This is a genomic window from Pseudomonas sp. WOUb67 (assembly GCF_050058005.1).
GTDB lineage: Bacteria > Pseudomonadota > Gammaproteobacteria > Pseudomonadales > Pseudomonadaceae > Aquipseudomonas > Aquipseudomonas putida_R.
Genome location: NZ_CP170112.1, coordinates 5540497 through 5770438, shown reverse-complemented (window position 1 = coordinate 5770438; position 229942 = coordinate 5540497). Strand labels below are relative to the sequence as shown.

At 61.0% G+C, this 229942-nt stretch carries 186 protein-coding genes, 13 tRNA genes and 2 pseudogenes (1 of these 201 cut by a window edge); 123 read left to right on the top strand and 78 right to left on the bottom strand.

Translation table 11 applies throughout. The features are described from left to right. From ABOC32_RS25475 to ABOC32_RS25465, 3 genes are all read left to right on the top strand, one after another. Positions 1–1010, top strand: the 3' portion of a protein-coding gene (locus ABOC32_RS25475) for an ABC transporter ATP-binding protein (RefSeq protein ID WP_426809340.1). 823 nt of this gene lie to the left of the window's left edge; 1010 of the gene's 1833 nt are visible here — the last part of the coding sequence; its start codon lies beyond the left edge, outside the window; it ends in the stop codon at positions 1008–1010. A gap of 237 nt (positions 1011–1247) precedes the next feature. Next, positions 1248–3704 carry an EAL domain-containing protein gene (locus ABOC32_RS25470; RefSeq protein WP_426809339.1) on the top strand — a complete coding sequence of 819 codons (2457 nt, stop codon included), beginning with the start codon at positions 1248–1250 and terminating at the stop codon, positions 3702–3704. A 30-nt stretch (positions 3705–3734) separates the two neighbouring features. Then, a complete protein-coding gene (locus tag ABOC32_RS25465; protein ID WP_426809338.1) occupies positions 3735–4520 on the top strand; it encodes a TenA family transcriptional regulator in 786 nt (261 codons plus the stop codon). Positions 4521–4639: 119 nt separating this feature from the next. Here the strand turns inward: ABOC32_RS25465 and ABOC32_RS25460 are convergent, their stop codons facing one another. The 3 genes from ABOC32_RS25460 to ubiG form a co-directional block, all read right to left on the bottom strand. Continuing rightward, entirely contained in the window at positions 4640–5380 is a 741-nt protein-coding gene (locus ABOC32_RS25460) for a YciK family oxidoreductase (protein WP_012271032.1), read from the bottom strand. 155 nt (positions 5381–5535) lie between these two features. Next, a complete protein-coding gene (gene mupP / locus ABOC32_RS25455) occupies positions 5536–6207 on the bottom strand; it encodes an N-acetylmuramic acid 6-phosphate phosphatase MupP (protein WP_426809337.1) in 672 nt (223 codons plus the stop codon). Between the two features lie 2 nt (positions 6208–6209). Beyond that, positions 6210–6908, bottom strand: a complete 699-nt coding sequence (gene ubiG / locus ABOC32_RS25450; protein WP_016501016.1) for a bifunctional 2-polyprenyl-6-hydroxyphenol methylase/3-demethylubiquinol 3-O-methyltransferase UbiG — start codon at positions 6906–6908, stop codon at positions 6210–6212. 110 nt (positions 6909–7018) lie between these two features. On the opposite strand from ubiG, the gene mtnA reads away from it, so the two are divergent. From mtnA to rpsA, 7 genes are all read left to right on the top strand, one after another. Next, a complete protein-coding gene (mtnA, locus tag ABOC32_RS25445) occupies positions 7019–8095 on the top strand; it encodes an S-methyl-5-thioribose-1-phosphate isomerase (RefSeq protein ID WP_426809336.1) in 1077 nt (358 codons plus the stop codon). 364 nt (positions 8096–8459) lie between these two features. Beyond that, on the top strand, positions 8460–11225 hold the full coding sequence (gene gyrA, locus ABOC32_RS25440; RefSeq protein WP_426809335.1) for a DNA gyrase subunit A: 2766 nt from the start codon (positions 8460–8462) through the stop codon (positions 11223–11225). Positions 11226–11452: 227 nt separating this feature from the next. Next, positions 11453–12538 (top strand): 3-phosphoserine/phosphohydroxythreonine transaminase, encoded by a 1086-nt coding sequence (gene serC, locus ABOC32_RS25435; RefSeq protein ID WP_059395297.1) that lies wholly within the window; start codon positions 11453–11455, stop codon positions 12536–12538. After that, entirely contained in the window at positions 12538–13632 is a 1095-nt protein-coding gene (gene pheA / locus ABOC32_RS25430; RefSeq protein WP_426809334.1) for a prephenate dehydratase, read from the top strand. Before serC ends, pheA begins: the two co-directional genes overlap by 1 nt. 160 nt (positions 13633–13792) lie before the next feature. Then, positions 13793–16045: a bifunctional prephenate dehydrogenase/3-phosphoshikimate 1-carboxyvinyltransferase gene (locus ABOC32_RS25425; protein WP_049273378.1), complete on the top strand. Its 2253-nt coding sequence runs from the start codon at positions 13793–13795 to the stop codon at positions 16043–16045. Beyond that, positions 16042–16728, top strand: coding sequence for a (d)CMP kinase (cmk, locus tag ABOC32_RS25420; RefSeq protein ID WP_063423003.1), 687 nt, complete (start codon positions 16042–16044; stop codon positions 16726–16728). Before ABOC32_RS25425 ends, cmk begins: the two co-directional genes overlap by 4 nt. 124 nt (positions 16729–16852) lie before the next feature. Next, on the top strand, positions 16853–18529 hold the full coding sequence (gene rpsA / locus ABOC32_RS25415) for a 30S ribosomal protein S1 (protein WP_003252673.1): 1677 nt from the start codon (positions 16853–16855) through the stop codon (positions 18527–18529). Positions 18530–18889: 360 nt separating this feature from the next. On the opposite strand, the gene ABOC32_RS25410 is transcribed toward rpsA, so the two are convergent. Continuing rightward, positions 18890–19345 carry an REP-associated tyrosine transposase gene (locus ABOC32_RS25410; protein WP_426809333.1) on the bottom strand — a complete coding sequence of 152 codons (456 nt, stop codon included), beginning with the start codon at positions 19343–19345 and terminating at the stop codon, positions 18890–18892. A gap of 518 nt (positions 19346–19863) precedes the next feature. Here ABOC32_RS25410 and ihfB point away from each other — a divergent pair. The 12 genes from ihfB (at position 19864) to ABOC32_RS25350 (ending at position 34179) form a co-directional block, all read left to right on the top strand. Beyond that, complete coding sequence (ihfB, locus tag ABOC32_RS25405; RefSeq protein ID WP_003252675.1) at positions 19864–20160, top strand: integration host factor subunit beta; 297 nt, start codon at positions 19864–19866, stop codon at positions 20158–20160. Between the two features lie 19 nt (positions 20161–20179). Beyond that, positions 20180–20443, top strand: coding sequence for a lipopolysaccharide assembly protein LapA domain-containing protein (locus ABOC32_RS25400; protein WP_426809332.1), 264 nt, complete (start codon positions 20180–20182; stop codon positions 20441–20443). Between the two features lie 103 nt (positions 20444–20546). Next, on the top strand, positions 20547–21980 hold the full coding sequence (locus tag ABOC32_RS25395; protein WP_426809331.1) for an MBL fold metallo-hydrolase RNA specificity domain-containing protein: 1434 nt from the start codon (positions 20547–20549) through the stop codon (positions 21978–21980). 318 nt (positions 21981–22298) lie between these two features. Further along, positions 22299–23741 (top strand): mannose-1-phosphate guanylyltransferase/mannose-6-phosphate isomerase, encoded by a 1443-nt coding sequence (locus ABOC32_RS25390; protein ID WP_426809330.1) that lies wholly within the window; start codon positions 22299–22301, stop codon positions 23739–23741. 126 nt (positions 23742–23867) lie between these two features. After that, positions 23868–25229, top strand: a complete 1362-nt coding sequence (locus ABOC32_RS25385) for a phosphomannomutase (RefSeq protein ID WP_426809329.1) — start codon at positions 23868–23870, stop codon at positions 25227–25229. A gap of 2 nt (positions 25230–25231) precedes the next feature. After that, positions 25232–26026 carry an ABC transporter permease gene (locus ABOC32_RS25380; protein WP_426809328.1) on the top strand — a complete coding sequence of 265 codons (795 nt, stop codon included), beginning with the start codon at positions 25232–25234 and terminating at the stop codon, positions 26024–26026. Further along, complete coding sequence (locus ABOC32_RS25375; protein WP_426809327.1) at positions 26023–27237, top strand: ABC transporter ATP-binding protein; 1215 nt, start codon at positions 26023–26025, stop codon at positions 27235–27237. The genes ABOC32_RS25380 and ABOC32_RS25375 overlap by 4 nt, the downstream gene beginning before the upstream one ends. Continuing rightward, the gene (locus tag ABOC32_RS25370; protein WP_426809326.1) at positions 27237–28628 is read left to right on the top strand and encodes a class I SAM-dependent methyltransferase; all 1392 of its coding nucleotides are present in this window, start codon (positions 27237–27239) and stop codon (positions 28626–28628) included. Before ABOC32_RS25375 ends, ABOC32_RS25370 begins: the two co-directional genes overlap by 1 nt. Before the next feature lie 6 nt (positions 28629–28634). Beyond that, on the top strand, positions 28635–31166 hold the full coding sequence (locus ABOC32_RS25365) for a glycosyltransferase family 4 protein (protein ID WP_426809325.1): 2532 nt from the start codon (positions 28635–28637) through the stop codon (positions 31164–31166). A 102-nt stretch (positions 31167–31268) separates the two neighbouring features. Further along, positions 31269–32849 (top strand): DUF6311 domain-containing protein, encoded by a 1581-nt coding sequence (locus ABOC32_RS25360; protein ID WP_426809324.1) that lies wholly within the window; start codon positions 31269–31271, stop codon positions 32847–32849. Continuing rightward, positions 32846–33790 carry a glycosyltransferase family 2 protein gene (locus tag ABOC32_RS25355; protein ID WP_426809323.1) on the top strand — a complete coding sequence of 315 codons (945 nt, stop codon included), beginning with the start codon at positions 32846–32848 and terminating at the stop codon, positions 33788–33790. The genes ABOC32_RS25360 and ABOC32_RS25355 overlap by 4 nt, the downstream gene beginning before the upstream one ends. Then, positions 33787–34179 (top strand): GtrA family protein, encoded by a 393-nt coding sequence (locus ABOC32_RS25350; RefSeq protein WP_426809322.1) that lies wholly within the window; start codon positions 33787–33789, stop codon positions 34177–34179. The genes ABOC32_RS25355 and ABOC32_RS25350 overlap by 4 nt, the downstream gene beginning before the upstream one ends. 52 nt (positions 34180–34231) lie before the next feature. Here the strand turns inward: ABOC32_RS25350 and ABOC32_RS25345 are convergent, their stop codons facing one another. Further along, positions 34232–35377: an acyltransferase family protein gene (locus ABOC32_RS25345; protein ID WP_426809321.1), complete on the bottom strand. Its 1146-nt coding sequence runs from the start codon at positions 35375–35377 to the stop codon at positions 34232–34234. Positions 35378–35551: 174 nt separating this feature from the next. Here ABOC32_RS25345 and ABOC32_RS25340 point away from each other — a divergent pair, with 174 nt between their 5' ends. After that, positions 35552–35650, top strand: a complete 99-nt coding sequence (locus tag ABOC32_RS25340; RefSeq protein WP_426811660.1) for a hypothetical protein — start codon at positions 35552–35554, stop codon at positions 35648–35650. A gap of 76 nt (positions 35651–35726) precedes the next feature. Here ABOC32_RS25340 and ABOC32_RS25335 read toward each other — a convergent pair whose 3' ends face one another. Continuing rightward, positions 35727–36821, bottom strand: coding sequence for an acyltransferase (locus ABOC32_RS25335; RefSeq protein WP_426809320.1), 1095 nt, complete (start codon positions 36819–36821; stop codon positions 35727–35729). A gap of 1038 nt (positions 36822–37859) precedes the next feature. Between ABOC32_RS25335 and ABOC32_RS25330 the strand changes: the two genes are divergently transcribed. Then, positions 37860–38930: a DUF6270 domain-containing protein gene (locus ABOC32_RS25330; protein WP_426809319.1), complete on the top strand. Its 1071-nt coding sequence runs from the start codon at positions 37860–37862 to the stop codon at positions 38928–38930. Between the two features lie 138 nt (positions 38931–39068). Here ABOC32_RS25330 and ABOC32_RS25325 read toward each other — a convergent pair. From ABOC32_RS25325 to ABOC32_RS25225, 21 genes and pseudogenes are all read right to left on the bottom strand, one after another. Then, positions 39069–39901: pseudogene (locus ABOC32_RS25325) on the bottom strand (IS5 family transposase). Between the two features lie 94 nt (positions 39902–39995). Beyond that, a complete protein-coding gene (locus ABOC32_RS25320) occupies positions 39996–41108 on the bottom strand; it encodes an acyltransferase family protein (protein ID WP_426809318.1) in 1113 nt (370 codons plus the stop codon). Positions 41109–41266: 158 nt separating this feature from the next. After that, a complete protein-coding gene (gene rfbC, locus ABOC32_RS25315; protein ID WP_426809317.1) occupies positions 41267–41815 on the bottom strand; it encodes a dTDP-4-dehydrorhamnose 3,5-epimerase in 549 nt (182 codons plus the stop codon). Beyond that, complete coding sequence (gene rfbA, locus ABOC32_RS25310; RefSeq protein WP_426809316.1) at positions 41815–42696, bottom strand: glucose-1-phosphate thymidylyltransferase RfbA; 882 nt, start codon at positions 42694–42696, stop codon at positions 41815–41817. Before rfbA ends, rfbC begins: the two co-directional genes overlap by 1 nt. Before the next feature lie 9 nt (positions 42697–42705). Next, positions 42706–43611: a dTDP-4-dehydrorhamnose reductase gene (gene rfbD, locus ABOC32_RS25305; RefSeq protein ID WP_426809315.1), complete on the bottom strand. Its 906-nt coding sequence runs from the start codon at positions 43609–43611 to the stop codon at positions 42706–42708. Continuing rightward, entirely contained in the window at positions 43608–44708 is a 1101-nt protein-coding gene (rfbB, locus tag ABOC32_RS25300; protein ID WP_426809314.1) for a dTDP-glucose 4,6-dehydratase, read from the bottom strand. Before rfbB ends, rfbD begins: the two co-directional genes overlap by 4 nt. Continuing rightward, entirely contained in the window at positions 44705–48046 is a 3342-nt protein-coding gene (locus ABOC32_RS25295; RefSeq protein WP_426809313.1) for a glycosyltransferase, read from the bottom strand. The genes rfbB and ABOC32_RS25295 overlap by 4 nt, the downstream gene beginning before the upstream one ends. Further along, positions 48039–49418 carry a hypothetical protein gene (locus ABOC32_RS25290; protein WP_426809312.1) on the bottom strand — a complete coding sequence of 460 codons (1380 nt, stop codon included), beginning with the start codon at positions 49416–49418 and terminating at the stop codon, positions 48039–48041. Before ABOC32_RS25290 ends, ABOC32_RS25295 begins: the two co-directional genes overlap by 8 nt. 40 nt (positions 49419–49458) lie before the next feature. Beyond that, positions 49459–50625 (bottom strand): nucleotide sugar dehydrogenase, encoded by a 1167-nt coding sequence (locus ABOC32_RS25285; RefSeq protein ID WP_426809311.1) that lies wholly within the window; start codon positions 50623–50625, stop codon positions 49459–49461. Between the two features lie 163 nt (positions 50626–50788). Then, positions 50789–54841: a glycosyltransferase gene (locus tag ABOC32_RS25280; protein ID WP_426809310.1), complete on the bottom strand. Its 4053-nt coding sequence runs from the start codon at positions 54839–54841 to the stop codon at positions 50789–50791. A gap of 117 nt (positions 54842–54958) precedes the next feature. After that, positions 54959–56944, bottom strand: a complete 1986-nt coding sequence (locus tag ABOC32_RS25275) for a hypothetical protein (RefSeq protein WP_426809309.1) — start codon at positions 56942–56944, stop codon at positions 54959–54961. Positions 56945–57138: 194 nt separating this feature from the next. Next, complete coding sequence (locus ABOC32_RS25270; RefSeq protein WP_426809308.1) at positions 57139–59151, bottom strand: glycosyltransferase family protein; 2013 nt, start codon at positions 59149–59151, stop codon at positions 57139–57141. After that, positions 59148–60428, bottom strand: coding sequence for a UDP-N-acetyl-D-mannosamine dehydrogenase (gene wecC, locus ABOC32_RS25265; RefSeq protein WP_426809307.1), 1281 nt, complete (start codon positions 60426–60428; stop codon positions 59148–59150). The genes ABOC32_RS25270 and wecC overlap by 4 nt, the downstream gene beginning before the upstream one ends. 67 nt (positions 60429–60495) lie before the next feature. Further along, entirely contained in the window at positions 60496–61617 is a 1122-nt protein-coding gene (wecB, locus tag ABOC32_RS25260; protein ID WP_426809306.1) for a non-hydrolyzing UDP-N-acetylglucosamine 2-epimerase, read from the bottom strand. A 15-nt stretch (positions 61618–61632) separates the two neighbouring features. After that, a complete protein-coding gene (locus tag ABOC32_RS25255; protein WP_426809305.1) occupies positions 61633–63042 on the bottom strand; it encodes a methyltransferase FkbM in 1410 nt (469 codons plus the stop codon). Between the two features lie 2 nt (positions 63043–63044). After that, entirely contained in the window at positions 63045–64565 is a 1521-nt protein-coding gene (locus ABOC32_RS25250) for a hypothetical protein (protein ID WP_426809304.1), read from the bottom strand. Beyond that, a complete protein-coding gene (locus ABOC32_RS25245; protein ID WP_426809303.1) occupies positions 64566–65606 on the bottom strand; it encodes a tetratricopeptide repeat protein in 1041 nt (346 codons plus the stop codon). A 326-nt stretch (positions 65607–65932) separates the two neighbouring features. Continuing rightward, complete coding sequence (locus ABOC32_RS25240) at positions 65933–68353, bottom strand: glycosyltransferase family 2 protein (protein ID WP_426809302.1); 2421 nt, start codon at positions 68351–68353, stop codon at positions 65933–65935. A gap of 10 nt (positions 68354–68363) precedes the next feature. Continuing rightward, positions 68364–70811, bottom strand: a complete 2448-nt coding sequence (locus tag ABOC32_RS25235) for a glycosyltransferase family 2 protein (RefSeq protein ID WP_426809301.1) — start codon at positions 70809–70811, stop codon at positions 68364–68366. Between the two features lie 145 nt (positions 70812–70956). Next, a complete protein-coding gene (locus tag ABOC32_RS25230) occupies positions 70957–72414 on the bottom strand; it encodes a DUF4214 domain-containing protein (RefSeq protein WP_426809300.1) in 1458 nt (485 codons plus the stop codon). 17 nt (positions 72415–72431) lie between these two features. Then, positions 72432–73313, bottom strand: coding sequence for a hypothetical protein (locus tag ABOC32_RS25225; RefSeq protein WP_426811659.1), 882 nt, complete (start codon positions 73311–73313; stop codon positions 72432–72434). A gap of 560 nt (positions 73314–73873) precedes the next feature. Between ABOC32_RS25225 and ABOC32_RS25220 the strand changes: the two genes are divergently transcribed. From ABOC32_RS25220 to ABOC32_RS25175, 10 genes are all read left to right on the top strand, one after another. Next, positions 73874–75682, top strand: a complete 1809-nt coding sequence (locus ABOC32_RS25220) for a type I secretion system permease/ATPase (RefSeq protein ID WP_426809299.1) — start codon at positions 73874–73876, stop codon at positions 75680–75682. Between the two features lie 12 nt (positions 75683–75694). After that, positions 75695–77020 carry an HlyD family type I secretion periplasmic adaptor subunit gene (locus ABOC32_RS25215; protein WP_426809298.1) on the top strand — a complete coding sequence of 442 codons (1326 nt, stop codon included), beginning with the start codon at positions 75695–75697 and terminating at the stop codon, positions 77018–77020. Continuing rightward, positions 77017–78432, top strand: coding sequence for a TolC family outer membrane protein (locus tag ABOC32_RS25210; protein WP_426809297.1), 1416 nt, complete (start codon positions 77017–77019; stop codon positions 78430–78432). The genes ABOC32_RS25215 and ABOC32_RS25210 overlap by 4 nt, the downstream gene beginning before the upstream one ends. A 588-nt stretch (positions 78433–79020) precedes the next feature. Continuing rightward, positions 79021–80052 (top strand): GDP-mannose 4,6-dehydratase, encoded by a 1032-nt coding sequence (gene gmd / locus ABOC32_RS25205; RefSeq protein ID WP_426809296.1) that lies wholly within the window; start codon positions 79021–79023, stop codon positions 80050–80052. After that, the gene (locus ABOC32_RS25200) at positions 80052–80948 is read left to right on the top strand and encodes a GDP-mannose 4,6-dehydratase (RefSeq protein WP_426809295.1); all 897 of its coding nucleotides are present in this window, start codon (positions 80052–80054) and stop codon (positions 80946–80948) included. Before gmd ends, ABOC32_RS25200 begins: the two co-directional genes overlap by 1 nt. Continuing rightward, positions 80945–82087, top strand: a complete 1143-nt coding sequence (locus ABOC32_RS25195) for a glycosyltransferase family 4 protein (RefSeq protein ID WP_426809294.1) — start codon at positions 80945–80947, stop codon at positions 82085–82087. Before ABOC32_RS25200 ends, ABOC32_RS25195 begins: the two co-directional genes overlap by 4 nt. Beyond that, complete coding sequence (locus ABOC32_RS25190) at positions 82084–83193, top strand: glycosyltransferase family 4 protein (RefSeq protein WP_426809293.1); 1110 nt, start codon at positions 82084–82086, stop codon at positions 83191–83193. The genes ABOC32_RS25195 and ABOC32_RS25190 overlap by 4 nt, the downstream gene beginning before the upstream one ends. Positions 83194–83294: 101 nt before the next feature. Continuing rightward, positions 83295–84266, top strand: coding sequence for a UDP-glucose 4-epimerase family protein (locus ABOC32_RS25185; protein WP_426809292.1), 972 nt, complete (start codon positions 83295–83297; stop codon positions 84264–84266). Further along, the gene (locus tag ABOC32_RS25180; protein WP_426809291.1) at positions 84263–85267 is read left to right on the top strand and encodes an MraY family glycosyltransferase; all 1005 of its coding nucleotides are present in this window, start codon (positions 84263–84265) and stop codon (positions 85265–85267) included. Before ABOC32_RS25185 ends, ABOC32_RS25180 begins: the two co-directional genes overlap by 4 nt. 105 nt (positions 85268–85372) lie before the next feature. After that, positions 85373–87391 (top strand): polysaccharide biosynthesis protein, encoded by a 2019-nt coding sequence (locus ABOC32_RS25175; RefSeq protein ID WP_426809290.1) that lies wholly within the window; start codon positions 85373–85375, stop codon positions 87389–87391. A gap of 81 nt (positions 87392–87472) precedes the next feature. Here ABOC32_RS25175 and ABOC32_RS25170 read toward each other — a convergent pair whose 3' ends face one another. Then, entirely contained in the window at positions 87473–88312 is an 840-nt protein-coding gene (locus ABOC32_RS25170; protein WP_426809289.1) for a lipopolysaccharide kinase InaA family protein, read from the bottom strand. A 425-nt stretch (positions 88313–88737) separates the two neighbouring features. Between ABOC32_RS25170 and ABOC32_RS25165 the strand changes: the two genes are divergently transcribed. Then, on the top strand, positions 88738–89073 hold the full coding sequence (locus ABOC32_RS25165; protein WP_426809288.1) for a ComEA family DNA-binding protein: 336 nt from the start codon (positions 88738–88740) through the stop codon (positions 89071–89073). Between the two features lie 148 nt (positions 89074–89221). Here the strand turns inward: ABOC32_RS25165 and ABOC32_RS25160 are convergent, their stop codons facing one another. Next, positions 89222–89389, bottom strand: a complete 168-nt coding sequence (locus ABOC32_RS25160) for a DUF2897 family protein (protein ID WP_016500979.1) — start codon at positions 89387–89389, stop codon at positions 89222–89224. 182 nt (positions 89390–89571) lie between these two features. Here ABOC32_RS25160 and pyrF point away from each other — a divergent pair, with 182 nt between their 5' ends. Continuing rightward, positions 89572–90273, top strand: a complete 702-nt coding sequence (pyrF, locus tag ABOC32_RS25155) for an orotidine-5'-phosphate decarboxylase (RefSeq protein WP_043201107.1) — start codon at positions 89572–89574, stop codon at positions 90271–90273. Between the two features lie 122 nt (positions 90274–90395). Here the strand turns inward: pyrF and ABOC32_RS25150 are convergent, their stop codons facing one another. Then, the gene (locus ABOC32_RS25150; protein ID WP_426809287.1) at positions 90396–91397 is read right to left on the bottom strand and encodes an NADP-dependent oxidoreductase; all 1002 of its coding nucleotides are present in this window, start codon (positions 91395–91397) and stop codon (positions 90396–90398) included. 175 nt (positions 91398–91572) lie between these two features. On the opposite strand from ABOC32_RS25150, the gene ABOC32_RS25145 reads away from it, so the two are divergent. From ABOC32_RS25145 to ABOC32_RS25135, 3 genes and pseudogenes are all read left to right on the top strand, one after another. After that, positions 91573–92334 carry an SDR family oxidoreductase gene (locus tag ABOC32_RS25145; protein ID WP_426809286.1) on the top strand — a complete coding sequence of 254 codons (762 nt, stop codon included), beginning with the start codon at positions 91573–91575 and terminating at the stop codon, positions 92332–92334. Between the two features lie 266 nt (positions 92335–92600). After that, a pseudogene (locus ABOC32_RS25140) lies at positions 92601–93632 on the top strand (methyl-accepting chemotaxis protein); the annotation flags it as partial. 27 nt (positions 93633–93659) lie between these two features. Further along, positions 93660–94541 (top strand): methyl-accepting chemotaxis protein, encoded by an 882-nt coding sequence (locus ABOC32_RS25135; protein WP_426811658.1) that lies wholly within the window; start codon positions 93660–93662, stop codon positions 94539–94541. Between the two features lie 145 nt (positions 94542–94686). Here ABOC32_RS25135 and ABOC32_RS25130 read toward each other — a convergent pair whose 3' ends face one another. Next, entirely contained in the window at positions 94687–95877 is a 1191-nt protein-coding gene (locus ABOC32_RS25130) for a benzoate/H(+) symporter BenE family transporter (protein WP_426809285.1), read from the bottom strand. Positions 95878–96162: 285 nt separating this feature from the next. On the opposite strand from ABOC32_RS25130, the gene ABOC32_RS25125 reads away from it, so the two are divergent. Continuing rightward, positions 96163–96765, top strand: a complete 603-nt coding sequence (locus tag ABOC32_RS25125; RefSeq protein WP_426809284.1) for a glutathione S-transferase family protein — start codon at positions 96163–96165, stop codon at positions 96763–96765. A 131-nt stretch (positions 96766–96896) separates the two neighbouring features. Here the strand turns inward: ABOC32_RS25125 and ABOC32_RS25120 are convergent, their stop codons facing one another. The 5 genes from ABOC32_RS25120 to ABOC32_RS25100 all read right to left on the bottom strand — a co-directional run bounded on the left by ABOC32_RS25120 (position 96897) and on the right by ABOC32_RS25100 (position 99663). Beyond that, complete coding sequence (locus ABOC32_RS25120; protein WP_043201132.1) at positions 96897–97268, bottom strand: glutaredoxin family protein; 372 nt, start codon at positions 97266–97268, stop codon at positions 96897–96899. A gap of 59 nt (positions 97269–97327) precedes the next feature. Then, positions 97328–97873: a GTP cyclohydrolase I FolE gene (gene folE / locus ABOC32_RS25115; protein WP_012271077.1), complete on the bottom strand. Its 546-nt coding sequence runs from the start codon at positions 97871–97873 to the stop codon at positions 97328–97330. A gap of 70 nt (positions 97874–97943) precedes the next feature. Continuing rightward, positions 97944–98504 (bottom strand): Smr/MutS family protein, encoded by a 561-nt coding sequence (locus ABOC32_RS25110; protein ID WP_043201135.1) that lies wholly within the window; start codon positions 98502–98504, stop codon positions 97944–97946. A 162-nt stretch (positions 98505–98666) separates the two neighbouring features. Continuing rightward, positions 98667–98987 (bottom strand): hypothetical protein, encoded by a 321-nt coding sequence (locus tag ABOC32_RS25105; protein ID WP_016500967.1) that lies wholly within the window; start codon positions 98985–98987, stop codon positions 98667–98669. A gap of 85 nt (positions 98988–99072) precedes the next feature. Continuing rightward, entirely contained in the window at positions 99073–99663 is a 591-nt protein-coding gene (locus ABOC32_RS25100; RefSeq protein ID WP_426809283.1) for a cysteine hydrolase family protein, read from the bottom strand. Positions 99664–99842: 179 nt separating this feature from the next. Between ABOC32_RS25100 and prmB the strand changes: the two genes are divergently transcribed. After that, on the top strand, positions 99843–100751 hold the full coding sequence (gene prmB, locus ABOC32_RS25095; RefSeq protein WP_426809282.1) for a 50S ribosomal protein L3 N(5)-glutamine methyltransferase: 909 nt from the start codon (positions 99843–99845) through the stop codon (positions 100749–100751). A 110-nt stretch (positions 100752–100861) separates the two neighbouring features. Here prmB and ABOC32_RS25090 read toward each other — a convergent pair whose 3' ends face one another. Both ABOC32_RS25090 and ABOC32_RS25085 read right to left on the bottom strand, forming a co-directional pair. Continuing rightward, positions 100862–101644 carry a hypothetical protein gene (locus ABOC32_RS25090; RefSeq protein ID WP_426809281.1) on the bottom strand — a complete coding sequence of 261 codons (783 nt, stop codon included), beginning with the start codon at positions 101642–101644 and terminating at the stop codon, positions 100862–100864. A gap of 64 nt (positions 101645–101708) precedes the next feature. Then, positions 101709–102671, bottom strand: a complete 963-nt coding sequence (locus tag ABOC32_RS25085) for an alpha/beta hydrolase (RefSeq protein ID WP_426809280.1) — start codon at positions 102669–102671, stop codon at positions 101709–101711. Between the two features lie 237 nt (positions 102672–102908). On the opposite strand from ABOC32_RS25085, the gene aroC reads away from it, so the two are divergent. The 3 genes from aroC (at position 102909) to ABOC32_RS25070 (ending at position 105799) form a co-directional block, all read left to right on the top strand. After that, positions 102909–104000: a chorismate synthase gene (gene aroC / locus ABOC32_RS25080; protein ID WP_426809279.1), complete on the top strand. Its 1092-nt coding sequence runs from the start codon at positions 102909–102911 to the stop codon at positions 103998–104000. Between the two features lie 108 nt (positions 104001–104108). After that, positions 104109–105263, top strand: coding sequence for an MFS transporter (locus tag ABOC32_RS25075; RefSeq protein ID WP_426809278.1), 1155 nt, complete (start codon positions 104109–104111; stop codon positions 105261–105263). Further along, positions 105263–105799 carry an oxidase gene (locus ABOC32_RS25070; RefSeq protein ID WP_426809277.1) on the top strand — a complete coding sequence of 179 codons (537 nt, stop codon included), beginning with the start codon at positions 105263–105265 and terminating at the stop codon, positions 105797–105799. Before ABOC32_RS25075 ends, ABOC32_RS25070 begins: the two co-directional genes overlap by 1 nt. Before the next feature lie 124 nt (positions 105800–105923). Here ABOC32_RS25070 and ABOC32_RS25065 read toward each other — a convergent pair whose 3' ends face one another. After that, on the bottom strand, positions 105924–106196 hold the full coding sequence (locus tag ABOC32_RS25065; protein ID WP_258655675.1) for a DUF3509 domain-containing protein: 273 nt from the start codon (positions 106194–106196) through the stop codon (positions 105924–105926). A gap of 266 nt (positions 106197–106462) precedes the next feature. Between ABOC32_RS25065 and ABOC32_RS25060 the strand changes: the two genes are divergently transcribed. From ABOC32_RS25060 to ABOC32_RS25050, 3 genes are all read left to right on the top strand, one after another. After that, on the top strand, positions 106463–106987 hold the full coding sequence (locus tag ABOC32_RS25060) for an ankyrin repeat domain-containing protein (RefSeq protein ID WP_426809276.1): 525 nt from the start codon (positions 106463–106465) through the stop codon (positions 106985–106987). Positions 106988–107046: 59 nt separating this feature from the next. After that, on the top strand, positions 107047–107577 hold the full coding sequence (locus tag ABOC32_RS25055; RefSeq protein ID WP_426809275.1) for a hypothetical protein: 531 nt from the start codon (positions 107047–107049) through the stop codon (positions 107575–107577). A 244-nt stretch (positions 107578–107821) separates the two neighbouring features. Beyond that, entirely contained in the window at positions 107822–108772 is a 951-nt protein-coding gene (locus ABOC32_RS25050; protein ID WP_426809274.1) for an IS110 family transposase, read from the top strand. Between the two features lie 209 nt (positions 108773–108981). Here the strand turns inward: ABOC32_RS25050 and ABOC32_RS25045 are convergent, their stop codons facing one another. After that, the gene (locus ABOC32_RS25045) at positions 108982–109920 is read right to left on the bottom strand and encodes a ZIP family metal transporter (protein ID WP_426809273.1); all 939 of its coding nucleotides are present in this window, start codon (positions 109918–109920) and stop codon (positions 108982–108984) included. 126 nt (positions 109921–110046) lie between these two features. Here ABOC32_RS25045 and ABOC32_RS25040 point away from each other — a divergent pair, with 126 nt between their 5' ends. The 4 genes from ABOC32_RS25040 (at position 110047) to ABOC32_RS25025 (ending at position 113467) form a co-directional block, all read left to right on the top strand. After that, positions 110047–110238 (top strand): PLDc N-terminal domain-containing protein, encoded by a 192-nt coding sequence (locus tag ABOC32_RS25040; RefSeq protein WP_012271091.1) that lies wholly within the window; start codon positions 110047–110049, stop codon positions 110236–110238. Positions 110239–110478: 240 nt separating this feature from the next. Then, complete coding sequence (locus ABOC32_RS25035) at positions 110479–112536, top strand: LTA synthase family protein (RefSeq protein WP_426809272.1); 2058 nt, start codon at positions 110479–110481, stop codon at positions 112534–112536. A gap of 181 nt (positions 112537–112717) precedes the next feature. After that, positions 112718–112954: a hypothetical protein gene (locus ABOC32_RS25030; RefSeq protein WP_016500955.1), complete on the top strand. Its 237-nt coding sequence runs from the start codon at positions 112718–112720 to the stop codon at positions 112952–112954. Between the two features lie 180 nt (positions 112955–113134). Further along, a complete protein-coding gene (locus ABOC32_RS25025) occupies positions 113135–113467 on the top strand; it encodes a ribonuclease E inhibitor RraB (RefSeq protein WP_426809271.1) in 333 nt (110 codons plus the stop codon). Positions 113468–113554: 87 nt separating this feature from the next. Here ABOC32_RS25025 and ABOC32_RS25020 read toward each other — a convergent pair whose 3' ends face one another. Continuing rightward, on the bottom strand, positions 113555–114355 hold the full coding sequence (locus tag ABOC32_RS25020; protein ID WP_426809270.1) for a c-type cytochrome: 801 nt from the start codon (positions 114353–114355) through the stop codon (positions 113555–113557). Positions 114356–114883: 528 nt separating this feature from the next. On the opposite strand from ABOC32_RS25020, the gene ABOC32_RS25015 reads away from it, so the two are divergent. Continuing rightward, positions 114884–115615 (top strand): amidotransferase, encoded by a 732-nt coding sequence (locus ABOC32_RS25015; RefSeq protein WP_426809269.1) that lies wholly within the window; start codon positions 114884–114886, stop codon positions 115613–115615. Between the two features lie 136 nt (positions 115616–115751). Here ABOC32_RS25015 and ABOC32_RS25010 read toward each other — a convergent pair whose 3' ends face one another. The 3 genes from ABOC32_RS25010 to ABOC32_RS25000 form a co-directional block, all read right to left on the bottom strand. Beyond that, positions 115752–116723, bottom strand: coding sequence for a magnesium and cobalt transport protein CorA (locus tag ABOC32_RS25010; RefSeq protein WP_024717731.1), 972 nt, complete (start codon positions 116721–116723; stop codon positions 115752–115754). A 69-nt stretch (positions 116724–116792) separates the two neighbouring features. After that, the gene (locus ABOC32_RS25005) at positions 116793–117506 is read right to left on the bottom strand and encodes a lysophospholipid acyltransferase family protein (RefSeq protein WP_426809268.1); all 714 of its coding nucleotides are present in this window, start codon (positions 117504–117506) and stop codon (positions 116793–116795) included. A 162-nt stretch (positions 117507–117668) separates the two neighbouring features. Beyond that, on the bottom strand, positions 117669–118358 hold the full coding sequence (locus tag ABOC32_RS25000) for a crotonase/enoyl-CoA hydratase family protein (RefSeq protein WP_426809267.1): 690 nt from the start codon (positions 118356–118358) through the stop codon (positions 117669–117671). A 198-nt stretch (positions 118359–118556) separates the two neighbouring features. Between ABOC32_RS25000 and ABOC32_RS24995 the strand changes: the two genes are divergently transcribed. Continuing rightward, a tRNA-Ser gene (locus tag ABOC32_RS24995) sits at positions 118557–118646 on the top strand. A 188-nt stretch (positions 118647–118834) separates the two neighbouring features. Here the strand turns inward: ABOC32_RS24995 and ABOC32_RS24990 are convergent. The 3 genes from ABOC32_RS24990 to ABOC32_RS24980 all read right to left on the bottom strand — a co-directional run bounded on the left by ABOC32_RS24990 (position 118835) and on the right by ABOC32_RS24980 (position 122935). Continuing rightward, the gene (locus ABOC32_RS24990; protein ID WP_426809266.1) at positions 118835–120967 is read right to left on the bottom strand and encodes a TonB-dependent siderophore receptor; all 2133 of its coding nucleotides are present in this window, start codon (positions 120965–120967) and stop codon (positions 118835–118837) included. A gap of 179 nt (positions 120968–121146) precedes the next feature. Further along, the gene (locus ABOC32_RS24985) at positions 121147–121527 is read right to left on the bottom strand and encodes a hypothetical protein (protein ID WP_426809265.1); all 381 of its coding nucleotides are present in this window, start codon (positions 121525–121527) and stop codon (positions 121147–121149) included. A 220-nt stretch (positions 121528–121747) separates the two neighbouring features. Continuing rightward, positions 121748–122935, bottom strand: coding sequence for an MFS transporter (locus ABOC32_RS24980; protein ID WP_426809264.1), 1188 nt, complete (start codon positions 122933–122935; stop codon positions 121748–121750). 107 nt (positions 122936–123042) lie between these two features. Between ABOC32_RS24980 and ABOC32_RS24975 the strand changes: the two genes are divergently transcribed. Beyond that, the gene (locus tag ABOC32_RS24975; protein ID WP_426809263.1) at positions 123043–123927 is read left to right on the top strand and encodes a LysR family transcriptional regulator; all 885 of its coding nucleotides are present in this window, start codon (positions 123043–123045) and stop codon (positions 123925–123927) included. 122 nt (positions 123928–124049) lie between these two features. On the opposite strand, the gene ABOC32_RS24970 is transcribed toward ABOC32_RS24975, so the two are convergent. Then, positions 124050–124799: a 3-oxoacyl-ACP reductase family protein gene (locus tag ABOC32_RS24970; protein WP_426809262.1), complete on the bottom strand. Its 750-nt coding sequence runs from the start codon at positions 124797–124799 to the stop codon at positions 124050–124052. Between the two features lie 118 nt (positions 124800–124917). Here ABOC32_RS24970 and ABOC32_RS24965 point away from each other — a divergent pair, with 118 nt between their 5' ends. Next, on the top strand, positions 124918–125856 hold the full coding sequence (locus tag ABOC32_RS24965; protein WP_426809261.1) for a LysR family transcriptional regulator: 939 nt from the start codon (positions 124918–124920) through the stop codon (positions 125854–125856). A 113-nt stretch (positions 125857–125969) separates the two neighbouring features. On the opposite strand, the gene ABOC32_RS24960 is transcribed toward ABOC32_RS24965, so the two are convergent. Further along, positions 125970–126440: a GreA/GreB family elongation factor gene (locus tag ABOC32_RS24960; protein ID WP_426809260.1), complete on the bottom strand. Its 471-nt coding sequence runs from the start codon at positions 126438–126440 to the stop codon at positions 125970–125972. Between the two features lie 2 nt (positions 126441–126442). Next, the gene (locus ABOC32_RS24955; protein WP_426809259.1) at positions 126443–126841 is read right to left on the bottom strand and encodes a hypothetical protein; all 399 of its coding nucleotides are present in this window, start codon (positions 126839–126841) and stop codon (positions 126443–126445) included. 129 nt (positions 126842–126970) lie between these two features. On the opposite strand from ABOC32_RS24955, the gene earP reads away from it, so the two are divergent. Next, positions 126971–128104: an elongation factor P maturation arginine rhamnosyltransferase EarP gene (gene earP / locus ABOC32_RS24950; RefSeq protein WP_426809258.1), complete on the top strand. Its 1134-nt coding sequence runs from the start codon at positions 126971–126973 to the stop codon at positions 128102–128104. A gap of 48 nt (positions 128105–128152) precedes the next feature. After that, complete coding sequence (locus ABOC32_RS24945) at positions 128153–128725, top strand: elongation factor P (protein WP_028634770.1); 573 nt, start codon at positions 128153–128155, stop codon at positions 128723–128725. 256 nt (positions 128726–128981) lie between these two features. On the opposite strand, the gene ABOC32_RS24940 is transcribed toward ABOC32_RS24945, so the two are convergent. From ABOC32_RS24940 to ABOC32_RS24930, 3 genes are all read right to left on the bottom strand, one after another. After that, a complete protein-coding gene (locus ABOC32_RS24940) occupies positions 128982–129410 on the bottom strand; it encodes an organic hydroperoxide resistance protein (RefSeq protein ID WP_426809257.1) in 429 nt (142 codons plus the stop codon). A gap of 139 nt (positions 129411–129549) precedes the next feature. Beyond that, a complete protein-coding gene (locus tag ABOC32_RS24935) occupies positions 129550–130005 on the bottom strand; it encodes a MarR family winged helix-turn-helix transcriptional regulator (RefSeq protein WP_086978066.1) in 456 nt (151 codons plus the stop codon). 58 nt (positions 130006–130063) lie between these two features. After that, complete coding sequence (locus tag ABOC32_RS24930) at positions 130064–131017, bottom strand: LysR family transcriptional regulator (RefSeq protein ID WP_426809256.1); 954 nt, start codon at positions 131015–131017, stop codon at positions 130064–130066. A 113-nt stretch (positions 131018–131130) separates the two neighbouring features. Between ABOC32_RS24930 and ABOC32_RS24925 the strand changes: the two genes are divergently transcribed. Beyond that, positions 131131–131880 carry a sulfite exporter TauE/SafE family protein gene (locus ABOC32_RS24925; protein WP_426809255.1) on the top strand — a complete coding sequence of 250 codons (750 nt, stop codon included), beginning with the start codon at positions 131131–131133 and terminating at the stop codon, positions 131878–131880. A 129-nt stretch (positions 131881–132009) separates the two neighbouring features. On the opposite strand, the gene ABOC32_RS24920 is transcribed toward ABOC32_RS24925, so the two are convergent. After that, positions 132010–132861, bottom strand: a complete 852-nt coding sequence (locus ABOC32_RS24920; protein WP_043203797.1) for a LysR substrate-binding domain-containing protein — start codon at positions 132859–132861, stop codon at positions 132010–132012. A gap of 97 nt (positions 132862–132958) precedes the next feature. Here ABOC32_RS24920 and ABOC32_RS24915 point away from each other — a divergent pair, with 97 nt between their 5' ends. After that, positions 132959–133177, top strand: a complete 219-nt coding sequence (locus ABOC32_RS24915; protein WP_426809254.1) for a DUF1127 domain-containing protein — start codon at positions 132959–132961, stop codon at positions 133175–133177. 127 nt (positions 133178–133304) lie between these two features. Beyond that, positions 133305–134525, top strand: a complete 1221-nt coding sequence (locus tag ABOC32_RS24910) for a winged helix-turn-helix domain-containing protein (RefSeq protein ID WP_426809253.1) — start codon at positions 133305–133307, stop codon at positions 134523–134525. Here the strand turns inward: ABOC32_RS24910 and ABOC32_RS24905 are convergent. Continuing rightward, positions 134506–135852: a class II 3-deoxy-7-phosphoheptulonate synthase gene (locus ABOC32_RS24905; RefSeq protein ID WP_063425509.1), complete on the bottom strand. Its 1347-nt coding sequence runs from the start codon at positions 135850–135852 to the stop codon at positions 134506–134508. The two genes, ABOC32_RS24910 and ABOC32_RS24905, sit on opposite strands and share 20 nt — an antisense overlap. Positions 135853–135968: 116 nt before the next feature. Between ABOC32_RS24905 and ABOC32_RS24900 the strand changes: the two genes are divergently transcribed. From ABOC32_RS24900 to ABOC32_RS24890, 3 genes are all read left to right on the top strand, one after another. Continuing rightward, positions 135969–136724: a spermidine synthase gene (locus tag ABOC32_RS24900; RefSeq protein ID WP_426809252.1), complete on the top strand. Its 756-nt coding sequence runs from the start codon at positions 135969–135971 to the stop codon at positions 136722–136724. 143 nt (positions 136725–136867) lie between these two features. Further along, the gene (locus ABOC32_RS24895) at positions 136868–137926 is read left to right on the top strand and encodes an IS110 family transposase (protein ID WP_426811631.1); all 1059 of its coding nucleotides are present in this window, start codon (positions 136868–136870) and stop codon (positions 137924–137926) included. A gap of 698 nt (positions 137927–138624) precedes the next feature. Continuing rightward, positions 138625–140307 carry a DEAD/DEAH box helicase gene (locus tag ABOC32_RS24890; protein ID WP_016500932.1) on the top strand — a complete coding sequence of 561 codons (1683 nt, stop codon included), beginning with the start codon at positions 138625–138627 and terminating at the stop codon, positions 140305–140307. 151 nt (positions 140308–140458) lie between these two features. On the opposite strand, the gene ABOC32_RS24885 is transcribed toward ABOC32_RS24890, so the two are convergent. Next, positions 140459–141226, bottom strand: a complete 768-nt coding sequence (locus ABOC32_RS24885) for a DODA-type extradiol aromatic ring-opening family dioxygenase (protein ID WP_426809251.1) — start codon at positions 141224–141226, stop codon at positions 140459–140461. Between the two features lie 110 nt (positions 141227–141336). Here ABOC32_RS24885 and ABOC32_RS24880 point away from each other — a divergent pair, with 110 nt between their 5' ends. Further along, positions 141337–141987, top strand: coding sequence for a thiopurine S-methyltransferase (locus ABOC32_RS24880; protein ID WP_426809250.1), 651 nt, complete (start codon positions 141337–141339; stop codon positions 141985–141987). A gap of 200 nt (positions 141988–142187) precedes the next feature. Here ABOC32_RS24880 and htpX read toward each other — a convergent pair whose 3' ends face one another. Continuing rightward, entirely contained in the window at positions 142188–143075 is an 888-nt protein-coding gene (htpX, locus tag ABOC32_RS24875; RefSeq protein WP_012271122.1) for a protease HtpX, read from the bottom strand. Between the two features lie 276 nt (positions 143076–143351). Then, on the bottom strand, positions 143352–144563 hold the full coding sequence (locus ABOC32_RS24870; RefSeq protein ID WP_043203781.1) for a pyridoxal phosphate-dependent aminotransferase: 1212 nt from the start codon (positions 144561–144563) through the stop codon (positions 143352–143354). A gap of 167 nt (positions 144564–144730) precedes the next feature. Here ABOC32_RS24870 and msrB point away from each other — a divergent pair, with 167 nt between their 5' ends. Both msrB and ABOC32_RS24860 read left to right on the top strand, forming a co-directional pair. Continuing rightward, positions 144731–145126 (top strand): peptide-methionine (R)-S-oxide reductase MsrB, encoded by a 396-nt coding sequence (gene msrB / locus ABOC32_RS24865; protein ID WP_063425501.1) that lies wholly within the window; start codon positions 144731–144733, stop codon positions 145124–145126. A gap of 13 nt (positions 145127–145139) precedes the next feature. Further along, positions 145140–145628: a glutathione peroxidase gene (locus ABOC32_RS24860; RefSeq protein WP_016500927.1), complete on the top strand. Its 489-nt coding sequence runs from the start codon at positions 145140–145142 to the stop codon at positions 145626–145628. Here the strand turns inward: ABOC32_RS24860 and ABOC32_RS24855 are convergent. Beyond that, positions 145618–147975, bottom strand: coding sequence for a response regulator (locus tag ABOC32_RS24855; protein ID WP_426809249.1), 2358 nt, complete (start codon positions 147973–147975; stop codon positions 145618–145620). The genes ABOC32_RS24860 and ABOC32_RS24855 overlap by 11 nt on opposite strands. Before the next feature lie 200 nt (positions 147976–148175). Here ABOC32_RS24855 and ABOC32_RS24850 point away from each other — a divergent pair, with 200 nt between their 5' ends. Beyond that, the gene (locus ABOC32_RS24850; protein ID WP_426809248.1) at positions 148176–149063 is read left to right on the top strand and encodes an ATP-binding protein; all 888 of its coding nucleotides are present in this window, start codon (positions 148176–148178) and stop codon (positions 149061–149063) included. Beyond that, a complete protein-coding gene (locus ABOC32_RS24845; protein ID WP_426809247.1) occupies positions 149064–149546 on the top strand; it encodes a GAF domain-containing protein in 483 nt (160 codons plus the stop codon). It begins immediately after the preceding gene. A 129-nt stretch (positions 149547–149675) separates the two neighbouring features. On the opposite strand, the gene ABOC32_RS24840 is transcribed toward ABOC32_RS24845, so the two are convergent. Beyond that, positions 149676–150443, bottom strand: a complete 768-nt coding sequence (locus ABOC32_RS24840) for a hypothetical protein (RefSeq protein ID WP_426809246.1) — start codon at positions 150441–150443, stop codon at positions 149676–149678. A gap of 376 nt (positions 150444–150819) precedes the next feature. On the opposite strand from ABOC32_RS24840, the gene ABOC32_RS24835 reads away from it, so the two are divergent. From ABOC32_RS24835 to ABOC32_RS24815, 5 genes are all read left to right on the top strand, one after another. After that, a tRNA-Glu gene (locus tag ABOC32_RS24835) sits at positions 150820–150895 on the top strand. A gap of 4 nt (positions 150896–150899) precedes the next feature. Continuing rightward, a tRNA-Gly gene (locus ABOC32_RS24830) sits at positions 150900–150975 on the top strand. 91 nt (positions 150976–151066) lie between these two features. Further along, positions 151067–151142: transfer RNA gene (locus ABOC32_RS24825), tRNA-Glu, on the top strand. A gap of 3 nt (positions 151143–151145) precedes the next feature. Beyond that, a tRNA-Gly gene (locus ABOC32_RS24820) sits at positions 151146–151221 on the top strand. Positions 151222–151275: 54 nt separating this feature from the next. After that, positions 151276–151351: transfer RNA gene (locus ABOC32_RS24815), tRNA-Gly, on the top strand. Between the two features lie 96 nt (positions 151352–151447). Here ABOC32_RS24815 and ABOC32_RS24810 read toward each other — a convergent pair. The 4 genes from ABOC32_RS24810 to ABOC32_RS24795 form a co-directional block, all read right to left on the bottom strand. Beyond that, complete coding sequence (locus ABOC32_RS24810; RefSeq protein WP_426809245.1) at positions 151448–152527, bottom strand: fimbrial protein; 1080 nt, start codon at positions 152525–152527, stop codon at positions 151448–151450. A gap of 45 nt (positions 152528–152572) precedes the next feature. Continuing rightward, positions 152573–155053 (bottom strand): fimbria/pilus outer membrane usher protein, encoded by a 2481-nt coding sequence (locus ABOC32_RS24805; RefSeq protein ID WP_426811657.1) that lies wholly within the window; start codon positions 155051–155053, stop codon positions 152573–152575. A gap of 260 nt (positions 155054–155313) precedes the next feature. Then, entirely contained in the window at positions 155314–160404 is a 5091-nt protein-coding gene (locus ABOC32_RS24800; protein ID WP_426809244.1) for an RHS repeat domain-containing protein, read from the bottom strand. A gap of 2 nt (positions 160405–160406) precedes the next feature. Continuing rightward, entirely contained in the window at positions 160407–160985 is a 579-nt protein-coding gene (locus ABOC32_RS24795) for a hypothetical protein (protein ID WP_426809243.1), read from the bottom strand. A 319-nt stretch (positions 160986–161304) separates the two neighbouring features. On the opposite strand from ABOC32_RS24795, the gene ABOC32_RS24790 reads away from it, so the two are divergent. From ABOC32_RS24790 to ABOC32_RS24775, 4 genes are all read left to right on the top strand, one after another. Further along, entirely contained in the window at positions 161305–163131 is a 1827-nt protein-coding gene (locus ABOC32_RS24790; protein WP_426809242.1) for a hypothetical protein, read from the top strand. A gap of 85 nt (positions 163132–163216) precedes the next feature. After that, positions 163217–165682, top strand: coding sequence for a hypothetical protein (locus tag ABOC32_RS24785; protein ID WP_426809241.1), 2466 nt, complete (start codon positions 163217–163219; stop codon positions 165680–165682). Between the two features lies 1 nt (position 165683). Then, positions 165684–168575 (top strand): hypothetical protein, encoded by a 2892-nt coding sequence (locus tag ABOC32_RS24780; protein ID WP_426809240.1) that lies wholly within the window; start codon positions 165684–165686, stop codon positions 168573–168575. 72 nt (positions 168576–168647) lie between these two features. Next, a complete protein-coding gene (locus tag ABOC32_RS24775) occupies positions 168648–172520 on the top strand; it encodes a hypothetical protein (protein WP_426809239.1) in 3873 nt (1290 codons plus the stop codon). A 50-nt stretch (positions 172521–172570) separates the two neighbouring features. Here the strand turns inward: ABOC32_RS24775 and ABOC32_RS24770 are convergent, their stop codons facing one another. The 3 genes from ABOC32_RS24770 to ABOC32_RS24760 form a co-directional block, all read right to left on the bottom strand. Continuing rightward, entirely contained in the window at positions 172571–173110 is a 540-nt protein-coding gene (locus ABOC32_RS24770) for a fimbrial protein (RefSeq protein WP_426809238.1), read from the bottom strand. Between the two features lie 77 nt (positions 173111–173187). Beyond that, complete coding sequence (locus ABOC32_RS24765; protein WP_426809237.1) at positions 173188–173913, bottom strand: fimbrial biogenesis chaperone; 726 nt, start codon at positions 173911–173913, stop codon at positions 173188–173190. 65 nt (positions 173914–173978) lie between these two features. Beyond that, complete coding sequence (locus ABOC32_RS24760) at positions 173979–174524, bottom strand: fimbrial protein (RefSeq protein WP_426809236.1); 546 nt, start codon at positions 174522–174524, stop codon at positions 173979–173981. 271 nt (positions 174525–174795) lie between these two features. Here ABOC32_RS24760 and ABOC32_RS24755 point away from each other — a divergent pair, with 271 nt between their 5' ends. Continuing rightward, on the top strand, positions 174796–176331 hold the full coding sequence (locus tag ABOC32_RS24755) for a hypothetical protein (RefSeq protein ID WP_426809235.1): 1536 nt from the start codon (positions 174796–174798) through the stop codon (positions 176329–176331). A 12-nt stretch (positions 176332–176343) separates the two neighbouring features. Here ABOC32_RS24755 and ABOC32_RS24750 read toward each other — a convergent pair whose 3' ends face one another. Together ABOC32_RS24750 and ABOC32_RS24745 are read right to left on the bottom strand one after the other, a co-directional pair. Continuing rightward, complete coding sequence (locus ABOC32_RS24750) at positions 176344–176754, bottom strand: PA2817 family protein (RefSeq protein ID WP_426809234.1); 411 nt, start codon at positions 176752–176754, stop codon at positions 176344–176346. A 79-nt stretch (positions 176755–176833) separates the two neighbouring features. Then, complete coding sequence (locus ABOC32_RS24745; protein ID WP_426809233.1) at positions 176834–179281, bottom strand: acyl-CoA dehydrogenase; 2448 nt, start codon at positions 179279–179281, stop codon at positions 176834–176836. Positions 179282–179565: 284 nt separating this feature from the next. Here ABOC32_RS24745 and ABOC32_RS24740 point away from each other — a divergent pair, with 284 nt between their 5' ends. The 3 genes from ABOC32_RS24740 (at position 179566) to ABOC32_RS24730 (ending at position 182032) form a co-directional block, all read left to right on the top strand. Then, a complete protein-coding gene (locus ABOC32_RS24740; protein ID WP_426809232.1) occupies positions 179566–180189 on the top strand; it encodes a glutathione S-transferase in 624 nt (207 codons plus the stop codon). A gap of 134 nt (positions 180190–180323) precedes the next feature. Further along, positions 180324–181256, top strand: a complete 933-nt coding sequence (locus tag ABOC32_RS24735; RefSeq protein ID WP_019473812.1) for an ABC transporter ATP-binding protein — start codon at positions 180324–180326, stop codon at positions 181254–181256. Continuing rightward, positions 181253–182032, top strand: a complete 780-nt coding sequence (locus ABOC32_RS24730) for an ABC transporter permease (RefSeq protein ID WP_016500910.1) — start codon at positions 181253–181255, stop codon at positions 182030–182032. Before ABOC32_RS24735 ends, ABOC32_RS24730 begins: the two co-directional genes overlap by 4 nt. Here ABOC32_RS24730 and ABOC32_RS24725 read toward each other — a convergent pair. Beyond that, positions 181916–182554, bottom strand: coding sequence for a DUF2062 domain-containing protein (locus tag ABOC32_RS24725; RefSeq protein ID WP_426809231.1), 639 nt, complete (start codon positions 182552–182554; stop codon positions 181916–181918). The two genes, ABOC32_RS24730 and ABOC32_RS24725, sit on opposite strands and share 117 nt — an antisense overlap. Before the next feature lie 142 nt (positions 182555–182696). On the opposite strand from ABOC32_RS24725, the gene ABOC32_RS24720 reads away from it, so the two are divergent. The 8 genes from ABOC32_RS24720 to murB all read left to right on the top strand — a co-directional run bounded on the left by ABOC32_RS24720 (position 182697) and on the right by murB (position 189839). Next, entirely contained in the window at positions 182697–184910 is a 2214-nt protein-coding gene (locus ABOC32_RS24720; RefSeq protein ID WP_426809230.1) for a DNA internalization-related competence protein ComEC/Rec2, read from the top strand. 390 nt (positions 184911–185300) lie between these two features. Further along, on the top strand, positions 185301–185936 hold the full coding sequence (locus ABOC32_RS24715) for a MotA/TolQ/ExbB proton channel family protein (RefSeq protein ID WP_028614013.1): 636 nt from the start codon (positions 185301–185303) through the stop codon (positions 185934–185936). Further along, positions 185933–186367, top strand: coding sequence for an ExbD/TolR family protein (locus ABOC32_RS24710; RefSeq protein ID WP_086978036.1), 435 nt, complete (start codon positions 185933–185935; stop codon positions 186365–186367). The genes ABOC32_RS24715 and ABOC32_RS24710 overlap by 4 nt, the downstream gene beginning before the upstream one ends. Continuing rightward, the gene (gene lpxK / locus ABOC32_RS24705) at positions 186367–187368 is read left to right on the top strand and encodes a tetraacyldisaccharide 4'-kinase (RefSeq protein ID WP_426809229.1); all 1002 of its coding nucleotides are present in this window, start codon (positions 186367–186369) and stop codon (positions 187366–187368) included. The genes ABOC32_RS24710 and lpxK overlap by 1 nt, the downstream gene beginning before the upstream one ends. Positions 187369–187412: 44 nt before the next feature. Further along, positions 187413–187598 (top strand): Trm112 family protein, encoded by a 186-nt coding sequence (locus ABOC32_RS24700; protein ID WP_003247142.1) that lies wholly within the window; start codon positions 187413–187415, stop codon positions 187596–187598. Beyond that, positions 187595–188359 carry a 3-deoxy-manno-octulosonate cytidylyltransferase gene (kdsB, locus tag ABOC32_RS24695; protein ID WP_086978034.1) on the top strand — a complete coding sequence of 255 codons (765 nt, stop codon included), beginning with the start codon at positions 187595–187597 and terminating at the stop codon, positions 188357–188359. Before ABOC32_RS24700 ends, kdsB begins: the two co-directional genes overlap by 4 nt. Next, positions 188359–188823: a low molecular weight protein-tyrosine-phosphatase gene (locus tag ABOC32_RS24690; RefSeq protein ID WP_258911452.1), complete on the top strand. Its 465-nt coding sequence runs from the start codon at positions 188359–188361 to the stop codon at positions 188821–188823. Before kdsB ends, ABOC32_RS24690 begins: the two co-directional genes overlap by 1 nt. Further along, the gene (murB, locus tag ABOC32_RS24685) at positions 188820–189839 is read left to right on the top strand and encodes a UDP-N-acetylmuramate dehydrogenase (protein WP_426809228.1); all 1020 of its coding nucleotides are present in this window, start codon (positions 188820–188822) and stop codon (positions 189837–189839) included. Before ABOC32_RS24690 ends, murB begins: the two co-directional genes overlap by 4 nt. A 320-nt stretch (positions 189840–190159) precedes the next feature. On the opposite strand, the gene rne is transcribed toward murB, so the two are convergent. After that, positions 190160–193429 carry a ribonuclease E gene (gene rne / locus ABOC32_RS24680; protein ID WP_426809227.1) on the bottom strand — a complete coding sequence of 1090 codons (3270 nt, stop codon included), beginning with the start codon at positions 193427–193429 and terminating at the stop codon, positions 190160–190162. 793 nt (positions 193430–194222) lie between these two features. Here rne and rluC point away from each other — a divergent pair. Genes rluC through ABOC32_RS24665 form a run of 3 tightly spaced genes read left to right on the top strand, consistent with a single transcriptional unit; the run spans position 194223 to position 196853 of the window. Then, positions 194223–195179 carry a 23S rRNA pseudouridine(955/2504/2580) synthase RluC gene (gene rluC, locus ABOC32_RS24675; protein WP_016500900.1) on the top strand — a complete coding sequence of 319 codons (957 nt, stop codon included), beginning with the start codon at positions 194223–194225 and terminating at the stop codon, positions 195177–195179. A gap of 3 nt (positions 195180–195182) precedes the next feature. Beyond that, positions 195183–195857 (top strand): HAD family hydrolase, encoded by a 675-nt coding sequence (locus tag ABOC32_RS24670; protein ID WP_426809226.1) that lies wholly within the window; start codon positions 195183–195185, stop codon positions 195855–195857. 6 nt (positions 195858–195863) lie between these two features. Then, positions 195864–196853 carry a S49 family peptidase gene (locus ABOC32_RS24665; RefSeq protein ID WP_043200395.1) on the top strand — a complete coding sequence of 330 codons (990 nt, stop codon included), beginning with the start codon at positions 195864–195866 and terminating at the stop codon, positions 196851–196853. 74 nt (positions 196854–196927) lie between these two features. Here ABOC32_RS24665 and ABOC32_RS24660 read toward each other — a convergent pair whose 3' ends face one another. Further along, entirely contained in the window at positions 196928–197506 is a 579-nt protein-coding gene (locus ABOC32_RS24660) for a Maf family protein (protein ID WP_426809225.1), read from the bottom strand. Positions 197507–197601: 95 nt separating this feature from the next. On the opposite strand from ABOC32_RS24660, the gene ABOC32_RS24655 reads away from it, so the two are divergent. From ABOC32_RS24655 to ABOC32_RS24570, 18 genes are all read left to right on the top strand, one after another. After that, the gene (locus ABOC32_RS24655) at positions 197602–198129 is read left to right on the top strand and encodes a YceD family protein (protein ID WP_234229774.1); all 528 of its coding nucleotides are present in this window, start codon (positions 197602–197604) and stop codon (positions 198127–198129) included. A gap of 13 nt (positions 198130–198142) precedes the next feature. Further along, entirely contained in the window at positions 198143–198325 is a 183-nt protein-coding gene (gene rpmF / locus ABOC32_RS24650) for a 50S ribosomal protein L32 (RefSeq protein ID WP_016485486.1), read from the top strand. A 3-nt stretch (positions 198326–198328) separates the two neighbouring features. Beyond that, positions 198329–199339 (top strand): phosphate acyltransferase PlsX, encoded by a 1011-nt coding sequence (gene plsX / locus ABOC32_RS24645; protein ID WP_426809224.1) that lies wholly within the window; start codon positions 198329–198331, stop codon positions 199337–199339. A 251-nt stretch (positions 199340–199590) separates the two neighbouring features. Further along, on the top strand, positions 199591–200529 hold the full coding sequence (fabD, locus tag ABOC32_RS24640; protein ID WP_426809223.1) for an ACP S-malonyltransferase: 939 nt from the start codon (positions 199591–199593) through the stop codon (positions 200527–200529). Between the two features lie 15 nt (positions 200530–200544). Continuing rightward, positions 200545–201285, top strand: a complete 741-nt coding sequence (gene fabG, locus ABOC32_RS24635) for a 3-oxoacyl-ACP reductase FabG (protein ID WP_012271162.1) — start codon at positions 200545–200547, stop codon at positions 201283–201285. A gap of 203 nt (positions 201286–201488) precedes the next feature. Beyond that, positions 201489–201725: an acyl carrier protein gene (acpP, locus tag ABOC32_RS24630; RefSeq protein WP_008096410.1), complete on the top strand. Its 237-nt coding sequence runs from the start codon at positions 201489–201491 to the stop codon at positions 201723–201725. Positions 201726–201914: 189 nt separating this feature from the next. Beyond that, the gene (gene fabF, locus ABOC32_RS24625) at positions 201915–203159 is read left to right on the top strand and encodes a beta-ketoacyl-ACP synthase II (RefSeq protein WP_012271164.1); all 1245 of its coding nucleotides are present in this window, start codon (positions 201915–201917) and stop codon (positions 203157–203159) included. Further along, positions 203159–203974 carry an aminodeoxychorismate lyase gene (pabC, locus tag ABOC32_RS24620; protein WP_426809222.1) on the top strand — a complete coding sequence of 272 codons (816 nt, stop codon included), beginning with the start codon at positions 203159–203161 and terminating at the stop codon, positions 203972–203974. The genes fabF and pabC overlap by 1 nt, the downstream gene beginning before the upstream one ends. A gap of 4 nt (positions 203975–203978) precedes the next feature. Then, on the top strand, positions 203979–205169 hold the full coding sequence (gene mltG / locus ABOC32_RS24615; RefSeq protein WP_426809221.1) for an endolytic transglycosylase MltG: 1191 nt from the start codon (positions 203979–203981) through the stop codon (positions 205167–205169). A 9-nt stretch (positions 205170–205178) separates the two neighbouring features. Then, entirely contained in the window at positions 205179–205811 is a 633-nt protein-coding gene (gene tmk / locus ABOC32_RS24610; protein ID WP_063424991.1) for a dTMP kinase, read from the top strand. Beyond that, positions 205804–206790, top strand: a complete 987-nt coding sequence (locus ABOC32_RS24605; protein ID WP_426809220.1) for a DNA polymerase III subunit delta' — start codon at positions 205804–205806, stop codon at positions 206788–206790. The genes tmk and ABOC32_RS24605 overlap by 8 nt, the downstream gene beginning before the upstream one ends. Positions 206791–206819: 29 nt before the next feature. Beyond that, entirely contained in the window at positions 206820–207602 is a 783-nt protein-coding gene (locus ABOC32_RS24600) for a TatD family hydrolase (RefSeq protein ID WP_043200403.1), read from the top strand. A gap of 625 nt (positions 207603–208227) precedes the next feature. Beyond that, a complete protein-coding gene (locus ABOC32_RS24595) occupies positions 208228–208443 on the top strand; it encodes a hypothetical protein (RefSeq protein WP_426809219.1) in 216 nt (71 codons plus the stop codon). Between the two features lie 282 nt (positions 208444–208725). After that, positions 208726–209361, top strand: coding sequence for a TetR/AcrR family transcriptional regulator (locus ABOC32_RS24590; RefSeq protein WP_016485495.1), 636 nt, complete (start codon positions 208726–208728; stop codon positions 209359–209361). Positions 209362–209468: 107 nt separating this feature from the next. Beyond that, complete coding sequence (locus tag ABOC32_RS24585) at positions 209469–210437, top strand: GTP 3',8-cyclase MoaA (RefSeq protein WP_426809218.1); 969 nt, start codon at positions 209469–209471, stop codon at positions 210435–210437. A gap of 66 nt (positions 210438–210503) precedes the next feature. After that, positions 210504–211109 carry a DUF4823 domain-containing protein gene (locus ABOC32_RS24580; protein ID WP_426809217.1) on the top strand — a complete coding sequence of 202 codons (606 nt, stop codon included), beginning with the start codon at positions 210504–210506 and terminating at the stop codon, positions 211107–211109. A gap of 10 nt (positions 211110–211119) precedes the next feature. Then, on the top strand, positions 211120–211680 hold the full coding sequence (locus tag ABOC32_RS24575) for a DUF1285 domain-containing protein (protein ID WP_426809216.1): 561 nt from the start codon (positions 211120–211122) through the stop codon (positions 211678–211680). A 156-nt stretch (positions 211681–211836) separates the two neighbouring features. Beyond that, the gene (locus ABOC32_RS24570) at positions 211837–212238 is read left to right on the top strand and encodes a cupin domain-containing protein (RefSeq protein ID WP_426809215.1); all 402 of its coding nucleotides are present in this window, start codon (positions 211837–211839) and stop codon (positions 212236–212238) included. 57 nt (positions 212239–212295) lie between these two features. Here ABOC32_RS24570 and ABOC32_RS24565 read toward each other — a convergent pair. Next, positions 212296–212371 (bottom strand) — tRNA-Asn (locus ABOC32_RS24565). 62 nt (positions 212372–212433) lie between these two features. After that, positions 212434–213630, bottom strand: coding sequence for an amino acid aminotransferase (locus tag ABOC32_RS24560; protein ID WP_426809214.1), 1197 nt, complete (start codon positions 213628–213630; stop codon positions 212434–212436). A gap of 287 nt (positions 213631–213917) precedes the next feature. On the opposite strand from ABOC32_RS24560, the gene uvrB reads away from it, so the two are divergent. Next, positions 213918–215933 carry an excinuclease ABC subunit UvrB gene (gene uvrB, locus ABOC32_RS24555; RefSeq protein WP_063425003.1) on the top strand — a complete coding sequence of 672 codons (2016 nt, stop codon included), beginning with the start codon at positions 213918–213920 and terminating at the stop codon, positions 215931–215933. Positions 215934–216280: 347 nt separating this feature from the next. On the opposite strand, the gene ABOC32_RS24550 is transcribed toward uvrB, so the two are convergent. Beyond that, positions 216281–217771 (bottom strand): MDR family MFS transporter, encoded by a 1491-nt coding sequence (locus ABOC32_RS24550; RefSeq protein WP_426811656.1) that lies wholly within the window; start codon positions 217769–217771, stop codon positions 216281–216283. Positions 217772–217820: 49 nt separating this feature from the next. After that, complete coding sequence (locus ABOC32_RS24545) at positions 217821–218876, bottom strand: HlyD family secretion protein (RefSeq protein WP_016500879.1); 1056 nt, start codon at positions 218874–218876, stop codon at positions 217821–217823. 143 nt (positions 218877–219019) lie between these two features. Between ABOC32_RS24545 and gltX the strand changes: the two genes are divergently transcribed. From gltX to ABOC32_RS24485, 12 genes are all read left to right on the top strand, one after another. Then, entirely contained in the window at positions 219020–220501 is a 1482-nt protein-coding gene (gene gltX / locus ABOC32_RS24540) for a glutamate--tRNA ligase (protein ID WP_426809213.1), read from the top strand. 280 nt (positions 220502–220781) lie between these two features. Then, positions 220782–220857 (top strand) — tRNA-Ala (locus ABOC32_RS24535). A 72-nt stretch (positions 220858–220929) separates the two neighbouring features. Then, positions 220930–221005 (top strand) — tRNA-Glu (locus tag ABOC32_RS24530). Between the two features lie 53 nt (positions 221006–221058). Further along, a tRNA-Ala gene (locus ABOC32_RS24525) sits at positions 221059–221134 on the top strand. Positions 221135–221176: 42 nt separating this feature from the next. After that, positions 221177–221252: transfer RNA gene (locus ABOC32_RS24520), tRNA-Glu, on the top strand. 62 nt (positions 221253–221314) lie between these two features. Continuing rightward, positions 221315–221390: transfer RNA gene (locus ABOC32_RS24515), tRNA-Ala, on the top strand. A gap of 42 nt (positions 221391–221432) precedes the next feature. Continuing rightward, positions 221433–221508 (top strand) — tRNA-Glu (locus ABOC32_RS24510). A 172-nt stretch (positions 221509–221680) separates the two neighbouring features. Further along, on the top strand, positions 221681–222220 hold the full coding sequence (locus ABOC32_RS24505; protein ID WP_426809212.1) for a TetR/AcrR family transcriptional regulator: 540 nt from the start codon (positions 221681–221683) through the stop codon (positions 222218–222220). Between the two features lie 15 nt (positions 222221–222235). Next, positions 222236–223069: an alpha/beta fold hydrolase gene (locus tag ABOC32_RS24500; protein WP_043200414.1), complete on the top strand. Its 834-nt coding sequence runs from the start codon at positions 222236–222238 to the stop codon at positions 223067–223069. Positions 223070–223255: 186 nt separating this feature from the next. Next, complete coding sequence (locus tag ABOC32_RS24495; protein ID WP_016500875.1) at positions 223256–223690, top strand: acyl-CoA thioesterase; 435 nt, start codon at positions 223256–223258, stop codon at positions 223688–223690. Positions 223691–223741: 51 nt separating this feature from the next. Beyond that, entirely contained in the window at positions 223742–224713 is a 972-nt protein-coding gene (locus tag ABOC32_RS24490; RefSeq protein WP_426809211.1) for a tRNA dihydrouridine synthase, read from the top strand. 235 nt (positions 224714–224948) lie between these two features. After that, on the top strand, positions 224949–225392 hold the full coding sequence (locus ABOC32_RS24485) for an Hsp20 family protein (RefSeq protein WP_019473804.1): 444 nt from the start codon (positions 224949–224951) through the stop codon (positions 225390–225392). Positions 225393–225590: 198 nt separating this feature from the next. Here ABOC32_RS24485 and ABOC32_RS24480 read toward each other — a convergent pair whose 3' ends face one another. Further along, a complete protein-coding gene (locus ABOC32_RS24480; RefSeq protein WP_426809210.1) occupies positions 225591–228887 on the bottom strand; it encodes a PAS domain S-box protein in 3297 nt (1098 codons plus the stop codon). Positions 228888–228948: 61 nt separating this feature from the next. Continuing rightward, positions 228949–229827, bottom strand: a complete 879-nt coding sequence (locus tag ABOC32_RS24475) for a LysR family transcriptional regulator (RefSeq protein ID WP_426809209.1) — start codon at positions 229825–229827, stop codon at positions 228949–228951. Positions 229828–229942: the final 115 nt, after the last annotated feature.

The window sequence follows — 229942 nt, the reverse complement described above, 5'->3', positions numbered from 1 at the left end:
GGAAGAGCGATGCCAGTGGCCGTGCCAGTGGCCTGTTGTTCCAGTTCGGTATCGACATCTTCCGCGCCGCAGCCATGCTGACCGTGCTGTTCTCCGACCTGTCGATCGGCCAGATGCTGGCGGTGTTCAGCTACCTGTGGTTCATGATCGGCCCGGTGGAGCAGCTGCTCAACCTGCAATATGCCTACTACGCCGCCGGCGGCGCGCTGAGCCGCCTCAACGAACTGCTGGCGCGTGATGACGAACCGCAGTACCCGGCCGCCAGCGACCCGTTCGCCGGCCGCGAGACGGTGGGCATCGAAGTGCGCGACTTGCGCTTTGCCTATGCCGACGAGCCGGTGCTGGAAAACCTCGACCTGTCTATCGCCCCGGGCGAGAAGGTGGCGATTGTCGGCGCCAGTGGCGGCGGCAAGAGCACCTTGGTGCAACTGCTGTTGGGCCTTTATAGCGCCCAGGCCGGGACCATCCGCTTCGGCGGTGCCAGCCTGCAGGAAATCGGCCTGGAAACCCTGCGCGAAAACGTCGCGGTGGTGTTGCAGCACCCGTCGCTGTTCAATGACACCGTACGCGCCAACCTCACCATGGGCCGCGACAGCAGCGACGAGGCCTGCTGGCAGGCGCTGCGCATCGCCCAGCTGGACGCCACCATCGCCGCCTTGCCGCAAGGCCTGGACAGCGTAGTGGGGCGCTCCGGTGTGCGCTTGTCTGGCGGGCAGCGGCAGCGCCTGGCCATTGCCCGCATGGTGCTGGCCGAGCCCAAGGTGGTCATCCTCGACGAAGCCACCTCGGCGCTGGACGCCGCCACCGAGTACAACCTGCACCAGGCCCTGGCGCGCTTCCTCAGCGGCCGCACCACGCTGATCATCGCCCACCGGCTGTCGGCGGTGAAGCAGGCCGACCGGGTGCTGGTGTTCGATGGCGGGCATGTGGCCGAAGATGGCGACCACCAGCAGCTGATCGCCGAGGGTGGTTTGTACGCCAAGCTTTATGGGCACCTGCAGCAAAGCTGATCCTTGCGCTGGCTGTACTGGCCTCTTCGCGGGTAAACCCGCTCCCACAGGTACTGCACAGGTTTCTGGCCGTGTGAAGTCCCTGTGGGAGCGGGTTTACCCGCGAAGAGGCCAGCACAGGCTATACATATCCCGCGATTCCCTGTCATAAAAAACCCCGTCACGTTGATGGCAGATGGCCTACGCTGTGCTTGTCTGGGTCGATTTGCGCCTTATCTGCTCTGTGACAGGGACTCCATGAAGGGACATCGCACACTCGAAGCGCCGAAGTTGCTCGGCATCACCTGGCCCTTCATCGCCGTTGTGGTCTTTCAGGTGGCGCTGGGCAGCCTCAGCCTTTATACGCTCTCGGCCGTGCGCGCCTATGTTGCGGGCGAAAGCCTGTGGTCGAAGGCGCAAAAAGACGCGATCTACTACCTCAACCTGTACGCTGACACCCGTGACGAGAGCACCTACCAGCGCTATCGCCAGGCCATTACCGTGCCCCAGGGCGACCACCAGTTGCGCGAGGTACTCGACCAGCCCATCCCCGACCTGGAAGCTGCGCGCCAGGCCGTCCTGCAAGGCGGCAACCACCCCGACGATGTCGAGCGGATCATCTGGTTCTACCGTAACTTCCGCAACGTCAGCTACATGCAGACAGCCATCGACTACTGGGACATCGGCGACGACTACCTGGCCAAGCTGGATGTGCTGGCCGGCGAGATGCGCCAGAGCTTTGCCAGCGGTTCGGTCGAGCCCCAGGCCGTCAATGCCTGGAAGGCCCGCATCGTCACCATCAACGAAGGGGTCACACCTGCTGCCAAAGCGTTCAGCGATGCCTTGGGCGAAGGCTCGCGCATGTTGCTGCGGGTGCTGCTGATCACCAACCTGCTGACAGCGATGTTCCTCATTACCATTGCCTGGCGCCGCTCCAGCAAGCTGCTGGCCCAGCGTCAGGCCTTCGCCACCGCCCTGCAGGCAGAAAAAGAGCGGGCGCAGACCACCTTGCAGGCCATTGGCGATGCGGTGATTACTGCCGACGTGGATGGCTGCATCGGCTACATGAACCCGGCCGCCGAGCAACTGACCCATTGGCAGTCTGGCCAGGCCCAGGGCCTGCCGCTGTCGGCACTGTTCAGCCTGGTGGACGAGCAGGCCGAGGAAGATGGCCGCAGCCTGGTCGAGCAGGTGCTGAGCGGCAGCCTCAAGGGCGGCGCCGAGCATGCCCGGCTGATCCAGCGGCTGGACGGCAGCACCGTGTCGATCAACCTGGTGGGCTCGCCGATCGTCAGTGACGGCCAGCTCAGTGGCATCGTGCTGGTGCTGCATGACATGACCCAGGAGCGCCAGTACATCGCCAACCTGTCCTGGCAGGCCACCCATGACGCCCTGACCGGCCTGGCCAACCGGCGGGAGTTCGAATACCGCCTGGAGCAGGCACTGAACGGCCTTGCGCGCCAGGCTGGGCGGCATTCGCTGATGTTCCTGGACCTCGACCAGTTCAAACTGGTGAACGACACTTGCGGCCATGCTGCGGGCGACGAATTGCTGCGGCACATCTGCGCCGTGCTGCAATCCGGCCTGCGCGAAGGTGACACGCTGGCCCGGCTGGGCGGCGACGAGTTTGGCGTGCTGCTGGAAAGCTGCCCGCCAGACCAGGCCGAACGCATTGCCGAGCAGCTGCGCCAGATGGTGCAAAGCCTGCACTTCGTGTGGAAGGGGCGGCCGTTCGTCACCACGGTCAGTATCGGCCTGGTGCACATGGCCCAAACCCCCGGCACCCTGGAGACCTCGTTACGCGCCGCCGACATGGCCTGCTACATGGCCAAGGAGAAGGGGCGCAACCGCGTGCAGGTGTACCACGCCGACGACAGCGAGCTGTCCATGCGGTTTGGCGAAATGGCCTGGATCCAGCGCTTGCATGTGGCCCTGGAAGAAAACCGCTTCTGCCTGTACGCACAGGAAATCGCCCCGCTGAAAACCTTCGAAGGCCCAGGCCACATCGAAATCCTGTTGCGCCTGTACGACGAAAGTGGCCGCACCATCCTGCCCAGCAGCTTTATCCCTGCGGCCGAGCGCTACGGGCTGATGACTGCGCTGGACCGCTGGGTGGTGCGCAATGTGTTCCAGGTGGTGCGCCAATGCCTGGACGAAGGCCGTGAAGGGCCGCTGTCGATCTGCGCGATCAACCTGTCGGGTTCGAGCATCGGCGATGACAAGTTCCTCGATTACCTGCAGCGGTTGTTTGTCGAGTACGCCATTCCGCCGCGGATGATCTGTTTCGAAATTACCGAAACCAGCGCGATTGCCAACCTGGGCAGTGCCATTCGCTTCATCAACGAGTTGAAGGGGCTGGGGTGCCGCTTCTCGCTCGATGACTTCTGCGCCGGCATGTCGTCGTTCGCCTACCTCAAGCATTTGCCCGTGGATTACCTGAAGATCGACGGCAGCTTCGTCAAGGACATGCTTGACGACCCGGTCAACCGGGCCATGGTCGAGGTCATCAACCACATCGGCCATGTCATGGGCAAACGCACCATCGCCGAGTTCGTCGAAACACCCTTGATCGAGCAGGCCCTGCAGGAAATCGGCGTGGATTACGCCCAGGGTTACCTGATCGAACGCCCCCAGGTGTTCACCTGTGACAGTCTGCAGCGCCAACGGATCGCCGCCCGGCCTCTGTTGCAGCGGGCGCCTGGCACGTTTCGCTAGCGAGAAATCACAAGGATCAAGGAGCTGAAAGTGATTGATGCATTCGTTCGTATCGGGCCTTTGATGGACCCCGCCAGCTATCCCCAATGGGCCCAGCAACTGATTGAAGACTGCCGCGAGAGCAAGCGCCGGGTGGTGGAACATGAGTTCTACGCGCGCCTGCGCGACGGCCAGCTCAAGCAGTCGACCATTCGTCAGTACCTGATCGGTGGCTGGCCGGTGGTGGAGCAGTTCTCGCTGTACATGGCCCATAACCTGACCAAGACCCGCTACGGCCGCCATCAGGGCGAAGACATGGCGCGGCGCTGGCTGATGCGCAATATCCGGGTTGAGCTCAACCATGCCGACTATTGGGTGAACTGGTGCCAGGCCCATGGTGTGCACCTGCATGAGCTACAGGCCCAGGAAGTGCCCCCCGAGCTGAACGGCCTGAACGACTGGTGCTGGCGCGTGTGTGCCACCGAGAACCTGGCCATTTCCATGGCGGCGACCAACTACGCCATCGAAGGGGCGACCGGGGAATGGTCGGCGGTGGTGTGCTCGACCGATACCTATGCGCAGGGCTTCCCGGAAGACCAGCGCAAGCGGGCGATGAAATGGCTGAAGATGCATGCCCAGTATGACGATGCACACCCGTGGGAGGCGCTGGAAATCATCTGCACGCTGGCCGGCGAGAACCCGAGCCTGGGGTTGCGTACCGAGTTGCGCAGGGCGATTTGCAAGAGTTACGACTGCATGTTCCTGTTCCTGGAGCGGTGCATGCAGCTGGAAGGGCGCCAGCAGGGGCGCCTGCGTCCAGCGTTGGCGGCGGGCTGATCTGCTCTTCTGTACCGGCCTCTTCGCGGGTGAACCCGCTCCCACAGAGATAGCACAATGCCTGAGGGCGGTGATGTACCTGTGGGAGCGGGTTTACCCGCGAAGAGGCCAGTGCAGGTTTATTGGGCGTTGAGCGCCTGCCCGTTCACTGCTTTGCTGTCCGGCCCCATCAGGTACAGGTACACCGGCATGATCTCTTCAGGCAGCGGGTTGTTCTGCGGGTTTTCGCTGGGGTAGGCCTGGGCCCGCATCGCCGTGCGCGTGGCGCCCGGGTTGATGCTGTTGGAGCGCACGGGTGCCACGCCTTCCAGTTCGTCGGCCAGGGTCTGCATCAGGCCCTCGGTGGCGAACTTCGACACGCCATAGGCGCCCCAGTAGGCCCGGCCCTTGCGCCCGACGCTGCTGCTGGTGAACACCACCGAGGCGTCTTCCGACAGCTTCAGCAGTGGCAGCAGGGTGCTGGTGAGCATGAAGGTGGCATCGACGTTGATGTGCATCACGCGCATGAAGTTGTCGCCCGACAACTGCTCCAGCGGCGTGCGCGGGCCAATGATCGAGGCATTGTTCAGCAGGCCGTCCAGGCGGCCGAACTGGTCTTCGATCATCACGGCCAGCTCGTCGTACTGGTGGGGCAGGGCGGTTTCCAGGTTGAACGGGATGACCACCGGTTGCGGGTGACCGGCGGCTTCGATCTGGTCGTAGACCTCGTTCAGGTTGGCTTCGGTCTTGCCCAGCAGCAGCACGGTGGCGCCCAGCGCCGCGTAGGCCTTGGCAGCAGCGGCACCGATGCCGCGGCCGGCGCCGGTAACCAGGATGACCCGGCCTTGCAGCAGGTCGGGACGGGCGGTGTAGTCGAACATGGTTCTGTCCTTCGAGTTCGTGAGGGCGACTCCGTCCCCCTGTGGGAGCGGGTTCACCCGCGAATGCGTACGGTCAGGCACCGATGCTGTGTGGGCTGGCGCATTCGCGGGTAAACCCGCTCCCACAGTGACGGTGCCCGGGCATCAGGCGGTGTTCAGCAGCCGCACAGCGCGCTGTCGATCACTTTGCGCAGCTCCAGCGGGTGGTCCACCACCACGTCGGCACCCCAGTTGTTGGGGTTGTCCTCTGGATGAATATAGCCGTAGCGCACAGCTGCCGTGCGGGTGCCGGCGTCGCGGCCGGACTCGATGTCGCGCAGGTCGTCGCCGACGAACAGCACCGTGGCAGGGTCCAGGCCCAGCGTCGTGCAGGCCAGGGTCAGCGGCTCGGGGTCAGGCTTGCTGTTTTTCACGTGGTCCGGGCAGATCAGCAGTGCCGAGCGCTCGGCCAGGCCCAGCTGCTGCATGATCGGCTCGGCGAAGCGCAGCGGCTTGTTGGTGACCACGCCCCACAGCAGGTTGCCTTTCTCGATGTCGGCCAGCAGCTCGGCCATGCCGTCGAACAGCTTGCTGTGCACCGCGCAGTCGCGCTGGTAGCGCTCCAGAAACTCCAGGCGCAGGGCCTCGAAGCCTTCGGCTTCCGGGTCCATGGCAAAGGTAGTGGCAACCATGGCGCGGGCGCCGCCAGAGATCACGCCACGGATCAGGTCGTCGTCGATGGCCGGCAGGCCGCGCTCGGCGAGCATGGCCTGGCAGATGGCGATGAAGTCCGGCGCCGTGTCGAGCAAGGTGCCGTCCATGTCGAAAAGTACTGCTCGCAAACGCATGCTCATTCCTCGCGCAGGGTCTGGATCATGTAGTTGACGTCGACGTCGCTGTTGAGCTTGTAGTGCTTGGTCAGCGGGTTGTAGGTGAGGCCGATGATGTCCTTCACCTGCAGGCCGGCATCGCGGCTCCAGGCGCCCAGCTCGGACGGGCGGATGAACTTCTTGAAGTCATGGGTGCCGCGCGGCAGCATCTTCAGGATGTACTCGGCGCCGACAATGGCCAGCAGGTAGGCCTTGGGGTTGCGGTTGATGGTGGAGAAGAACACCTGGCCGCCTGGCTTGACCATGCGGTAGCAGGCGCGAATGACCGAGGACGGGTCGGGCACGTGTTCGAGCATTTCCAGGCAAGTGACCACGTCGAACTGCTCAGGCATCTCTTCGGCCAGGGCTTCGGCGGTGATCTGCCGGTATTCCACCTGCACGCCGGATTCCAGCTGGTGCAGTTGGGCCACGGCCAGGGGGGCTTCGCCCATGTCGATACCGGTCACCGTGGCGCCACGCAGGGCCATGGCTTCGCTGAGGATGCCGCCGCCGCAGCCTACGTCCAGCACTTTCTTGCCGGCCAGGTTGGCGCGCTCGTCGATCCAGTTGACGCGCAGCGGGTTGATTTCGTGCAGCGGCTTGAACTCGCTTTCGCGGTCCCACCAGCGGTGGGCCAGCGCTTCGAACTTGGCGATTTCGGCGCGGTCGACGTTGCTCATTGAACAGTCCTCTGAAACTTCGCAAAATTGCGCCGGAGTATACCCGAGCGCTCGGCCCCCAGGGTCGCTATAATCGCCGGCTTTTGACATGCGAACGACGGGGAGAGGCGATGCGCGAGCGACTTTTGGCGGCGGAGAAGGTGACCGGGATCCGCTGGCAGGGCGGCATCTTGCACCTGCTCGACCAGCGCCTGCTGCCGTCGGAAGAACGCTGGCTGGCCTGCGACAATGTCGCGCAGGTGGCGGCGGCAATCCGCGACATGGCAGTGCGCGGCGCCTCGGCCATCGGCATTGCCGCCGCCTACGGCCTGGTGCTGGCCCTGGAAGAGCGGCTGGCAGAGGGTGGCGACTGGGAAATGGACCTGGAAGAGGACTTTCTCACTCTGGCCGAAGCGCGCCCCACGGCGGCCAACCTGTTCTGGGCGCTGAACCGCATGCGTGAGCGCCTGCTGCGCCTGCGCCCGGATGAAGACGTGCTGGCAGCGCTGGAGGCGGAAGCGGTGGCCATCCACGAAAGCGACCGTGAAGCCAACCTGACCATGGCCCAGCAAGGCATCGAGCTGATTCGCCGTCACCAGGGCAATGCCCAGACCCTGCTTACCTACGGCAATGCCGGTGCCCTGGCCAGTGGCGGTTTCGGTACCGCGCTGGGGGTGATTCGCGCCGGCTACCTGGAGGGCATGGTCGAGCGGGTGTATGCCGGCGAGACCCGCCCGTGGCTGCAAGGCTCGCGCCTGACGGCCTGGGAGCTGGCCAACGAAGGCATCCCGGTGACCCTGTGCGCCGACTCGGCGCTGGCGCACCTGATGAAGACCAAGGGCATCACCTGGGTGGTGGTGGGCGCGGACTGCATCGCTGCCAACGGCGACGTGGCCAGCAAGATCGGCACCTACCAGCTGGCGGTCAGCGCCATGCACCACGGCGTGCGCTTCATGGTGGTGGCACCGAGCACCAGCATCGACCTGAACCTGGCCACCGGCGAGGATATCCCGCTGGAAGAGCGTGACGCCGACGAGTGGCTGGACTTTGGCGGTGCCCCGGCGGTAGCGGATGTCGAGGTGTTCAACCCGGTGTTCGATGTGACCCCGGCCGACCTGATCGACGTGATCGTGACCGAGCGTGGCATCGTCGAGCGCCCGGATGCTGCCAAGCTGGCTCAGTTGGTCTGCCGCAAGCGCCTGCACTGATTATGTGCTGCCTGTGCCCGCCTCTTCGCGGGTAAACCCGCTCCCACAGGGATATCACAGGCCCTAAGGGTAGTGATAGCCCTGTGGGAGCGGGTTTACCCGCGAAGAGGCCAGCACAGGCAATAAAAATCAAGATTCAAACCCGTCTGAGACCACCTGCCACATCTCCCCACCGCCCCCGCCTTTGTGATAACATCCGGCAGTTTCCAAGACCGCCCATCACGGCGGCCTTCATTGCGCAGATCCATGGCACAACTCATTGATTTGTCGTAAGTCGTCGCACGCTTATACGCTGCGGCGGCGAGCTTCGTTCGGCCCTTGATGGAGCTGCGAAGTTTCACCAGAAAAAGGAATCAGGCTTCTCATGGGCGAACTGGCCAAAGAAATCCTCCCGGTCAATATCGAAGACGAACTGAGACAGTCTTACCTCGACTACGCGATGAGCGTGATTGTCGGGCGAGCGCTGCCCGATGCGCGTGACGGCTTGAAGCCCGTGCATCGTCGCGTTCTCTATGCGATGAGCGAACTGGGCAACGACTGGAACAAGCCGTACAAGAAATCCGCCCGTGTGGTCGGTGACGTGATCGGTAAGTACCACCCGCACGGCGACACTGCGGTCTACGACACCATCGTGCGTATGGCCCAGCCGTTCTCGCTGCGCTACCTGCTGGTCGACGGCCAGGGCAACTTCGGTTCGGTGGACGGCGACAACGCTGCGGCCATGCGATACACCGAAGTGCGCATGACCAAGCTGGCGCACGAGCTGCTGGCCGACCTGCACAAGGAAACCGTCGACTGGGTGCCCAACTACGACGGCACCGAGCAGATCCCGGCGGTCATGCCGACCCGTATTCCCAACCTGCTGGTCAACGGTTCCAGCGGTATCGCCGTGGGCATGGCGACCAACATCCCGCCACACAACCTCGGTGAAGTCATCGACGGCTGCCTGGCGCTGATCGACAACCCGGAAGTCACCATCGATGAACTGATGCAGTTCATCCCTGGGCCAGACTTCCCGACTGCCGGCATCATCAACGGTCGCCAAGGCATCATCGAGGCCTATCGCACCGGCCGTGGCCGCATCTACATGCGCGCCCGCTCCGAAATCGAAGACATCGACAAGGTTGGCGGCCGTCAGCAGATCGTCGTCACCGAGCTGCCGTACCAGCTGAACAAGGCGCGCCTGATCGAAAAGATCGCCGAGCTGGTTAAAGAGAAGAAGATCGAAGGCATCACCGAGCTGCGCGACGAGTCCGACAAGGACGGCATGCGCATCGTCATCGAGCTGCGTCGCGGCGAGGTGCCGGAGGTGGTGCTCAACAACCTCTACCAGCAAACCCAGCTGCAGAGCGTGTTTGGCATCAACGTGGTCGCCCTGATCGACGGTCGTCCGCGCCTGCTCAACCTCAAGGACCTGCTCGAAGCGTTCGTCCGTCACCGCCGTGAAGTGGTGACCCGCCGTACCGTATTCGAGCTGCGCAAGGCCCGTGAGCGTGGCCACATCCTTGAAGGCCAGGCGGTTGCGCTGTCCAACATCGACCCGGTCATCGCCCTGATCAAGGCTTCGCCGACCCCGTCCGAGGCCAAGGAAGCCCTGGTTTCCACGCCGTGGGAATCCAGTGCCGTGCAGGTCATGGTCGAGCGCGCCGGCGCCGATTCCTGCCGCCCTGAGGACCTGCCTGAGCAGTACGGCCTGCATGACGGCAAGTACTTCCTGTCGCCGGAACAGGCCCAGGCCATTCTCGACCTGCGCCTGCACCGCCTGACCGGCCTGGAGCACGAGAAGCTGCTGGCCGAGTACCAGGAAATCCTCGAGCAGATCGGCGAGCTGATCCGCATCCTCAGCAGCGCCGAGCGCCTGATGGAAGTGATCCGCGAAGAGCTGGAAGCCATCCGTGCCGAATACGGCGATGTGCGCCGCACCGAAATCCTCAATGCAAGCCACGACCTCAACTACGGCGACATGATCCCGGAAGAAGAGCGCGTGGTTACCATCTCTCACGGTGGTTATGCCAAGACCCAGCCATTGTCCGCTTACCAGGCCCAGCGCCGTGGCGGCAAAGGCAAGTCGGCGACCGGCGTGAAGGACGAGGACTACATCGAGCACCTGTTGGTCGCCAACAGCCATGCCACCCTGTTGCTGTTCTCCAGCAAGGGCAAGGTGTACTGGAAGAAGACCTACGAAATCCCTGAAGCGTCCCGCGCTGCCCGTGGTCGCCCGCTGGTCAACCTGCTGCCGCTGGAGGAGGGTGAGCGCATCACCGCCATGCTGCAGATCGACCTCGAAGCGCTGCAGCAGAACGCCGACCTCGACGAAGAGCTGGAAGACGCTGATGACACCGTGCTCGAGGGTGAGCTGGTAGAGGCCGAGGAAGTCGACGAAGAAGACGGCGACACCGCAGAATGGGTGGCAGAGCCGACTGGCGCCTACATCTTCATGGCCACTGCCTCCGGTACCGTCAAGAAGACCCCGCTGGTGCAGTTCGCCCGTCCGCGCTCCAACGGCCTGATCGCCTTGAAGCTGAAGGAAGGCGACACCCTGATTGCGGCGGCCATCACCGACGGCGCCAAAGAAGTCATGATGTTCTCCGACGCTGGTAAGGTCATTCGCTTCGCCGAAAGCGTCGTGCGTGAAATGGGCCGTACGGCCCGTGGTGTGCGCGGCATGAAACTGGGCAAAGGCCAGCAGATCATTTCGATGCTGATCCCGGAGTCCGGTTCGCAGATCCTTACCGCCTCCGAGCGTGGCTTCGGCAAGCGTACCCCGCTGTCCAAGTTCCCGCGTCGCGGCCGTGGTGGCCAGGGCGTTATCGCCATGGGTACCAAAGGGCGCAATGGCCTGCTGATCGGTGCTATCCAGGTGCAGGAAGGCGAGGAGATCATGCTGATTTCCGACCAGGGCACGCTGGTGCGCACCCGGGTTGGCGAGGTGTCCAGCCTGAGCCGAAACACCCAGGGCGTTACGCTGATCAAGCTGGCGGCTGACGAGACACTGGTTGGCCTGGAGCGTATCCAGGAGCCGTCCGAGGACGAACTCGATGATGTGATCGAGCCGGACGAGGAGGGCGCCGAGGCTGAAGCGCCAGACAATGAAGAAGCTGCGGGTGCCGAAGAGGCCCCGCAGGAGTAAGCAAGCGTAGACCCGAACGGGGCGACCAAGGTCGCCCCGTTTGACTGATTACAGCAGGCAACGTCCTCAAGGGCGGTGCCTTACCCTGTGGGAGCGGGTTCACCCGCGAATCATGCGACGCGGTGCATGGCACCGGCAACGCCGGTGTTCGCGGGTGAACCCGCTCCCACAGGGTCCCGGCAGCACCGAATTACGATTTTGTTCTATTTGGCAGAGCGAGAGTGGATGTGAGCAAACGAGCCTTTAACTTCTGCGCAGGCCCTGCCGCGCTTCCTGATGCTGTGTTGCAGCGCGCCCAGGCCGAGATGCTGGACTGGCGCGGCAAGGGCTTGTCGGTGATGGAAATGAGCCATCGCAGCGACGACTACGTGGCCATCGCCGAAAAGGCCGAGCAGGACCTGCGTGACCTGCTGTCCGTCCCCTCCAACTACAAGGTGCTGTTCCTGCAGGGCGGCGCCAGCCAGCAGTTCGCCGAAATTCCGCTGAACCTGCTGCCGGAGAGCGGCACGGCCGACTACATCGAAACCGGCATCTGGTCGAAAAAGGCCATCGAGGAAGCGCGCCGCTTCGGCAACATCAACGTCGCCGCCAGCGCCAAGCCCTACGACTATCTGAATATCCCGGGCCAGAACGACTGGAACCTGACCAAGAACGCTGCCTACGTGCACTATGCGTCCAACGAGACCATCGGTGGCCTGCAGTTTGACTGGGTGCCGCAGACTGGCGATGTGCCGCTGGTGGTCGACATGTCCTCCGACATTCTCTCGCGCCCCATCGATGTGTCGCAGTTCGGCCTGATCTACGCCGGTGCGCAGAAGAACATCGGCCCAAGCGGCCTGGTGGTGGTAATCGTGCGCGAAGACCTGCTGGGCCATGCCCGTAGCAGCTGCCCGACCATGCTCGACTACAAGGTTTCGGCTGACAACGGCTCGATGTACAACACCCCGGCCACTTACTCCTGGTACCTCTCGGGCCTGGTCTTCGAGTGGCTGAAAGAGCAGGGTGGTGTCGACGCCATGGAGCAGCGCAACCGCGCCAAGAAAGAGCGCCTGTACGGCTTCATCGACAACAGCGATTTCTACACCAACCCGATCAGCGTCAACGCCCGTTCGTGGATGAACGTGCCGTTCCGCCTGGCTGACGAGCGCCTGGACAAGGCCTTCCTCGCCGGCGCCGATGCCCGCGGCCTGCTCAACCTCAAGGGCCACCGTTCGGTGGGCGGCATGCGCGCTTCCATCTACAACGCCCTGGGCCTTGAGGCTGTTGAAGCCCTGGTGGGCTACATGGCCGAATTCGAGAAGGAGCACGGCTGATGTCCGAACAGGAACTCAAGGCGCTGCGCGTACGCATCGACAGCCTCGACGAGAAGATTCTCGAGCTGATCAGCGACCGCGCCCGTTGCGCCGAAGAAGTCGCCCGGGTCAAGACCGCCTCGCTGAAAGAAGGCGAGAAGCCGGTGTTCTACCGCCCTGAGCGCGAAGCTGCTGTGCTCAAGCGCGTCATGGAGCGCAACAAGGGCCCGCTGGGCAACGAAGAGATGGCGCGGTTGTTCCGCGAAATCATGTCGTCGTGCCTGGCCCTTGAAGAGCCGCTGAAAATCGCCTACCTCGGCCCTGAGGGTACCTTCACCCAGGCCGCGGCCATGAAGCACTTCGGCCATGCGGTGATCAGCCGGCCGATGGCGGCCATCGACGAAGTGTTCCGCGAAGTGGCGGCCGGTGCCGTCAACTTCGGCGTGGTGCCGGTGGAAAACTCCACCGAAGGCGCTGTCAGCCACACCCTGGACAGCTTCCTTGAGCACGACATGGTCATTTGCGGCGAAGTCGAGCTGCGCATCCACCATCACCTGCTGGTAGGTGAGAGCACCAAGACCGACAGCATCACGCGCATCTACTCCCACGCCCAGTCGCTGGCCCAGTGCCGCAAGTGGCTGGACGCGCACTACCCGAACGTGGAGCGCGTGGCGGTTTCGAGCAATGCCGAGGCGGCCAAGCGGGTCAAGGGCGAGTGGAACTCGGCGGCGATTGCCGGCGACATGGCGGCCAACCTGTATGGTTTGACCCGCCTGGCGGAAAAGATCGAAGACCGCCCGGACAACTCCACGCGCTTCCTGATGATCGGCAGTCAGGAAGTGCCGCCGACCGGCGACGACAAGACCTCGATCATTGTCTCGATGAGCAACAAGCCAGGTGCCTTGCACGAGCTGCTGGTGCCGTTCCACGAGAACGGCATCGACCTGACCCGCATCGAGACCCGCCCGTCGCGCAGTGGCAAATGGACCTACGTGTTCTTCATCGACTTCGTCGGCCACCACCGCGACCCGCTGATCAAGGCGGTGCTCGAGCAAATCAGCCAAGAGGCTGTGGCGCTGAAGGTGCTGGGGTCTTATCCGAAGGCAGTGCTTTGATTTGAGGTTGCAGAGGGCGCTTTGCGCCCAATCGCGACCTTCGGTCGCTCCTACAGGGCGCGCGTAGACAGGTAGGAGCGACCAAAGGTCGCGATTGGGCTGCAAAGCAGCCCCCTGCGGTCTCACAGACTGTCCAGATTTCAGAACAGGGTTCGCACCAGTGGTAAATGCAGCAAAAACCAAACCCGCGCCAATCATCAACCGCCTGGTGGTGGTCGGCCTTGGCCTGATCGGTGGCTCGTTCGCCAAGGGCCTGCGTGAAAGCGGCCTGTGCCGCGAAGTGGTCGGTGTCGACCTGGACGCCCCCTCGCGCAAGCAGGCTGTGGCCCTGGGCGTGGTCGACCGCTGCGAAGAAGACCTCGCTGCAGCCTGTGTCGGTGCCGATGTCATCCAGCTGGCCGTGCCGATCCTGGCCATGGAAAAAGTCCTGGCCCTCCTGGCCCGGCTCGACCTGGGTGATGCGATCATTACCGATGTCGGCAGTGCCAAGGGTAACGTCGTCCGCGAGGCGCGATCTGTTTTTGTAAACGAGAGCGGTCAGCGCCTGCCGCGCTTCGTCCCTGGCCACCCCATCGCCGGTTCCGAACAGAGCGGGGTAGAGGCCTCCAACGCCACCCTGTTCCGCCGGCACAAGGTGATCCTCACGCCGCTGGCCGAAACCGACCCGGCCGCGCTGGCCCTGGTCGACCGCCTGTGGCGTGCGCTGGGTGCTGACGTTGAGCACATGTCGGTCGAGCGCCATGACGAAGTGCTGGCAGCCACCAGCCACTTGCCGCACCTGCTGGCCTTTGGCTTGGTCGATTCGCTGGCCAAGCGCAATGAAAACCTCGAGATCTTCCGGTACGCTGCGGGAGGCTTCCGCGATTTCACAAGAATCGCCGGCAGCGACCCGACCATGTGGCACGACATCTTCCTCGCCAACCGCGACGCTGTCCTGCGCACACTCGATACATATCGCAGCGATCTCGACGCCTTGCGCGACGCGATCGCAGAAGGGGACGGGCACCAGTTGCTGGGTGTATTCACCCGTGCGCGTGTTGCCCGCGAGCATTTCAGTAAAATCCTGGCCCGCCGGGCCTATGTGGACGCTATGAACGCCAACGATCTGATTTTCCTGGCCCAACCGGGTGGCCGCCTGTCCGGGCGAATCCGCGTACCGGGCGACAAGTCGATTTCCCACCGCTCGATCATGCTCGGCTCGCTGGCCGAAGGCACCACCGAAGTCGAAGGCTTCCTCGAAGGTGAAGACGCGCTGGCGACCCTGCAGGCATTCCGCGACATGGGTGTGGTCATCGAAGGCCCCAACCACGGTCGCGTGACCATTCACGGTGTTGGCCTGCACGGCCTGAAGCCGCCGCCCGGGCCGCTGTACGTGGGCAACTCGGGTACCTCGATGCGCCTGCTGTCGGGCCTGCTGGCCGGCCAGTCGTTCGACGTGACCATGACGGGCGACGCTTCGCTGTCCAAGCGCCCGATGAACCGTGTGGCCAACCCGCTGCGCGAAATGGGTGCTGTGGTCGAGACCGGCCCGGAAGGCCGCCCGCCGTTGACCATTCGTGGTGGCAGCAAGCTCAAGGCATTGACCTACACGCTGCCGATGGCCAGCGCCCAGGTCAAATCCTGCCTGTTGCTGGCCGGCCTGTACGCCGAAGGCAAAACCACCGTTACCGAGCCTGCGCCTACCCGTGACCACACTGAACGCATGCTGCGCGGCTTTGGCTATGCGGTCGAGTCGAACGGCCCGGTCGCCTCGTTGCAGTCTGGCGGCAAGCTGACCGCTACCCGCATCGAAGTGCCGGCCGACATTTCCTCGGCAGCCTTCTTCCTGGTGGCAGCCTCCATCGCCGAAGGTTCCGAGCTGGTGCTGGAGCATGTTGGCATTAACCCGACCCGCACCGGTGTCATCGACATCCTGCGCTTGATGGGCGGCGACATCACCCTGGAAAACCAGCGTGAAGTCGGCGGCGAGCCAGTCGCTGACCTGCGCGTGCGCGGCGCCAGGCTGAAAGGTATCGACATCCCGGAAGAACTGGTGCCGCTGGCCATCGACGAATTCCCGGTACTGTTCGTCGCCGCTGCCTGCGCCGAAGGGCGTACCGTGCTGCGTGGCGCTGAAGAGCTGCGGGTGAAGGAGTCCGACCGTATCCAGGTGATGGCCGACGGCCTGATCACCCTGGGCATCAAGTGCGAGCCGACCCCGGACGGCATCATCATCGACGGCGGGCAGCTGGGCGGTGGCGAAGTGCATGGCCACGGTGACCACCGTATTGCCATGGCCTTCAGCGTTGCCTCGCTGCGCGCCAGTGCGCCAATCCGCATCCATGACTGCGCCAACGTCGCCACCTCGTTCCCCAACTTCCTGGCGCTGTGCGCCGAAGTGGGTATCCGCGTGGCGGAAGAGGGCAAGTCGTGAGTTCGCTGGCACCGGTCATCACCATCGACGGGCCAAGCGGTTCGGGCAAGGGCACGGTCGCCGGCCTGCTGGCCCGTGAGCTGGGCTGGAAGCTGCTGGACTCCGGCGCGCTGTACCGCTTGCTGGCGTTCAACGCCAGCAACCACGGCGTCGACCTGACCAACGAGGAGCTGCTGACCAAACTTGCCGCCCATCTGGACGTGCAGTTCATCGCCGCCGAGCCCGGTAAGCTGCAACAGATCATCCTTGAGGGTGAGGACGTCAGCAACGTCATCCGCACCGAAACCGTCGGCGCAGGCGCGTCGATGGTTGCCTCGCTGCCGGCAGTGCGTGATGCGCTGCTGGTGCGTCAGCGCGAGTTTCGCGAGGCCCCGGGCCTGATCGCCGATGGTCGCGACATGGGCACCGTGGTGTTCCCGGACGCGCCGTTGAAGGTTTTCCTCACCGCCAGTGCGGAGGAACGTGCACGCCGCCGTTACCTGCAGTTGAAGGGCAAGGGTGAAGATGTTAGTCTGTCGAGTCTGCTGGATGAGATACGTGCGCGTGATGAGCGCGACACCCAACGCGCAGTGGCCCCGCTGAAACCAGCGGCCGATGCCATTCAGTTGGACTCTACCGAGTTGTCCATCGAGCAGGTGCTGCAACGTATCAGGAGCGAGATCGCACTACGCGATTTCCACTGATAACCAGGAAAGCAGGCAGGTGCACCAGTCAACGTCCTGCCGGCTTTCCTTTACTTAAAACAAACCCACATTGTCTGGAATGTGGCTATGGGCGTCTGTCTCGCCCGAATCTACAGGAATTAAAATGAGCGAAAGCTTTGCAGAACTCTTTGAAGAAAGCCTGAAAACCCTCAATCTTCAGCCGGGTGCGATCATCACCGGTATCGTTGTCGACATCGACGGCGACTGGGTTACCGTACACGCTGGCCTGAAGTCCGAGGGTGTCATCCCGCTCGAGCAGTTCTACAACGAAGCTGGCGAACTGACCATCAAGGTCGGTGACGAAGTTCACGTTGCGCTGGACGCGGTCGAAGACGGCTTTGGCGAAACCAAACTGTCCCGTGAAAAAGCCAAGCGCGCCGAGTGCTGGATTGTTCTGGAAGCAGCTTTCGCCGCCGAAGAAGTGGTCAAGGGCGTTATCAACGGTAAGGTTAAAGGCGGCTTCACTGTCGACGTTAACGGCATCCGTGCGTTCCTGCCGGGCTCCCTGGTTGATGTCCGCCCAGTGCGCGACACCACCCACCTCGAAGGCAAAGAGCTGGAATTCAAGGTCATCAAGCTGGACCAGAAGCGCAACAACGTTGTTGTTTCGCGTCGCAGCGTGCTGGAAGCCGAGAACTCCGCCGAGCGCGAAGCCCTGCTGGAAACCCTGCAGGAAGGCCAACAAGTCAAAGGTATCGTCAAGAACCTCACCGACTACGGCGCATTCGTGGACCTGGGCGGTATCGACGGCCTGCTGCACATCACCGACATGGCCTGGAAGCGCATCAAGCACCCTTCGGAAATCGTTAACGTTGGCGACGAAGTCGACGTACGCGTTCTGAAGTTCGACCGCGAGCGCAACCGCGTTTCGCTGGGTCTGAAGCAGATGGGCGAAGATCCGTGGGTAGCTATCACTGCCCGTTACCCAGAAGGTACTCGCGTACAAGCGCGCGTTACCAACCTGACCGACTACGGCTGCTTCGCTGAGCTGGAAGAAGGCGTTGAAGGTCTGGTACACGTTTCCGAAATGGACTGGACCAACAAGAACATCCACCCGTCGAAAGTCGTTCAGGTTGGCGACGAAGTGGAAGTCATGGTTCTGGACATCGACGAAGAGCGTCGTCGTATCTCCCTGGGCATCAAGCAGTGCAAGTCCAACCCATGGGAAGACTTCTCCGGCCAGTTCAACAAGGGTGACAAGATCACCGGTACCATCAAGTCGATCACCGACTTCGGTATCTTCATCGGCCTGGACGGCGGCATCGACGGCCTGGTTCACCTGTCCGACATCTCCTGGAACGAAACCGGCGAAGAAGCCGTACGTCGTTTCAAGAAGGGCGACGAGCTGGAAACCGTCATCCTGTCGGTCGACCCAGAGCGCGAGCGCATCTCCCTGGGCATCAAGCAGCTGGAAGACGATCCGTTCTCCAACTTCGTTGCTGTCAATGACAAGGGCGCTATCGTCAAGGGCATCGTGAAAGAAGTTGACGCCAAAGGCGCCATCGTCACCCTGGCCGACGACATCGAAGCCACTCTGAAAGCTTCCGAAATCAGCCGTGACCGCGTTGAAGACGCGCGTAACGTTCTGAAGGAAGGCGAAGAGATCGAAGCCAAGATCATCAGCGTTGACCGCAAGTCCCGCGTTATCAGCCTGTCGATCAAATCGAAAGACGACGCTGAAGAGCGTGAAGCCATCCAGAGCCTGAAAAACGCTCCGGAAGCGGCTGCCGACACCACCATGGCTGCGCTGCTGCGCGAAGCAATGGCCAAGCAGAACTGAGTTCTGTTTGATCGGTAAAAAGGGCGACCCTCGGGTCGCCCTTTTTTTTGAGTTGAAAATGCGTTTGGGCGGAGAGGGTTTGCCGTGGCATTTTCACCGCCTGTGAGATCGAGCGCCGCCCGCGCGGCGCATCGCGAGCTGCGCTCGCTCCTACGTTTGTTTCGGGCCAATTATTCCTGGGGTATTTGCGCGCGGACGCCTTGGCGCATGGCGCGATATCACGTCGTACCAACAAGGCGGTCGCGCGCCTCTGCCGCAGGCGTAACTGGCCCGAAACAAACGTAGGAGCGAGCGCAGCTCGCGATGCGCCGCGCGGGCGGCGCTCGATCTCTGGGGCGACGCACCTCTGTCGCCATACCCTCAAAGCCAAACCGCATCCCAGTGCGGGTAATCACCGACCTTGGTGACCAATCCCGCCCTGATCGGGTTGGCCACGATATACCTTGCCGCCTTGATAATATCTTGGTCTCGGCGTAAGGCGCGGTCGTAATAGCCTGCCTGCCATATCGGCGACATCATCAAGCCGGCTTTGCGCAATGCATTGCTGGATTGGCACTTGAATCGTTGCATTAGTTTGCTAAGTGTCGCGTCTTTCAACTCTATCAACCAGTGCAAGTGGTCTGGCATCAGTACCCAGGCTAGCGAGCGGCAGTGCTGTTGCTGATCTGCGTGGCGTAGGTTCTGGATTGTTAAGCGGGCATGGTGAATGTTGTGGAACAGGGGCTGGCGCCGGTGGGTAACAGTGGTCAACATGTAAAGCCTGCCAGGCACTGAGCATCGGGCATGGCGAAGCCGGCAGCCGTGGGGTTTGGTCATTGTGTTCATCCTTGAGAATGTGAGTGCCGGGACAGCCTAGCCGCGGTGATGGGGTGCCGGCGGTAATCAGGGTTGCAGAATGTAAATGGATGGCGTGGGATTGGTGGTGGGGCGGAGATCGAGCGCCGCCCGTGCGGCGCATCGCGAGCTGCGCTCGCTCCTACGTTTGTTTCGGGCCAGTAACGCCTGTGGCAGGCGCGCGCGACCGCCTAGTGTGTACGACGCGATACCACGTCATGCGCCAAGGCGTCCGCGCACAAATCCCATAGGAATAATTGGCCCGAAACAAACGTAGGAGCGAGCGCAGCTCGCGATGCGCCGCGCGGGCGGCGCTCGATTTCCGCGCCAGCGCAAATCCGCCGCCGGACACCAACAAGACCCCGCCAACTAGACCATTCTTGTAAAACTTCAATCTTGAATTTTTTTATTAAGTCAAGAACCACCCTGTTCAAATCCCTCCCGGCGTGCTACAAACTGGTTAAGCAATGATCTAGCTGCTTGATAACGAAGGGAAAAATATGACGAAGTCGGAGCTGATCGAACGTATTGTCACCCATCAGGGGCTGCTCTCGTCCAAGGACGTGGAGCTGGCCATCAAGACCATGCTTGAGCAGATGTCACAATGCCTTGCCACAGGCGATCGCATCGAGATTCGCGGTTTTGGCAGCTTCTCGCTGCATTATCGCGCCCCGCGCGTGGGCCGTAACCCGAAGACCGGCCAGTCGGTCAGCCTCGAGGGCAAGTTTGTGCCGCACTTCAAACCCGGCAAAGAGCTGCGTGACCGGGTCAACGAAGAAGACGAGGCTGAAGCCTGATCAATCAAGGAGCATTCTGATGCGTAACCTCAAGCGCGCCCTGGCGGCGGTGTTCGTGCTGCTGTTGGCGGCTGTGGTGCTGTTCTTCGTGCTGGAGAACCAGCAAGCCGTGTCGTTGGTCCTGTTCGGCTGGGCCGCGCCGGAAATGCCGGTTGCTGTACTGGTATTGGCAGCCCTGGTCATTGGTCTGGCAGTCGGGCCGTTGCTGGGTGCCTATGGTGTGCAGCGCAGCAAGCGCAAGATCAGGGCTTCCGCTCGCCAGGCGGCGCTGAGCGGTAACTAAAAGGAAATTTCCTACGCTTGCCTGGGAATTCACACCTATGCCTGCACGGGTGGTCATGAAGTAATAGCGCACTTTGATTTTGGCCCAGGCGAATGTGCGTAGCATGGAATATCCCGTCCTTTCCCATCATGGTGGTACCCGCGGCGTCACGGGGTCGTGCCACCAGTTGCACCTCGATCCGGCCACCAGCCTTCTGGTCGACTGTGGTCTGGAGCAGGGCGCCGACGCAGCGCCAGGCGCACACACCGCATCGCTCGGTTTCGATGTGCAGGGCATCGAAGCCCTGGTCGTCACCCATGTGCACCTCGATCATGTTGGCCGCATACCTGCGCTGCTGGCCGCCGGCTACCGCGGCCCCATCCTGTGTAGCGAGCCTTCCGCGCAGCTGCTGCCGTTAGTGCTGGAAGATGCCTACACACTGAGCGTCAGCAGCGAGCCCGTGCAGGTGGCGCGCTACCTCGACTTTGTCCGCGACCTTATCGTGCCGCTGCCGTTCGAGCAGTGGTACGCGCTGGTCGATCGCCCCGGCCTTGCTTGTCGTATCCGCTTGCAGCGCGCCGGCCATTTGCTGGGTTCGGCTTACGTCGAGTGCGACATACAGCATGCGCAAGCCAATAGCCGCTATGTGTTCTCTGGCGACCTGGGTGCGTGTGGCAACCCATTGTTGCGCCCGCTGCAGCCCCCTGAGCGGGCTGATGTGCTGGTGCTGGAAAGCACTTATGGCGACCGGCTGCATGTGCATGCTGGCGACCGCAGGCAGCGTCTTGAAGCGGCAATCGATCGCGCCCTGGCTGACAAGGGCACCATCCTCATCCCGGCTTTCAGCCTGGGGCGCACCCAGGAATTGCTGTACGAGCTTGAAGACATTCTTCATCGCAAGGCTTTGCTGGGTAGCGCTGGTCCCGGGCCCGATGGCGACCCGCTCGACTGGTCGCAGTTGCCCATTATCCTCGACTCGCCCCTGGCTCAGCGCATCACCGGTGTGTACCGGGAGCTGCACGGTTACTGGGGCGCCGAGGCCAGGGGGCGGCTTGCAGAAGGGCGCGACCCGCTCGGTTTCAGCCAGCTGATCAGCGTGGATAGCCATGCGCGGCACCAGCAGGTGGTGAACTACCTCAAGAGCACCGGCCGACCGGCGATCGTGATTGCCGGCAATGGCATGTGCTCGGGTGGGCGCATCGTCAATTACCTCAAGGCCATGCTGGGGGATGCGCGGCATGAGGTAATGTTTGTGGGGTACCAGGCCAAAGGCACGCCAGGGGCGGTGATACAGGCCAGCGAAAGGGCGGAAGGGGTTGTGCAGGTTGATCTGGGCGGGCGCCTGTACGGCATCAATGCAAAGGTGCTGACGCTGAGTGGTTATTCCGGGCATGCCGACCAGGCGGGGCTGGTGGCCTTTGCAACCGGTGTGGCCAAAGCCCCTGCGATGGTGCTTCTGGTGCATGGAGAGCCACATGCCAAAGTGGCGCTGGCAGGTGCATTGAAACGTCATATGCGCAGTCTTCGGTGGCCAACGCAAGTGCGGGTTGCAACCTAAATTTCACGATGTATTGAACGATGGTCCAGCGTGTTGTCTGATGCTCATCACGGTTTTTCTCATGCCCCGAAAGCATGTGGAGCGGCTCGGATTACGGGGCTGCAGGCCACGCCGCCTGCCGTCAGCCTGCAAGCTTCAATCAAGAATCTCTGGTATTCTTGCCGATGAAGCTTGCGTCTTGAGCCTATGGATAGCCAAGGATTTACACACGCTGGGCGCGTAACTAAGCGTTGTCGCAGATTATAGCGGCGGCGATCAGAAATAAGACTCATGCCGGTCTCATGAAACTGTGTTTCACGAGGCCTTAAGGATCCGAATATGGAATTGATCCCGGTAATTCTATCCGGTGGCGTTGGCAGCCGTTTGTGGCCAGTATCTCGTGAGGCTCATCCGAAGCCGTTCATGTCTTTGCCTGATGGGCAGAACCTCATCCAGAAAACCTTCCTGCGTGCTGCACGGTTGGAGGGCGTTGTCGAGGTGCTCACTGTTACCAATCGCGAGTTGCTGTTCAAGACCGAGGACGAATACCGCACCATCAATACCCAAGGCCATCCCCAGGGCTACATTCTTGAACCGTTTGGCCGCAATACCGCCGCCGCGGTGGCTGCTGCGGCCCTGCAGTTGCAGCAGTCCCACGGCCCGAAGGCTTACATGCTCGTGCTCGCGGCTGATCACCTGATCCAGAACGAAACGGCATTTTCCGAAGCGGTTGCCAAGGCTGTCCAACTTGCCGAGCAAGGCTGGCTGGTAACATTTGGTATCAAGCCACAATATCCGGAAACCGGTTTTGGCTACATCGAAGCAGCGGCGGGTGGCGAGCTTGATGGCGGGTTGAAAGTCGAGCGTTTTGTCGAAAAACCCGATGTCAAAACTGCCGAGTCCTATGTGGCTGCGGGTAACTACTTCTGGAACGCCGGTATGTTCTGCTTCCAGGTGGGCACGGTGATCGAGGAGTTCAAAGCGCACGCGCCAGATGTGCTGGAAGCCGTTCAGCAAACGCTTGAGTCATCGCGCTCCTCTACGTCAAAAGGCTATTGCTGCCTGGCGTTGGACCCTGAACGTTTCGCCAGCGTGCCCGATATTTCCATTGACTATGCCTTGATGGAGCGCTCGCGAAAAGTCGCAACCATTCCATGCGACATTGGCTGGAGCGATATCGGGTCGTGGAATGCCGTCAGCGAACTGACCCCGCCGGACGAATGTGGCAACCGCTTCGAAGGCGAAGTGATGGCCTATGAGTCGCGCAATAACTATGTGAGTACCGAGGATCGTCTTGCCGCGCTGGTAGGTGTGCAGGATTTGCTGGTGGTGGATACGCCTGATGCGTTGCTGATTGCCCACAAGGACCATGCCCAGGACGTCAAGCACATCGTCAAGCGTCTGAAGAACGATGGCCATGCGGCGCACTTGTTGCACCAGACGGTACACCGCCCATGGGGTACGTACACCACGCTGGAAGATGGCGATCGCTTCAAGATCAAGCGCATTGTGGTCAAACCCAAGGCTTCCCTGTCGCTGCAAATGCATCACCATCGCAGTGAACACTGGATCGTGGTGAGCGGTATGGCCGTAGTGGTCAACGATGACCAGGAACTGATGCTCAATACCAATGAATCCACGTTCATTCGTGCTGGCCACAAGCATCGCTTGCAAAACCCGGGTGTCATCGACCTGGTGCTCATCGAAGTACAAAGTGGCGACTATCTCGGCGAAGACGACATCGTCCGCTTCGAAGACAATTACGGTCGTTGCGACGCCTGAGTCCAGGCTTTCCCTGCTGGCCCGCTGCCGCGTTCCGATGCGCCGGGCCGGTCTTTGTCGCAGGCCGCTTCGGCTATCCCTGTTCTGATCGGTGACGCTCAGGCGTCACCGCACCAAGTGAGATGTATGTACCCACCAATCCAAACCCGTTGTTTCAAAGCCTATGACATTCGCGGGCAGGTACCTGCCGACCTGAATGACGATGTGGCCTATCGCATAGGCCGCGCCCTGGTCGCCGAATTAGGCGGGCGCACCTATGTGGTTGGGCGTGATATGCGCCTTGAAAGCCCGGGCTTGTCCCTTGCACTGAAGAAGGGCCTGACCGAGGGTGGGGCCGATGTGATCGACATCGGCTTGTGCGGTACTGAAGAAGTCTACTTTGCCACCAGCCACTACCAGGCCGATGGCGGCATCATGATCACTGCCAGCCATAACCCCAAGGGTTACAACGGCATGAAGCTGGTGCGCGAACAGTCTCGCCCCATCAGCGGCGACACAGGCCTGAACGATATTCGCCAGCGTGTCGAAGCGGGCAACCTCGGCGAGCAGGCAGCAACCCCAGGCCAAGTGACCGAAGCCTTCGACAAGGGCGCCTACATTGACCACCTGCTGACCTATATCGACCTGGCTTCCCTCAAACCACTCAAGGTGTTGGCTGACCCAGGCAACGGTGCCGTGGGGCCAGTGCTCGAGCTGCTCAAGGCCCGCTTGCCGCTGGACATCACCATCATCAACGGCCAGCCGGATGGCAACTTCCCCAATGGCATCCCCAACCCGCTGCTGCCAGAGAATCGCGACCTGACCCGGCAGGCGGTTATTGATACCAATGCCGACATGGGGATTGCGTTTGACGGTGACTTTGATCGCTGTTTCTTCTTCGACGGTCAGGGCCGTTTCATCGAAGGTTATTATGTAGTTGGCCTGCTGGCTGAAATGCTGCTGGCCAAGCACCCAGGCAGCAAGATCATCCACGATCCGCGCCTGACCTGGAACACCATCGAGCAGGTTGAAGCTGCCGGCGGGGTGGCAATCCAGAGCAAGACCGGGCACGCGTTCATCAAGGAACGCATGCGTGCCGAGGACGCCGTGTACGGCGGCGAAATGAGTGCCCACCACTATTTCCGCGATTTTGCCTACTGCGACAGCGGCAATATTCCGTGGTTGCTGGTAGCGGCCCTGATGAGCATCACTGGCAAGACGTTGGCCCAACTGGTGGACGAACGCATCGCCAAGTTCCCGTGCAGCGGCGAGATCAACTACGAGGTGGCCGATGTGAAGGCTACCATCGAAAAAATCCTGGCTTTCTATTTGCCACAAGCGCCCAGCGTCGACCGCACCGATGGCATCAGTGTGGCGTTTGCCGACTGGCGTTTCAGCCTGCGCGGTTCCAATACAGAACCGCTGCTGCGCCTGAATGTGGAGAGCCGCGGTGATGAAGCCCTGGTCGCTCAACGTGTCGCAGAAATCGCCTGTCTGATTCAAGGATAATTATGTTCGGCATGTTTCGGGGCGTCTGGGACTACAGAGGCTTCATCCTTACGTCCATCAAGAACGAGTTCATCTCACGGTTCGCGCGCAGCAAGCTGGGCGGCTTGTGGATGATCATCCACCCTCTGGCACAGGTTGCAATCTATGCGCTGATCCTGTCCAACGTTCTGGGGGCGCGTCTTCCGGGCATCGACAACAAGTACGCCTATGCGTTGTACCTGATCGCCGGCATCCTGGCCTGGAACCTGTTTGCCGAAATCGTCCAGCGTTGCCTCTCGGTGTTCATCGATCAAGGCAACCTGATGAAAAAAATGCGCTTTCCGCGCATTGCGCTACCGGTGATCGTGGTCGGTTCCTGCTTGCTCAACAATCTGTTGCTGTTCGTTGCGGTCATGATTGTTTTCGCGGTGCTTGGCCATGCGCCCAATGTGCAGATGCTGTGGTTGTTGCCCCTGACTTTGGCGGTGGTGGCGCTGGCGGTTGGCATCGGCCTGGTACTGGGTGTACTGAACGTGTTCCTGCGGGACATCGGCCAAGTCGTGCCGATCGTGATGCAGGTATGGTTCTGGTTCACGCCCATCGTGTATTCGGTGAATATTGTGCCGGACTACCTGAAAGGGACCCTGGACGCCAACCCGATGTACCCCATCGTCACGGCCTATCACAACGTGCTGGTGTACAAACAGGCACCTGAAATTGCGCAGGTGGGGGTTGTGTTCGCCATCGCCATGGGCTTGATGGTTCTGGGCCTGTTCCTGTTCCGCCGTGCTTCTGCTGAAATGGTGGACTCGCTATGACCCTGTTGGCCGTCAACAACGTAGGCAAGGCCTACCGCAGCTACCGTTCGGAATGGCAGCGCATCGCGCGCTGGTTCTATCTGCCGGTCAAGGCCAGCAGCGAACACTGGGTGTTGAAGCACATAAGCTTCAATATTCAGGCCGGCGAAGCCATTGGCCTGGTGGGCCAGAACGGTGCCGGCAAATCGACTTTGTTGAAGATGATCACGGGTACCTTGCAGCCCACCGAAGGCAAGGTGCATGTCAATGGCCGAATTGCCGCCATCCTGGAACTGGGCATGGGTTTCAACGGTGAGCTTACGGGCCGCCAGAACGCCTACCATGCGGCTGGGCTCATGGGGTTTACCACCCAGCAAATCGACGGTGTGATTGATGACATCGAAGCCTTCGCTGAAATTGGCGAGTACTTCGACCAAGCTGTGCGCACCTACTCCAGCGGCATGCAGATGCGTGTGGCGTTTGCCGTGGCCACTGCTTTCCGTCCTGAAATCCTGATTATCGACGAAGCCCTCTCCGTGGGAGACAGTTACTTCCAGCACAAGAGCTTTGGTCGCATCAAGGAGTTCCAGAAAGCCGGCACCACGCTGCTGATTGTTTCCCATGACCGCGGTTCGATCCAGGCCCTGTGCAACCGGGCGATCCTGCTGGATGGCGGTACCGTCATCAAGGACGGCCCACCTGAAGAAGTGATGGACTACTACAACGCCATCATTGCCCAGAAGGAAAACGCCACCGTCGAAGTCCAGACGTTGTCCGATGGTACCCGGCAGACGCGTTCGGGTAGCGGCAAGGCCAGCATCGAAACGGTTGCCCTGCACGATCGTGAAGGCGCCCCGGTGGAATACATCTCGGTAGGCGATGACGTTTGCCTGCGTATCCAGGTCAAGGTCAATGCACCCATACCGGAGCTGGTGGTGGGTTATGTGATCAAGGACCGCCTTGGTCAGGATGTGTTTGGCACCAATACCCATCACCTGAACTGCATCCGCACGGATTTGGCAGCAGGCGAACTGCTGACGTACAGTTTCCGTTTTCCTGCAAACCTTGGCGTTGGGTCGTATTCGGTGGCCGTAGCCCTGCATGCGAGTGAAACCCATATTGCCGATAATTATGAGTGGCGTGACCTGGCGTTGGTATTCAACGTTGTGAACATGTCCGAACAAACCTTCGTAGGCCTGGCGTGGATCCCGCCGACCGTGGAGTGCAATTGATGAATGCTGGTTTCTACAGGGCTTTCGAAGACCGCTACCGTGGCTCGAGGGAGCTCATCACCCAGCGGCTCGAAGCTTACTTGCCGTTTCTGCAACCCCTGAAAACGCTCTATGCCGACTGCCCGGTGTTCGATATCGGCTGCGGCCGTGGCGAATGGCTTGAGTTGATGAAGCGCGAAGGCTTCTCGCCAATGGGTGTCGACCTGGACGACGGCATGCTGGAAGCCTGCCAGGCCGCCGGCCTGCCTGCGCAGAAAGGCGATGCCCTGGAGGCCCTGCGAGCGCTGCCGGATGGCAGCCAGGTCGTGGTGAGCGGCTTTCATATCGCAGAGCATGTGCCGTTCTCGGTACTTGAAGAGCTGGTCAGCGAAGCGCTGCGCGTATTGCGCCCGGCCGGCCTGTTGATTCTGGAAACCCCCAACGCTGAAAACGTGATGGTGGGTACCAACAATTTCTACCTCGACCCTACTCACGATCAGCCGATCCCCAATTTGCTGATGTCGTTCCTTACCGAGCACACCGGCTTCGTTCGCTCCAAGGTGGTTCGCCTGCAGGAAGCCGCTGCCTTGCACGATGAGCAGGCCAGGGTAGGGGTGCGCGAAGTGCTGTCTGGCGCCAGCCCCGACTACGCCGTGGTTGCCCAGAAGCAAGCCGACGCCGAGCAACTGGACAATTTCGAGGCAGTGTTCGAAGCCTCCTACGGCTTGTCGCTTGACGATATCGCCCTGCGCTACGACCAGGGCATCGAAAGCCGTTTGGGCAAGTTGGAGAGCAGCGTAGAGGCAGTGCGTGCCACCTTTTTCGAGCCCGCCGAGTTCCAGAGGCTGATGGCCGAAGTGAGCCAGCAGCAAACCCAGCAACTGCTGGTGATGAAGGAAGGTTATGAGGCCACCACAGAGGCCTTGAACCGCCAATGCGGAGCCATGCAGGAAGCGCTCAGCCAGGCCCAGGCGCATGCCGAAGCCATGACCCAGGAGCGTAATGCTGCCCTGGAGAACTGCCATTGGCAGCACATGCGTGCCCAAGGTGCCGAGCAGCAGATTGAAGCCATGCGTACCAGCACATCCTGGCGTATTACAGGCCCCCTGCGCGTTACCGGGCGGGCAGTGCTGTGGCCGTCCCGCCACGGTAAAGTGTGGTTGCGCCTGAAGCTGCGTCACGCCGCGCCACACGCCCGGTTGTGGGTGGCACGCCGACCGGCTGTGCGGCGCCTGGCCCTGGCAGTGCTGAACCGCAGCCCCTGGCTGAGCGCCAAGTTGCGGAACCTGCTGGCGCCCGACCCTGCCAGCGTCGCCGTCGACCACCAGCACGGCGTGATCGATCACGCCCCTTTGACACCGCGAGGCCGCGCTATCGAAAACGCCCTCCAAGCAGCAATGAAAAAAGGCTGACACTGAATGCGTATTGTAATTGACATGCAAGGCGCGCAAACCGAAAGCCGTTTCCGTGGCATCGGCCGATACAGCGTATCCTTGGCTCAAGGTATTGTTCGCAATCGCGGCGACCATGAGGTTTACCTGCTGCTCAATGGCATGCTCAGCGAAGGGATTGAAGCCATTCGTGGCGCTTTTGACGGCTTGCTGCCGCAAAGCCATATTCGCGTCTGGTATGCACAAGGCCCGGTGGCAGGCATCAACCCGGCCAACCATAGCCGCCATGAAGTGGCCAAGCTCATTCGCCAGGCTGCTATCGATGAATTGCAGCCGGATGTGGTGCACATCACCAGCGCGGTCGAGGGCTTCATCGATGACGCAGTCATCGGCCGCCCGCCCGAGAACAAACGGGCGATTGTCAGCGTTACCCTGTATGACCTGATCCCGCTGACCAACCCGCAGCAATACCTGGATCATGCCCAGTACAAGCAGTACTACATGGACATCGTTGGTTCTTTCAAGGACCACGGCGTGTTGCTGGCGATCTCGGAATGTGCCCGTCAGGAAGCGCTGTCGTTACTGCCACTGGAGCAGCACAAGGTGTTCAATGTGTCGGGCGCCGCAGATGAAGTGTTCCGGCCCGTCACCCTCAGCGATGAGGCGCGCAGCGCGCTCAAGGCCAAATTCGGGCTGCGCGATGCGTTTGTGCTGTACTCCGGTGGGGCAGACGAGCGTAAGAACCTGTCTCGGCTGATTGTCGCGTTTGCCGACGTCAAACGCGAAGTGAAGGATGTACAGCTGGTGTTCGCCGGCAAGATGTCCCAGCACATTGTCGAGCGATACCGTGGCGAAGCATTGGCGCAAGGGCTGAGTGAGGATGACCTGGTGTTTACCGGTTTCATCACGGACGATGAGCTGGTAGCGCTGTACAACACCTGCCGCCTCTACGTCTTCCCGTCCTGGCATGAGGGCTTTGGCCTTCCGCCGTTGGAGGCCATGAAGTGCGGCGCTCCGGTGATCGGTGCCAATACCTCCAGCGTGCCTGAAGTGATCGGTTGGGACGAAGCCACGTTTGACCCGCTCGACACAGCCTCGATTGCCCAGAAAATGAACCAGGCGCTGGTGGACGACACCTTCCGCGAGGCCATGATCAGCCACGGCCTGGAGCGCGCCAAGCTGTTCTCCTGGGACCTCACAGGCAAGGCTGCCGTTGCCGCGTTCGAACAATGCTTGCAAGACCAAGCGGTTGTCAGCCACCCCGTGGATGAAGACTTGCCTACCGAGCAACGTATCCAGCAGTTGGCCGAGGCGCTGGTTGCCTCAGGTGAGCTGGCCAAGGGTGAAGTTGATGTGCAGCGCCTGGCTAAGGCCATAGATTATTCGCTGCAGGGGCCGGCTGCAAAACCGAATCTGTTGGTGGATATTTCACAGCTCTGCCGGCACGATGCCAAAAGCGGTATCCAGCGTGTGGTGCGCAGCATTCTCCTGGAATGGTTGACCAACCCGCCCGAAGGCTACACCGTCACGCCGATCTACACCAAGGTCGAGGAATCGTTCTACCGCTACGCCAGGCAGTTCACGGCCCGGTTCCTCGGCAATGCGCCCGGCGATGACGACGTGGACGAGGCCATCAGCTACAAGGCCGGTGACGCCTACATCTGCCTGGACCTGCTGCTGGATATGCTGCCGCAGCGCCAACCGTATCTCGATACCATGCGTGCCCACGGCGTAAGCCTGTTCTTCGTGGTGTACGACCTGCTGATCCTGCAGATGCGCCACTTCTTCTCGGACCACCTGCACCCGTTCTACGTTGACTGGATCAACACCATCGCTCGCTACGACGGTGCGATGTGCATTTCCCGTGCGGTAGGGGACGAACTGCAGGCGTGGATGGACGAGAACGCACCCAAGCGTAGCCGGCCATTCCGCATCGGTGTGTTCCACCTCGGTGCCGACATTGACCAGTCGGTACCCACTACCGGCATACCGGAAGACCCGGCCATGCGCCTCGAAGCCTTGCAAGCCAACCCTGCCTTCCTCATGGTCGGTACGCTTGAGCCGCGCAAAGGGCACCTGCAAACGCTGGAGGCCTTCGAGCTGTTATGGCAACAGGGTGTGCAGGCGAACCTGGTCATTGTTGGCAAGCACGGCTGGCTGGTGGAAGAGCTGGCGGACAGGCTCGCCAACCACCCGGAGCGCGGCAAGCGCCTGCTGTGGCTGGAAGGGGCAAGCGACGAATACCTGGAGCACCTGTACCAGCACTGTGACTGCCTGCTGGCTGCATCGTATGGCGAAGGCTTTGGCCTGCCGCTGATCGAAGCGGCACAACACGGGCTGCCGATCATCGCCCGCGACCTGCCGGTGTTCCGTGAAGTAGCGGGCGAGCATGCCTGGTTCTTCGCCGGCAACGACGCGCGCAACATGGCTGACAGCATCGCTGCCTGGCTGGAGCTGCACGCTCAAGGCCAGCACCCCAAGTCGGTCGACATGCCATGGCTTACCTGGCAAGGCAGTGCGCAACAGCTAATTGGCGAAATCAGCAAAAATGCGTTCTGACCGCATCGCCTTGAAAAACTGCATGGACGGGAAAATAGAATAATGGGTTTGAAGCTTGACTCAACAGGGAGAGCCGGCTTTGCGTTCGCATTGGCTTTCGGGTTGTTCTTTGTACTGCGGCACTTCCCGCTGGACTTCATTCTTGGCACCAATTCGTATTGGCAGACTGAAGTCGAGGACGTAACCCAGTATTTTGCGGGTTTCAATGCGTTCTTCAACGCTCCGTTCAGCTACCCGCTGCTGGCTTTTGACAGCATAAACTACCCGCAGGGGACCAGGGCTACGTTTGTAGATGCCATACCCTTGTATGCCTTCCTGCTGAAAGTGTTGGTGCCGAAGAGCTTCGCGCCGTTCAACCCGTTCGGCCTGTGGATTGCGGGCTGCTTCCTCGCCCAGGCCATCTGTGCGTGGTGGATCCTGCGCGAACTGCGGGTGCGCTCGTGGCTGGCGCTTGCCGCCGCGGTGGTTTGCCTGGTGAGCATGCCCGAGTTCACCTCGCGCATTGCACACGTGTCGTTGATGTCGCAATGGATCGTGCTGTGCGCCTTGGCGATGTACCTGCGCTGCCGCAACACCGGGCAGCCCCATGGCTGGGCCTGGGGCGTGCTGCTGGTTGCTGGCTTCTACGTCAACATCTACCTGTTCGCCATGGCCAGCGCCATCTACCTGGCCAGCTACCTGGGCCGCGCTGATCGCTTCAATCCTGCGTCGATTGCCCGCGCCCTGGTGCCATTCGTGGTGATCGGGGCCAGCCTGTTCCTGACCATCTTCCCGATGGGTGAGGCGGCGGTGTCAAAGGAAGGCGGTTTCGGCGTGTTCTCGATGAACCTGCTGTCTCCGCTGCATGGCGGCAAATACCTGCACTTCCCCAACCCGGAGATGCCAGGGCAAGGTGAAGGCTTCAACTACCTCGGCATGGGCGTGCTGCTGGCGTTTGTATTGAGCCTGGTGTTGAACCGCAAGAACAACGACGGCACGTTCGCCCGCCACAAGGCGCTTACCTGGCTGATGGCGCTGTTCACCGTCTATGCGCTGTCCAACGAGATCTATCTGGGCACCAGCCACCTGGTGTCGATCGACTACCCGTCAATCCTGAGCCCGATCACCTCTCAGTTCCGTGCCTCGGGCCGGTTCTTCTGGCCGGTTGGCTTTTGCGTGGTGATCTTCTCCATCACCTACCTGTACCGCCGGCTGGACACCAAGGTGTTCGCAGCGTGCATGCTGGTAATGCTGGTGGTGCAAATCAGCGACTTGTCTGCATTCCGGCGCTTGCTGGTGGCTGTGGCCAATCGGCCGGCTGAGTCTGTGATGACCCAGGCCGCGTGGGCCGAGCAGGCAACAAAAGATACCAAGTACCTGTATTTCTTCCCGAAATTCAAATGTGGCCGTGGCGAACTGGTGTTGCACTCCTTGATGCCGACCATGCGTTACGCTGCCGTGAACAATATCAAGATCAACACCGGGTACGTTGCCCGCTCCAATGCCAACTGCAGTACCGAAAGTACCCAGGCGGAAATTGCAGGTTCGCAATTTGCACAGTCCATGTACGTGTTCAATGCGGGTGACTTCCCGCAACTTGATCAGGTCAAGCAGCTCTTCCCATCAAACCGTCAGCCTGAGTGCAAAGTGATCGACTTTGCCTATGTCTGCCGCGTCGGCCAAGCAGGGCAGGTAAACCCATGACCGAACCGAACAAGCGCACAATCTCGCTGGTATCGCCTTTCTACAATGAGGAAAAAGGCGTAGATGCGTTCTTTCAGCGCATCAACGAAGTATTTGCCGGCTTGGCTGACCGCTACGAACTCGAAGTGATCGCCGTCAATGACGGTAGCCGCGACCGCACCTATGACCAGCTGGTACAGGCCAAGGCGAAGAATGCCTACCTGACCGTAGTGGACCTGTCGCGCAACTTTGGCAAGGAGGCGGCGATTTCAGCCGGCCTCGACTTCGCGACTGGCGACGCCATTGTGCCGATCGACTCCGATCTGCAGCACCCGCCAGAGGTTATTCTGGAGTTGGTCGAAAAGTGGGAGCAGGGCGCGGAAGTGGTGTTGGCCAAGCGCGTTGACCGCGAAACCGACCGGCCGATCCAGAAGCTGACGGCCAACTACTTCTACAAAGTGCACAACCGCATCTCGGACATCGACATTCCCGCCGATGTGGGCGATTTCCGCTTGATGGACCGCAAGGTCGTCGACGCGTTGAAGACATTGCCGGAAAGCCGTCGCTTCATGAAGGGGCTGTTTGCCTGGGTGGGCTTCCGTACCACTACGGTGGAATACAAGGTTGCCGCCCGGGAGCACGGTACTTCCAGCTTCAACACCTGGAAGCTGTGGAACTTTGCCATCGAAGGCATTACCAGTTTCAGCTCGGTGCCGTTGCGTATCTGGACGTACCTGGGCTGCGCGGTATCGGCGCTGTCGTTCGTCTACGCGGCCTTCCTGCTGGTGAAAACCCTGTTCTTTGGCGTGGATTTGCCCGGTTACGCGTCGATCATGATCACGGTACTGTTCGCCAGTGGTGTGCAACTGATCGGTATTGGTGTGCTGGGGGAATACGTGGGGCGGATTTTCACCGAGTCGAAGAACCGGCCTGTGTATATCGTGCGTGACGTGATCAAGTGAAACACATCATCCCTGCGCGTTATCACGAGTTCATTCGGTTTGGCCTGGTCGGCGTTGCCAATACCGCTGTGCATGCCGGTATCGTGGTGGCGCTGATGGAGTTGCTTGCGCCCCCGGCCTTCGTGGCCAATGGCGTGGCGTTCTGTTTTGCCAACGTGATGTCCTACCTGCTCAACAGCCGGTTTACGTTCAGAATGCCGGCGAGCCTGCTCGGTTATCGGCGCTTCCTGGCGGTGTCGCTGGTATCGTTGGGGCTGACATTGCTGATCACCTCTGTGGTGGAGTATCTCGGCCTGCATTACGCGGTGGGCCTGGTGATGGTGATCTTCGTGGTGCCGGTATTGAATTACCTGGTAATGAAGCTCTGGGCGTTCAAACCGGCAGCCTAGCTAAAGGGCGCATTACGCACCCTCATTACTGCCAAAAGGCCGACCCCGGGACCTATTTGGTCGCCTGCTCCAGCTCTACCGGTGCTGCTGGAGCGGGCCTTGCCTTGTGCTTGAAGATAGCTTTGCCCAGCTTCATTGTAGGCACCTCTACCAGTCGATGGAGGGCATAGGCCAGGGTCAAAACGAAGCCAAGGGTCAATAGCCCTGAGACGGGGAAGGAAAGCCCTTGATCCATCAAAATCCGGATGGACAGATAGCCAATGATCGAGTGCGTTACGTAAATTGAATAACTGATATTGGCGATGAAGTCCAACGGCGCAAACGGCCGGAAGTATCCCTTCATGCTGTAACTCAGCGCAAATACCAACAAGCCATACACATAGTTTTGCGGAACAGATGGCATCTGCACGATCCAGTCGGTATGGGGCCAGCAGATCAGGAATACGGTCATCAAGATGGTGATATAGGCCAGTAATTTACGCAGCGTGTAGGTGCCTGTGTAGTGATGGTAAAAACCTGTGCCGATAAACATGAAGATGACGCACATCAGTTCGGTTTTCAGCGAGTCTACCAAACCCGGGCGCAAGTCCCAGCCCGCCAGCAGTCCCGGCAATGCCTCGCACGCTGCCAGCACCGCAACCGCGAACAGGATGATCGGTAGGGTATTACCCGCCTTGATCGAGCGGTACAGCAAAGCGGCCATGATATAAAACTTTATCTCGATGGCCAGGGTCCAGTTCACCATGTCTATCGAAGGGTAGTGTGCATTACCTTGCAGCAAAAGCAGGTTGGCAAACAGCCTGTCCCAGGGCATGGTAAATGCCTGGCCCCAGTAACGGCTGGAAAGATAAACCAGCCCCAGCATGATCAGCGACGCGACGATATAGGTCGGGTAGATGCGCAGAAAACGGGCAACCAGAAACTTGGCCGGTTCCAGGCGATTCAGCGAAAACGGGATGACGAAGCCGCTGATCAGGAAGAAAATGGAAACGCCAAACGGGCCGTAATTGAACGTGGGGATAGTGAGCCAGTAAATCATGCTCGACGACGGCCCCTCCACGACGGGGGCATGGATGTAGGACGCCACCACATCCCGTGAAAACCAATACACCCCGCACCAGTGGACGATAAGCACGGCGATAACCGCTACGCCTCTTAACTGGTTGGCGAAAAGCGCTCTGTCTGAAGCGTGTTGCATGCCGGTTCTCCTTGAGATGGTGGCATTGTAGTTACCACCCAGACTGAGGAGAAGCTCGTCGTCATCATTCTGTAACATTTTTATGGAAGCGGCTAAGCTATGGCGAGACCAGGGCAACCTGAACGGCCCACCTAGAACCGGCGCCCATTGGGCACCGTTCCTATCCTGATCGACATGGCTGCGTCGGGTATTGCCGATACGGTCATTCTTCCCTATACCGGCTACCGGCAATACAAGCGCGGCAATGTGCCCCTTCGCCGGCTGGAATATTGAATGCCTGACAACACCGCTGATCTGCCAGATCAGCCGGTGCCCAGCCTGCGAGGCAGCTGACGCAGCCAGGCTTTCTTTAGCCAGGAATAATCATTCGAAGAACCGGGATTTTCCTGATGATATAGGTGATAACCCCGCACACGACGAACACTACCGCCATGACGGTCGGGATAGCCAGCCACGGGTTGGTGAAGTTCCAGGGCAGGCCATTGTGGTGCAGTTCCCAGATAACCATGGGGTGCATCAGGTAGATGCCAAAGGTGAGGCTGCCGAGAAAGATCATCGCTTGGCGGGCCCCCGGATATCGGTGGAGCAAAAGCTGGGCGAGGTACCTGACAACGCAGAACAGGGAAAGAGCAGCAACGACCACGAACGGAGCAAAGTACTCATAAAAAAGTTCGGTATTGGTCGCAGCGTTTCTGGAGTAGTACCACGTCAACACGGCAGTTCCTGCACTGCATAGCAGGTAGAAGAGCACGCCTGCGTACAACCCTTTCAGGCTCATCTTGAAATGGTGATACAACAGTGCGCCTGCCAATATATAACCGGGGTAGATATAGAAAAAGCGCGTATCAATGTACGCCCGTGCTTCACCGAAGGCGCGTTCGGCAAACGGTACGATACTGGCCGCTATCAACCACACCCCAAGCACCAGGCACTGCAGCCCCAACGGGCTGCTGCGGAAAAAACCCGCCAGCACCGGAATGAAGAAGTAAGCCGCCATCAGTGTGTACAGGTACCACAGGTGGCCCGCCACCGGCCAGCGCACGATCGCGACCAACCAGTGTTTGAGTTCCGAGAGGTCTGGCAGTATCAGCCCGGTGACCTTGTACTTGTTGTAGGCAAGGTATACCAAAGACCAGGCAAGCAGTGCGAAGCCCATGCGCCACACCCGGCGCAATACGCCGCTGATGTTGTGCGAACGCGGCAGCAGCAATGCACCCGTGATCATGAAGAAAATCGGCACACTGGCCCGGGACAAACTCTCGTAGGTATTGACCCCCCACCAGTGTGGTGCCAACTGGGCAAACCCAGTGGCCGAAACATGGATCACGATCACCATCAGTGTGGCGACCAGCCGTAACGCATCAAGTGAAACGTCATGGGTTATGGCGGCCGGGTACTGCACCGCGACCTGGGGCGGCGCGGTTGTTGCGGTCAAAGTATTCACGTGGCGTCCCATTGTATTTATTGGAGGGCGGCGTAAACGGAAAAGGGGTAGTTTGGCGCGACAGCTACTTCATCATAAAGCACGCGCTGGATAAACCCCACCCGCTCCGGGATCTAGCGGTACGGCTAGGGGCAGTGCTAAGGCGCGAGGTCTTGAAACGAAGGTCAGGCAAGGCAAAACAGCCGAGTAATGGCCGTTGTCGCACCCGACTCTACGGGTTTCAAACTAACGTTCCCGAGCTGTTCTCAATGCAGCATCACAGAGTTTCACGGCTTTGGCAACGCTGGGAAACGAGAACTATGAGCGGCGCTTACACGTTTGTTTTAGCAATGGAAGCGCGTACACGATAATGCTTCGCGTTTTGCTCCGATCATCAGCGGTGGTAAAGGCCATGGCTGAGCAAGTCAGCTGGGGACTGTCCTGTAGACATCTTCAAGCAAGATTAATACCTCAGTTGAAGAATTAAAAGATGATATTTCAGTCGATAATGATACAGCCATTCGAACTTGGTCTGAGTTTGAAATCATGTAATAAAAATTCTAGAGTTCGATTTGAATCAAGGTGAGGCAGCTCGTCGGAACTTTGTAGTTGTTGTTCGCGCGAATATGGGCGCAATCGCATCGGAGGGTTTGAATACATTTAGTTGCGGATTAATATGCCATGATAGCTGGGGGCGGCAGACGCAATTCATTCTAAGAAGCGCTATGGAAATTTAGTCATCGATGGGGAAAACGGTCCGTGCGATTTGGTGCTGCAAGTGGGTGTGCCAGAGCATGAGCTGAACCATCGCAGATCGGCTGTTCACCCATCAAGAAAGCTAGTTGATTCAAGAAGCTGTCCCAAGGAGCAGCCGATAGGGTGCTCGTTATGAGGAGGTGCTTGCGCTTGAGTATGCCCATCTCCACAGCCTCTTGGAGTGTTAAGAGGCCGGCGCGCCCAGGTAGGTGGCTGAACGTGGGGTTTTGAGTTAGGATACTAATCTTAATTCCTCGCTGCTTATGCTTAAGCGAGAGGATGGCTTATCGATGGAATGACGCAATGACAAATGTATTCATCTATGGCAGCTGTGTTACGAGAGATATTTTCAACCTCTCTGAAAGTCGTGGTTTTAAAGTCCATGAATATTATGCTAGATCGTCCATGGCATCATTGTGTAGCCGTCCATTCTCAGATGAGACAATGCTGGAAAAAATCACGTCGCCTTTCCAGAGGCGAATGGTTGAAAGAGACTTCAAAAAAGATCTGATCTTGGCTGCAGAGGCACTTCAAGGATCTGATCTTGTAATTATTGATCTTATTGATGAGCGATTTGATCTGATTGAGCTGCCTGATGGTAGAGTGTTCACCAATTCTGGAATAATTGGTGAGCATAAGCTGTTAGAGGATTCTTCATTTTCGGGTTATAGGGTTATCAAGAATGGTTCGCCCGAGCACAAAGATATGTGGCTGCAAGGGATGTATGCTTTTATTAAATTTGTTCGTGAAAATGGAAAGATTGACTGTACCTATGTAAACAAAGCTTACTGGGCTGCCAAGTTCGATGGCGATACATCTACAAAATACCCCTATGGCTCTGGCTTGGTGTCTGAAGCTAATAAAAGTTTAGATTGGATGTATGAGCATCTTCAGAAGTTTATCGATAAATCCAGATTTTTTGAACTGTCTAGTGCTTTGTTTGTGGCTGACGAAAAGCATCGGTGGGGCATATCGCCTTTTCATTTCTCTGAGAGGTATTATAGGGTAGCTCTTTCTCAGATGATAAAGGCTAGATTTGAGTGGTTCAGCAGAAATATTAATTCAATGGCGAGCGTACGCGTTCAGTCTCCACTTGTTTCATTTGGGTTGACTCTTTCTGTATCGGCCAAGTTTGTCGGCAATGAAGTAGTGTCGGTTTGCTCCCTAATGCTTGGGCCTAGCGAGTGCGACGAGACAAGCTTCGCCTTTTATTTGATGGTTGATGGCGTGCGGCAGGCAATGCGTTGGTATGAGCCTGCATGCAGAGCAGTCTTTCCTGTTTCTGCGGAGGTTGAGATAGTCGAAGTTGTTGTGTTTTATAGAGATGTTCTTGGTGAGGTGATTCGTTCTACCGCTGTTGTAGAACGAGCTTGATTCGCTTGGCCGGTCCGGGCTTCGAATGAAATGTAGCTGTTTGATGTCGAACTTAGAATCCTGATAGATCCCGCCAAGTGCGGGATTTTTTCGCCTATAGAAAACATGGCAAGATTTATTGAAGCCAAGTCCCGCGCGCTATGCTCTGTACGAAAAAGCTGTCGCATAAAATCGCATGGAACAGGCTAGTGAAGCCATGGCGGCGTAGTTTTTGCGAGCTTATCAAAGCGTGTCACGGTCCACCGGTTCTCTTTCAGCCAGCCAAATTGCACTCGATGGTGCTGCGCTGTCGGTACATGGGCCGATCAAACATTCCGGGTAAGCCAGGATTGGGTTTGCGCTTCATCGAGCGCAGCGGGATGACGTATTGCATTCGATACTGACGCAGTAACGGCGCAGCGCTATGGCGTCGTAGCCTTAGTCGGAAAGCCAGCATTCACAGCGTTAGCGCGGACGGCCAGGTTGGCTGAATGGAGTGCTAACGTCGTTCATTATGGGTTATGCGTAGCTGATGTGACTGGCTTGTCCACTAGGGAGAAGGCAGCTCAACGGTGTTCCGCTGACGTCGCATAGCATGTGTATTTTGGTAGTCAGGCCACCACGACTACGGGCTAGAGCGTGATCGACAGGCTCCCTTTTTTCGGCGCAAGAAGAGCGTCGGGTTGCGCGGCTGAGTCGATCATCCAGCTTTGCAAATCTATCCGGCCTTGCTTTTTCTTCTTAGGTACAAGCGCTTGAGCATATGATCGATTGTCCCGTGGTTTCGCCAGCCCGAAATCTTTGGTAGACCCTAGACCACGGGCCAAAAAGGTCCGGCATATCTCGCCACGCAGACCCCGAGTAGAGCACTCAGAGGACCCCACCGAGCATCAACTGGTCGCTCAGGCGGGGCCGCCCCCGGGATGGGTTTCGGTAAAGAAATCAGCAGCCACAGTCCCGGCCTCATCCGAGAGCTCGTAACGCTTTGCCATCACAGAATTTCTTACCGTAGCTGTCTGGAGACTCTGCAAAGATTCAGGTTGAGGGGGCGCGATTGGTTTCTTGGGATTTCTTACAGAGCCAAAGTTACGCCGATGCCTGTGTGCCCGATTGTCTGGGGTTTGCCAATCGGCTACGGCGCAGATATCGCTGAACCGGGCGTTCAAACCATCGATGGCAGGCCAGGCTGAGGGGAATGAGCACTGCAAAGAATGCCAGCATCAGCCCTGGGCTGTAGAAGTGTTCGCGCCCGTAACCCAGGCTATCCAGCGCCAGTGCAAACGCGATTTGCAACGGAAAATGCAGGAGGTAGGAGGCGTAGCTGATGTCCCCAACCCAGGCAGTGCTGCGCAACAGCCCTGGCCAGTGCAGGCCGGCAGCGGCCAGCGCAGCCAGGGTTGCAGGGAAGCACAGGCATATGACCAAGGTAGGGTTTATCGCTTCGTATAGCCCTATTTGCGCGCCCCAACTCGCTGACGCAATGCAGCAGGCAGCGAGAAACGCCGGGCCGGAGCCTAGCCATTTTCGTAACTCGCAAAGTACGCCATAAGCGAGCCAGCCAGCAAAAAAGCATAACAACCCGCTACCGATTTTGTAGTTGTCGGGGTACAGCATCAGGCCTGCGGCAAAAGCGATGGCGGTAAGTAACCAGCGCCAACGGCCGGCCAGACAGATGACGAAAAACAAGGTGTAGAGCAGCACCTCGACCGAGACCGACCAGATTGGCGCGTTGAACGACCACCCCCGTTCAAACCCCCAGGCGGGCACCAGCAAAAGATTCAGCAATGCGTGATAGGCATCGTTGAAAGGGTAAACAAAAAAGCCAGTATGGCTGTTGAAGTAGACAAACTGCAGCGCGGCTACTGCGGCCAATGTCAGCAAGTGCAGCGGGTATAGACGGCTGAAACGGTCGACCGTAAAGGTGCGCACGTTGACCCTGCCCGTGGCCACGCCTTGCGCGAACAACCAGAAGAATACAAACCCGGAAATGGAGAAAAACAGCTGCACCGCGAGGCCGCCATGCTGATACAACGGCGCAAGCGTGGTATAGAACGGTTGGCGCGTGGGCTCGAAACCTGACGGGCTGTTACCTACATAGAAAAAATGTTGCCAATGCCAGAACACCACGCAGAGCGCTGCGATACCCCGTAAAGTGTCCAGGATATAGAGCCGTTCGGCTGGGGGGGATGTGGCAGACATTGGCGTGGTCGCTGGTCGTAAAAAAGCGAAATGCTCCACCTGTTGCTGCGCCCTGTCAACGTAAAGCGGCCACTCATCCCATAGGGCCCACCGCCTTTACCCAGCGTAGCCACTGACGGAAACGATGGAGGCGAGGCCATGCAGCCTCGCCCATCTCATCAATCGAAACAGTCGGCGTCGGCTAGCGCGACTCCAAGCTGGTCTTTCCCTGACAGGCTTGGTGTGAAGTCGATAGGCCATTCGATGCCGATGGCCGGGTCATCCCAGGCAATGCAGCGCTCGTACTGCGGCGAGTAGAAGTCGGTTGTCTTGTACAGGAACTCCGCCGTGTCGCTCAGTGTGACGAAACCGTGAGCGAAGCCGGCAGGTATCCACAGCTGGCGCTTGTTTTCGGCCGAAAGCACTGCGCCTACCCATTTGCCGAAGGTGGGGGAGGCACGGCGAATGTCTACCGCTACGTCGAATACCTCGCCTTGTACGACACGGACCAGTTTACCTTGGGCATGGGAAGGGAGCTGGTAATGCAAGCCCCTTAGCACCCCCTTTGTCGAACGGGAGTGATTGTCCTGGACGAAGTCGGCTTGCAGGCCAGCCACTTCATTGAAGACGCGGGCGTTGAAGCTTTCGTAGAAGAAGCCACGGTCGTCGCCGAACACCTTTGGGGTAAGCAGCAGCACATCGGGGATGGCAAGAGGTTCGGCCAGCATTAGAAAACCTTGACTTGAAGAAGATTACGCAAGTACTGCCCGTAGCCGTTTTTCAACAGCGGTTGCGCCAACCGTTCTACTTGCTCGGCATCAATCCATCCTGCGCGATAGGCGATTTCTTCAGGGCAGGCAATTTTCAGGCCCTGGCGACGCTCCATGGTGGCGATATATTGGCTTGCATCAAGCAGGCTGTCGTGAGTCCCCGTGTCCAACCATGCGTAGCCGCGGCCCATGATTTCAACTTGCAGCTGATCTTGCTGCAAGTACAAGTTGTTCAGGTCGGTAATCTCAAGTTCCCCTCGGGCGGAAGGCTTGAGTTGCCGGGCAAGGTTGACGACCTGATTGTCGTAGAAATACAGCCCGGTGACGGCATAGCTCGACTTGGGTGCTTTGGGCTTTTCTTCGATTGAAAGGACGCGACCGGTGCTGTCGAACTCTGCGACACCGTAACGCTCGGGGTCATGCACGTGGTAGGCGAATACCGACGCCCCGTCCTGACGGCTGTCTGCATTCAACAGCAGAGCCTGGAAGTCGTGGCCGTAGAAGATGTTGTCACCCAGAACCAGGGCGCAACTGTCGTTGCCAATGAAGTCGGCGCCGATGGTGAACGCCTGGGCAAGGCCGTCCGGGCTTGGTTGTACCGCGTAGGTAAGGTTCAGGCCCCATTGGCCGCCGTCACCCAGCAGCTGCTCGAAACGGGGTGTGTCTTGCGGGGTCGAGATAATCAGGATATCCCGGATGCCGGCCAGCAACAGCGTGCTGAGCGGGTAGTAGATCATCGGCTTGTCATATACCGGCAGCAGTTGCTTCGACACTGACAGGGTGGCGGGGTGCAGGCGAGTGCCTGAACCACCGGCGAGAATTATTCCTTTACGCGCCATTTGCAGTCCTTATCGCTGGATCTCGTCCAGCATGCGTTGCACACCGAGTTGCCAAGGTGGCATCTTGAGGTTGAAGGCTTTTTCGAGTTTATCCACATTCAAACGGGAGTTGCGTGGCCTCGCCGCCGGTAATGGATAATCTTCGGTCCGGATCGCACCAATCTGCTCAGCAGCAACTTTCAAAGGCCAGCCTTGACGACCGGCATGCTCAAGCACGAACTGCGCATAGCCATGCCAGTTCGTCTCACCTGCGGCTGCCAGGTGATAGATACCGGCAAGCTCGCGGGCATCGTCCCGGGTGAAAACCTGGCTGATGATATGAGCGGTTACATCAGCTATCAGCTCCGCCCCGGTGGGTGCGCCAAACTGATCGGCGACAACATTCAATGCCTCGCGCTCCGTAGCCAGTCGCAACATGGTCTTGGCGAAGTTCTGACCGCGTGCCGCGTATACCCAGCTGGTGCGAAGAATCAGAGCGCGAGCACCGCTAGCCAGTACAGCTGCTTCCCCGTCACGTTTGGTGCGACCGTAAACCGAAAGTGGGTGGGTTGCTGCGTCTTCCGGCCAGGGTAATGACCCGCTGCCATCGAACACATAATCGGTGGAGTAGTGGATCAGCCAGGCGCCGATAGCCGCTGCCTGCTGTGCCAGTACCCCAGGCGCGTCGGCGTTGATGCGCCTGGCCAGTTGCGCCTCTTTTTCTGCGCCGTCAACCGCGGTGTAGGCGGCTGCGTTAACGATGATGTCCGGCTTCAATGCCCGTATCGTGGCCGCGATGGCGTGCAGGTCTGTGAGGTCGCCGCACAAGCCCGCACAACCTTTGCGGTCCAACGCCGTTACATGACCAAGCGGTGCGAGTGAGCGTTGCAGCTCCCAGCCCACCTGGCCATTTTTACCCAATAGCAGAATTTTCAAGATTTAACAGAACCGTATTGCTGCGCTACCCAGTCACGGTAGCTGCCATCGATGACGCCAGCTACCCATTGCTGGTTGTCCAGATACCACTGCACAGTCTTGCGGATACCCGTGTCGAATGTTTCAGCGGGCCGCCAGCCAAGTGCGCGCTCGATCTTGCGTGCATCGATGGCGTAGCGGCGGTCGTGGCCGGGGCGGTCTGTGACATAGGTGATCAGCTCTGCATACTGCTTGACTGGTTCACCGGTCTTCACGTTGATGACCTCTCGCTGGCTGGCAGGCGCCATTTCGTCGAGCAATGTGCACAGTGTGCGCACGATGTCGATGTTGGCTTTTTCGTTCCAGCCGCCGATGTTGTAGGTTTCCCCGCAGGCACCGGCTTCCAGCACGCGGCGGATACCGGCGCAGTGATCTTCGACGTAGAGCCAGTCGCGAATCTGCTGGCCATCCCCATACACGGGCAACGCCTTGCCGGCCAGGGCATTGACGATCATCAGCGGAATCAACTTTTCCGGGAAGTGGAACGGCCCGTAGTTGTTCGAGCAGTTGGTGGTCAGTACTGGCATGCCATAGGTATGGAAGTACGAACGCACCAGATGATCGCTGGCGGCCTTGCTAGCCGAATAGGGGCTGTTCGGGGCATATGCCGTGGCCTCGGTGAACGCCGGGTCGTCGCTACCCAGCGTGCCATAGACCTCATCGGTAGACACATGCAGGAAGCGAAAGCCTGCCTTGACTTCCCCCTCCAGCTGGTGCCAGTAGGCGCGGGCCGCTTCCAGCAAGCGGAAGGTGCCAACCACGTTGGTTTCAACGAATGCTGCGGGGCCTGCGATGGACCGGTCAACGTGGGACTCGGCGGCAAAGTGCACCACTGCGCGTGGGCGATGCTCGGCAAACAGCCGTGCAAGCAGGTCGGCGTCGCAGATGTTGCCTTGTATGAACCGATGCTGCTGGTTGCCTTGCAGCGACTGCAGGTTGGCCAGGTTGCCAGCATAGGTCAGGGCATCGAGGTTCAGCACCTCTTCGCCACTTTTCGCACACCATTGCAGCACGAAGTTGGAGCCGATGAAGCCGGCTCCGCCTGTGACTAGAATCATGTCAAATCCTCTGTCTGCAGCAGGGGATAATCAAGTATCGACGTATAGGCCGCGCCCAACTGCTTGCTCAAACGCTTCAAGTTGTACTGCTTGGCACGTTTTCGCCCGGCAGCCCCCAGCGTGCGAATTTTTTTCGGGTTACGGCAGAGCTGACGCAACCTGTTGGCGATCGCCTTGGTGTCACCGTGTTCGAAGGTGTGGCCATTGACGCCTTCATCAACCAATTCGGGCAGTGCCCCCCAGCGGTAAGCCAGTACTGGGCGGCTGGCGGCCATGCCTTCGAGCAGCGTACGGCCAAAGGTTTCCTGGCAGTGCGACAGGTTGAGCACAATGTTAGCTTGAGAAATGGCAGTTTGCGGGCTGGTTGCGTAAGGCAACAGGCTGAAGTTGGCCGGCAGTTGGCCACGCGCTTCCAGTGTTCTCAGGGCGGAGACACTTGGGGTATTTGGCCCAATCAGCAACAACTGAAGGTTAGGCGTGTCTCTTGCGGTATCGCAGGCCAGCTGCAGCAGGTCCTGGATACCTTTTTTCGGCAAGTTGCTGCTGATCAATGCGGCCGTTACACGCTTGTTGTCAATGACGTTAGGCAGGTCGAATGCTTTCAGGTCAATGATGTTGCTGACCACGTGGGTGGCCCCGGGCTTGGCCAGATGCTGCGCAGTAAAGGCTGAGTTGGCCAGTACATGATCGGCGCGTTCCAGGGCTTGTTCCACAATCTGCGGCGCAGCCAGGCCGATCGCGGCGCAGAGTGCCGGGTCATGGGCCGGGGACTCGTGTGCATGCAGCACTGCCGGTACGTTTTCGTTGCGCGCAGCCAGCAATGGCTCGCGCAGCATCAGCGTGTTGGCCTGGACCAACGCTACCGAATGCTCGCGGATCAGCGTGCGGAAACGTTCCACGGCCAGCGGGCATGGCGCTGTGCTGGCTGCCCATGGCCGGGTTGGAATGCAGGCGACGAACAGCGAGCGGGCACGCAATTCATCGATATAGGCCATGTTGACAACGCTTGGCACACTGACCAGCACATTGAGTTGCAGGGCGTTGCAGGCATCGAGTACATCCAGCAGGCTGCGTTCGGCACCAAACAGTTGCACATTGGCCGCATGGGCGCAGAGCAACACGGTTGGCCGACCCGCTCGGCTCGGCTGGCTACCCGTGAAAGTAGGGTGGGTAGGGTTGTAACCGGCCTGGCGACCGACCTGTTGGTAATGCACCAGCGGCGGCAGGCCACTGTCGCGAGCCTCTATGCATTGCTCCAGATACCAGGCTGTATTGAAGTCGGGGCCCGGCTCGCGGCCTTCGGCAAAACCGTTGGCAACATAGTGTTCCCAGGGGCTGATGCCAGCTTCTGCCACATCGGGGTAACGTTGCAGGTACCAGGCTGCGTCGAACAAGGCGGGTAGCCCTGTGCCGTTATCTTGCGCCGGAGCCGGCTGGGGCGCCTCGGGTTCCGCCAAGGCAGGGGCAGGAGCAGAGGCGCGGTGCTCGGCTACCGGGTGCTGCCCTTCGCTTGGCGCAAGGGCCAGGGCTGCTGGTGCAATTGCCAACTGCTTGGCTTCACGCACGGAGTCCACTACCTGGCAGCTTTGCAAGCCTTGAATGACCGGTACTTGATCCAGTGGGCAGGCGAGCAGATGACGCCCTACCAGCACCACACGCCGGGCATCCAGTGGCTGCTCGGCCAGGACGATGTCCACCGCACCGAGGACGGCCTTGCGAAGTATGTCGGTGCCCACCGGGCCGGGGCGCTGATAGTCTGGCCAATGCAGCAAGGCAACACGTTCACCTTGCCCTTGCAACCTGTCCAGTATCAGGCGCAAGGGCTTGGCGCTGCGCGCTGTTTCGCCAAGGTCGCTGATCAACAACCAGTCGTAGCTGGCTTGGGCAGATGACGTACGCAGCATCGGTGCGGGTGCCGGGAAGGCGCGTTCACCAACGCTTTCAGGCAAGCGCAGGTCAGCCGCATCTTCTGCCATGGCATGCCAGGTATCGGCCAGAGCGCTGTACAGCTGGCGCAGGCCGAAGAACGTTGAGCGCAGATGCGTGCCGGAAGCCATGGTCAGCGACTGAGGCAGGTGACGGGCAATGACCAGCGGCACCCCTGGCAGCAGGTAAAGCAGTGCCTCGTCGCCGTGGCGACGTTGCAGGCGCTGGCGCAGCTCATGGTCGGCCGCGACACGCACCTCATCCCAGCCGCCCAGTTCGCGCACGGCATCGCAGCGCATCATGATGGTGGATACGCTCGGTTCGATCAGGCTGTTTTCCATGCGCCAGCATTGGAAGTGCAGCTCGGTATCGGCCCTGACCCACTCAGCCAGGGTGCCGACCAGGCCCGGGTTCTGCAGCAACGGAGTGGCCATGAGCTCCAGGCGCTGAGGGTGGGACCAGTCGTCGCTGTCGTGGTTGACCACGAAGGTGCCGGTGGCGTGTTTCAACGCTGTATTGCGCGCCGCGTAAGCACCGCGGTTTACCGGTTGCTGAAGCAGCACAATGCGTGCGTCTTCGCGGGCCAGTTCAGAAACACGCGCAACCGTGGCATCGCTGCTGCAGTCATCGACCACCAGGATTTCCAGGTTGCTCCAGCTTTGAGCCAGCAGGCTGCGCAGGGCCGTTTCAATGAATGCCTCGGCGTTGAACGCCGGCATGATCACGCTGATCTTGGGCTGGGCCTGGGGCGCAACCTTCGCCGCAGACGCGGCCTGAAGGTTATCCAGGGTCAGCGCAGCTGCGGGGTTGCGCAGGGCAACCGGTGCCAGGTCGGCAGCGGCAAGCGCACGGTTAAGCCAGAACAGGCGCAGCGCGGCTGGCGGCTGATGCTGGGTGCCCTTGGTGGCCAGCGACACATTGGCCGCTGCCAGGCACAAGTCGGCTTGCAGGCCTTTTGCTGCGATGGCCTCGGCGATGCAGGCCTGCGCAAGCGACTGCTGGCCATTGCGCAGCAGCACCTCGGCCCTTAGCAATATCGGGCCAAGGGTGCCGATGTAAGGTGGCAGGGGCTGCGCGAGGGCGTCGATGTATGGCAGTGCGCTCGACCATTGCGAGGCACTGGCATGCCAGCGGGCCAGGGCCCAGGAAGCGTAGGCATGCTCTTCACGGTCCTCGGTGTGTGCCTGCAGGGCACTGAGCTCGGGCAACGCCAGCCCGCTGAAACCGCCCCACAGGGCCGACTCCAGGCGATAGGCCTGCAGGTACCGGGGCAAGCGGCCCTCAGCGGCACCATGCTGCTCGTAGTGCTGTTGCGGGTCTGCACCTGCAGCCGCTACATCCGGATAAGTCGCTACGTACCACTGGGGGTCGACCACGCTGTTGTACGGGCTTGCCGCCTGGGGCTTAGACATTGGCAGCCACCCGGCTGATCACTTTACGGGCACGGTGCAGCGTATGGTTGGATTGGTCCATCGCCGCGAGAATTTCGCGATTGGCCAGGTAGTAGTTTTCCAGCTCTTCCTGCACCAGGTGCAGTTGCGAGAGCAACAGCTCGTTCTCTTCACCCAGCGCCTGGGCATTGGCGGTAGCGCCGGCCAGGTCAACGCCGGACTGCTGTTGCGCGGCAAGGGTCTGGTCCAGCTCTTTCTTCAGCCTGGCATACTTGTCGTTGAAACCCTGGCTTTCCAGGTGGCGCTTTTCCAGCTCTTCCTGCACTTCGTGCAACTGGGCCAGCAGGAGCTCGCTTTCTTCCTTGTAGCGTTGGGCAACGCTATTGTCGGCATGCACTTGTTGGGCTTTTTGTTGTGTTGCGCGAGCCTGCGCTGCTTCCAGCTTCAGGGCTGCGACTTGTTGTTCGAGTACCAGGCCGGCCTGATGGCGCTTTTCCAGCTCTGCCTGCACGTCATGCAGTTGAGCCAGCAGCAGCTGGTTTTCCTCAACCAATGGCTTGGACCCTGCGCCGGCGGCGCTTATGGCCTGGGTGGCCAGCTGCTTGTCCGCCAGTGCCTGGGCCAGTTGTTGCTGCAGGTTGCTGTGCTGGTCCTTGAGAAGCTGGCTTTCTGCTTCGCGATCCGCCAGCGCTTGCTGGGCGCGGTGCAACTGCGACAGCACCTGCTCGCGCTCATCGTGGCGGCTTTGCTGGGCGTTGCGCGCTTGCTCGGTTTCACGACGCAGGCTGGTGATGGACCTTTCCCGCTCATGCAGCTGCAGTTGAGCGTTGGGCAATTGCCGGCCGGCATGGATCAGGTCCAGCAGTTCGATCAGCCCTGTTGTGGTTGGCAGTGGGCGATTGGAGCGGAACTCCGGTTCACCGTTTGGCAGCCATGATGCAGCTTCCAACGCTTCGTAAAGGGTCCAGCTTTCGGGGGCCATCTGCTCGAAGACGCCGGCCAGCGTGGCGGCCAACGGGTCGGCAAACAGCTGCACGGGTTGGTCGTTGTAAGCCAGGCCCAGGCGCTCGAACAACGCCTGCGGCGTCACCCTGTCGATGTTCACCAGAATCAAGCGTTGACGCAGCGTGCGGCGCAGTTGCAGCACTGCGCGTTGCTCGGCCTGCCACTGGTGCAGTGCCGCCGCGACATCGACGGTGGCACCGTCGGCCAACCAGGACCAAGGTGCGCGGTACAACCACACGCGCTGGTGTGCCCCCGAAGCGTGGCTGAAATCGACGCCAGCCATGAACTGCGCAGCGGGTTTCCACTGAATCGAAAATGCGTCGTCAAATGAGGCGCCTACATACGCGCGGCTGGCCTGTTCACTCAGGCCGGAGAGTAGGGTTTGCATCGATGTCTCCATAAAAACGGTAGCCATGTCATGGCCGCGCTCAGTCCTTGCTGTACAGGTCGCGGGTATAAATTTTGTCGAGTATATCGTTGATTTCATCGGTAAGCCGATTGGCTACAACGACATCGCAGCTGCGCTTGAACTCTTCAAGGTCTGTCAGGACCGGGGAGTTGAAAAAGGTCGCAGCCTTGAGCACCGGCTCATAGACCACCACCTCCACCCCCTTGGCCTTCAGGCGCTTCATGATGCCCTGAATGGAAGAGGTGCGGAAATTGTCCGAGCCGGCTTTCATGATCAACCGATAGATGCCCACCCGCCGCGGCTGGCGCTTGAGAATGGCCTCGGCGATGAAGTCCTTGCGGGTACGGTTGGAGTCGACGATTGCCCGAATGAGGGTTTGCGGCACGTCGCTGTAATTGGCCAGCAATTGCTTGGTGTCCTTGGGCAGGCAATAGCCGCCATAGCCGAAGGAGGGGTTGTTGTAATGGTTGCCGATCCGCGGGTCCAGCCCGACACCTTCGATGATCTGGCGGGTATCCAGGCCGTGGCTTTCGGCGTAGCTGTCCAGCTCGTTGAAATACGCTACGCGCATGGCCAGGTAGGTGTTGGCGAACAGCTTGATGGCCTCGGCTTCGGTAGCGCCGGTATGCAGTACGGGCACATCTTTCTTGATCGCGCTGTGCTGCATCAGGTCGGCGAACAGCCTGGCGCCTGCGGTGTGCCCACCGACCACGATGCGAGAGGGGTACAGGTTGTCGTAGAGCGCCTGGCCTTCACGCAGAAATTCAGGTGCAAAAATGATGTCGTCAAAACCGCACAACCGCCGCATGCGCTCGGTAAAGCCGACGGGCACCGTGGACTTGATCACCAACGTGGCCGCCTGATTCACCGCGCGCACGTCGCGGATGACCGACTCGACGGAACGGGTATCGAAGCGGCCGCTTTCCACGTCATAGTCGGTGGGTGTGGCGATGACAACGAAGGCCGCTCCGGCGTAAGCCTCTGCGGGATTGAGCGTTGCCTGCAGGTTGAGCGGCTTGTTGAGCAGGTAGTCTTCAAGCAACGGGTCCACAATCGGCGAGCGGCGCTGGTTGATGGCCTCTACCTTGGCCGGGTCGCGGTCCAGCGTTACTACTTGCCCGTGTTGAGCGAGCAGGGCGGCATTGGCAAGGCCTACGTAGCCCATGCCGACGACTGTGATTTTCATGGTCTGCGTACCCAGGCGGCGGGCCGGGGCAGGCACTGGGGCGAGGTAATGTTCATATTGTGCGTTCCCTTGCGCGCCTAGGCGTACTTAACAGCAGGTAATGAAGCGGGCCGGCTTGTCAGCCGGCCCTGCGAAATGCCGAGGCGGTGCCCTGGTGCATGGGCTATTTCAGGCAGGCATGCAATATAGGTATCAACCGTTGCAGGCGTTCGCCTGTGTCCGGCTTGGTTGCCCGTGTCGAGGCCACGGCAACCGCCTTGCTGATGGCTGCATAACCCCAGGGTTTATGGGCACGGATAAGAGCCGACTGCTGGTCGTCCGCCTGCCGGAACTCATTGTACAGGCTGGTATTGGGCGAGGGCAGTTCTTGCAGCCAGTCCTCGGGACGGGCCAACGCGACCATCGGGATGTCGCGTTGCTTACAGAATACAGACAGGTGCAGGTCTGCCATGCCCGGAGTACCGAAATGGGTAAGGTCCAGCCCGCGCAACAAGCCCGAGTGGAACGCTACGGTGCCAGTGCCCAGGTTGTTCACCAACGCATCCCGTTCCAGTTCCTTCTTGAACATGTGCACCTTGCGGAAGGACGTGAAGTAACCTTCTGCCTGCTCTGGCAGTAGTACCCCATGCACACCGATGACCGCCTGACGTTCGTAGTCTTCGATGCGACGCACCATGCTGGCAACGTAGTCAGGGGGATAGACGATGTCGTCATCTGCTGTGAAGTAGTAGCAGTCTTCCGCAAGGGCGGAAAACGCCAGGAACTTGCCGTTGTCGCGCAGACCTGGGTGGTCTTTGGACAGGTAGACCGTAACCTGGGGATGGCAATCGCGGACGAAGTCTGGGATCGAATCATAGCGGTCCAGGTATATATGCAACGCGTCTACCTGAGGCGCGAGGCTCGCGAGAACCTGGCGCAGCAAGTCGGTGCGTTCTGGGATGGAGCACAGACTGACGACCACGGGTTGGGCGGGGTTGGCGAGGCTGCTAAGCGCCGGTGGAACGGGGATCAGGTCACGAATGACCGGGAAGCGGAAGAACTCTTGGAAGCGTTCTGCGCCGAGTTCTTGGTGTAGCTGGGCAAATGCCTCTCTGGAACGTTTGCAATGCGCTACGCGATTATCGTTGATTTGCAACGCGCCAGCCTGACATGGAGTGGCTGCAATCAGTTCATCCACCAAAGCCTGGTAGACGAGCGGATGCTCGATCTCAGGAATCGAGCTTCCCTCGAATGATGCCCAGGTGTTAAGGCGCAAGTTGAATTCGTCAGCAGATGAGTTTCCGAAATAGCCAAAGTAGCCTATATGCTCAAACGTGGTACGGCTCAGAGCTGGCAGGGTATCTGATATATACTTGTCCGGCGCAGCTGCAATAACTCGGTTTGACGGAGTGAGAAGCTTTGCTCGGCCTTCCATAATTGCATTGACACCTGGCTGCAGCAGGTAGTGCATACTTAGACAAATACGTTCTGGATGAGATAGCTCATTGCCACTCTGGAAGAACAAAAAATCGCCACGAGCCTTCTGTAGGGCTAGGTTTCTTGCGAAGCTTTTGCCGAGATTGGTGTTGAGGCGGTAGCAGAAAAGATGGCCAACGGTTTTCCGCAATCGATCTAGTATTTTCCATGTTTGGTCAGTGCTGGCGTTGTCTACCACGATCAACTCTAAATTTGCCCAGCTCTGGCGGAGTACTGAGTCCACCGCTTGCTCGACAAATTCGGCATCATTTTCGGTGGTCAATACGACCGATACTAACGGAGCATGCGAAGTGGCAATTTTCGGTAATTTGGGTGAAAGCTTAGCAATGGCATTGTATATCTCGTTGAGGGCAACGGATGTCTCATTGGTGTGGCCATTATTTGTGAGGCTGTCAATGCTCAGCTGCAATGAGGTTGCATGGCTGGGCTTGGCTTGCTCTGTGTGATTGCCAAGCCGTCTTTCAGCGATATCAATGCTCAGTTGGTAGAGGTGAGCCAGCCCTGGCTGCTCCAGCATAGCGTTCTTATAAAAACCTATAGCTAAATCATACTGCCCGGCTAGAAAAGCTGCTTGCGCTCGATTAGTTAGCGACACGGGAGAAGCTCCTGATCGGACGAATGTCCTGATAGAGTCTTGTTTGATTTTCTCAAGTGAGCCAACGCACTTTTCGAGCGAAAATGCAGAGGCTTCGAAAGTTCTTCCGAGTACGAGCGAGTGTATGAGTGCTGTACCGGGGCCCTGGATGCGTAGTGCAATACGCAGAAAATGACAGTTGTCAGGTAAAATTAATGAATAGGCAGCGCCGGCACTGTTGATGGTGTGACCAATCCCAGTTCGACTAGGGTTTTCAAATTCGAACAGTGTATTCAGTTCAGTGAGATTGTGCTCTGAAATCAAGCGAACTTGATTATTTTCGAAAAGATTTATATCACTGCGGCTGAACCGGTTGGCAGCATATAGCGTGGCACACTTGTTATGCTCGAGTTGCGATATTATCAGCAGAGAGTCACCCTGAAGCTCAAGGGTTACTGCTTCCGGCAATCGGGGTTTTAGCCAGTCGTAAAGTGTCTCGCCGGTGATTTGTAGTGCAGTTGCGGAAACTATTGGTTGGCGATAGTCAGCAGCGGAAAGGCGCTCCGCAATAGGCAGAATATCTTTGGCTAAAGACAGTCCACTGTTCAGCGGTAGGTCGCCAGCTGAATTAGCCAGTATCGAGGGCGGAAGCTGAGCGCCATTGTGGCAATATTGGAATTCATCAGTTGCCAGCATTGTGCTAGGCCAATCTATGACGGCGCCTTCCATATCTTGCAGATACTGATTCAGCCATCCAGTCGGTAGTTTTTTAGTTAGCATTATTGCGGAGCGTGCAAATAATCTATCGACATGGCGATATTGAAGTCCATCTTCAATGAGATCGCATCCGCCGTTTTTGGCGGAAAAAAATGATCTTTTGCCAATAGCATTGGCTTGAGTGAACTGAGTTGCAAGTGTAAGGTCGGTTAAGTAATGAGGTCCATAAAAGTCATCGCTTACGAAAGATGCCAGCCAAGAGTGCTCGCGTAATGCTGCTTGAACTGCAAATTTGTACTCAAGCGTCTCAGTGTGAATAGTGATTCTATAGCCTTGAGCCTGTGCTGGTTGGCTATCATCTTTTTTGTAAGTTCGCAGAATGAGTGAACGGCAAGGGTGCCGTTGGCGTTTAATATTTTCAATAAGGCAGCGCTCGCCCTCAGCGCTCCGTGCTATTGCTAAAATTAATACCTCTGTTTCCGCAGGTTGCCAGCGCTCTCCGTTGATCCGAGCTTTTATATACTGTAGTCGATGCGTGTAAGTATGCTCACTCAAAACCTTTCGCAGCGCCATTAGACGCTGTTTTCGATAACAGGTCTCGTCATGCCATGCTGATGAAATATTATCTTCGAGTTTAGAGGTGTCGGGGCTCGAAATAATCAAGTCGCCAAAAAATAGTTGCATCCCTTTTGAAGGGTTACTGACAACTAGGCTGTTGCTGCCCATTAGCTCATACACCCGGCGCGCGAACATGCTCTGCGACTGAGTGACAGTGTTTATGTTTACTGCGAAGCGATAGCCCTTGTAAGCTAAGTCAATTTGAGAGAACGGCAAAAAACCTTTAATTAACGGTGTGTACTCTGGAGGGAATTGTGTTTCTGATTTTTCATTCAGATGGTTTCGATCGTAAATATCTAATCGGCCAATTTTTGAGATTGAGTCTACGAGGGATCTAAACTCTTTTTGACGGTCCGGGTAACGTTGATACCAAGAGCCAGCGAAGCAAAAAGCGTTTTGTCGCTCGATTGTATTCAGGGGGTTATGGAGTTTAGGTTGAACGCCGAATGGCAGAAGGGATACACGATCATGCCCAAGCGCTTTCTTGTATCGAGGAATGCAATCGATATCAGTTGTGAAGACATGGTCGAAAAACCTTGCCAGCGCAATGAAAGTGCCAAAGTGAACAGGGTCTTCCTTATTCCAAAATACCGTTGGAATATTCAGGGATTTGCAAAGCTCTAGGCATTTCAAAATTTCCTTGCCCGGAGGTGCAAGCTTTTTTTGCCAGGCGCCATCTTGGCCTAACCAAGCCGACTCGACGAGAAGGATGTCGGGTGAAGAATTCAGTATTTGCTCTTCGAACGAATCGGGATGAAGATGCTCGGTTTCGTCGGCAGCGAGGCTGAATGCGGCACTGCTGAATGCGTCCGCCAATAGTGCAATTTTCAAGTGCAAATGGTCCTTCGGCGCGTATATGTCATCAGCAATTTTCCCGCACCCGTAAATTTCTTTTAAACAGGATCAAACCATTGTCGCATTTGATCCTGCCATTAGTTCGGTTCGCCCTTAAGTGTTTGCTTCTAAGTGAGCGAATGGGTTTGAAGAGCCAATAGTTCCTGTACCAGGCAACACAGGTTTTTTTCGAAGCGAAACTCGCTCGATAATAACGGTCGCAGCTCTGCCCCAGTTCCAGGGTTCACAGTTTCTAAGGCAGTTTACACGGACTTCGAAGTCGACAGCTTTTTTTGCGTCAGTGTGGTAGGGGTGTATTGGAATCACTATTTGGTTAGTGTCCTTCCAGGCTGATACATCTGCTGTCAAAAGCTTTTTGCCATCGATCAGAACCTGATACTCAATCCGTCCGGGTATATTAGGGTTGGCATAAGGAGTTTTAATGTGAGCTACAAGGAAGCTGTCCTCTGGTTCGCTAACATTGATGCTGAGCTTGAAGCTGATCATCTCGCCAATTGTGGGGGCCGAATCGACGAATGAGAATTTCACGCTTTTCGGAGACCGCATGATCGACAGTGCGGGCTTCTCAGTACCCGAAGACGACGAACTGGAGATCTGAGCGGCCTCCAGGTTCATGGCGTCCGAAAATGAACTGCTTGCGACCTTGAATTCCGAGTAGATATTTGTTTTTTCGTTGATTTGCCAAAACTGCAGAGCTGGCCAGTTGCGTGCGCAAATTTCCAGCATAAGGTCATGACCCTGGCGAAGTGGCTCAGGTATGGAGAGCAATTTGCTCAAGAACCGCCTGTTGTTGAAGAGAATGAATGTGTCAAATGCAGAGTCACTCTCTAGCAGTACTAGCGAATGCCAAGCACCCATACGGTATTCCCAATAGAATAAATCGTAAGGGTCATAGTTTTCAATGTTGTTATAATTGCATTCATTCAGGTATTGATCAAAGATGTCTATGACCTGCTGGTCATTCTCGGCGCGTGACGAATAACATGTCACGGCTGCTTTTGTGTCTAACTTCCTAGGTAAGTTAAAGGAGTTTTTGTAGAAAATCCTTCCGATTTCCAGTAGGTTAGAGCGCAAATGCAGCAAGTTCTGATCTGCATAGCGGAGGATGTATTCGGCAGCTACAGTTGGACTGTGTGTCACATGTGAAGTGCGGATTTCGCTCTTTAATTTTTTAGACGCTTCAGAACGGCCGGATTCTGATAGATCAATGAGGTCATGATCGAGACCGAGATTGCTGCTGATTTCTGTAGCAATCAGTTTGTCTAAAGGTAAGATGTTCTTGGACAGCTCGCCTTCTTTCCCAAAGTAAGTGAAGTACTTAACATTTCGGGAATTGCTTCTGGTCGCAGACAATGTAACCCTGCTGTCAACACCTGCCGTGATCGAACACAAAATTCGATTATGAGCGGCTAGGTGCTCTGCCTGGCTTTTCAAGATCTCCGCTAGCTCATCAATGGTCGCGTTGATGTCATCAGGAGTATGCAGGGATTCTCGTGGGAAAAAGCGAATAAGCTTATTTGATTCGCAATCGAACAAGTGATTGGGGACCAGTTGCTTTATACTGTGAAAGAGGGTGCTGTTTCCAGGCAGGTGATAACTGCTGTATTCGGTCAGCCACTTTCCATAATCATTTCTTGAGGCGCCAATTTGCTTGGCTACAAGATCGGGGTGAGAGCTAATGCACAAGGGCTGCGTGGTCGAATAAAATACGCTTCGCATGCCCGTTGCGTCGTTAATTATGCGGATGCTGGAGGTGTCGCTGTTGTATGTTCCATAAAGAAGTATGAATCTACCGTTAATAGAATCAAGCTTCTCAAAAAGCGTATTCTCTCCAGCGATAAACGCATCAAGGAGAGTTGAGGTAACAAGGCTTGTGCCGTAATCCCCCGAGTCAAGATCCAGGGCAGTGCCAAGCATTGCGCAGAATTGACCATCCTTTATACGGTAGTCAAAGCTGACGCGAGGATCAAAATGGAAGTTCAAGCCCAGGGCATTTTCGGTGCGCCAATTGTTGATCTCTGACTTCACCGGCTCGGCTGAAATTATATATCCGCGCGAGTAGTTTGTATGTTTACTCATAACTGCGAGCTCCTGGTGCTATTCTAAAAATTAAAGCTTATGCGCTTTGCTTTTAAAATGATTATGTTGAACGATCCCTAGTGTGAGTGTGCGCATGAGATATGCGCACATCAGTATAGACCATTTTCAGGTTGATCGGTTCTATTGAAAAGCGCATAATAATTTCTTATAAACAATTGATCCGTATAAGTGATTTAGAAATCACATACACTTGTGTCCAAATTGTCAGCGATTACTTCCGTTTGCTTTCCGGAGAGGAAGTATTCATCTGTGGCGTCCCAGGTGTGAGCTGATGTTGCGCCTCTCCATACGATAAAGTTGAAAGGATCCGATGCGTAAATTTTGATCCCGTCTTTTTTGAGACGCCCAATCAGATCGCTGTCTTCCCCTCGGTTGAGAGATTGGAACTTGTATTTGTGGAATACGCTGGCTTTAAATACAAAAGTCGCTCCAGCAACAAAGTCCGCTTCGCAGTGTTTAACACCAGGGAAGCGCTTGATTAGCTTGCTAGAACCCGAGAGGTACATGAACAGCTCTTTTTTTCCAACAAGCCCATAATCGCCGAAGGAGAATGGAATAATCATGTCCGACAAGTAGTTCTTAAAGTACAAGTCGTCGTCATCCATTTTTGCGATGTACTCACCCTCTGCATAAGCTGCAGCATCGTTGAAGCGCTCTCCAAGGGTTACGTCCTGGTTATCATTTACGATGACTTCGATGCGCTTGATGTTAGAGGGTGTTGCTTTGAGTTTGGACACCAACTCAAACCGTTGGTGTTCATTGAAGTCCTGGAGGACCAGGATTAGTTCGCAATTAGGGTGATTTTGCCGCGTCATGTTTTCGACGATGCGGTCAATCATGTTGGGGCGACGGGTGCAGGTAATGATACTGATTAGGGGGGCAGAGTCATCTGCTGCCTGCCCAAGAGATTTCTGAATGTCTTGCAGGCGATGTGAGTAGGTATGTTTTTTCATTACCTCTCGGTAGCCGATATGAGACGACTTTTCCCAAAAGTGGTCATCGGTCAGAAGCTTTTCAATAATGACATTCGCTTCCTCCGCATCTTTTGCAACGTGAACGATCCCCGCGAACTGCTCCTCAATAGCTTTTGAGGGGGTAGATACAACTGGTGTTCCGCATGCGAGCAACTCGTAAACACGGCGGGACATCATCGTTGGGGAGTCGATGATGGTGTTAACGTTCAGGAAAACTTTGAAACGTTTGTAAAGTTTTACTACTTCAGTAAAAGGTACTGCGTCCCTGATGAACGGTGTGTATTGTGGTGGGAAAGCGTAACGATCGCCATCGATTTTTGACATTCTGTCATAAATGGCGCCATTGAACTCGATAATGGACGGCAGCAGTGCATCCATTTGGCGCTTTCTTTCGTCGTGTCCAACACCATAATACGAACCCGCAAAGCATACGGATTCTGGCGTGGTCCGGAATCTGTCTGACGGATTACAGATTCGTTGTTGTGCTGCAAAGGGGACGGCATGTACTTGTGCGCTAGGTATATCCCGCTGGTAGTCGGCGACCTTGTTCGCATCAGTTGTAAATATTATGTCTGCATGCTTTGCAATTGGTAAGTAGCGGTCATAATGCATCGGATCTTCTTTGTTCCAGAAGATGATAGGCATTTTTTTCTTAACTTGCACGATCGCGTCTAGCAGGGCCTGGGCATTCGCATGCTTCAACCCAGGAGATGTAAAGGCATACTCCCATGTGCCACGATTACCTTTCCAGCAGCTTTCCAAAAAGCAAAAATCCGAAACGGATTTTTCAATCTGTTCGCTATAGTTTTTTCGACTGATCGGGTAGCTGGTCATTTCGTATCGCCAGCACTCTTCAGAAATCTCGTCCATAATTGAGATGGACCGCAGGCGTTTCGTCGGTTTCACGCTTGCGATGTTAGGCGCATCCGCAGCCCTTGAATTGGTCAGATTTAGGTGCGGCGTTACTATATTTTTGGCAAAGTTTGCACCGACCACAATGCCCTGGATGCGGCGCTCGCACAGAAGTATGTTGGCATCAAAAAACTTCTGGCCAATGGTTTCTGCAAGGTATTTGTAGGTTTCGAGCGCGGACTCGTAATTGCCTTTGCTATATTCTGAGGCAGCAAGCCGCACTTGATTTTTTTTGGGAAGCAAGGTTGCCCTTGTTTCTTGAGGTTGTTTGTTGATGACCGTTGATTCTTTGCTGATCATGCAAAAATACCTACTGAATCAATGCAGTATGCGTGTTTGCGCAGGGTTTCCACAGCTTCAATGAATGGGCTGTGTTTTACTAGAACGCATATGACGTCCGCAGTTTCAACCGCTTCCTCCAAGGTCGCCAGGGTGGTGTTGGCTTGTGCGAGCTTAGTCGGGAGCATTTCAATATTTGGTTCGACCGCCACGATTTGGCAGCCCAACGCAGCCAGATTTCGGGTGATATCAACTGCTGGGCTTTCACGAAGATCGTCAATGTCAGGTTTGAAAGCAAGACCCAGACAGGCGACTTTAATATCGGATATGGTGCTGCCTTGTTTGGTGGCCATTGCGTCCAGAACAGCCGCTTTGATTTTATTCAATACCCATTCAGGTTTGAAATCGTTAACTTCTCGAGCAGTGCGGATGAGCCGTGCTTCGTCAGGAGTCGTATCAACGATGAACCATGGGTCAACAGCAATGCAGTGACCACCTACGCCAGCGCCAGGTTGAAGAATGCTTACACGTGGGTGCCGGTTTGCAAGCTCTACGAGTTCCCAAACATTGATTTTGAGTTTATCGCAAATCATTGAGAGTTCATTGGCGAAGGCAATGTTAACGTCGCGGAAGCTATTTTCAGTCAGCTTGCACATTTCAGCAGTGCGTGCGTCGGTGACAATGCAAGCACCTTCAACGAAGATCTTGTAGAGCGCGACAGACATTTCGCTGGCCTTTCCTGTCATGCCACCGATGATTCGGTCATTGGAAACCAATTCGTGTACGACTTTGCCAGGAAGTACCCGTTCTGGACAGTGTGCAATTTGGATATCGGCTTCTTCACCGGCCTGCTGAGGGAAGGTAAGATCCGGTCGCGCTTCGGATAGCCAAGCAGACATTTGCTCCGTGGCACCGACAGGCGAAGTCGATTCAAGAATGACCAAATTGCCTTTGCTCAGAATAGGTGCGATGGCTTTGGCAGCAGATTCAATGTAGCTCAGGTCAGGCTTGTGGTCGCCTTTGAACGGTGTTGGGACCGCGATCAGGAAAGCGTCAGCTGGTTCGGGCGTTCGAGTGGCGCGCAGGTAGCCCTCAGTGACTGCTGCATGAACTAACATGTCCAATTCGGGCTCTACAATGTGAATTTTGCCACTGTTGATGGTATTCACTGCATGTTCGGAAACGTCAACCCCAATCACTTTTTTCTTGCGCGAAGCAAAAAGAGTTGCAGTTGGAAGGCCGATATAGCCAAGGCCAATCATAGAAATTGTTTGGAAGGAATATTTTGAGTTTGGCATCGTCTTTCCTGACATTGTGTGCTGCATGCTCGCAGTGTTATCGAGCATGCACGCAAGGGCTATGGGGTTAAGCGTTCTTCAGCAGCGCTTGAATAATTCTTTGGCAAGCAGTGCCGTCGCCATATGGATTGTGAGCAAAGCTCATGGCTTTATAGGCTTCGTGGTCCGACAGGAGACGGTTCAGTTCACGAACAATATTTTCCACATCGCTGCCCACCAATTTTACGGTACCAGCAGCAACGGCTTCAGGCCGTTCGGTGGTGTCCCGCATTACTAGAACAGGCTTGCCCAATGATGGCGCTTCTTCTTGAATACCGCCTGAGTCAGTAAGAATGATATGTGAGCGGGTCATCAGATGAACGAAAGGCAGATAGTCCATCGGCTCAATCAGGTGAACGTTGTTAATGCCTGACAGCAGGCGGTTGACCGGTTCTCTTACATTAGGGTTCAGGTGAACTGGATAGACGATATCAACCTCTGGGTGCTGTTGAGCAACTTCAAGCAGCGCCTGGCAGATGCGTTCAAATCCGCTGCCAAAACTTTCGCGACGGTGCCCGGTAACCAAGATCAGCTTACGAGATGGATCCAGGAAGTTAGAAGGTGCTGAGGCTTTTTTAAGCAGTGCCTCATCGTTTTTCAGACGATTAACAACATCTAAAAGTGCATCGATAACAGTGTTGCCGGTTACGACTATCGAAGCATCAGCAACCCCCTCGCGCAGTAGATTCTCGCGCGAGTCATCAGTGGGTGCGAAATGTATGTTAGCCAATGCTCCGGTCAGCTTGCGGTTACCCTCTTCGGGCCATGGGGAATACAGATTGCCGGTGCGCAGCCCAGCTTCAACATGACCAACAGGTATTTGGTGGTAGTAGGCCGCAAGGGTGGTAGCAAAAGTAGTCGCCGTGTCGCCATGCACCAGGACCATATCGGGCTTGAAATCCTGGAAAACGCTTTTCATGCCTTGCAGGATCGAAGTGCTTACATCCGTGAGGTCCTGGCCTGGCTTCATGATGTTGAGATCAAAGTCTGGCTTGATTTCAAACAATTCCAGGACTTGGTCGAGCATCTCTCTGTGCTGCCCAGTTACGCATACTTTCGCATCGAAGCGCTCATCTGCTGCGAGTGCAAGCGCAAGGGGTGCCATCTTGATTGCTTCGGGGCGAGTGCCGAATACTGTTAGGATTTTCATGAGATTGTGCTCGTTTTACACCTTATGGGGGATGGAGATAAGACAAGCGTCTTTTTCCATTTTGCGAGTAGACATCTGAGCAGTCAGGCCCTCAACTTCGATGTCTTTCAGCCATAGCTGGACGATTTCCTTTTCATCTTCACGGATGTAGTCGTCGAGCAAGATGTCGATGTGCGCACCTTTGAACTCTGCAAGTACCGAAGGCACTGCAGGGTATCGCGCATGTTTTCCAATTGATGCAGGTGGGCCGTCGACTATGATTAGTATTTTGATATTTGAAGTTAGCTGTTCAGCCAGTTCATGTAGGGTGGGCTGACAGCTATAATATGAATATGTGCTGCCGTTGAGTGCCTTGAATTCGGCCAAAGGTGCCAGCTCCAGTTGCACAGCATCCAGCAACCCCGCCTGTTGCAAGTTCGCCTGCGTTTGCGCGTGGTACTGCTCCAGGTGTTCGAATGCCACTTGGACGGTGGCAGGCTTGCCGTGTTGCTGGCGAGCAATTCTGGCCAGCGCCTTGGCAATGACTACGGTTGAAGTGCCAGAGCCAAACTCGAGGATCAGGTCATAATCATTGCCGTCGATCAACTCGACCAGGTACAGCGCAAAGTCCGGGCTGATCGGCCAACCATGCATGCCGGGCAAATGTTCGCCGTGAGCCAGATAGTTCTGAACGCCCATAAATGCTTCCAACTGCTGTGCAGCATTAAGCATCTCCGACTTCACCGTACGTTCCAGAGACTGGCGCACTTTGACCATTTCGGCATTCTGCTGCTTGATCTGTTCGCTCAAGGTTGCGTGCTGCTTCTGCAAATCCTCCGACAGCTTCTGAACGGCGCTTTTCTCGGCGGCGGGGCGAATGGCGCTTGCGCCTGGCTTGTGCTGGGCTTCCAGGGCTGGCAGCCCAAGCTGGCCCAGTTCCTCGCGCACACGGGCTTGTACCAGCAGGCGTACATCTGCGCCGGGCGCGGCAATTTTCACGGCGTTCTGGAAGTGCCCCAGCGCCTGTTGCGAGCGGCCAGCAATGGCCGTGGCGCGGCCCAAGGTATTGTGCACGCCGGCAATCAGCACCTGGCTGATCAGCTTCTTGCTGCAACCCCAGTCTTGGGCCAGCCGGGTGAACTGGCGCGCGGCGGTCATGTTGCCCAGTTGCTGGTGGGCTCCGGCAGCCAGCAGCGCCAGCTTCGCGCGGTCCGGGTGATGCTGAAGGGTATCACGCTGCAGCTCGGCAAGGCTTTGCCAATCCCCGAATTGCCACTGCGTGCGGCTGCGCTCAAGCAGGTTTTCGTCGTAAGGGACCAACTGAGCATTCAGGCCTTCGTCGGCATCTTCCACAACTACCGGCTCTGCTGCGGGCGGTTGCTTGGCAGGTGGTGCTTTACGAAGGCGCAGCCAGTTGGCAATGGCCGTAAACATTGGCAAGCCCATCGTCAGAGCCCTGGCTCGCGCAGAAGCAGGTCCTTGATCAATTCGAGCTGGGCTTCGCTCTTGACCAGTTCCTCTTCCAGCAAGCGCTGCCGATGCTGATACTCGACCGCTTCGCGCTCAAGTGTGTGCACATAACCCTGATTGGCTTCGAACGTATGCTTCTGCTCGTCCAGCGCCTTCTGCAACTGGTCACGCTGTTCGCTGACCTTGTCCAGGTGCGCTTTGCATTCACCGGCCGCACTGCTTTGCGCATCGCAGGTCTCGGTGAGCCTGGCGTTGTCCTTGGCCAAGGCATCGCGCTCGCTTGCAAGCTCGTCGGCAGCGGCGCTTAGCGCCTCAGAGCGGGCCTGGCGTTCGTTTGCCAGTTGGGTCTGCGTCTGGCAGGCACCCGTCAGCTCGGCCCGCTGGTTCTCCAGCGCTTCGTTGATCAGGGCCAGTTCGCTGTTGCGGCTAGTCAGTGTGGCAAGCTCTGCTCGCAGGTCGTTTATCTGGCTGGCCTGCTGGTCGTAAGCCGTGGTCAGCGCTGCATGTTGTTGCCCTAGTGCTTCGCAAGCACTGGCAAGCTGGTCGCGCTCGTTGCCCATTGCATCCATTTGCGCCTGCCGGGCGCTGGCTTGGCTGGCCTGGTGTTGCAGCGCCTGGTGCAGCTCGGTTTGTTGGGCTTCCATTGCTTCGCACGCCGAGAACAGCCGGGCGTTGTCGTTGACCAGTTCATCAAGCTGTTGCTTTTGCTCGTTGGCCAGCCCGGTCAGTTCGAGCAGGGCTGCATCGCGTTGCTGCAGCTGCTGCTCCAGCTCCTGCAACTGCTGCTGGCTGTTTTGTGCTGCAAACGAAGACTGCGAGCGCAGCTGGGCCACTTCGCTGTGCAGGCGATGCTGTACCAGGCGCGTAGCGTTGCGTTCGAACAGCAGCTGGCTTTGCGGGAAGATGGCGTCCGGGTTATCGGTAACCAGCTCGAAGCCTATGCCGTCCATCCAGGCGATGATCTCGCTGTCACTGGCATCCTCCTGGTACAGCGGCTCACTGCTGCATTCCACAATCACCCAGCGAAAGGTGTGCAGCGCGGCGGCGGGGGTAGCTTGCAGCAGCTGCAATGCCTGCCCCGGTGCGGCAATGAGCAATGCGTGGGGTTGCCGGCTGTCCAGGGCCTGTTCTGCCACGATCGCCTCAAGGCTGCGCGCTGGAACCTGCAATGCTTCATCGCGGCGCAGATTGGGGTAGTAGGTAAACAGGTCGGCTGCCTGGTTGAGGCTGCTGTAGGCCAGGTTGTTCAGCGCTTGCAGCGTTGCCACTGGCTGTTCGTCGCCGGTAACGGCTACGGCAAGCAGGTGTTCGCCCTGGTCATGACGCAAGCGACGGCCCAGTTCCTCGGCCAGGCGTGGATGGGCCTCGGCCAGCAGCAACTGGCGGCTACCCAGTTGGCGCCAGTCACCGAGCTGGCTGCCGGTACCGGCACCCACGATCAGGCTGGTGTCCAGGCCGTCAGCGCTGTGTTCATGAATGTGGCGCAGCAGCTTTTTCATTTACTCACAGGCCTCGTCCAGCCGGGTTTCGACATCGTCCAGCAGGGCTTCAAGAATGGACTGTGCCTTGCGCAACTCATGCAGTTGCGTCATGCCCGGCAGGGTGTTGTCACTGGGCTCGCACAGTAGATCACCCAGCAATGCGCATGCCTGGGTGCTGTCCGGGCGCTTGAGCAGGAACGATTTGAGCAGGGCGATGGCTGCTTCGCGCTGCTGTTGGCCAAGTAGCAGGTCAACACGTTGCGGCAGGCCGTGGTCTTGCATGTACTTCAGGCGCTTGGCCAGCGCAGCGTCCTGCGGCTGCAGGGCGATGGCAACCTGCATTGCTTCCTCGGCCTGTTCGAACTGGCCCAGGGCGAACAGGCTGTTGGCCATGCCCAGGTGTGCCCAGTGCAGGCGCAGGTCGCAACCGGCTGCTACGCGGAAGGCCGCCAGGGCTTCATCGGCAAAGCCCAGCAGCATCAGGCATTCGCCCAGCTTGCAGTAGCCCAGCGGGTTTTCGCCGAGTGCGCCGTTGATGGTCGCCCATGCATTACGAGCTTCCGTGACCTCACCGGTTTCCTGCAGGCGTGATGCCAGCCGATAGGCCTGGGTAAAGTTGCGCAGGTTGCCAGCGAAGCGGCTGTAGCTGGCCTGGTTGATCATTTCGGCAAGCATGGCCAGGCCATGCGCCCGGGAGATCTGCGGGTAGCTGGGTTCGCGGCGCTCGGGGCCGAAGGCCTGAGGGCCTCCGCCAAGGATGCTGCCAGTGTCTGCAACGCGTGCGGTCAGTTCATGCACCTGGCCGTCGAACAGTTCGTGGGACAGTTGCAAATCGAACAGGTAGCAACCGTCGCCTATTCCGGCAGTTTGCAAGTCTTCTCGAAACTGCTGCGCGAGGCCCTGGGCAACGATTTCACCGTTGGCGATGATTTCAATGGTCAGCCGTTTTTGTGGGTGAGCAGGAGCAAACGCCCAGCCGAAAGCGCGGTCGTCAAGAATGTAATCGAAATGGCCGTTGACTTCGGTGCTTGATGCTGCGGGTGCAGAGAGGGAATTCATGGCGTTTGGTCTGCAATTGAGTACGAGTGGAAGTTTGCTGGCCGCCCCTGACAATGGCATTGGCGCTGTAGGGGCGCGCGCGGGTGGCGCGCCAGCGGCCGTGCAGGCGTGACGATGCCGTGGTCGGATGTAATAAAGCGCTTATTTATTGTGTGGCTAATACGGCAATAAAAACTTTTTATTGCGATACCGCAAAACCGCGCTAATCTTGGAACGGATTGGAATAACACTGCGACAGGCAGGGCATAAGGCAACGCCTGGTTCAACAGAACCAGCGCAGTGTCTAGACGTGAAGTGTTTTGGGCATTGCCATCCATGCCGTACATCTACCGATTCCTTTCTTCCCAGGCTCCAGGGGCCGGCTGGGTATGCTTCCGTTTAGCAAAGCTGCTAACGGGCATTGCTAATCCACCGTAGGGCCCGGTCAAGTAATCCAAGGCTAACGCTGGGTTATAAAACGGGTCATTGTAGTGGCCGAGCGTCCAACGCTCAATGAATTTCTGCTGTTCGCGTTGAGCGCGTGCGCGCTTTTCAGGCGCCAAATCTTTGCCGCGGCTGGCGGATTCTGCGTGAATCAATTGTGCACATGCACTCCACACCAGATGCAGCCCTAGTTGTTGAATTCTCAGGCAGAGGTCGACATCGTTGAATGCCACGGGGAATGTGAGCTCATCAAGCCCGCCCACTTCGTCGAACACCGCTTTGCGCATGAGCATACAGGCCGCCGTAACTGCACTTTGGCGACGCGTTAACTGGTTGAAACCCAGATATCCCGGGTCCTCTTCCGATAGCGTATTGCCACTATGTGCGGCCAGGCCATTTATACCTACTACTACACCGCCATGCTGAACCATGCGGTTGGGCCACAATAACTTCGCGCCCACTGCGCCTACGTTCGGCCGCAGAAGTTGCGCCACCATTTCTTTCAGCCAGCCGCTGTCGATGATTTCGATATCGTTGTTTACCAGGCCGATCAACTGGCCCGTGGCCAGAGTTGCAGCGCGGTTATTGATGGTCGAGTAATTGAACGGGAACGGGTGACGAAGCACTGTAACGCCGCGCTCACTTAATGCCGTCAAGTAATCCAGCGTTTGCGGGTCCGTGGATTGGTTGTCCACAACAATGAGTTCGAGATTTGGGTAGTCGGTGTCGTTGAGTAAGCCTTCCATGCATGCAGCCAGCAGTTTGTACTGGTCACGGGTTGGCACGATCAGGCTGACGCGGGGCAATTCCAACGGGAGTGGCCAGTGGGCCCGCAGCAATGCCGGGTATTGTTTCACCGTGCTCACGGTTGCGCCTGCTGCCAACTGTTCGCACAGCCAGCTGATAGCCTGTTGGCGTTCGGGGCAGGGTGCTGCCTGCTCGGGGCTGGCGGCTGCAGCGTGGGCACGGTGGTACAGCACGCGGGGCAAGTGGCCCACGCACAGTTGGTTGTGCTGCGTGGCGAGCGCAACCGCTGCGCTCAGTTCGTGCCAGTTGCAGGCCTGTGTGTCCGGCCCGGCAGGGAGCAGCGCCAGCGCTTGCTCGATAACCGCTTTGCCAAATAGTGCGCCTGGCGTGAAGATGTCGGCGCCGATGAACAGGTCAATGTCCCATGCGGGTTTGAACCAGGGGAAGCTGCGTTCGCCTTGTGCGCCATCCCGGTCGCAGTCGGCGTAGCCCCAGGCACTGCCGTCGTCCAGCAGGCTGCTGAGGTGGCTAAGCGCATGGGCTGCCAACCGGTCCCCTGCAGCCAGCGGCAGGATGCGATCACAGCCCGCCTCGAGCAACTGCCGCAGCCCAGCGGTGAGCCTCTGCGGTGGCGTGGTTGCCAGGGCGTGCACGCCGGCTCGGTCGGCACCCAGGCTTGCCAGGCTGGCCTGCTCGAGGGTGTTGTCACCGTCGCTGATCAACAGGATGCCGAGCGCACCTTGCAGGGTGGGGGCGGGTGCGTCGTCCAGGCGCTGAAAAGCGTCAAACCACTGTGGGTACAGGTGCCAGCCTGCGCTTTTGGGTAGGCGCAAGGCCTGCTCCTTGGCGATGCCGCCCAGCAGGGCCAGGGTAGGGTCGTCCTCGGCAACGGGTAGCTGCTGAAGCAGCCCCTCCAGGCCCTCCGGCAGGCAACGCAAGCGCACCGGGCTGCCTGGCAGTGGCTGGCCAAGGTCATTCACCACTTCCAGCACATGCAGTTCACCGTCGGCAAGTTCCCAAGGCAGGTCGAGGGAGAAACCGTGGTCGGCGCTGGCTCGGTAGGCCAGTGCCTGGTGATGTTGGTCGCAAGTTGCTTGCGCGAGCTCGATGCCGCGTTCGCGTACGCTGATTTGAACGTGTCGGCGGGGCGCCTTTGGGTCCCATGCCCAGCCGCTCAAGCGCAGGCCGCCCGTATGCCACACCTGCGAAGCCATGGCTGAGGTGTCCAGGGCTGGCGCGGCCGGGATCTGCACCTGGCCTTGAAGGGGCAGGCCGGTATTGGCGATTTGCGCGGTGATCGAGCGGGCTCCGTCCAGCCAGCTTTGGCGCAGTTGCACGGCAAAACCGTGGAATTGGTCACCTGCTGGAGCGCCCGGTTCGTATTGGTCGGCGCGGGCAATTGCGACGCTGGCGCCGTCGATGAGTACTTCAACGATCAAGCGTTGCTCAGGTTGAGCGGCATCGAATGCCCAGCCCTGCAATACGTCGCCCTGCAGGCCGATGATGGCACCGATTGCACTGGCGGGGCTGACGATAGGGTCGCCCGCCTGGGGCGTATCAAGGGCTGCGTGGGGCATCAGGCTTGGCTCAGTAGAAAGGTAATTGGGTGATCGGGGTTGCGCCGAGTGTGTCGGCAACGGCCCCGGAGTTAGCGTACAGGGGCACGCCCAGTTCGGCCGAAAGGGCGGCTGCGGGCCAGCCCGTCTCTGGGTTTTCAGTCAGGCTGAGTACGGCTTCGCAGCCTGCCGCTTTGGCCCGCTCGGCAAACGAGAAGGCCGCTATCTGCGGCAGCAGCTGTACCGCGCCAGTGGCTTGCAAGGGCTTCAGCCAGGGTGTCTCTGCCTTTGCCAGCAATACCGTGGGCAGGGCCTGGCGCGCCAGGTGGCGGGCCAATGCCAGCCATTGGCGCCCTGTGGTGGCATCGAGGTCGTCGCCAATCAGGAAGGCGCGAGGTGTGCCTGCAGGCAATGCTGGTGATGCTGGGGTGGCGTCGGTCAACAGCTGGCTGTCGTGGTGTGCATTGGCACGTTGCAGCGCTTGCGAGGGCAGCTGGATGCTGGTGGCCTCGCTTGCGAACCGCTGCCAGTCATGCGAGGCGTCGTTAGTCAGCAGGGACGGATCGCTGCCGACAATGCGGTAGGGTGTGCCCAGCAGGGCCGGAAGCTGGCACAGTTCAACAGGGCAGCGGTGCAGGCTTTCGAATACCAGCTCGTCTTGAGGGAGCAGGCGAAGCGCTTCTACCAGTTTGTCTAAGTCTTGTGGCAGTTCGAAATCGAGCGTCAGGGGCAGGGCAGTCAAAGGTGCCTGCAAGCACACCCAGCTTCGATGCGTGTCGTGCTGCCATGTCAGGCTGAAGCGGGCTTCGTTGGCCTGCCTGCTGTTCAGGTGCAGGGTCTTTTTGCCCCGTGCTGGCCATTCCCCCCGCAGCTTGCCTGCCTGGCGGGCAAGCTGCGCCAGGCGTGCACGTTGCAGGGCATCGCGTGCCGGCTTGATGGGGTCGCGCAGGCAGAATGCCTGATAGCGGGCCGACGCATCCGGGTACCTTTTGCGCAGTACGGCGTTGTTCTGTGCTACGCGGAGCATTTTTTCCGCGCCGAATGAAATGCCACCTTGGTGCGCCACAAATACGTTGGGTGCACCCACGTGCGTCCAGCCCAGGCTGCGCGCGCGCAAGCACCAGTCGGTCTCTTCGCCGTAACCGCGGGCCAGGTGCAGTTCGTCCAGGTAGCCGACCTTGTCCAGCGCTTCGCGCTTGATGTAAAGGCAAAAGCCGCAACCGGTTTCGATATCAACCGGCGTGCTCTGGGTGTTGCGCGCAAGGTCGTCCAGTTCGGCTTGTTCGGCTGCGCTGGGCATGTCGTGGCTGACCTGGCTGCGCGGGAAGCTCATCAGCTCGCCATTGTTGGTAAAAGGCGTTGCCGAGGCGATGCTGGCATCGCTGTAGGCGGCCTGGCGCAGGCGGTCGAGCCAGTCGCCGTGAACGCGCGTGTCAGCGTTCAGCCAAACGACGTCTTTGCCCGGGCTTAGCGCCATCCCCCTGTTCATGCTGCGGATAAAGCCCAGGTTCACGGGGTTGTTCACCAATGTGATCCTGCCCTTGCCAGCCAGAACCTTGAGTGCTTTGGCCAGCGCGGGTACCGGGGTGGCGTCTTCAATCACAACCAGCCGATGGGGTGTCCGGTTGCGCTTGCGGGCTTCCAGGGCGCTGTTGATGCATTCGAGGGTTTCATTCAGGCCGTTGTAAACCGGTATCAGTACGTCTACAGCCTGTGCCTTGCCGTGCTCAGGATGCGGGGCGGGCGGTACGAACGCCGGCATTGCGAACACAGGGCTGCCAAGCAGTGCGCTGCCATTGGCAAGGCTTACCTTTACCTCCGGGGTCGGGTTGGGTACGCGAATGCGGATGCCGCCGTGTGTGCCTGGCAGCCCGGCTGCTGTCAGCAGTGGGTGCGGCGCACTGGCAAAGGTGTCGATTTGCCGGCCATTCACTTCCACTTTCAGGGCCGGGGGGCTTTGCAGGTTGCGCAGGTCAATTGCCCAGCCGTGAATCTCCCGTTGCTCGGGCAGGTAGCGGACCACACCAAGGGTTGTCAGTGGTTCAGGCTGGCCCGCCAGCAGTTTGAGTACAAAGGCCAGCTCGTTGGCAGCGGTGATCTCGGGCAGGTGCGCGAGAATCATCTGTCGGAGGGTTGCGGGGGATTCGGACTGGCTGCATGCCTGCCACAGCGACATGCGCAGCGCGGGGTCGTTGGGCTGCTTGCGCCAGGCTTCGGTAAGGTACCGGCTAGCCAGGTGGGCGTGCCCCTGGGCCAACAGGCTACGCCCGATAAGGGCGTGAATGTCGGCGCGGTCAGGCAGCGCCTGTGCGGCGTTGCCAAAAAATAAAAAAGCCAGCGCAGGCGCATCCGGGAGCGCCGCTATACCCTTCCAAACCTGTGCTTCCGGCCGATATTCGGCGATTTGCAAGGCGCGTTCCAGTACGGCAGCAGCGAGGCCTGGTTCGTTGGCCTGGCGGTGACGGTGGAAAATATCCATGAGCGTTTCGCGCCCATGGTCGGGATGTCTGGACATAGGCTTGGCTTTACTACAAAAAATAAAAAGAGGGCGACCCGAAAGTCGCCCCTTTTTGCATACGACCCAGCCTTGCGGCTGGGCGTATCCTTGGCTAGAGCAGGGCTAGTTACACTTGGCCGTGCAGCACAACGACGTTGTCGATGTGCTCAACAGCTTCAGCGGAACCAACGATGCCCAGGGCGACGTCAGCGTGCGAAACGCCGGCAGCCAGAGCTTCGGTCCATGCAGCTTTGCCAGCTTCGTCAGCAGTACGGCCCAGAGCGGACTGGTACAGAGCGTCGACGAAGTCGCTGTTGGACTTGTCGGATGCTTCAGACGAACCAACGATGGCTTTGGCAACGTCCGCACGGCTTGCGCCGTTGAACAGTGCGTCTACCCAGTTGTTCAGGCCAGCTTCTTCAGCGTCACGGCCCAGTACGTTGACGTACAGGTCGTTCACGAAGGTAGCGTTCGAAGCGTCCAGTTCCTGTGCTTCTGCCGATACTGCGATTGCAGCAGCGATGTCAGCCAGCGAACCGCCGTTGGCCAGCAGCTCTTGCCATGCAGCCGAACCGCCTTCTTCAGCGTTGCGACCCAGCAGAGCGTTGTACAGCTCGTTGATGTCGGTAGCGTTGTTGGCGCCAGCGAACTCGGAAGAGTTCAGGAAGGCGTTGGCGATGTCGGACAGCGAGGTGCCAGCGTTGACAGCTTCAACGAAGGTCTTCGCGCCGCCAACGTCAGCGTCACGGCCCAGGATGCCTTGGTACAGGCGCAGGGCAGCTGCTTCGTCGTCGCTGTGAGCCAGGGCTACAGTTTCAACGGTGTCACCGTTGACGAAGGTCAGGAACTCAGCGTTGCTGATCGAAGCGGTTTGGCCAACACCTGGAGCAGCGCTGGTCAGGTTGACGTTGAAGTTGTTGCCGGTGGCGAAGTTGTAGTCGTCACGCGAGCCGTCCAGCTGCACAACGTCGAAGCCAGCGCCAGTGTCGACGATGTCAGCGTGGTTGATGCCGCTCAGCACGACAGTGTCGTTGCCCGAACCGGTTTTCACGTTGTTGTTGCCAGCGCCAGCGATAACGGTGTTGTTGCCGTTGCCGGTAACGATGGTGTCGTTGCCGTCGCCTGCGTCGATGTGGGTGTTCTGGTCGCCGTTCACGGTGATGACGTCATCGCCGTTACCGGTGGTTACTACCAGTTCGATAGCGCTGTCATCGGCAGTTACGGCGATGTCAGCAGCAGCGAAGGCAGCGAAGGCAGCAGGGGCAGCGGAGTTGCCCTGCAGGGTAACAACCAGGTTGGCATCGCTTTCCAGGATGTAAGTGTTGGCGCCAGCGGCTTCGGCAGCCGACAGGTCCAGAGTGACCTGGTCGCCTTTCGCGCCAGCGATTGCGCCGGTGACTACCTGGGTAGGAGCGTTGGTTGGCAGCTGCAGGTTAACGCCGTCGAACGAAGCAACACCAACGGTGGTGTCTTCGCCGGTCAGGTTCAGCAGCGAGCTGATAGCGGCAACGGTGCCGGCCGACAGGGTGGAGTTGTCCAGGTGCTGTTGCAGCTGGGAGGCCGCTACGGGATTATCGTATTGCATGATTTGTTCCTGTTACTTCAAGCCAGTTGGCTTGCTGCACTGATTTTCTGCTGAGGCGCAGAGTTTTCCCACGGAGACTTAGAGCGGGCAGCGTTCATCTTCGTAACGGGAGTAATGGCGATATGCAGCGCCACCAGCGGCTCGTTGCCGCTGGGGCCATGCATCATCTGATTGGTTACCAGGCGCTGTGGCTCGGCAGTACCGAATGCGATCAGGCCGGTCAATTCGTAGTGCTTGCGCAGCGGGCCAACCAGGCTGAAGCCTGCGCAGATCAGGGGCAGGCCCTGGCCGCGGGCACCGACGAAGGTGCCCGTGGAAACATTGCGGCTGGGGCCGGAGCCGGCCACCATGCAGGTATAAAGCAGGTCTACCCCGGCCGGCTTGTTCGGCCACTCGATGGCAAAGCCTTCGATGAAATATTCGCTTTCAGGTGCGCCTACCCAGCCTTCGCTGGACACCACTTCGCCTGCGTGCTGCAACTGGGCAGTGACCACCAGGGGCATGGGCGCGTTGTTGTCGGCGAGGGCTTGAGCGGGTTCGGCAGTGGCGACCACGGCAAAGGTGCGCATGATGGCAGGGGAGGTATCGATGCGGTCGATGCGCAGGTCGATAGGTTCGATCACGTCGTCGAACATGTGATATTCGGTGATCAGTACCGTCGTCACGCCGCCTTTGACGCGCGCCACGATGGTATCGCCGAGCTTGGTCAGCATGTTCTTGCTGATGCCTTCGGCAGGGAAGAAGTCGATGGAGCCTTTGCCTAGCGGTGCTTGCTGTAGCGCAATGCATACAGGCTTTTCGGCAGGTGGCTGAGAGGCGTAACGGAAGATGTACATGCCAGGTTCGAGCAGCGTCACCCGTGAGCTGATCTTCAGGCCGTCAAGGGTCTGTGATGGCATAGACATGGCGTTGTTAAGCTCCTTTTAAGCAAAAACACTGGCAGCTAACTTGCTCAGACCCGTGCATACACTAAACGGCCAGTGATGGCTCCCTGCGAGTGGCGAAGATGCAGTCAGAGGGAAAAGATGTCAACCAAAGATTCTAAAAAAAATTTCATGCGCCAATGGAACTTACGCAATATTGGAGTGTTCCCAATGCCCGTTTCCGGATTTCCTGAGTGTGGCGCTGGGCTATCATTTTGCCTCTAAAATGCCTTAGGAAACAGGTATTTGGGTTATTTGATGATGTTTTCACGCCTTTTTCAAGTTTTCATGCCGCAGGTAAACAGCCGGTTGATGAAGCGTCGCGCCGTCTGTCGGCTCGCAAATCTTCGATAGTGGCCCTTTGCTGGTTTTGGTCCATTCCCCCAATTGCGTTGGCCCAAACGCGCTTGGCAGAAAATTCATGTTGGAATGCAACTCGTCGGCAAGGTAGGTTGCTTGAAAGACAATCTGACACGCTGCCCCTATGTGTGGGTGGTACACTGCGCGCCGCTTTCGCCTTTCTCAGTATGGATACCATGAGTTCACAATCCGACAACAACCTGCATGCCGCCCTCAAAGCCTGTAAAAGCAGCTTTCTCTCGGTCGGCTTTTTCAGCTTCTTCGTCAACGCCCTCATGCTGGTGCCCACCTTCTTCATGATCCAGGTGTCGGGCCGGGTCGTACCGTCAAGCAGTACCTCCACGTTGCTTATGCTGACGTTGATCCTGACGGTGTTGGTTGTGACGATGGGCGCGCTGGAATGGGTGCGCTCGCGCATCATGGTCAGGATCAGCAATCGGCTTGACGTGATGCTCAGCCGCGATGTGTACCGCGCAAGCTTCAAACGGGCGCTGACCAGCGGTGGGGCCGATGCTACGGCGCAGTCACTCAATGACTTGACGTCGTTGCGCCAGTTCTTCACCGGGCCGGGCCTGTTTGCATTCTTCGATGCGCCGTGGTTCCCCATCTATACCATTGTCATGTTCCTCTTCCATCCCTGGTTCGGCTGGATGACCCTGGCGTGCGGTGCAGTGCTGACCATCCTCGCCGTGGTCAATCACCGGGTGACTGGCAGTGCGCTGGCAAGCGCGAACAAGCAAAACGTGGCCTCCAACGTGGTTACCACCAAGACGCTGCGTAATGCCGAAGTCATCGAGTCCATGGGCATGCTCGAAACCTTGATGAACCGCTGGGCCAAGCGCCAGCGCCAGATCATGATGCTGCAGTCCGAGGCGAGCGATAAGGGCGGGGTGGTCACTTCCACGTCCAAGACGTTCCGGACCTGGTCGCAGTCAATCATGCTGGCTATCGGGGCGTACCTCGTCATCACCCATGAGATCAACCCGGGGCTGCTGATGGCCGGTTCGCTGCTGCTGGGCCGGGCGCTTGCGCCAATCGACCAGATGATCGGCAGCTGGAAGGGCTTCGTAGCCGCCAAGGTCCAGTACGATCGCCTGAGCAAAGTGATGGACGATTTGAAGAACGAGCCAGAGCGCATGCCGCTGCCGGCGCCTGAAGGCCACATTCAGGTAGAGAACCTGATCGTAACCCCCCCTGGTGCGAAGTCGCCGGTATTGCGCAGCATCAGTTTCGTGGCGCCAGCCGGCTCCATTGTCGGCATCGTTGGCCCCAGTGCCGCGGGCAAGTCCACCCTGGTCCGTGCGCTGATGGGCATCTGGCCGCCGCAACACGGTGTGGTGCGCCTGGACGGTGCCGATATCGCAGCCTGGGACAAGCAAGCGCTGGGCCCCTACGTCGGTTACCTGCCGCAGGACATCGAGCTGTTCGAAGGCAGCATCAGCGAGAACATCGCCCGCTTTGACAAAGTCGACCCGCAGAAGGTGGTCGAGGCCGCGCAGATGGCTGGCGTACACGAGATGATCCTGATGTTGCCAGACGGCTACGACACCGTCATTGGCAGCGAAGGTGTGAACCTCTCCGGTGGCCAGCGACAGCGCATCGGCCTGGCGCGTGCCATTTATGGCAAGCCGCGCCTGGTGGTGCTTGATGAGCCCAACTCGAACCTTGACGATGTTGGCGAGCGCGCCTTGGGCGTTGCCCTGCAAAAGCTCAAGGAGTCGGGCGCAACCGTGTTCATCGTCTCGCACCGGCCCAACATTCTCACCCGCCTGGACCGCGTGCTGGTCATGGCCGGTGGTTCCATTTCGCTTTATGGCGAGCGTGACCGTGTTATTGCCGAGCTCGCGCAGCAGGCCAAGGCTCAGCAGCGCGTTGGCCAGCCGGCCGCACCTCAGCCGCCGGCGGCTGCCCCCGCAGTACCTAACCCCGCTCCACCTGCGGCCCCAGCCGCTGCGCCTGCCGCCACGACCAGCACTGGCGCTTGAAAGGATTCCTAGATGAGCAGCAAAGCTATCACCACGTTCGACCACAACTTCGATGACATGCCCACTTCCGACCGCGGCATTCGCCGCATCGGGCTGACCATCGTGTTTGTCACCTTCGGTATCTTCGGCACTTGGGCGGCGTTTGCGCCATTAAGCAATGCGGTGCACGGCGCAGGTACCGTGACCGTGCAGAATTACCGCAAGACCGTGCAGCACCTGGAGGGTGGCATCGTCAAGGAGCTTTATGCCCGTGATGGCGACCTGGTGAAAAAGGGTGATCCCCTGATTGTGCTGGATGAGTCTCAACTGAGTGCGGAGTACGAATCCACCCGCAACCAGTTGATTGTTGCCCGTTATAAAGAAGCGCGGCTGCGGGCTGAACGTGACGGGATGCAAGCCATCCCGGCGGTATCCATGGAAGGCACCGATTCGGAGCGGGCCATGGAGGCGCTGGCCGGCGAGCAGCAAGTGTTCAAGGCCCGCCACGATTCGTTGCAGGGCGAGATTTCGGTCAACCGCGAACGTATCGAACAGATGAAGCAGCAAATTGCTGGCCTGAACGACATGATCCGCACCAAGCGCAGCCTGGAAAAGTCCTATACCGGTGAAATCAAGCAACTGAAAGAACTGCTGGCGGAAGGCTTTGTCGACAACCAGCGCCTGCTGGAGCAGGAGCGCAAGCTGGACATGTTGAAGACCGAGGTTGCCGACCACGAATCGACGATCACCAAGACCAAGCTGCAAATCGGTGAAACCGACCTGCAGATCGTGCAGTTGAAAAAGAAGTTCGATTCCGATGTGGCCAATGAGCTCTCGGACGTGCAGGCCCAGGTGTTCGACCTTCAGGAGAAGGAGGCAGCCCTGCGCGACCGCCTTTCTCGTGTGGTCATCCGCGCGCCGGAAAGCGGCATGGTGCTGGACATGAAGGTGCACACCATCGGCGGTGTGGTCAGCGCAGCCACGCCTTTGCTCGACATCGTACCGGCGCAGTCCGAACTGGTGGTCGAGGCCAAGGTGGCGACCAAGGATATCGACCGGCTGGAACTCGGCAAAACTGCCGATATCCGCTTCTCCGCCTTTAACAATGCCACCACCCCCGTTATCGAGGGTAAGTTGACGCGCATCTCTGCAGACAGCCTGATCGAGGAGCGTACAGGCGACGCGTATTACCTGGTGCGGGTGAAGGTGACCGAAGACGGCATGAAAAAGCTCGGCAACCGCAAGCTGCAACCCGGCATGCCAGCCGAGGTCCTCATCAATGCAGGCGACCGCACCATGCTGCAGTACCTGTTGAAACCGGCGCGCAACATGTTCGCTGAATCGCTGATCGAGGAATGATTGTGCTGCGTTTGCTACCGGGAGTAATGATGTGCATGGTCGCCTGGCAGGCGGTGGCCGTGGAAGGGCAGGGTGCGGCAGGTGAGCAGCCTAAAGGGGTTTCCGCATCCACGTATGCGTTGGACCTGTCGGGGCTGTACCGTGAAGCGCGCCTGGAGGACCCGCGGGTGCTCGCCGCGTACGCGCGTGCGCGCTCTGCCGGCGAGCAGCAACGGGCGGCACTCGGCGGTTTGCTGCCGCAGGTGTCGGCCAATGCCAACTCTAGCCGCATCCTGCGCAAGAACGAGACCAGCCGCGACCTCTACAACACCGAAACCTACTCGCTCAGCCTCACCCAGTACCTGTACAACAAGCCGGCCTGGGAGCGGTACCAGAAATCCAAGAGTGTGAAAGACCAGAAAGGTCACGAAGCCGAAGATACCTTGGCAGAGGCCACGGTCGACCTTGCCAAGCGCTATTTTGTGGCGCTGGCCGCCGACGACGAGTTGGCGCTGGTGCAGGCTGAGCGCCGGGCCACCCAGAAAAACCTCGACCGTGTCAGCAGCATGTTCGATCGGCAGATGGCCAAGATCACCGACAAGCTCGACATGCAGGCACGCGTGGACTTCTTGCTTGCGCAAGAAGTGGAGGCGCGCAACCAGGTGCAGGTGAGCCGCGAGGCCCTGGCCGAGATCGTCGGGCGGCCGATCACCGAGCCGCTCAGCCGCGTACGCAACGATGTGGCACTGCAGGCGCCAACCCGCCCCTTGCAGAACTGGGTCACCCAGGCGGTTGAAACCAACCCGATGCTGAAGTCGTATCAAAGCGGGGCGGAGGCGGCCAATGCGGCGGTGCGCGAGGGTAAGGGCGAGCACTATCCACAACTGTCGTTGAGCTTGAGTGCGCAACAGAATGACCAGGGCTACGACAACACCCAGGCGCCACGCAGTGACAGCTATGTGGCTTCGTTGGGGGTGAAAATCCCGATCTATAGCGGTGGCTCTACCTCCGCTCGGGTGCGTGGCCTTTACGATGACCAACTGGCAGCCGAGGAGCAACTGGAAGGTGTGCGGCGTCAGGTGGTCAAGGAAACCACCACCGCTTATCTGACTGCACAGGCTGCAGTCGAGAAGATTCGCGCCAACCGCAACGCACTGTCATCGGCGCAGCAGTCCAGCATTGCCGCGCAGAAGGCGTTCACCTTCGGTGTGGTCAACGCCGTGGATGTGCTCACTGCTGTGCAGAACGAATTCAAGGCCCGGCGCGACCTGCTGAAGACGCAGTACGACTTCATCACCAACCTGTTCCTGCTCAACCGCTGGGCGGGTGAGTTGACGCAGGAAAGTGTGGATAACGTCAATGTATGGCTGAGCCCGGTGCCGGAAACCAGCTTGCCGGGTGGCGAGGTTGCGCGGGTGGATGCGCGTAGCTGATTGGGCTGCTGGGGTTCGCCTTGGGTAAGAGGGTGGGGCAGATATCGCGCGCCGCCCGCGCGGCGCATCGCGAGCTGCGCTCGCTCCTACGTTTGTTTCGGGCCAATTATTCCTGCGCCATTTGCGCGCGAACGCCTTGGCGAATGGCGTTATATTGCGTCATACCAACAAGGCGGTCGCGCGCGCCTGCCACAGGCGTTACTGGCCCGAAACAAACGTAGGAGCGAGCGCAGCTCGCGATGCGCCGCGCGGGCGGCGCTCGATATTTGCCCCACCTCTGCCTCAAGGCGAACCCCAACAAACGTCCAATTCGGACTTTTCCTACACAATTTGTAGTGGCGGCCTCGGGCCGTGGAACTTATTCTCCCCCCATGGCGCCCAAGCCGTTCAGCGGCGCCTGACCTGCCCTGGGCCGTTCCAGGCGCCCCCGCAGCTGCCAGCCTGCACCGTGCCAGTACTTTGTAAGTCGAGTAGTGCGTACGACCTATGTATACTTCTGCATGGAACCGAAAATGCGTGGTTGGAACTGCCCGCATCACAACCTATTAACACATGCCCGCACGGCACTATCGGAGTTGGTTAAGTCGCATGAAAGCAATCGTTACTGGGATCACTGGTCAAGACGGCGCCTACCTGGCGGAACTGCTGCTGGAAAAGGGCTATACAGTCTATGGCACCTATCGTCGTACCAGCTCGGTTAACTTCTGGCGCATCGAGGAGTTGGGTATTCACACCAACCCTAACCTGCACCTGGTCGAGTACGACCTCACCGACCTGTCGGCCAGCATTCGCCTGCTGCAAACCACCGAAGCCACCGAGGTCTACAACCTCGCTGCGCAGAGCTTCGTTGGCGTATCGTTCGAACAGCCACTGACCACCGCCGAAATCACCGGCCTGGGTGCAGTGAACCTGCTTGAGGCCATCCGTATCGTCAATCCGAAGGCACGTTTCTATCAGGCCTCCACTTCGGAAATGTTCGGCAAGGTCCAGGAAATTCCGCAGGTCGAGACCACCCCGTTCTACCCGCGTAGCCCTTACGGCGTGGCCAAGCTGTACGCTCACTGGATGACTATCAACTACCGTGAGTCGTACAACATCTTTGCCACCAGTGGCATCCTGTTCAACCACGAGTCGCCACTGCGCGGCCGTGAGTTCGTGACCCGCAAGATCACCGACTCCGTGGCCAAGATCAAACTGGGCCTGCTGGACAAGCTGGAGTTGGGCAACCTCGACGCCAAGCGCGATTGGGGCTTTGCCAAAGAGTACGTCGAAGGCATGTGGCGCATGCTGCAAGCTGAAGAGCCTGACACCTTCGTCCTGGCCACCAACCGCACCGAAACAGTACGTGACTTCGTTTCCATGGCGTTCAAGGCTGCCGGTATCGAAATCAAGTGGAGCGGCAAGGACGAGGCCGAGCAGGGTACCTGTGCAGCCAGCGGCAAGGTACTGGTTGTCATCAACCCTAAATTCTACCGCCCGGCCGAAGTCGAACTGCTCATCGGCAACCCTGACAAGGCCAAGCAAGTGCTGGGTTGGGAGCCGAAAACCAGCCTGGAAGAGCTGTGCCGCATGATGGTCGAAGCCGACCTGCGTCGTAACGAAAAAGGGTTCTCGTTCTGATGCAAATGGCCAGTAAACGCGCGCTGATTACAGGTATTCACGGGTTCACCGGGCGCTACATGGCGGCCGAATTGCGAGCCAGTGGCTATGAAGTTTTCGGGACTGGGAGCCAGCCTTTGCAGGCCCCCGACTATCGTCAGGCCGATCTGACCGATGGGCCGGGCCTGCGCGCGTTGCTGGCCGAACTGCAGCCGGATGTCGTCGTGCATCTGGCTGCCATTGCTTTTGTCGGGCACGGTGCTGCCGATGCGTTCTATCAAGTCAACCTGATAGGCACCCGCAACCTGCTCGAAGCCATCGCAGCCTGCGGCAAAACACCAGAGTGCGTGTTGATTGCCAGCAGCGCCAACGTGTATGGCAACGTTTCCGAGGGGATGCTGGACGAGCAGGCCTCGCCTGCGCCGGCCAATGATTACGCGGTCAGCAAGCTCGCCATGGAATACATGGCCCGGCTGTGGGCTGACCGGTTGCCGATCGTCATCACGCGTCCTTTCAACTACACCGGTGTTGGGCAGGCAGAAAACTTCCTGCTGCCCAAGATCGTTTCGCACTTCCGTCGCAAGGCTGACACCATCGAACTGGGCAATCTCGATGTGTGGCGAGACTTCAGCGACGTACGTGCGGTCGTTCAGGCGTATCGCGGCCTGATCGAGGCCCGCCCCCTTGGGCAGGTGGTCAATGTCAGCTCGGGGTCTACCCACTCGCTGCGTGAAGTGATCGCCAAATGCTCGGCCATCACCGGGCATTCCATCGAGGTGCAGGTCAACCCGGCATTTGTCCGCGCCAATGAGGTGAAGACCCTGTGCGGTGACAACCGTTTGCTCAAGGCGCTGGTGCCTGGCTGGCAAACCCCCTCGCTGGACGACACCCTGGGTTGGATGCTTGCGGGTAAATGAAGCTCATCCTTTCCGTCGAGCCGGTGCGTTTCCCCCTGACCGGCATTGGGCGCTATACATACGAACTGGCTTCGCGCCTGCAGCAAAATAGCGAGATCGATGAGCTGCGCCTGTTCGCCGGGCGCAGATTTTTGCAGGCGCTGCCCGAGGCTACCGACAAGTCGGATGCCGTGCATGGTTTGAAGCGTCTGGTGCAAAAAAATGCACTGGCGGTGGAGGCCTACCGCCGCTTGATGCCGTACTTGCGCGAGCGAGCGTTGCGTGGCCATGATGATTTCATCTACCACAGCCCCAATTACTACCTGCCATCGTTCGCGGGCCGTACGGTGGCGACGTTCCACGACCTGTCCCCCTTCACCTGGGCGCATTGCCACGCGCCGCAGATAGCCCGCTATTTGCAGAAGGAGCTCAAGCTGACACTTGAGCGTGCAGACGCGCTGATTACCGATTCGAGCTATACCCGGCAGGAGCTGGCAGATTATTTTGCCTGGCCGATCGAGCGTATTCACGCCGTTCCGTTGGCCAGTTCGCCAGAGTTCCACCCCCGTTCGCCTGAAGCGTTGCGCCAGGCCCTGTCGCGTCACGGCCTTGAGCCGGGTGGCTATAGCCTGTTCGTCGGTACCATCGAGCCGCGCAAGAACATCGAGACCCTGCTGGATGCCTATGGTCGGCTGCCCCTGGCGTTGCGCCAACGCTGGCCGTTGATCCTTACCGGCTACCATGGCTGGCGGAGTGAGGCCATCCATGCCCGCATTGCCCAGGCGCAACAGCAAGGTTGGGCGCGCTACCTGGGGTTTGTGGCCAGCGAAGATTTGCCCCTGCTATTTGCCGGTGCTCGGTTGTTCGCCTTTCCTTCGCACTACGAGGGGTTTGGCTTGCCCGTGCTTGAGGCCATGAGCTCAGGGGTGCCTGTGGTGTGTTCCAACAGTTCTTCGCTGCCGGAAGTGGCAGGCGCGGCGGCGTTGATGTGTGCGCCCGACGACGTCGAAGGCCTGAGTGAGTTGCTGTGCCAGGGCCTGGAAGACGAAGCCTGGCGCGCAGCTGCGGTGCAGCAGGGGCTGGCGCATGCCGGGCGCTTCTCGTGGGAGCGCTGTGCACAGGCAACCATCGAGGTCTATAAATCGGTCAGGGAACGATGATCAAGGTCCTGCATTTTTTCAAAACGTATTACCCCGACTCCATGGGGGGCATCGAGCAAGTCATTTTCCAGATTGCAGAAGGGACTCGGGCCCATGGCGTGCAGCCAGAGGTGCTGTACCTGAGCCCGCGTGGCGCCGCGCGCAACGAGGCAGTGGCCAATCATGTCACGCATCGCTCAAAGCTTGATTTGCATGTGGCCTCGACGGGCTTCTCACTGTCGGCCATGAAGGATTTTGCCGAGTTGGCCGCCCAGGCTGACATCATTCACTACCACTTCCCCTGGCCCTACATGGACCTGGTGCATTTCCTGGCCCGGCTGAACAAGCCGACGGTGGTCAGCTACCACTCCGACATCGTCAAACAGAAGTGGCTGTTGAAGCTGTATCAGCCGTTGATGAACCGGTTTTTTTCCAGTGTTGACCGGATTGTTGCGTCGTCGCCCAACTATGCTGCGCACAGCCCGGTCTTGACGCGTTTCAAGGAAAAGGTCGAAATCATTCCCTATGGCCTTGACCGTGCAACATACCCCAAGGCATCGGCTGAAAAACTGGCGTATTGGCGTGCGCGTCTGGGTGAACGCTTCTTCCTCTTCGTCGGGGCCCTGCGCTACTACAAAGGGCTGGATTACCTGCTGGAGGCCGCGCACATCAATCGGTTGCCGGTTGTGATCATGGGCGGCGGCTTTCTTGAGTCGCAGCTGAAGGCACAGGCGCAGCACAAAGGCCTCGACAATGTACAGTTCCTGGGTGGCCTGGCGGATGACGACAAGGCGGCATTGCTTGAGCTGTGTTACGCATTTGCATTCCCGTCCCACCTGCGTTCCGAGTCATTCGGCATTTCGCTGCTGGAAGCGGCCATGTATGGCAAGCCGCTGATTTCCTGTGAAATGGGCTCTGGTACAACCTTCATCAACCTGGCTGACCAGACCGGTCTGGTGGTCCCGCCGCGTGATGCCGTAGCACTGGCTAAGGCCATGCAACGCTTGTGGGATGACCCGCTGATGGCGCAAGCCATGGGCGCCAAGGCGTTGCAGCGCTATGAGGACGTCTTCACCGCATCGGCAATGGCCAGTGCGTATGCCGACCTCTACCGTAGCCTGCTGTAAAAGATTACCCGGCCCTTGGGCTACGCTGCCTTGCATCGAACCTTGTTCGCAGGCGTGGCGCGCAGCCTGGGTGGCAGCTGGGTGAATTGAGATCGAATTTCATGGAACGACGCACGATTCTAGTTACAGGCGCCAGCGGTTTTGTCGGCAGTGCACTGTGTAGCCGGCTGGCCACGATGGATGGCTTCGCTACCCGGGCGGCTGTGCGCGGCACTGGCCGGGGGGGTATTGCGGGCGTTCAGGCCGTGACGGTAAGCGACCTGGCTGCCACCACCGATTGGGCGCGGGCAGTGGCAGGTGTCGACGTTGTGGTGCATGCCGCAGCCCGGGTGCATGTCATGAAGGAAACCGCCGCCGATAGCCTGGCCGAGTTCCGTCGGGTCAACGTCGAGGGCACCCTCAACCTGGCCCGCCAGGCAGCGGCAGCCGGTGTGCGGCGTTTTGTTTTCATCAGTTCGGTCAAGGTCAACGGTGAGGCCAGTGCGCCCGGCCACCCACTGTGCGCCGACGACGCACCGGCCCCGCAGGACGCCTACGGCTTGTCCAAGCACGAAGCAGAGCAGGGCCTGCGCCAGCTGGCGGCGGCCACCGGCATGGAAGTGGTGGTGATCCGCCCAGTCCTGGTCTATGGGCCGGGTGTCAAAGCCAATTTCCACAGCATGATGCGCTGGGTGCAACGCGGTGTGCCCTTGCCTTTTGGTGCGGTTGATAACCGTCGAAGCCTGGTATCGCTGGCGAATCTGGTCGACTTGATCATCACCTGCACCGATCATCCGGGCGCCGCCAACCAGACCTTTCTGGCCAGTGATGGCGAAGATGTTTCGCTGACCCATCTGTTGTTTGCCCTCGGCCGCGCACTGGGCAGGCCGGCCAGGCTTGTGCCTGTTCCGTCAGGCCTGTTGCGCCAAGCAGCCCGGCTGCTTGGCCGGCGCGACCTTGCCCAGCGCTTGCTCGGCTCGCTGCAGGTGGATATCAAAAAGAACCGGCAACTGCTGGGCTGGCAACCCCCTTACACGTTGGAACAAGGACTGAACATGGCCGCCCGATCTTTTCTGGACGCCCGCCGCTCATGATATGGCTGATTGCAGTGGCAGGCGTTGCGTCCTGGTTGATGACTGCTGTGCTGCGCCGTTATGCACTGTCGCGCAGCCTGCTGGATATCCCCAATGCACGTAGTTCGCACACCTTGCCAACGCCACGTGGCGGCGGCCTGTCTTTCGTGGTGGCCGTGCTGGTTGCCATGCTTGGTCTGGCCTGGGGCAAGTACATCGCCCCGGCACAGCTGGTCAGTATGCTTGGCGCGGGGGGGCTGGTTGCGCTGATCGGCTTTATGGATGACCACGGGCACATCGCTGCACGATGGCGTTTGCTAGGGCATTTCGCAGCGGCGGGATGGGGGCTTGCCTGGCTTGGCGGGCTGCCGACGCTTACGGTCTTTGGCCTGGCGCTTGGGCCGGTCTGGTTGAGCAGCATCCTGGGCCTGCTGTATCTGGTATGGCTGCTCAACCTGTACAACTTCATGGACGGCATTGATGGCCTTGCCAGTATCGAGGCCATTTGCGTGTGCCTCGGGGGGGCCTTGCTTTACTGGGCCACCGGGCATGCCCAGGCCGCCTGGGTGCCGATGTTGCTGGCGGCGTCGGTGGCTGGCTTCCTGTTCTGGAACTTCCCGCCCGCACGCATCTTCATGGGCGATGCAGGCAGTGGCTTCCTCGGCATGGTGCTGGGCTTGCTGGCATTGATGGCAGGTTCGCTAAACCCGCTATTATTCTGGGGGTGGTTAATACTTTTGGGTGTGTTTGTGGTGGATGCCACGTTTACCCTGGGGCGGCGCCTGTTGCGCGGTGACAAGGTATACGAAGCGCATCGTAGCCATGCTTATCAGTATGCTTCGCGCCGTCATGGCAGCCATCGCGCTGTGAGCCTCGCCGTGGCGGCCATCAACCTCGGTTGGCTTTTGCCGGTGGCGCTGGCAGTGGTGCTCTTCAAGGTTGATGGCGCCACGGGAACCCTGGTTGCTTATGGGCCTCTCATACTGTTGGCGGTCACTTACCATGCAGGGAGAAAGGAATAGGATGGGCGCGCACGGAAGCCATAGCAGAGGGCTGCTGAAACCACAGTTTGGTCGGCAAGCGCCCAGGTCATGCAAACAAGGTCCTTTTGCGCTGAGGAGTGCCGAATGAGCGACGCGAAACAAGACAGAATGCGCCAGTACCTGGTCAATCTGTCCCGGCGCCAGAAACGCCTCATTCAGGTATGTACCGACATCCTGCTGATCTGGTTTGCGCTGTGGCTGTCGTTCATCGTGCGCTTGGGCATCGATGAAATGTACAACCCCATCGTCACGCATGCCTGGCTGTTCATGGCTGCTCCGGTGGTGGCCATCCCGCTGTTCGTCCGGTTTGGCATGTACCGTGCCGTGATGCGCTACTTTGGCAATGATGCCCTCGTTACCATCATCAAGGCTGTGACACTGTCATCGCTCATCCTGGCCGTGGTGGTGTACTGGTACAGCAACCATCAAGTTGTCGTGCCGCGGTCGATCATTTTCAATTACTGGTGGTTGAGCCTGGTCATCATCGGCGGTTTGCGTCTGATCATGCGTCAGTATTTTCTGGGTGACTGGTTTACCGGGGCCCATCAGATTCCGTTTGCGAACCGCGACGATGGCCTCATCAAAGTCGCCATCTATGGTGCGGGCACGGCAGGCAATCAGTTGCTGGCTGCGCTGCGAATGGGGCGGGTGATGCGGCCCGTGGCGTTTATCGATGACGATAGCGAACTGGCCAACCGCGTCATTTCTGGCTTGCAGGTGTACAAGCCCAAGCATTTGCAGCAGATGATCAAGGAAACGGGCGCCCAGGAGATTCTTCTGGCGCTGCCCACGGCCTCACGTGCAAGACGAAAGGAAATTCTGTCTTTCCTCGAACCCTATCCCTTGCACGTACGCAGCGTACCGGCCTTCGCCGACCTGGCCAGTGGGCGGGTGAGGGTGGATGACATCCAGGACGTGGACATTGCCGACCTGTTGGGGCGGGACCCGGTACCCGCCCAGGAAGGGCTGCTTGAGCGCTGCATCTACAAGCAAACCGTGCTGGTGACCGGGGCAGGGGGGTCCATAGGCTCCGAGCTATGCCGCCAGATCATCGGGCTGGGGCCAACCACCTTGCTGTTGTTCGATCACAGTGAATTCAACCTTTACAGCATTTTGAGCGAGCTGGAGCAGCGCACGGTGCGTGAGTCGCTGTCGGTGCGACTGTTGCCGATTCTGGGTTCGGTACGCAATCAGCAGCACCTGGTCGATGTGATGGCTACCTGGCGCGTCGACACGGTCTATCACGCTGCAGCCTACAAGCATGTGCCGATGGTCGAGCACAACATCGCCGAAGGTATTCTCAACAATGTTTACGGCACGCTGTGCACCGCCCAGGCAGCGTTACAGACCGGCGTGGCCAACTTCGTGCTCATTTCCACCGACAAGGCCGTACGGCCAACCAATGTCATGGGCAGCACCAAGCGCTTGTCCGAGCTGATCTTGCAGGCGCTCAGCCGCGAGGCGGCACCGGTTATGTATGGCGACAGCAGCAAGATCGCCCGGGTGAACAAAACCCGCTTTACCATGGTGCGCTTCGGTAACGTGCTGGGCTCTTCCGGCTCGGTGATTCCGCTGTTCCATGAGCAGATCAAGGCCGGTGGGCCGTTGACGGTCACTCACCCGAAAATTACCCGTTACTTCATGACCATCCCGGAAGCCGCGCAACTGGTGGTGCAGGCGGGTGCCATGGGCCAGGGCGGCGATGTATTCGTGCTGGATATGGGGGAACCGGTGCGTATTGTCGAGCTGGCCGAGAAAATGATCCACCTCTCGGGGCTGAGTGTACGCAGCCAGGGCAATCCGCAGGGTGATATAGCCATCGACTTCACGGGGCTGCGCCCCGGTGAGAAACTTTACGAAGAATTGCTTATCGGCGATGACGTGTCGCCCACGGCCCACCCGATGATCATGGCTGCTAATGAGGATTTCCTGGCGTGGGAGCTTCTGCGTGAGCGGCTGACCCAGTTGCTGGCAGCGGTTGCCGACGATGATTTCACCCGTGTGCGGCAGTTGTTGCGAGAACTGGTCAGCGGTTACTCACCCCAGGGGGAAATCGTGGATTGGGTGTATCTGCAGCGGCGCCAAGGGCCGTTGGAGCGATAGGGCGTCAGCTCATGCGGCCCGGCTTGCTGGCGACGGGCCGTATCAACGGCTCTGTTTTGATCGACCCACCGGCTGCAGACACTACCATCGGCTTTTCAACACGCCGTTGTTGAAGATGTCACGCCGTTCCAGGCGCCCCACCTCCTGGTGCTTGGCCAATGCATAAACACGGTCGAAGCCCGCGCGGCCAACGTTCGGGAAGTACTTGACCAGCGCGCGCTCTACCGCGCTGTCATAGTCCGCTTCGGTGATGTACCGATAAATCTCCCGGAAGTAGATAAACCCAAACTGGAAGCCCAAGGTTTCATCCGGGTAATCCGTGTGGCCGAAGAAGCAATTCTCCAGGTCGATGGCGCGCGCTTTGCCCTGTTCGGGCAGCATGACATTGGCAACCCACAGGTCCATATGTGTAACCCCTCGGCGCTGCAATGCATGCAGCAGCTCGAAGGTTGCCTCAATCACAGTGTTCACTGCGTCGGGTGTCGCGCAGATTCTGCTGATGCCGTCGACGTGATCGTGCAGCAATTCGGTGATGAGGAAAAAGTCCTGCATCAGCCCAAGCTTCGAGCTTGTGTATCCATAACCGATCAACTCTGGAACCCGGGCGCCTCGTTTGGCCGCTTCACGCGTGTTGATCAGTTCTTCGATAGGCCAATCGTACATCCCGTTGCGCTTCGGATTGCCGCGCTTCATACGCCATTTTTTCTTCAGGGAGTCGAGCTTTTCACGCTTGGCAAAAAGGTTGCTGGCGCTACAGGCAAGCGGCGCACTCACGCGTTTGGCGGCTGGCGTCTGCTCTACCAATTGCTCGATGGCTTGCCGGGTATGATGGGGAAGGGCGGTTTGGAAATGCAGGGTGGCATCGCGATAACGCACAACATGAGGGTATTCGTCTTGCCAAATCTGGGGATCACCAACCACGCCACATCCTTATGAAATCAAAAGGCCACTATATTTAATGGATCCAATGATACATTTTTGTGTTCGGCTTGGTACATTTTTTTACAATTTTCGCCGTTCCTCGGAATAGTGCGTAGCGGTGCCAGTTTGATGAAGTGGGGTTAGCGGCCAGGCCGAGTTCGCCCAGTGGTGTAGGAAAACGGTGCGGCGTGGTTAGGGAGGCATTACCGCGCAGATGGGGATCTGGCTGCTGGCACTGAGCCGGGGCAGGCCAAAGCGAGTCGGCTATTGCTGTTGGGTAGGGCACGTTGACTGTTTTGCAGACCGATTCGGTAACCATTCGCCGCTGAGGGTGGGTGTTTTGCTGTCAGGTTAACCGCTAGGGTTTGTGGCGCAGCCGAAGGAAAACGGTTGCTGGAAAATGACCAACCCAAGGAGTGTTGACCATGCGCAATAACGTTCTGTCGTACCTGCTGTTGCCGCTGTTCGCCAGTTTGTCTTTCTCCCTGAGCGCCGCCCCGGCCAGCGCCACGGCGGTGGTCGAGCCGGTGCCGGTAGTGAGCCAGCAGCAGGTGCAGCAACCCCAGCGGCTGGACCTGAACAAGGCTGACGCGCTGACATTGCAGAAAGAGCTGAACGGCATAGGCAAAGCCAAGGCCGAGGCCATCGTGGCCTATCGGGAGGCCAACGGGCCGTTTGCTTCGGTGGATGAGCTGCTTGAAATCAAGGGGATTGGCAACGCCTTGCTAGAGCGCAACCGGGACAAGGTGATGGTCGAGTAAGTGGGGAGGGGCCGGGGCAATGTCCTGGCCGTCTGCCTTGAGTCGTGTGGGGCTGCTGACATCGAGCGCCGCGCGGGCGGCGCTCGATGTCAGCAGCCCCACACGGCTAACGCCAGACGCATTAAGATTGCGCGCTACACGCGGCGCGTCAGCGGTCTTGCGCATCCTTGGCATCGGCTTCGGCGTTGCGTTCATGCACCTTGCGTAGTTGTTCATCGGTCAGTGGCAGTTTTTTTGCCGTATCGCGCAGCATCATCAGCCCACCGACGATGGAGCCGAGGGCTATGATGAGTATCAGCCAGGCATACCAAGGCATTATCGTTCTCCTTAAGCGGGTGAGGGGCGCTGCTTGTAAGAAATTTGAGCGAATACCCGTTCCGTTGGTTCAATTATAGAAGCCAGCTGCCGCCGGGCCAATTCCGTGACCCGCGGGCCCCAAAGCCTGCGTCACTTCGTTTACAATGCGCGCCGTTTTCGACTTGCCAAGAGACCCTGCCCATGTCCGCCTGCCAGACGCCCCTGATCGTCGCCCTGGATTTCCCTACCCGTGAGGCCGCCCTGAAGCTGGCTGACCAGCTAGACCCCGCGCTGTGCCGGGTGAAGGTTGGCAAGGAGCTGTTTACCAGCAGCGCTTCGGGCATCGTCGAAACCCTGTGTGACAAGGGCTTCGAAGTGTTCCTGGACCTCAAGTTCCACGACATCCCCAACACCACGGCCATGGCGGTAAAGGCCGCTGCCGAGATGGGGGTGTGGATGGTGAACGTGCACTGCTCCGGTGGCCTGCGCATGATGGCTGCCTGCCGTGAAGTGCTCGACAAGCGCAGCGGCCCGCAGCCATTGCTGATTGGTGTGACCGTGTTGACCAGCATGGAGCGTGAAGACCTGGCCGGTATTGGCCTGGATGTCGACCCGCAAGAGCAGGTGCTGCGCCTGGCGGCGCTGGCGCAGAAGGCGGGCATGGACGGTTTGGTGTGCTCGGCGCTGGAGGCCCCTGCATTGAAGGCGGCGCACCCGTCGCTGCAGTTGGTAACCCCGGGCATTCGCCCGGCGGGCAGCGCGCAGGATGACCAGCGCCGTATCCTCACCCCGCGCCAGGCGCTGGATGCGGGTTCGGATTACCTGGTGATCGGTCGGCCGATCAGCCAGGCCGCAGACCCGGCGCAGGCGCTGGCTGCGGTGGTGGCGGAGATTCGTGGGTAAAGAGCCCGCGTTAATCAAAAAGGCCAGCACGCGCGTGCTGGCCTTTTTTATTTCCTCTGGCTGACGCGGCCCCTTGTAGAAGCGGCCTTGTGTCGCGAAAGGGCTGCGCACACTATCGAGGGTTAGACCTTCAGCACAAGCTTGCCAAAGTTCTCCCCACTGAACAGCTTCAGCAAGGTCTCGGGGAACGTCTCCAGCCCCTCCACCACATCTTCCTTGCTCTTCACCTGCCCGCTGGCCAGCCACCCGGCAATCTCCAGCGCGGCTTTGCCGTAGTCCTTGGCATGGTCCATCACCACAAACCCTTCCATGCGCGCACGGTTTACCAGCAACGACAGGTAGTTGGCCGGGCCTTTTACCGCTTCCTTGTTGTTGTACTGGCTGATCGCGCCGCAAATCACGATGCGGGCCTTGAAGTTGATACGCGTCAGCACGGCATCGAGGATGTCGCCGCCCACGTTGTCGAAGTACACGTCCACGCCTTTGGGGCATTCGCGCTTCAGGCCGGCCAACACGTCCTCGGCCTTGTAGTCGATCACCCCGTCAAAGCCCAGTTCGTCCTTCAGGTACTGGCACTTCTCGGCGCCGCCGGCAATGCCGACCACGCGGCAGCCTTTGACCTTGGCAATCTGCCCGACAATGCTGCCCACCGCACCGGCCGCGCCGGAGATGACCACGGTTTCGCCGGCCTTGGGCTGGCCAACTTCCAGCAGGGCGAAGTAGGCGGTCATGCCGGTCATGCCCAGTGCCGACAGGTAGCGGGGCAGGGGCGCCAGGTTGGGGTCGATCTTGTGCAGGCCCTGGGGCTCGCCGGTGAAGTAATCCTGCACGCCAAGGGCGCCGCTAACGTGGTCGCCCGGTTTGAATGCCGGGTGGTTGGAGGCAACCACTTCGCCCACGCCGAGGGCACGCATTACCTGGCCCAGGGCGACGGGTGGGATGTAGGACTTGCCTTCGTTCATCCAGCCGCGCATGGCCGGGTCCAGCGACAGGTACAGGTTGCGCACCAGCACCTGGCCTTCGCCGGGTTGTTCGGCGGGCACGCTTTCGAAGGTGAAGTCGTCACGGCGCACGGCGCCGACCGGGCGTTTGGCGAGCAGGAAGCGGCGGTTGGTCTGGGTCATGGCGGGTCCTTGTGGGCAGTGGAAGATGACAGGCGTTAAATCTACCTTGTTGATGTAGGCAGGTCCTTAACATCACTGACAAGCATGGTAGCCCAACCGTCGGTGTGATGATGCTGCCCGGCCAGACGGTGGCTGACTATGCTCTGAACCCCACCATCCCCTTCAGGAGCACGCAATGAGCATGACCTTTTCCGGCCAGGTAGCGCTGGTCACCGGCGGCGCTGCCGGCATAGGCCGGGCAACGGCCCTGGCATTCGCCCGTGAGGGCCTGAAGGTGGTAGTGGCCGACCTCGACCCGCTGGGTGGGGAGGCCACCGTGGCGCAGATTCACGCCGCAGGCGGCGAGGCGTTGTTCATTGCCTGTGACGTCACCCGCGATGCCGAGGTGCGCCAGTTGCACGAGCGCCTGATCGCCGCTTACGGTCGGCTGGACTACGCCTACAACAACGCTGGCATCGAGATAGAGCAGAGCCGTCTGGCCGAAGGTAGCGAGGCGGAGTTCGATGCCATCATGGGCGTGAACGTGAAGGGCGTGTGGCTGTGCATGAAGTACCAGTTGCCCTTGCTGCTGGCCCAGGGCGGTGGAGTGATCGTCAATACCGCGTCGGTGGCGGGGCTGGGCGCGGCGCCGAAGATGAGTATCTATAGCGCCAGCAAGCACGCGGTGATTGGCCTGACCAAGTCGGCGGCCATCGAATATGCCAAGAAGGGTATCCGCGTGAATGCTGTGTGCCCAGCGGTGATCGATACCGACATGTTCCGCCGCGCCTACGTGGCCGACCCACGCAAGGCCGAGTTCGCCGCCGCGATGCACCCGGTGGGGCGCATTGGCAAGGTCGAGGAAATTGCCAGCGCCGTGCTGTACTTGTGCAGCGACGGCGCGGCGTTTACCACCGGGCATTGCCTGACAGTGGATGGCGGGGCCACCGCGATCTGAGCTGATCCCGCGCGGCCTTCTTCGCGGGTAAACCCGCTCCCACAGGTAAAGCGTTGCCCCCGGGTTGGGTGCGATCCCTGTGGGAGCGGGTTTACCCGCGAAGAGGCCGGGCCTGCCTACAGCGCGTCGTGCGACCTCTGCCGGCCTGAAAGCGACACGCTCATAGCTATTTGACACTATTCTGACGCCAGGCCCTTGTCCATCGGTTGGCAACGTTGCCACCCTTGGCTTTCGGGATAACCTCGCAAGCAGAAGGGGAGTCGGCGATGGGCACGAGCAAGCAGAGTGTGCTGGCCAACCTGGGCATGGCCCGCAAACTCGGCCTGGGCTTTGCCTTGGTGCTGGTGCTGACCCTGGCGGTGGCGGCCATCGGCATCGCCGCGCTGCACAGCGTGGGCCAGCGCTTCGACAGTTTGCGCCAGCTGGCACAGTTCAATACCGACCTGCTGCGCTTGCGTCAGCATGAGCAGGCGTTTGCCCTGCGCTCCGACATCCAGCAGGCCGAAGCCTTGCGCAGCGGCCTGCAGGGCCTGGCCGAGCGCGCCCGTGGCCTGCCGGCGCTGGTGGCGGCCGAAACCGACCTGGCTGCCTACGGGCAGGCGTTCGAGGCGTTTGTCGCGGCGGTGCAGGCCAAGGAGCTGGCGCTGGACATGGCCAGCTGGTCGGTGTCCAGCGTCGCCAATAACCTTGATGTGCTGCAGGCCGGCCTGGCCGACGATGGCGTCTATACCCTCAAGCAGTCCCAGGGCCAGCAGGGGGGCGAGTTTCTTGAGCAGGCTGCGCAGGTGGCGCAGGTGTCCAGGTTGATGTTGCAGGCCATGGACGAAGCGCGGGTGCGCCTGGAAAAAAGCCGCAAGGGCGAAGAGGGCGTAAGCCAGGAGCGCATTGCCCAGACGGTGGAGGCCGCCAGCCTGGTTGGCCAGTTGCAGGGCGCGGTCGGTGATGCCGGTTACCAGAGCGTGCTGGGTGAGGTGGCGGGCCACATCGGCAGCTTCTCGGAAAAACTCAACGAATACACCGACCAGCTGGCCCGCGAGCAAGGGCTGAAAGCCCAGTTGCAGGCCAGTGCCGAGCAAGTCACCGAGAGGGTCGATCAAGCCTATCTGGGGCAGGAGCAGGCCCTGCAGGCAGAGCTGCAACGCAATGCCGTGGCCATTGCCGTGGCCACCGGCCTGGCACTGTTGGTGGGTGTGCTGGCCGCCTGGCTGATCACCCGCGCGGTGGTCGGCCCGCTCAAGCATGTGATCGCCCGCGCCCAGCGCATTGCCGCTGGCGAGCTGGGTTTTGACGCCCAGGCACCGCGGCGTGACGAGGTGGGGCAACTGATGCAGGCCATGCAGCAGATGGCAGCGGGCCTGTCGGGCATTGTCAGCGGCTTGCAGCAAGGCATCGACCAACTGGCGGGTAGTGCTCAGGCGTTGTCGGCAGTGACCGAGCAGACCAACCGTGAGGTGGGCAGCCAGAAGGAGGAAACCGAGCAGGTGGCCACCGCCATGCAGCAGATGACCGCCACCGTGCACGATGTGGCGCGCAATGCCGAGGAAGCGGCGCAGGCGGCCCAGGCGGCGGACGACAAGGTCGAGTCGGGGCAACAGGTGGTGCGCCAGAGCATGCAGCGCATCGAGCAGTTGGCGGCGGCGGCAGAAACCGCCAGCGCTGGCATCGACAGCCTCAGTGCCGAAATCCACACCATTGGCGACGTGCTGGCAGTGATCAAGAGCGTGGCCGAGCAGACCAACCTGCTGGCGCTGAACGCCGCCATCGAGGCCGCCCGTGCCGGCGAGCAGGGGCGTGGTTTTGCCGTGGTGGCCGACGAGGTGCGTGCGTTGGCGCGGCGTACTCGGCAGTCTACCGAACAGATCGAGGTACTGGTCGCCAGCCTGCGGGGTAACGCCCAGCAGTCGGTAGCGCAGATTCGTGGCAGTACTGAACTGGTTCGCCTGGCGGTGAGTGATGCGCTGCAGACCGAAAGCGCGCTGGGCAGCATTGCTGCTGCGGTTTCATTGATTCAGCAGATGAACCAGCAGATTGCTGCGGCGGCTGAGCAGCAGAGCTCGGTGGCGGAAGAGATCAGCCGCAGTGTCACGCAGATTCGCGGCAGTGCGGACCAGGCGGCGCTGGCGATGCAGGACAATGCCCGGTCGAGTGTGGAGCTGGCGCAGTTGGGGACGGATTTGAAGGGGATGGTGGGGCATTTCAGGTTGTGAGCCTAGTCCGGAATATCTGTTGCCTGTACCGGCCTCTTCGCAGCACAAGGCTGCTCCTACAAGGGCACCACAGCCCTCAGGCCCAATGATATTCCTGTAGGAGCAGCCTTGCGCTGCGAAGAGGCCCGCACAGGCACCAATAACCTCAGGCTTTGCGCGGGTTGAGGATCAACAAGGCCAACACCCCCGCCACAATCCCCCAGAACGCCGAGCCAATCGAGAACAGCGTAAGCCCCGAGGCGGTCACCATGAAGGTAATCACTGCCGCCTCGCGCTCGCGCGCCTCGCTCATGGCCACGGTCAGCCCGTTCATGATCGACCCGAACAGCGCCAGTGCCGCAATCGACAGCACCAGTTCTTTCGGCAATGCTGCAAACAGCGCCGCCAAGGTCGCCCCGAACACCCCGGCAATGCCGTAGAAAATCCCGCACCACACCGCGGCGGTGTAGCGTTTGCTCGGGTCTTCGTGGGCGTGCGGCCCGGTGCAGATCGCCGCGCTGATCGCCGCCAGGTTGACCCCGTGCGAGCCGAATGGCGCCAGCAGCAGCGAGGCAAAGCCGGTGGCCGAAATCAGCGGTGAGGCCGGCACCTGGTAGCCGTCGGCGCGCAGCACGGCCACGCCGGGCATGTTCTGCGAGGTCATGGCCACCACGAACAGCGGAATGCCAATGCTGATGGTGGCCGCCAGCGAGAAGCTCGGTGTGGTCCACACCGGCTTGGCCACTTCCAGGTGGAAGCCGCTGAAGTCCAGCAGGCCCAGAGCGCCGGACAATGCCGTGCCCACCAGCAGCGCAGCCAGTACGCAGTAACGCGGCGACAGGCGCTTGACCAGCAGGTAGCTGAAGAACATGCCCAGTACCAGCAAGGTGCGATGCTGCGCCGCAACAAAGATTTCGCTGCCGATCTTGAACAGGATGCCCGCCAGCAGCGCCGAGGCCAGCGAGGCCGGGATGCGCTTGACCAGGCGCTCGAAGCTGCCGGTCAGGCCGCAGATGAGCACCAGCACGGCACAGGTAATGTAGGCACCAATGGCCTCGCCATAGCTCACCCCGCCGAGGCTGGTGATCAGCAGGGCGGCGCCGGGGGTGGACCAGGCGATGGTGATCGGGGTGCGGTAGCGCAGCGACAGGCCGATGCTGCACACCGCCATGCCAATCGACAGCGCCCAGATCCATGACGAGATCTGCGCGGTGGTCAGCCCGGCTGCCTGGCCGGCCTGGAACATCAGTACCAGCGAACTGGTATAGCCGGTGAGCATGGCGATGAAGCCGGCGACCACCGCCGACGGGGAGGTATCTGCCAGGGGCCGCAGGCGTGCGGAAGTGGCATCGGTCATGAACAAAGTCCTTGTAAAGGTGTAAGCAGTTTTTTCAGACTACAGCGAGCAAGATTGATCCTTGCCATACAGCGGCCATTGCTTTTAGCCGTACAGTCGCCAACTATTGGGCGCAAACGCGAAACTGCTTGGAAGCCGACATTTTCGGCACCCGCTTTTTGTAGGAGCAGCCTTGCGCTGCGAAGAGCCCGTTACTGGCGCAGTAATTGTATTGGCAGAAAGGTCCTCTTCGCAGCACAAGGCTGCTCCTACAGAGGCGGTCCAAACTTTGGGAGGGGAGGGGCGATGTACAAGGTCTATGGCGACTACCAGTCGGGCAACTGCTACAAGGTCAAGCTGATGTTGAGCCTGCTGGGCCGGCCGTATGAATGGCACCCGGTGGACATCCTCAAGGGCGAGACCGAAACGCCCGAGTTTCTGGCGATGAACCCCAACGGCAAGGTGCCTGTGCTGGAGCTGGAGGACGGCAGCTACCTGTGGGAGTCCAATGCCATTCTCAACTTCCTGGCCGATGGCAGCGAGTTTTTGCCCAGCGAGCCGCGTCTGCGCACGCAGGTGTTGCAGTGGCAGTTCTTCGAGCAGTACAGCCATGAGCCGTACATTGCCGTGGCGCGCTTCATCCAGTTTTACCTGGGGCTGCCGGACGAGCGCCTGCAGGAGTACCGCAAGCTGCACAAGGGCGGTTACAAGGCGTTGAAGGTGATGGAGCGGCAGCTTCAGATGACGCCGTACCTGGTGGGTGAGCAGTACTCGATTGCCGATGTGGCGTTGTATGCCTACACCCATGTGGCGCAGCAGGGCGGGTTCGATCTGGCCGAATACCCGGCGGTAATGGCCTGGCTGGAGCGGGTCAGCAACCACCCGCGGCATGTGCCGATGGTGGGCTGATCTTCAGTCTGTACTGGCCCTTTCGCGGGTGAACCCGCTCCCACAGGGATATCAACGCCCTCAGGCCAGGTGATATCCCTGTGGGAGCGGGTTTACCCGCGAAGAGGCCGGCACAGCAAAACTACAAGCCATCAGGCCGACGCGAATCGCTCATCCAGGTAGGCAATGATGGCCTTGGACTCATACATCCAGGTCACTTTTCCGGCTTCTTCGATGCGCAGGCACGGCACTTTCACCCGGCCGCCACCTTCCTGCAGGGCCTGGCGGTGCACCGGGTCGTTCTTCGCATCGCGCAGCGCCACCGGCACGTTCAGGCGGTGCAGGGTGCGGCGGGTCTTGACGCAGAACGGGCAGGCATGGAACTGGTACAGCGCCAGGCCCTTGGCCGCTTGCTCGACGCGGGCCTGGGCAGCGGCGTCGCGCTTGCGCTTGGCCGGGCGGCTGATCCAGTCAGCGAACACGATGAGCTGGCCGAGGCCAACCCGCAGGGCTTTGACGATCATGGGCAACTCCTGAAATGCAAAAGCCGACCCGGCGGGGTCGGCTTGGGGTCAGCAGCCAATCACTTGATCAGGCTGAGGAACTCGCTGCGGGTGGCGGCGTTTTCGCGGAACTCGCCCAGCATCACCGAGGTGATCATGGTCGAGTTCTGCTTCTCGACACCGCGCATCATCATGCACATGTGCTTGGCTTCGACCACGACCGCTACACCGGCGGCGCCAGTTACCTGCTGCACGGCTTCGGCGATCTGGCGGCTGAGGTTTTCCTGGATCTGCAGGCGACGGGCATACATGTCGACGATGCGCGCTACCTTCGACAGGCCCAGTACCTTGCCCTTGGGCAGGTAGGCCACGTGTGCCTTGCCGATGAACGGCAGCATGTGGTGTTCGCACATCGAATACAGCTCGATGTCCCGGACCAGCACCATTTCGCTGTTGTCAGAGCTGAACAAAGCGTTGTTGGTGACTTCTTCCAGTGTTTGCTCATAACCGCGGCAAAGGTACTTCATCGCCTTTGCAGCCCGCTTGGGCGTGTCGAGCAGGCCCTCACGGGAGACGTCCTCGCCAATCTGGCTGAGGATCTCGGTGTAGTTCTGTTCCAGGGACATGGATCTACCTGTGGGAAAAAATCGCAAAAACGAAGGTTACGGCGGTGAGGGCGGCGCTGCAAGCGCGGCGTTACTCGTCGCGGCCTTCGAGCATGGTTCGCTTGAGCATCACATACACCGCGCCGGTGCCGCCATGGCGTGCGCTGCACGAGGCAAAACCGAGCACCTGCGGGTGCTGGCGCAGCCAGGTGTTGACGTGGCTCTTGATCATGGGGCGCTTGCCATCCAGGCGTGCGGCCTTGCCGTGGGTAACCCGCACGCAGCGCACTTCCAGCTTGGTGGCTTCGGCGATGAAGTCCCACAGCGTTTCGCGGGCCTTTTCCACGGTCATGCCGTGCAGATCGAGGCTGCCCTCGAACGGGATCTGGCCCAGCTTCAGCTTGCGCAGCTGGCCTTCCTGCACGCCGTCGCGGCGCCACATCAGCTCGTCTTCGGCGCCAACGTCGATGACGAACTGGTCGGACATACCGTCGATGACCAAGGCCTTGTCACTGCGCACGGTTGCCGCCTGGCGCAGGCCGGCCAGCTTCTGGCGGTCGGCCTTGGGCTTGCCGACTTCGGCGCGGTCGTGGCGAATTTGCTTTACGCCACGCACTTCGGCCTTGAACAGGGAAAAATCGTCGTCTTGCATGATGCCTCCACGTGGGCGGCGTAGTTTACGCGACTGTGGGGCCATGTGCAGCCTGTGCGGGCCCTATCGCCGGCAAGCCAGCTCCCACAGGTACTGCACAACATTCAGGCCTGTGGCAATCCTGTGGGAGCTGGCTTGCCGGCGATAGGGCCCGCACAGGATTCAGTCGTGCTTTTTCATCAGGTGCGGCGACAGGTTCAGTTCCCGCCCGCGACGCAAGCGAATGCGGCTGCGCCGCCAGAAGCGCACGCCCAGCCACAACAGCAGCAAGCCAGCCCCGGTGAGGATGCTGGACAACGGCTTGTTGGTATTGAGTTCTTGCAGGGCAGGGTAGTTGCCCAGCAAGCCGGCGACGCCGGCCATGGCCAGCAGCACGCCCAGGGTCGCCAGCAGCGCCGACAGGCCGGCCGCCAGGCGGGCACCCCAGTTACGCGGCTGGCGCGTGCGCAGGCGCTTGGCGTCGAAACTGCCTTTAAGCTTCATTCCGCTCTCCTCTGTGGATATCCGGAATTCGACCTGCTGCCGCCCATCGGGTTCCGCCCGGCTGCCGGGCGGTCGTGCCTGGCCCTTAGATCAGGCTGGCGGTGGGTGCCACGCAAGCGAAGTTGTCGGCCATCACGGCCATTTCGCACTGGTGAATCTGCGCGGCCGGGATGACGCCATCCTTGAAGGCCAGGTCGCGGGTTGCCGAGGCGTCTTCCACCAGGGTGCACCGATAACCATAGTCCTTGGCGCGGCGCACGGTGGTGCTGACGCTGGAGTGGCTCATGAAGCCGCACACAATCAGGTCAAGGTGGCCCAGCGACTGCAGCGTTTCGTGCAACTGGGTGTTCTTGAAGGCGTTGGGCATGCGCTTTTCAATGACGATTTCACCTTCCAGCGGCTCGAGCCCCGGAATGAACTGGCCGGCAGGCCCCTGCGGATCGAAGCGGCCACCGACAGTGCCCAGGTGGCGAACATGGATGATCGGACGGCCGCTTTTACGGGCGGCGTCGAGCAACCTGGCGATGTTGGCCACGGCCTCGTCCATGCCCGACAGCTGCAGGGGCCCACTGAGGTACTCCTTTTGCGCATCGATGATGATCAGGCTGGCGTGGCTCAGCTTGGCCGGCGGGTAGTCGCGGCCAGTGAGGCGGAACATCGTGGTTGGAACGGACATCAAGGGCTCCTTGGAAGGGCTTTTGTATACCTATTGTCCCCTGCCTTGACGCCAATGGGAATGGTTGACAACGCAAGCGGCATGGTTACTGGCCTGTGGCTAGCCTTTGGGCACTGCAAACGAACAAATGTGCGGGTGGGGCTGTTAGACTTTTGTCCGGTCTGAAATAGGAGTACCCCGTGATCACATCCCGTCTGCGCACGTTGCGCGACTACATCCGCTGGGCGGTCAGCCGCTTCCACGAGCACGACCTGTTCTTCGGCCACGGTGCCGACAACGCCTGGGACGAGGCCCGCCTGCTGGTGCTGGGCGCAGTGCACCTGCCATGGGAGGTTGCCGACAGCTACCTTGACTGCATGCTCGAGGACGACGAGCGGGTACGCCTCCAGCATTTGCTCAAGCGCCGTATCGAAGAGCGGGTGCCGGCCGCCTATCTGTTGGGCGAAGCCTGGTTCTGCGGCATGGCGTTCATCGTCGACGAGCGTGTGCTGGTACCGCGCTCGCCCATTGGCCAGCTGATCGAAAAACGCTTCGAGCCGTGGCTGGCGAGCGAGCCGGCGCGCATTCTCGACCTGTGCACGGGTTCGGGCTGCATCGGTATCGTCGCGGCCGACGTGTTCCCCGAGGCCGAGGTGGTACTGGCCGACCTGTCGTTCGAGGCCCTTGAAGTGGCCAACCAGAATATCGAGCGGCATGGCCTGGACGGCCGTGTGTACACCGTGCAGGGCGATGGCTTTGGCGGTTTGCCGGGGCAGCGTTTCGACCTGATCCTGTCCAACCCGCCGTATGTCGATGCCGAAGACTTCGACGACATGCCGGCCGAGTACCACCACGAGCCCGAACTGGGCCTGGCCTGCGGCAACGACGGCCTGGACCTGGTGCGGCGCATGCTGGCGGAAGCTGCAGACCACCTGACCGACAAGGGCTTGCTGATTGTTGAGGTGGGCAACAGCCAGGTACATGTCGAGGCGCTATACCCCGAGGTGGACTTTGCCTGGCTGGAGTTCGAGCACGGTGGGCATGGGGTGTTCATGCTGACTGCCGAGCAGTGTCGCCAGCATCAGGAGCTGTTCAAAGCCCGGGTCTGACCTTCAGGGCCTCTTCGCGGGCTTGCCCGCTCCCACAGGTAATCCACTGTCCTCAGGTCCAGTGGTATTCCTGTGGGAGCGGGCAGGCCCGCGAATCAGGCGACTCGGTTTCAGCGGGTGGCAATCCAGATCAACAACCCCGCCTGAAACACCGCGAACGCCACCAGGCAGGTAATGGTAAAGCGCAGCCCGCTGTCTTCGCGGTGGTACTTGGCCACCCGCTCATCGCGCTCGCGCAGTTGCGCATCTTTCTCCTGCAACTGCTGGTCCGCCTGCTGCAACAGGTTTGCAGCATCCAGGATGTCCACCCGCTGCAGGCGCTCGTTGCTCCAGGCGGCCTTCAGCTGGCCGACGGTCATGTCCAGGGTACGGCCCTTCAGGTGCTGGCCGTCCTCGTACGCCACCTCGATACCCACCCCGCGCAAGCAGTTGTCACGGCGCAGGCGTGAGTCCTCGTTCAGCGAATCCTTGTTCGGCAGCGCCATGCCTTCAACCCGGTAATGCGGCCATTTGCGCTGCAGCCACTGCGCGGCCTGGGCCAGCATGAAGCGGCCGATGCCCCGGTTCACCGGCTCCAGTTGCAGGCCCTGTTCACTGCCAATGCGCACCAGGCGCTCGGCATGGTCGACGCGGATATCCAGGCGGTTCTGCTCTTTGTGCACCTTTTGCCCGGGCAGCTGGATTTCCATGCGCAGCAGGCTGTGGGCCTTGTCGTGGCGCTCTGCATGACCGAACTGCACAAAACGCAGCGGCCGTGCGCCGGTGCTGCGGTCGGTGGGCAGGGCGGCCAGGCGCAGCAGCTGGAAGTGTTCGGCGGCCAGCTCGGCCCAAGGCAGGGCAGGGCTTTCCTGGGGTTCTTCGGCCGGCTCTACGGCGGCGGGGGCGGTGGTCATCAGGCTTGTCCTCGGCTATGCCTGCTGTATCGGCAGGCTTGCCACGGACCTGAGCCCGTTTACCTCACGCCGAAGGCAAATGCTGGATGAACGTCACAATTCGCTCACCCAGCTCGCGCGCCAGCGGCAGTTCGGGGTTGAGGTAGCTGTCGCGCTGCTGGCTCATGCCCCTGGGGCTGATGCGCAGCATGTGGTTCATGCCATCAATCAGTACAAGCTGTGCGTCCGGCTTGGCCGCCTTCAGCCGTTCGGCGTCGGTCACATCCACCTGCACGTCGTTGCGCCCCTGCACGATCAATGCGGGCATGGGCAGGCGGGCAAAGGCGGCTGCCGGGTTCTGCTGGAACAGCGAGATCAGGTACGGCTGCACGCTGGGGCGGAATACCTGGCGCAGCGGCGCCGGTACTTCCAGGCTGGTTTGCCCGGCCTGCAGGCGGTCGAGCAGGGCGCTGCCACCGGCCAGTTGCGCCGGGGGCAGGCGCTGGGCCAGTTGCTCGCGAAGTACGTCGGCCAGCGGCCTGCCGCTGCCGGCCAGGGTGATCACCGCGCTGGCGCCGGCCTGTTCGGCGGCCAGGCTGGCGATCAGCGCGCCCTCGCTATGGCCGACCAGGATCAGCGGGCCGAAGCGCGGGTCGGCCTTGAGCTTGTGGCTCCAGGCGACCACATCGGCCACGTAGCGCTCCACGCTGAGGTCGCGTTCGTCGGGCGTGGCCGGCTGGCTGGCAGCCACCCCGCGCTTGTCGTAGCGCACGCTGGCGATGTGCTCGTTGGCCAGCAGCAGGGCCAGGCGCTTGAGGTTGTCGACCCGCCCCGACGCCGGGTTGTTGCCGTCGCGGTCGGTGGGGCCGGAGCCGGCGATGATCAGCACCACGGGCGGCGGGGTGGTCTGTTGCGGCAGCAGCAGGCTGCCGTGCAGCACGCCCTGGCCGGTGTCGAGATCGATCGGGCGTTGCAGCACAGTGGGGGCGGCGGCCTGGGCCAGGCCGGTGCACAGCAGGAGGAAGAAGGCGACAAGGCGCGACATCATGCGGTACTACTTGGGGAGATGGAGGTTTGACCCAATGTTTTCGGGAAGGTTCTCTTGCAGTGCATGGCAGGTTCGGCCTCTTCGCGGGTGAACCCGCTCCCACAGGAACTGCGCCACATTTGAATCCGTTATGGCCCCTGTGGGAGCGGGTTTACCCGCGAAGAGGCCAGCACAGGCGATCAATCCATCTGTATACTGCCGCTTTCGTCCATTTCAGGCAGAACTCGCGGAGCGTCCATGTCCGGCAATACCTACGGCAAGCTGTTCACTGTCACCACCGCTGGCGAAAGCCATGGCCCGGCGTTGGTCGCCATTGTCGATGGATGCCCACCGGGCCTGGAAATTTCCCTGGCCGACCTGCAGCATGACCTCGACCGCCGCAAGCCCGGCACCAGCCGGCATACCACCCAGCGCCAGGAGGCCGACGAGGTAGAAATCCTCTCCGGGGTGTTCGAAGGCCGTACCACCGGCTGCTCGATCGGCCTGCTGATCCGCAACACCGACCAGAAGTCCAAGGACTACTCGGCGATCAAGGACCTGTTCCGCCCGGCCCACGCCGACTACACCTACCACCACAAGTACGGCATCCGCGACTACCGCGGTGGTGGCCGCAGCTCGGCCCGCGAAACCGCCATGCGCGTAGCCGCAGGTGCCATCGCCAAGAAGTACCTGGCCAGCCAGGGCATCAGCGTGCGTGGCTACATGAGCCAGCTGGGCCCGATCGAAATCCCGTTCAAGACCTGGGAATCGGTGGAACAGAACGCCTTCTTCAGCCCCGACCCGGACAAGGTGCCGGAGCTGGAGGCGTACATGGACCAACTGCGCCGTGACCAGGACTCGGTGGGCGCCAAGATCACCGTGGTGGCCGAGGGCGTGATGCCGGGCCTGGGCGAACCGATCTTCGACCGCCTGGACGCAGAACTGGCCCACGCGCTGATGAGCATCAACGCGGTCAAGGGCGTGGAAATCGGCGCCGGCTTCGCCAGCGTGGCCCAGCGCGGCACCGAGCACCGTGACGAGCTCACTCCGGAAGGTTTCCTCAGCAACAACGCGGGCGGCATCCTGGGTGGCATTTCTTCGGGCCAGCCGATCGTTGCCCACCTGGCGCTGAAACCGACCTCCAGCATCACCACCCCGGGCCGTTCGATCGACGTCGACGGCAACCCGGTGGACGTCATCACCAAAGGCCGCCACGACCCGTGCGTGGGCATCCGTGCCACGCCGATAGCCGAGGCGATGATGGCCATCGCGCTGATGGACCACCTGCTGCGCCACCGTGCACAGAATGCCGATGTGAAGGTGAACACCCCGGTGCTGGGCCAGCTCTGATCCGCCTGCACCGGCCTCTTCGCGGGTAAACCCGCTCCCACAGGGATATCACTGTGGGAGCGGGTTTACCCGCGAAGAGGCCAGCACAGGTCCCCACAAGGCCATCCGATGCAACCCATCCCCTACTGGCGCCTGTCCAGCTTCTACCTGTTCTACTTTGCCCTGCTAGGCTCCACCGCCCCCTTCCTGGCGCTGTACTTCGACCATCTGGGCTTCTCCCCGGCGCGCATCGGCGAGCTGGTGGCCATTCCCATGTTGATGCGCTGTGTCGCCCCCAACCTGTGGGGCTGGCTGGGCGACCGTACCGGCCAGCGATTGCTGATCGTGCGCCTGGGCGCGTTGTGTACCCTGGCCACCTTCTCCCTGATCTTCTTCGGCAAAAGCTACGCCTGGCTGGCGCTGGTGATGGCCCTGCACGCGTTCTTCTGGCATGCGGTGCTGCCGCAGTTCGAGGTCATCACCCTGGCGCACCTGCACGGGCAAACATCGCGCTACAGCCAAGTACGGTTGTGGGGTTCGATTGGCTTCATCCTGACAGTGGTAGGCCTGGGCCGTCTGTTCGAATGGCTTAGCCTGGATATTTACCCGGTGGCCTTGGTCACGATCATGGCCGGGATCGTCGCCGCCAGCCTGTGGGTACCCAACGCCCAGCCGGTGGAGCAGGGCGAGCGCAGCGGCGCGGGCGGCTTCCTGCAGCAGTTGCGTGGCCCCGGGGTGATTGCGTTCTACGCCTGCGTGGCACTGATGCAGCTCAGCCACGGGCCGTACTACACCTTCCTTACCCTGCACCTGGAGCACCTGGGCTACAGCCGCAGTGCCATCGGCCTGCTGTGGGCGCTGGGGGTGGTGGCCGAAGTACTCATGTTCATGGTCATGAGCCGCCTGTTCGCGCGCTTCAGCGTGCAACGTGTCTTGCTGGTCAGTTTCCTGCTGGCGGCGTTGCGCTGGCTGTTGCTGGGCAAGCTGGCCCAGGAACCGGCGGTGCTGATCTTCGCCCAACTGCTGCACGCAGCCACCTTCGGTTGCTTCCACGCTGCAAGCATCGCGTTCGTGCAGGCCAGTTTCGGCGCTCGCCAGCAGGGCCAGGGCCAGGCGCTGTATGCGGCGCTGTCGGGCACCGGCGGTGCGCTGGGGGCGTTGTATTCGGGCTACAGCTGGAAACTGCTGGGCCCCACCTTCACCTTTGGTATGGCCAGTGCCGCAGCCTTGGCCGCAGCCGTTATCATTGCCTTTTGTTCGCAATCGACCAGGACCCGCCCCTGATGAGCATTCTCAGCGTTTTCCACCCCGCCAGCCCGGAGCTGCCGAACAAGGTGTTGACTCACCACGATGACATCGCCGCCACCCTGGCGGAGCATGGCGTGCGTTTTACCCACCGCGAGCATGGCCTGCGGGTGCGGCCTGGCACGGCCGAAGGCGAGGTGCTGGACGTCTGCCGTGAACATCTGGACCAGTTGATGACGGCACACGGCAGCAAGGCTTACGTGTTGTTGAACCGTGACGGTGAGGCCCCGGTGCAGGCCGATGTACGCGATGAGCATGTGCACGACGCCGAAGAGGTGTTTGCCGTGGTCAGCGGGCGTGCTCAGGTTGGCCTGCGGTTGGGCGACTGGGTGTATTCGGTGTTGTGCGAGAAGGGTGACCAACTGGTGGTGCCGGCTGGGACGCGGCGCTGGGTAGAGTTGGGCGATACGCCGTTTTGCCTGGCATTGCGGCTCTACGGCAGCGAGCAGGGGATGCAGGCTCGGTTTACCGGGGATGTGACTGCACGGGAATTTCTGGGGATTGACGAGTTTTGATGGGCTTGCCGGCCTCTTCGCAGCACAAGGCTGCTCCTACAGGAGATCGCGTCAGGTCGGCGATCGCGTTCACTTGTAGGAGCAGCCTTGTGCTGCGAAGAGGCCAGATCAGGCAACGCAAATCTCAGCGGTAGGTCGGCAGTGCAAACCGTTGCTGGCTTTGCAGCATGGCAATCACCGGCAATTCACTGGCCTGTTCAGCCAAGTCACGGCGGATTGCGCTGATCGCCCAGGACAGTTGTTCGGCGCTGTGCAGTTGCCCATAGGTCAGGACCCGGCGGGTCACCTTGCCATCCGTTGCGCGCAGGGTAAGCAACACCCCGCCATCAGGACGCGCCTGGGTGTTCACTTGATAGGCCGAAAATACCGAGACGAACTTTTGCTGGATGAGGTCCATATCAACTCCTGACTGTTATGTGGCAGACATGAGTTGATGGTTGCAGTGACCGTGCCAGAACTTGATTTGAAGAAAACGCCAGTAAATACAGTCACTTAAGGGGTTTTCTCAGGCGCTGTACCGTGCAGGTTGCATGGTCGTGCATTTTGCACAGTGCATTTTGCACGGATCAGGTTTTGCCTATTGGCCCTATAGAATCTGAACCTTTGACCGCAATGGCGTGCCTGACAAAGACTTGGGCAATCATTTATGCCAGGAGGTTCCCGATGTCCAGCCAAACCGCGCCCGCCACCATGACCGACGACGAAACCGCCGCATTCGCCGAGCAGGTGTTCGAACGTGCCCGCCAGGGCGATGCCGACATGCTTGGGCGCTTGCTCGCCAGTGGCTTGCCGGCCAACTTGCGCAACCACAAGGGTGACACGCTGCTGATGCTGGCCAGCTACCACGGCCACCACGACGCAGTGCGGGTGCTGCTGGCGCAGGGCGCCGACCCGCTGATTGCCAACGACAACGGCCAGTTGCCCATTGCCGGTGCCGCGTTCAAGGGGGACCTGGCGATGATCCGCCTGTTACTGGAGCACGGCGTGCCCGTGGATGCCGCTGCGCAGGACGGGCGCACGGCGTTGATGCTGGCGGCCATGTTCAACCGCAGCGAAATCCTCGACTACCTGTTGGCCCAGGGCGCCGACCCGGCGCGCCAGGATGCCCGCGGCGCCACCGCGCTGATGGCGGCGCAAACCATGGGCGCGGTGGATACCGCGGCACGCTTGCAAACGCTGGGCGGCTAACCGCCAGGGGGCATTTGCGGCTATCCTTGGCGACTTTTCACCCGTCGCAGGCCCCCTTCATGAAAACTCAGTTGCTCGAATTCATCAGCCTCATCGGCGCCGGCTGCATGCGCGAGGCAGACATCGAGCGCGTCGCCGACGAGGCTGCCCAGGCCTACGCCGACCCGGCCGCTTTCCTGGCCGCCAACCCCGACATCAACTACGACGACAGCTTCCCCATCCCGCTGGGCGAATGGGTGGTGCTGGGCAGCCTGCCGGACACGGTGGTGTTCCAGGCCGACAGCTACCAGGACCTGTTCCAGCAGATCAGCGACTCGTTCGACAGCAGCGTGCCGTTCACCCTCAAGCCCAAGCAGCTGGCCCGCACCGAACCACTGACCGCGCTCAACCGCATCCAGGTACAGATGGGCGCGTTGAACAAAGAGGCCGGTGGTTATGTGCTGCTGAACTTCAGCCAGCTGCTGGATGACGAGCTGCAGGTGGTAATGGTGGGCCAGCACGACCTGGCGCGGGTGCTGGAACTGGGTGCCGAGCTGGGCATCAAGGTCGAGCCGGCCCTGGAAGCCCTGAAAGTCGCCGTACACATCTAAAGGCTGATGGCCCTATCGCCGGCAAGCCAGCTTGTGTCTTCAACGCTCATTAAACTCAAAAGGGTGAGAGCAGTGGATGGCAGACTGATAGCCAGCGGTGCCTAAAGCACGAGTGGGAGCCTAGTCACCATCCACCTCTCACTCTGACCCTAAGCCCGAACAGTTGAATGAGCGGCAAACTCGAAATCACAAGCTTGGGCTAAGTCAGAGTGCTCTCACTTCTTCAGTGTAAGAGGGCGTGGCGATGATTTCCTACTTCGTTGGTCTCGATATTTCGCAAGCGACTCTGGATGTGGGGTTTTTTCCTGAGAAAATCCCGCATTTTCAAGTCAAGAATGACCCTGAGGGCTTCGCGCAGTTAATCGCATGCCTGAGCGAGCTTGAGGTCGAGCGGGTTTTGCTTGAGGCCACGGGCGGCTATGAAAGGGCCGTGCTCAGGGCCTTGCGCCGGGAGGGGCTGAATGTAGTTCGGGTCAATCCCAAACGCTCTCGCGACTACACAAGTGCCATGGGCAAGATTGCCAAGACCGACAAGATCGACGCTCAAATGCTGGCGAAATTTGCTCGTGAATTCGAGGATTTACCGCAGGTCGAGCCCAACCTGGATCGGGATGAGCTGGGAGAGCTGATCAAGCTGCGGGGCAATCTTGTTCAGCACCGTGACGACGACAAGCGCCGGATCAAGCAAACCATTTGTGCGACAGCTATCACCACCTATACAGACCACATCGTTTATCTGGGTGAAAAGATCAAGGAACTGGACGAAGCGATTGAAAAAGCCTCGAACGTACTGGATAGCGATACGACCAGGCGGCTGATGTCTGTTAAGGGGATAGGGGTCATCACTTGCGGCACGCTCATGGCGTACCTGCCTGAGCTTGGAACCGTGACGGGGCGTAAGATCGCCGGCTTGGCAGGGCTAGCGCCCTACAACAACGACAGCGGTAAGAAGAATGGCCCCAGATCGATCGAGGGCGGACGCTATCGAGTCCGCTGCGCGATCTACATGTCGATGTGGTCGATGATCAGGCACGATCCGGATTTTAACGCTCGGTATAACGCCCTGATGGCTCGTGGCAAGCGTGCGAAGGTCGCTGCAGTGGCTTGTATGCGGGTGCTGTTGGTGCAGCTGAATGCGATGCTGCGAGACGGAACAGAATGGAAAGAGCCGAAACTCAAGGTGCCCGCACCCTGATAGCAACAGAGGATTGATTTGCTGAAACGCGGGCTTCGCCAGCGACACCGCTACGCGGGATCGCTGGCGAAGCTATGCCTAGCGGGGGCAGCTTCAAAAAATCCTCAAAGACAGTTGCTCCCACAGGCTCACCACAGGGTTTGAACCCAGTGTTGTACCTGTGGGAGCTGGCTTGCCGGCGATAGGGCCTGCACAGCCAACCCAAAACTTCAGCCCAGCGCGGTATCCAGAAACATCATCACCGCAAACCCGCCCATCAACCCCAGGGTCGCCGCCGTCTGGTGCCCGTTGCGGTGGGTCTCGGGTATCACCTCGTGGCTCACCACAAAGATCATCGCCCCCGCCGCCAGCCCCATGCTGATCGGGTAGGCGAGGGCAAAACCGGTTGAAATCCCCAGGCCGATCACCGCCCCCAGCGGCTCCATCAGCCCTGACCCGATCGCCACCAGCGCAGCCTTCAGGTTCGACAGCCCGGTGGCGCGCAAGGCCAGCGCCACGGCCAGCCCCTCGGGGATGTCCTGGATGGCGATGGCGCTGGTCAGCGGCAGGCCGATGTTCATGTCGCCATTGGCGAAGCTCACGCCAATCGCCATGCCTTCGGGCAGGTTGTGCAGGGTGATCGCCAGCACGAACAACCACACCCGGCTGATGCGCTCGGCCTCGGGGCCGCACGGCCCGGTGCTTTCGTGCTCATGCGGGGTGAAGCGGTCCAGGCCCAGCATCAGCAGCACGCCCAGGCCCATGCCCAGCACCACGGTAAAGGCCGCAGCGGGGCCGTTGCCGGTGATCTCGCGGGCGGCGTCCAGGCCCGGCAGAATCAGCGAGAACGAACTGGCGGCCAGCATCATGCCGGCGGCAAAGCCCAGCATCACATCCTGGGTGCGGGCGCTGACATCGCGCAGCACTACCGCCAACACCGCGCCCAGGGCGGTGGCGCCGAACCCGGCCAACCCGCCCAGCGCGGCCAGGTGCAGGTTGTCGGCATGGTCGCCGTTCACTGCATTCCAGAAGCTGGCCGCCAGCAGCACGCACACTGCCAACAGGCTCAGGCCCAGGCCGGCGCTGAGCCAAGGCGTGTTGGTGATCTGCTGGCGCCAGGCATGCAGCAGTGAGGGTGGGGCTGCGCTTTGGCTGTGGGCGGGTGGCATACGAACCTCGAATCAATGAATACAAGCAGTCTACTCAGGGACCTTCGCCAATCGCCAAGGATTCCCTTCTATTGGCGCGATAGCTGACTATGCTGTGCAGCAAAGCCTCTGGACAGGAGTTTCGGCATGGGGTCTACATTCAACAGCCTGGTCGGGCTGATCATTCTGGCGCTGGATATCTGGGCCATCCTCAATGTGATCAAGAGTGGCAGCGAGGTGGGCATCAAGGTGTTGTGGATACTGCTGATCGCCTTGCTGCCGGTGGTAGGGCTGGTGATCTGGGCAATTGCCGGGCCGCGCGGGAATGTGCGCATCTGAACGCCTGTGCCGGCCTTTTTGCGGGCTTGCCCGCTCCCACAGGTACTGCGCCGCTCTCGAGAGTTGTGGGGTTCCTGTGGGAGCGGACAAGCCCGCGAAGAGGCCGGCACAGACAAAAGCCGCAACATCCCAGTGACAAAATTTTCACATTGGTTTAAACAGAATCCGCTCCCGCACAATGCTGCGTTGGTCTAGCGCCACCGCCTCTCCGCAAACCGTAATCCTAGGACCTTCCCATTCATGGCTAACACGGACGCCTTGAAGCAACAGGGCGCGCGAACGTCGTTTTCGCCGACCCTGAAATCCCACCTGGCCTACACGCTGCTCAGCGGCCTGGTGATCATGCTGATGCTCAGCCTGGTGCGCCTGGCGCTGCTGGTCTACAACAGCGACATGATCGGCGATACCCCGTATACGACCGTTGCCGAAGGCTTCCTCAACGGCTTGCGCTTCGACCTGCGGGTAGTGGTGTACCTCAGCATTCCGCTGCTGCTGGCCATCCTCAGCCCTTGGGCCATGGCCCGGCGTGGCGTGTTCCGCTTCTGGCTGACCCTCACCTCGAGCGTGGTGATGTTCCTCGGCCTGATGGAAATGGACTTCTACCGCGAGTTCCACCAGCGCCTGAACGGCCTGGTGTTCCAGTACATCAAGGAAGACCCGAAAACCGTCATGAGCATGCTCTGGTACGGTTTCCCGGTGGTGCGCTACCTGCTGGCCTGGGCCTTCGGCACCTGGCTGCTGAGCCTGCTGTTCAAAGGGATCGACCGCGCCACCCGTGGCGATGGCCTGCAGCGTGTTGCCCCGGGGTACAAACGCGTGGCGGTGTTCATGGTGATTCTGCTGGTGGCCGTGGTCGCTGCCCGCGGCACCCTGCGTCAAGGCCCGCCAATGCGCTGGGGTGATGCCTTCACCACCGACTCCAACTTCGTCAACCAGTTGGGCCTGAACGGCACCCTGACCCTGATCGACGCCGCCAAGAGCCGCTTCGGCGAAGACCGCGCCAACATCTGGAAGCCGGTACTGGAGCAGAATGTGGCCACGCAGAGCGTGCGCGAACAGCTGCTGACCGCCAACGACACCCTGGTCGATGCCGACGAGGCTGCCATCCGCCGCGACTTCGTGCCGCCGGCCGAGCGCACCCTGCCGATCAAGAACGTGGTGGTGATTCTGATGGAGAGCTTCGCCGGCCACTCGGTGGGCGCGCTGGGCAGCCCCAACAACATCACCCCGTACTTCGACAAGCTGGCCAAAGAAGGCCTGCTGTTCGACCGCTTCTTCTCCAACGGCACCCATACCCACCAGGGTATGTTCGCCACCATGGCCTGCTTCCCCAACCTGCCAGGCTTCGAATACCTGATGCAGACCCCGGAAGGCGGCCACAAGCTGTCTGGCTTGCCGGCACTGCTGAGCGCCCGCGATTACGACGACGTGTACGTCTACAACGGCGATTTTGCCTGGGATAACCAGTCCGGGTTCTTCGGCAACCAGGGCATGACCACCTTCATCGGCCGTAACGACTTCGTCAACCCGGTGTTCTCCGACCCGACCTGGGGCGTGTCCGACCAGGACATGTTCGACCGCGGTAACGAGGAACTGGCCAAGCACGACGGCAAGAAGCCGATCTACGCGCTGCTGCAGACCCTGTCCAACCACACCCCGTACGCGCTGCCCAAAGACCTGCCGGTCGAGAAGGTCACCGGGCAAGGCCGCCTGGACGAGCACCTCACGGCCATGCGCTATTCGGACTGGGCGCTGGGCCAGTTCTTCGAGAAGGCGCGTAAAGAGCCTTACTTCAAGGAAACCCTGTTCGTCATCGTCGGCGACCACGGCTTTGGCAACCACCAGCAAGTCACCGAGCTGGACCTGGGCCGTTTCAACGTGCCGCTGCTGCTGATTGCCCCGGGCATTCAGGAGAAGTTTGGTGCGGTGAACCACACCGTGGGCACCCAGGTCGACATCGTGCCGACCATCATGGGCCGCCTTGGTGGCGAAACGCGTCACCAGTGCTGGGGCCGCGACCTGCTCAACCTGCCTGAGGGTGACCAGGGCGTGGGTATGATCAAGCCGTCTGGCAGCGAGCAGATCGTCGGCCTGGTGCAGGGCGACCGCATCCTGATCGAGTCCAAGGACATGACCCCGCGCATGTACCGCTACCAGCTGGGCAGCGAGTTCAAGGCCGAGCTGATCGAAAGCCCGGACCAGCCGGAAATGCTGAAGAAGCTGGAAGCGTATATCCAGACGGCGACCAAGAGCTTGCTGGATAACACCGCCGGTGTGGTACACGGCACACCGAAGTAAGTGTTCCATTCGCGGCTAAAGCCGCTCCCACAGGGATATCATCGCCTTCGAGGTCTGTGACATCCCTGTGGGAGCGGGTTTACCCGCGAAGAGGCCCTCACAGACTGAACATTCTCTCAGCCCCAAGGTCAGTTGATCAGGCATCACACTTTGGTGTCTCTGGATTGGGAGGACTTGTTCAATGAAAGAGTGGGAAGTCACTTTTGCCGATCAAAAAGGCGAACCGTCCACCATGATGCTGCGGGCTGAGCATCGTCCCAGCGAAGAGGAGGCCGCAAGGGCCATCCGTTCGCAGCTGTTCCCGGTGATGGACGAGCTGGACCTCAACGACTTCCAGGACCGTACCATCTCCCCGACCGCCCGCTGGCTCAAGGAGCATAGTGGGGTGACCATCACCAGCATCCACGAAGCGCCTTGACCCACACGTTTGCGTGGCGCCTGTTCAGGCGCTACGATGATCAAAGGTGCCTGCCTATTCTGCGGGTTGGCGCCGTTTCAATTCGCGTCTTGCATCAGCTCGAACTGTTCGGCCATTGATTGCCGGCAGGTGCGTAGTGCACGGAAAGTCTATCCATTGCTTTATTCAGGAGGACGATTCATGAGCAGCCAGAACGACGATATCAGCACCAACGTCCTGCGCCAGATGAAAGCAGGCGGTTTCGACTTCACCCAGATCCACCCCATCGAGTTCTATGCCGTATTTCCCGACGAAGCAGGGGCCCGCCGTGCCGCCGGGCAGTTTCGTGGGGAATCGCTAAATGCCCAGGTGAAAGAGCTGGGCGACGGTGCCTGGCACCTGGAACTGAGCAAGGTCATGTACGCCACCTATGGCGGGATTGGCGACTTTGAAGAGGCCTTTGAGCAGCTGGTGACACCTTATGGGGGGGAGGTGGAAGGGTGGGGCGTCAAGCACGAACGGCCCACTGCCTGAAGGATCTGTTGCCTTCTTCGCGGGTATCTCATTGCCTTCGAGGCCAGTGATATCCATGTGGGAGCGGGTTCACCCGCGAAGAGGCCCTCAAGGTTTACGCGATTTCATATGGCCTAAATAAGCCAACAACGCATCCAGCTCCTGTTCACTCAGCACACTTTCAGCAAACCCCGGCATCTTCGCCTGTGGCCATTGCCGCAGGCTTTGCGGGTCGCGAATCAACTTGCGCAAGTAACCCGGTTGAAAGTACTCGGTCGGGTTGTGCGGCACATTCAAATCCGGCCCCATCTGCGCATCCCCGGCACCGTTCAGGCGGTGGCACGCCATGCAGTTCTGCTGGAACAAGGCAAAGCCCTGGCGTACTGGGCTGTCAGCTGGCAACTTCGGGTCGGGCAGCAATGCCGGGAACCGCGTCTCGACAGCCGCCAGTTTACGCAGGGTAGATATCTGGAATGGCCACTGCTCCGGGCGGATGCCGCTGGCCTGCGGCTGAGTCCAGACGAGATAAAACGGCCCCGCGCCGGGTTTGCCCTTGCCCAGTGCCGGCCACGGTTTGTCGGGGTCTTCCACGGCCAGCCAGGCCCGTGCCGGCCCTTGCTGCAGCAGTGGGGCGGCGGGCATTTCGGCGGCAAAGCCATCCAGCGCCACGGCTTGCAGGTGATCGCTGGGGCTCACGCCTTCCAGTAGCGTGGCCAACGGCACCGCCCGATAGTGCATGGGGCGTTTGTAGGAAACATCCTGATCGACGCTGATATCCTGCGCCTGTGGGTGGCCGAGCAGGTCGGCGCTGCTCCACTGGCGCGCGCTGGCGCCCAGTTCGAGGTGCAGTTGCGCCGCCGACAGCGGCAGGCTCAGAAACAACGCAAACAGGGCAAGGCAGTGGCGCATGGGCAATCTCCGTCCATCAAGGCCGGCAGGTTACCTGTGCGCTGCCTGTTGGCGCCACCGCCACTGTCAGCCGAACAAACGTGTCAGGTTCGGCAAGATCAACAGCAAAGTCGTGGCAAAGAGAATGAGCCCAGCTTGGCGAATTTTCGATTGTCTGAACATGGCGGACCGCCTTCTTGTTGTTATTCCTGAATACCCGTTGGCTTCCTTGTCGCGCTTCGGGTCGATCACAGTGGCACCGCGTGGCGCCTGAACTGCCTGCCTCTTGAAAGTCGATATACAACCAACAGTAGGGTGTGTGTCAGCCATGTTTGAGAACCCTTTGTTCTAATTGTCTGGTCCAGTGATTTCCATTGGCTATGAGGCCATGTGCCATCTGGCTGGCATGCTCTGGCTAGACAGTGGCGTAAGTGCCAGGCGGATGCCGACGAAATGTGACCGTTCGTCAGTGCAGCCTACTTGCTTGTACGTGCCTTTCGCGTCAGTCTCTACAGCAGATTCCCACCCATGTCGTTCAGGACTACCCCTATGTCGTTACGCATCTGCATCCTTGAAACCGATGTCCTGCGACCGGAGTTGACGGCGCAGTACCAGGGCTACGGCAGGATGTTCGAGCAGCTCTTCTCGCGTCAGCCGATCGCCGCCGAATTTCGTGTCTACAACGTGATGCACGGCGACTACCCCGCCGACAATGAAGTGTTTGATGCCTACCTTGTGACGGGCAGCAAGGCCGATTCGTTCGGTACCGATGCCTGGATCCAGACACTCAAGGCCTACTTGCTGAAGCTGTACGAGCGTGGCGAGAAGCTGCTGGGTGTGTGTTTTGGCCATCAGTTGCTGGCGTTGACCCTGGGTGGCAAGGCCGAGCGGGCCGACAAGGGGTGGGGCGTGGGCATCCATCGCTACTCGCTGGCGGCCCATGCGCCGTGGATGGACCCGGAGGTGTCGGAGCTGACCTTGCTGATCAGCCACCAGGACCAGGTGACCGAACTGCCGGAAGGCGCCACGGTGATTGCATCAAGCGATTTCTGCCCGAATGCGGCGTACCACATTCGTGACCAGGTGCTGTGCTTCCAGGGCCACCCGGAGTTTGTGCACGACTACTCCCGCGCGCTGCTGGACGCCCGCCAGGCGTATTTGGGGGATGAGGTGTACCACAAGGCTGTGGCCAGCCTGGCCAGCGAGCACCAGGGCGACCTGGTGGGGGAGTGGATGATGCGCTTTATCCAGCAGCCGGCGAGCAAGCACGACGTCGCCTGAAGCCGGCGCATACCGCTCTTTGTAGGAGCAGCCTTGTGCTGCGAAGAGGCCCTCATGACAGATGCATTTTTTGTGCTCATGAGGGCCTCTTCGCAGCACAAGGCTGCTCCTACAGGGGGGGGCGCCGGGCCTGAAGTCAAAGCCAGCCCGACTTCTTGAAACTGGCAAACAACCCCGTACACCCCAGCACGATCACCCCCAGCACCCCGAAATACCCGTAGTGCCACCCCAGCTCTGGCATGTTCTGGAAATTCATCCCGTAAATCCCGGCAATCGCCGTAGGGAACGCCAGGATCGCCGCCCAGGCCGCGAACTTGCGTTGCACGATGCTCTGCCGTGACGACTCCAGCAGCATGCCGATCTCGATGGTCTGGCTGGCGATGTCACGGATGCCGGCCAGGTCTTCCATCTGCCGCGTCACGTGGATCTGCACATCACGAAAATACGGGCGCATGTTCTTGTCGATAAACGGGAAGCTCAGGCGCTGCAACTCCTCGCTCACTTCCACCATCGGCGCCACATAGCGGCGCAGGCGCAGGATGTCGCGACGCAGGCTGTGCAGGCGGCGGATGTCGTCTTCCTGCAACGAGCCGCCGAGCACGCTTTGCTCCAGCTCTTCGATCTCGCCATGAATGGCTTCGCTGACCGGCTGGTAGTTCTCGGTGACGAAGTCGAGCAGGGCGTACAGCACGAAGTCCTCACCGTGCTCCAGCAGCAGCGGCCGGGCCTCGCAGCGCTGGCGCACCAGGGCGTAGGACTTGGAGTGGCCGTTGCGGCAGGTGATGATGTAGCCGTTGCCGGCAAAGATATGGGTTTCGATGAACTCCAGCTTGCCTTCGTGGCGCACTGGCGAGTAGGTGACGATGAACAGCGCGTCGCCGAAGGTTTCCAGCTTGGGCCGGCTGTGTTTTTCCAGGGCGTCTTCGATGGCCAGTTCGTGCAGGTTGAACTGGCATTGCAGGTTGGCCAGCTCCTCGGCGTTGGGCTCTTCCAGGCCGATCCACACAAAGTGCCCCGGCTTGCGCGCCCACTCGCTGCCTTCGTCGATGCTGATGTTGGTGACCTTTCTGCCGGCGCTGTACACCGCCGATGCCACGACTCGACCCATGGTTGCCCGCTTATTCCGGTTGAACACGGGGTATAGCTTGGGCCGTACCCGGCCCAAGAGCAACCCGCTTCAGGCCAGCTCGTGTTCCATGCGGTCGATGCATTGCTGCATCTGCACCCGGCACTGCTCGATCAGCGCCGGAATGTCCTTTTGGGTCATGCCGGCCGTGGCAATAGGCGGCAGCGAGCGCACGACTACGGTGCGCTGGCGCCAGCTGTTCAGGTTCATGCGCGTGGCGTAGCGGCTGACGCACACCGGCACAATCGGCACACCCGCCTCGATGGCCATGTGGAACGCGCCTTTCTTGAAGGGCAGCAAGTGTTCGCCAGGGTTACGCGTGCCTTCGGGGAATACCCAGATCGAGGTGTCGTCCTGCAGCACGCGGGTGGTTTGCTGCAGCGCCTTGCGTGCCTGGTAGCTGTTCTTGCGGTCGATCAGCACGTTGCCGCCCAGCCAGAACAGCTGGCCGAACAGCGGCACCCAACCCAGGCTCTTTTTGCCGATGGCCACGGTGCGTCGTGGCACCGCCTGGCCTATCACGAACAGGTCGTAGTTGGATTGGTGGTTGGCGATGATCACGCAACCGGGCGGCTGGTCCCACAGCGGGCCGACCTCGGCCTTGACCTTGATGCGCATCAGCCAGGTGGCCGGCCGGCTGTAGAGGTGGGCGAATACCCGGCTGTTGTCGGGGTTGAAGGGGCGGCACAGGCCAATGACCAGGCCCACTACGCCAACCACAAGGAAATGCAGCGCCAGCAGAAGCATGCGCAAAGAATAAAGCATGGTACGACTCACACCAGACGGTCGCCGGAGTGTACGGGTGTGCACTGGTTGGGGCAAACCTTGGTGTGAGCATGTTCCAACCCTTTCGCGGGTGAACCCGCTCCCACAGGTATCGCGCTATCCCCTGTGGGAGCGGGTTTACCCGCGAAGAGGCCAGTGCAGCTAGCCCATATGGTGCTGGTCCAGCTCGATCGCCTTGTCCAGCGCCTCCAGCAGCCCTTTGCGCACTTTCAGCTTGGTGTTCTTGTGCGCCAGCATGTTCAGCTTCTTCAATTCGCGCGCCGCAGCCAGTGCCGCTTCCTGCAGCTGCTCGGCCGGCACCACCTTGTCAAGGAAGCCGGCATCAACTGCCGCGTGCGGGTCGAACACCTCGGCATTGATTACCGAGCGGTGGAAGGCGGCGCGGCGCAGGCGGTCGCGGGCCAGCTCGATGCCGGCATGGTGCATGGTCATGCCGATCTGCACTTCGTTCAGGCACACCTTGTACGGCCCTTCGACGCCAATGCGGTAGTCGGCCGACAGCAGCAGGAAGGCGCCCTTGGCCACGGCATTGCCCGGGCAGGCGACCACCACCGGGAACGGGTGCGACAGCAGGCGGCGGGCGAGGGTGGAGCCGGCGGTGACCAGGCCGATGGCCTCTTTCGGGCCGCTGGTCATCACCTTGAGGTCGTAACCACCCGACAGGATGCCTGGCTGCCCGGTGATGATCACCACGGCTCGCTCTTCGGTAGCGCGGTCGAGCGCGGCATTGAAGGCGGTGATGACGTCCGGCGAGATGGCGTTGACCTTGCCGTTGTTCAGGGTCAGGGTGGCGATGCCGTCTTCGGCGTGGTAGGTAATCAGCTCGCTCATGGCAGAGTCCTTTTGTTGGCGTGGCGACGACGTTACCCAGCGCCAGAGGCCAGGTAAAGCAGCAAGGCTGACTGGTCGGTCAGCGTTTACCGCGGTCCAAATGCAAATACATGAAAAAATTGAAAAAAGTGCTTGCCAAAGGGAATGGCTTTCACTAAATTAGCGCACCTCGACGGGCCGCACGGCTTGAAGAGAAACGGTGAAGTGTCCGAGTGGTCGAAGGAGCACGCCTGGAAAGTGTGTATACGAGAAATCGTATCAAGGGTTCAAATCCCTTCTTCACCGCCACATTCTACGAAGAGCCCCCGCGCTGAAAAGCACGGGGGCTTTTTGTTTTCAGGGCCATTGGGGCCGCTTTGCGGCCCATTCGCAGCGCAAGGCTGCTCCTACAGGAGGGCGCGAGCCCTGCAACTGGCGCATTCCCTTGTAGGAGCAGCCTTGTGCTGCGAATGGGCTGCAAAGCAGCCCCAACAAACCTAGAAGCTGACCGAAGCCGACAGCCGAGCCGTGCGTGGCGCGCCCTGGAACAGGTAGTTATCCCCCAGGTAATCCCCCACATCGCGCCAGTAGCGTTTGTCGAACACGTTATCCACAGTCAGGCGCAGCACCGTGTCATACCCGCCAACGCGCGTACGATACCGGCTCCCCACATCGAACACGGTATACCCGCCAACCTCCACGTTCCCCGCCTGGCTCGCATACTTGCTGGCGCTGTAGCGCGCCCCGCCCAGCAGTGCCAAGCCCGGTACCGGAAGGGTGTACTCCGCCTGCAGCGCTGCCCGGAACTTGGGCACGTTGATCGCCTGGTGCCCTTCATAGGCATCGGTACCGCTGTTGTTCACCCGCGCACGAATGGCTGCGGCGCTGGCCTGCACCTGCAGGTTCTGCGTAACCCAGCCGCTGGCCCCCAGCTCCAGGCCGGTGTTTTTCTGCTGGCCTTGCTGCACGTAGGTGAAGTTGCCAGCACCGTCCGGGCGTGCGTACTGGTAGGCCTGGCGGATCTGGAACAGCGCGGCGCTGAGGCTCAGGCCCTGCCAGTCGTGCTTGAGGCCCAGTTCCAGTTGGTGCGAAGTCGTGGGCGCGAGGATTTCGGCGGCGTTGCTGGCAAACCAGGGTGCCGTGCCGCCGGCAGACAAGCCCTTGGCGTAGCTGGCATATACCGTGGTGTTCGGCTGCGGCTTGTAGATAAGCGCAGCATTGGGCAGCAACTCATATTGGCGGGTATGGCGCCCGGCAACACCGTTCTCGTCCCAGGTCTTCTCATCCAGGCGCACTTCGCGGGCGCCCAGCACGGTCTGCCATTGCTCGTTGAAGCTGATGCGGTCGCTGACGAACACGCCGTACTGACGGCTGTCCAGGCGGCGTTCGCTGGCGCCGACAGGTTTGTCAGACGGGTCGAAGGCAGGGGCGCCGGTGTAGATGTTGCCGGTACCGAGCCACTCGTTGTAGTACGGCCGCTGATCCAGCGTGCGCCGTTGCGCACTGGTGCCCACGGTCAGTTCATGCCCCACACCCAGCGCATCGAAATGCCCGTTGAGCATGGCCTGTGCCTCATCGGTGCGGCGGGTATCGTCGGGGCTGCGGAAGTCGTAGATGTCGTAGTCGCCGTTGCTGCCAAAGAACGCGCCTTCGCTCGAACCCCAGGCAAACGCGCTGTAATCGTCGATCACCACCTTGCTGCGTGAGGCACTCAAGGTGCCGGTCCAGGCCTCGTTGAAGCGGTACTCGAAGCGCCCGCCCAGGTTCAGCGAGTCGTTCTGCACCGGCTTTGCCCAATCCTGGTAAGCCAGGCGGTCATCAGGGTTGATGCCGTGAGGCACTTCGGTGCCGCCGAGTAATTGGTAGCCCGGCACCGAGCGCTGCTCGCGGTGCTGGTATTCGGCATCCAGTTGCAGGGTGGCATCCGGGCTGATCTGCCAGTCGAAGGCCAGCGAGGCGAAGTCACGCTTGCCATCGGCGTGGTCGACGTAGGAACGGATGTCTTCGTGGGCCAGGTTGGCGCGCAGGCCGAACTGCTTTTCGCTGCCGAACCAGCCACCCAGGTCGGTGGCCAGGTAGCGTTCGCCCTGTTCATTGGTCGACACCGTGACGCTGCGTACATCTTCGGCGCGCTTGGTCACGTAATTGATCAGGCCGCCCGGCTCCGACACACCGCTTTGCAGCCCGGACAGGCCCTTTAACAGCTCTACCTGCTGCTTGTTCTCCAGGGCCACGTTCTGCTCGCCGGCGATGGTCTGGCCGTTGATGCGGTAGCTGCTGGCGGCGTTCAGCTCGAAGCCCCGCACGTTGAAGTTTTCGTAGTAGCCGATGGGGGCATAGCTTTCGCCAACCGAGGCGTCGCTTTGCAGCACTTCGCTGAGCTTGCGCACCTGGCGGTCTTCCAGCAGTTGCTGGCTGAACACGCTGACCGAGGCGGGGGTGTCGAGCAAGGGCGCGGGCTGGAAGCCGCCCACCGCTGCCTGGCGTGCCTGGTAGCCGTCATTGGCGTAGGTGTCGGACACCTGTAGCGGGGCCAGCACCACGCTGTCTTCGGCAAGCACATGGGGGCAATGCAGGGCCAGGCCCAGGCTGAGCAGGCTCAGGGGCAGGCGGGGGTGACACGGGGGCATGCGGGGGCTCCTGGATGCGCATACCTGTGCGGGCCTCTTCGCGGGTGAACCCGCTCCCACAGGGTTATCACTGAACCTTGTGGGAGCGGGTTCACCCGCGAAGAGGCCCGCACAGGCCATGAAAAAGGCGGCATCTTAGCAGCCGCCTTCAGCATAAAACGATCCAGGCCCCGCGATATTCAGTCCTGGTTGGCGGGGCGTTTGTGCTGCCGCCAGCTGTCATCGATTTTCGACCAGGTCTTGCCGTCGGTAATGGCCATGAGCTTGCGCCCATCCTTGAAGGTGACCAGGAAGGTGGCCTCTTCCTCCTTGCCGCCTAGCCACAACCCGGCAAGCAACCCCACCGGGCCAGCCACCAGGGCGCCGGCCACGCCCCAACCCAGGGCGGTGCCCAGGCTGCGATTGGTTTCCAGGCTGGCCAGCCTGAGTTCGCTGATGCGGGCCAGGGAAATACGCTCGCCCGGGGAGGGGCTGCGCGGGGTCTTGAGTGTGAGCGATCCATTGCGATACTCGCCTTCACCTTGCAAGAAATCGCCGGATTGCACCGTGAGTCTTGTCATAAAGTCGTCCTGTCAGGGAAAGGGCATTTTCCAGCGACTACTGAGCGCTGCCCGGCCAGGCAAGTCAACGACCATGCGACGGAGGGTAGTGCGGTACATTGCCGCCGTGGCTAATGGCCTCTTCGCGGGCACGCCCGCTCCCACAGGCTTATCACTGCCCTGAGGCTTGTGATTCACCTGTGGGAGCGGGCGTGCCCGCGAAGAGGCCAGCAAGAATTTTTCAGGCCACCTGCACAGTGTTTATGCGCTTGCGCTCGGCCAGGCCCCACACCAGCAACGCCAGCCCGCCAATCACCAGGCCCGCCACCACAATGCCCATCCAGCCCTGGTACTGGAACAGCTGCGTGCCCAGCAACGACCCCAGCGCCCCGCCAATGAAGTAGCAGGTGATGTACCCGGCATTCAGCCGCGTGCGTGCCTCGGGGCGCAGGGCGATCACCGCGTTCTGGTTGCTCACGTGTACCAGTTGCACCGCCAGGTCGAGCATCAGCACACCCAGCAGCAGGGCCAGCAACGACTGCTCGGCAAAGCCCAGCGGTATCCACGACAGCAGCAACACCACCAGGCCTACGGTGGTACCCAGCGCGCCCTTGCCGCGGTCGGCCAGGCGCCCGGCCCAGTTGGCCGACAACGCACCGGCTGCACCGGCCAGGCCGAACAGGCCGATCACCGCATCCGAATAATGGTACGGGCCCTTGGTCAGCAGGAACGCCAGCGGCGTCCAGAACAGGGCGAACAGGCTGAACGACAGCAGGCCGAGCAGCGAGCGCAGGCGCAGCACCGGTTCTTCAACAAACAGGCGGAACACCGAACCGATCAGGGCCGGGTACTTCAGCCCGGCATGGCTGTGGTGCTGCGGCAGGCTGCGGTACAGCGCCACGGCGGTGATCGCCATCAGTACGGCGGCGAGCACGTAGATGCTGCGCCAGCCGCCCAGCTCGGCCATGAAACCGGCAGCAGTGCGTGCCAGCAGGATGCCCAGCAGCAGGCCGCTCATCAGCGTGCCGACTGCCCGCCCACGCTGATGCGGCTCGCTGAGGGCTGCGGCCATGGGCACGAGGATCTGCGCCACCACCGAGAACAGCCCGGTCAGCGCCGTGCCGAGGAGCAGCCAGGGCAGGCTCGGCGCACAGGCACTGATCACCAGGCCCAGGGTGGCAATGGCGGTCATCACGGTGATCAGCCGGCGCTGCTCGAACAGGTCACCCAGCGGCGCCAGCAGCAACAGGCCGGCGCCATAGCTGAGCTGCGCGGCGATGACGATGCTGCCGGCGCTGGCAGTGCTCAGGCCGAACTGCTGGGCGATGCTGTGCAGCAGCGGTTGGGCGTAGTAGTTGCTGGCCACGGCCAGGCCGGTGGCGGTGGCCATCAGCAGGATCAGGGCGCGGCTGAGAGTGGGGGCGTTCATGCGGTTCTCGTGGCGGGCAGTAGTAAGTGGGGGCAATTATCAGGAAGTGTCTGGCATGACACCAATGTATAGTTTTCAACTTATCCATCTTGAAAGCAGATAGATCGATGAACCTCAAGCAGCTCGAGTACGCCCTCGCCGTGGCCGACACCGGCAGTTTTACCCGTGCCGCCGAGCGTTGCCATGTGGTGCAGTCGGCGCTCAGCCACCAGGTGGCGCGGTTGGAGGCGCAACTGGGCGTAAGCCTGTTCGAGCGTAGTTCGCGGCGGGTGCGCCTGACGCCTGCCGGCGAGGCCTTCGTGCTCAGCGCCCGGCCAGCGGTGGAGGCGGCCCGGCGCATTGCCGATGACGTGGCCGCGGCCTGCGGGCAGGTGCGCGGGCGGCTGGCGATTGGTGAAATCAGCTCGCTCACGGCGCTGGACCTGGTCGACCTGTTGGCAGTGTTCCACGCTCGATTCCCCGATGTTGATGTGCGCTGGATCACGGCCAAGAGCGAATTGCTGATTGCCGATGTGGTCGAGCGGCGCCTGGACGTTGGCTTTATCGGCCTGTGGCAGGGCGAGGTGGTGCAGGGCGTGCAGCATCGCTTGCTGGCCCGGGAAGAACTGGTGGCGTTGTTGCCGGTTGATCACCGGCTGGCTGGCTGCGGGCAGCTGGCGCTGGCGGATCTTGCGGATGAAGTGCTGGTGGACTTCCCCGAAGGCACAGGGGCGCGACGGCAGACGGATGAGGCGTTCCAGGCCGCGGGGTTGCAGCATCGGGTGCAATTCGAGATCGGGCATGTGCGCCTGGTGGAAAAGTTCGTGCAGCGGGGCATGGCGGTGGGCCTGGTGCCGGAGCGGGTGGCCCAGGGCTTCGAAGGTGTGGCGCTGGCGCGGCTGGTGGATGCACCGGTGCGGCACCTGTATGCCGTGTGGTCCTCCAGCCCGACGCCGGCTGCCCGGGCTTTTCTGGAGGTGATGGAACAGCGGCTTGGGTCTGGGAGTGGATAAGCCTGCACCGGCCCTATCGCCGGCAAGCCAGCTCCCACTGGAACCCCACAGGTTCAAGGCCTGAGGTGATCCTGTGGGAGCTGGCTTGCCGGCGATAGGGCCGAAACAGGCAACCCATCAACTCAAGCTGCAAACCCACCATCAACGGTCAAGCTTGCCCCGGTGATATACCCGGCTTCTGGGCCCGCCAGGTAAGCCACAAAGCTGGCAATCTCCTCCGGCTCGCCATACCGTCCAATCGCCATCAACGGGATCAGGCTCTCGGCAAACTCGCCACTGGCGGGGTTCATGTCGGTGTCCACCGGCCCCGGCTGTACGTTGTTCACGGTAATGCCCTGTGGCCCCAGGTCACGCGCCATGCCGCGGGTCAGGCCAACCAGCGCCGACTTGCTCATGGCGTAAGGCGCACCGCCTGCAAAGGGCATACGCTCGGCGTTGGTACTGCCAATATTGATGATGCGCCCGCCCTGGCCCATGTAGCGCGCTGCGGCCTGGCTGGCAACAAACACGCTGCGCACGTTCACCGCCAGCATGCGGTCGAAGTCGGCCAGGTCGAATTCGGTCACCGGTGCCACCGTCAGCACACCGGCGTTGTTGACCAGGATATCCAGCCTGCCGAAGGCCTTCACGGCGTCATCCACTGCCAGTTGCACGGCGGCTGCGTCGGCGCTGTCGGCCCGCAGGGCCAGGGCTTTGCCACCGTTTTCGGTTATTTCGCCGGCCAGCTCTTCTGCCGGGCCTGCGGAGCTGACATAGGTGAAGGCCACCTGCGCACCTTCGCGGGCCAGGCGCCGTACGATGGCTGCGCCTATGCCGCGGGAACCGCCCTGAACCAGGGCCACTTTGCCTTCGAGTGAAAGTTGCTTGGACATGCTGATCTCCTGCTGGAAGCCAGGCCGAAATGCCTTGGATGGGCAAAGTATCGGCGCTTGATTACCTGCTGATAAGATGGCAATCACTATCTGCAGAGTAAACCTTGGGTTGCTAATCATGGCCGTGGAATCGTTCAACGCGTTGGAGTGCTTCATCCGCAGCGCCGAAGTTGGCAGCTTTGCCGAGGCAGCCAGGCGCCTGAGCATTACCCCCGCCGCCGTGGGCAAGCATGTGGCCCAGCTGGAGGCGCGACTGGGCGTGCGGTTGTTCCAGCGTAGTACCCGCAAGCTGACCCTGACGGAGGCGGGGCAACGTTTTCTTGGTGAGGTCGGCGACAGCTTCCGGACTATCCAGTACGCCGTGGCCAACCTGGCCAGCGCCGAAGGCCAGCCGGCCGGGCTGTTGCGGGTGAGCATGGGCACGGTGTTCGGGCGTTTGTACGTGTTGCCCCTGCTGGGCGAGTTCTTGCGCCGCTACCCGGCCATTACCCCGGATTGGCACTTCGACAACCGCCAGGTCGACCTGATTGGCCAGGGCTTCGATGCCGCGATTGGCGGTGGTTTCGATCTGCCGCCGGGGGTGGTGGCGCGCAAGCTGACCCCGGCGCACCGGGTGCTGGTGGCAGCACCGGCCTACCTGCAGCGGTACGCGCCGATTGACGACCCACAGGTACTGCAGCGGCACGACGGCATCCTGATCCGCTCACCGCAGACCGGGCGGGTGCGCTCGTGGCCATTGACCAGCCGCGGGCAGGCGCAGCAGCCGCTGCAACTGCGCCAGGCGATGACCATGAGCGATTCGGACGCGGCTTGCGCGGTGGCCGAGCAGGGGTTGGGCATTGCCCTGGTGAGCCTGCCGTTTGCCGTGCCTTACTTGCAGGGTGGTCGGCTGCGGCGCGTGTTGCCGGACTGGTACGTGGATGACGGGCATATCAGCCTGTATTTCGCCGAGCACAAGCTGATGCCGGGCAAGACCCGGGCGTTTATCGATTTTGTGGTGGAGCAGTTCGCCGCGCAGGGGTTGGCGGGGCGGTTTGATGCCTTGCAATCCCTATAGATGTGTTGCCTGAGAGGGCCTCTTCGCGGGCAAGCCCGCTCCCACAGGTAGAGCGCTACCCTCAGGTTTTGTGCGGTCCCTGTGGGAGCGGGCTTGCCCGCGAAGAGGCCCGTTCAGACAGCATCAACTATGAACAATGCCTGCGCTCCCAGGCTCACCTCGTCATCAATCTTCTTGCCCAGCAACTGCTGCCCCAGCGGCGAGCGCGGGGTGATCACGGTGACCAACTCATCCCCCTCGCCAATTTTCAGCCCAGCGGCCTCAGGCCCAAGGAACAACCGGCGCTGCCCGCCAGCTTCATCTTCCAGGGTCACCAGGTTGCTGACCTGCACCCCGCGCGCCGGGTCATGGTCGCGCAGCAGCAATTGCTGGTAGATCAGCAGCGCCTGGCGGATTTCGGCGCTGCGGCGGGCCTGGCCGGTGGCCAGATACGAGGCTTCCAGGCCCAGGGTGTCATACTTGTTTTCGGCAATGTTCTCTTCGGCGGTGGCCGTTTCGTAGGCGCTTTGCGCCGCGCGGGTCAGCACGTCGAGGTCATGCTCGAGGGTGGCGACGATCTGCGCCAGCAGGCGGGTCTTGTCCATGGTCAGTAGCAGAACTCCAGCACGTTGGCCTGGCTTTTGTCGGTGGGGGCGGTGCGGTTCTGCTGCATCCAGAACTGGCATTTGGGGCTGTTGAGGTTGCGCGGGTTGCCCTGGGCGGCCTCGGCGGCCTGTTGCAGTTCCTGCTTGTGCAGAATGTCCTTGTAGTGCTCGAACATCTCGGCCTGGGCATCTTGCGCCGGGGCTGGCGCCGAGGGTGCGGCAGGCCGGTACACACTGGGCGCCACGGCCTGGGCCAGCGGCTGCACCTGCTGTGGCCACAGTTGCAGCGCCAGCCACAGGCTTGCGGCAATGGCCACGGCGCCCAGCCACAGGCCAAAGGCAACGCATACAATCAACGGCAGCGGCTTGAGGGTGATTTTCAGTTCACGGTGGCGGGCCATGGCAGCCTCCTGGCAGGGTAGGTCGGGTGCATTGTCGCATGCGCTTGGGCATTTTTCCGCGCAGGTGCTTTTGTCGGCGACAATTTATCCGCAGAATTCGCGGTTTTTGCACCAGAACGGGAGGGGCGCATGAACGCCACCTGGGACATCTTCTGCAGTGTCGTCGACAACTACGGCGATATAGGCGTGACCTGGCGCCTGGCCCGGCAATTGGTGGACGAGCATGGTCTGGCGGTGCGCCTGTGGGTGGACGACCTCAACGCCTTCACACCCATGTGCCCGGGGGCTGATGCCGGCGCCGCGCAGCAGTGGCAGCACGGTGTGGATGTGCGTCAGTGGCCGGCCGCCTGGCAGCCGGTAGCGCCGGCGGATGTGGTGATCGGTGCCTTCGCGTGCCAGTTGCCGGTGGCCTATGTCGAGGCAATGCGTGCCCGCGCCACGCCGCCGCTGTGGCTGAACCTTGAATACCTCAGCGCCGAGGACTGGGTGGAGGGCTGCCATGGCTTGCCTTCGCCGCAGCCCAACGGCCTGCGCAAGGTGTTTTTCTTCCCCGGCTTTACCGATAAAACCGGTGGCCTGCTGCGCGAAGGCTCGCTGCTGGCGCGGCGTGACGCGTTCCAGCAGTCGGCCGAGGCACGCCAGGCGTTTCTGCAGGGCCTTGGTGTAGCGCCCGAGCACGGGGCATTGCTGCTCTCGCTGTTTGCCTACGAAAACCCGCAATTGGCCAGTTGGCTCGATGCCCTGGCCACAGGTACGCAACCGTGCCACCTGCTGGTGCCGCAAGGGCGCATCGTCGCGGGGCTGAGCCAGTGGCTTGGCGAGGCGCCGCTGCCAGTGGGCAGCGTGCGCAAGCGCGGGGCGCTGACCGTACAGGTGCTGCCTTTCGTCAGCCAGGACGACTACGACCGGCTGCTGTGGAGTTGCGACTTCAACGCGGTGCGCGGTGAAGACTCGTTCTTGCGTGCGCAGTGGGCCGGGCAGCCGATGCTGTGGCACATCTATGTGCAGGACGAGAACGCCCACTGGGAAAAGCTCGAAGCGTTTCTGGCGCATTATCGACGCGGCCTGTCAGATGAAGCCGATGCCGCCCTGCTGGGCCTGTGGCGTGCCTGGAACATGGACCGCGACATGGGCCAGGCGTGGCAGGCAGCCCGCCAGCACTGGCCAGAACTGCAACAGCACGCACGGCTTTGGGCGGTTCGACAGGCCGCTCAGCCGGACCTTGCCACAGCGCTAGTACACTTTTACCGAAATTCGCTATGATATGCGGCCTCGATTTTTATAAATCCATCCAGATTCGGATACTTCGTAATGAAAACTGGTAAAGAGCTGAAACCCGGTACCGTCCTGCGGATCGACAACGACCCGTGGCTGGTCCAAAAAGCTGAGTTCACCAAGTCGGGCCGTAACAGCGCGATCATGAAGACCAAGCTGAAAAACCTGCTGACCGGCTACAAGACCGAAACCGTCTACGGTGCGGACGACAAGCTGGACGACGTGATCCTGGATCGCAAAGAAGCGACCCTGTCGTTCATCAGCGGTGACTCGTACACCTTCATGGACACCACCGACTACACCATGTACGAGCTGAACGCCGAGGACATCGAAGCCGTTCTGCCGTTCATCGAAGAAGGCATGGAAGACGTCTGCGAAGCCGTGTTCTTCGAAGGCCGTCTGGTATCGGTTGAACTGCCGACCACCATCAGCCGTCAGGTTGTCTACACCGAGAACGCTGCTCGCGGCGACACCTCGGGCAAGGTCATGAAGCCTGCCAAACTGAAGAACGGTACCGAATTGCAGGTTGCCGACTTCATCAACATCGACGAGTGGATCGACATCGACACTCGTGAAGGTGGCGTGTACAAGGGCCGTTCCAAGAAGTAATCCTTCTTGTAATGAGCACAAAAAACCCGGCCTCGGCCGGGTTTTTTTATGCCTGCATTTTCGCCAGTTCTCGATGCTTGCTCTGACGGGAGCAACTGTCTTGCACCATGACCCATGGCTAACTCAGCACCCTGTAGGAGCAGCCTTGTGCTGCGAAGAGGCCATTGCAGCCGAAGATGATCTTTAGCGCTACCGGCCTCTTCGCAGCACAAGGCTGCTCCTACAGGGAATCGCGCGAACCGTCAGATTTCGCTGCTTAGACGCTCACGTGCAACCGCACATCCACATTGCCGCGGGTGGCATTGGAGTAAGGGCATACCTTGTGCGCTTTTTCCACCAACCCTTCGGCATCGGCCTGAGCCAGGCCCGGCAGGTTGATGAGCAGGTCGATGTCCAGGCCGAAACCGCCCGGGATCTGGCCGATGCCCACCTTGGCGGTAATCGAGGCATCTGTCGGCAGGGCCTTTTTCTCTTGCCCGGCTACAAACTTGAGGGCGCCGATGAAGCACGCCGAGTAACCGGCCGCAAACATCTGCTCGGGGTTGGTGCCGTCACCGCCTGCGCCGCCCAGTTCCTTGGGGGTGCTCAGGCTGACGACCAGCTTGCCGTCACTGGATTTGGATTTACCGTCGCGCCCACCGGTGGAGGTAGCTTCTGCGATGTACAGCGGAGTGACCTTTTGCATCTTGAGCCTCGCTAATGTGCTGTGCGCTCCCGGTTGAAGGAGGGCGGGGTTGGTGTGGGATTTAAATTAGCGCGCAATTAGTTTGCGCGCAAGATAAATCATCACCGCTCGTCCGAACGGCCATTTCACAGCATAGCGGTCAGAGGTTTTTCTGCAGGTTCTCACGCAGGTTCAGCAGGTCGGCCTGCAGTTTCTGCAACTGCTCCAGGCTGCGGCCGCTGGCCTTGAGGATGCACTGCGGCACTTCTTTGGCCTGCTGTTGCAGGGCGCGGCCCTTGTCGGTCAGTTGCACCATCACCACCCGTTCGTCCTCGCGGCTACGGTTACGCTGCAGCAGGCCTTCGCTTTCCAGGCGCTTGAGCAGGGGGGTGAGCGAGCCCGGGTCGGTCAGCAGGTGCTGGCTGATTTCACCCACGGTCAGGTCATCGCGCTCCCACAGCACCAGCATGGCCAGGTACTGCGGGTAGGTCAGGCCCAGGGCCTGCAGCAGCGGTTTGTAGACTTTGGTCATCAGCAACGAGGTGGAGTGCAGGGCGAAGCAGACCTGGTTGTCCAGCAGCAGCTCGTCACAGGAGGCTTGGGTGTCGGCGTTCATGCAGGTCCTTGAAAGTAATCAATGGGAAATTCTGGCACGCTGATCGTTAGTGCGCACATCACTCGCGCAGTTCACTGCGCAGGGCCAGGTCCCAGGGTGGAATCGGGCTGAAGCGGCTCTTGAGGAATTCGAGCAGCAAACGGCTGCGAGAGTTCGTTTCATGTTCCAGGCGTAGTGCGTAAATACCGCTGGTCTCGGCTTCGGGTAGGCCGCCGTCGCAAAACAGCGGCACCAGCTCGCCCCGCAGCAGGTATTCGCTGATCAGCCAGGTCGGCAGGTGGGCAACACCCAGGCCGGCGAGGGCGCCGAACAGCAGGGTTTCGGCATTGTTGGCGGCCATGCGCATGCGCGCGGGGCGGTACAGGCGGGTTTGCCCGGCCACGTTGAAGCGCCAGGCGAACGGTGGTGCCAGGCCGTCCCAGTCCAGGCCGTCGTGCCCCGGCAGTTCGCTGGGGGAGGTGGGTACGCCGCGGCTGGCCAGGTAGGCGGGGCTGGCGCAGGCGATGCGCACCATGTAGGCCAGTGGCGTGGCGACCAGCCGGGTGTCGGCCAGGGGGCCGGCGCGCAGCACCAGGTCGACCTCGCCCAGGTGGCTGCCATGCAGGTCGACGAAACTGTCGATCAGGCGCAGTTGCACGTCCAGGCCGGGGTAGGCCACCAGGAAATCGGCGATGGCCGGCGCCAGGTGACGGCGGCCGAACGCGGCGGGGGCGTCGATGCGGATCAGGCCTTCGGGGGCGTTGCTCAGCGACACCGCCTCGGCCCGGGCCAGGCGCAGCTCCTCGATGATGCGCCTGGCCCGTTCGGCAAAGGCATTGCCGGCGGGTGTGGCGCGCACGGCGTGGGTGCTGCGGGTGAACAGCCGGCTGCCGACGGCGTTTTCCAGGTTGTCGATGCGCCGGGCCACCGCGGACGGGGTCAGCGGATGGCGCCGGGCGGCGGCGGAAAAACTGCCGGTCTCCAGCACATCGAGGAACAGGCTCAACTGGTCGGTGAGGGTATCGGGGCTCATGGTTGCCTTGCTTTTGCGAAAAACGCACAGCCATTGTGCGCTGCTGTGCGTTTCCCCGCCAGCACACAGCCGTTAGCATGCTCGCATTCTCTGTACAGGCTAACGAGGCCCTGATGATTGAGTGGTTGTTGTATATCGTGCTGGGCGCTGGCCTGGGCACCATGGGGGGCTTGTTCGGCATTGGTGGCGGGTTGATCGCAATTCCCGCGCTGGGCGTGCTGTTTGGCCTGGACCAGCAGTTGGCGCAGGGTACGGCGTTGGTGATGGTAGTGCCGAACGTGCTACTGGCGTTATGGCGCTATCACCAGCGCAACCGCATCGAGCTGCGCCATGCCTTGCCGTTGTCGGCGTGCAGCTTCCTGTTCGCCTGGCTGGGGTCGATCTGGGCCGTGGGGCTGGATGCGCACTCCATGCGCCTGGGCTTTGTCGGCTTTCTGGTGGCACTGGCGGTGTGGAACGTGGCGCGGATGTTCATGAAAGTGTCGCCGCCCAGTGCTGAGCTGCGTTATGCCTGGCCATGGCTGGGCGTGCTGGGCAGCTTTGCCGGCACCATGGGCGGCTTGTTCGGCGTGGGCGGGGCAGTGGTGGCCACGCCGATCCTGACCAGTGTGTTCGGCACCACCCAAGTGGTGGCGCAGGGGCTGTCGCTGGCGTTGGCGGCGCCGAGTACCTTGGTGACGTTGGTGACCTATGGGGTGCACCACAGCGTTGACTGGGGGGTTGGGATTCCGTTGGCGGTGGGGGGCTTGCTCAGCATCAGCTGGGGGGTGAAGTTGGCCCATGCGTTGCCGGAGAAGGTGTTGCGGGCGATGTTCTGTGTGTTTTTGGTGGTGTGTGCGGTGATGTTGGGGTTTGAACTTTGAGATTTTGGGGCCGCTTTGCGGCCCATTCGCAGCACAAGGTTGCTCCTACAGGTGAAGCAAGGCTGCTGGTTTGCACTATCTCTGTAGGAGCAGCCTTGCGCTGCGAATGGGCTGCGCAGCAGCCCCGAATTACTTGAACCCTTCGACGATATAACCGGCCATGCAGTCGGTGATCGGCGATGGGTTCTGCGTACTGCGCACCAGCATCACATTGGCCACCGGCAACTGCGGCAGCCCGTCCTGTTCACCCAGTATGCGGATGTTCCCGCCAATCAGGCTTTGCAGCTGCGCCGTCACTGCCAGCCCCGCCGTGACAATCGCGAAGATCGCCGCCAGGCTGGGGCTGGTGTAGGCAATGCGGTAGTCGATGCCCTGTGCTTCCAGGGCATTGCAGGTCCAGGCCCGGCAGAAGCAGTCGGTATTGAACAGTGCCACCGGCATTGGCCGCTGCTCCTGCGGGCAAAAGCCTTCGGCGGCGGCCCATACCAGGCGCTCCTGTCGAAGCAGTTGACCCACCTCGTTACCTGGCTCACGGGTGACAATGGTCAGGTCCAGGTCCTGGCGCAGCATCAGTTGCTTGGACGAGTCGCAATGCACCTCCACCTGCACCAGCGGGTAGGCCTGGGCAAAGCTCGACAAAATGGTCGGCAGAAAGCGCATGGCGTAGTCGTCGGGCGTGCCAATGCGCACCAGCCCGACCATGTGCGGCATGCGCAGGGTGTTGAACACCTCGCCATGCAGCTTGAGGATGCGCCGGGCATAGCCCAGCAGCACCTGGCCCTCGGCGGTCAGGCGTACCTGGCGGCCGTCGCGCTCGAACAGCTGGCGCTGCAGGATGTCCTCCTCCAGGCGCTTCATCTGCATGCTTACCGCCGACTGGGTGCGGTTGACCACTTCGCCGGCGCGGGTGAAACCGCCTTGCTCGGCAATGGCAACGAAGGTACGCAAGACGTCGGCATCGAGGCTCTGGTACTGGGACATTGCATCAATCTCCGAGATGCATGGCATCAGAAACATTCGTTGGATTGATCTTAAGCCTGGCGAGAGACTGAGGCCATCCAACACGGAGGGCTTCACGATGAAAGGTCATGTCAGCACCATCCAGCAACCTGCCTTTTCCCTGAACCACCTGTGGCACGCGGCCCTGCAGCGCCCGGCGCGCTGGCTGCAGCTTTACCGCCAGCGGCAGGAACTGGCCAGCCTCAGTGACGCAACCTTGCACGACCTGGGGTTGAGCCGGGCGGATATCCAGCAAGAGGCCGAGCGGCATTTCTGGGATGATCCCCTGCGTAAATAGGCTAAGTTTGTCGGTGGACTTACCGGCCTCTTCGCGGGTAAACCCGCTCCCACAGGCACTGTGCAGTACCTGTGGGAGCGGGTTTACCCGCGAAGAGGCCAGAGCAGGCAATACAAGGAGACCAGGCTTGCCCCTCAAGCTGTCCACCCACCAGGCCCGCCGTCTGGCACTGTCTGCCCAAGGCTTCGGCAAACAGCCGGAAGCACCGCCAACCCTGCCCGCCGTGAAGCGGATGCTGCAACGCCTGGGCGTGCTTCAGATCGACTCGGTCAACGCTCTGGTTCGTTCCCACTACCTGCCGCTGTTCTCCCGGCTGGGCGACTATTCGCCCGCTACCCTCGACCAGCTTGCCTGGGGCCGCGGCCGCCAGCGCCAGTTGTTCGAATACTGGGGGCACGAAGCCTCGCTGCTGCCGTTAAGCCTCTACCCGCTGCTGCGCTGGCGCATGGCCCATGCTGCCGATGGCCGTGGTATCTACCGCCAACTGGCGCAGTTCGGCCGCGAGCGCCAGGACGTGATCGCCCGGGTGCTGGCCGCCGTTCGTGAGCAGGGCGCACTGGGCGCCGGCAGCCTGTCCACCCGCGAGGAGCGGGCCGGCCCCTGGTGGGACTGGAGTGAGGAAAAGCATGCACTGGAATGGCTGTTCGCCGCAGGCGAAGTAACGGTGGCGGGCCGGCGCGGTTTCGAGCGGCTTTATGATGTACCGGACAAGGTTTTGCCGAAGTCGATCCTCGACCAGGCACTGCCCAGCGAGGCCGAGGCGCATCAGGGTTTGATGCTGCACGCCGCCACCGCCTTGGGTGTAGCCACCGAACGGGACTTGCGCGACTACTTCCGCCTGGAGCCCGCTCAGGCCAGGGCTGCGCTGGCGGAACTGCTGGCCGACGGCCGGCTGCAAGCGGTCGAGGTGCAAGGTTGGAAGCAGCTGGCCTATTGCGTCGGCACACCGCGCATCCCTAGGCGCATCGAGACCAGCGCGCTGTTGTCGCCGTTCGATTCACTGGTCTGGGAGCGTAACCGCACCGAGCGTTTGTTCGACTTCCGCTACCGCCTGGAAATCTACACCCCGGCGCACAAGCGGGTGTACGGCTACTACGTGCTGCCGTTCCTGTATCGGGAGCGCATCGCTGCGCGGGTAGACCTGCGTGCCGAACGCGCCCAGGGGCAACTGGCGGTGCACGCCGTGCATGCAGAAGCGCCAGGCCTGGACGAGGAGGGCTACCACGCCCTGGCTGGCAACCTGTTGCGCCTGACCAGTTGGCTGGGGCTGGAGAGGGTGCAACTGAACTGCCCGCGCATGGAGGGCAGCCAGTTGCGCCGGGCGTTGCTCAGCGCCGCACTTGCTTGAGGGTTTCGGCAATCAGGAACGCCAGCTCCAGCGACTGATCGGCATTCATCCGCGGATCACAATGGGTGTGATAGCGGTCAGACAACGCATCCTCGGTGATCGGCCGGGCGCCGCCGATGCATTCGGTGACGTTCTGCCCGGTCATCTCGATATGAATGCCGCCGGCATGGCTGCCTTCGGCCTGGTGCACCTGGAAGAACTGCTTCACCTCGTCGAGGATTTGCGCAAAGTCGCGGGTCTTGTAGCCGCTGCTGGCCTTGATGGTGTTGCCGTGCATCGGGTCGGAGCTCCACAGCACCTTGCGCCCCTCGCGCTCGACGGTGCGGATCAGCCCCGGCAGGTGGTCGCCTACCTTGCTCGCGCCCATGCGCACGATCAGGTTCAGGCGCCCGGGGTCGTTGGCCGGGTTCAGCGTGTCGATCAGGCGGATCAGCGCTTCGGGGTTCATGCTGGGGCCGACCTTGACGCCGATCGGGTTGTGCACGCCGCGCAAGAATTCCACATGGGCGCCGTCGAGCTGGCGGGTGCGGTCGCCGATCCACAGCATGTGCGCCGAGCAGTCGTAGTAGTCGCCGGTCAGGCTGTCCTGGCGCACGAAGGCTTCTTCATAGTTCAGCAGCAGCGCTTCGTGGGCGGTGAAGAAACTGGTTTCGCGCAGTTGCGGTGCGCTGTCCAGGCCGCAGGCACGCATGAATGCCAGGGTTTCGTCGATGCGGTTGGCCAGTTGGTGGTACTTGTCGGCCAGCGCCGAGTTGGCGATGAAGTCCAGGTTCCACTTGTGCACCTGGTGCAGGTCGGCAAACCCGCCCTGGGCGAAGGCGCGCAGCAGGTTGAGGCTGGCAGTGGACTGGTGGTACGCCTGCAGCAGGCGTTCCGGGTCGGGGATGCGGCTTTTGGGGTCGAAGCCGATGCCGTTGACGATGTCGCCGCGGTAAGCGGGCAGGGTGATGTCGCCAATGGTTTCATCGCCGGAGGAGCGTGGCTTGGCGAACTGCCCGGCCATGCGCCCCACCTTGACCACCGGGCAGCCGGCAGCAAAGGTCATGACGATGGCCATCTGCAACAGCACCTTGAAGGTGTCGCGGATTTTGGCCGCCGAGAACTCGGCGAAGCTCTCGGCGCAGTCGCCGCCCTGCAGCAGGAAGGCGCGGCCTTCGGTGACCTCGGCAAACTGCCTGCGCAGCTCGCGTGCTTCGCCCGCGAACACCAGCGGCGGGTAGCTGGCGAGGGTCTGTTCAACCTTCAACAGGTGCGCGGCATCGGGGTAGGTCGGTTGCTGCTGGATCGGCAGTGCGCGCCAGCTGTCAGGGCTCCACGGTTGGTTCATCTCGGGCTCGGTCTTGTAGGTTATAGGCTATAGGCCATGGTAACAGTTGGCGCTGCGCTTGTTGCATCAAGGGCGTTGACGGACAATGCGCGTTTTTGCGCGGGTGGGTGGTAAACATGACGGCGGAACGGGAAGAGCGGCTGCTGGCACGGGTAGAGGACGCTTTTGGCGTCATCAGCGTGTATGAAGTAGACGACTACCGCTTTCTGGAATTCGGCGATGCCATCGAGCAGAGCTGCGTGTTCACGGCCGACCCCAGCTGGCTGGAGTACGACTACACCCGCGCCATGCTGGTAGGCGCGCTGTGCCATGAACAGCCGGAGAGCGCGTTGTTTCTCGGCCTGGGTGCCGGCACGCTGACCCAGGCGTGCATGAAGTTCTTGCCGCTTGAAGACATCGAGGCCATCGAACTGCGCCCGGACGTACCGCGTTTGGCCATGGAGCACCTGGGCCTGGATGACGACCCTCGGCTGTACGTGCGCATCGGTGATGCCATCGAGCTGCTGCCCACGGCAGAAAAGGCCGACCTGTTGTTTGTCGACCTGTACACCGACCACGGGCCGGGCGTGGGGCACCTGGCGTGGAAGTTCCTGGAGAACTGCCAGCAGCAACTGAACCCGGGCGGCTGGCTGGTGATCAACCAGTGGGCCACCGACGACGGCAAGCCGCTGGGCGCGGCGTTGCTGCGCGGGTTGTACCACCGGCACTACTGGGAGCTGCCGGTGAAGGAGGGCAATGTGATCTTGCTGGTGCCGGCAGACCTTGAGCAGACGCTGGACCTGGACGGGCTGCGGGCCCGGGCCGAGGCGCTGGCGCCGCGGTTGGGGTATAGCCTGGAAGGGTTGATACGCGAGATTCGACCAGCTACCTGAGACTGGCACGGTCCCTGTAATCGATGGACTCGCCCCCGCCGAGGCATCACAGTGCCACGGTGGCGTTCAAAGAAGCCAACGGCAGCGAGGGCGAGACCATGAAAAAGCATAGTTCGAAGCACGATCCCCTGTCTTCCACTGATGTGGAGCTTTGCACAACCATCTGCGTAGACCTGGCCAAACAGGTCTTCCAGTTAGCAGGCGAGGATGCTGCCGGTCGGGTGATCTACGAAGATCGCATCAAATCACGGCAGGCTTTCCATGATTTCCTGCTCAAGCTGCCAGCGACAGTGACCGTCTTGATGGAATGCGGTCCAGGTGCACAAGCCTGGGCCAGGCTGCTGCAGACCCAAGGTAATCCGGTTCGCATCCTGCCTGCGCAACGAGTGGCCGAACACCGCAGCGGCGCGAAGAACGACCGAAACGACGCCCATGCCATTTTGCGTGCCGGTCGCGATACCAGCATTGCCTCGATACCGATCAAGAGCACCACAGCATTGGCAATTCAAGCGTTGCACCGTGTCCGACGCGGCAGCATCAAGCGGCATACAGCACTGGGCAATCAGATACGTGGCTTGCTGCTTGAGCATGGCGTGTCGATGCCCCAAGGCGATGCCGCGATCAGTGCGCATGTACCGCGAGCTCTTGAGGATGCCACCTTGCCCCTGCCTGATTTGTTGCGCGAGTTGCTCGATGAGCTGCTGGCTGACTGGCTCTATCTAGGTGAGCGCATTGCGGTGCTGAGTAGGCGGCTCGAAGCAACAGCCCAGGAAGATGAGGTCGCACAGCGGCTGACCACCATTCGTGGCGTCGGCCCAATCATTGCCACGGCAATCGTGGCGAAACAGACGGAGCCCAGCCGCTTCGCCAGTGGCCGAATGTATTCTGCTTTCTTCGGTATCGTGCCCGACCAGCACAGCAGCGGAAACAAAATCAGACTGGGCAGGATGAGCAAGCGAGGTGACGGCTACATACGCAGCCTGATGATCCAAGGCGCGCATGCTGTCTTGAGTCAGCTGAGGCCTGATTCCGATCAGCCAGACGATCGCCGCCTCTTGCGCTGGCTGTCCCGCCTTGGGCGCAAGGAGGCGGCGATCAGGCTGGCTAATCGAAATCTGCGCATTATCTGGGCCCTGTTACAGAGCAATCAGGTTTACCAACGCAAACCGAACAACAACTCGGAGGCTGCTATGAGCCTCTGACCAACCGAGCAATGCCACCGGGGCGCCGAGCGCTCCAACCCCTGCTAGTGAACATTGACCTTTGGTAAGACCGTCGCAGACAGATGCCTCCGCTCCTACAGGCCTGATGTACTGGCCTCAATGTAAACGGCACGCTGCGAGCTCACCACGATGTTGGCCAGAAGCGAAAAGCTTCCTCGAATAGGCCTGATACATAGATGCAACCGGGCTCCTATGTTCAAAAGCAGCTAGACAGTGTGGGCGAGTCCATACATAGGAGCGGCCTTGCGTCGCGATAGGGCCGCAGAGCGGCCCCGGCAATATATGCGGCGAAGCTGAAATCCTGGGGGCGCTTCGCACCCCTATCGCGACACAAGGCCGCTCCTACAGGGCCTGCATCATGCTTCAGGGAATTATCGATTCAGCGTGGATTATTTGATGGCCCGATGGTGGCCTTGCACCCTGAAAAAATTCCTCACGGCTTTCACTATTTCGGGTATAGTACGCGCCGGTCTTTTAGCGGGCCGCAAAATCAGGTGGTGCAAATCCTCCGAGTCCAGCTTCGGCTGCACGTCCGCTAGGCGGACCTTCCCACGTTTTCTTTTTCAATCGTTTTCGCAAATCCCCGCCGCCAAAGCTGCCTGGGTGACCTGACGGTCTTTCAAGGCATGTGCAGCTTTGGAGCATGGGTCTTTGCGGATGCACCTAGAGGCAGACCCATGACCCAGGAAACCGGCGGCTTCGCCGCTCTCGATCTTAATCCGAACATTGTTGCTGCTGTTGTGGCTACCGGCTACGAAGAGCCGTCCGCCATTCAGCAACAATCGATCCCGATCATCCTCGCCGGTCACGACATGATCGGCCAGGCGCAGACGGGCACCGGCAAGACCGCTGCCTTCGCCCTGCCGATCCTCAACAAGATCGATGTGAGCAAGCGCGAACCGCAAGCCCTGATCCTGGCGCCAACCCGTGAGTTGGCGCTGCAAGTTGCTACCGCTTTCGAAACCTACGCCAAGCAGATGCCAGGCGTAAATGTGGTTGCCGTATACGGTGGTGCCCCGATGGGCCCACAGCTGCGTGCAATCCGTAACGGCGCGCAAATCGTCGTGGCCACCCCGGGCCGTCTGTGCGACCACCTGCGTCGTGACGAAAAAGTCCTGTCCACCGTGCAGTACCTGGTACTGGACGAAGCCGACGAGATGCTGAAGCTGGGCTTCATGGATGACCTCGAAGTGATCTTCGACGCAATCCCGGCTACCCGTCAGACCGTACTGTTCTCCGCTACCCTGCCGTCGTCGATCCGCTCGATCGCCGAACGTCACCTGCGTGAACCCAAGCACGTCAAGATCCAGACCAAGACCCAGACCGTTACCGCGATCGACCAGGCCCACCTGATGGTCCACGCCGACCAGAAGATCCCGGCTGTGCTGCGTCTGCTGGAAGTGGAAGAGTTCGACGCGCTGATCGCCTTCGTGCGTACCAAGCAAGCCACCCTGGACCTGGCCGCCGCGCTGGAAGCCAAAGGCTACAAGGCTGCTGCGCTGAACGGCGACATCGCCCAGAACCAGCGTGAGCGCGTGATCGACTCGCTCAAGGATGGCCGCCTGGACATCGTCGTCGCCACCGACGTCGCTGCCCGTGGTCTGGACGTACCGCGCATCACTCACGTGTTCAACGTTGACATGCCGTACGACCCGGAATCCTACGTGCACCGTATCGGCCGTACTGGCCGTGCCGGTCGCGAAGGCCGTGCGCTGCTGCTGGTCACCCCGCGTGAGCGCCGCATGCTGCAGGTGATCGAGCGTGTGACCGGGCAGAAAGTTGCCGAAGCCCGCCTGCCGAATGCCCAGGCCGTGCTGGATGCCCGCATCAAGAAGCTGACCTCGAGCCTGGCGCCGCTGGTAGCCGAAGCAGAAGCCACCCACGGCGAGCTGTTCGACCGCCTCACCACCGACCTGGGTTGCAGCGCGCGTGCCCTGGCTTCGGCCCTGCTGCGCAAAGCCACCAATGGCCAGGCGCTGGACCTGGCTGCGGTAGAGCGTGAGCAGCCGCTGGTGCCGGGCGTTGGTGCCCCGCGTGGCGAGCGTAGCGAGCGTCCTGATCGCGGCGAGCGTCCTGACCGTGGTGACCGCGAGCGCCGTGCGCCGCTGCCACTGGCCGAAGGCCGCGTACGTTGCCGTACCGCCCTGGGTGCCCGTGACGGTATCGCTGCCAAGAACCTGCTGGGTGCGATCCTCAACGAGGGTGGCCTGGCGCGTGACGCCATCGGCCGTATCCAGGTACGCGACAGCTTCAGCCTGGTCGAGCTGCCGGAAGATGGCCTCGAGAAGCTGCTGTCCAAGCTCAAGGACACCCGCGTGGCTGGCAAGCAGCTGAAGCTGCGTCGCTACCGCGAGGATTGATCCTGGCGCAATAAAAAAATCCCCGGCCTGAGTCGGGGATTTTTTTTGCCTGTGAGGGCCTCATCGCCGGCAAGCCAGCTCCCACAGGAATACAACAGAGGTGAATATTGTGGGTTCCCTGTGGGAGCTGGCTTGCCGGCGATAGGGCCCGTCAGTCGAACCGATAAATGTCCATCCCCAGCGCACCCAGGGTAAACCCCTGATGCACTACCCCAAACTTGCCCCCGGCCCCCAGGGCAAAGAACAGCGGCAGTAAATGCTCATCACTGGGGTGGTTACGCACCGCAAACGGCGCCTGCTTCCGGTAATCCAGCAATGCCGCCTGGTCATCCTCCTTCAGCCGCTCCACCACCCAATCCCTGAACGCCAGCGCCCACGGCTCGATCACATCCGGCCCGGCATGCCAGTCCAGTTCCCCGAGGTTATGGGTGATGCTGCCCGAACCTGTCAGCAGAACACCCTCGGCGCGCAGCCCTGCCAGCGCCTGGCCCACCTTCACCTGCAGCGCAGGCCCCATGTGGCTGGGCAGGGAAACCTGCACCACCGGAATGCTCGCCTCCGGGTACATCAGCGACAGCGGCACCCAGGCGCCGTGGTCGAACGGTCGCTGAGCGTCCAGCCGGGCTGGCAGCCCCGCAGCCTTCAACAGATCGCTTACTTGGCCTGCCAGGGAAGGCTCGCCCGGCGCCGGGTACTGCACCGCATACAAGGCCGGTGGAAAACCGTAGAAGTCGTGCCAGGTTTCTGGCTGTGCGCTACTGGTCACCAGTAGATCACGGCTTTCCCAGTGCGCCGACACCACCACGATTGCCTTGGGGCGTGGCAGGCTGTTGGCCAGCCCGGCCAAGGCCGGCCCGCTGGCACCCGGGTGCAGGGCGAGCATGGGGGAACCATGGGAAATGAACAGGCTGGGCAGCATGGCAAGGTCCTGAAGGTTAAGATGCACTCATCTTCGATCAGAAACTGATCGATATCCATCGCAAGTTTTACGCGTTTTCTATCGGTTTACTCGATAAACAAGGAGCAACCATGGAGCCAGCGTTCTGGCACAAGCGGTGGGCCGACAACCAGATCGGCTTTCACCAGGGGCAGGTCAATCCGTACTTGCAGGCGCACTGGCCGGCACTGGGCCTGGCGCCTGGCAGTCGCGTGCTGGTGCCGCTGTGCGGCAAAAGCCTGGACCTGGCCTGGCTGGCCGGGCAGGGGTACCGCGTGTTGGGCGTGGAACTGTCGCGCCATGCAGTGGAGCGCTTCTTCTGTGAGCATGGGCTTGAGGCCGAGGTTTCGCAGCGGGGTGCTTTCGAGGTGTGGCGCAGTGGCGAAGTCGAGCTGTGGTGCGGTGATTTCTTTGCATTGCGGGCAGAAGATATCGGTGAGTGCGCGGCGCTTTATGACCGGGCGGCGCTGATTGCGCTTCCGCCGCCGATGCGTGCGGCTTACATGCAGCTGTTGTCGGCATTGCTACCGGCGAGGTGTCGGGGGTTGCTGGTGACACTGGATTATGACCAGTCACTGTTGGCCGGGCCGCCGTTTTCGGTAGGGGATGAAGAGGTGCGGCAGGGGTTTGCCGGGTGGCAGGTGGATGAGCTTGAGGTTGCAGAGCTTATTCAGGAAAGCCCGAAGTTTTTGCAGGCCGGAGCCTCCAGCCTGTTGGAGCGGGTGTACCGGGTTAGCCGGTGATGGTTCGGGTAAACACCGATCTGTGTAGGAGCAGCCTTGTGCTGCGAAAGGGCCGTCATGTCTGAAGACGGTCTGTGGCGCCAAGGGCGTCTTCGCAGCGCAAGGCTGCTCCTACAGTTGGTTGTGCATGTCCGGACCATTGCGCAGGGCATGCACAAAAAAGGGCGACCGAAGTCGCCCTTTCGGTATTACCCGATGGATCAACCGCGGCGGCGAAGGGCCTCGATACGGTCTTCCAGTGGCGGGTGGCTCATCAGCAGCCCGGCCAGGCCGTGCTTGAGGCCGCCGTTGATGCCAAAGGCTTTCATGGTGTCGGGCATGTGCACCGGCAGGCCTTGTTCCACGCGCAGGCGCTGCAGGGCGCCGATCATGGCCGAGGTGCCGGCCAGTTGCGCGCCGGCTTCGTCGGCGCGGTACTCGCGGCGGCGCGAGAACCACATCACGATCATGCTGGCCAGGATGCCCAGGATCAGCTCGGCAACGATGGTCGCTACGTAGTAGGCAATGCCCTGGCCCTCTTCGTTCTTGAAGATGACCTTGTCGACGAAGTTGCCGATGATGCGGGCAAAGAACATCACGAAGGTGTTCACCACGCCCTGCACCAGCGCCAGGGTGACCATGTCACCGTTGGCCACGTGGCCGATTTCGTGGGCCAGCACCGCCCGCACTTCATCGGGCGAGAAACGCTCCAGCAGGCCCTGGGACACGGCTACCAGCGCGTCGTTGCGGTTCCAGCCGGTGGCGAAGGCGTTGGCCTCGTACGCCGGGAAGATACCCACCTCGGGCATTTTGATGCCCGCTTCACGGGACAGCTCTTCGACCGTTTGCAGCAGCCACTGCTCGTGGCGGGTGCGCGGCTGGCTGATGATCTGGGTACCGGTGCTCATCTTCGCCATCCACTTGGAGATGAACAGCGAGACGAGGGAGCCGGCAAAGCCGAACACGGCGCAGAACACCAGCAGGCTGCTGAGGTTCAGGTCGACCCCGTTGGCGGCCATGAACCCGTTGAAACCGAACAGGCTCAAGGTAATGCTTGCAACCAGCACCACCGCAAGGTTGGTGGCCACAAACAACAGAATGCGCATCATGGTTGTTACGTTCTCCTGACGGATGAATTGTCGCTTACTGCGGGGTATATAAGGGGCCCGTCGCGTCGATTCAATCGTGCGACTATTTCAAACTGTGTACGGCGGAGTATGGCAGAGGATGACGCGGGGGCTGTGGGATAGAGCGTTGCAGGATGTAAGAAACACCCTGTGAGAGTGCGAGGGGCTGCTTTGCAGCCCATTCGCAGCACAAGGCTGCTCCTACAGCAGAACGCGTACACCTGTAGGAGCAGCCTTGTGCTGCGAAGAGGCCATCATTTACTGCGAATACGTCCGCAGGAAATTGCCGATGCGGCCAATCGCCGCTTCCAGGTCGTCCACCCGCGGCAAGGTCACCACGCGGAAGTGGTCCGGCCACGGCCAGTTGAACGCCGTACCTTGCACGATCAGCAGCTTCTCGGACAGCAGCAGGTCCAGCGCGAACTTCTCGTCGTTGAGGATCGGGCACACTTTCGGGTCGATGCGCGGGAACGCATACAGCGCACCCATCGGCTTTACGCAGCTTACGCCCGGGATGTCGTTGAGCAGCTCGTAGGTGCGGTTGCGCTGCTCCAGCAGGCGGCCTGGCGGCAGCACCAGGTCGTTGATGCTCTGGTAGCCGCCCAGTGCGGTCTGGATGGCATGCTGGGCCGGCACGTTGGCGCACAGGCGCATGTTGGCCAGCATGTCGATGCCTTCGATGTAGCTTAGCGCGTGGTGCTTGGGCCCGGAGATGATCAGCCAGCCGGAACGGAAGCCCGCCACCCGGTACGACTTGGACAGGCCGTTGAAGGTCAGGCACAGCAGGTCGGGCGCCAGCGAAGCGGTGCTGATGTGCACGGCTTCGTCGTACAGGATCTTGTCGTAGATCTCGTCGGAGAACACCACCAGGTTGTGCTGGCGGGCCAGCTCCAGCATGCCCAGCAGCAGCTCCTTGGAGTACACCGCGCCGGTCGGGTTGTTCGGGTTGATGATCACCAGGGCCTTGGTGTTCGGGGTGATCTTGGCCTTGATGTCTTCAAGGTCGGGGAACCAGTCGGCCTGCTCGTCGCACAGGTAGTGCACCGGCTTGCCGCCGGCCAGGCTCACGGCGGCAGTCCACAGCGGGTAGTCGGGGGCCGGGATCAGCACTTCGTCGCCGTTGTTCAGCAGCGCCTGCATCGACATGACAATCAGCTCGGACACGCCGTTACCGAGGTAGATGTCCTCGATGGTGACGCCTTCGATTTCCTTCTGCTGGCAATACTGCATGACAGCCTTGCGTGCGCTGAACAGGCCTTTGGAGTCGCTGTAGCCCTGGGCGGTAGGCAGGTTGCGGATCACATCCTGGAGGATTTCATCGGGCGCCTCGAAGCCAAACGGCGCCGGGTTGCCGATGTTCAGCTTGAGGATGCGGTGGCCTTCCTCTTCCAGGCGCTTGGCGTGCTTGAGCACTGGGCCGCGAATGTCATAGCAGACATTGGCGAGCTTGTTCGATTTGCTGAACTGCATGATGGGATCCCGATATGAGAAAACGCGCAACCCACGCCGAAAGGTTTGAAACGGCAGGAAGCGGGTGCCAGACTGAACGCCTGGCACACGAAGCCAACTAATATACGTGCCACCCGCGCCCCGGAAAAGACGGTGCGGGGTGAAATTCAGCCTGCCGAGGTTTCCACATGAAAAAGATCGAAAAAACCCTGGATGAATGGCGGTCGATGCTCGACCCCGAGCAGTACCAGGTATGCCGCCTCAAAGGCACCGAGCGGCCGTTCAGCGGCAAGTACAACAGCGAGCGCCGCGATGGTATCTACCACTGCATCTGCTGCAGCTCGAAACTGTTCGATGCGCAGACCAAGTTTGATTCGGGCTGCGGCTGGCCGAGCTTCTACGCGCCGATTGAAGACAGCGCGATGATCGAGATCCGTGACACCTCCCACGGCATGATCCGCACCGAGGTCACGTGCGCCCGCTGCGACGCGCACTTGGGGCATGTGTTCCCCGATGGCCCGCCACCGACTGGCCTGCGCTACTGTATCAACTCGGTGTGCATCGACTTGCGCCCGCGCGACTGACCGGAGCCCGACCATGGCTGGATCGATGCTGGACATCCCCTGCGTGACCCTGGGCGGCGAGCACAAGAAGCTCGGCGATTTCCCGGGCAAGGCATTGTTGGTGGTCAATACCGCCAGCCAGTGCGGCTTTACCCCACAGTACAAGGGCCTGGAGCAACTGTGGCAGGCCTACCACGAGCGTGGCCTGGTGGTGCTGGGCTTCCCGTGCAACCAGTTCGGCAAGCAGGAACCGGGTGATGCGCGGGACATTGCGCAGTTCTGCGAGCGCAACTTCGGCGTGAGCTTCCCGCTGTTTCGCAAGGTCGAAGTCAACGGCCCGGGCGCCCACCCGCTGTTCGTCGAGCTCAAGCAGCGCGCACCGGGCATTCTGGGCAGCCAGAAGATCAAGTGGAATTTCACCAAGTTCCTGGTCGACCCGGCCAGCGGCCAGGTGACGCGTTATGCCCCCACCACCAAGCCACAGGCCCTGGAAGCAGACATCGAGCGCCTGCTCAGCCGTTGAGCGGCACCCAGTGGTCGACCAGCGCCAGTAGCTCTTCGCGGCGGAACGGCTTGGCCAGGTAGTCGTTCATGCCCGCTGCCCGGCAGCGTTCGCGCTCCTCGGGCATGGCGTTGGCGGTGAGGGCGACGATCGGCAGCTCGGGCCAGCGGCCGCTCTGGCGGATGCGCCGGCTGGCTTCGTAGCCGTCCATCACCGGCATGTTGCAGTCCATCAGCACCAGGTCGAAGTCATCCCGCTCCAGCAGCTCCAGGGCCTCGGCGCCTTGGGTCGCCAGTTGCACCTGGCAGCCGAGCTTGGCCAGCATGCCCTTGGCCACCAATTGGTTCACCGGGTTGTCTTCCACCAGCAGAATCCGCGCACGGCCTGCCTCCAGGGTGAGGGCCGGGCTGGCCAGCGGGTGCTCGGGATCAAAGCCTTGCAGGGTGCGGCGCAGTGTCTGGTACAGGGCATTGCGCGCCAGCGGCCGGGCCAGCTGATGGAGTGGGGCGAGGGCGGCCGACTGCTCGCTGGGCAGGAAGTTGCCGTAGGCGGTCACCAGCAAGATGGGCGTTTTAAGCGTTTGGCGCAGGTCGAACAGGCGGTCCACGTCGTCGGTAATCAGCAGGTCCATCGCCGTGGCGTTCAGCGTCGCGCTGCTGTCATGCCGCCGGTAGGCCAGGCCCCAGGCGGGCAGCAGGCCCTGCAACAGTTCATTAAGCCCGCTGCCTGCAGCGCTCAGGGCGGCTACGCGCCCGTGCAGCGGCACCGGGGCAATGGCTTCGGTGTGCTCGGCCAGCGGCAGCTCGGCACTGAAGCAGCTGCCAAAGCCCGCTTCGGAGCGAATGTGCAAATGGCCTTGCATGGCCTTGCACAGGTTGCGCGTCAGGGCTAGGCCCAGGCCGGTGCCGCCGTACTGGCGGGTAATGCCGGCACCGGCCTGGGTGAACGGCTGGAAGATCCGCGCCTGGGCCTCTTCGGGTATGCCGATGCCGGTGTCGCGCACCTCCAGGCGTACGCCGCCGACGATGCTCACCAGGCGTACATCGACACGGCCGAAACGGGTGAATTTCAACGCGTTGGACAGCAGGTTGCTGACAATCTGCCGCACCCGCGTGGGGTCACCGAGCACACTGCTGGGGAAGTCGCGGGCAATCAGGCAGGTCAGCTCCACGCTTTGCGCGGTGTTCTGCGACAGCAGGTTGGCGGTGTCTTCCACCATCGAGCCCATGTCGAACGGGATGCGTTCCAGCTCCAGTTGGCCGGCATCGAACTTGGACAGGTCGAGGATATCGTTCAGCAGCTCCACCAGCACTTTGCCCGAGTCGTGGGCAATCGCCAGTTGCTGGCGCTGCTCGCTGGGCAGCGGGCTGTCCAGGGCCAGGGCGATCATGCCAAGCATGCCGTTGAGCGGGGTGCGGATTTCGTGGCTCATGTTGGCCAAAAAGGCAGCGCGCGCCTGGGCCATGTCCAGCGCACGGCGGCGCGCTTCTTCCAACTCCTGGTTGGACAGGCTCAGGCTGCTGTTGCTGGCCTTCAGCTCGTTGGTGCGTGCCGAAACGATGTCTTCCAGTTCGTTCAGGTACTGGGTAAGGCGGTTTTCTGCGGTACGCCGCTGCTCGATCTCGGTGGCCATGCTGACGAACTGCTGGTTGGCGACCTTCACCAGCACGCCGATTTCGTCGTGTTCGTGGCCGTGTGGGCAGTCCAGGCGGGTTTGCCGGGGTTTGCGCGGGTCGCTGCCGCTGAGCGCACCGATCACCGTGACCAGCGGTTTGGTCAGCATCATGTAGAACAGCGCCAGCAGGATGCCGGTCAGCACCAGGCTGCGGGCGAAACCGTTGAGCAGGGTGATGCCGGCACGGTCGAGAAAGCGGCTGCCGAAGGCAAAGGTGTCGACGTCCAGGTACAGGGTGCCGAGGTATTCCTCGGGCATGTGGGTCAGGTACAGACGGTCCTTGAACTGGCGCTGCTCGCCGAACAGGAAGTCGCTCAGCGGCCGATAGCGGTCTTGCAGCCTGGGCCGCTCGACGTCGGCCAGCACGGTTTCGTTGTTGTCGATCAGCCGTGCACGGATGACGGCCGGCGACTGCAACAGGCCGCGTGTCAGCTCCAGCGCCAGTTCCGAGTCGATGTTGTAGGCGATGCGCGAGGCCGGGTTGTGGCTGATTTGCAGCAAGGCACGCACTTCACGGTTGATGGACGCGTCTTCGCTGGCATAATCGATGCCGATCTGGATGAGACTGAGCAATGTTCCCAGGATGAAGCCGACCAGGACTGTCAGCCGGGCTTGCTTGTATGACAGGCGATTGGTGAACTTGATATCCATGAGTCCCGAGCCGGTTTCACGTCCCTTGCGCTGCGCAAGCATAGCCGATCAACCCCGGCTACTGGTGGGCCTGTCACACATTCAGCCTTGATTGCTCAACTGGCTGTGCCGGCCTCTTCGCGGCTAAAGCCGCTCCCACAGGTACCGCGCCGCCCTCTGGCCTGGTGCGGTCCCTGTGGGAGCGGCTTTAGCCGCGAAGAGGCCGGTACAGCAGCCACGAATCTGAATTTGCAGGAGCCTTGATGGACGCTCGCTTGATTGCTTTCCTGGACCGCGCCGAATCGGTACTGGCGCGCCTCGAACCCTTGCTGCCGGCACAACGCCCGAACATCGACTGGGGTACCACCCTGGCCGCCCGCTGGCAGCGCGATGGCCGCAGCGGCTACCTGCTGCCGCTGGAAGTCAGCCTGGACATCCGCCTGACCGACCTGATCGGCGTCGACCAGCAGCGCGACCAGCTGGGCCGCAACACCCATCAGTTCATCAACGGCCTGCCGGCCAACCACGCCCTGCTGTGGGGCTCGCGCGGTACCGGCAAATCGTCGCTGGTGCGTGCGTTGCTGGCCGAGCATGCCGGTGCCGGCCTGCGCCTGATCGAAATCGAACGTGACCACCTGGCCGACCTGCCACGGGTGGTCGAGCAGCTGCAGAGGCTGCCGCAACGCTTCATCCTGTTCTGTGACGACCTGTCGTTCGAAGCCGGGGAGGGCGACTACCGGGTGCTCAAGAGCGTGCTTGATGGCTCGCTGGAGCAGGCACCGGACAACGTGCTGCTGTACGCCACCTCCAACCGCCGCCACCTGGTGCCGGAGAAAGAGAGCGACAACGAGAACTGGAAGCGCGTGGATGGCGAGCTGCACCCCAGCGAAGCGGTCGAAGACAAGATTGCCCTGTCAGACCGTTTTGGCCTTTGGCTGTCGTTCTACCCGTTTACCCAGGACCACTTCCTGAATGTTGTCGAGCACTGGATCGGCCAGCTGGCGGGCCCCGCGGGCCTGGTCTGGCAGCGTGACGAGCAACTCGACATCCTCGCCGTGCGCTGGGCCACCGGCCGCGGTAACCGTAATGGCCGTTGTGCCTATCAGTTCGCCCGCTACTGGGTCGGGCTGCAATTGCTGGAGCAAAAGTAAATGATCGACCTCAATGCCAGTGGCGCCGGCCTCGATGGCTACAACCTGCTGGCGGCGCAAGTGCAGGCGCTGTTCGCCGACGAGCGTGATTTCATCGCCAACGCCGCGCAGTTTTCGGCGTTTCTGTACAACCAGGTGGATGACCTGAACTGGGCCGGATTCTACCTCAACCGCAACGAAGAACTGGTACTGGGCCCGTTTCAGGGCCAGGTGGCATGCGTGCGTATTCCGTTCAGCAGGGGCGTGTGCGGAGCGGCGGCGGCAACGCGGCAGACCCAGCGGGTAGAGGACGTGCATGCGTTCCCGGGGCACATTGCCTGTGACAGTGCGTCCAACAGCGAGCTGGTGATCCCGTTGGTGAAGGAGGGCAGGCTGATTGGTGTGCTGGACCTGGACAGCCCGAAGGTTGGGCGGTTCAGCGAGGCGGACCAGGTGGGGCTGGAACGGTTGGTGGCGATCTTCCTTGAGCTGACTGACTGCTGATTGTTGTGGCCTGTATCGGCCTCTTCGCAGCACAAGGCTGCTCCTACAGGGATTGCACTGCTCTCAGGCTTGGTGCAATCCCTGTAGGAGCAGCCTTGTGCTGCGAAGAGGCCGGCACAGGTTAATGCATCAGTCGTAGATCACCTTCTTCTTCCAGGTCTCTTCCTCATCGGTCTTGAGCCCGTCGGTCAATTCGTTGTGCTCGTCTTCCGCCGGTGACATGCGGTCCAGTACCTGGGCATTGGCCCGGGCCAGCAGCTTCTCCAGATACGTCAGCTGCTCTTCATACACTTTAGGCTCCGGCTGCTTGCGCAGGTATTGCACGCCGCGCTCGAACGCCAGACGTGCCTGCCCCGGCTGGTTCTTCTGCAGGGCCTGCTGGCCGAGGTTGTTGAAGAACTCGATATGCAGCAACACCAGGATGTGGCGGATCTCCTTCACCCAGTGCTTGGCTTCGGCAGCCGGTAAAAAGCCTTCCTGGGCAGCACGGGTGACCTGGTTGTGCATGGCCTCCAGCAAGAAGCGCACGTCCTTGGCCTTGACCTCGGTGTGGATCGGGTTGGGCGGGTTGTTCACCGGTATCTTGTCGCCCAGAGCGATCAGCCCTTCCAGCTCGGCGATACGCGCCTTGAGTTCGGCATTGTGCTTGTCCACCGCCAGCTGGCGCTGATTAAGGTTCAGTTCCAGGCGGGTCAGCAGCAGTTTAAGGGCCGGGGTCATGAACTGGCCGGGGAAGGTCTCGGTGATTTCGCCACAGCGGCGCAGGCGGTCGGCCAGCTCGATCCGCGTCCGGACGCGTTCGATCTTGCCGTTTTCGACCACATTGTTGAGGTAGCCGATCACGATCAGCAACGCGATGCCCGCCACGATGAGCAGGGTGATCAGAAGTGGTGTCACCGTTAATGCCTCATTGAAGAAGAATTACAGCTTTGAGTGTAGTGAGTTTGCCAAGGGGCGAACAGCGGCTATATATCTGTGCCGGCCCTTTCGCGGCTAAAGCCGCTCCCACAGGTACTGCACAGGCCTGAGAGCGGCGCGGTCCCTGTGGGAGCGGCTTTAGCCGCGAAGAGGCCAGTGCAGGATTGCTTCTTTCTATATCGACACCCCGGCCCGCATCTGCACCCCAACCCACCCGGAAGTCATTGATTTAAATAAATTTCTACAAAGGGGTTGACGCACCTTCGAAGCATCCATAGAATGCGCGCCACTTGCAGCGTAAAGCACACAGCGAAACGCGGCAGGGAGTGAAAGCAGGCAGTAATGCCAGCAGCGTGTCCCCTTCGTCTAGTGGCCTAGGACACCGCCCTTTCACGGCGGTAACAGGGGTTCGAGTCCCCTAGGGGACGCCATATTGCGGGAATAGCTCAGTTGGTAGAGCACGACCTTGCCAAGGTCGGGGTCGCGAGTTCGAGTCTCGTTTCCCGCTCCAGTTTCTCCGGCAACGCTTAACGGCGCGGCAGGAAAAGAAAATCCAGGGTGAACCGTGAGGTTCAAGTCTGGTGCACTGAAAAGTGTTGTGTGTCCCCTTCGTCTAGTGGCCTAGGACACCGCCCTTTCACGGCGGTAACAGGGGTTCGAGTCCCCTAGGGGACGCCATTTGCGGGAATAGCTCAGTTGGTAGAGCACGACCTTGCCAAGGTCGGGGTCGCGAGTTCGAGTCTCGTTTCCCGCTCCAGTTTCTAAAACTATGGCGTTCATGACGGTGTAGTAGGTTGTAAAAGTTTCAAATGCGGGAATAGCTCAGTTGGTAGAGCACGACCTTGCCAAGGTCGGGGTCGCGAGTTCGAGTCTCGTTTCCCGCTCCAATACAAAACGCACCAAGGAATTCTAAAATTCCTTTGGTGCGTTTTTTTTGCCTGCGAAAAAGCCTGGCCATGGCTGTCAGGCCATGGCCAGGTTCCTTAGCGGTATTCGATGGTGAAGTTCAATGCGCCTTTGGCTTCGCCGGGCTTCACCGTTGCTTCGGTCTGGTAATACCGGGCACGAAGATCAAGGCGCGTGATGCCGGGGGTAAGGGGCATCATATCCACGAACTCTTCGAGCTTCAGTGGGGTATTGTCGCTGCGCATCACCTGGATACCGATGCCGCTGGCGCTCGAGTCCGTGGTCAGGGTGAACAACCCCAGGTCACGGTCCACCGGCACCGAGCCGTCCACGCCGTCCAGGCGCATGAACGCACGGGCAACGCTGCCGGCGGGGTCGTCCTCGCAGTCGTTGAGGGTGACGTAGAAATCAACCGGGTTGCTGGTGCTGCCCTGGCCTGTGAAGTCGGCAATGTCGTGGGTGCCAAGTTGTACCGGGTTGGCACTGACGGCATCGGCCCTGAGCGTGCACTGGGCCTGCTGGACTTGCCCGCCCAGGGTCAGTCTTACGGCATCCCCTACATCGCTGACAACACCCCTGACGACCTCCTGGTTGAATGAACTCATGCCGGCCGGAATGGGGCCGGTCTTGATCAAGGCCATGTACTTGATGGTGAGATTGGTCATTTCCAGGGACGTGGGCCTCATGTCCCTGCGGTTTTCACCCACATAGGGAACGGCGCCGATACCGCCGTCATTTGCCTGGAACGAATTGCTGGATGTTGCGTTGAGGAAACCGCCCAGCTCCAGATACAGGCCTACGCCCGGGATGGTGGTTTGTAGCACTTTGCCCGTCACATCCTTCCCGTCGACGCGGGGGAAGGTGCCGGGGGCGACAGATAATGGCGTCCCCATGATGGCGGACAGGCTTAGTGACCCGTCGTTGTCGCACTTCAAGGCAAAGCCGGGGCCCAGTACGCCAGTGGAGGTGGCTGAGTAGATCTTGCTACCCACGGGTGCATCGCGCGCCACCCACTTCATGCCGCCGAGGTTGTGTGTGAACTGTAGCGGCCCGGTGGTGGTTGGCCATTCGCATCCCAGTGCATGGGCCTGGCTTGACAGTGTCATCATCGTCGCCGCAGCGGCGAGGCCGATGAAATAACGCGAAAAATGGGGCATGGTCGGTTCCTGTTGCAAGCATGCGGCATCGTCGCACGGGCTGGGTCATGGGGTAGGGCAGCGCAAGGTCTGCAGCTGGTAGCCTTGCTCTTCTGGCATGGTTGCCGGGTCGATTTTCAACAGGCAGCGCTGTTCGGTGCGGTCGCCCCAGCGCGCCTCCAGGGTTTGTGCCTGGGCCTCTGTAGCAATCAGTGCCTGGCCTGCCTGGCCCACTACCGCCAGGTGGTTGCCCTGCTGGTCATTGACCTGGGTACCAAAGGGCAGTGGGCGGCCGTCGGCATGTTGCAGGGTCAGGATCAGGCGGCTGACCTGGCGCGCCTTGAAGGTTGCCAGGGCGACTGCGCCTCGGCGTGGGACAACCTGGGTGGCACCGTTTTCGATTTCCACATCCGGGCCGAGCTGGTCGGTTTGCAGGGTGACCTGGTTGACCCGGTAGGGGCGCATGTGCGGGGCAAGGATGTAGCCGCTGCTGTCGGTGCTGCCGCCGGGTACGTTGTCGACGCCTACGCCGGGCACGTCGGGCACATGCACCAGCGCAGTGGTCTCGCCCAGGTATTGCCCCAGCACGATGCCGCCGGCATGCGCCAACACCGCGCCACTGGCATTGACCGAGACGCTGCGGTAATCATCCGCTTCGGTGTAGCCGGCGCCTACGTTCACCTTCTGCGTCTGGTAACCCATTGACGCCGAGGCGGTCTTGCGCTGCTGTTCGTCGTTGGCCAGCGATGCCAGGTAGCTCAGGCGGTTGTCCTGTGAACCGCCGTTCAAGGTGGCGCGTTCGCTGAAGTGGCCATTGCTTTCCTGCACATCGAAACTTGCATTCGTCGATGTGCCCCAGCCCAGCGGGATAGTGACCCCGAGGCCAACGATACGGTCGCTGCCGCTGTCGTCGCTTAATGACTGCGAGGCGTACAGGTTGATGCTGACCCGGCGGTACTGGGTATTGAACTGGAACTGGTACTGACGCCGCTGGCGGTTGGTGTGCCAGTAATCGTCCTGTGACAGGGTCAGGCTCAGTGAGTTGCGGTTGCCGAACGCTTGGTAGATCGAGCTTTCCAGGCGGCTGCGGCGGTTGCCCTGGTAGCGGCTGGAGGCGTTGCGCTGCTGCACGGCTTCGTCGAACTCGCGATAGCCTTCGGTGGAGTAGCGGTAGCCGGCGAAGCGCAGGCTGGTGCCGGTCTGGAAGGCCTTACCGTAGCGCACGGAGTAACTCTGCCCTTGAACCTGGCCGCCTTGCGCGCCCAGGTCGGTACGGGCCTGGGTCACGTCCAGCGACACTGCGCCAAGGGTGCCGAAGTCGCGTGCGATACCAAGGTTGGCGGCATCGTAGTACTCGCTGCCCAGCAGCCCGCCATACAGTGTGGTGCCCCACTGGCCGCCGCGGGCCAGGGTGGCTTGCCACAGTGCGGGGTCGTCGATGCCGTCGGCGCCGTCATAGCGCCCGGCTACCAGGTTGTAGCGCCACACGCCTTCGCGCAGCAGGTTGCTGAGGGTGGAGTAGGGCTGGATGAAACGGCGCACCTGGCCATCGGCCTCGGTGAGGACGATTTCCAGGTCGCCGCTGCCGCCAATGCCCAGGTCGTTGATCTCGTAAGGGCCGGCGGCAACGTAGGTGGAGTAGATCGGGTAGCCGTTCTGCAATACCTCAAGCTTGGCCCGGCTCTGGGCCACGCCGCGGATCACCGGCGCGTAGCTTTGCATCACGTCGGGCAGCATGCCCATGTCGGTGGCCAGCTGTACTCCTTTGATGGGCAGGCTGCGGAACACATCGCCACTGCTGAAAGTTTCGCCCAGGGTCAGCGTGCCCCATTTCCCGGGCAGGTCGTGCTGGGCGTAGGTGTTGAAGTGCACCCAGTCCTGGCCTTCTCCGTCGTCGCGCCAGCTCTGGCTGCTGCGCAGGCGCCAGCCGCCCAGGTTGACCCCGCCATTGAGGTTAAGGTCCTGGCTGCTATTGGAGGTGCCGGTTTTGCCGCTGAAATGCTGCGCAGAGGCCTGGTAGCTGACGAAAGCGGCATTGATGCCGTTGTCCCAGCGCTCGGGTGCAACGCTGCCAGCCACATCGCGGCGCAGGGCGATCTGCGGGATGGACAGCGCCAGCTGGAGTTGGCCGGGGTCCAGGTCGTAGGTGGCATCGGGCACCAGCGCGGGCAGGTCGACGCAGCGCTCGTCGCTGGGCAGTGGCTCGGCCAGGCCCTGTTCACGCAGGCCCAGTTCGCGCAGCAGGCTGGCGCTGAGGCAGGGCTCCAGGCCCTTGCCGTCGCTGCGCTCACGGAAGTCGATTTCGTGCTTGCCCGCCGGGGCCAGGTTGACCAGCACTTCAACCCGGTAGCGGCCGGGCGCCAGGGAGGCTTCAGCGGCCAGGGTGCTCAGGGCGGCTACGCTGGCGTCGCTGGACTGGCCTGGCGTTTGGCGCATGAAGTTGGGGTTGAATTGCAGGGGGCGTTCTTCCCCTTGGGCCTGATCAGCAATTAAAAAAAATACGCCGCAACCCGCGATGGGCAGACCCCAAAAAAAATGACAAAGCATGAACTTATGTCGATGCTGAATGAGACTGAGCATGTTAAGCACCGTTTGTTTATGCCGTCCATTGGCCGTGGCGACTCATAGTAATCATGTGTACGAAGAGCTATTTGGTCGGGAGAATACGAGTGCGCACGGTAAAGTCATGTAGGAAAAAACTGATAAACAATCAGAAAATACTGCAGCTTATTTTTTATTCACAGGCATAAGGGCACCCTCTCGTGGGTTGTCCTTATGCCTGGTTTAAGTTTTTGTCTAATGTTCTTTTAGATAAACTTCGGATTCTTAGGCGGGAGGTATCTGTAGTTGGTTCGGCCTGGCCAGTGAAGTGTTCCCTCCTTTACTGCGCCGAGCGCACTTCCGCTCCAGTCAATAGTCGCCGGTTTAGATGGGGAAGGTGGAACTGGTGATATCGTAATTTCTTCCATATTGGTGCTTGGGCCGGGGGGTTGGAGGCTGACGGTGTCGTCTTCAAATGCGGGGTTATTTTTCAATACGCCTTTCTTGCCTGGTGGCATAACGTCCCAATCCAGCTCCCAAGTATTAGAGGGTTTGAAACTGGACGATGTGTCACCTATGGTTTCAATTTTTGCGATTTTCGCAGCGCGCGTTGATATTGGGCCTCCGCCCCGTTTGACTCCCCTGGCTACTGAACTTCCCGCTATGGATCGTCTGGCAGTACCTACTCCAATACTGGTTGTCTCCGTAACCGTCTGAGTGCCAACACTGGCGGCTTTACCCACTCCCTTCGCCCCCAGCCGGCTATACCCCATGATCCCCAACGTACTCAGCGCGCTGGCAATCCCCAGCCAGAACGCCCAGTCACTGGCCGCAGCGCTCCCTGTCACCAGTGCCCCCACAGAAACCGCCGTAGCGGCCACGTCAATGGCAAGGCTGGCTGCGCCAAACGCGAAGGCCATGGTCAGGCCTACCGGCGGCAGGAACATGAAGCTGACCACTGCAAACACAGCACCCAGCGCCACCCCAAGCCAGGATCGCCAATCGGCCTTGGCCTTTAATGGTTTGGGCGGTACGTACGGCGCCTCCATGCTGTGCCGCATGCCGTAGTGGCCGCTTGGGTCGCGCCAGTTGACCGGGTTGCCGCCGCAGTACACATACGGGTTGATACCGGCATCTTCTGGTGCCGCCGTGTCCGGGCTGTGGAAGCGCATCAGCCCAGGGTTGTAGGCACGGTAGCCGCGCCCCAGCAGCGACCAGCCCAAGGCCCGTTCGCGGGCTTCGCCATTGAAGCCGAGCATGCCCACCAGTTGGTCGTTGTCCGGTGAGTCGCCATAGGCTGTGTACGCGTTATCGTGCAGTTCATCACTGCTGCATTCACCCACCACGCTGTTTGCCGCGTCGGTCGCGTACAGCCGGTTGTCTGCAGTTTGAGCCGGGCGTTGCAACCCCAGAGGGCGGTCGCCTGCGTACAGGTACTCGGTGAGCAAGTCGGCATCGCGTGTACTGCTTACCCGGTAGCCCTGGTAACGGCGTAACACTTCCGGGTTTTGCTCATGGCGTACGCCGATCAGGTCGTTGTGGCCGTCATAGCGGTAGCGGTACAGGGGTTGCCCATCGCTGGCCCGTTGTACCTCGCTCAAGCGACCATGGTCGTCGTACACCAGCGTGTTGCCTTGTTCGTCGTTCAGCAGGTTGCCTTCGGCATCGTGCTCGAACGCCTGGCGGGCCGGATAATCGGGTTGCAGGGAGTGCTCCGCCAGTTTCAGGATGAAGCCGTCGTAGGTGTAAAAGGCCTCGTCAGATGCGCCATCGGCAAAATCGGTGTAGCACTCAGTGAGGTTGTTCAGCTCGTCGTAGACGAAAAACTGATTCTTGATAGCCCGGCCAGCAGCGTTGCGCGGCAGTGTGGTGCCTTGACAGGTGTGTTGCTCCAGCCGGTCGAGCGCATCGTAGTCGAAGGTTTCCAGCAACACTTGTTGGTTGTCACGGGTGAGGGTGCGGGTGCGCAGCTGGTCATCTTCCTGCCACTCCAGCGCGATGCTTTGGGTGAGGGTGGAGCCATCTTGCCGGGTGAGCGTTTGTTCGCGGTTTTTCTCTCGGCCAAGTTCGTCGTAAGTCTGCTCGCACAACAGTACCTGTTTGTTGGCCAGGTCCTGGGTCGTGGTTTTCCAGAGCCGCCCGAGCGTGTCGTATTCGAACGTGGCCGCCAGGTTACCTTGGCTGGTCTCTGTCAACTGGCCCAGCTCGTTGTAGTCGTGGGTCACCTCTGCGCCGCCACTTTCGGTGTAGCCCCATGGCAGGCCCTGCAACGAATTGCGGTAGACACAGTGGTGGCTATTGGCGTCATGGCCCTCCCATTCGGTTTTGCACAGGTAGCCTTGATCGGTGTAGGTATAGGTGTGCTCGCCTTGTGCGTCGCTGGCCGTGCTGATGGCCGAGGTTTTGGTGTCGTAATCGAACGTCGTGCTCTTTACCGCGTCAACGTCGATCTGGTTGGGTTGGGCGGAGCGCGTGGGGCGGTAGTGGTACTTAAAGGTGCGCTGCGCAGTGGTGCGGGTTTCTACCAGCGAGGTGTTGCGCTTGTAGGTGTAGGTTTCATCTTGCAAACCCGCCTTGAGCGACTTCAACCGGTCGAGGCCATCGTAATCCCGTTGCCAGGCAAGGGTGGGTTCAACACCTTTGCGCCGCTCGACCAGCAGTTGTTCGGCCAATGGGGCTGCACTGTGCAGCGCGAACTGGCTGAGCACTGCCGACTGGTCGGGCCGTTCGGTACGGGTCACGCGGCCTTCGGCGTCGTAAGTGTACTTGCTGGTTCGGCTGATCGGCCTGTCGTTTCGTTTGAAGGTGTGTTCTTCGCTGATGCAGCGGCCAAGGCCGTCGTAGCTTAAGTCATGGCGGCCAACGGTCTGGCCTGCGTCGTCCAGGCGGTACTGACTCGACAGTTTGTCGAAGCGATTGCTCTCGGTAACCTGCTGCTGCTGGCGAACACCAGGTTTGTCTGGTGTTTCGACCCAGCGGGTAACGACGTCGCCGGCTTCGCCAAATGGCGAGTATTCGCTGTGCTGCGTAGCGCCGTTCGGCAAGGTGGTCTTGCACAGCCGGCTCCACGCATCGTATTCGAAGGTGGAGGTCAGCGTCAGGGTCTTGCCGTCGTAGTAGTCGAAGGCGGTTTCTTCGCTCAGTTGGCCCAGTTCATCGTACTTGCGCTGCGCAACCACGTTACGCTGCCGCGAATGTTCAGCACCCGGCGCGGTACCCGGGGCTAGCGTTTCGCGCTCTTCGGTCACCACCCGGCTGCAGCCATCGAAGGTAATGAAGGTGCTCACGCCCGTGCTGCCTGTGACCACCTGCGAGGCCAGCCCGGCAGCGCCTTCTTCAGGGTGGGTGACCAGCCCGTAGGCATGGATTACCTTGGCCTCGTCCACACCCTGGCCTGGCGCAACGGTTTCTTCTACCAGGCGGGCGAGCGGGTCGTAGCGGCGGCGAATGCTGTTGCCGGTGTCATCTTCTTCGTACACGCTCTGGCCATGCAGGCCAGACACGGCCATGCTGGTGGTCTTCTGCACCAGGTCGAAGCCGGACACCGTTTCATCGGTCCAGTACTCAAGGCCATGGTCCTTGTCGACGGCCTTGCGGTATTCCCATTCGACACGTGAACTGCGGCTTTCAATGGCCCGGCGTACCGGGTTGCTGCTGTCTTCACCGTAGCGGGTGGTCACCTGGTGGTCCGGGCGGCCGTGCAGGAAGGCATTGTCAGGCATGTTCAGGTAGGCCCGCTCCACCTTTATCAGCAGTTGTTCGCGCTCACCGGGCTGCCCGGCATCGAACACTTGCAGCACCTGTTCTGCGCAAGGTGCAAGCCATTCGCTCGCTTGGCCAAGGCTGGCCAGCGCCGGGTAGGCCTTGTAGGTCAGCCGGGTGCGTTGGACGGGGGCATCGCCGGGCTGATCCTGCACGGGGTAGACCGTCTTGCATTTGACGTTGCGCACAAAGCCTTGCGGGTCGGGCGGGCAGGCCCAGGTATCGCCATCCTTCTCGCCATCCTTGTCGTAGTACTCGTAGGTGACGCGTACACCCGTGGGGGCATGCTCTTCGGTGACGTTTCCGTAATCGTCATACAGGGTGGTGGCGGTTTCCACGTGCAATTTGCTGGCGTCACCGCGCAGCTTCCAGCGTTTGGTGATGGTTTTGGGCAGTTGGAAGTAGCGCGGTTGATCGTCGAAACTGTTGCCAGGGCGTTCATGGAAGAGAGTTTCGGTCTCTTCGATATGGCCATCTTCTTCAAGCGTTTGCTTGGTCAGCAGGTGGTAGCGGTTGAACGTTTGTGTCTGTTTGCGCGCGACCTTGCCCGCTTTCCAGTAATGCGCGGTGACGCTGTAGCGGTAGCTGGATTGCGCCCGGTACAGGTTGTCCTCGCCGTCGTCGCGCCAGCTGACGTTGCTGTTGCTGCCGACAAAGCTGTGCGCCACCTCGATGCTGTTTTCCTCATCGAAGTGCGTGTAGGTGTAGGTGGTTTTCAGCGGTGGCTGGTCGGCGCGGGGTTTGACTTCATGGGTGGTTACCCGTGGCAACACGCGTTGAGGTCGCGTGCCGGGCAGCAGGTGGCCCGGGTCGTCGTTCTCGCCATAGCGCACCTCCTCCACGGCGCCTGAAGGCGTGGACACTTTTGCAAGGCAGGTCAGGCCCCGGGCGGTGGTGTAGCCGAAGCGCCAGTTGCCCCCCACTTCGGGTGGTAGTTTTACCTCCACCAATGCCCGGTTTCTCATCTCCAGCATGTAGCGCAGAAATGGCTGTTTGTCGGCCCCGGCGCCTGGGTGCGTATCGATGGTGACCCTGCTGTCGGTGTACTTCAACTCCAGCAGCAGCGTGCCATTGTCATCAACGATCTTTTCCAGCCGGCGGTTTTCAGGGACGTAGCTGAGCGTTATCCCGTGGCCGGAGGGCGCCCTGACCGTGGCGGGCAGGGCGATGGGGTTGACCACGTCGTGCAGGGTAAGTATTTCAACAAGACCGGACTTGTGCTCTACACGGTACGGGCCTTTGCCGTTCTCGCCATCGTCGTAAAAGTGAAAGCTGTGAACTTTCTTTTCGCGAATAGTGGGTTGCCGGCCGGTACCTGTCACTTTGTAGCTTTCCCCCGTGTGCAGGGTAAGCATTCGAGTGGCGGGCACGTATCGGGTCATTGCCAGCTGCCAACCAGTACCGAAGCCTGAGTCCTCGTTGTTGAACGGGCTGTACGACAGGCGCAAGGGTAGGCCGGGGCCGGTCAGGTCGTTGCCGGCCGGCACTTGCAAGTCAATGGCCAGGTTGTACTGGCCGGTACGCTGGTCGACATGGTTCTGCACGAAGCTCTGGAAGTTGGTGGCGTTGCTGTGTACCCCGGAAGAATTGGCCATGATCAATTGCTCCGCGGGGCCATGGTGACCACGATGCAGGCGAGTTCCCCCTGCTTGATCGGGTTGCCTTTACCGATGATCCGGAAACCACGGCTTGGTGCATTGCTATCGAGGCCGCTGTTGGTCAGGTAACCCGGCTTTTCCGGGCTGCCCGCGTAGGTCCAGATCTTGTCGATGCCCAGTTTTTCCAGCGAAGCGTTGGCGCGGCTCGTGTCAAGTTCGACCCAGGCGCTGTTGGCTTTTTCACAGCGCTCGTTATCAGTGAGCAGAAATGTCGATTTGATCGGCACGTTTCGAATGCGAATGGAGTGAGGCTCTCTGGCGTCTTCCGGGCATTGTTGTTTAGGTAGCAGTTTCACGGTAGTGCCGCTGCCTGTTTCCGGTAGTTCCAGCCCGCAAGCAGGTTCGGAGTTGTTATCCACTGTCTGGTACAGGGCGAGGATGGGCGTTGGATCGGCGTGAGTTGAATCGGTTGTGGTGGCTGCAAAGGTGGCCGCACCCATTAAAAGCATAGGCGCAGCCAGCATGGCCTGTTTAATGGCCGTTGTGAGGCTGAGGCGGCGGGATTGTAAGTGCTTCATTTTTCAGGGCTCCCTGTTCGGGTTATTTGAACAGACATGAGAAGAATTGGTCTGGATTACTGGGCAAATAGCGGTGTGTTGTCTGTTCGGAGCTTATGCAAGTTGCCATGCTGTGACACCTGTCAGAATTAACAGGTGTGCTGAAGTACCGGGCGTTGGGTTCGATGCGGTTGCATGTTTTATCGGTGTTGTCACCTGGTAGATTTATCAGGTGCCCGCGTGCCGGACGGGCGAGTGCTACCTGTTATTTCTGCCAGTAGCCAGTCGCGGCAGTGCGCCGTAAAACTAAGGGCATCTTGAACCCGCTAGGAGTATGTTCATGGCGCCCAACCGCTCAGTGAAATACGGGGCTGAACAGTCCCCGCACAACCCTGCCCCTGAAATCCCGACGCAAAACGCGTGGGGTGAAATTGATGTCAAGAACATGAAGGGTGCAGACCTGGAATTTGTCATCACGGGGGCGGATATCAAGTTTGGTCAACATATCTTTCCGGTCTGGCGCGGCATCGCTGCAGACGGCACCCCTTTTGATGAACTTGATGCGATGGTTGAGGTGCCTGCAGATTACGACACTACAAAAACGATGTCGGCACGCGTCACTAATCGTTTTGTTGAACCCTTCGACGGTGGGTGGGCCTTTTTATCTTATAAAGTTGATGACGCCGCAGAGAGCACGCCGGATTCAATGCGTGTCATGTGTTACCTGGGTTTGCGCGACCGTAGTGGCGTTGCCGAAACCTTATCGGTGGCGCAGGCACGTGAGTCGCATGACCGTGTGATTGTTGCTTCGGATCTGGACACTGAAGGCGTGCGCCTGTTTGCGCCACGCTATCGAGCCATGCAGGTTGGCGACAGTATTGAACTGGTGGCGCGCAAGTTCAATGCTACAGGCGTCGAAGTAACGCCCCCGGCAAGCGAAGTTTACGAGGTGACCGAGGCCAACCTGTCCGAGCCCCTGCAGTGGCAAGTTGCCAAATCGCATTTCATTCGCGTGCAGGATGGGCGGGTGGAGTTCCAGTACACCATTACACTGGCCGGCAATGGCGAGAAAATTGAATCGCCGGTGCAGGATGTGGCGGTAGCAAGGGCGCCGAGCCCTGTCGACCTGTTACCCGAAGCCGAAGTCGATGGTTTTACGGGTACACCGCTTGACCCTGGCAAGTTCCCCAATGGCGTCACTGTTCGCGTACCTTCTTATCCAGGTATTCAAGTGGGTGACTACGTGCTGCTGCACTGGAAAAGCCCGGCCCGGATCGAGCCTGTGGTGCAGTTTGCACGCATGGATGCGAGCAGCCTGCAAGGCGATGAGACTGTCTTCCGGGTTGACGCCAGCCTGCTGGTAGCGGGTGACCATCAGGTGTTTTACCAGTTTGCGCGTGCGGGGCATGCCTTGACTTCCGATAGCCTGGACGTCGAGTTCGAAACGGCACGCAGCCTTGCAGCACCGGCCATCGAGCGTGCCGAAGCGGATACTCCGGGCACGCAAAAGCTATTGGCAGACAGCGCAATTCTCGGGGCGTATGTAACAGTGCCTGATATCCCTTTGCGCCCAGGCGAGCACTTTGAAGTTCATTGGGACGGTTACGAGAAAAACGGGAAGCAGGTTACCGACACACCTGTGGAAGCAGGCGGTCGACGGTTCAAGATCGATCCCGGCGTTGTCGCCGCGAACATGCATCAACCCGGTGCGGATAACAGCAGGCGTTTCACCGTGTTCTACCACATTGTCGGTGCTGATGGAGTGCGCTCGGCGCCTTCCGCCGCTGTGGACTTGCGTGTCCAGCCGCTGGTTATCGATATCAATATCAAGTGCCTGCAAGCGGAAACCAACGGCGAACTTCGGCGCTCCAAGCTCACCTCGAACGGTGCAATGCTCGAGGTATCCGGGGCGCTGCTCTGGCCTTTCGCTGCGCCAGGCCAGCCCTTCACGTTGGCCATTGAAAGCGGTGCGGTATTACGTAATCGGGTGGCTGTCACTGCTGGCGAACATAGTAATAAGCGGATACAGCAGTGGTTGAGTGTTGCTGTTTATAACACCCTGGAAGAAAACAAGCAGTACACCGTTAACGGGACAGTAAGTTTCGATAATGGCGACAGTTGGCATGCACTTATGCCGCTGCTGCTTACTCCGAAAAAGTCAATGTAAGCGACCTTGAAATTGGCGCGGTTGGGCAAGTTGTCCGGCGGCTGGCGTTGCATAACGAAAACATGAAACATGGAGATTGATTCTGATGAACAGTAAAATGCCTGTACTGACTCAAGCCGTGAGTGCTCTATCGCTTGAAGCGTTTCTTGCAGAAATGGACAAGGGTGCAAAAACCCTGAAGTGGGATGCGCTGCTGGTGTTTGACCGGGGCGCTGCCAACGCCCTGCTGACCCAGGAGTATATTGACCGTATCGCTATTGAAGACCTGTTTTTCCCTACGCTACCCGACAGCAGCGTCGACGCAGGTAATGGCATCGAGCATGTCTTGCTTGGCTTCACACTTGACAAACCACGGCTGTCTTTCGAAAACGCAAGTATCCAGGATTCGAGAGGCAAGCTGCAAATGCGCTTGGTGGGCGGTAAGCGCCTCGAAGTGATCGAAAGGTACCTCGACGGCGATCCTGTCAGGAGCGTACAAGCCCTGACGGTCTATAACGCCGCCACTCGCGGTTTACTGGATATGAATATCAGGCTGGAGGCCGTAGAAGGCTCCGTTGACGGTGAAGGCAAAGTCTTGCTTGATTTGAATGACGCATTCGACCACCTGTTCAATGGAGGAGGCACTACGAATGAGAGGATTCTCTTGGGGATTTATTTCCAGGAGGTGTTCGAAACCTGGAGTGAAAGAGATGAAAAACTCACCCAGTTCCCCCTCAGCGAGATGGTCGTTGCCGAGGGGTCGCCTATCAATCCGGGTACCTTTGGTCTTCGCACCCACGCGGCCCCGGGGGCGACTGTGCTCGGCAGTGAGGGTTATGGTGACGGCGCAGTGGTTGTGTTTGTTGCCATGAAAGGCAGCGCACCTGGCACTTACCCCCATGACGATGCGGCGATGCTGTACATGCTGCCTGATGCGGCAGAGCCGTATACCAGCAATTTAGTGTTGTCGCAAAAATTCATTGCCAGCCAGGTTTTGAAGCTTGGTTTTGAACAATTTGAATGGCTAAAGGGGAAATTCGATCTGGTAGAATTGCCTGGCGATCGTTACAAGCTGGTCGCCAATGAAGGAAGCGTTGTAGGTGGTGCTTTCGAATACCGTGATAATAATCATGGAGGTACTGTTAATACTTGGCGTTGGAGGCTGTCGATGGATGGCTGTCAAGCGGGGCTGTTCTCCCAGGGTAGTGAACTTACATTTGAAGACCGGTTGCTTAAAGTACGTTGGGCCTGCAATACCCAGGGGGGCACTTTGGTCTACTGGCTTCAGACTAACGAATCGGTAGGGCACACTAAAAATCTGGAAGTAACCTCGGAGGTGACGGTTGAGGCGTCTTATACCTTTGAAGTCTCTGTAGAAGGAGGTGAGGTCGCGCTGAAATTTGCAATGAAGGATTTCGCCTCGAATGTATCTGTCGAGATTGAAAATGACTTTGGTTCCGGGGACGGTCCTAAGGATGCCAGGGAAAAGTCAACAGGTGTAATACAACCGCTGATAGCTGCAATTAAGGCTGAGCTCCAGGCAAGGGTCGAAAGCCTCAAGAACATGACGTTCGAAATCGACGCTTTGCGCCTTAACAACCTGCTATTTCGTGGCGAAAACGTCGTCGAACCGCGCGACGTAGCCTTGCCGACCGACTTGACCCTGCTCGGTAACCTGGCGCCCAAGCGCAGCACGTTGCTCATCAGCCCTTCGGAACCGATCGTTGCAAGCGGTCAGGTGGTCGAGTTCAAGGCCGACTCCGCACCAGGCGTTGTCACCTGGAAAGTGGAAAATCTCCCCGGCGAAACCGGTGAAACCGGGGCGTTCAACGATCCATCGACGGGGCGATATACGGCGCCATCGGATGATGCGCTGCGTGCCGAAGGCCACCGCCGGTTGATCGTGACGGCCACCAGTGGCGAACGGGTCAGCAGGGCATTGGTTAGCGTTGTACCAAGCCAGGTCACGGTGAACCCGTGGGTAGCGGCGGTCGATTTGGGCAAAGGTTATTCGCTAAGTGCGGGCACGCCGGATTCTGCCGCGCTGACATGGGACGCCCCCGCGCTGGGTGCCGTCGGCCCCGATAACGATCCGCTGAACCCTGAGGGTTACAAGTATACCGCGCCGACGTCACTGCCCAAGCGTGAACCATCAGACCCGATACACTACGCGTCGCTGCGCCTGGACCCGGTCACCGTTCGACCGGCTGCCGGAGGTGCGGCAGCGACCATCGACATGCTGGTGGTTGGCTCGAAGAACGCTAATTACTGGTTGGAACCAGAAGCCAGGGACGATGGAAGCGTGGCGCTGCCGTTCTACACGCTCAACTTCGATTTTGAGAAGGTTGAGGTTTCCGGCGAGGTCGAATGGACAGTGCTGCGCGGCAGCGGAGACGTCGACCCGATTACCCGGGTTTACACGCCTGCGCCCGGTGCTGACGAGCAGTACGTGATCATATCGGCGTACTCCAAATCAGGACCCGGTAACTTCGACTACGTCATTTTGCCGCTGCCATTCGTTCCGGTGCGGCGTTACGCCGATATCCTCAATCCGGCGATCAAGGAGGTGTGAGATGGACCGTGATGTGAATAAGGCAACTTTCCTAACAAGCCTTGAAACTTCGGTGCGTCTCGGCTGGGGAGGCGTGCTTGCCCTGGACCGCAGGCTCCTTGACCTTGTACTTCGTGAACAGTACCTCGATGCGCTCGCTAATTTCGGCATGATGAACCCTATCGACCTGGAGGCCTACCTTGACGAGGGAGAGCGAATCAGCGTTTCGTTTGAAGGGTTGGTACTGGGCGCGCCCCAGGTCAGCTTCGAAAATGCGACCCGGTTCAGCCAGGACCTGATGTTGCGGATGAACATCCTCGCCGGGGAATATAGGCGGGTCGTGGACCTGCCTGGCAGCCCCAAACGCGTCGTGGAGAGCTTCACCATTACCGAGGCCATGGGTTTTCGGGTCGAAGCACCGTTGTCATTGCAGGTCGGCCGGCCGAAAGGTAGCCGGTTCACCTTGCTGGAGCTGGACCTTGCCAGTGCGACCAGGTTTTCCACCAACCTGGGGCCAAACCCTTATGTCAACAACATGATTGGTCGGCGCCTGCAAGAATCGATCAGCTACATGCGGGCTTACCACCGCACCTATTCCCTGGGCAGTTTCGTGATGGACGATTACTACCCGCTGAGCCCGGATCAGTTCATGGTGCGTACCATGCCGGCACCTTGGGGACAAAGCGAAGGCAGCCCTCGCCATGGTGACGGTGCGGTGCTGGTCTTCATGCAGCTGGGGATCGATGTGCGTCCAGGGGGGCAGCCAGACCCAGGTACCGACTTCCCTTACCCGATCGCCGAAGAGGCGAGCGGGCTGCCGGGTACCCTGATCCTCGTTCCGGATTTAGCGGATCTGGGGGCGGGAGAAATCAAGGATGTACTGAACACCTTCAGCCTGCCCAGCGGCCATGATTTTATTCCAGGGGCACCAAAAAACGGAGTCGATCTTGTTGTGCCCGGCAACTGGCGTAAAAACCCGCAAGCCGTAACGGTCGAGCCGGCCTTCGCGAAAGTGGTAGCCGGGAAGTCCGTGCCGTTCACTGCCGATGGCGCAACTGGCCCGGTGCAGTGGTCGGCCATCAACCTGAAGCGCCCTGCGGCGATCGGCTCATTCAGTGGCGCCAGCTACAGCCCGCGCCCTGCAGCCAGTTTCGTCGAGGCCCAGCAGATGGTGCTGGTGACCGCCACCTCGCCTGAAGCAGGCGGCGAGGGGCGCAGCCACGCCTTGGTGATGGAAAGTGCCCGTGCGGTGCACGTGGCACCGCGTGTTTCCACCTGGGTGCAAGGTGAAGACCCAATCGAGCTCCGTGCCTCTAGCGTCGAAGCAGGCAGGCTGGAATGGGCGCTGGTGGGCGCAGCGCTTCTGTCGGAGGGTGAACAACGCGTTCAGACGCTTGACGAGCCGATTGGGGATCTAGACGACAAGGGTGACGGTCGGGCCATTTTCACGCCCCATACGCCTGGTGGAACGCCCAGTTTCTTCAAAGTCCAGCGAATCCGTTGCACAAACCGGCTGACCGGAGAAAGCGCTGAAGCTGCGGTGGTAGTGATCAGGCGGTATGCGAGCCTGAACGTGGTTCCGTTCCATGTGGGGCAAGCGCTGTCGGTTCAACCCACGCCGTTCACCGTGATGACTGAAGATTTCTCGCAAGACCTTGGCAGCGCCATGATCTGGACTGTGAATGGGGAGGGGGAATTCGATGGCAACGTGTATATGCCTCCGGAGAATCCGCAATTGCCCATTGCCGTGGTGACTGCATCTGACGGCGTTTCGAACACCGGCTACGCCATCGTGGAGTTCAGCGAAGGGCGGCAGGCAACAGCCGGTCTGTTGTCATGGGAGGGCCTCGGCACGTTTGAACTCAGAGCCATCGGTGCGCCCCAGTGCTTCGCCAACGGCTGGCAGCAGATCGAAGTCGAGGTCACCGTTGCAGCCGATGATGATCACAATGGACAACCGATCGATATCTCCGACGCCGACCTGGCAACCTTGAAGTTCCTGAATGCCGACAGCAATAACGATCTACCCTTCCTCGCGTCGATGGAAGAAGCCTTGAGCAGCGATGATCCAGGGGGAGAAGACTGGGCGGTAAACAGGTACGCAAACAACATCAACCGGCAACCTGCTGTAAACGGTGGGTCGAGCGCGCCCTTGCAGGCCAGAACCCGCCGGTTCTATTTCCATTCTCGTAAGCCGGGGATGATCAGGGTTATTGCTTCGATACAGAATACCTTGACAGGCAAAACGGTCACATCGTGGGGGAGTGGTGAGAAAGGCAGACTCGAGTTGCAGGCGCAGGACCTGCCTTCCTTCACACAGGAGCTCTATTCCTTCAAGCGCACCCGCGTGGCAGGGGAAGAGTCTCCGTCCGAAGGGGATGAGTTCGCTTATGTCGACAGAAGTACTGACAACTGGTTGCTTGAGCACGTCCTGAGGGAAAACCGGATCATCAAGTTTGCCCGCCTGTTCATCAGGGGTGCCGATAGAAAATCGGGTGTACGTTGGTCGTGGAAGCCCGGGTCGTCGACGCCGCCGATCAAAGACGACGATTTTGTCAGTTACACCGGCTTCTCGTTCCAGTCGGTGGATGGCGGAGTCCGCGACGAATTGTTGTTTGACGGGCTGCTCTACCGCATGGCGAAGCAGCGAGCGTATGCACTGCCGAAACTGATGCAAGGCGCGAAGCCGGGTGCCGGGCAACTGATGCTCACCCTGCAGCGGGATACGGGTTTCGTGCTGCAGAGTGGGCTGGAAGACCCGGCATATCGCCAGGCACTTGAAAAGGACCTGGTATTCACCCTTCTGGATGTGGAGGGCAACGAGCATCCGCTGACGTTTGCTTTTGCCGTCACGGCGGAAGAAGAAAGGCAAGGGATGACCCATCGGGACGTCCTGAAACTTTCCATTCGTTAAGCAATGGCTCACCTCGGCACAATTTGAGTGCTGGGGTGAGCACGCCACGACACCATTCGGATACTCAATGACATGGCTATCGAAACCGTACTCCATTCCAATGCATTCAATGCCTCTGACTTTGTGCAAAACAATGTCGACCCGCGCACCGGCCAGTATGCGTTAAGTATCAACCTGCCACCCCTCGTCGGTAATGACCAGGTGGGGCCAGAACTGCCGATTCGGCTTGTGTTCAACCCGTTCAGCGACAAGAACGTCGGCTTTGGCCGGGGTTGGTACCTTGAGCTTACCCAGTACGTGCCGGGCACGCGCATGTTGCGGCTGTACACCGGGGAAAGTTTCAAGGTGACCGGGTCTGGCGAAGAGCCAGGAATCAAAGAAAGAAAGCTCGAAAGTTTCCGCTTTTTCGATGACAGTGAAGGGGACAAGAAACAGTATCGTGTTGTTCACAAATCCCATATGGAAGAAGTCCTGAGCGAGTACGGGACCCGGGATAATCTGGTTGCATTGCCTTCTGAGATTCGCGCTGCTTCCGGCCATCGTATTGTGCTGAGTTATTCCCCCGATAACCAAAGGCTGGAACGTATTGTCGATGGCACGGGCCTGGAATTGCTGAAAATCAGCTATGGCAGCACGGTGACACTCGATCTGCACCCCAATGCCAATGGCGGCAATAAGCCGTTGGCGCAATACAAGCTCATTCTGCGCAATGAGACGTTGAGCCAAATTGATTTGCCGGACGAAGCAGGGGGCAATTGGCGTTTCGAATACACCACTACCTTTGGCCTGACCTGCTTGGGCAAGGTGTCCACGCCCTACGGTAGCGTGGAAGATATCCGCTATGGGGAGAATGGCGATACAGGCCATCTGTTGCCAGGCGGCGGGACGCGCACAGCGATACCGCGGGTGACCTCTCATGCGGTCAACCCTGGCGCTGGCCAGCCGCCGATGAGAACCACCTACACCTATACCGTTTTGCAAGACAGTATTGAGGCGCCAAACAACTTTGTCGGTAACGGCAGCGGTGTAACCTGGCGTGACGATGGCGAAGATAACCTGTATCGCGCCCGCTCCAGCTACCTGTATGGCAGCACAGCTCGCCAATGGCGCAAGGGCGCGGGCGCGGATGGCGAGGACCAGCTATTGCGCACTACCCAGCGCACGTACAACCGTTTTCACTTGCAGGTGAGTGAGGTTGTGTTCCAAGGCAACAACCAAGTTGCCACCAGCACCACGCACCACGGCAGTGTGACAACAGAGTTCGACAATCAGCCGAGCAACTTCCAGTTGCCGCTGGAACAAGCCCGCACCTGGTCGCTGCGAGGGGAGGGGGCCAAGGTTCGCTACGAGCCTGCCACCAGGACCGAGTATGACCTGCATGGCAATTTGACTGCTCAAACCCTGCCCTCAGGCCAGCGTACTGTCATCGAGTATTACCCTGCCCAAGGGGGTGACGGCTGCCCGCCCGACCCGGACGGCTTCGTGCGCAATCAGAAGAGCGTGACGGAGTACCCGGCATCAGGTGGAGACGAACCCGCACCCGTTTTGCGCAAGCGTTTTGAGTATGAGGCGCTCGCCCGGGTCAGCTACCCAGGTGCTTCGGCCAAACGGGTGGCATCCAATTGGCTGGTCCCCACCCAGGAACGCCTGTGTGAAGTGGTAGGCGAGGTGGAGCAGGCTGCGCTGCAAGTAACCACCATGAGCTCGATCGATGAACCCGCCGACTTGCTGCGCCATGGTCGCCCGCTGCTGCAAACAGTGCTCATGGGCGGTAAAACTACCAAGACCGGTTTTACCTACAGCAAGGAAGCCCTCGATGGGCACCCTGTGCTGGTGACCGAGCAGCGGGTGACTGGCTTTGATCATGGCGAACTTGACGCCGAGACCGGCCAGCCGCGGCATGCCTGCAAGGTGATCACGCTGAAGGATTCGATGCTCATTGGCCAGCCGCTGCTCAATCGCGACGACAACGATGTCGAAATCGAGTATGCGTACGATGCGCTGCGCCGGGTAGTTCGCGAAACGGTATCGCCCAATGAAGCGGCGTACACGGCATCGCGCGTCTATGAGTATGGCCTTGTAAGCGCGCCTGGCGGCAAGGCGTCGCAAATGCGGGTGGACGTCAAGGGGGTTGCCATCCGCTCGTACATCGATGGCCTGGGGCGAGTGGCCAGCGAAGAACGTCATGATGCCGACGCCGAAGATATCCGGCTGCATCAGGTCTTCCGCCCTCGCAATGCGTTTACCTACGATGAGCTTGGCCAGCTGACCGAGGCAGTCGAATACGATTGGAAAGGGGAGCAGCAAATGCCCCTGGCAACCCGTTATGAATACGATGACTGGGGCCAGCAGCGCTGCGAGATCGGGCCGGATGGGGTCAAGCGGTTTGAGGAGCATGACCCGATCGGGTCCAACCCTTACGGTTCAGACCCCAGGGGCAACCTGCCCACCCAGACCAGCTGGAGCGAATCTGCCGATGGTACGTTGAGCCTGGGCAAGACCACCACCTGGTTGAACCTGTTCGAGCAGCCTGCCCAGTTACGGCGTTTCGACTTGGCGGGTGAGCTGTATGCCAAGCATGAGTACTTCTATGACGGCCTGGGGCGTAATGTGCGGGAAGTCGATGCGCGCAATGCGGTTACCCGCTCCAGCTATGACGCGTTCGGCCGCCTGGTGGACCAGACGCTGGCGGACAGGTCCGTGGTGCACCGCGATTATGCCGTGCACAGCAGCGAGGACCTGCCGATCAGTATCAGTGTCGGGGGCACCGTACTGGGGGAGCAGGCTTTCGACGGCCTGAACCGCATGACCACCTCCATAACCGGGGGGCGGGCAAGGCACATGCACTATGAACCTGGCCAGTCGAAGCCGAGCAAGGTGAAGACGGCTGCAGGCAACGTCATCGAATACCAGTACATTCCGCAGTTGGGTGAGGACCCGGAAGTACGGCGCATTCCAGGTAAACAGGCGGACTACAAATTCGACCCGCAAAACGCGCGGCTTACCTGGTGCAAGGAGGAAGGGGAGGAGCTGACCCGGGCTTATTTCAGTACAGGCGAGATCAAGGAGGAAACCCGCACGATCGGGGACGAAACCTGGGCCATGGAATACGGGACCAGCCTGCTGGGGCGCCAGTTGTTCTACAAGGATGTTCTCGGCCAGAGGCAGACCTACGATTACTACGCCAGTGGCCTGCTGGAGCAGACGGCGCTGGGGAGCACCAGCAGCCGGTTCTTCTACGATGGGTTGAGCAATACCCAATGCATCCTTACCCTGGATGGCACCCAGGGGCTGGCCACTGAATTGGAGTATGACCACCAGGGACGTGAGAGCCTGCGCAGGTTCGTATTCCTGAGTACCGTGGTCGAGTCGCCGATTGAAGGCTGCAAGTTCGCCAACGAAACTGTGCAGACGCTGGTGGAAGAGGCCGGGCTGCGGGTGCAGGGTGTACAGGAACTGGTGCAGGAATATAGCGTGCTGGACCAGATCACTTTCAAGACGTTGAGCGAGAATGGCAGTGCCTTGCGTGAGGAAACGTACAAGTACGACGTGCGCGGCCGCCTGGAGGAGTACATCTGTGAAGGGTTGCTTTCCCATAGCCCGAAAGACCCGGCTGGGAAGACTATTCGTCAGCAGTATTTCGATTTCGATGCACTCGATAACATTACCTGGGTACTGACCGAATTTGAGGAAGAGGACGGTAGCAAGGGCGCAAACGAGGCCACTTACCTATTCGACAATGAAGACCCTGCACAACTGACCGGTGTGACTAACACACACGCCGCCTATGGCGACTTCACGCTGGAATATGATGACGACGGCAACATGAAGGTCGATGACAAAGGCAAGGCGTTGACGTATGACGCCCTGGGTCGTTTAAGCAGCTACGACGGTAGCGGCTATAGCTACGATCCTTTGGACAGGCTGGCCGGCCAGGAGGCATGAGGGAGGGGAAATGAAGATCGGGCCGTGAGGCCCGATTTTTTTTGCGGGGCTTACGGTATGTCCACCCTGAACTGGACATCAGTGTTGGCGAAACCGGCGGTTACCTGGGTATTGATTGCTTTGTAAGCGGCGGAAAACAACATGTCGGTAGGTAGGCTGTCATGCAGGGGGTACTGTTTGGAGGCGATCCCGTTATCCACCGGGGTGCCTACGTTGTCCTTGATGATCAAGGCCAAACCGGTGGCGCCACCTGGCTCCAGCGCATACAGTGTGCCGCTGGCGCCAGCGCCGCCGTAATTTCCGGTAAAGGTTACGCTGGCATTGGCGCCGGGCCGCAGTATGCAGCCGCTGCCGGGTGTAAGGCGCAAGCCGAAGGCGCGGTTTGCAGCCTCGTCGTCTGCTTGTTTGAACTGGGCAGCGTTCACGTTGCCCATGTAGATTCGGCTGGCGGGCAAGCCGGTTGAAGGGTCGATGATTTCAATCGCACAGGTTCCACTGCTGACCTGGCCGAAGAAGTTGATCGAGCCGGTGTTTGCCAGCGCCTGTTGACTGGCCATGGCGAGTCCAACGGCAATGACTAGCGGCTTCATGGAAGGCTCCTTGATTTTTGTGAAGTACGATAGCGAACGAGCCCGGAGGGCTCGATCGTATGTATTGGCAGGCAGGCTCAGGGAACGCTCGACAGTGTTTTTTGCATCGCCGCAGTGGCGACCCCGTAGTCATTGATGGTGGTAAAGGTCAACTGCAAACCATTTACCGACTTGATACGGGCAAGGTCATAAACCTGCTGGCCGAACGGCGGCGCCATGGCCATGGCCTGGATAGCCTCCGTTTTACCTGCAGTGCTGACCTCCAGGCGCCCGAAGGTGTAATGGTAGGGCGTCGGGTTGTCTACCACTAGCTGGACACGCCCAGGGCCTTGGCGCACGGACCATTTCAGCTCGCCGATGCGGTCGCCGGGCCGATCTTTCAATTGGCTGGGGCGGTAGAAGAGCTTGAGGCGCGTACGCAGCGCGATATTGAGTACGTTTACATCCTCAGGGGTTATTTCAGGGATTTCCTGAACATTGAGGTAGAACAGCGTTTCCCGGTCCTCAGGCAGTTTGTTGGGCAAACGGCTGATCTGCACCATCTGCTCCTTGCCAGGGTCCAGGCGAAACAACCCGGGCGAAGTCGCCAGAGGGACGGCTGTGTCGGTATCGTCCTTGGCGGTGTTGACCCAGCTTTGAACCGCGTAGGGGCGGGGGCTGGGGTTGGCGATTACCACAGAGGTGCTGCGTTTGTCGCTGTCGAAAACGATACGTGTGGTATTGACGGTGAGCGCTGCCTGAGCGGGTTGCAGGATGGCTGCGAGGCAAATACCCAAGCCAAGGCGGCGCAAGTGAGTCTTCATCTGGCGATACCTTCTGAACGGGATGAGTTAACCCCAGGCGGCTTCAACCCGCCCGGGGCGCTTTCTCATGGGATGTCGACAAGAAATTGCACATCGGTATTGGCGGTACCGGCAGTGACGGCAGCGCCAGTGGATTTGTATGCTGCAGAGAAGATCATGGTGGTGGGATTCGTGTCATCCAGTGGGTAATCCTTGGAAGGCGTACCGTTGACCACCGGTGTGCCGGTGTTGTCCTTGATGGTCAAGGCCAGGTCGTTGGCCCCACCTGGCTCCAGCGCATACAACGCACCACCTGTACCTGCGCCGCCGTAGGCAGCGGTGAAGGTGACCCTGGCGCTGCTACCTGGCGTGACGACACAGCCGCCTCCCGGGGTGACACGCATGCCGAAGGCGCGCGAGGCGGCCTCATCGCCAATGGCGTTGAACTGCGAAACGTTGACGTTACCCATGTTGACGCGGGCCACAGGCAGGCCTGTGGCTGGGTCGATGATTACGATCGGGCAGGTACCGGCATGGACCTGGCCGTAGAAGTTGATCGAACCGGTGTTGGCGAATGCTGCGTTGCTGGCCAGGCCAAGCCCGATGGCAAGCGTGATAAGCGTCTTTTTCATGTTGAACTCCACTGTGGAACAGTTGTGGGCAGGACGATTTGGTCCTTTGAGTTTCTGCCGAACAACTGGCCGGCAGGAGGACGCGAAGATTAGGCCGATTTGGAATTTACCGGTGTAGGAAAAGCCTGATAATCGCCAGGTATAGTCCTCTGAATTGATTCTCGGTTGAGAATGATCAACTGCAACGCCTCAGGCAACTGACAAAAATGCCAGTTTGCAATGCCGCTTGTTTATGCGTGAATTCATACTCAATTGAGTTGAGGGTAAACCCATGAGTGCGCCAAAAGACAGCAAAGCCTTTCAGGAAGCAGAGACGCCGGGTGCTCCTGAGGTCACAGATCAGCCCCTGCTCTGTGTCTTGGGTTATATTGACGAGCCAGTGCTCAATAGATTATGGGCAGAACGTTATACGCGTAGCGGTCATGACCTGAGGGAGGGGGAGGCGGTTGTTGTCGAGCGTGAGATGAATGCAACTACCTGGGAGTTGAGCGTTGTAAACCTGGGCTATCCGAAGTTACAGTTCAATACAGCCGGGCGCACGTTACAGCTAAGTAAAAAACTGTTGACCGACCTGCGGCTGGACCTGAGCAAGCCTTACGGCATGGCTGCGCGGCAGGCGTTACGCATAGAACAAGGGGACTCGAGTAGTGGCAAGGTGCTCGAGGTGACGCTGAACTTGAACAGCATCCACGTGGAATACCACGCGCTGGGAGGCAGCGAGGTCAAGGTGCACTGGTCGACACCTGCTACTTATGTGATACAGAACGATCGGGTGAATGCAGACCGGTTTAAGCAGCACTACGAAGCGTTGAAGCAAATGAAGCTTGCCAAGCTGACAATCCCGGTATCCCCTTTTCTTGCCAATACTTGGGTTTACTTTGAAAATAGGGGTGATCAACTGCAACCTGGGTTTTACAACCAGCCTCGTCAGTCCACCGCCCGGTTCGACCCACCTCAGGTTTCACAGAACGAAGAAGTGGCACTGGCCTTTCATATCGTGGCTTTCCCGATCACATTGACTCAATTGCCTCCGGTGGACAAGGAATGGGTAGTTGGCCTGTTCGCGCCCAGGGGGTCAATTACCTGGGCGTATGGTGCTTACCTACCCCCAATGGAGTATTACATTGCTGCCTACGTGGCTTCCGGCGCTGGGCAGGCGCAGGTCACCTCAGCTACCCCTGCACAGGCACTGCTGCTTTCTCCTCTGGTTACCTTTTGCGATCGTGGTGGCCCTGAGGAAGAGGTTGAACTCATGCCAGTGGGGGCGCAGGCCACGTGGGCACCGGAAGGCACACTGCGTGGCGAGCTGCTGTCGAAAGACGGCAAGCGCTATTACAAACCGCCGAAATCGATTACTCCTGCATCGGAAGTGCGGTACAAAGAGGGCGGGGACACGCTCATACCCGCAGCCCTGCGCAGCACCCTGGCCACGCCGACAGCCACCGATATCATCAAGGCAACCGCAGGTGGAGAGGCAGCCTACGCTACCTTCCTGATCAAGTGGGTGCACCCGACGCACTTCATCAGGGTTGCCAAACACGCCCTCGGGCTAAAGCTTTCGCTGTGTTACTTCAACTGGGATTCAGAGGAGGTAGCAGTGCCGGACCGGCTTGCATCCTGGGAGGTGGTCTTTGGCAATGGCACGATTACTTCCGGCGTTTTCAAAGCCGCTGTGCAGAACCCGAGCCCATATTCCATCATCGTGGGCGTGGACAAGGGCGTTCCGGATGCGTGGGCGTGGGGGCTGACGATCATTGCCTATCCCATGCTCGATATCGATACGCTGGTGGATTACTACTCGCGTTGAGCAGGGCCCAGGCTAGTGCCGATTCGTTGGCGGGGTTTGCGCCAGCAACTGCTTTTCCTGATGCCAGTCGAAGGGTTCGTCATTGCGCTCGGCTTCATAGCGACGTTCCTCGAGTTGCTGGTAAAGGGCCAGCTCTTCGTCAGGCATGAAGTGCAGGCAGTCACCGCCGAAGAACCACAGCAGGTCGCGGGGCACCAGGTGGGCGATTTGCGGATAACGCTGGATGACCTGGCAGATCAGGTCCTGGCCCAGGTACTGGCTGTGCAGCGGGTCCTGCGGCAGCAGGGTCAGCAGTTCGTCGAAGCGTTCGAGGAACAGGGCGTGGCTTTCCTCCGGTACCTGCTCGGCCTCACCCAACGCCACCAGGATGGTGCGCAGGTGGTTCAGCAGTTGCAGGTGGTATTCCAGGTGGGGGTTGGCCATGTGGAGGGTCCTCGAGGTGGTTGAAACGGGGGCGGAGTATACGCCGGTGGGCAGGGGGCCGCAAAACGGCCCCCTGCATTCAGCGCACCTTGCCTTGTTCAGGCAGTAGTTGCTCCTTGTCGAATGCATCCACGTCGATCACGGCCCTGCGTGCCTGTTCGGCTGCATGCAGGCGTTGTCCCTCTTCGACTTGCAGTGCACCACTCTGAACTGCCGCATCGATGGCCGACTGCCCAGGTGCCGGCCGTACCTTGCCCTCCTTGATCGCCTGATGCAGCACTTTGTGCAGTGGCGCAGCTTCGTCCAGAAGATCACAGGCCCGTTGCAGTGCCGCCACCGGGTCGCCCTCGGCTTGTGGCCTGAAGCAGCCGGCAAGCAATTCTTCCAGCGCCGGGTCGCCTTTGCTGCGGCCGATCAGCGCCGCCACTTCGGCATCCAGCTCATCGCTCGGCCCGGTGTGGCGGCGGCCGAAGGGGAATACCAGCACGCGCAGTGCGCAACCGACAAACCGGTTGGGGAAGTTGTCGAGCAGCCGGTCCAGCGCCTTTTCCGCCTGCCCCAGGCTTTCTTCCATGGCCCAGCGCAGCAGAGGCTGCATGTGCTCGGGCGAGCCCAGGTCGTGGTAGCGCTTGAGCGCAGCGCTGGACAGGTACAGGTAGCTGAGCACATCGCCCAGGCGCGCACTCAGGCGCTCGCGGCGCTTGAGCGCACCACCCAGCAGCATCATCGACAGGTCGGCCAGCAGGGCGAAGGCGGCAGCCTGGCGATTGAGGGCACGGAAGTAGCCCTGGCTCAAGGTGTCCCCTGGCACCGGCTCGAAACGCCCGAGCCCCAGGTTGAAGATCAGCGTACTGGCCGCGTTGCCGTTGGCGAACATGATGTGCTTCATCAGCAGGTCGTCGAATTCCTTCAGCGCCTGGTCACGGTTCTCACGGCCGGCCAGGGCCATTTCCCTGAGCACGAACGGGTGGCAGCGGATGGCGCCCTGGCCGAAGATCATCAGGTTGCGCGAGAGAATGTTCGCGCCCTCGACCGTGATGAAGATCGGCGCCCCTTGCCAGTTGCGACCCAGGTAGTTGTTGGGGCCCATGATGATGCCCTTGCCACCGTGCACATCCATGGCGTGCTGAATGCACTCGCGGCCCCGCTCGGTCAGGTGGTACTTGAGAATTGCCGACAGCACCGAAGGCTTTTCGCCAAGGTCCACGGCCTTGGCAGTCAGCAGGCGGGCACTGTCCATCAGCCAGGCGTTGCCGCCGATGCGTGCCAGCGATTCCTGGATGCCCTCGAAGGCTGCCAGCGGCACGTTGAACTGCTCGCGTATGTTCGCGTACTGGCCGGTCACCAGGCTGGTGTATTTGGCGGCGCCGGTGCCGACTGCCGGCAGTGAAATCGAGCGGCCCACCGACAGGCAGTTCATCAGCATCATCCAGCCCTTGCCGAGCATGGCCTGCCCGCCGATCAGGAAGTTCAGCGGCACGAACACGTCCTTGCCGCTGTTGGGGCCGTTCATGAAGGCCGCGCCCAGCGGCAGGTGGCGTTTGCCGATGTCGACACCGGGGGTGTCGGTGGGGATCAGCGCCAGGCTGATGCCCAGTTCTTCCTCTTCGCCCAGCAGGTGGTCCGGGTCATGGGCTTTGAAGGCCAGGCCCAGCAGGGTAGCGACCGGGCCCAGTGTGATGTAGCGCTTTTCCCAGTTCAGGCGCAGGCCGAGCACTTCTTCGCCATTCCACTGGCCCTTGCAGATGATGCCGGTGTCGGGCATGGCGCCGGCATCGGAGCCGGCCAGTGGGCCGGTCAGGGCGAAGCAGGGGATTTCGTCGCCACGAGCCAGGCGTGGCAGGTAGTGGTTGCGTTGTTCATCGGTGCCGTAGTGAAGCAGCAGTTCGGCCGGGCCCAAAGAGTTGGGCACCATCACCGTGGAAGCCAGGTCGCCGCTGCGTGTGGCCAGCTTCATCGCCACCTGCGAGTGCGCGTAAGCAGAGAAACCTTTACCACCGTACTCCTTGGGGATGATCAGTGCGAAGAAGCCATGCTGCTTGATGTGATCCCAGGCTTCGGGCGGCAGGTCCAGATCCTGGCCGATCTGCCAGTCGCTGACCATGGCACACAGGTCTTCAGTGGGGCCGTCGATGAAGGCCTGTTCTTCCTCTGTCAGCTTCGGTGCCGGGTAGGCCAGCAAGGTGCGCCAGTCGGGGCGGCCGCTGAACAGCTCGCCGTCCCACCAGACTGTGCCGGCATCGATCGCTTCGCGCTCAGTTTGCGACATGGGCGGCAGGGTGCGCTGGAACCAGTTGAACACCGGGCCGGTAAACACCTTGCGGCGCCACTCCGGGAGCGCAACCAGGGCGATCTTCAAGGCCAGTACGATCCAGATCACAGCCAGCAGCCAGCCGGGCGCACTGCTGAAAATGCCCATCAGCAGCACATAGGCCGCCATGATGCCGAGAATCTGCAAGGGCGCCAGGCGCCGGTGCGTGAGGTACGCCGCGCCAATCACCAGCACTACCAACCACAACAGCAACATAATCGGTCCTCCTTGGAACCAGGGGGCTTGAGCCGTCCCAGACAGCTTAGACGCAACGCTGTAAACGGCAGGGTCAGAACAGTGACAGGGTGTGGCGGCGGGAGTTTCAGTGCATTGTTTTCCTGTGCCGGCCGCTTCGCGGGCACGCCCGCTCCCACAGGATCATCACAATCTTCAAGCCAACGGTATTCCTGTGGGAGCGGGCTTGCCCGCGAAAGGGCCGGTACAGGCGGCGAAGGTCTGGAGTAGACTGCACCACCACCGCATTTCATAAGGACGTTGCCATGCTGAAGATCTGGGGCCGCAAGAATTCGAGCAATGTGCGCAAGGCACTGTGGGTCGCCCAGGAGCTGGGCCTTGATTTCGAGTCCATCGACGCCGGTGGCGCTTTCGGCGTGGTCAACGAGCCGCACTACCGCGCCCGCAACCCCAATGGCCTGGTGCCGATGCTCGAAGATGGCAACCTGACCCTGTGGGAGTCCAACACCATCGTCCGCTACCTGTGCGCCGAGTACGGCGCCGAGCAGGGCTGGTACCTGGAGGACCCGCGCCAGCGTGCCCTGGCCGACAAATGGATGGACTGGACCACCTCGTCCTTTGCCGCACCGTTCCGCCCGCTGTTCTGGGGCCTGTTGCGCACCCCGGAAGACCAGCGCGACTGGGTGGCGATCAACGCCGCGCACAAGCAGTGCGCCCAGCTGCTGGGCATTGCCGATGAAACCCTGGCCAAACAGCCGTACCTGTCCGGTGACCAGATCGGCATGGGCGACATCCCACTGGGTAGCTTCATCTATGCCTGGTTCGAAATGCCCATCGAACGCCCGGCCATGTACCATCTGGAAGCCTGGTATGAACGCCTGAAACAACGCCCGGCCTACCAGGCTGCGGTGATGACCGCGCTCACCTGACCCTGCTTCGATAGTCATTATCAATAGATGTGACTGTACTTGTGCGGCCTGGCCTTGCACCATTGGCCGCACTCACTGCGCCAGTGACTTTACCTGGCGTGTCCTGCACCTTTTTCCTCGGTAAGTGACCCGCTATGAGTTCCGCCCTGTCCATCCGACAGCTCACCAAGACCTACGGCAATGGCTTCCAGGCCCTCAAAGGCATCGACCTCGATGTTGCCGAAGGCGACTTCTTTGCCTTGCTTGGCCCCAACGGCGCCGGCAAATCCACCACCATCGGCATCCTCTCCACCCTGGTGAACAAGACCAGCGGCACGGTGAACGTGTTCGGCCATGACCTGGACCGCGAGCCCTCTGCGCTCAAGCGTTGCCTGGGCGTGGTGCCGCAGGAATTCAACTTCAACCAGTTCGAGAAAACCTTCGACATCGTCGTGACCCAGGCCGGCTACTACGGTATTCCGCCCAAGCTGGCCAAGGAACGCGCCGAGCAGTACCTGACCCAGTTGGGCTTGTGGGACAAGCGTGATGTGCAGTCGCGCTCGTTGTCCGGTGGCATGAAACGCCGGCTGATGATCGCCCGTGCGCTGATCCACGAGCCGCGCCTGCTGATCCTCGACGAGCCCACCGCAGGTGTGGACATCGAGCTGCGCCGTTCGATGTGGAGCTTCCTCACCGAGCTGAACCAGAAAGGCATCACCATCATCCTCACCACCCATTACCTGGAAGAGGCTGAGCAGCTGTGCCGCAACATCGGCATCATCGACCACGGCACCATCGTCGAGAACACCAGCATGCGCCAGTTGCTGGGCAAGCTGCATGTCGAAACCTTCGTGCTCGACATCAAGCAGGACCTGGCCAGTGCGCCGGTGCTGCAAGGCTACCCGTGCCGGCTGCTGACCCCGCACACCCTTGAGGTGCAAGTGGAAAAGGATATCGGCATCACCGCGCTGTTCGGCCAGTTGGCGCTGCAGAACATCGAGGTGCAGAGCCTGCGCAACAAGACCAACCGACTCGAGGAGCTGTTTGTGTCCCTGGTGGAAAAAAACCTGTCGAAGGTGGCCGTATGAGTGTGGAACTGCGCACCAACTGGGTCGCCCTGAACACCATCGTCTACCGTGAAGTGCGGCGCTTCCTGCGCATCTGGCCGCAAACCTTGCTGCCGCCGGCGATCACCATGGTCTTGTACTTCGTCATCTTCGGTAACCTGATTGGCCGGCAGATCGGCGACATGGGTGGTTTCACCTACATGCAGTACATCGTGCCGGGGCTGATCATGATGTCGGTGATCACCAACTCCTACGGCAACGTGGTGTCGAGCTTCTTCGGCAGCAAGTTCCAGCGCTCGATCGAAGAACTGATGGTTTCGCCGGTGTCACCGCACACCATTCTGGTCGGCTATGTGCTGGGCGGGGTGCTGCGCGGCCTGGCGGTTGGGGTGATCGTGACCATTCTGTCGATGTTCTTCACCGACCTGCAGGTGCATCACCTGGGTGTGACTGTGGTCGTGGTGCTGCTGACGGCTACCATCTTCTCGCTGCTGGGCTTCGTCAACGCGGTGTTTGCGCGCAACTTCGACGATATTTCGATCATTCCGACCTTCGTCCTGACGCCGCTGACTTACCTGGGCGGGGTGTTCTACTCGATCAACCTGCTGCCGCCATTCTGGCAGACCGTGTCGCTGGCCAACCCGGTGCTGCACATGGTGAACTCGTTCCGCTACGGCATCCTAGGGGTGTCGGATATCAGCATTGGCACGGCGATCACCTTCATGCTGGTGGCCACCGCGGTGCTCTACACGTTGTGCATCCGCCTGCTGGTCAGCGGCCGCGGCATGCGCGCATGAGCCCTGTTGTGAACATCTGAGCTTGCGCCGGCGCCACTGCCGGCCAATCCACCAGCGCCAGTACAGCAGGGTGGTGAAGTAGGCAGCGATGCCCAGCACCACCCCGCACACCACCGAACCCAGCAGGAACGGCTGCCACACGGTGGCAAGCTGGTCGGTGATCCACTCGAAGGTCAGTTCGTCGGGCAAGGTGCGCGGCGGCACCTGCATCAGCCAGGCGCCGGTCATGTAGGTGACGAAGAACACCGGCGGCATGGTCAGCGGGTTGGTCAGCCACACCAGGCTGACCGCGATCGGCAAGTTGCCACGTACCGGGATTGCCAGCGCCGCCGCCAGCAGCATCTGCATGGGGATGGGAATCAACGCCGCGAACAGGCCCACGCCCATGGCCCGTGCCACCGAATGGCGGTTCAGGTGCCAGAGGTTGGGGTCGTGCAGCAACTTGCCGAAAAAGCGTAAGGACTTGTGTTCCCGAATGCTGGTCGGGTCCGGCATGTAGCGTTTGAAAAGTCGGCGCGGCATGTAGGCTCCCGGAGCGTTGATCCGGGCAGTATGCCCTTAATCCTGCGCAGTCTCGTTTAGAGTTTGTGACAATTGTTGAGCAAGCTTTGCCGGCAATTGAGCTATGCCTCAGGGGGTGATTTGCCTTCTGGAGCTCTACCTCATGCGCACAGGGATGTTTGCGCTCGCGCTCGGGCTGCTGTGCCTGGGCTTTCTCCCCGTATTGCCATCGGTCGGATGGCTGCTAGCCCTGGCGGCCTGCGCTGTTGTCAGCCTGTTTACCCGTGCTTGGCCGTTGGGCTGCTTTCTGCTGGGCCTGTGTTGGGCGTGCTGGTCTGCTCAGCACGCCCTGGATGATCGCCTGGCTGCCGGCCTGGATGGCCGCACCTTGTGGCTGGAGGGGCGGGTGGTCGGCTTGCCAGCTCGCACGGCGCAAGGCGTGCGTTTCGAGCTGGAGGCCGCACGCTCGCGGCGGGCCGAGCTGCCGCAACGGTTGCAACTGAGCTGGTTTGACGGGCCGCCGCTGCGGGCGGGTGAGCAGTGGCGGCTGGCCGTGACCTTGCAGCGCCCGGCCGGGCTGCTCAACCCCCATGGGCCCGACCGGGAGGCCCAACTGCTGGCGCGGCGGGCGGGCGCCACCGGTACGGTAAAAACCGGGCAGCTACTGGCGCCGGTAACCGGTGGTTGGCGCGATGTGCTGCGCCAGCGCTTGCTGGCGGTCGAAGCCAATGGCCGGCAGGCCGCATTGGTGGCACTGGTGCTTGGTGACGGCACCGGCCTGGCCCGGGAGGACTGGCAGACGCTGCAGGCCACCGGCACGGTGCACCTGCTGGTGATCTCTGGCCAGCACATCGGCCTGGTGGCCGGTTTGCTGTATGGCCTGGTCGCCGGGCTGGCCCGTTGGGGGCTGTGGCCTGCAAGGTTGCCGTGGCTGCCGTGGGCGTGTGGCCTGGCCATGGCGGCGGCGCTGGCTTACGGCTGGCTGGCCGGTGCAGGGGTGCCGGTGCAGCGCGCCTGTCTGATGTTGGCGGTAGTGTTGCTGTGGCGCCTGCGCTTTCGCCACCTCGGCGCAATGCTGCCGCTATTGCTGGCGCTGGTCGCGGTGCTGCTGGTCGAACCGCTGGCGGCGCTGCTGCCTGGGTTCTGGCTGTCGTTTGCCGCCGTGGCCACGCTCATTTATTGCTTCAGCGCCCGTTTGGGCGGTTGGCGGCCCTGGCAGGCCTGGACGCGCGCGCAATGGGTCATTGCCATTGGTTTGCTGCCGGTGCTGCTGGCTACAGGCTTGCCGGTGAGCCTGAGTGCGCCACTGGCGAATCTTGTGGCGGTGCCTTGGGTCAGCCTGGCGGTGTTGCCGCTGGCGTTGCTGGGGACGCTGTTGCTGCCGCTAGGCGGGGTAGGGGAGGCGCTGCTGTGGCTAGCGGGTGGCTTGCTGGATGGGCTGTTCCGGCTGCTGGCGCTGGTGGCGCAGCAGCGCCCGGCATGGGTGCCGCCGGCTTTGCCGTTGTGGGCCTGGTTGCTGGTGTGCCTGGGCGCGCTGTTGGTTTTGCTGCCCCGTGGTGTGCCGTTGCGCGGGTTGGGTGGGGTGATGCTGCTGGCCCTGTGGGTGCCCAGGGAGCCGGTGCCGCTCGGGCAGGTCGAGGTCTGGCAACTGGACGTTGGCCAAGGGCTGGCGGTGCTGTTGCGTACCCGGCATCACAGCCTGCTGTACGACGCCGGGCCGGCCAGAGGCGAGACCGACCTGGGCGAGCGGGTGGTGCTGCCGACCTTGCGCAAGCTGGGGGTGGGCGGCCTGGACATGATGGTGATCAGCCATGCCCATGCCGACCATGCGGGCGGTGCTGCGGCGATACAGCGTGGTCTGCCGGTCAGGCGGCTGATCGGCGGGGAAGCGCTGGAAGATGTGCCGTTGCAGCCTTGTGCCAGTGGCGAGCAATGGGACTGGGATGGCGTGCATTTTTCGCTGTGGCGCTGGGCGGACGGGCAGAGCAGCAATGACCGCTCCTGTGTCTTGCTGGTAGAGGCGCAGGGCGAACGCTTGCTGCTGGCGGGGGACATGGAGGCGGCCGCCGAACGGGCCTGGCTGGCAGAGACTGAAGCGCCGCGTATCGACTGGTTGCAGGCACCGCACCATGGCAGCCGCAGTTCGTCCACCGAGGCGTTCATCCGCGCTACCGCACCGCGCGGGGTGTTGATTTCGCGGGGGCGTAACAATAGCTTCGGGCACCCGCATGTGCAGGTGGTGGAGCGTTATCGGCGGCATGGGATGGTGGTGCATGACACGGCGGTGGACGGGGCATTGCGGTTGGTGTTGGGGCAGCAGGGGGAGGTTGAGGGTGTTCGGGGGCACCGGCGGTTCTGGCGGGCTCAACTGGATTAGGGGGGCTGCTAGGTGTCCGCCTTTACATGTTCAGCGCCTATGAGATCGAGCGCCGCCCGCGCGGCGCATCGCGAGCTGCGCTCGCTCCTACGTTTGTTTCGGGCCAATTATTCCTGCGCCATTTGCGCGCGAACCCTTTGCGCATGGCGCGATATCGTGTCACACAAACAAGGCTGTCGCGCGCGCCTGTCACAGGCATGACTGGCCCGAAACAAACGTAGGAGCGAGCGCAGCTCGCGATGCGCCGCGCGGGCGGCGCTCGATCTCATAGGCGCTGAACATGTAACGGCAAGCACCTGTCAGCCCCAACCCAATTCCCTGACCTCCGGCAGATGAGCGCCCGGCGCGCCTGTGATAGAGTGGCGGCCTTTTTCCGAAGGGGCGTTTACTGTGTGGGAATTGGTCAAGTCCGGTGGTTGGATGATGCTGCCGATCATTCTGAGTTCCATCGCTGCCATGGCTATCGTCGTCGAGCGCCTGTGGACCCTGCGCGCCAGTCGCGTCACCCCGCCGCACCTGCTGGGCCAGGTATGGATGTGGATCAAGGACAAGCAACTGACCAGTGACAAGCTCAAGGCCCTGCGCGCCGATTCGCCATTGGGTGAAATCCTTGCCGCAGGCCTGGCCAACTCGCGTCATGGCCGCGAAATCATGAAAGAGTGCATCGAGGAAGCCGCCTCGCGCGTCATCCACGAACTGGAGCGCTACATCAGCACCCTCGGCACCATCGCCGCCATGGCCCCGTTGCTGGGCCTGCTGGGCACCGTGCTGGGCATGATCGACATCTTCAGCGCCTTCATGGGCTCGCAGATGACCGCCAATGCCTCTGTGCTGGCGGGGGGTATCTCCAAGGCCCTGGTCACCACTGCGGCCGGCCTGATGGTCGGTATCCCGGCAGTGTTCTTCCACCGCTTCCTGCTGCGCCGCATCGATGAGCTGGTGGTGGGCATGGAACAAGAGGCGATCAAACTGGTGGAAGTGATCCAGGGCGACCGTGAAGTGGAAGTGGCCGGAGGCAAGGCGTGAAGTTCCGGCGCAATCGCCAGCGGGAGAATGTCGACATCAACCTGGCGTCGCTGATCGACGTGGTGTTCGTCCTGCTGCTGTTCTTCGTGGTCACCACCACCTTTACCCGCGAGACCCAGCTGCGCGTCGAGCTGCCCGAAGCGGCCAGCGCCGAGCAGGCGCCGGCCGACCAGGACAAGCTGGTGGAAATCACCATCAGCGCCGAAGGCGTGTATTCGGTGAACAACCACCTGCTGCCCAAAAGCGACCTGGCCACCTTGAGCGAAGCCATCGAGCGTGAGTCGGGCGGCGACAACAAGCTGCCGCTGGCCATCAGCGCCGACGGCAAGACCCCGCACCAGGCTGTGGTCACCGCAATGGACGCCGCCGGCAAGCTCGGTTTCAGCCAGTTGCGCATGACCACCGTCGAGGCGGCCCAGGGCACGCCTTGATGGCTTTCGCCGACCGTTTGCTCGCCGCCTGGTACGCCGGGCACCCAGCGCTGGCGCTGCTGCGCCCGCTGGAGGCGTTGTACCGCCGCGTGGTCACGCGCAAGCGGGCGCGTTTTCTCAGTGGCCAAAGTGCCAGCTATCGGGCGCCAGTGCCGGTCATCGTGGTGGGCAACATCACCGTGGGCGGCACCGGCAAGACGCCGATGATCCTCTGGCTGATCGAACACTGCCGCCAGCAGGGGCTGAAGGTGGGCGTGGTCAGCCGTGGCTATGGTGCCAAGCCGCCGCAGTTGCCCTGGCGGGTGCAGGCCGACCAGCCGGCCGACCAGGCGGGCGATGAACCGCTGCTGATCGTGCAGCGCACCGGCGTGCCGCTGATGATCGACCCCGACCGTTCCCGTGCCGTCCAGGCGTTGCTGGCCAGCGAACCGCTCGACCTGATCCTGTGCGACGACGGCATGCAGCACTACCGCCTGGCCCGCGACCTGGAACTGGTACTGATCGATGCCGCCCGCGGCCTGGGCAATGGCCGCTGCCTGCCGGCCGGCCCTTTGCGCGAGCCCGCCGAACGCCTGCAGGATGCTGACGCAGTGCTGTACAACGGTGCCAGTGCCGACCGCGCCGATGGTTTTGGCTTCTGCCTGCAGCCGTCCGCCCTGGTCAACCTGCGCAGCGGCGAGCGTCGTGCCCTCGACCATTTTCCCGCAGGCCAGCGCCTGCACGCGGTGGCCGGTATCGGCAACCCGCAACGTTTCTTCAACACCCTGCTGGGGCTAAACTGGCAGCCGGTGCCGCACCCCTTCGCCGACCATGCGCAGTTCAGCGCCCAGAGCCTGGCCTTCAGCCCGCCGCTGCCGCTGGTAATGACCGAGAAGGATGCGGTGAAATGCCGGGCCTTCGCCGCTGACGACTGGTGGTACCTGGCCGTCGAGGCGCAGCCCACGCCGGCTTTCAGCGCCTGGTTCGACAACCAGCTGCAGCGCCTGCTGCGCAAGCCCTGAGCCCGTTTTCAATTTCCGGCCACCTGGCCTAAAGGAAGCCTCCAATGGACACCAAACTGCTCGATATCCTGGCCTGCCCGATTACCAAGGGCCCGCTCAAGCTCAGCGCCGACAAGACCGAGCTGATCAGCAAGGGCGCCGGCCTGGCCTACCCGATCCGCGACGGCATCCCGGTGATGCTGGAAAGCGAGGCGCGTACCCTGACTGACGACGAGCGTCTGGACAAATGAGCCTGGACTTCACCGTGGTGATTCCTGCCCGGCTGCGCTCCACACGCCTGCCAGGCAAGCCGCTGCTGGCGATTGCCGGCAAGCCGATGGTGCAGCATGTGTGGGAGCAGGCGCGCAAAAGTGCTGCCAGCCGTGTGGTCATCGCCACCGACGACAGCAGCATTTTTGAAGCCTGCCAGGCGTTCGGCGCCGAAGTGCTGATGACCCGCGCCGACCATGAGTCGGGCACCGACCGCCTGGCCGAAGTGGCCGCGCACCTGGGCTTGCCGGCTGATGCCATCGTGGTCAACGTGCAGGGCGACGAGCCGCTGATCCCGCCGGTGATCATCGACCAGGTGGCGGCTAACCTGGCTGCGCACCCGGAAGCTGGCATCGCCACCCTGGCCGAGCCGATTCATGAGCCGGAAACCGTGTTCAACCCCAACGCGGTCAAGGTGGTGAGCGACAAGCACGGCCTGGCGCTGACGTTCAGTCGCGCGCCGCTGCCCTGGGCCCGCGATGCCTTTGCCAAGGACCGCAACGTGTTGCCAGAAGGCGTGCCGTATCGCCGCCACATCGGCATGTACGCCTACCGTGTCGGCTTCTTGCAGGATTTTGTCGGTTGGGGCCCATGCGGGCTTGAACAGACCGAAGCGCTGGAGCAGCTGCGTGCCTTGTGGCACGGCGTGCGCATTCACGTCGAGGACGCCATCGAGGCGCCTGCCGTGGGCGTTGATACCCCTGAAGACCTGGAGCGCGTACGGCGCTTGCTGGAGGCTTGATGCGCGTCCTGTTCGTCTGCCTGGGCAATATCTGCCGCTCACCTACCGCCGAAGGCGTGCTGCGCCATCAATTGCAGGCCGCCGGGCTTGCCGATCGGGTGCAAGTGGCTTCTGCCGGCACCGGCGACTGGCATGTCGGCAAGGCGCCAGACAGCCGCACCTGCAAGGCGGCACTGGCGCGTGGTTACGACCTGTCGCCGCAGCGTGCCCAGCAGGTCAAGGCGGCGCATTTTGCCGAGTATGACCTGATCCTGGCCATGGACGAGAGCAACCTGCGCGATCTGCGCGCCCTGCGCCCGCACACCGCAGTGGGCGAGCTCGACCTATTCCTGCGCCGCTATGGCTCGGTGCTGGATGAAGTGCCTGATCCCTATTACGGCGGCGCCGACGGCTTCGAGCAGGTGCTCGACCTGGTCGAGGCGGCCTGCCAGGCGCTGGTGCTGGAAATCAAGGGGCGGCTATGACAGGGCAGTGGCAGGAGCAGGTATCGCTCAAGCCGTACAACACCTTCGGCATCGACGTGAAGGCGCGTTACTTCAGCCAGGCGCAGGATGACCAGCAGGTGCGTCAGGCACTGGGCCAGGCGCAACAGCGCGGCCTGCCGGTGTTGGTGATCGGTGGTGGCAGCAACCTGCTGCTGACTCGCGATATCGACGCGCTGGTGCTGCACATGGCCAGCCGTGGCCGCCGCGTGCTCAGCGACGATGGTGAACACATCGTGGTCGAGGCCGAGGCTGGTGAGCCGTGGCATGCATTTGTGCAGTGGACACTGGCGCAGGGCTATTGCGGGCTGGAAAACCTCAGCCTGATCCCCGGCACCGTGGGCGCCGCGCCGATGCAGAACGTGGGCGCCTACGGGGTGGAAATCAAGGACGTGTTTGCCGGCCTGACCGCCCTGGACCGCGAGACGGGCGAACTGCATGACTTCGGTTTGGCAGAATGTGCCTTCGGTTATCGCGACAGCCTGTTCAAGCGCAACCCCGGGCGCTGGTTGATCCTGCGTGTGCGTTTTGCCTTGAACCGCACCCTGCAGGCCCACCTGGACTATGGCCCGGTGCGTCAGCGCCTGGCGGAGCAGGGCGTGGCAGAGCCGACTGCGCAGGCGATCAGTGATGCTATTTGCAGCATTCGCCGCGAAAAGTTGCCAGACCCGTTGGAGCTCGGCAATGCCGGAAGCTTCTTCAAGAACCCGGTGGTGTCGGCTGAGCAGGTCGAGCGTATTCGTGCGCAGTACCCGGCAGTGGTGGCTTATCCTCTGGCCGATGGCCAGGCGAAGCTGGCGGCGGGCTGGTTGATCGAGCAGGCGGGCTGGAAGGGCCATCGCGACGGTGATGCGGGCGTGCATCGCTTGCAGTCGCTGGTGCTGGTCAACTACGGCCAGGCGAGCGGGGCGCAGATGCATACGCTGGCGCAACAGATCCAGGCAGATATCCTGGAGCGGTTCGGGGTGGTGCTGGAGATGGAGCCTAACCTCTATTGATTCATTGCCTGTGCTGGCCCTTTCGCGGCTAAAGCCGCTCCCCCAGGGTTTACACTAAGCCTGAGGGTGGTGAAGTCCCTGTGGGGGGCGGGTTCACCCGCGAACACCGGCAAAGCCGGTGCCATGCCTTTACTGATTCATTGGCTGTGATGGCCCTTTCGCGGCTAAAGCCGCTCCCACAGGGTTTGCACTGGGCCTGAGGGTGGTGAGGTCCCTGTGGGAGCGGGTTTACCCGCGAAGAGGCCGGTACAGGAAACACCCGGCCAAGAAAAAGCCCCGCCAATTCGCACTGGCGGGGCTTTTTCATTCAGCCTTGGCTATCAACCGTGATGAGGCTTGTGCTCATCGGCGGCTTCCAGGGCTGGCTCTTGGGAGGCTGCAGCAGCTTCCTGAGCGGCTTTGGCGGCGGCCTCGGCCTCGCGCTTGCGGCGGCGCACTTCACGCGGGTCGTTCGGCGCACGGCCGTTGGCCAGCATGACGGTGGCGGCTTCTACCTCTACCGGGGCCTCGACCGGGGCAGGCTCGACGACCACAGGTGCAGGCTCGTCCACTGCTTCTGGCTGGGCTTCGACAACCGGTGCAGGCTGCTCGGTAACCGGAGCGGTTTCAACCACGGCCGGAGCCTGTTCGATCTCACCCGCTTCAACGGCAGGCGCTTCGACAGGTGCTTCGGCGACGATCACCGGTTCGGCAGCAGGCGCTTCTTCAACCACGGGTTGTGGAGCGACTTCGACCACTGGCTCGGCAGTGACTTCGGCCACGACAACCGGCTCGGTGACTGGCTGCTCGACCACTGGGGCCACGGCAACTTCTTCAGCCTTGGCGGCAGCTTCAACCTGCTCGACCTTTTCAGCCTGCTCGACCGGCTGGGCGGCGTCGCGGTTGTCGGTCTCTGCTACGGCAGCGACTTCGGCGGTGGCCAGTTCAGCCTGCTGGTTGGCCTGGGCTTCGGCGTCGGCGCTGATGTTGCTGCTGGCAACAGCCGCAGTCACGGCCAGGCCGGCGGCCAGTTCGGCACCCAGCTCGGTGGCCTGGTGCTGTTGTGGCTGCTCTTCGCTGCCTTCTTCCTCTTCGCCACCGTCGATCAGCTCGCCATTGGCGTTGCGCTGGCGCTCACGACGGTTGCTGCGACGACGCTGGCCACGGGAGCGGCGGCGCGGGCGCTCGCCATCGGTGCCTTCCTGTTCGTCTTGCAGCAACTCTTCGTTCGGCAGTTGCTCTTCGGCCAGTTCAGCAGCCTGCTCGGCGGCTTCTTCGGCTACGCGTGGCTGGCGCTCTTCGCGTGGTGGGCGCGGGGCACGTTCTTCGCGTGGCGCGCGCTCTTCACGAGGCGCACGTTCTTCGCGAGGGGCGCGTTCTTCACGCGGAGCACGCTCTTCGCGAGGTGCGCGCTCTTCACGCGGAGCACGTTCTTCGCGAGGTGCACGCTCTTCACGTGGCGCACGTTCTTCACGGGCTACACGCTCTTCACGTGGCTGGCGCTCTTCGCGTTCGGCGGGCGGGGTGGCATCCAGCGGCTCACGCAGTTCGCGCACGCGCTCTTCGCCGCGGTTGCTGCGGCGGTCTTCGCGCGGCTGGCGTGGGGCGCGTTCTTCGCGCGGTGCACGCTCTTCGCGTGGGGCGCGTTCTTCACGAGGTGCACGCTCTTCACGTGGCGCACGCTCTTCGCGCGGTGCACGTTCCTCACGTGGTTGGCGCTCTTCGCGCGGGGCGCGCTCGGCACGCTCTTCGCGCGGTTTGCGCTCTTCGTCGCGGCGGCCGTTGCGGTTGCGGCTTTGCTGACGGCCGTTGCGGCGCTCCTCGTTGCGCGGGCTGCGCTCGGCGGCCGGTTTCTCGGCGACGACCGGTGCAGCAGCGGCAGGTTCGTCCTTGCCGGCGAACAGGCTGACCAGCGACTTCACCAAGCCTTTGAACAGGCTTGGCTCCGGGGCGCTCGGGGCCGGGGCGGCCGGGGCGACAGCCTGAGGCTCTTCAGCAACCGGTACCGGCGCGTTGGTGCGGGCCGGGGCGGTCTTGACCGCTGCTTCCTGGCGAACCAGGGTGCGGGTGGCGGTCTGCTGCGGTGCCTCCTCGGCTTCGGTGGTGGCGATCTCGTAGCTGGACTGGTTGTTCAGCACTTCCGGGTTGTCGTCGCGCAGGCGCTGGACTTCGAAGTGCGGGGTTTCCAGGTGATCGTTCGGCAGGATGATGATGCGGGCACGGGTGCGCAGTTCGATCTTGGTGATCGAGTTGCGCTTCTCGTTGAGCAGGAACGCGGCCACCGGGATCGGCACTTGTGCGCGGACTTCGGCGGTGCGGTCCTTCAGGGCTTCTTCTTCGATCAGGCGCAGGATGGCCAGCGACAGCGACTCGACGTCACGGATGATGCCGGTGCCGGAGCAGCGCGGGCAGACGATGCCGCTGCTTTCGCCCAGCGACGGACGCAGGCGCTGACGGGACATTTCCAGCAGGCCGAAGCGCGAGATGCGGCCAACCTGCACGCGGGCACGGTCCGCTTCCAGGCACTCGCGCACACGTTCTTCAACGGCGCGCTGGTTTTTCGCCGGGGTCATGTCGATGAAGTCGATGACGATCAGGCCGCCGATGTCACGCAGGCGCAGCTGGCGGGCGATTTCCTCGGCCGCTTCCAGGTTGGTCTGCAGGGCGGTTTCTTCGATGTCGCTGCCTTTGGTGGCGCGCGCCGAGTTGATGTCGATGGACACCAGGGCTTCGGTCGGGTCGATCACGATCGAGCCACCGGACGGCAGGTCGACCACGCGCTGGAAGGCGGTTTCGATCTGGCTTTCGATCTGGAAGCGGTTGAACAGCGGTACGCTGTCTTCGTACAGCTTCACCTTGCTGGCGTACTGCGGCATCACCTGGCGGATGAAGGTCAGGGCTTCTTCCTGGGCGTCGATGCTGTCGATCAGCACTTCACCGATGTCCTGGCGCAGGTAGTCGCGGATGGCGCGGATGATGACGTTGCTTTCCTGGTAGATCAGGAATGGCGCGGCGCGGTCCAGGGACGCTTCCTTGATGGCGGTCCACAGCTGCAGCAGATAGTCGAGGTCCCACTGCATTTCTTCGCTGCTGCGGCCAAGGCCGGCAGTGCGCACGATCAGGCCCATGTCGCCCGGTACGGTCAGGCCGTTCAGGGCTTCGCGCAGTTCGTTGCGCTCTTCGCCTTCGATGCGGCGGGAGATGCCACCGGCACGCGGGTTGTTGGGCATCAGCACCAGGTAGCGGCCAGCCAGGCTGATGAAGGTGGTGAGGGCGGCGCCTTTGTTGCCGCGCTCTTCCTTCTCGACCTGGACGATAACTTCCTGGCCTTCGCTGAGCACTTCCTTGATGTTCACCCGGCCTTCGGGGGCTTTCTTGAAGTATTCGCGGGAGATTTCTTTCAGCGGCAGGAAGCCGTGACGTTCGGAACCGAAGTCGACGAAAGCGGCTTCGAGGCTGGGTTCGATGCGGGTGATCTTGCCTTTGTAGATGTTGGCCTTTTTCTGCTCACGTGCGCCGGACTCGATGTCCAGGTCGTAGAGACGTTGGCCGTCCACCAGGGCTACACGCAACTCTTCGGGTTGAGTTGCGTTAATCAGCATTCTTTTCATGTTGTACCGTCGGTTTCCGGGCTGCCGGAAACGGCGTTCGGCACACACGACGTCTCATGGTCGGTGCCAAGGTGCGCAAAGGGTGGCCGGGCCACCCCCGTGTCGAGCGACGTTCGGCACCAGCCGGTTGCCCAGCCTGCCGTTGTCGCGACGACGCGTCCTGTTTGCTGCGGTGCCAACAAGGCCCCGGTGGCTTCGAATGGATATCGAATCAACCAAGCGGGCCTTGTGCACTCAGTCAGGAGGAGGAATCAACCTTCAGCCGTGGACGCCCGGGGGCATCTGTTCAGGACCTTATCCGCTCGCCAGCCGTCAGTGGCTGGTGGCCGGACGCGGTGCTACACGGTCCGAGGGCTGTGCATCTCCACCCTGCACGTATCCCTGATAATTCGGGTGCTGCCGCGCGCTGAATCCGCAACGGGTTGCATTTTTCGCCACTGCAGGTACTGCACTGGCGCCATTCATGTCCAAGGCAGGTATTTCCGAAGCATTCGCCGTGCGTTGCGTGGAAGCGACTCGCGGGCAGAGGTACTGCGAAAAGAATCGGGTAAGCAGGTGAAACACCGCGCTTGTCGTTTTTTTTCGCTCTTCTCTACACAGCGCTGGTGGCGATTCCAGGCAATTCGGTAAACTGGCGAAAACCCCGTAGGACGGCCTCGCGTCCTGGAGAATTGCGTTGGTCAGGGCCGGCTGAAAGCCTGGTGCCGCTGGCCTGCCGCTTTTGGCGGCGTTCGCGACTATAGCAGCAATGATTAAGTGCTTCAATTCCATAAAAAATTGTTATGATCCCGCAATGACGACCAATACCCCTCCGACTTCCGGCGTACAGCTGATCGAAGTCGCGCCGGAGCTTGCCGGCCAACGCATCGATAATTTCCTCATCACGGCCCTCAAGGGCGTGCCCAAGACTTTGGTCTACCGCATCCTGCGCAAGGGTGAAGTGCGGGTGAACAAGGGGCGGGTAAAGCCTGAGTACAAGATCCAGGCCGGCGACATCGTGCGGGTACCGCCCGTCCGCCTGCCGGAACGTGACGAGCCGGCACCGGTGGCCCAGGGCCTGCTGCAGCGCCTTGAGGCGGCCATTGTCTACGAAGACAAGGCGCTGATCGTGATGAACAAGCCGTCCGGCATTGCCGTGCATGGCGGCAGCGGCCTGAGCTTTGGCGTGATCGAGGCGCTGCGCCAGCTGCGCCCTGACGCCAAGGAGCTGGAGCTGGTACACCGCCTGGATCGTGACACCTCCGGCCTGCTGATGATCGCCAAGAAGCGCAGCATGCTGCGCCACCTGCATGCCGCCTTGCGCGGCGATGGTGTCGACAAGCGCTACATGGCGCTGGTGCGTGGCCACTGGCCGACCTCGAAGAAGCAGGTAAATGCCCCGTTGCTCAAGAGCAACCTGCGCTCCGGCGAGCGCATGGTCGAAGTGAACGAGGAGGGCAAGGAAGCGTTGACCCTGTTCCGCGTGCTGCGCCGCTTTGGCGAGTTCGCCACCATTGTCGAGGCCCGTCCGATCACTGGGCGTACCCACCAGATCCGCGTGCACACCCTGCATGCCGGGCACATGATTGCCGGTGACAGCAAGTACGGTGACGAAGACTTCAGCCGAGAAATTCGTGATCTGGGGGGCAAACGTCTGTTCCTGCACGCTTATGCGCTGACCGTGCCGTTGCCGGACGGTGGTGAGCTGAAGCTCGAAGCGCCTGTGGACGAAGTGTGGGCGAAAACCATTGAACGTCTGAGTGCGTCCTGACCTATGAAGAAAGGCTATGAGCTACTGATCTTCGACTGGGACGGTACCCTGGCCGACTCCATCGGGCGTATTGTCGAGGCCATGAATGCCGCCGCCGAGCGTGCCGGCGAGGCGCAATGCAGCGACGATGCGGTCAAGGGCATCATCGGTCTGGCCCTCGGTGAGGCGATCCATACTCTGTACCCGCACCTGGCGCCTGAACAGGTCGAGCGCTTCCGTCAGCACTATGCCGATATCTACATGGCGCTGGACCAGCAGCCTTCGCCGCTGTTCGAGGGTGTGGTCGAGTCGCTGGATGCCTTCCGTGCCGAGGGTTACCGCATGGCGGTGGCCACCGGCAAGGCGCGTCGCGGGCTGGACCGGGTGCTCAAGGCCAATGGTTGGGAGCAGTACTTCGACATCACCCGCGCTGCCGACGAAACCCGTGGCAAGCCGCACCCGCTGATGCTCGAGGAAATCCTCGGTCATTGCGGCGTCGAACCGGGGCGTGCGCTGATGGTCGGAGATTCGGCGTTCGACTTGCAGATGGCCAGCAATGCCGGCATGCATTCGGTGGCGGTGGGCTATGGTGCCATGTCGCTGCAGGCGCTGGCCGAGTTCGGTCCGCAGGTGTGCATCGATCACTTTTCCCAGCTGCGCGAGTGGCTGGCTGGTTCCCCAATTCCACTTCCAAGGTAGGTAAGCATGGCAGACGAATGGAAAGCCCCCGAGGCCGAACCCGATGAGCGCGAAGAGCGCAAGAGCTGGAAGCTGCTGGAAAAGACCTTGCTGGCCAGCGTGCAGGAGCAGCGTCGGTCGCGGCGCTGGGGGATCTTCTTCAAGCTGCTGACATTCGTCTACCTGTTCGGCTTCCTGGCGCTGTTCACGCCGCTGATGGACATGGACAAGGCGGCATCGCGCAGTGCCAGCCATACCGCGCTGGTCGAGGTGCGCGGGGTGATTGCCGACCAGGAGGGCGCCAGCGCCGACAACATCGTCAAGAGCCTGCGCGACGCGTTCAAGGACAGCAAGACCAAGGCCGTGGTGATGCGCATCAACAGCCCGGGTGGCAGCCCGGTGCAGGCAGGTTACGTGTACGACGAAATCCGCCGCCTGCGTGCTGAATACCCGGCGATCAAGCTGTATGCGGTCATTGCGGATCTTGGCGCTTCTGGTGCCTATTACATTGCCAGTGCGGCGGACGAAATCTATGCCGATAAAGCCAGTCTGGTGGGCTCCATTGGTGTGACGGCGGCCGGTTATGGCTTTGTCGGTACCATGGAGAAGCTGGGCGTGGAGCGGCGTTCCTACACTTCGGGCGAGCACAAGGCCTTCCTCGATCCGTTCTCGCCTGAAAAGCCCGAAGAAACCCGGTTTTGGCAGGGTGTGCTGGATACCACGCACCAGCAGTTCATTGCCATGGTCAAGCAGGGGCGGGGCGAGCGCCTGAAAGACAAAGAGCACCCGGAGCTGTTCAGTGGCCTGGTCTGGTCGGGTGAGCAGGCCAAGGCGTTGGGCCTGGTAGACGGGTTGGGCAGTGCCAGCTATGTGGCCCGCGAGATCGTTGGCGAAAAGGAGCTGGTGGACTTCACTGTTCAGGAATCGCCTTTCGACCGGTTCTCCAAGCGCGTAGGTGCCAGCGTGGCTGAGCATCTGGCGATGTGGATGGGGTTCCAGGGGCCGCAGTTGCGCTGAAGCCGCTGGGGGCGCTTTGCGCCCCTTGTGGGAGCGGGCATGCCCGCGAAGGGCTGCAAAGCAGCCCCATGATCTCAAGGAACCACCACCCCTTCCTTGGTCAGCATGTCCACCAGCCGAATCAGGGGCAGCCCGATCAGGCTGGTGGCATCGCACCCGTGCGTGCTCTGGAACAAACTCACCCCCAATCCCTCTGCCTTGAAGCTCCCTGCGCAATCCAGCGGCTGTTCCGCTGCGACATAGCGCTCTACTCGCTCGCGGCTCAGTTCGCGCATCGTTACGGTAAACGGCACGCAATCCACTTGGCACTGGCCGGTGGTGCTGTTCAATAATGCCAAGCCGGTCAAAAAACTCACCTGCTGCCCGCTGCACTCCAGCAGTTGCTCGCAGGCCCGTTCGAACGTGTGGGGTTTGCCCAGCACCTGTTCGCCCAGTACCGCAACCTGGTCTGAACCGATGATCAGGTGCCCGGGGTGGCTGCCCGCCAAGGCTTCGGCCTTTTGCCTGGCCAGCCGGCGCACCAGGTCCACGGCGGGTTCGTCATCCCGTCGCTGTTCGTCTATATCGGGGCTTGCCCAGGTGAAGGGCAGGCGCAGGCGTGTCAGCAGTTCGCGGCGATAGGCAGAGCTGGAAGCCAGTAACAAAGGAAGCATGGTAGACTCCGTTTCGGTTGAACCAATCCTATCACGCACGATGCCGCCGAATTTCCTTTGACAGGGACGGGGGGCATCCCTAGAATGCTGCGCCTATGTTGAATGACCCGATTCCACCTCACGTTGACCCGCGCAAGTTAGCCGATCGTGGCGTAACCCTTACCGGTTCGCTGCAACTCGCTGATTTGGAAAGACTCTGCGACCCGCTTTCCGACAATGTCGGTACGGTGCAGGCGAAGTTCGATTTTGAACGAGATGAACAGCACGTGGTGGTTATCCACACCGAGCTGAACGTCGAGGTCAAGATGGTTTGCCAGCGTTGTCTTGAGCTGGTCACCCTGCCGATCCACAGCGAATGTACATACGCTGTGGTGAAGGAGGGTGCGAATACCCAGTCGTTGCCGAAAGGCTATGACGTGCTGGAACTGGGCGAAGATCCTTTGGATCTGCAGGCATTGGCCGAGGAGGAGCTTCTGCTCGCCTTGCCAATCGTGCCTGCTCACCATCCGGAAGAATGCCAGCAGCCGGCGGGCGCAGACGAGCCCGAATCGAGCAAGGACGAGGTATCGCGGTCCAACCCGTTCAGTGTTTTGGCGCAGTTAAAGCGTGACCCAAACGTTTAGGAGTTAATCAATTATGGCTGTTCAGCAGAACAAAAAATCCCGCTCTGCCCGTGACATGCGCCGTTCGCACGACGCCCTGTCGGAAAACGCGCTGTCGGTAGAGAAAACCACCGGTGAAATTCACCTGCGCCACCACGTTTCGCCAGAAGGCGTTTACCGTGGTCGTAAAGTGATCGATAAGGGCGCTGACGAGTAATCCTTGTCCGCTCAGATCATCGCGATCGACGCAATGGGCGGGGACTTCGGTCCCCGCAGCATTGTCCAGGCTAGCATTGCCTGCCTTTCGGCTACCCCCTCGCTGCACCTGACCCTCGTCGGTCAACCCTCCCTCCTAGAAGATCTTGTCAGCGGCCTTGCGGCTGCGGATCGCGCGCGCCTGCAAATTGTCGCCGCCAGTGAGGTGATCGGTATGGACGAGCGGCCCTCTCAGGCGTTGCGCGGCAAACCGGACTCGTCGATGCGCATCGCCCTTGAACTGGTGCGTGACGGCAAGGCCCAGGCCTGCGTCAGTGCCGGCAACACCGGGGCGCTGATGGCGCTATCTCGCTTCGTGCTCAAGACCTTGCCGGGTATCGATCGGCCAGCCATGGTGGCGGCGATCCCCACCCAGGCGGGTTACTGCCAGCTGCTCGACCTCGGCGCCAACGTCGATTGCAGTGCCGAGAACCTCTACCAGTTCGCCGTGATGGGCTCAGTGGCCGCCCAGGCCCTCGGCGTGCATCGGCCGCGTGTGGCATTGCTGAACATCGGCACCGAGGACATCAAGGGTAACCAGCAGGTCAAGCTGGCCGCCAGCTTGTTGCAGAATGCCCGTGGCCTCAACTATGTGGGATTTGTCGAAGGCGACGGGTTGTACCGTGGCGAAGCCGATGTGGTGGTATGCGACGGGTTCGTCGGTAACATCCTGCTCAAGTCCAGCGAAGGGCTGGCGACAATGATTGCTGCGCGTATCGAACAGCTGTTCAAGGGTGGTGTGTTATCGAGGGCAGCCGGGGTAATCGCCATGCCGCTGCTCAAGCGCCTGCAGGCCGACCTCGCGCCGGCGCGGCACAACGGTGCGAGCTTTCTGGGGTTGCAAGGCATCGTCATCAAGAGCCATGGCTCGGCGGGTGTGCAGGGCTTCCAGAGCGCGATCCAGCGGGCGTTGATCGAGATTCAGGAAAACCTGCCCCAGCGCTTGCACGGGCGGCTGGAGGACCTGCTGCTTTAGCCTGTGCCGGCCCTTTCGCGGGCGAGCCCGCTCCCACAGGTAACCCGCAACCTTCAGGTTGTGGCAATCCTGTGGGAGCGGGCGGGCCCGCGAAGAGGCCGCAACGGGCAAACAAAGACCTTAGGCATATCGCCGATGAAGTGCTTAAATGTGACCGCTTGGTCTGCGTTTCCATCCAAGCTTTCAGATTCCGCGCCTGGCCCAGGGCCTGGCGCACCCTATCCGACGACAAGATCATAAGGGCTTGTTCAATGTCTGCATCTCTCGCATTCGTCTTTCCCGGTCAAGGTTCCCAGTCGCTGGGCATGCTCGCCGAGCTCGGCGCCGAGAAGCCAGTGATCATCGAAACCTTCAAGGAGGCTTCCGCCGCCCTCGGTTACGACCTGTGGAAGCTGGTCCAGGAAGGCCCGGAAGAGCAACTCAACCAGACCGACAAGACCCAGCCGGCCATCCTCACCGCGTCCATCGCGCTGTGGCGCCTGTGGCTGGAAGAGGGCGGCGCCAAGCCGGCTTTCGTTTCCGGTCACAGCCTGGGTGAATACAGCGCCCTGGTTGCCGCTGGCAGCCTGTCGCTGAAAGATGCCGTGCGCCTGGTCGAGCGTCGCGGTCAGCTTATGCAGGAAGCCGTCCCGGCCGGCCATGGCGCCATGGCTGCGATCCTCGGCCTGGATGACGCCGTGGTGGTCGAGATCTGTGCCAAAGCGGCCGAAGATGAAGTGGTCAGCGCGGTGAACTTCAACTCGCCGGGGCAGGTTGTGATTGCTGGCAACAAGGCTGCGGTGGACCGTGCCATGGAGCTGTGCAAAGAGGCGGGTGCCAAGCGCGCCCTGCCACTGGCGGTCAGCGTACCGTCGCACTGTGCCCTGATGAAGCCGGCCGCCGAGCGTTTCGCCGAGAACGTCAACGCCATCGAATGGAAGGCGCCGCAAATTCCGGTGGTGCAGAACGTCACCGCTGCGATTGCCGCTGACCTCGATGCCCTCAAGCATGACCTGCTGGCACAGCTGTACCAGCCTGTGCGTTGGGTCGAATGCGTGCAGACCCTGGCTGCCAATGGCGCGGTCAACCTGGTCGAGTGCGGCCCGGGCAAGGTCCTGGCTGGCCTGAACAAGCGTTGCGCCGACGGCGTGACCACCTACAACCTCAATACCCCTGACGCCGTTGCCGCCACCCGCGCGGCACTGGCCTGATTTGGAGAAGCTTGCATGAGCCTGCAAGGTAAAGTTGCACTGGTCACCGGCGCCAGCCGTGGCATTGGCCAGGCCATCGCCCTCGAGCTGGGCCGCCAGGGCGCGACCGTGATCGGCACCGCCACTTCGGCCTCCGGCGCCGAGCGCATCGCTGCCACCCTGAAAGAGCACGGCATCGCCGGTACCGGCATGGAGCTGAACGTGACCAGCGCCGAGTCCGTTGAAGCTGTTCTGGGCGCCATCGCCGAGCAGTTCGGCGCGCCGGCCATCCTGGTCAACAACGCCGGCATCACCCGCGACAACCTCATGCTGCGCATGAAGGACGACGAGTGGTTCGACGTGATCGACACCAACCTGAACAGCCTCTACCGTCTGTCCAAGGGCGTGCTGCGTGGCATGACCAAGGCCCGTTGGGGTCGTATCATCAGCATCGGCTCGGTCGTCGGTGCCATGGGTAACGCTGGCCAGGCCAACTACGCCGCCGCCAAGGCTGGCCTGGAAGGCTTCAGCCGCGCCCTGGCGCGTGAAGTGGGCTCGCGTGGCATCACCGTCAACTCGGTGACTCCGGGCTTCATCGACACCGACATGACCCGCGAACTGCCGGAAGCGCAGCGTGAAGCCCTGCAAACCCAGATTCCGCTGGGCCGCCTGGGCCAGGCTGACGAAATCGCCAAGGTGGTTTCGTTCCTGGCGTCCGACGGTGCAGCCTACGTGACCGGCGCTACCGTGCCGGTCAACGGCGGGATGTACATGTAATACTGCAACTCAATGTGACGGATTTCGTAAAAAAAGAGTCATACTGCGAGCCTAAAATCCGTTATAAAGCTGCAACCAGATTCCAGGCAGCGGGTGCGGTGACTCGTTTGAAGGTGCGTTGAGCTTGAAAAGCGAACGTCTTTCTATAAAATTGGCCACCGGCCAGCTGCCTGACATATATCCATTAGGAGTGAAAACTAGGTATGAGCACCATCGAAGAACGCGTCAAGAAAATCGTCGCCGAGCAACTGGGCGTGAAGGAAGAGGAAGTGACCAACGAGAAGTCCTTCGTCGATGACCTGGGTGCCGATTCGCTTGACACCGTTGAGCTGGTGATGGCTCTGGAAGAGGAATTCGAGACCGAAATCCCTGACGAAGAAGCCGAGAAAATCACTACCGTTCAAGCCGCTATCGACTACGTCAACAGCCACAAGGCCTAAGACGCTGTAGTCGTCGCTTCTTGACGAGAAAAACCGCACTGCCTTTGCCGGCGTGCGGTTTTTTCTTTGCGAACGCGCTGCTTTCGGGCGAGCCGGCTTCGCTGACCGCGCACCAAGAGCCTGTTGCCATTCCATTCCTGCGCTTGAATGTAATCGCAAGAGACTCTGTTATTAGAAAAGGAGAGTACTGTGTCGCGTAGACGCGTCGTGGTCACCGGTATGGGTATGCTGTCGCCACTGGGTACCGATGTACCGAGCACCTGGCAGGGCATTCTGGCTGGCCGCAGTGGCATTGGTCCGATCGAACACACGGACCTGTCTGCCTACTCCACCCGTTTTGGCGGCTCGGTGAAGGGCTTCGAGGTCGAGCAATACCTGTCGGCCAAAGAGGCCCGCAAGCTTGACCTGTTCATCCAGTACGGCCTGGCGGCCGGTTTCCAGGCGGTGCGTAATGCCGGCCTGGAGGTTACCGACGCCAACCGTGAGCGCATTGGCGTGGCCATGGGCTCGGGGATCGGCGGCCTGACCAACATCGAGGAAACCAGCCGTACGCTGCACGATTCGGGGCCGCGTCGCATTTCCCCGTTCTTCGTGCCGGGCTCGATCATCAACATGATCTCCGGGTTCCTGTCGATCCACCTGGGCCTGCAGGGGCCGAACTACGCTATTGCCACCGCCTGCACCACCGGCACCCATTGCATCGGCATGGCCGCGCGCAATATCGCCTACGGTGAGGCTGACGTGATGATCGCGGGTGGCGCCGAGATGGCTGCCTGTGGCCTGGGCATGGGCGGTTTCGGTGCCTCGCGTGCACTGTCTACCCGCAACGACGAGCCAAGCCGGGCCAGCCGCCCGTGGGACAAGGGCCGTGACGGCTTTGTATTGTCCGACGGTGCCGGTGCCCTGGTGCTCGAAGAGCTGGAGCACGCCAAGGCCCGTGGTGCGACCATTTATGCCGAGCTGGTTGGCTTTGGCATGAGCGGCGACGCCTACCACATGACTTCGCCACCGGACACCGGCGAGGGCGCTGCCCGCTGCATGGCCAACGCCTTGCGCGATGCCGGCATCCAGCCGGAAGAGGTCAGCTACATCAACGCCCACGGTACCTCGACCCCTGCAGGCGATGTGGCCGAAGTGGCTGCGATCAAGCGCGTGTTCGGCGAGCATGCCTACAAGCTGGCCGTCAGTTCGACCAAGTCGATGACCGGCCACCTGCTGGGCGCTGCGGGCGCGGTGGAAGCGATCTTCAGCGTGCTGGCGATCAACAGCCAGATGGCCCCGCCCACCATCAACCTGGACGAGCCGGACGAAGGTTGCGACCTCGACTTCGTGCCGCACCAGGCGCGCAGCATGCCGATCGACGTGGTGTTGTCCAACTCGTTCGGCTTTGGCGGCACCAACGGCTCGCTGGTGTTCCGCCGGTTCGCCGGTTGATGCACAGCTGGGTCGATGGCCAGCCCGCGGCTGCAGTCAACCTGCAGAACCGCGGCCTGGCTTACGGCGATGGCCTGTTCGAGACCATTGCCGTGCGCGGCGGCCAGCCCAGCTTGCTGGACGGCCACCTCGCCCGCCTGGCGCTGGGTTGTCAGCGCCTGGCGATCAGTGCGGACCTGGCGCTGGTGCGCGACGAACTCCTGCGCTATGCCAGCCAGCTTGGTGAAGGTGTAGCCAAACTCATCCTTACCCGTGGTGACAGCCAGCGTGGCTATGCGCCAGTAGCCGGTGCCGCGCCACGGCGAATCCTGCAGGGCAGCCCTTTACCCAGCTATCCTGTGGAGCATGCCGAGCACGGCGTGCGCTTGTTTCCGTGCCAGACCCGGCTTGGGGAACAACCGCTGCTGGCCGGCCTCAAACACCTCAACCGCCTGGAGCAGGTGCTGGCCCGTGCCGAATGGCAGGACAGCGAGCATGCCGAAGGCCTGATGCGTGACGGGCAGGGCAGGGTGATCGAAGGGGTGTACAGCAATCTGTTCCTGGTGCGCGATGGCGTGCTGCTCACTGCCGACCTCAGCCGCTGTGGTGTGGCTGGGGTGATGCGCGCGGCGTTGCTGGAACAGGCCGCGCTGCTGGGCATCCCGGTGCAGGTCGGTGATCTGTCGTTCGACGCGCTGGAGCAGGCAGATGAAGTATTTGTTTGCAATAGCGTTTACGGCATCTGGCCCGTACGTGGCGTAGCCGCGCTAAACTGGTCGCCGGGCCCACTCACCCGTAAACTGCAGGCCGTTGCCCGTACGTTACTGGAAACCTGAATTCGTGAGACGTAAATTCCTGCTACTGCTGGAAATGGGCTTGATCCTTGCCGGGCTGGCGCTTGGCTGGTCGGCCTGGAAGGTCAACTCGGTCCTGGAGCAGCCCTTGCACGTGACGCAGGAGCGCCTGCTCGACGTGCCCAATGGCACCAACCCCAACCGCATGTTCTACCGCATGCAACAGGAAGGGCTGCTCGACGACGCCGTCTGGTTGCGCTTGTACTGGCGCTTCAACATGGCTGGCACCGCCCTGCACACCGGCGAGTACCGCCTCACCCCTGGCATGACCGTCGAACAGTTGTTCGACGCCTGGCGCCGGGCCGACGTGGTGCAGTACAACCTCACCCTGGTCGAAGGCTGGACCTTCCGTCAGGTGCGCTCGGCTGTGGCCAGGCATGAAAAGATCAAGCACACCCTGGACGGCCTGTCGGATTCGGAAGTGATGGACAAGCTCGGCCATACCGGCGTGTTCCCCGAAGGGCGCTTCTTTCCGGACACCTACCGCTTCGTGCGTGGTATGAGCGATGTCGAGTTGCTGCAGCAGGCCTACATGCGCCTGGACGAAGTGCTGGCAAAGGAGTGGGCCGAGCGCACCACCGACCTGCCGTACCGCGACCCGTACCAGGCGCTTATCATGGCCTCGCTGGTAGAAAAGGAAACCGGTATCCCCCAGGAGCGTGGGCAGATTGCCGGCGTATTCGTGCGGCGCCTGCGCCTGGGCATGATGCTGCAGACCGACCCGACGGTGATCTACGGCATGGGTGAGCGCTACAACGGCAAGATTACCCGCGCCGACCTGCGCGAACCGACGCCCTACAATACCTATACCATGACAGGGCTGCCGCCCACCCCGATTGCCATGGTTGGCCGTGAAGCAATTCACGCGGCGCTTAACCCGTCCGATGGCACCAGCCTGTATTTCGTCGCCCGCGGCGATGGCAGCCATGTGTTCTCCGACGACCTCGACGATCATAATTCGGCGGTGCGTGAGTTCCAGCTCAAGCGACGTGCAGACTACCGCTCCAGCCCAGCGCCGCAGCAAGAGGCACAGCCGGGCGCTGAAGACGCCCAGCCCCAGGTGCCTGCAGCGGACGAGCCGGCTGCGCAGCCAGCACCCGAAGCGCCGCCTGCGCAGGACGCCCCTGCGGGTGGCGCGCAAGCGGCCGAACGGCCGACGCCTGACGAACAACATTAAGGACTGCCTGTGAGCGGCTTGTTTATTACGCTGGAAGGCCCCGAAGGCGCGGGCAAGAGCACCAACCGCGACTACCTGGCTGCGCGCTTGCGCGAGCAGGGCCTGGATGTAGTGCTGACCCGTGAGCCCGGTGGTACGCCGCTGGCCGAAAAGGTGCGCGAACTGCTGCTGGCCCCGAGTGACGAAAGCATGGCGGCCGATACCGAACTGTTGCTGGTATTCGCGGCGCGCGCCCAACACCTGGCGCAGGTAATCCGCCCGGCGCTGGCCCGCGGCGCCGTGGTGCTGTGTGACCGCTTTACCGACGCCACTTATGCCTATCAGGGCGGTGGGCGCGGTTTGTCGGTCGAGCGCATTGCTACCCTGGAGCAATTCGTCCAGGGTGACCTGCGCCCGGACCTGACCTTGGTCTTCGACCTGCCGGTGGAGGTAGGCCTGGCCCGTGCCGCCGCCCGCGGTCGCCTGGACCGTTTCGAGCAAGAGGGCCAGGCGTTTTTCGAAGCGGTGCGCCAGGCTTACCTGCAGCGTGCCCAGCGCGAGCCGCAGCGCTACAGCCTGCTCGATGCCGCGCAAACGCTGGAAGCCGTGCAGCGCGCCATCGATGCGCTACTGCCGGCGATTGTGGAGCGTTGCCGTGGCTGACGCCTACCCCTGGCAGCAGGCCCTCTGGCAGCAGCTGGCCGGCCGCAGCCAGCACGCACACGCCTACCTGCTGCACGGGCCGCAGGGTATCGGCAAGCGGGCCATGGCCGAGCGCCTGATGGCCCGCCTGCTGTGCCAGCAGCCCCAAGGGCTGGATGCCTGCGGCGCGTGCAAATCCTGCCTGTTGCTCAAGGCCGGCAGCCACCCGGACAACTTTGTGCTCGAACCTGAAGAGGCCGACAAGCCGATCAAGGTCGACCAGGTCCGCGAGCTGGTGGCGTTCGTGGTGCAAACCGCGCAATTGGGCGGGCGCAAGGTGGTGCTGATCGAGCCTGTCGAGGCGATGAACGTCAACGCCTCCAACGCGCTGCTCAAAAGCCTCGAAGAGCCATCTGGCAATACGGTGCTGTTGCTGGTCACGCACCAGCCCAGCCGCCTGTTGCCGACCATCAAGAGCCGCTGCCAGCAGGTCGCGTGCCCGCAGCCAAGCCTGGCCCAGAGCCAGGCCTGGCTGGCCGGTGCGTTGCCTGACAGCGACGAGGCCGAGCGCGACGAGCTGCTGACCCTGGCCGCCGGCTCGCCATTGATGGCGGTCAGCCTGCAGGCACAAGGTGTGCGCGAGCAACGTGCGCTGGTCACTGACGGGGTGAAAAAGCTGATCAAGCAGCAGCAATCGCCCAGCCAGCTGGCCGATGCCTGGAACGGCGTGCCACTGCTGCTGCTGTTCGACTGGTTCTGCGATTGGTCGCATCTGATCCTGCGCTACCAGTTGACCCAGGACGAGGAGGGGTTAGGCTTGGCCGATATGCGCAAGGTGGTGCAATACCTGGCGCAGAAGAGCCGCCAGGCCAAGGTGCTGGAGGTGCAGGCCTGGATCCTGGAGCAGCGCCAGAAGGTGCTGGGCAAGGCCAACCTCAACCGTGCCCTGCTGCTCGAATCGCTGCTGGCTCACTGGCTGCAACTGCCGGGTGCCCGCTGATTTTCATTTTTTCATGTGTGCGTTATCCCATGCTCGTAGATTCCCATTGCCACCTCGACCGTCTTGACCTGAGCGCCCATCAGGGCTCCCTCGATGCTGCCTTGCAGGCGGCCCGTGAGCGCGGGGTCGGGCATTTCCTGTGTATTGGCGTCAGTGCCGAAAACGCCGGCGCGGTGAAGGCGTTGAGCGAGCAGTACGCCGATGTCGATTGTTCGGTGGGCGTGCACCCGCTGGACCTGGCGCCGGGTGAAACCCCTGCGCTGGAATGGCTACTGCGCGAGCTGGCCCACCCCCATGTGGTGGCGATTGGCGAAACCGGGCTGGATTACCACTACGAGCCGGAAGCTGCCGAGCTGCAGCAGGCTTCGTTCCGCCTGCACCTGGAAGCCTCGCGGCAGACCGGCAAGCCGGTCATCGTGCACACCCGTGCGGCACGCGCCGATACCCTGGCACTGTTGCGCGAGGCCAACCTGCCGCAGGCTGGTGTGCTGCATTGCTTCACCGAAGACTGGGAGATGGCCAAGGCCGCGCTGGACCTGGGGTATTACATCTCGCTGTCCGGCATCGTTACCTTCCGCAATGCCGATGCCCTGCGTGAGGTGGCTCGGCAGGTGCCGGTCGACCGCTTGCTGGTCGAGACAGATTCACCGTATCTGGCACCGATCCCGCACCGGGGCAAGCCGAACCTGCCGCAGTATGTGCGGGAAGTGGCGGAGTATGTGGCTTCGCTGCGGGGGGCCAGTTACGAGCAGTTGGCCGAGCAGACCACTGCCAACTTTAAGCGGTTGTTCCCGTTGGCGCGGGTAGCCTGATGCTGCACGAGCCTCAGCGCTCTTGCTCTTGCTCTTGCTCTTGCTTCGGCTTTTGCTTCGGCTTTTGCTTCTAAGCGCACGATAGTTCAGACGACGCAGATTGCGACTTCAGGAGGCCGAGCGCAGGGCTTGCGAAGGGAGGTGACGGGCATGGATGCCCGTCAAGCGCTGGGCCCCAGGATGGGGCCTGCAGCGCGGTCCTCCCGGGAGCAAGCCCGGAGCGAGGGGACCCCGGAGCGTAGCGCAGGGGCCGGATGATGGGAGCCAGCGTTTTTTGGTTACTTTTTGTCGCGTTTGACAAAAAGTGACCCGCCGTAAGGGCGGAAGGGGGACTAAGCGCCACCTGTGCGAACGAATGTCTGCTCGGTGTGAATGCCCACACCTCAAAAGCTAAAGCGTTGGTTTTGATAAGTTGAAAACTCCGTTTGCGATGGTGACGCATACTCACCTTTTCGCTTTTACAGCGAGTCACTTTTTGCCAAACGCGGCAAAAAGTAACCAAAAAACGCTGCGCTCCCATCATCCGGCCCCTGCGCTGCGCTCCGGGGTTCCCTCACTCCGGCCTTGCTCCCGGGAGGACCGCGCTGCAGGCCACATCCTGTGGCCCAGCGCTTGACGGGCATCCATGCCCGTCACCTCTCTCCGCAAGGCCTGCGTTCGGCCTCCTGAAGTCGCGAAGATCAAAATCAAGATCAAGATCAAGATCAAGATCAAGATCAAGATCAAGATCAAGATCAAGATCAAGATCAAGATCAAGATCAAGATCAAGATCAAAAGCACGCTATGCGACCCGTCGCGGACGCAAAAAAAACCCGGGTTCTGGGGGGGGAATCCGGGTTAAGACCATTAGGAGTAAAACAAAGGTACGCGGTCCCTGAGCACCTTTATCGGCGCGCCACTTGGGGGGGATGCGCCGCGCCAACACTTCAAGTATTGGTCAGGTTTGGCGCAGTGCCAGCCTATATTGGTCGTTTTTTAAACAAATTTGGAATACGCCGAGGTTTCATTCCTCCCGCAGCGCATGGCAGTAAGCATGGTGAAACACAGACATGCGTGGATGATCCGTGCAATTTCTTGCAAGTTAGGCATAATAAACCGCTTCGATTGTCATCCAGTCCTTCCCATGCAGAAAGAACCTCGTAAGGTCCGTGAGTTTCGCCGTCGCGAACAGGAAATCCTCGACACCGCGCTCAAGCTGTTTCTCGAACAGGGTGAGGACAGCGTTACCGTCGAAATGATCGCCGACGCCGTGGGTATCGGCAAAGGCACGATCTACAAGCATTTCAAGTCCAAGGCGGAAATCTACCTGCGCCTGATGCTCGACTACGAGCGCGACCTGAACGAACTGTTGCACTCGGCCGACGTCGACCGTGACAAGGAAGCCCTGTCACGCGCCTACTTCGAGTTCCGCATGCGCGACCCGCAACGTTACCGGCTGTTCGACCGCCTGGAAGAGAAGGTGGTCAAGGGCAACCAGGTACCGGAAATGGTCGAACAACTGCACAGTATCCGCGCCTCCAACTTCGATCGCCTGACTCAGCTGATCAAGGGCCGCATCAGCGAAGGCAAGCTCGAAGACGTACCGCCGTATTTCCATTACTGCGCCGCCTGGGCGCTGGTGCACGGCGCCGTGGCGCTGTACCACTCGCCGTTCTGGAGCAATGTGCTTGAGGATCAGGAAGGCTTCTTCCAGTTCCTGATGGATATCGGTGTGCGCATGGGCAACAAGCGCAAACGCGACCCGGAACCGACCAACTGAAGCGTTCCGTCGCGTAACGCTGAAGCCGGCAGTGTGCGGGGGCTTGCAAAAACCTGATTTATGAGTCAGGTTTCGCCTGCCCCTTATCACCCATGCCGGAGTCATTCATGATTGTCGATCGTCAAGGCAGGCGCTTTCGTAACCTGCGTGTCAGCCTGACGGCTGCTTGCAATTATGCCTGCACCTACTGCGTGCCAGACGGCAAGCGCCTGGTGGCGGCGCAGGACGAACTGTCGGCAGATGCCTTGGCCCGCGGCGTGGCCTACCTGATCGAAGCAGCCGGTATCGAGCGTCTGCGCATCACAGGGGGAGAGCCGCTGGTCAGCCCGCGCCTGGATGGCTTCCTGGCCGCCGTGGCCAAGCTCGACCTCGACGATATCTCGCTGACCACCAATGGCCAGCTGTTGGCGCGCAAGTTGCCCCAGCTGCAAGCGGCGGGTATCCGTCGCCTGAATGTTTCCCTCGACACCCTCGACCCCCAGGCCTTCCGCCGCATTGCCCGGGGCGGCGACCTGGCCAGTGTGCTGGCGGGCATGGAACAGGCCAGTGCACTGGGCATGCGCATCAAGGTGAACATGGTGCCGATGCGTGGGCACAACCTCGATCAGGTGTTGCCGCTACTCGATTACTGCCTGGAGCGCGGCTACGAGTTGCGCTTCATCGAACTCATGCGCATGGGCCACCTGGCCCGTGAGCACAATGCCTTTGTGCAGCAGTTCGTCGGCCTTGAGCAGTTGCTGGCGCTGATCGGCGGTAAGCATGCCTATGTCCAGGTCGATGCGCCGCTCGACGCCACAGCCCTGCGCTATGCAATCCCGGGCATTGGCCACTTCGGCATCATCGCCAACGAGAGCGTACCGTTTTGCCGCACCTGCTCGCGCTTGCGCCTGTCTTCTACGGGCTGGTTGCATGGCTGCCTGTCTTCGGGCAATCGCCACTTCGTCGGTGACCTGCTGGAAAAACCGCGCCATCAAGCCCTGCCGGCCCTGCAGCGCTTGCTGGTCAAGGCGCTGGCAGACAAGCAGGACCTGGCGTTTTCCGGGGATGTGATGGTGATGAAGGTGATTGGTGGCTGAAGCTGGCGCAAAAGCTGCATCCGCCGGCTATTCGCCGGTTTTTCGTCGCCGGCCACTGGAGGAAAGATGCGTAGCCTGGTCTTGCTGCTGGCGCTGATGGCGCTGGGCGGCTGCATGAATGTCAGCGATATGGGCGAGGGCGTCCGCTACCACTTGAGTGATGCCGGTCTGCTGGACCACAGCGATACTCGGCGAACCCTGTCGATCCGCCTGCAGCCTGACTCGTTCATCTTCATCGGCCAAGGGGCCTTCGTGCCGCCGGGCAAGGGGCCGGTGCCACGGCAGAACGCGGTTGCTGACGAGGCGTTCAAGAGCTTTGTCGAGTATTTCCCGTTGGTGCGCCGCGCCCAAGGCCCACTGGGCCTGGAAGACGCCATTGCCCAGGCGCGTTCGGTGGGTGCCGACTACGTCCTGTACACCCGCTTCGCCCGTACCGACGACCGCATCGGCAATGGCGATGAGTGGTATGACGAGCAGGCCGTCGACCGGCTGGGCTGGGACACCGGCGTGGTGCAGATGATGTTGATCGAAACCAATACCCGCTACCTGATCGACACCGCACGCATCAAGAGCCGTGGCGGTTTGTTGACGTTCCACGACAACACACCGGAGGATTTGCTTGGTGCGCCGATGCGCGAGTACGCTCGTAGCCTTCTGGGTATGAGCGAATGAGGCAGGCGTGATGAGTGATTCCGGCAAGGCCAATGATCTTCTGGCACAGATCCCCAAGGCCAAGGGCCTGCCGCCGGTGCATCTGTGGAACCCGGATTTTTGCGGTGACATCGACATGCGCATTGCCCGCGATGGCACCTGGTATTACCTGGGCACGCCCATCGGGCGCAAGCCGATGGTGCGGTTGTTTTCCACGATCATTCGCCGCGATGGTGATGACTACTTCCTGATTACCCCGGTGGAAAAAGTCGGCATCCGCGTCGACGATGCGCCGTTCGTGGCGGTGGCGCTGGAGGTGCTGGGGGAGGGTGAGCAGCAGGTGCTGCGCTTCACCAGCAACGTCGAGGACCAGGTTGACGCCGGGCCGGACAACCCCCTGCGTGTAGTCATCGACCCGGTGACGCAAGAACCATCGCCCTATGTGCTGATGCGCAGCAACCTTGAGGCGCTGATTCATCGCAATGTGTTCTACCAGATGGTAGAGCTGGCGGTGCCGCGTGAGATCGAGGGTGAGGAGTGGTTGGGGGTGTGGAGCCAAGGCGAGTTCTACCCGATTGGGCGTAGTAGCTGAATTCTCTGTTTCCTGGACAGGCCTCTTCGCGGGCATGCCCGCGAAGAGGGCAGCACAGGCAAGAATCGGCCCCCTGCTTTTACCTCGAATTGGCCATTTGTCTTCAGCCAACGAGGGCCTAACCTGCTGGCAATTGCCATCCAGGAGAAGCCCACCATGAAGCCCCTAGCCATCGTCCTTTTTGCCCTGCTCGCCGGCCAAACCCCTGCCTGGGCCCACGGCGACGTTGCCGACCAGGTCAACGTCCTGCAGCAGCAACAACCCACGAATGCCCCCGGCAAAACCGCTGTCATGCTCACCGTGAGCTACGCCCCTGGCGAGGCCTCGCCCGCGCATCAGCATCCAGGCGCAGTGATGGCCTACGTTCTGGAGGGGGCAGTGGTATCGAAGCTGAACAACGATCAGGAAAAGACCTACAAGGCCGGTGAGTACTGGTACGAGGCGCCAGGCACCGTTCACAGCGTGTCGCGCAATGCCAGCAAGACCCGGCCAGCCAAGCTGCTGGTCTGGAGCCTGGTGGACGAGGGCAAGCCAGTGACCGAACCGCTGGGCCAGTAAACCTGATGCAACGAAAAAGCCCCCGGTTGCTTGCGCAACAGGGGGCTTTTCAATGTTTGGCTCCGCGACCTGGACTCGAACCAGGGACCCAATGATTAACAGTCATTTGCTCTACCGACTGAGCTATCGCGGAATCTGCGCATATCTTACTGATTGCCCGGGAGATGTCAAGCCTCTCCCAGGCAAATCAATAGGTTACAGCACTTCGACGATGGCCTTGGTGACCACATGGATGTTGCTCTGGTTCAACGCGGCAACTGCGATGCGGCCGGTGTCCAGCGCGTAGATGCCAAACTCGTTCTTCAGGCGCGCCACTTGTTCAACGGTCAGGCCCGAGTAGGAGAACATGCCCGCCTGGCGGCCAACAAAGCTGAAGTCGCGCTTGGCGCCGTATTCAGCCAGCAGGCTGACCATTTGCTGGCGCATGCCGTGGATGCGCTGGCGCATCTCGCCCAGCTCGGCTTCCCACATCTGACGCAGCTCGTCGCTGTTGAGCACGGTAGCGACGATGGTCGCGCCGTGGGTCGGCGGGTTGGAGTAGGTGGTGCGGATCACGCGCTTGACCTGCGACAGCACACGAGTGCTCTCGTCTTTCGATGCGGTGACGATCGACAGTGCGCCAACGCGCTCGCCGTACAGCGAGAACGACTTGGAGAACGAGCTGGAAACGAAGAAGTCCAGGCCCGATTCGGCGAACAGGCGCACGGCGAAGGCGTCTTCGGCGATACCGTCACCAAAGCCCTGGTAGGCCATGTCGAGGAACGGCACATGGCCCTTGGCCTTGACCACTTCCAGGACGTTTTTCCAGTCGTCCAGGCCCAGGTCGACGCCAGTCGGGTTGTGGCAGCAGGCATGCAGCACGACGATCGAACCGGACGGCAGGTTGTTCAGGTCTTCGAGCATGCCGGCGCGGTTGACGTCGTTGCTCGGCGCGTCGTAGTAGCGGTAGTTCTGTACCGGGAAACCGGCGGTCTCGAACAGTGCGCGGTGGTTTTCCCAGCTCGGGTCGCTGATGGCGACCACGGCGTTGGGCGACAGGCGCTTGAGGAAGTCGGCGCCGATCTTCAGCGCACCGGTGCCGCCAACGGCCTGCACGGTGACCACGCGGCCAGCGGCCAGCAGTGGCGACTCGGCGCCGAAGATCAGTTTTTGCACGGCCTGGTCGTAAGTGGCGATGCCGTCGATCGGCAGGTAGCCGCGCGAGGCGTGCTGGGCGGCACGCTGGGTTTCGGCTTCGATCACGGCGCGCAGCAGCGGAATGCGGCCTTCCTCATTGCAGTACACGCCAACGCCCAGGTTGACCTTGTCGGTACGTGGGTCGGCGTTGAATGCTTCGTTGAGGCCCAGGATAGGGTCGCGGGGTGCCAGCTCGACAGCGGAAAACAGGCTCATTGTTACCTTGGCTCTGATTGGAGAGTGATAGGACGTACACGCTCCAGCCGAATGCACTGAAGCGGTGCACAAACGGGGAGTCAGTATAGTGATACCGCCCGGTCACTGCGACACTCTGGCACAGCTTTTCCGGCTATTCGCGCAAATATTTTTCGACCATTGGTCTAATTGCCGTGTCCACTGTAACAAGCGCTCACAGCCCCGCCTAGAAAGCGCGCCCGGATAGCCGCATTTGGGTATAGACTACTGGCTAAATTTACAGTTGCTGCAACACCGCGAGGTCCGACATGTCCGAGTTCCAGCTCGTCACCCGTTTTCAGCCGGCCGGCGACCAGCCAGAGGCCATCCGCCAGATGGTCGAAGGCATCGAAGCGGGGCTGTCGCACCAGACGCTGCTCGGCGTGACCGGTTCGGGCAAGACCTTCAGCATCGCCAACGTCATCGCGCAGGTGCAGCGCCCGACGCTGGTGCTGGCGCCGAACAAGACCCTGGCCGCGCAGTTGTACGGCGAATTCAAGGCGTTCTTCCCCAATAACGCGGTGGAGTATTTCGTTTCCTACTACGACTACTACCAGCCCGAGGCCTACGTGCCGTCGTCGGACACCTTCATCGAGAAGGACGCCTCGATCAACGACCACATCGAGCAGATGCGCCTGTCGGCGACCAAGGCGCTGCTGGAGCGGCGCGATGCGATCATCGTCACTACCGTGTCGTGCATCTATGGCCTGGGCAGCCCCGAGTCGTATCTGAAAATGGTCCTGCATGTGGACCGCGGCGACAAGCTCGACCAGCGCGCACTGCTGCGCCGCCTGGCCGACCTGCAGTACACCCGCAACGAAATGGACTTTGCCCGGGCCACCTTCCGCGTGCGCGGTGATGTGATCGACATCTTCCCGGCCGAGTCGGACCTTGAAGCCATCCGCATCGAACTGTTCGATGACGAGGTGGAGAACATCGCCGCCTTCGACCCGCTCACCGGCGAGGTGTTCCGCAAGCTGCCGCGGTTCACCTTCTACCCCAAGAGCCACTACGTCACCCCGCGAGAAACCCTGCTGGAGGCCGTGGAGGGCATCAAGGAAGAGTTGAAGGAGCGCCTGGAGTACCTGCACAAGGCCAACAAGCTCGTTGAAGCGCAGCGCCTGGAGCAGCGCACCCGCTTCGACCTGGAAATGATCATGGAGCTGGGCTACTGCAACGGCATCGAGAACTACTCGCGCTACCTGTCCGGGCGCCCGGCCGGTGCGCCACCACCCACCCTGTATGACTACCTGCCCGCCGACGCACTGCTGGTGATCGACGAATCACACGTCAGCGTTCCGCAGGTAGGAGCCATGTACAAGGGCGACCGTTCGCGCAAGGAAACCCTGGTCGAATACGGCTTCCGCATGCCCTCGGCACTGGACAACCGGCCGATGCGCTTCGACGAATGGGAGGATGTAAGCCCGCAGACCATCTTCGTGTCCGCTACCCCTGGCCCCTACGAGGCCGAGCATGCCGGGCGCGTGGTGGAGCAGGTGGTGCGCCCGACCGGCCTGGTCGATCCGCAGGTCGAAATACGCCCGGCACTGACCCAGGTGGACGACCTGCTGTCCGAAATCCGCAAGCGCGTGGCGCTGGGCGAGCGGGTGCTGGCCACCACGCTGACCAAGCGCATGGCCGAAGACCTTTCTGATTACCTGGCCGACCACGATGTGCGGGTGCGTTACCTGCACTCGGACATCGACACGGTGGAGCGGGTGGAGATCATCCGCGACCTGCGCCTGGGCACCTTCGACGTGCTGGTGGGCATCAACCTGCTGCGCGAAGGCCTGGACATGCCCGAGGTGTCGCTGGTGGCGATCCTCGATGCCGACAAGGAAGGTTTCCTGCGTTCGGAGCGCTCGCTGATCCAGACCATCGGCCGCGCTGCGCGTAACCTCAATGGCCGGGCGATCCTGTACGCCGACAACATCACCGGCTCGATGCAGCGTGCGATTGACGAAACCGAGCGCCGCCGTGAAAAGCAGGTCGCCTTCAACGAAGCCAACGGTATCGTGCCCAAGGGCGTGGTCAAGGACATCACCGACATCATGGAAGGCGCCACCGTGCCTGGCGCGCGCAGCAAAAAGCGCAAAGGCATGGCCAAGGCGGCAGAGGAGAGTGCCCGCTATGAGGCCGAGCTGCGTACGCCAGGCGAGATCACCAAGCGTATCAAGCAGCTGGAAGAGAAGATGATGCAGTTCGCTCGCGACCTGGAGTTCGAGGCCGCAGCGCAGTTGCGCGACGAGATTACCCAACTGCGCGAGCGGTTGATTACCAGCTGAAGCCTGGCGCGGGCCCTGTGGGAGCGGGCGTGCCCGCGAAGAATTCAACGCGGTGGCTGGCACCGGCTGCGCCGGTGTTCGCGGGCATGCCCGCTCCCACACGGGGGCGTGCCCCCTTTTAGATTTTCAGCCAGGCAGCTGGTCCAACTGACTGTCTCGATTCCAAGGCAAGTACAGGACCTGTAGGAGCAGCCTTGTGCTGCGAAGAGGCCGTTGCAGCCAAAGATGATTTTCAGCCCTACCGGCCTCTTCGCAGCACAAGGCTGCTCCTACCTGGTGATGCGGTAGCCTGAGTGATGGTGCAAGACAGTTGCTCCCACAGGGACCGCATTTAATCTGAAATAGCCTCAATGGGCCTCCCCAGCCTTCAACCCAGCCGGCAGCTTACGCGTCATCAACACTGCCAGCATGCTCACCGCCAACCCGATCCCGACAAAGTGGAAGGCATCGTTGTACGCCATGATCATCGCCTGCTGGTGGGTAATCTCGCTCAACTTGCCCAACGCTGCATTGTCACTGCCCAAGCGCTCCGCCAGTTGCGCCAGCCGCTCCGCCACCTGCGGATTGCTCGGCACCACCGACTCCCTCAGGTAATCGAAATACACCTTGGTCCGCGCATCCAGCAACGTGGCCAGCAAGGCGATGCCAATCGCCCCCCCAAGGTTACGCAGGATATTGAATAGGCTCGACGCAGACCCCGCATCCTGCGGCTGGATGTAAGCCGTGGCGATCAGCGAAATGGTCACCATGATCATTGGCTGGCCAAGGGCGCGGATGATCTGGATATGGTTGAACTGCGGCCCGGCAAAGTCCGGGTTCAGTACGCCCGAACCGAAACTGGCGGCGCCGAACAGGCAGAACCCCAGGGCGCACAGCAGCTTGGGCGACACCACTTTCATCAATTGCGGCACCAGCGGGATCAGAAACAGCTGCGGCACCCCCATCCACATGATCACCTCGCCGATCTGCAAGGCGTTGTAGCCCTGCACCTGCGCCAGGTACAGCGGCAACAGGTAGATCGACCCGTACAGGCCTACGCCCATGCCCAGGCTGGCGATACTCGACAGGCCGAAGTTGCGGTTACCGAGGATGCGCAGGTTGATCAGCGGGTGTGGCTTGGAAAACTGCAGGATGACGAAGGTGATCAGGCTGACCAGGGCAACGCTGCCCAGGCCGACAATCAGGTGCGATTCCAGCCAGTCCTTGCGGTGCCCTTCTTCAAGAAACACCTGCAGGCAGCCCAAGCCCAGGCCCAGGGTGACGATACCTGCATAATCAGTGCTTTTCAGCAGCTCCCAATGCGCGTCCTTCTTCTCCAGCCCGTACAGCAGGCCAGCAATCATCACCAGGCCCGGCGGGATGTTGATGTAGAAAATGTACTCCCAGCCCCAGTTCTCGGTCAGCCACCCGCCCAAGGTGGGGCCGATGGAAGGGGCGAAGGTGGCGGTCATGGCGAACATCGCCATGCCTTTGGCGCGGTGGTGTTCGGGTAGCTTGATCAGGGTGAGGGTAAACGCCAGTGGAATCAGCGCACCGCCGGTAAACCCTTGCAGGGCGCGGAACAGGATCATGCTCTCCAGGTTCCAGGCCATCGAGCACAGCAGCGACGACAACAGAAAACCCCCGGAAACCCACACCGCCAGGCGCCGCGCCGACAGCAACTGCACCAGCCAGGCGGTCAGCGGGATCATGATGATTTCTGCCACCAGGTACGAGGTGGAAATCCACGAGCCTTCCTCCAGGGTTGCCGACAGGGCGCCCTGGATGTCCTTCAGCGACGAGTTGGTGATCTGGATGTCCAGCACCGCCATGAACGCGCCGAGCATCACACTCATCACTGCGATCCAGTCGCGCCGGGTGGGCTCGGCGCTGGGCCGGAGCAGTTGGTCACCGGCCATCGTGGCCTTCGCTTTCGCTGCGCAGGTCGATGGTGGCGGTCACTGACATACCGGGGCGGATGCGCCCATGCAGCGGGTTGTCGGCGCTGAAGGTGAGCTTGACCGGGATGCGCTGCACCACCTTGGTGAAGTTGCCGGTGGCGTTGTCGGGTGGCAGCAGGCTGAACTGCGCCCCCGAGGCCGCGAACACACTGTTTACCCGGCCTTCGATGGGGGTGTCCGGGTAGCTGTCGAACAGCAGCTCGGCGCGTTGGCCAGGTTGCATGTGGCCGATCTGGGTTTCCTTGAAGTTGGCCTGCACCCAGATGTCTTCGTCGGGCACGATCGACAGCAGGTAGGCGCCGGCCTGCACCACCTGGCCATTACGCGCATTGCGCTGGCCGATGGTGCCGCTGATCGGCGCGCGGATTTCGCAGCGGGTCAGGTTCAGTTCGGCCTGGGCAAGGTCGGCGCGGGCATTGGCGATTTGTGCATCGAGGCGTTTGAGGTCAGCGTTCAGGGCGTTGACCTGCTGGCGCTGGCTTTGCAGGTCGGCGCGGGCCTTGTCGACCTGAGAGCCGGCAACATGGCTGTCTGCCGACAGGGTGGTGACCCGCTCCTCGGAGATGAAGCCTGGCTTGCGCAGCTTTTCGGCACGGCTCAGGTCCACCCGGGAACGGTCGAACGTGGCCTGGTTGGCTGCCACCTGAGCCTGCCCGGCGGCGATCAGGCTACCTTGCTGGGTCAGGCGGCTTTGCGCCTGCGCATATTCTGCTTCGCGGGTGGCCAGGGTGGCGCGGGCGCGGTCAACCGCCAGGTCGAAGTCTGCCGCTTCCAGGCGTACCAGCAGGTCGCCTTTGTTGACGTGCTGGTTGTCCTCGACCGGCACCGCGTCGATGCGCGCGCCCAGCTGGCTGGAGATACGGGTGATCTCGCCCTGAACGTAGGCGTTGTCGGTGCTCTCGTAGAAGCGGCCCTTGAAGTACCAGTGGGCCAGGAAGGCGAGGGCGATGATGGCCACCAGGGTGAAGAAGATCGCCAGGCGGCGTTTGAGTTGGGCAGGCATGGGGACTATCGTTCCAGAAATGTAAGCAAATTTAACAGCGCAGCAGGGCCTGTCGACAAGTGACGTTCGCGCCATTGCTGGAGCCCGGTGCCTGCCTCCTGCTAACATCCCGCCTTTGTTTCATCTTCAGTTCGAGACCTTCCATGACCACCGTACGCACGCGTATCGCGCCATCGCCTACCGGCGACCCCCATGTCGGCACTGCCTACATCGCCCTGTTCAACTACTGCTTTGCCAAGCAGCACGGCGGTGAGTTCATCCTGCGCATCGAAGACACCGACCAGCTGCGCTCCACGCGCGAGTCGGAACAGCAGATCTTCGACGCCCTGCGCTGGCTTGGCATCGAATGGAACGAAGGCCCGGATGTGGGCGGCCCGCACGGCCCGTACCGGCAGAGCGAGCGTGGCGAGATCTACGCCAAATACGCCAAGGAGCTGGTTGATGCCGGCCACGCCTTCTACTGCTTCTGCACCGCTGAAGAGCTGGATCAGATGCGTGCCGAACAGCAAGCCCGCGGCGAAACCCCGCGCTATGACGGCCGCGCATTGCTGTTGAGCGCCGAGGAAGTACAGCGTCGCCTGGACGCTGGCGAGCCACACGTGATCCGCATGAAGGTGCCGAGCGAAGGCATGTGCGTGGTCCCGGACATGCTGCGCGGCGACGTTGAAATCCCGTGGGACCGCATGGACATGCAGGTGCTGATGAAGAACGACGGCCTGCCGACGTACTTCCTGGCCAACGTGGTCGACGACCACCTGATGGGCATCACCCACGTCCTGCGTGGCGAAGAGTGGCTGCCGTCGGCGCCCAAGCTGATCAAGCTGTACGAATACTTCGGCTGGGAGCAGCCCAAGCTGTGCTACATGCCGCTGCTGCGTAACCCGGACAAGAGCAAGCTGTCCAAGCGCAAGAACCCGACCTCGGTGACCTTCTACGAGCGCATGGGCTTCATGCCCGAGGCGATGCTCAACTACCTGGGCCGCATGGGCTGGTCGATGCCGGACGAGCGCGAGAAGTTCTCCCTGGCCGAAATGGTCGAGCACTTCGACCTGTCGCGTATCTCCCTGGGTGGCCCGATTTTCGACATCGAGAAGCTGTCGTGGCTCAACGGCCAGTGGCTGCGCGAGCTGCCGGTGGAAGAATTCGCCGCGCGCTTGCAGAAATGGGCGTTCAACAGCGACTACATGATGAAGATTGCCCCGCACGTGCAGGGCCGGGTCGAGACTTTCAGCCAGGTTGCCCCGCTGGGCGGGTTCTTCTTCGAAGGCGCGCTGAAGCTGGATGCCAAGTTGTTCGAAAGCAAAAAACTGTCGGCCGACCAGGTGCGCCAGGTGATCCAGCTGATCCTGTGGAAGCTTGAAAGCCTGCGCCAGTGGGAAAAAGAGCGCATCACCGGCTGCATCCAGGCCGTGGTCGAGGCCCTGGAGCTGAAGTTGCGTGATGCCATGCCGCTGATGTTCGCCGCCATTACTGGCCAGGCCAGCTCGGTGTCGGTACTGGACGCCATGGAAATCCTCGGCCCCGACCTGACCCGCTACCGCCTGCGCCAGGCCTTGGACCTGCTGGGTGGCGTGTCGAAGAAAGAAAACAAAGAGTGGGAAAAGCTGCTGGCCTCCATCGCCTGATTCAGCTTTGCACCTAACCTGTGGGAGCGGGCGTGCCCGTGAATGCGGTGTTTGATCTACCATCGCATTCGCGGGCACGCCCGCTCCCACAGGTCCAGCTAAACCCGGAAAAACTGGGGCAGGGCGGTAAGTGATTGTTATCTGTGAAAAAACTTTTGAATATTTTCAAAATTTCGTTTGACAGCCCTGCAATCCGATCTTAATATGCGCCCCGTCCACAGCGATGAACGAAACGAAACGCCAGCCACCCAGCCAGCGATTCGGTTCAAAGCGACATTGTGGGGCTATAGCTCAGCTGGGAGAGCGCCTGCATGGCATGCAGGAGGTCAGCGGTTCGATCCCGCTTAGCTCCACCAAATTCCGCTTGTCAGCCACGGCTGATAAGCAAGACCGGGTCCAGCAACCGGGTCTTGAAGGTAAGAAGGTTCGTCCCCTTCGTCTAGTGGCCTAGGACACCGCCCTTTCACGGCGGTAACAGGGGTTCGAGTCCCCTAGGGGACGCCAGTTTTACACAAGCGATGTTTCATTATGTCGCTGGGCCGCGAGGCTAGAAATCCGGGGCTATAGCTCAGCTGGGAGAGCGCCTGCATGGCATGCAGGAGGTCAGCGGTTCGATCCCGCTTAGCTCCACCAATTTTGCCGCGGTTCGCGTTAGCGGATCGGCACGAAGGTTACGTCCCCTTCGTCTAGTGGCCTAGGACACCGCCCTTTCACGGCGGTAACAGGGGTTCGAGTCCCCTAGGGGACGCCACTTTTTCCTGCGTTTTGCAGGGCTTAAAAAGGCTCGTCGATTATTGATGAGCCTTTTGTTTCGGGGCTATAGCTCAGCTGGGAGAGCGCCTGCATGGCATGCAGGAGGTCAGCGGTTCGATCCCGCTTAGCTCCACCATTTCTGCCAGGGTTCACGCAAGTGAATCTTCGCGAAGGTTACGTCCCCTTCGTCTAGTGGCCTAGGACACCGCCCTTTCACGGCGGTAACAGGGGTTCGAGTCCCCTAGGGGACGCCATATTTACCCGCGTTTTGCGGGACTTTAAAGGCTCATTCGCTTATTGAATGGGCCTTTTGTTTTTTCTCACTTCCAAACATTTCGCAGCTGACAAGCGGCGCGAAATTTCGCTTGCCAAAAAATATGATATGGATAATATTTCGATCATCATATTTTGATTGGCGAGTGCCCGATGAGCGACAAGAAGAGCAGAACCCGCGAGCGCATTCTGGAAGCGGCACGCAGTGCGCTGATCCAGCACGGCCCGGCCGAGCCCAGCGTCAGCCAGGTGATGGGCGCAGCAGGGCTGACCGTCGGCGGTTTCTATGCCCACTTCGACAGCAAGGACGAGCTGATGCTCGAAGCGTTCCGCCAGCTGTTGGGTGAGCGCCGCGCCTTGCTCGCCCAGATCGACCCGAGCCTTGATGGTGAAGGGCGACGGGCGCTGGCCAGTGCCTTCTACCTGTCGCGCAAACACCGGGATGCCGAAGTGCACGCCTGCCCGTTGCCCAACTCGCTGGGCGAGATGCAACGCCTGCCGGAGGTCTTCCGTGAAGTATTGGCCGAGCACATCGAGCTGATGACGGCTGCCATGGTCGATCGCCCCGAAGATGCCGACAAGGCCCTGGCCGACCTGGCGCTCATGGTCGGCGGCCTTGCCCTGGCCCGTGCCTTGGGTACCAGCGAGCTGTCTGACCGAATTCTGCGCGCCGCCAAATCGGCGGTGCTTTAACCCTGGAGCATGGCGATGACTACCCTGAGCTGGATTCGTGGTGTCAATGGCACCCTGGGCCGCCTGGCCCCCGAGCATGTCGCGGGCAAGATGCGCCGTGCCTTCATGACCCCGCGCAATCTGCCGCCTCGGGATTGGGAGCTGCCCGTGCTGGCCAGCGCCGAGCGCATTACCCTGCGTTTCGGCTTGTCTGCCTTGCGCTGGGGCAAGGGGCCGACCGTGCTGCTGATGCATGGCTGGGAAGGCCGCCCGACCCAGTTTGCCGCCTTGATCGAAACCTTGGTCCAGGCCGGGCACACCGTGGTGTCGCTGGAGGGGCCGGGCCATGGCCGTTCGCCTGGCGAGCAGGCCAATGTGGTGCTGTTCGCCCGGGCGCTGCTGGAGGCCGCTGCCGAGCTGCCGCCGCTGCGTGCGGTGATTGGCCATTCCATGGGCGGTGCCAGTGTGCTGCTGGCCTTGCAGATGGGGCTGCGCACAGAGGCGGCAGTCAGCATTGCTGCCCCGGCGCGGCTGCTGGGCGTGCTGCGCGGTTTTGCGCATCACCTGGGGATGCCGGCGCGTGCGCGGGCGGCGTTCATTCGGCAGGTGGAGCGAGATGTGGGCATGCAGATCGCACGGCTGGATGTGACCGGTTACCAGCTGGAGCTGCCGGGGTTGGTTGTGCATGCCGCCGATGATGCCCTGGTGGCCGCCGATGAAGCCCAGGTTATTCACAAGGCCTGGTTCGATAGCCGCCTGATGCTGCTGGAGGAGGGTGGGCACCAGCGGGTGCTGTCCGATCCTCGCGTGAGTGAAGCCGTGCTCGAATTGCTGGCCCGCGCAGCCGCACCGGCGCGGCAAAGCGCCTGATGGTAATGCCTGTACCGGCCTCATCGCCGGCAAGCCAGCTCCCACAGATACGGCGACTGACTCAAGTATTGCGCCGTACCTGTGGGAGCTGGCTTGCCGGCGATGAGGCCGGTAAATCCTATGCAAGGGCTGGACTTTTCTCCGCAGGTCGCGGCTAAATTCTTCTTTTCCGCCAAGGAAGCGAACATGAGCTGGGACCTGGCAACACCCTTCGTCATCGACCTGCGCGTCGGCAGCGAGGACATCGACGGCCTCGGCCACGCCAACAACGCGGTCTACGTCACCTGGCTGGAACGTTGCGCCTGGCGCCACTCCCAGCGCCTGGGCCTGGATCTGGCCGAGTATCGGCGCCTGGACCGGGCGATGGCGGTGGTGCGCCACGAAATCGACTATCTGGCCGCTGCCTACGAGGACGATGAACTGCAACTGGCCACCTGGATCATCGACTGGGACCAGCGCCTGCGCATGACCCGGCGCTTCCAGCTCAAGCGCCCGCGTGACGGCGTAACCCTGCTGCGCGCGCAAACCACCTTTGCCTGCATCGAGCTGTCCAGTGGCAAGCCCAAGCGCATGCCGGCAGAATTCGTCGAAGGTTACGGCCCGGCGCTGATCGGTGCCTGAGCGGGCGGCATTTTTTGTTAGACTGCCGCCTTTTCCCGCCGAGACCCCAACATGCAAATTGCCCTGGCCCCCATGGAGGGGCTGGTCGACAACATCCTGCGCGACGTCCTGACCCGAGTGGGCGGCATCGATTGGTGCGTCACCGAGTTCATTCGCGTGTGCGACCGCCTGCTGCCAGCCTCTTCGTTCGACAAGCTCGCGCCTGAGCTGCGTCAGGGCGCGCGTACGGCTGCCGGCGTGCCCATGCGCGTGCAGTTGCTGGGGTCCGATCCGGTCTGCCTGGCCGAAAACGCGGCGTTGGCCTGTGAGCTGGGCGCGCCGGTGATCGACCTGAATTTCGGCTGCCCGGCCAAGACCGTGAACAAGTCACGGGGTGGTGCCGTGCTGCTCAAGGAGCCAGAGCTGCTGCACGCCATCGTGCGCGAAGTGCGCCGCGCGGTGCCGGCGCATATCCCGGTCACCTCGAAGATGCGCCTGGGCTTCGACAGCCCGGACGGCGCGCTGGACTGCGCCACGGCGTTGGCAGAAGGTGGCTCGGCGCACCTGGTGGTGCATGCGCGGACCAAGGTCGAGGGCTACAAGCCGCCGGCGCACTGGGAGTGGGTGGCGCGGGTGCAGGATGTGGTCAAGGTGCCGGTGTTCGCCAATGGCGAAATCTGGACCGTCGATGACTGGCGGCGCTGCCGTGAAGTCAGTGGGGCCGAAGACATCATGCTGGGCCGTGGGCTGGTATCGCGCCCCGACCTGGGCCTGCAGATTGCCGCCGCGCGTGACGGGCGGGACTATCAGCCGATGAGCTGGGACGACCTGCTGCCGTTGTTGCGCGAGTTCTGGCGCCAGGCCCAGGCCAAGCTGTCGCCGCGTTATGCGCCGGGGCGCATGAAGCAGTGGCTGGCAATGCTGACCCGCAGTTACCCCGAGGCGGTGCTGTTGTTTGCCGAGTTGCGCCGGGAAGATGACTGTGCGCGGATCAGTCGGTTGCTGGGGGTTGAGGCTCAAGCTCTGGAAGCCTGTGTAGCCTGATCCGGCCTCTTCGCGGGTGAACCCGCTCCCACAGAGATCCCACAGGCGCTGAAGCTTGTGCAGTACCTGTGGGAGCGGGTTTACCCGCGAAGAGGCCTTCAGGCCCAGTGGAAAAAAATCAGGTTTTTTCGGATTCCCCCTTGAAAGCCTTTCCCCCGGCCATATCTCTTGAGTACGCGATGCCGAAGTCGGGTCGCGTAATGACTTACTTGCTGAATCTCAGGAGTTTATGACCATGACTACCGCTTTCTCTCTTGCACCACTGTTCCGCCATTCCGTTGGTTTCGACCGTTTCAACGACCTGTTCGAATCCGCGGCACGCAATGAGGCCGGTAGCAGCTACCCGCCCTACAACGTGGAAAAGCATGGCGAGGACCACTACCGCATCGTGGTTGCCGCAGCCGGTTTCCAGGAACAGGACCTCGACCTGCAGGTCGAGAAAGGTGTCCTGACCGTCACCGGTGGCAAGCGCGACAATGGCGCCGCTGAAGTGACCTACCTGCATCAGGGTATCGCGCAACGCGCCTTCAAGCTGTCGTTCCGCCTGGCCGACCATATCGAAGTGAAAGCCGCCGGCCTGGCCAATGGCCTGCTCAGCATTGACCTGCTGCGCATCGTGCCTGAAGAAGCCAAGGCCAAGCGCATCCCGATCAATGGCGACAAACCAGCGCTGAACTGATCGCGCCGCAATGAAGAAGGGCACCCCCAGGGGTGCCCTTTTTTGTGCCCCTCACGCGGTCCCTTGTAGGAGCGGCCGTGTGTCGCGATGGGCTGCAAAGCAGCCCCAAAATCTCCGCTCCAGCACAGATCGCCGGGGCTGCGTTGCAGCCCATCGCGACACAAGGCCGCTCCTACAAGGATTGCACCAGTCATGCGATCAGTAGTCTGCCGGCGCCTCCAGCAGCATCTTGCGAAATTCCGGCAACGGCAACGGCCGGCTGTGCAGGTAACCCTGGTACAGGTGGCAGCCCAGTTGCTCCAGAAACTCAAGTTGCTCGGTCAGCTCCACCCCCTCGGCAATCACTGCCAGGTCCAGGCTGCGGGCCATGGCGACAATGGCGCGGACGATTTCCGCATCGTTGGGGTCGATCGGTGCATCGCGCACGAAGGTCTGGTCGATCTTCAGCGCATCGACCGGCAGGCGCTTCAGGTAAGTCAGCGACGAATAGCCAGTGCCAAAGTCATCCATGGCAAAACTCACCCCGTAACGCTTCAGTTCGCGCATCTTGCTGATGGTGTCTTCCAGGTTCTGGATGACGATGCCTTCGGTGATCTCCAGCTTGAGCATGTGCCGAGGCAGCCGGTAGTCGTCCAGGCTGCGCAGCACGCGCTCGACAAAGTTGTTCTGGCGGAACTGCCGTGGGCTGATGTTCACGCACAGGCTGAAATCATCCGCGTCGATCAGCCCGTCGGTCAGCATGCGTGCGCAAGCATCGCAGGCTTCGTCAAGGATCCAGCTGCCAACTTCCAGGATCAGGCCGCTTTCTTCCAGCACCTGAATGAACTGCGCGGGCGGCTGCTGGCCCAGTTGCGGGTGGTGCCAGCGCAGCAGCACCTCGGCGCCGACGATACGGTTGTCGCGGGCATCCACCTGCGGCTGAAAGTGCAGCGCCAGTTCGCCACGGGCCAGGGCAAGGCGCAGGTCGTTTTCCATGCGCAGGCGCTCGCTGGCGGCCTTCTGCATGGTGGTGTGGAACAGCTGGGTGGTGTTGCGCCCGGAGTCCTTGGCCCGGTACAGGGCGATATCGGCACGCTTGAGCAGGTCGGCCGGGGTGGTGCCGTGGTCGGGGATCAGCGCCACGCCGATGCTGGGTGTTACCTGCAGGCGCTGGCCATCCAGCGACATCGGTTCGGCCAGCAGCTCGCGCAGGGTGTCGGCCAGTTCGCGCACTTTTTCTTCCACCAGCTCACGGCTGCCCTCCAGGCCGCTGAGCAGTACCACGAACTCGTCGCCACCCAGCCGGGCCACGGTGTCCTCCAGGCGCACACTGGCTTCCAGGCGGGCGGTGATGATCTTCAGCACGGTGTCGCCAACCGGGTGGCCCAGCGAGTCGTTGATGTGCTTGAAGTGGTCGAGGTCGAGGAACAGCAGGGCGCCGCGCAGGTTGTGGCGCTTGAGCAGGGCGATCTGCTGGCTCAGGCGGTCCATCAGCAGGGCGCGGTTGGGCAGGTTGGTCAGCGGGTCGTGGTAGGCCAGGTGGCGTATCTGCGCCTGGGCGTTTTTCAGCTGGCTGACGTCGCGTGCGGTCAACAGCAGGCAGTCGACTTCGTTGAGGGTGATCGGCTCGACAGAGACTTCCACGGTGAGGATATCGCCGCGCTTGTTACGCCCGAGCATTTCCCGGTGATGCACGCGGCCGCGGTCGCGCAATTCGGCCAGCAACGCGCTGCGCTGCTTGTCGTCGGCCCAGATACCGATCTCGTACACCGTGTGGCCGACCACATCGGCGGCGCTGTAGCCGGTCAGGCGGCAGAAACCGTCGTTGATTTCCAGGTAACGGCCGCTGTGGCGTTCGGTGATGGTGATGGCGTCGGGGCTGGAGTGGAAGGCCTTGGCAAACTTTTCCTCGCTGGACTTCAGCGCCGCCTCGGCGCGTTGCTGCTGGGTGATGTCGCGCAAGGTGGTAACGCTGCAGGGCTGGTCGTCGACGGTGATCAGTCGGCTGGAGATCACACAGGTCAACGGCGCGCCGTTGCGGTGGTTGACCACCACGGCAACGTTGCTCAGGGCCTGCTCGCGGATGACCCGCTCGATACGTTGCGCACGCTCGGTGGACTCGGCCCACAGGCCGATTTCCTCGGCGGTGCGGCCGATCACCTGGCCGCTGTCCCAGCCAAAGGTCTGGCTGAACGCCGGGTTGATCTCGATGAACTGGCCGGTGTCCTGGCGGGTGACGCAGATCGGGTCGGGGCTGACCTGGAACAGGCTGGCGAACTTCTCTTCCGAGGCGCTCAGGCGCTGCTCGCGCTCCACCTGGTCGGTGATGTCGAGCAGGGTGCCGGCCATGCGCAGCGGGTTGCCCTGCTCGTCACGGTACAACCGTGCGCGGCTTTCGATATAGCGTGAAATGCCGTTTTCCAGCTGCACGCGGTAGGTGATCTGGTAATTGCCGGCGGGCCCTTCGCGCAGGCTGCGGTAGGCCTGGCGCATCGAGTTGCGTTCCTGTTCCGGCACGCCCTCGAAAAACGCATCGAACGATTCGTGAAAGGGGGTGGGCGGCAGGCCGTGCAGCTGCGCGGCCCGGGCCGAGCCGTAGAGCATGCCGCTGGGGATGTGCCAATCCCAGGTGCCCAGCTGCGCGGAGTCCAGGGCCAGGTCCAGGCGCTCCTGGCTGTCCTTCAGGGCCTGCTCGGCGCGCTTGCGTTCGGTGGTGTCGACAAAGGTGCTGATCAGGAAGGTGACGCCCTCAAGCTCAATGCCCTGGGTGCAGAGGATGCCGTCGTGCACCTTGCCGCTGCTGGCGCGGAACTGCACCTCCATGATCAGCGGGCCACCGCTGGCGCGGGTCGACTCCATCACCTGGTGGCGCTGTTCGGGGTTGACCCACAGGCCCAGCTCCAGGCTGGTCTTGCCGATCACCTGGCTGCCGGGCCAGCCGAACATGTCTTCGAAATGCTGGTTGACCTCAAAGATCATGCCGTCGTGGCGGCGGGTCAGCAGAATGGCGTTGGGGCTGAGGTGGAACAGGGTGGCGAAGCGCTTTTCCGAGTTGATCAGCGCCGTTTCCCGTTCGCGCTGGCGGGTGATTTCGCGGATCACCCCGATCATTTGTGGCCGGCCATGCTGGTCGTGGGTCAGGCTGCCGTTGATCTCCAGCCAGTGCAGGCTGCCGTCCGGCCAGCGAATACGGTGGCGCATGGCCTGTTCCACCGGCTCGCCGTTGAACACCGCCTGGAATACCTGGCGCGTGCGCGCGCGGTCTTCCTCGGGCAGCAAGTCGAGGTAATCGACATCGGCGGGCAAAGGCCGCTGCGGATCGAAGCCGAACAAGGCCTGGGTGCCCCGTGACCAGCTGACCCGGCCGCTTTCGATATCCCATAGCCAAGCCCCCAGGCGCGCGCCGTTGAGCGCGGCCAGCAGTTGTGGGGCATTTTGCCAGGCCTGTTCCGACTCTTGGGGATCGGCCGCTGGGATACGCGGCAGGCGCAAAAAGCGGTTTGCTGATTTGGGCATCGGTACCAGACCTTTGGCGTATGACGCGTCCTTGAATTGGAAGTACCGGGCTGACGGCCGGTCAGGCGGGCCCTGCGTGGCTGTCGAGCAGGGCCATGAATGCCCTGGCCGCGTTCGATAGCGTTCGCTCCGTATGCAGAATGTAGCCTAGCTGGCGCGACAGCTGTATGCCCGGCAAGGCGATGGGTGCAACCTGTTCGTCGAGCATGGTGCGCGGCAATACGCTCCAGGCCAGGCCGATCGATACCATCATCTTGATGGTTTCCAGGTAGTTGGTGCTCATGGCGATGTTCGGCGTCAGGCCCTGGCTTTCGAACAGGCGCTGAACAATATGGTGGGTGAAAGTATTGCCGCCGGGGAACACCGCCGGGTGGCGGGCGACATCCGCCAGGCTGACTTCGTGGTTGTTGGCCAGCGGGTGCTCGGGGGCGGCGACGAAGTCCAGGGCGTCGTCCCACACCGGCACGGCCTTGATCAGGTGGTGCGGGTCGGGCGCCAGGGTGATCACGGCAATCTCGGCGCGGCCATGCAGAATTTCGTCGTAGGCCTGTTCTGAATCCAGAAACTGAATATCCAGCGCCACGGCCGGGTACTGGCGAGTGAACGCCCGCAGCAGTGGCGGCAGGCGGTGCAGGCCGATGTGGTGGCTGGTGGCCAGGGTCAGACGACCGCTCACGGCCCCGGTCAGATTGGTCAGCGCCCGTCGGGTATCATCAAGGACATTGAGGATCTGGTAGGCCCGTGGCAGCAGGGCGCGCCCGGCTTCGGTCAGGGTCACCTCGCGGCCCAGGCGGTCGAACAACCTTACACCCAGTTGCTGCTCCAGCCCGGCGATGCGTTTGCTGATGGCCGGCTGGGTCAGGAACAGCCGTTCGGCCGCCCCGGAAAAGCTGCCGGTTTCGGCAATGGCGATAAAGGCGCTGAGGTTGGCCAGGTCCATGAGGTTGTATTCCTTTGGGTTATCCAAAGCATAAAAATTATGAATTTGAGTTATTCAATCTAACCCCATAGCATCGTCCGTACAAGCCAAGGGGTCTTTGGCATAGAAAGACGCT

Bases quoted from the DNA above. Each gene is read 5' to 3' on its own strand.
- ABOC32_RS25470 (WP_426809339.1), top strand. From the start codon at position 1,248: ATGAAGGGACATCGCACACTCGAAGCGCCGAAGTTGCTCGGCATCACC.
- ABOC32_RS25460 (WP_012271032.1), bottom strand. From the start codon at position 5,380: ATGTTCGACTACACCGCCCGTCCCGACCTGCTGCAAGGCCGGGTCATC.
- mupP (WP_426809337.1), bottom strand. From the start codon at position 6,207: ATGCGTTTGCGAGCAGTACTTTTCGACATGGACGGCACCTTGCTCGAC.
- ubiG (WP_016501016.1), bottom strand. From the start codon at position 6,908: ATGAGCAACGTCGACCGCGCCGAAATCGCCAAGTTCGAAGCGCTGGCC.
- mtnA (WP_426809336.1), top strand. From the start codon at position 7,019: ATGCGCGAGCGACTTTTGGCGGCGGAGAAGGTGACCGGGATCCGCTGG.
- gyrA (WP_426809335.1), top strand. From the start codon at position 8,460: ATGGGCGAACTGGCCAAAGAAATCCTCCCGGTCAATATCGAAGACGAA.
- pheA (WP_426809334.1), top strand. From the start codon at position 12,538: ATGTCCGAACAGGAACTCAAGGCGCTGCGCGTACGCATCGACAGCCTC.
- rpsA (WP_003252673.1), top strand. From the start codon at position 16,853: ATGAGCGAAAGCTTTGCAGAACTCTTTGAAGAAAGCCTGAAAACCCTC.
- ABOC32_RS25410 (WP_426809333.1), bottom strand. From the start codon at position 19,345: ATGACCAAACCCCACGGCTGCCGGCTTCGCCATGCCCGATGCTCAGTG.
- ihfB (WP_003252675.1), top strand. From the start codon at position 19,864: ATGACGAAGTCGGAGCTGATCGAACGTATTGTCACCCATCAGGGGCTG.
- ABOC32_RS25400 (WP_426809332.1), top strand. From the start codon at position 20,180: ATGCGTAACCTCAAGCGCGCCCTGGCGGCGGTGTTCGTGCTGCTGTTG.
- ABOC32_RS25395 (WP_426809331.1), top strand. From the start codon at position 20,547: ATGGAATATCCCGTCCTTTCCCATCATGGTGGTACCCGCGGCGTCACG.
- ABOC32_RS25390 (WP_426809330.1), top strand. From the start codon at position 22,299: ATGGAATTGATCCCGGTAATTCTATCCGGTGGCGTTGGCAGCCGTTTG.
- ABOC32_RS25385 (WP_426809329.1), top strand. From the start codon at position 23,868: ATGTACCCACCAATCCAAACCCGTTGTTTCAAAGCCTATGACATTCGC.
- ABOC32_RS25380 (WP_426809328.1), top strand. From the start codon at position 25,232: ATGTTCGGCATGTTTCGGGGCGTCTGGGACTACAGAGGCTTCATCCTT.
- ABOC32_RS25375 (WP_426809327.1), top strand. From the start codon at position 26,023: ATGACCCTGTTGGCCGTCAACAACGTAGGCAAGGCCTACCGCAGCTAC.
- ABOC32_RS25370 (WP_426809326.1), top strand. From the start codon at position 27,237: ATGAATGCTGGTTTCTACAGGGCTTTCGAAGACCGCTACCGTGGCTCG.
- ABOC32_RS25365 (WP_426809325.1), top strand. From the start codon at position 28,635: ATGCGTATTGTAATTGACATGCAAGGCGCGCAAACCGAAAGCCGTTTC.
- ABOC32_RS25355 (WP_426809323.1), top strand. From the start codon at position 32,846: ATGACCGAACCGAACAAGCGCACAATCTCGCTGGTATCGCCTTTCTAC.
- ABOC32_RS25345 (WP_426809321.1), bottom strand. From the start codon at position 35,377: ATGCAACACGCTTCAGACAGAGCGCTTTTCGCCAACCAGTTAAGAGGC.
- ABOC32_RS25340 (WP_426811660.1), top strand. From the start codon at position 35,552: ATGGCTGCGTCGGGTATTGCCGATACGGTCATTCTTCCCTATACCGGC.
- ABOC32_RS25330 (WP_426809319.1), top strand. From the start codon at position 37,860: ATGACAAATGTATTCATCTATGGCAGCTGTGTTACGAGAGATATTTTC.
- ABOC32_RS25320 (WP_426809318.1), bottom strand. From the start codon at position 41,108: ATGTCTGCCACATCCCCCCCAGCCGAACGGCTCTATATCCTGGACACT.
- rfbC (WP_426809317.1), bottom strand. From the start codon at position 41,815: ATGCTGGCCGAACCTCTTGCCATCCCCGATGTGCTGCTGCTTACCCCA.
- rfbA (WP_426809316.1), bottom strand. From the start codon at position 42,696: ATGGCGCGTAAAGGAATAATTCTCGCCGGTGGTTCAGGCACTCGCCTG.
- rfbB (WP_426809314.1), bottom strand. From the start codon at position 44,708: ATGATTCTAGTCACAGGCGGAGCCGGCTTCATCGGCTCCAACTTCGTG.
- ABOC32_RS25295 (WP_426809313.1), bottom strand. From the start codon at position 48,046: ATGTCTAAGCCCCAGGCGGCAAGCCCGTACAACAGCGTGGTCGACCCC.
- ABOC32_RS25290 (WP_426809312.1), bottom strand. From the start codon at position 49,418: ATGCAAACCCTACTCTCCGGCCTGAGTGAACAGGCCAGCCGCGCGTAT.
- ABOC32_RS25285 (WP_426809311.1), bottom strand. From the start codon at position 50,625: ATGAAAATCACAGTCGTCGGCATGGGCTACGTAGGCCTTGCCAATGCC.
- ABOC32_RS25275 (WP_426809309.1), bottom strand. From the start codon at position 56,944: ATGAGTAAACATACAAACTACTCGCGCGGATATATAATTTCAGCCGAG.
- ABOC32_RS25270 (WP_426809308.1), bottom strand. From the start codon at position 59,151: ATGATCAGCAAAGAATCAACGGTCATCAACAAACAACCTCAAGAAACA.
- wecC (WP_426809307.1), bottom strand. From the start codon at position 60,428: ATGCCAAACTCAAAATATTCCTTCCAAACAATTTCTATGATTGGCCTT.
- wecB (WP_426809306.1), bottom strand. From the start codon at position 61,617: ATGAAAATCCTAACAGTATTCGGCACTCGCCCCGAAGCAATCAAGATG.
- ABOC32_RS25255 (WP_426809305.1), bottom strand. From the start codon at position 63,042: ATGGGCTTGCCAATGTTTACGGCCATTGCCAACTGGCTGCGCCTTCGT.
- ABOC32_RS25250 (WP_426809304.1), bottom strand. From the start codon at position 64,565: ATGAAAAAGCTGCTGCGCCACATTCATGAACACAGCGCTGACGGCCTG.
- ABOC32_RS25245 (WP_426809303.1), bottom strand. From the start codon at position 65,606: ATGAATTCCCTCTCTGCACCCGCAGCATCAAGCACCGAAGTCAACGGC.
- ABOC32_RS25240 (WP_426809302.1), bottom strand. From the start codon at position 68,353: ATGCCCCACGCAGCCCTTGATACGCCCCAGGCGGGCGACCCTATCGTC.
- ABOC32_RS25235 (WP_426809301.1), bottom strand. From the start codon at position 70,811: ATGGATATTTTCCACCGTCACCGCCAGGCCAACGAACCAGGCCTCGCT.
- ABOC32_RS25230 (WP_426809300.1), bottom strand. From the start codon at position 72,414: ATGCAATACGATAATCCCGTAGCGGCCTCCCAGCTGCAACAGCACCTG.
- ABOC32_RS25225 (WP_426811659.1), bottom strand. From the start codon at position 73,313: ATGCCATCACAGACCCTTGACGGCCTGAAGATCAGCTCACGGGTGACG.
- ABOC32_RS25220 (WP_426809299.1), top strand. From the start codon at position 73,874: ATGAGTTCACAATCCGACAACAACCTGCATGCCGCCCTCAAAGCCTGT.
- ABOC32_RS25215 (WP_426809298.1), top strand. From the start codon at position 75,695: ATGAGCAGCAAAGCTATCACCACGTTCGACCACAACTTCGATGACATG.
- ABOC32_RS25210 (WP_426809297.1), top strand. From the start codon at position 77,017: ATGATTGTGCTGCGTTTGCTACCGGGAGTAATGATGTGCATGGTCGCC.
- gmd (WP_426809296.1), top strand. From the start codon at position 79,021: ATGAAAGCAATCGTTACTGGGATCACTGGTCAAGACGGCGCCTACCTG.
- ABOC32_RS25200 (WP_426809295.1), top strand. From the start codon at position 80,052: ATGCAAATGGCCAGTAAACGCGCGCTGATTACAGGTATTCACGGGTTC.
- ABOC32_RS25195 (WP_426809294.1), top strand. From the start codon at position 80,945: ATGAAGCTCATCCTTTCCGTCGAGCCGGTGCGTTTCCCCCTGACCGGC.
- ABOC32_RS25190 (WP_426809293.1), top strand. From the start codon at position 82,084: ATGATCAAGGTCCTGCATTTTTTCAAAACGTATTACCCCGACTCCATG.
- ABOC32_RS25185 (WP_426809292.1), top strand. From the start codon at position 83,295: ATGGAACGACGCACGATTCTAGTTACAGGCGCCAGCGGTTTTGTCGGC.
- ABOC32_RS25180 (WP_426809291.1), top strand. From the start codon at position 84,263: ATGATATGGCTGATTGCAGTGGCAGGCGTTGCGTCCTGGTTGATGACT.
- ABOC32_RS25175 (WP_426809290.1), top strand. From the start codon at position 85,373: ATGAGCGACGCGAAACAAGACAGAATGCGCCAGTACCTGGTCAATCTG.
- ABOC32_RS25165 (WP_426809288.1), top strand. From the start codon at position 88,738: ATGCGCAATAACGTTCTGTCGTACCTGCTGTTGCCGCTGTTCGCCAGT.
- ABOC32_RS25160 (WP_016500979.1), bottom strand. From the start codon at position 89,389: ATGCCTTGGTATGCCTGGCTGATACTCATCATAGCCCTCGGCTCCATC.
- pyrF (WP_043201107.1), top strand. From the start codon at position 89,572: ATGTCCGCCTGCCAGACGCCCCTGATCGTCGCCCTGGATTTCCCTACC.
- ABOC32_RS25150 (WP_426809287.1), bottom strand. From the start codon at position 91,397: ATGACCCAGACCAACCGCCGCTTCCTGCTCGCCAAACGCCCGGTCGGC.
- ABOC32_RS25145 (WP_426809286.1), top strand. From the start codon at position 91,573: ATGAGCATGACCTTTTCCGGCCAGGTAGCGCTGGTCACCGGCGGCGCT.
- ABOC32_RS25135 (WP_426811658.1), top strand. From the start codon at position 93,660: ATGCAGGCCATGCAGCAGATGGCAGCGGGCCTGTCGGGCATTGTCAGC.
- ABOC32_RS25130 (WP_426809285.1), bottom strand. From the start codon at position 95,877: ATGACCGATGCCACTTCCGCACGCCTGCGGCCCCTGGCAGATACCTCC.
- ABOC32_RS25125 (WP_426809284.1), top strand. From the start codon at position 96,163: ATGTACAAGGTCTATGGCGACTACCAGTCGGGCAACTGCTACAAGGTC.
- ABOC32_RS25120 (WP_043201132.1), bottom strand. From the start codon at position 97,268: ATGATCGTCAAAGCCCTGCGGGTTGGCCTCGGCCAGCTCATCGTGTTC.
- folE (WP_012271077.1), bottom strand. From the start codon at position 97,873: ATGTCCCTGGAACAGAACTACACCGAGATCCTCAGCCAGATTGGCGAG.
- ABOC32_RS25110 (WP_043201135.1), bottom strand. From the start codon at position 98,504: ATGCAAGACGACGATTTTTCCCTGTTCAAGGCCGAAGTGCGTGGCGTA.
- ABOC32_RS25105 (WP_016500967.1), bottom strand. From the start codon at position 98,987: ATGAAGCTTAAAGGCAGTTTCGACGCCAAGCGCCTGCGCACGCGCCAG.
- ABOC32_RS25100 (WP_426809283.1), bottom strand. From the start codon at position 99,663: ATGTCCGTTCCAACCACGATGTTCCGCCTCACTGGCCGCGACTACCCG.
- ABOC32_RS25090 (WP_426809281.1), bottom strand. From the start codon at position 101,644: ATGACCACCGCCCCCGCCGCCGTAGAGCCGGCCGAAGAACCCCAGGAA.
- ABOC32_RS25085 (WP_426809280.1), bottom strand. From the start codon at position 102,671: ATGATGTCGCGCCTTGTCGCCTTCTTCCTCCTGCTGTGCACCGGCCTG.
- aroC (WP_426809279.1), top strand. From the start codon at position 102,909: ATGTCCGGCAATACCTACGGCAAGCTGTTCACTGTCACCACCGCTGGC.
- ABOC32_RS25075 (WP_426809278.1), top strand. From the start codon at position 104,109: ATGCAACCCATCCCCTACTGGCGCCTGTCCAGCTTCTACCTGTTCTAC.
- ABOC32_RS25070 (WP_426809277.1), top strand. From the start codon at position 105,263: ATGAGCATTCTCAGCGTTTTCCACCCCGCCAGCCCGGAGCTGCCGAAC.
- ABOC32_RS25065 (WP_258655675.1), bottom strand. From the start codon at position 106,196: ATGGACCTCATCCAGCAAAAGTTCGTCTCGGTATTTTCGGCCTATCAA.
- ABOC32_RS25060 (WP_426809276.1), top strand. From the start codon at position 106,463: ATGTCCAGCCAAACCGCGCCCGCCACCATGACCGACGACGAAACCGCC.
- ABOC32_RS25055 (WP_426809275.1), top strand. From the start codon at position 107,047: ATGAAAACTCAGTTGCTCGAATTCATCAGCCTCATCGGCGCCGGCTGC.
- ABOC32_RS25050 (WP_426809274.1), top strand. From the start codon at position 107,822: ATGATTTCCTACTTCGTTGGTCTCGATATTTCGCAAGCGACTCTGGAT.
- ABOC32_RS25045 (WP_426809273.1), bottom strand. From the start codon at position 109,920: ATGCCACCCGCCCACAGCCAAAGCGCAGCCCCACCCTCACTGCTGCAT.
- ABOC32_RS25040 (WP_012271091.1), top strand. From the start codon at position 110,047: ATGGGGTCTACATTCAACAGCCTGGTCGGGCTGATCATTCTGGCGCTG.
- ABOC32_RS25035 (WP_426809272.1), top strand. From the start codon at position 110,479: ATGGCTAACACGGACGCCTTGAAGCAACAGGGCGCGCGAACGTCGTTT.
- ABOC32_RS25030 (WP_016500955.1), top strand. From the start codon at position 112,718: ATGAAAGAGTGGGAAGTCACTTTTGCCGATCAAAAAGGCGAACCGTCC.
- ABOC32_RS25025 (WP_426809271.1), top strand. From the start codon at position 113,135: ATGAGCAGCCAGAACGACGATATCAGCACCAACGTCCTGCGCCAGATG.
- ABOC32_RS25020 (WP_426809270.1), bottom strand. From the start codon at position 114,355: ATGCGCCACTGCCTTGCCCTGTTTGCGTTGTTTCTGAGCCTGCCGCTG.
- ABOC32_RS25015 (WP_426809269.1), top strand. From the start codon at position 114,884: ATGTCGTTACGCATCTGCATCCTTGAAACCGATGTCCTGCGACCGGAG.
- ABOC32_RS25010 (WP_024717731.1), bottom strand. From the start codon at position 116,723: ATGGGTCGAGTCGTGGCATCGGCGGTGTACAGCGCCGGCAGAAAGGTC.
- ABOC32_RS25005 (WP_426809268.1), bottom strand. From the start codon at position 117,506: ATGCTTTATTCTTTGCGCATGCTTCTGCTGGCGCTGCATTTCCTTGTG.
- ABOC32_RS25000 (WP_426809267.1), bottom strand. From the start codon at position 118,358: ATGAGCGAGCTGATTACCTACCACGCCGAAGACGGCATCGCCACCCTG.
- ABOC32_RS24990 (WP_426809266.1), bottom strand. From the start codon at position 120,967: ATGCCCCCGTGTCACCCCCGCCTGCCCCTGAGCCTGCTCAGCCTGGGC.
- ABOC32_RS24985 (WP_426809265.1), bottom strand. From the start codon at position 121,527: ATGACAAGACTCACGGTGCAATCCGGCGATTTCTTGCAAGGTGAAGGC.
- ABOC32_RS24980 (WP_426809264.1), bottom strand. From the start codon at position 122,935: ATGAACGCCCCCACTCTCAGCCGCGCCCTGATCCTGCTGATGGCCACC.
- ABOC32_RS24975 (WP_426809263.1), top strand. From the start codon at position 123,043: ATGAACCTCAAGCAGCTCGAGTACGCCCTCGCCGTGGCCGACACCGGC.
- ABOC32_RS24970 (WP_426809262.1), bottom strand. From the start codon at position 124,799: ATGTCCAAGCAACTTTCACTCGAAGGCAAAGTGGCCCTGGTTCAGGGC.
- ABOC32_RS24965 (WP_426809261.1), top strand. From the start codon at position 124,918: ATGGCCGTGGAATCGTTCAACGCGTTGGAGTGCTTCATCCGCAGCGCC.
- ABOC32_RS24960 (WP_426809260.1), bottom strand. From the start codon at position 126,440: ATGGACAAGACCCGCCTGCTGGCGCAGATCGTCGCCACCCTCGAGCAT.
- ABOC32_RS24955 (WP_426809259.1), bottom strand. From the start codon at position 126,841: ATGGCCCGCCACCGTGAACTGAAAATCACCCTCAAGCCGCTGCCGTTG.
- earP (WP_426809258.1), top strand. From the start codon at position 126,971: ATGAACGCCACCTGGGACATCTTCTGCAGTGTCGTCGACAACTACGGC.
- ABOC32_RS24945 (WP_028634770.1), top strand. From the start codon at position 128,153: ATGAAAACTGGTAAAGAGCTGAAACCCGGTACCGTCCTGCGGATCGAC.
- ABOC32_RS24940 (WP_426809257.1), bottom strand. From the start codon at position 129,410: ATGCAAAAGGTCACTCCGCTGTACATCGCAGAAGCTACCTCCACCGGT.
- ABOC32_RS24935 (WP_086978066.1), bottom strand. From the start codon at position 130,005: ATGAACGCCGACACCCAAGCCTCCTGTGACGAGCTGCTGCTGGACAAC.
- ABOC32_RS24930 (WP_426809256.1), bottom strand. From the start codon at position 131,017: ATGAGCCCCGATACCCTCACCGACCAGTTGAGCCTGTTCCTCGATGTG.
- ABOC32_RS24925 (WP_426809255.1), top strand. From the start codon at position 131,131: ATGATTGAGTGGTTGTTGTATATCGTGCTGGGCGCTGGCCTGGGCACC.
- ABOC32_RS24920 (WP_043203797.1), bottom strand. From the start codon at position 132,861: ATGTCCCAGTACCAGAGCCTCGATGCCGACGTCTTGCGTACCTTCGTT.
- ABOC32_RS24915 (WP_426809254.1), top strand. From the start codon at position 132,959: ATGAAAGGTCATGTCAGCACCATCCAGCAACCTGCCTTTTCCCTGAAC.
- ABOC32_RS24905 (WP_063425509.1), bottom strand. From the start codon at position 135,852: ATGAACCAACCGTGGAGCCCTGACAGCTGGCGCGCACTGCCGATCCAG.
- ABOC32_RS24900 (WP_426809252.1), top strand. From the start codon at position 135,969: ATGACGGCGGAACGGGAAGAGCGGCTGCTGGCACGGGTAGAGGACGCT.
- ABOC32_RS24890 (WP_016500932.1), top strand. From the start codon at position 138,625: ATGACCCAGGAAACCGGCGGCTTCGCCGCTCTCGATCTTAATCCGAAC.
- ABOC32_RS24885 (WP_426809251.1), bottom strand. From the start codon at position 141,226: ATGCTGCCCAGCCTGTTCATTTCCCATGGTTCCCCCATGCTCGCCCTG.
- ABOC32_RS24880 (WP_426809250.1), top strand. From the start codon at position 141,337: ATGGAGCCAGCGTTCTGGCACAAGCGGTGGGCCGACAACCAGATCGGC.
- htpX (WP_012271122.1), bottom strand. From the start codon at position 143,075: ATGATGCGCATTCTGTTGTTTGTGGCCACCAACCTTGCGGTGGTGCTG.
- ABOC32_RS24870 (WP_043203781.1), bottom strand. From the start codon at position 144,563: ATGCAGTTCAGCAAATCGAACAAGCTCGCCAATGTCTGCTATGACATT.
- msrB (WP_063425501.1), top strand. From the start codon at position 144,731: ATGAAAAAGATCGAAAAAACCCTGGATGAATGGCGGTCGATGCTCGAC.
- ABOC32_RS24860 (WP_016500927.1), top strand. From the start codon at position 145,140: ATGGCTGGATCGATGCTGGACATCCCCTGCGTGACCCTGGGCGGCGAG.
- ABOC32_RS24855 (WP_426809249.1), bottom strand. From the start codon at position 147,975: ATGCTTGCGCAGCGCAAGGGACGTGAAACCGGCTCGGGACTCATGGAT.
- ABOC32_RS24850 (WP_426809248.1), top strand. From the start codon at position 148,176: ATGGACGCTCGCTTGATTGCTTTCCTGGACCGCGCCGAATCGGTACTG.
- ABOC32_RS24845 (WP_426809247.1), top strand. From the start codon at position 149,064: ATGATCGACCTCAATGCCAGTGGCGCCGGCCTCGATGGCTACAACCTG.
- ABOC32_RS24810 (WP_426809245.1), bottom strand. From the start codon at position 152,527: ATGCCCCATTTTTCGCGTTATTTCATCGGCCTCGCCGCTGCGGCGACG.
- ABOC32_RS24805 (WP_426811657.1), bottom strand. From the start codon at position 155,053: ATGCTTTGTCATTTTTTTTGGGGTCTGCCCATCGCGGGTTGCGGCGTA.
- ABOC32_RS24800 (WP_426809244.1), bottom strand. From the start codon at position 160,404: ATGGCCAATTCTTCCGGGGTACACAGCAACGCCACCAACTTCCAGAGC.
- ABOC32_RS24795 (WP_426809243.1), bottom strand. From the start codon at position 160,985: ATGAAGCACTTACAATCCCGCCGCCTCAGCCTCACAACGGCCATTAAA.
- ABOC32_RS24790 (WP_426809242.1), top strand. From the start codon at position 161,305: ATGGCGCCCAACCGCTCAGTGAAATACGGGGCTGAACAGTCCCCGCAC.
- ABOC32_RS24785 (WP_426809241.1), top strand. From the start codon at position 163,217: ATGAACAGTAAAATGCCTGTACTGACTCAAGCCGTGAGTGCTCTATCG.
- ABOC32_RS24780 (WP_426809240.1), top strand. From the start codon at position 165,684: ATGGACCGTGATGTGAATAAGGCAACTTTCCTAACAAGCCTTGAAACT.
- ABOC32_RS24775 (WP_426809239.1), top strand. From the start codon at position 168,648: ATGGCTATCGAAACCGTACTCCATTCCAATGCATTCAATGCCTCTGAC.
- ABOC32_RS24770 (WP_426809238.1), bottom strand. From the start codon at position 173,110: ATGAAGCCGCTAGTCATTGCCGTTGGACTCGCCATGGCCAGTCAACAG.
- ABOC32_RS24765 (WP_426809237.1), bottom strand. From the start codon at position 173,913: ATGAAGACTCACTTGCGCCGCCTTGGCTTGGGTATTTGCCTCGCAGCC.
- ABOC32_RS24760 (WP_426809236.1), bottom strand. From the start codon at position 174,524: ATGAAAAAGACGCTTATCACGCTTGCCATCGGGCTTGGCCTGGCCAGC.
- ABOC32_RS24755 (WP_426809235.1), top strand. From the start codon at position 174,796: ATGAGTGCGCCAAAAGACAGCAAAGCCTTTCAGGAAGCAGAGACGCCG.
- ABOC32_RS24750 (WP_426809234.1), bottom strand. From the start codon at position 176,754: ATGGCCAACCCCCACCTGGAATACCACCTGCAACTGCTGAACCACCTG.
- ABOC32_RS24745 (WP_426809233.1), bottom strand. From the start codon at position 179,281: ATGTTGCTGTTGTGGTTGGTAGTGCTGGTGATTGGCGCGGCGTACCTC.
- ABOC32_RS24740 (WP_426809232.1), top strand. From the start codon at position 179,566: ATGCTGAAGATCTGGGGCCGCAAGAATTCGAGCAATGTGCGCAAGGCA.
- ABOC32_RS24735 (WP_019473812.1), top strand. From the start codon at position 180,324: ATGAGTTCCGCCCTGTCCATCCGACAGCTCACCAAGACCTACGGCAAT.
- ABOC32_RS24730 (WP_016500910.1), top strand. From the start codon at position 181,253: ATGAGTGTGGAACTGCGCACCAACTGGGTCGCCCTGAACACCATCGTC.
- ABOC32_RS24725 (WP_426809231.1), bottom strand. From the start codon at position 182,554: ATGCCGCGCCGACTTTTCAAACGCTACATGCCGGACCCGACCAGCATT.
- ABOC32_RS24720 (WP_426809230.1), top strand. From the start codon at position 182,697: ATGCGCACAGGGATGTTTGCGCTCGCGCTCGGGCTGCTGTGCCTGGGC.
- lpxK (WP_426809229.1), top strand. From the start codon at position 186,367: ATGGCTTTCGCCGACCGTTTGCTCGCCGCCTGGTACGCCGGGCACCCA.
- ABOC32_RS24700 (WP_003247142.1), top strand. From the start codon at position 187,413: ATGGACACCAAACTGCTCGATATCCTGGCCTGCCCGATTACCAAGGGC.
- kdsB (WP_086978034.1), top strand. From the start codon at position 187,595: ATGAGCCTGGACTTCACCGTGGTGATTCCTGCCCGGCTGCGCTCCACA.
- ABOC32_RS24690 (WP_258911452.1), top strand. From the start codon at position 188,359: ATGCGCGTCCTGTTCGTCTGCCTGGGCAATATCTGCCGCTCACCTACC.
- murB (WP_426809228.1), top strand. From the start codon at position 188,820: ATGACAGGGCAGTGGCAGGAGCAGGTATCGCTCAAGCCGTACAACACC.
- rne (WP_426809227.1), bottom strand. From the start codon at position 193,429: ATGAAAAGAATGCTGATTAACGCAACTCAACCCGAAGAGTTGCGTGTA.
- rluC (WP_016500900.1), top strand. From the start codon at position 194,223: ATGACGACCAATACCCCTCCGACTTCCGGCGTACAGCTGATCGAAGTC.
- ABOC32_RS24670 (WP_426809226.1), top strand. From the start codon at position 195,183: ATGAAGAAAGGCTATGAGCTACTGATCTTCGACTGGGACGGTACCCTG.
- ABOC32_RS24665 (WP_043200395.1), top strand. From the start codon at position 195,864: ATGGCAGACGAATGGAAAGCCCCCGAGGCCGAACCCGATGAGCGCGAA.
- ABOC32_RS24660 (WP_426809225.1), bottom strand. From the start codon at position 197,506: ATGCTTCCTTTGTTACTGGCTTCCAGCTCTGCCTATCGCCGCGAACTG.
- ABOC32_RS24655 (WP_234229774.1), top strand. From the start codon at position 197,602: ATGTTGAATGACCCGATTCCACCTCACGTTGACCCGCGCAAGTTAGCC.
- rpmF (WP_016485486.1), top strand. From the start codon at position 198,143: ATGGCTGTTCAGCAGAACAAAAAATCCCGCTCTGCCCGTGACATGCGC.
- fabD (WP_426809223.1), top strand. From the start codon at position 199,591: ATGTCTGCATCTCTCGCATTCGTCTTTCCCGGTCAAGGTTCCCAGTCG.
- fabG (WP_012271162.1), top strand. From the start codon at position 200,545: ATGAGCCTGCAAGGTAAAGTTGCACTGGTCACCGGCGCCAGCCGTGGC.
- acpP (WP_008096410.1), top strand. From the start codon at position 201,489: ATGAGCACCATCGAAGAACGCGTCAAGAAAATCGTCGCCGAGCAACTG.
- pabC (WP_426809222.1), top strand. From the start codon at position 203,159: ATGCACAGCTGGGTCGATGGCCAGCCCGCGGCTGCAGTCAACCTGCAG.
- ABOC32_RS24600 (WP_043200403.1), top strand. From the start codon at position 206,820: ATGCTCGTAGATTCCCATTGCCACCTCGACCGTCTTGACCTGAGCGCC.
- ABOC32_RS24595 (WP_426809219.1), top strand. From the start codon at position 208,228: ATGCCCGTCACCTCTCTCCGCAAGGCCTGCGTTCGGCCTCCTGAAGTC.
- ABOC32_RS24590 (WP_016485495.1), top strand. From the start codon at position 208,726: ATGCAGAAAGAACCTCGTAAGGTCCGTGAGTTTCGCCGTCGCGAACAG.
- ABOC32_RS24585 (WP_426809218.1), top strand. From the start codon at position 209,469: ATGATTGTCGATCGTCAAGGCAGGCGCTTTCGTAACCTGCGTGTCAGC.
- ABOC32_RS24580 (WP_426809217.1), top strand. From the start codon at position 210,504: ATGCGTAGCCTGGTCTTGCTGCTGGCGCTGATGGCGCTGGGCGGCTGC.
- ABOC32_RS24575 (WP_426809216.1), top strand. From the start codon at position 211,120: ATGAGTGATTCCGGCAAGGCCAATGATCTTCTGGCACAGATCCCCAAG.
- ABOC32_RS24570 (WP_426809215.1), top strand. From the start codon at position 211,837: ATGAAGCCCCTAGCCATCGTCCTTTTTGCCCTGCTCGCCGGCCAAACC.
- ABOC32_RS24560 (WP_426809214.1), bottom strand. From the start codon at position 213,630: ATGAGCCTGTTTTCCGCTGTCGAGCTGGCACCCCGCGACCCTATCCTG.
- uvrB (WP_063425003.1), top strand. From the start codon at position 213,918: ATGTCCGAGTTCCAGCTCGTCACCCGTTTTCAGCCGGCCGGCGACCAG.
- ABOC32_RS24545 (WP_016500879.1), bottom strand. From the start codon at position 218,876: ATGCCTGCCCAACTCAAACGCCGCCTGGCGATCTTCTTCACCCTGGTG.
- gltX (WP_426809213.1), top strand. From the start codon at position 219,020: ATGACCACCGTACGCACGCGTATCGCGCCATCGCCTACCGGCGACCCC.
- ABOC32_RS24505 (WP_426809212.1), top strand. From the start codon at position 221,681: ATGAGCGACAAGAAGAGCAGAACCCGCGAGCGCATTCTGGAAGCGGCA.
- ABOC32_RS24500 (WP_043200414.1), top strand. From the start codon at position 222,236: ATGACTACCCTGAGCTGGATTCGTGGTGTCAATGGCACCCTGGGCCGC.
- ABOC32_RS24495 (WP_016500875.1), top strand. From the start codon at position 223,256: ATGAGCTGGGACCTGGCAACACCCTTCGTCATCGACCTGCGCGTCGGC.
- ABOC32_RS24490 (WP_426809211.1), top strand. From the start codon at position 223,742: ATGCAAATTGCCCTGGCCCCCATGGAGGGGCTGGTCGACAACATCCTG.
- ABOC32_RS24485 (WP_019473804.1), top strand. From the start codon at position 224,949: ATGACTACCGCTTTCTCTCTTGCACCACTGTTCCGCCATTCCGTTGGT.
- ABOC32_RS24480 (WP_426809210.1), bottom strand. From the start codon at position 228,887: ATGCCCAAATCAGCAAACCGCTTTTTGCGCCTGCCGCGTATCCCAGCG.
- ABOC32_RS24475 (WP_426809209.1), bottom strand. From the start codon at position 229,827: ATGGACCTGGCCAACCTCAGCGCCTTTATCGCCATTGCCGAAACCGGC.